The 230,686-nt window shown below is 64.5% G+C and carries 166 protein-coding genes and 2 riboswitches (2 of these 168 only partly in view); of the genes, 68 read left to right on the forward strand and 98 right to left on the reverse strand.

From position 1 onward, the window contains the following. Positions 1-1,536, forward strand: the 3' end of a protein-coding gene (locus tag OX462_RS15220; protein WP_409026459.1) for a DUF748 domain-containing protein. It extends 1,926 nt beyond the left edge of the window; only the last 1,536 of its 3,462 coding nucleotides appear in the window; its start codon lies off the left edge, out of view; it ends in the stop codon at positions 1,534-1,536. Positions 1,537-1,587: 51 nt separating this feature from the next. Here the strand turns inward: OX462_RS15220 and OX462_RS15225 are convergent, their stop codons facing one another. After that, positions 1,588-2,262: a hypothetical protein gene (locus OX462_RS15225; protein ID WP_139142895.1), complete on the reverse strand. Its 675-nt coding sequence runs from the start codon at positions 2,260-2,262 to the stop codon at positions 1,588-1,590. 150 nt (positions 2,263-2,412) lie between these two features. Beyond that, positions 2,413-4,863, reverse strand: a complete 2,451-nt coding sequence (locus OX462_RS15230; protein ID WP_409026460.1) for a membrane-bound PQQ-dependent dehydrogenase, glucose/quinate/shikimate family — start codon at positions 4,861-4,863, stop codon at positions 2,413-2,415. A gap of 312 nt (positions 4,864-5,175) precedes the next feature. On the opposite strand from OX462_RS15230, the gene OX462_RS15235 reads away from it, so the two are divergent. The 9 genes from OX462_RS15235 (at position 5,176) to OX462_RS15275 (ending at position 17,440) form a co-directional block, all read left to right on the forward strand. Then, positions 5,176-6,855 (forward strand): methyl-accepting chemotaxis protein, encoded by a 1,680-nt coding sequence (locus OX462_RS15235; RefSeq protein WP_409026461.1) that lies wholly within the window; start codon positions 5,176-5,178, stop codon positions 6,853-6,855. Positions 6,856-6,908: 53 nt separating this feature from the next. After that, entirely contained in the window at positions 6,909-7,538 is a 630-nt protein-coding gene (locus tag OX462_RS15240; RefSeq protein ID WP_070313641.1) for an Hpt domain-containing protein, read from the forward strand. Further along, the gene (locus OX462_RS15245) at positions 7,535-8,449 is read left to right on the forward strand and encodes an HDOD domain-containing protein (protein WP_070313640.1); all 915 of its coding nucleotides are present in this window, start codon (positions 7,535-7,537) and stop codon (positions 8,447-8,449) included. The genes OX462_RS15240 and OX462_RS15245 overlap by 4 nt, the downstream gene beginning before the upstream one ends. A 74-nt stretch (positions 8,450-8,523) precedes the next feature. Further along, entirely contained in the window at positions 8,524-9,150 is a 627-nt protein-coding gene (locus tag OX462_RS15250) for a response regulator (RefSeq protein WP_070223600.1), read from the forward strand. 45 nt (positions 9,151-9,195) lie between these two features. Then, positions 9,196-9,558: an Hpt domain-containing protein gene (locus tag OX462_RS15255; protein ID WP_070223602.1), complete on the forward strand. Its 363-nt coding sequence runs from the start codon at positions 9,196-9,198 to the stop codon at positions 9,556-9,558. Next, positions 9,555-11,804, forward strand: a complete 2,250-nt coding sequence (locus OX462_RS15260; protein WP_409026462.1) for a hybrid sensor histidine kinase/response regulator — start codon at positions 9,555-9,557, stop codon at positions 11,802-11,804. Before OX462_RS15255 ends, OX462_RS15260 begins: the two co-directional genes overlap by 4 nt. A 293-nt stretch (positions 11,805-12,097) precedes the next feature. Next, on the forward strand, positions 12,098-13,795 hold the full coding sequence (locus OX462_RS15265) for a sensor histidine kinase (RefSeq protein ID WP_227741960.1): 1,698 nt from the start codon (positions 12,098-12,100) through the stop codon (positions 13,793-13,795). Between the two features lie 48 nt (positions 13,796-13,843). Further along, positions 13,844-17,281, forward strand: coding sequence for a response regulator (locus OX462_RS15270; RefSeq protein ID WP_409026463.1), 3,438 nt, complete (start codon positions 13,844-13,846; stop codon positions 17,279-17,281). Positions 17,282-17,314: 33 nt separating this feature from the next. Beyond that, complete coding sequence (locus tag OX462_RS15275) at positions 17,315-17,440, forward strand: hypothetical protein (protein ID WP_256267366.1); 126 nt, start codon at positions 17,315-17,317, stop codon at positions 17,438-17,440. A 7-nt stretch (positions 17,441-17,447) separates the two neighbouring features. On the opposite strand, the gene OX462_RS15280 is transcribed toward OX462_RS15275, so the two are convergent. The 9 genes from OX462_RS15280 to OX462_RS15320 all read right to left on the reverse strand — a co-directional run bounded on the left by OX462_RS15280 (position 17,448) and on the right by OX462_RS15320 (position 29,985). Continuing rightward, positions 17,448-18,659: an NnrS family protein gene (locus OX462_RS15280; protein ID WP_121669283.1), complete on the reverse strand. Its 1,212-nt coding sequence runs from the start codon at positions 18,657-18,659 to the stop codon at positions 17,448-17,450. Between the two features lie 133 nt (positions 18,660-18,792). Beyond that, positions 18,793-19,455, reverse strand: coding sequence for a response regulator (locus tag OX462_RS15285; protein WP_034781594.1), 663 nt, complete (start codon positions 19,453-19,455; stop codon positions 18,793-18,795). A gap of 24 nt (positions 19,456-19,479) precedes the next feature. Next, entirely contained in the window at positions 19,480-21,366 is a 1,887-nt protein-coding gene (locus OX462_RS15290; RefSeq protein ID WP_343216094.1) for a type IV pili methyl-accepting chemotaxis transducer N-terminal domain-containing protein, read from the reverse strand. A 137-nt stretch (positions 21,367-21,503) separates the two neighbouring features. Continuing rightward, positions 21,504-22,490, reverse strand: a complete 987-nt coding sequence (gene moaA, locus OX462_RS15295; protein ID WP_070313637.1) for a GTP 3',8-cyclase MoaA — start codon at positions 22,488-22,490, stop codon at positions 21,504-21,506. A gap of 102 nt (positions 22,491-22,592) precedes the next feature. After that, positions 22,593-23,339, reverse strand: a complete 747-nt coding sequence (locus OX462_RS15300; protein ID WP_070223614.1) for a peptidylprolyl isomerase — start codon at positions 23,337-23,339, stop codon at positions 22,593-22,595. 15 nt (positions 23,340-23,354) lie between these two features. Next, a complete protein-coding gene (narI, locus tag OX462_RS15305) occupies positions 23,355-24,041 on the reverse strand; it encodes a respiratory nitrate reductase subunit gamma (RefSeq protein WP_070313636.1) in 687 nt (228 codons plus the stop codon). Between the two features lie 27 nt (positions 24,042-24,068). Next, complete coding sequence (gene narJ / locus OX462_RS15310) at positions 24,069-24,725, reverse strand: nitrate reductase molybdenum cofactor assembly chaperone (protein WP_070313635.1); 657 nt, start codon at positions 24,723-24,725, stop codon at positions 24,069-24,071. Positions 24,726-24,734: 9 nt separating this feature from the next. Further along, on the reverse strand, positions 24,735-26,285 hold the full coding sequence (gene narH, locus OX462_RS15315) for a nitrate reductase subunit beta (RefSeq protein WP_409026464.1): 1,551 nt from the start codon (positions 26,283-26,285) through the stop codon (positions 24,735-24,737). 1 nt (position 26,286) lies between these two features. Next, positions 26,287-29,985, reverse strand: a complete 3,699-nt coding sequence (locus OX462_RS15320) for a nitrate reductase subunit alpha (protein ID WP_070313633.1) — start codon at positions 29,983-29,985, stop codon at positions 26,287-26,289. A 243-nt stretch (positions 29,986-30,228) separates the two neighbouring features. Between OX462_RS15320 and OX462_RS15325 the strand changes: the two genes are divergently transcribed. Continuing rightward, positions 30,229-30,600, forward strand: a complete 372-nt coding sequence (locus OX462_RS15325) for a ribonucleotide reductase subunit alpha (RefSeq protein ID WP_070223625.1) — start codon at positions 30,229-30,231, stop codon at positions 30,598-30,600. 140 nt (positions 30,601-30,740) lie between these two features. Here the strand turns inward: OX462_RS15325 and OX462_RS15330 are convergent, their stop codons facing one another. Genes OX462_RS15330 through OX462_RS15340 form a run of 3 tightly spaced genes read right to left on the reverse strand, consistent with a single transcriptional unit; the run spans position 30,741 to position 34,128 of the window. Next, complete coding sequence (locus tag OX462_RS15330) at positions 30,741-31,433, reverse strand: carbonic anhydrase (protein WP_070223626.1); 693 nt, start codon at positions 31,431-31,433, stop codon at positions 30,741-30,743. A 56-nt stretch (positions 31,434-31,489) separates the two neighbouring features. Further along, the gene (locus tag OX462_RS15335) at positions 31,490-32,887 is read right to left on the reverse strand and encodes a NarK family nitrate/nitrite MFS transporter (protein WP_070313632.1); all 1,398 of its coding nucleotides are present in this window, start codon (positions 32,885-32,887) and stop codon (positions 31,490-31,492) included. Continuing rightward, positions 32,884-34,128 (reverse strand): MFS transporter, encoded by a 1,245-nt coding sequence (locus tag OX462_RS15340; RefSeq protein WP_070313631.1) that lies wholly within the window; start codon positions 34,126-34,128, stop codon positions 32,884-32,886. Before OX462_RS15340 ends, OX462_RS15335 begins: the two co-directional genes overlap by 4 nt. Before the next feature lie 288 nt (positions 34,129-34,416). On the opposite strand from OX462_RS15340, the gene OX462_RS15345 reads away from it, so the two are divergent. Both OX462_RS15345 and OX462_RS15350 read left to right on the forward strand, forming a co-directional pair. After that, the gene (locus OX462_RS15345) at positions 34,417-34,863 is read left to right on the forward strand and encodes a GNAT family N-acetyltransferase (RefSeq protein ID WP_070313630.1); all 447 of its coding nucleotides are present in this window, start codon (positions 34,417-34,419) and stop codon (positions 34,861-34,863) included. Between the two features lie 86 nt (positions 34,864-34,949). Further along, entirely contained in the window at positions 34,950-35,327 is a 378-nt protein-coding gene (locus tag OX462_RS15350; RefSeq protein WP_070313629.1) for a SirB2 family protein, read from the forward strand. Between the two features lie 15 nt (positions 35,328-35,342). Here OX462_RS15350 and OX462_RS15355 read toward each other — a convergent pair whose 3' ends face one another. The 3 genes from OX462_RS15355 to OX462_RS15365 form a co-directional block, all read right to left on the reverse strand. Beyond that, positions 35,343-37,805 (reverse strand): TonB-dependent siderophore receptor, encoded by a 2,463-nt coding sequence (locus OX462_RS15355; protein ID WP_409026465.1) that lies wholly within the window; start codon positions 37,803-37,805, stop codon positions 35,343-35,345. A gap of 84 nt (positions 37,806-37,889) precedes the next feature. Then, positions 37,890-38,864 (reverse strand): FecR domain-containing protein, encoded by a 975-nt coding sequence (locus OX462_RS15360; protein ID WP_409026466.1) that lies wholly within the window; start codon positions 38,862-38,864, stop codon positions 37,890-37,892. Then, positions 38,864-39,376 carry a sigma-70 family RNA polymerase sigma factor gene (locus OX462_RS15365; RefSeq protein WP_099410823.1) on the reverse strand — a complete coding sequence of 171 codons (513 nt, stop codon included), beginning with the start codon at positions 39,374-39,376 and terminating at the stop codon, positions 38,864-38,866. The genes OX462_RS15360 and OX462_RS15365 overlap by 1 nt, the downstream gene beginning before the upstream one ends. Positions 39,377-39,625: 249 nt before the next feature. Here OX462_RS15365 and OX462_RS15370 point away from each other — a divergent pair, with 249 nt between their 5' ends. Next, positions 39,626-40,138 carry a hypothetical protein gene (locus tag OX462_RS15370; RefSeq protein ID WP_409026467.1) on the forward strand — a complete coding sequence of 171 codons (513 nt, stop codon included), beginning with the start codon at positions 39,626-39,628 and terminating at the stop codon, positions 40,136-40,138. A gap of 10 nt (positions 40,139-40,148) precedes the next feature. Here the strand turns inward: OX462_RS15370 and OX462_RS15375 are convergent, their stop codons facing one another. The 5 genes from OX462_RS15375 to OX462_RS15395 all read right to left on the reverse strand — a co-directional run bounded on the left by OX462_RS15375 (position 40,149) and on the right by OX462_RS15395 (position 52,987). Then, the gene (locus OX462_RS15375) at positions 40,149-41,456 is read right to left on the reverse strand and encodes a DUF3472 domain-containing protein (RefSeq protein ID WP_409026468.1); all 1,308 of its coding nucleotides are present in this window, start codon (positions 41,454-41,456) and stop codon (positions 40,149-40,151) included. 130 nt (positions 41,457-41,586) lie between these two features. Next, positions 41,587-42,978 (reverse strand): Gfo/Idh/MocA family protein, encoded by a 1,392-nt coding sequence (locus tag OX462_RS15380; protein ID WP_070223645.1) that lies wholly within the window; start codon positions 42,976-42,978, stop codon positions 41,587-41,589. Between the two features lie 66 nt (positions 42,979-43,044). Then, positions 43,045-46,086, reverse strand: a complete 3,042-nt coding sequence (locus OX462_RS15385; RefSeq protein WP_409026469.1) for a TonB-dependent receptor — start codon at positions 46,084-46,086, stop codon at positions 43,045-43,047. Between the two features lie 491 nt (positions 46,087-46,577). Further along, the gene (locus OX462_RS15390) at positions 46,578-49,538 is read right to left on the reverse strand and encodes a TonB-dependent receptor plug domain-containing protein (protein WP_409026470.1); all 2,961 of its coding nucleotides are present in this window, start codon (positions 49,536-49,538) and stop codon (positions 46,578-46,580) included. 98 nt (positions 49,539-49,636) lie between these two features. Further along, on the reverse strand, positions 49,637-52,987 hold the full coding sequence (locus OX462_RS15395; protein WP_409026471.1) for a TIM-barrel domain-containing protein: 3,351 nt from the start codon (positions 52,985-52,987) through the stop codon (positions 49,637-49,639). A gap of 358 nt (positions 52,988-53,345) precedes the next feature. Here OX462_RS15395 and OX462_RS15400 point away from each other — a divergent pair, with 358 nt between their 5' ends. The 8 genes from OX462_RS15400 (at position 53,346) to OX462_RS15435 (ending at position 63,465) form a co-directional block, all read left to right on the forward strand. Further along, positions 53,346-54,482, forward strand: coding sequence for an AgaS family sugar isomerase (locus OX462_RS15400; protein ID WP_409026472.1), 1,137 nt, complete (start codon positions 53,346-53,348; stop codon positions 54,480-54,482). Then, the gene (locus OX462_RS15405) at positions 54,469-55,422 is read left to right on the forward strand and encodes an ROK family protein (protein WP_409026473.1); all 954 of its coding nucleotides are present in this window, start codon (positions 54,469-54,471) and stop codon (positions 55,420-55,422) included. The genes OX462_RS15400 and OX462_RS15405 overlap by 14 nt, the downstream gene beginning before the upstream one ends. Next, positions 55,422-56,765: a D-tagatose-bisphosphate aldolase, class II, non-catalytic subunit gene (locus tag OX462_RS15410; protein ID WP_409028751.1), complete on the forward strand. Its 1,344-nt coding sequence runs from the start codon at positions 55,422-55,424 to the stop codon at positions 56,763-56,765. Before OX462_RS15405 ends, OX462_RS15410 begins: the two co-directional genes overlap by 1 nt. 35 nt (positions 56,766-56,800) lie before the next feature. Further along, positions 56,801-57,568, forward strand: coding sequence for a DeoR family transcriptional regulator (locus tag OX462_RS15415; protein ID WP_409026474.1), 768 nt, complete (start codon positions 56,801-56,803; stop codon positions 57,566-57,568). Positions 57,569-57,571: 3 nt separating this feature from the next. Next, positions 57,572-58,666 (forward strand): N-acetylglucosamine-6-phosphate deacetylase, encoded by a 1,095-nt coding sequence (locus OX462_RS15420; protein WP_409026475.1) that lies wholly within the window; start codon positions 57,572-57,574, stop codon positions 58,664-58,666. Positions 58,667-58,716: 50 nt separating this feature from the next. After that, on the forward strand, positions 58,717-60,510 hold the full coding sequence (locus OX462_RS15425; protein ID WP_409026476.1) for an MFS transporter: 1,794 nt from the start codon (positions 58,717-58,719) through the stop codon (positions 60,508-60,510). 211 nt (positions 60,511-60,721) lie between these two features. Beyond that, complete coding sequence (locus OX462_RS15430) at positions 60,722-62,119, forward strand: branched-chain amino acid transporter BcaP (RefSeq protein WP_070313618.1); 1,398 nt, start codon at positions 60,722-60,724, stop codon at positions 62,117-62,119. Between the two features lie 59 nt (positions 62,120-62,178). Beyond that, entirely contained in the window at positions 62,179-63,465 is a 1,287-nt protein-coding gene (locus OX462_RS15435) for a DUF445 domain-containing protein (RefSeq protein WP_409026477.1), read from the forward strand. A 34-nt stretch (positions 63,466-63,499) separates the two neighbouring features. Here OX462_RS15435 and OX462_RS15440 read toward each other — a convergent pair whose 3' ends face one another. Continuing rightward, positions 63,500-65,158: a methyl-accepting chemotaxis protein gene (locus tag OX462_RS15440; protein WP_409026478.1), complete on the reverse strand. Its 1,659-nt coding sequence runs from the start codon at positions 65,156-65,158 to the stop codon at positions 63,500-63,502. 472 nt (positions 65,159-65,630) lie between these two features. Between OX462_RS15440 and OX462_RS15445 the strand changes: the two genes are divergently transcribed. The 9 genes from OX462_RS15445 to OX462_RS15485 all read left to right on the forward strand — a co-directional run bounded on the left by OX462_RS15445 (position 65,631) and on the right by OX462_RS15485 (position 76,856). Beyond that, a complete protein-coding gene (locus tag OX462_RS15445; protein WP_070288158.1) occupies positions 65,631-66,533 on the forward strand; it encodes a GGDEF domain-containing protein in 903 nt (300 codons plus the stop codon). A 60-nt stretch (positions 66,534-66,593) separates the two neighbouring features. Further along, positions 66,594-67,097, forward strand: coding sequence for a chemotaxis protein CheW (locus tag OX462_RS15450; protein ID WP_121669266.1), 504 nt, complete (start codon positions 66,594-66,596; stop codon positions 67,095-67,097). Between the two features lie 52 nt (positions 67,098-67,149). Then, entirely contained in the window at positions 67,150-68,208 is a 1,059-nt protein-coding gene (locus OX462_RS15455; protein WP_409026479.1) for an HD domain-containing phosphohydrolase, read from the forward strand. Between the two features lie 14 nt (positions 68,209-68,222). After that, positions 68,223-69,365 (forward strand): FIST signal transduction protein, encoded by a 1,143-nt coding sequence (locus tag OX462_RS15460; protein WP_409026480.1) that lies wholly within the window; start codon positions 68,223-68,225, stop codon positions 69,363-69,365. Beyond that, positions 69,362-72,856 carry a PAS domain S-box protein gene (locus tag OX462_RS15465; RefSeq protein WP_409026481.1) on the forward strand — a complete coding sequence of 1,165 codons (3,495 nt, stop codon included), beginning with the start codon at positions 69,362-69,364 and terminating at the stop codon, positions 72,854-72,856. The genes OX462_RS15460 and OX462_RS15465 overlap by 4 nt, the downstream gene beginning before the upstream one ends. Before the next feature lie 62 nt (positions 72,857-72,918). After that, positions 72,919-74,724: a PHA/PHB synthase family protein gene (locus OX462_RS15470; protein WP_409026482.1), complete on the forward strand. Its 1,806-nt coding sequence runs from the start codon at positions 72,919-72,921 to the stop codon at positions 74,722-74,724. Between the two features lie 24 nt (positions 74,725-74,748). Beyond that, positions 74,749-75,594, forward strand: coding sequence for a universal stress protein (locus OX462_RS15475; protein ID WP_070217867.1), 846 nt, complete (start codon positions 74,749-74,751; stop codon positions 75,592-75,594). Positions 75,595-75,670: 76 nt separating this feature from the next. Then, a complete protein-coding gene (locus OX462_RS15480; protein WP_070217865.1) occupies positions 75,671-76,411 on the forward strand; it encodes a hypothetical protein in 741 nt (246 codons plus the stop codon). Then, positions 76,392-76,856, forward strand: coding sequence for a hypothetical protein (locus tag OX462_RS15485; protein ID WP_070217863.1), 465 nt, complete (start codon positions 76,392-76,394; stop codon positions 76,854-76,856). The genes OX462_RS15480 and OX462_RS15485 overlap by 20 nt, the downstream gene beginning before the upstream one ends. A gap of 57 nt (positions 76,857-76,913) precedes the next feature. On the opposite strand, the gene OX462_RS15490 is transcribed toward OX462_RS15485, so the two are convergent. Then, a complete protein-coding gene (locus OX462_RS15490) occupies positions 76,914-77,291 on the reverse strand; it encodes a c-type cytochrome (RefSeq protein ID WP_205602388.1) in 378 nt (125 codons plus the stop codon). Positions 77,292-77,480: 189 nt separating this feature from the next. Between OX462_RS15490 and OX462_RS15495 the strand changes: the two genes are divergently transcribed. Next, positions 77,481-78,149, forward strand: coding sequence for an alpha/beta hydrolase (locus tag OX462_RS15495; RefSeq protein WP_070217861.1), 669 nt, complete (start codon positions 77,481-77,483; stop codon positions 78,147-78,149). A gap of 19 nt (positions 78,150-78,168) precedes the next feature. On the opposite strand, the gene OX462_RS15500 is transcribed toward OX462_RS15495, so the two are convergent. Continuing rightward, entirely contained in the window at positions 78,169-79,137 is a 969-nt protein-coding gene (locus tag OX462_RS15500) for an IS1595 family transposase (protein WP_070217860.1), read from the reverse strand. A 300-nt stretch (positions 79,138-79,437) separates the two neighbouring features. Beyond that, the gene (corA, locus tag OX462_RS15505; RefSeq protein ID WP_070217858.1) at positions 79,438-80,424 is read right to left on the reverse strand and encodes a magnesium/cobalt transporter CorA; all 987 of its coding nucleotides are present in this window, start codon (positions 80,422-80,424) and stop codon (positions 79,438-79,440) included. Positions 80,425-80,611: 187 nt separating this feature from the next. Here corA and OX462_RS15510 point away from each other — a divergent pair, with 187 nt between their 5' ends. The 3 genes from OX462_RS15510 to OX462_RS15520 are packed head-to-tail and all read left to right on the forward strand — an operon-like array spanning position 80,612 to position 84,558. Beyond that, on the forward strand, positions 80,612-81,124 hold the full coding sequence (locus OX462_RS15510) for a sigma-70 family RNA polymerase sigma factor (protein ID WP_070217855.1): 513 nt from the start codon (positions 80,612-80,614) through the stop codon (positions 81,122-81,124). A 1-nt stretch (position 81,125) separates the two neighbouring features. Further along, positions 81,126-82,091 (forward strand): FecR domain-containing protein, encoded by a 966-nt coding sequence (locus OX462_RS15515; RefSeq protein WP_070217853.1) that lies wholly within the window; start codon positions 81,126-81,128, stop codon positions 82,089-82,091. Between the two features lie 52 nt (positions 82,092-82,143). After that, positions 82,144-84,558, forward strand: coding sequence for a TonB-dependent siderophore receptor (locus OX462_RS15520; protein WP_070217851.1), 2,415 nt, complete (start codon positions 82,144-82,146; stop codon positions 84,556-84,558). A 60-nt stretch (positions 84,559-84,618) separates the two neighbouring features. On the opposite strand, the gene OX462_RS15525 is transcribed toward OX462_RS15520, so the two are convergent. The 4 genes from OX462_RS15525 to OX462_RS15540 form a co-directional block, all read right to left on the reverse strand. Continuing rightward, positions 84,619-86,088 (reverse strand): hypothetical protein, encoded by a 1,470-nt coding sequence (locus tag OX462_RS15525; protein WP_409026483.1) that lies wholly within the window; start codon positions 86,086-86,088, stop codon positions 84,619-84,621. Positions 86,089-86,385: 297 nt separating this feature from the next. Further along, a complete protein-coding gene (locus tag OX462_RS15530) occupies positions 86,386-88,791 on the reverse strand; it encodes a TonB-dependent siderophore receptor (RefSeq protein ID WP_409026484.1) in 2,406 nt (801 codons plus the stop codon). Positions 88,792-88,886: 95 nt separating this feature from the next. Continuing rightward, positions 88,887-89,861, reverse strand: a complete 975-nt coding sequence (locus tag OX462_RS15535; RefSeq protein WP_409026485.1) for a FecR family protein — start codon at positions 89,859-89,861, stop codon at positions 88,887-88,889. After that, positions 89,858-90,376, reverse strand: coding sequence for a sigma-70 family RNA polymerase sigma factor (locus OX462_RS15540; protein ID WP_070313604.1), 519 nt, complete (start codon positions 90,374-90,376; stop codon positions 89,858-89,860). Before OX462_RS15540 ends, OX462_RS15535 begins: the two co-directional genes overlap by 4 nt. 166 nt (positions 90,377-90,542) lie before the next feature. Here OX462_RS15540 and OX462_RS15545 point away from each other — a divergent pair, with 166 nt between their 5' ends. After that, positions 90,543-91,157, forward strand: a complete 615-nt coding sequence (locus tag OX462_RS15545) for a class I SAM-dependent methyltransferase (RefSeq protein ID WP_409026486.1) — start codon at positions 90,543-90,545, stop codon at positions 91,155-91,157. Between the two features lie 177 nt (positions 91,158-91,334). On the opposite strand, the gene OX462_RS15550 is transcribed toward OX462_RS15545, so the two are convergent. The 11 genes from OX462_RS15550 to OX462_RS15600 form a co-directional block, all read right to left on the reverse strand. Continuing rightward, positions 91,335-93,851 carry an ATP-binding protein gene (locus OX462_RS15550; protein WP_409026487.1) on the reverse strand — a complete coding sequence of 839 codons (2,517 nt, stop codon included), beginning with the start codon at positions 93,849-93,851 and terminating at the stop codon, positions 91,335-91,337. A gap of 10 nt (positions 93,852-93,861) precedes the next feature. Further along, the gene (locus OX462_RS15555) at positions 93,862-94,890 is read right to left on the reverse strand and encodes an ABC transporter substrate-binding protein (protein ID WP_409026488.1); all 1,029 of its coding nucleotides are present in this window, start codon (positions 94,888-94,890) and stop codon (positions 93,862-93,864) included. Further along, positions 94,887-96,524 (reverse strand): response regulator, encoded by a 1,638-nt coding sequence (locus tag OX462_RS15560; protein WP_409026489.1) that lies wholly within the window; start codon positions 96,522-96,524, stop codon positions 94,887-94,889. The genes OX462_RS15555 and OX462_RS15560 overlap by 4 nt, the downstream gene beginning before the upstream one ends. Before the next feature lie 125 nt (positions 96,525-96,649). Continuing rightward, positions 96,650-98,848 (reverse strand): aldehyde oxidoreductase molybdenum-binding subunit PaoC, encoded by a 2,199-nt coding sequence (paoC, locus tag OX462_RS15565; RefSeq protein WP_409026490.1) that lies wholly within the window; start codon positions 98,846-98,848, stop codon positions 96,650-96,652. A 4-nt stretch (positions 98,849-98,852) separates the two neighbouring features. Beyond that, positions 98,853-99,812: an FAD binding domain-containing protein gene (locus OX462_RS15570; protein WP_070300446.1), complete on the reverse strand. Its 960-nt coding sequence runs from the start codon at positions 99,810-99,812 to the stop codon at positions 98,853-98,855. Next, a complete protein-coding gene (gene paoA / locus OX462_RS15575) occupies positions 99,809-100,465 on the reverse strand; it encodes an aldehyde dehydrogenase iron-sulfur subunit PaoA (RefSeq protein WP_070224338.1) in 657 nt (218 codons plus the stop codon). The genes OX462_RS15570 and paoA overlap by 4 nt, the downstream gene beginning before the upstream one ends. 76 nt (positions 100,466-100,541) lie before the next feature. Beyond that, complete coding sequence (locus tag OX462_RS15580) at positions 100,542-101,267, reverse strand: RNA polymerase sigma factor (RefSeq protein WP_409026491.1); 726 nt, start codon at positions 101,265-101,267, stop codon at positions 100,542-100,544. Continuing rightward, positions 101,264-113,887, reverse strand: a complete 12,624-nt coding sequence (locus tag OX462_RS15585) for a filamentous hemagglutinin family protein (protein ID WP_409026492.1) — start codon at positions 113,885-113,887, stop codon at positions 101,264-101,266. Before OX462_RS15585 ends, OX462_RS15580 begins: the two co-directional genes overlap by 4 nt. 153 nt (positions 113,888-114,040) lie before the next feature. After that, positions 114,041-115,015 carry a FecR family protein gene (locus OX462_RS15590; RefSeq protein ID WP_230506078.1) on the reverse strand — a complete coding sequence of 325 codons (975 nt, stop codon included), beginning with the start codon at positions 115,013-115,015 and terminating at the stop codon, positions 114,041-114,043. 8 nt (positions 115,016-115,023) lie between these two features. Next, entirely contained in the window at positions 115,024-115,599 is a 576-nt protein-coding gene (locus tag OX462_RS15595) for an RNA polymerase sigma factor (protein WP_070312884.1), read from the reverse strand. After that, the gene (locus OX462_RS15600) at positions 115,596-116,339 is read right to left on the reverse strand and encodes a hypothetical protein (protein WP_409026493.1); all 744 of its coding nucleotides are present in this window, start codon (positions 116,337-116,339) and stop codon (positions 115,596-115,598) included. The genes OX462_RS15595 and OX462_RS15600 overlap by 4 nt, the downstream gene beginning before the upstream one ends. Positions 116,340-116,546: 207 nt before the next feature. Here OX462_RS15600 and OX462_RS15605 point away from each other — a divergent pair, with 207 nt between their 5' ends. Genes OX462_RS15605 through OX462_RS15615 form a run of 3 tightly spaced genes read left to right on the forward strand, consistent with a single transcriptional unit; the run spans position 116,547 to position 119,397 of the window. Further along, positions 116,547-117,563: a M14 family zinc carboxypeptidase gene (locus OX462_RS15605; RefSeq protein WP_070224333.1), complete on the forward strand. Its 1,017-nt coding sequence runs from the start codon at positions 116,547-116,549 to the stop codon at positions 117,561-117,563. Further along, the gene (locus OX462_RS15610) at positions 117,560-118,360 is read left to right on the forward strand and encodes an alpha/beta fold hydrolase (protein ID WP_070224332.1); all 801 of its coding nucleotides are present in this window, start codon (positions 117,560-117,562) and stop codon (positions 118,358-118,360) included. The genes OX462_RS15605 and OX462_RS15610 overlap by 4 nt, the downstream gene beginning before the upstream one ends. Further along, the gene (locus tag OX462_RS15615) at positions 118,351-119,397 is read left to right on the forward strand and encodes a serine hydrolase domain-containing protein (protein WP_409026494.1); all 1,047 of its coding nucleotides are present in this window, start codon (positions 118,351-118,353) and stop codon (positions 119,395-119,397) included. Before OX462_RS15610 ends, OX462_RS15615 begins: the two co-directional genes overlap by 10 nt. Before the next feature lie 3 nt (positions 119,398-119,400). Here the strand turns inward: OX462_RS15615 and OX462_RS15620 are convergent, their stop codons facing one another. Both OX462_RS15620 and OX462_RS15625 read right to left on the reverse strand, forming a co-directional pair. Continuing rightward, positions 119,401-120,531, reverse strand: coding sequence for a YbfB/YjiJ family MFS transporter (locus tag OX462_RS15620; RefSeq protein WP_409026495.1), 1,131 nt, complete (start codon positions 120,529-120,531; stop codon positions 119,401-119,403). Beyond that, positions 120,528-121,403, reverse strand: coding sequence for a LysR substrate-binding domain-containing protein (locus OX462_RS15625; RefSeq protein WP_409028752.1), 876 nt, complete (start codon positions 121,401-121,403; stop codon positions 120,528-120,530). Before OX462_RS15625 ends, OX462_RS15620 begins: the two co-directional genes overlap by 4 nt. 87 nt (positions 121,404-121,490) lie before the next feature. Here OX462_RS15625 and OX462_RS15630 point away from each other — a divergent pair, with 87 nt between their 5' ends. Beyond that, a complete protein-coding gene (locus tag OX462_RS15630; RefSeq protein ID WP_409026496.1) occupies positions 121,491-122,552 on the forward strand; it encodes an NAD(P)H-dependent flavin oxidoreductase in 1,062 nt (353 codons plus the stop codon). 42 nt (positions 122,553-122,594) lie between these two features. Here OX462_RS15630 and OX462_RS15635 read toward each other — a convergent pair whose 3' ends face one another. Beyond that, on the reverse strand, positions 122,595-123,995 hold the full coding sequence (locus OX462_RS15635) for an aminotransferase-like domain-containing protein (protein ID WP_409026497.1): 1,401 nt from the start codon (positions 123,993-123,995) through the stop codon (positions 122,595-122,597). Positions 123,996-124,063: 68 nt separating this feature from the next. On the opposite strand from OX462_RS15635, the gene OX462_RS15640 reads away from it, so the two are divergent. Both OX462_RS15640 and OX462_RS15645 read left to right on the forward strand, forming a co-directional pair. Continuing rightward, positions 124,064-124,228, forward strand: a complete 165-nt coding sequence (locus OX462_RS15640) for a hypothetical protein (protein ID WP_409026498.1) — start codon at positions 124,064-124,066, stop codon at positions 124,226-124,228. A 61-nt stretch (positions 124,229-124,289) separates the two neighbouring features. Then, the gene (locus tag OX462_RS15645) at positions 124,290-124,535 is read left to right on the forward strand and encodes a hypothetical protein (protein ID WP_070224327.1); all 246 of its coding nucleotides are present in this window, start codon (positions 124,290-124,292) and stop codon (positions 124,533-124,535) included. 127 nt (positions 124,536-124,662) lie between these two features. Here the strand turns inward: OX462_RS15645 and OX462_RS15650 are convergent, their stop codons facing one another. From OX462_RS15650 to OX462_RS15660, 3 genes are read right to left on the reverse strand one after another with little or no spacing between them, the layout of a single operon-like run. Further along, positions 124,663-125,112 carry a VOC family protein gene (locus tag OX462_RS15650; RefSeq protein ID WP_409026499.1) on the reverse strand — a complete coding sequence of 150 codons (450 nt, stop codon included), beginning with the start codon at positions 125,110-125,112 and terminating at the stop codon, positions 124,663-124,665. Between the two features lie 47 nt (positions 125,113-125,159). Beyond that, positions 125,160-125,957, reverse strand: coding sequence for a TOTE conflict system archaeo-eukaryotic primase domain-containing protein (locus tag OX462_RS15655; RefSeq protein WP_409026500.1), 798 nt, complete (start codon positions 125,955-125,957; stop codon positions 125,160-125,162). Between the two features lie 47 nt (positions 125,958-126,004). After that, a complete protein-coding gene (locus OX462_RS15660) occupies positions 126,005-126,178 on the reverse strand; it encodes a hypothetical protein (RefSeq protein ID WP_409026501.1) in 174 nt (57 codons plus the stop codon). 96 nt (positions 126,179-126,274) lie between these two features. Here OX462_RS15660 and OX462_RS15665 point away from each other — a divergent pair, with 96 nt between their 5' ends. From OX462_RS15665 to OX462_RS15690, 6 genes are all read left to right on the forward strand, one after another. Next, a complete protein-coding gene (locus OX462_RS15665; RefSeq protein WP_070288097.1) occupies positions 126,275-126,994 on the forward strand; it encodes an SDR family oxidoreductase in 720 nt (239 codons plus the stop codon). Positions 126,995-127,179: 185 nt separating this feature from the next. Further along, a complete protein-coding gene (gene gstA / locus OX462_RS15670; RefSeq protein WP_409026502.1) occupies positions 127,180-127,794 on the forward strand; it encodes a glutathione transferase GstA in 615 nt (204 codons plus the stop codon). 68 nt (positions 127,795-127,862) lie between these two features. Then, positions 127,863-128,969, forward strand: coding sequence for an acyl-CoA dehydrogenase family protein (locus OX462_RS15675; protein WP_409026503.1), 1,107 nt, complete (start codon positions 127,863-127,865; stop codon positions 128,967-128,969). Positions 128,970-129,120: 151 nt separating this feature from the next. Next, a complete protein-coding gene (locus tag OX462_RS15680; protein WP_409026504.1) occupies positions 129,121-129,918 on the forward strand; it encodes an HDOD domain-containing protein in 798 nt (265 codons plus the stop codon). A gap of 92 nt (positions 129,919-130,010) precedes the next feature. Further along, entirely contained in the window at positions 130,011-130,442 is a 432-nt protein-coding gene (locus OX462_RS15685) for a hypothetical protein (protein WP_070224319.1), read from the forward strand. Then, positions 130,439-131,386: a DUF2145 domain-containing protein gene (locus OX462_RS15690; RefSeq protein WP_409026505.1), complete on the forward strand. Its 948-nt coding sequence runs from the start codon at positions 130,439-130,441 to the stop codon at positions 131,384-131,386. Before OX462_RS15685 ends, OX462_RS15690 begins: the two co-directional genes overlap by 4 nt. Here OX462_RS15690 and OX462_RS15695 read toward each other — a convergent pair. From OX462_RS15695 to OX462_RS15710, 4 genes are read right to left on the reverse strand one after another with little or no spacing between them, the layout of a single operon-like run. Continuing rightward, the gene (locus OX462_RS15695) at positions 131,383-132,672 is read right to left on the reverse strand and encodes a glycosyltransferase (protein ID WP_409026506.1); all 1,290 of its coding nucleotides are present in this window, start codon (positions 132,670-132,672) and stop codon (positions 131,383-131,385) included. The two genes, OX462_RS15690 and OX462_RS15695, sit on opposite strands and share 4 nt — an antisense overlap. Before the next feature lie 24 nt (positions 132,673-132,696). Then, a complete protein-coding gene (locus OX462_RS15700; RefSeq protein WP_409026507.1) occupies positions 132,697-133,173 on the reverse strand; it encodes a GNAT family N-acetyltransferase in 477 nt (158 codons plus the stop codon). Between the two features lie 47 nt (positions 133,174-133,220). After that, complete coding sequence (locus tag OX462_RS15705; RefSeq protein WP_409026508.1) at positions 133,221-133,850, reverse strand: Rossmann-fold NAD(P)-binding domain-containing protein; 630 nt, start codon at positions 133,848-133,850, stop codon at positions 133,221-133,223. 45 nt (positions 133,851-133,895) lie between these two features. Beyond that, on the reverse strand, positions 133,896-135,176 hold the full coding sequence (locus OX462_RS15710; protein WP_409026509.1) for an arsenic transporter: 1,281 nt from the start codon (positions 135,174-135,176) through the stop codon (positions 133,896-133,898). A gap of 181 nt (positions 135,177-135,357) precedes the next feature. On the opposite strand from OX462_RS15710, the gene OX462_RS15715 reads away from it, so the two are divergent. Beyond that, positions 135,358-136,833, forward strand: coding sequence for a contractile injection system sheath protein (locus tag OX462_RS15715; protein ID WP_409026510.1), 1,476 nt, complete (start codon positions 135,358-135,360; stop codon positions 136,831-136,833). Between the two features lie 200 nt (positions 136,834-137,033). On the opposite strand, the gene OX462_RS15720 is transcribed toward OX462_RS15715, so the two are convergent. Beyond that, positions 137,034-137,792: an IclR family transcriptional regulator gene (locus tag OX462_RS15720; protein ID WP_070312871.1), complete on the reverse strand. Its 759-nt coding sequence runs from the start codon at positions 137,790-137,792 to the stop codon at positions 137,034-137,036. A gap of 136 nt (positions 137,793-137,928) precedes the next feature. Between OX462_RS15720 and OX462_RS15725 the strand changes: the two genes are divergently transcribed. Further along, the gene (locus OX462_RS15725; RefSeq protein ID WP_409026511.1) at positions 137,929-139,110 is read left to right on the forward strand and encodes an MFS transporter; all 1,182 of its coding nucleotides are present in this window, start codon (positions 137,929-137,931) and stop codon (positions 139,108-139,110) included. 4 nt (positions 139,111-139,114) lie between these two features. Beyond that, positions 139,115-139,801, forward strand: coding sequence for a DAPG hydrolase family protein (locus tag OX462_RS15730; RefSeq protein WP_409026512.1), 687 nt, complete (start codon positions 139,115-139,117; stop codon positions 139,799-139,801). Positions 139,802-139,809: 8 nt separating this feature from the next. Here OX462_RS15730 and OX462_RS15735 read toward each other — a convergent pair whose 3' ends face one another. Genes OX462_RS15735 through OX462_RS15745 form a run of 3 tightly spaced genes read right to left on the reverse strand, consistent with a single transcriptional unit; the run spans position 139,810 to position 145,520 of the window. Continuing rightward, a complete protein-coding gene (locus tag OX462_RS15735; RefSeq protein WP_409026513.1) occupies positions 139,810-141,183 on the reverse strand; it encodes an efflux transporter outer membrane subunit in 1,374 nt (457 codons plus the stop codon). Next, positions 141,183-144,329, reverse strand: a complete 3,147-nt coding sequence (locus OX462_RS15740; protein ID WP_409026514.1) for a multidrug efflux RND transporter permease subunit — start codon at positions 144,327-144,329, stop codon at positions 141,183-141,185. The genes OX462_RS15735 and OX462_RS15740 overlap by 1 nt, the downstream gene beginning before the upstream one ends. A gap of 33 nt (positions 144,330-144,362) precedes the next feature. Then, positions 144,363-145,520 carry an efflux RND transporter periplasmic adaptor subunit gene (locus OX462_RS15745; RefSeq protein ID WP_409026515.1) on the reverse strand — a complete coding sequence of 386 codons (1,158 nt, stop codon included), beginning with the start codon at positions 145,518-145,520 and terminating at the stop codon, positions 144,363-144,365. Positions 145,521-145,653: 133 nt separating this feature from the next. Between OX462_RS15745 and OX462_RS15750 the strand changes: the two genes are divergently transcribed. After that, positions 145,654-146,403 (forward strand): response regulator, encoded by a 750-nt coding sequence (locus OX462_RS15750; RefSeq protein ID WP_070221491.1) that lies wholly within the window; start codon positions 145,654-145,656, stop codon positions 146,401-146,403. Continuing rightward, positions 146,403-147,488 carry an ATP-binding protein gene (locus OX462_RS15755; RefSeq protein WP_409026516.1) on the forward strand — a complete coding sequence of 362 codons (1,086 nt, stop codon included), beginning with the start codon at positions 146,403-146,405 and terminating at the stop codon, positions 147,486-147,488. The genes OX462_RS15750 and OX462_RS15755 overlap by 1 nt, the downstream gene beginning before the upstream one ends. On the opposite strand, the gene OX462_RS15760 is transcribed toward OX462_RS15755, so the two are convergent. Next, positions 147,485-148,375 (reverse strand): LysR family transcriptional regulator, encoded by an 891-nt coding sequence (locus OX462_RS15760; RefSeq protein WP_409026517.1) that lies wholly within the window; start codon positions 148,373-148,375, stop codon positions 147,485-147,487. The two genes, OX462_RS15755 and OX462_RS15760, sit on opposite strands and share 4 nt — an antisense overlap. Positions 148,376-148,489: 114 nt before the next feature. On the opposite strand from OX462_RS15760, the gene OX462_RS15765 reads away from it, so the two are divergent. Together OX462_RS15765 and OX462_RS15770 are read left to right on the forward strand one after the other, a co-directional pair. Next, positions 148,490-149,488: an aldo/keto reductase gene (locus OX462_RS15765; RefSeq protein ID WP_409026518.1), complete on the forward strand. Its 999-nt coding sequence runs from the start codon at positions 148,490-148,492 to the stop codon at positions 149,486-149,488. Between the two features lie 108 nt (positions 149,489-149,596). Next, positions 149,597-150,235: an NAD(P)H-dependent oxidoreductase gene (locus tag OX462_RS15770; protein ID WP_070288056.1), complete on the forward strand. Its 639-nt coding sequence runs from the start codon at positions 149,597-149,599 to the stop codon at positions 150,233-150,235. 58 nt (positions 150,236-150,293) lie between these two features. On the opposite strand, the gene OX462_RS15775 is transcribed toward OX462_RS15770, so the two are convergent. The 5 genes from OX462_RS15775 to OX462_RS15795 all read right to left on the reverse strand — a co-directional run bounded on the left by OX462_RS15775 (position 150,294) and on the right by OX462_RS15795 (position 154,229). Further along, a complete protein-coding gene (locus OX462_RS15775) occupies positions 150,294-151,604 on the reverse strand; it encodes an ATP-binding protein (RefSeq protein WP_409026519.1) in 1,311 nt (436 codons plus the stop codon). Next, entirely contained in the window at positions 151,598-152,263 is a 666-nt protein-coding gene (locus tag OX462_RS15780) for a response regulator transcription factor (RefSeq protein WP_070221497.1), read from the reverse strand. Before OX462_RS15780 ends, OX462_RS15775 begins: the two co-directional genes overlap by 7 nt. Positions 152,264-152,518: 255 nt before the next feature. Continuing rightward, positions 152,519-153,181: a DUF799 domain-containing protein gene (locus OX462_RS15785; RefSeq protein WP_409026520.1), complete on the reverse strand. Its 663-nt coding sequence runs from the start codon at positions 153,179-153,181 to the stop codon at positions 152,519-152,521. Next, positions 153,178-153,537 (reverse strand): DUF4810 domain-containing protein, encoded by a 360-nt coding sequence (locus OX462_RS15790; RefSeq protein WP_205602385.1) that lies wholly within the window; start codon positions 153,535-153,537, stop codon positions 153,178-153,180. Before OX462_RS15790 ends, OX462_RS15785 begins: the two co-directional genes overlap by 4 nt. A gap of 17 nt (positions 153,538-153,554) precedes the next feature. Further along, positions 153,555-154,229, reverse strand: coding sequence for a CsgG/HfaB family protein (locus OX462_RS15795; protein ID WP_070313143.1), 675 nt, complete (start codon positions 154,227-154,229; stop codon positions 153,555-153,557). A gap of 307 nt (positions 154,230-154,536) precedes the next feature. Between OX462_RS15795 and OX462_RS15800 the strand changes: the two genes are divergently transcribed. The 4 genes from OX462_RS15800 to OX462_RS15815 all read left to right on the forward strand — a co-directional run bounded on the left by OX462_RS15800 (position 154,537) and on the right by OX462_RS15815 (position 157,988). After that, complete coding sequence (locus OX462_RS15800; RefSeq protein WP_409026521.1) at positions 154,537-155,736, forward strand: YbfB/YjiJ family MFS transporter; 1,200 nt, start codon at positions 154,537-154,539, stop codon at positions 155,734-155,736. 39 nt (positions 155,737-155,775) lie between these two features. Continuing rightward, complete coding sequence (locus OX462_RS15805) at positions 155,776-156,309, forward strand: ankyrin repeat domain-containing protein (RefSeq protein WP_409026522.1); 534 nt, start codon at positions 155,776-155,778, stop codon at positions 156,307-156,309. A 236-nt stretch (positions 156,310-156,545) separates the two neighbouring features. Beyond that, a protein-coding gene (locus OX462_RS15810) for an IS3 family transposase (protein ID WP_409026523.1) occupies positions 156,546-157,708 on the forward strand; the annotation gives its coding sequence in 2 pieces (ribosomal slippage) (positions 156,546-156,801 and positions 156,801-157,708; 1,164 coding nt in all). A gap of 139 nt (positions 157,709-157,847) precedes the next feature. Then, positions 157,848-157,988 carry a helix-turn-helix domain-containing protein gene (locus OX462_RS15815; protein ID WP_409026524.1) on the forward strand — a complete coding sequence of 47 codons (141 nt, stop codon included), beginning with the start codon at positions 157,848-157,850 and terminating at the stop codon, positions 157,986-157,988. Between the two features lie 266 nt (positions 157,989-158,254). Here OX462_RS15815 and OX462_RS15820 read toward each other — a convergent pair whose 3' ends face one another. From OX462_RS15820 to OX462_RS15850, 7 genes are all read right to left on the reverse strand, one after another. After that, positions 158,255-158,671, reverse strand: coding sequence for a hypothetical protein (locus tag OX462_RS15820; protein WP_409026525.1), 417 nt, complete (start codon positions 158,669-158,671; stop codon positions 158,255-158,257). Between the two features lie 11 nt (positions 158,672-158,682). Next, positions 158,683-179,211, reverse strand: coding sequence for a two-partner secretion domain-containing protein (locus OX462_RS15825; protein WP_409026526.1), 20,529 nt, complete (start codon positions 179,209-179,211; stop codon positions 158,683-158,685). Positions 179,212-179,294: 83 nt separating this feature from the next. Then, positions 179,295-181,067, reverse strand: coding sequence for a ShlB/FhaC/HecB family hemolysin secretion/activation protein (locus OX462_RS15830; RefSeq protein ID WP_409026527.1), 1,773 nt, complete (start codon positions 181,065-181,067; stop codon positions 179,295-179,297). A 258-nt stretch (positions 181,068-181,325) separates the two neighbouring features. Next, complete coding sequence (guaA, locus tag OX462_RS15835) at positions 181,326-182,936, reverse strand: glutamine-hydrolyzing GMP synthase (RefSeq protein WP_070288027.1); 1,611 nt, start codon at positions 182,934-182,936, stop codon at positions 181,326-181,328. Between the two features lie 70 nt (positions 182,937-183,006). Then, a complete protein-coding gene (gene guaB / locus OX462_RS15840; RefSeq protein WP_034752206.1) occupies positions 183,007-184,467 on the reverse strand; it encodes an IMP dehydrogenase in 1,461 nt (486 codons plus the stop codon). A gap of 124 nt (positions 184,468-184,591) precedes the next feature. Beyond that, positions 184,592-184,888 carry an RnfH family protein gene (locus OX462_RS15845; RefSeq protein ID WP_070221508.1) on the reverse strand — a complete coding sequence of 99 codons (297 nt, stop codon included), beginning with the start codon at positions 184,886-184,888 and terminating at the stop codon, positions 184,592-184,594. Then, on the reverse strand, positions 184,881-185,312 hold the full coding sequence (locus OX462_RS15850; RefSeq protein WP_035818194.1) for a type II toxin-antitoxin system RatA family toxin: 432 nt from the start codon (positions 185,310-185,312) through the stop codon (positions 184,881-184,883). Before OX462_RS15850 ends, OX462_RS15845 begins: the two co-directional genes overlap by 8 nt. A gap of 93 nt (positions 185,313-185,405) precedes the next feature. Here OX462_RS15850 and smpB point away from each other — a divergent pair, with 93 nt between their 5' ends. Continuing rightward, on the forward strand, positions 185,406-185,855 hold the full coding sequence (gene smpB / locus OX462_RS15855; protein ID WP_034784131.1) for an SsrA-binding protein SmpB: 450 nt from the start codon (positions 185,406-185,408) through the stop codon (positions 185,853-185,855). 305 nt (positions 185,856-186,160) lie between these two features. Here the strand turns inward: smpB and OX462_RS15860 are convergent, their stop codons facing one another. The 5 genes from OX462_RS15860 to ppsA all read right to left on the reverse strand — a co-directional run bounded on the left by OX462_RS15860 (position 186,161) and on the right by ppsA (position 191,707). Further along, positions 186,161-186,469: an H-NS histone family protein gene (locus OX462_RS15860; RefSeq protein ID WP_010397665.1), complete on the reverse strand. Its 309-nt coding sequence runs from the start codon at positions 186,467-186,469 to the stop codon at positions 186,161-186,163. A gap of 608 nt (positions 186,470-187,077) precedes the next feature. Next, positions 187,078-188,022 (reverse strand): SPFH domain-containing protein, encoded by a 945-nt coding sequence (locus OX462_RS15865; protein ID WP_070221509.1) that lies wholly within the window; start codon positions 188,020-188,022, stop codon positions 187,078-187,080. 15 nt (positions 188,023-188,037) lie between these two features. Next, the gene (locus OX462_RS15870; protein ID WP_070221510.1) at positions 188,038-188,454 is read right to left on the reverse strand and encodes an NfeD family protein; all 417 of its coding nucleotides are present in this window, start codon (positions 188,452-188,454) and stop codon (positions 188,038-188,040) included. A gap of 176 nt (positions 188,455-188,630) precedes the next feature. After that, a complete protein-coding gene (locus tag OX462_RS15875; protein ID WP_034752224.1) occupies positions 188,631-189,128 on the reverse strand; it encodes a Dps family protein in 498 nt (165 codons plus the stop codon). Positions 189,129-189,274: 146 nt separating this feature from the next. Continuing rightward, positions 189,275-191,707, reverse strand: a complete 2,433-nt coding sequence (gene ppsA, locus OX462_RS15880; RefSeq protein WP_409026528.1) for a phosphoenolpyruvate synthase — start codon at positions 191,705-191,707, stop codon at positions 189,275-189,277. 152 nt (positions 191,708-191,859) lie between these two features. Between ppsA and OX462_RS15885 the strand changes: the two genes are divergently transcribed. Beyond that, positions 191,860-192,708 (forward strand): phosphoenolpyruvate synthetase regulatory kinase/phosphorylase PpsR, encoded by an 849-nt coding sequence (locus tag OX462_RS15885; protein WP_070288024.1) that lies wholly within the window; start codon positions 191,860-191,862, stop codon positions 192,706-192,708. Positions 192,709-192,752: 44 nt separating this feature from the next. On the opposite strand, the gene OX462_RS15890 is transcribed toward OX462_RS15885, so the two are convergent. The 17 genes from OX462_RS15890 to rpsB all read right to left on the reverse strand — a co-directional run bounded on the left by OX462_RS15890 (position 192,753) and on the right by rpsB (position 209,639). After that, positions 192,753-193,967: an aminotransferase class V-fold PLP-dependent enzyme gene (locus OX462_RS15890; RefSeq protein WP_409026529.1), complete on the reverse strand. Its 1,215-nt coding sequence runs from the start codon at positions 193,965-193,967 to the stop codon at positions 192,753-192,755. A gap of 22 nt (positions 193,968-193,989) precedes the next feature. Further along, positions 193,990-194,775, reverse strand: coding sequence for a TrmH family RNA methyltransferase (locus OX462_RS15895; RefSeq protein WP_409026530.1), 786 nt, complete (start codon positions 194,773-194,775; stop codon positions 193,990-193,992). After that, on the reverse strand, positions 194,772-195,410 hold the full coding sequence (gene rnhB / locus OX462_RS15900) for a ribonuclease HII (protein WP_230505604.1): 639 nt from the start codon (positions 195,408-195,410) through the stop codon (positions 194,772-194,774). The genes OX462_RS15895 and rnhB overlap by 4 nt, the downstream gene beginning before the upstream one ends. Before the next feature lie 44 nt (positions 195,411-195,454). Then, entirely contained in the window at positions 195,455-196,639 is a 1,185-nt protein-coding gene (lpxB, locus tag OX462_RS15905; protein WP_409026531.1) for a lipid-A-disaccharide synthase, read from the reverse strand. Continuing rightward, a complete protein-coding gene (gene lpxA, locus OX462_RS15910) occupies positions 196,623-197,414 on the reverse strand; it encodes an acyl-ACP--UDP-N-acetylglucosamine O-acyltransferase (protein WP_070221515.1) in 792 nt (263 codons plus the stop codon). Before lpxA ends, lpxB begins: the two co-directional genes overlap by 17 nt. A gap of 1 nt (position 197,415) precedes the next feature. Further along, a complete protein-coding gene (gene fabZ / locus OX462_RS15915; RefSeq protein WP_034752234.1) occupies positions 197,416-197,910 on the reverse strand; it encodes a 3-hydroxyacyl-ACP dehydratase FabZ in 495 nt (164 codons plus the stop codon). Then, complete coding sequence (gene lpxD, locus OX462_RS15920) at positions 197,907-198,962, reverse strand: UDP-3-O-(3-hydroxymyristoyl)glucosamine N-acyltransferase (protein ID WP_121669224.1); 1,056 nt, start codon at positions 198,960-198,962, stop codon at positions 197,907-197,909. Before lpxD ends, fabZ begins: the two co-directional genes overlap by 4 nt. A gap of 21 nt (positions 198,963-198,983) precedes the next feature. Beyond that, the gene (locus tag OX462_RS15925; RefSeq protein WP_046684967.1) at positions 198,984-199,502 is read right to left on the reverse strand and encodes an OmpH/Skp family outer membrane protein; all 519 of its coding nucleotides are present in this window, start codon (positions 199,500-199,502) and stop codon (positions 198,984-198,986) included. Between the two features lie 51 nt (positions 199,503-199,553). After that, a complete protein-coding gene (gene bamA, locus OX462_RS15930) occupies positions 199,554-201,890 on the reverse strand; it encodes an outer membrane protein assembly factor BamA (protein ID WP_070221517.1) in 2,337 nt (778 codons plus the stop codon). Positions 201,891-201,973: 83 nt separating this feature from the next. Continuing rightward, the gene (rseP, locus tag OX462_RS15935) at positions 201,974-203,335 is read right to left on the reverse strand and encodes an RIP metalloprotease RseP (RefSeq protein WP_070311814.1); all 1,362 of its coding nucleotides are present in this window, start codon (positions 203,333-203,335) and stop codon (positions 201,974-201,976) included. Beyond that, positions 203,332-204,516, reverse strand: coding sequence for a 1-deoxy-D-xylulose-5-phosphate reductoisomerase (gene ispC / locus OX462_RS15940; protein ID WP_070288004.1), 1,185 nt, complete (start codon positions 204,514-204,516; stop codon positions 203,332-203,334). Before ispC ends, rseP begins: the two co-directional genes overlap by 4 nt. A gap of 8 nt (positions 204,517-204,524) precedes the next feature. Beyond that, the gene (locus OX462_RS15945; RefSeq protein WP_070288002.1) at positions 204,525-205,358 is read right to left on the reverse strand and encodes a phosphatidate cytidylyltransferase; all 834 of its coding nucleotides are present in this window, start codon (positions 205,356-205,358) and stop codon (positions 204,525-204,527) included. Further along, entirely contained in the window at positions 205,358-206,125 is a 768-nt protein-coding gene (gene uppS, locus OX462_RS15950) for a polyprenyl diphosphate synthase (protein WP_070311816.1), read from the reverse strand. The genes OX462_RS15945 and uppS overlap by 1 nt, the downstream gene beginning before the upstream one ends. Before the next feature lie 100 nt (positions 206,126-206,225). Beyond that, a complete protein-coding gene (gene frr, locus OX462_RS15955) occupies positions 206,226-206,786 on the reverse strand; it encodes a ribosome recycling factor (protein ID WP_070221522.1) in 561 nt (186 codons plus the stop codon). A gap of 166 nt (positions 206,787-206,952) precedes the next feature. Beyond that, positions 206,953-207,669, reverse strand: a complete 717-nt coding sequence (gene pyrH, locus OX462_RS15960) for a UMP kinase (RefSeq protein WP_034752258.1) — start codon at positions 207,667-207,669, stop codon at positions 206,953-206,955. Between the two features lie 147 nt (positions 207,670-207,816). Beyond that, positions 207,817-208,728, reverse strand: a complete 912-nt coding sequence (gene tsf / locus OX462_RS15965) for a translation elongation factor Ts (RefSeq protein ID WP_034752260.1) — start codon at positions 208,726-208,728, stop codon at positions 207,817-207,819. A 158-nt stretch (positions 208,729-208,886) separates the two neighbouring features. Beyond that, positions 208,887-209,639: a 30S ribosomal protein S2 gene (rpsB, locus tag OX462_RS15970; protein WP_010397614.1), complete on the reverse strand. Its 753-nt coding sequence runs from the start codon at positions 209,637-209,639 to the stop codon at positions 208,887-208,889. A 400-nt stretch (positions 209,640-210,039) separates the two neighbouring features. Between rpsB and map the strand changes: the two genes are divergently transcribed. The 4 genes from map (at position 210,040) to OX462_RS15990 (ending at position 215,176) form a co-directional block, all read left to right on the forward strand. After that, on the forward strand, positions 210,040-210,852 hold the full coding sequence (gene map / locus OX462_RS15975) for a type I methionyl aminopeptidase (protein WP_070221576.1): 813 nt from the start codon (positions 210,040-210,042) through the stop codon (positions 210,850-210,852). Between the two features lie 55 nt (positions 210,853-210,907). Then, entirely contained in the window at positions 210,908-213,475 is a 2,568-nt protein-coding gene (locus tag OX462_RS15980) for a [protein-PII] uridylyltransferase (RefSeq protein ID WP_230505603.1), read from the forward strand. A gap of 41 nt (positions 213,476-213,516) precedes the next feature. Beyond that, the gene (locus OX462_RS15985) at positions 213,517-214,266 is read left to right on the forward strand and encodes a pseudouridine synthase (protein WP_034752263.1); all 750 of its coding nucleotides are present in this window, start codon (positions 213,517-213,519) and stop codon (positions 214,264-214,266) included. Between the two features lie 145 nt (positions 214,267-214,411). Continuing rightward, a complete protein-coding gene (locus OX462_RS15990; protein WP_083287073.1) occupies positions 214,412-215,176 on the forward strand; it encodes a flagellar brake protein in 765 nt (254 codons plus the stop codon). Between the two features lie 109 nt (positions 215,177-215,285). Here OX462_RS15990 and def read toward each other — a convergent pair whose 3' ends face one another. From def to OX462_RS16025, 7 genes are all read right to left on the reverse strand, one after another. Beyond that, positions 215,286-215,822 carry a peptide deformylase gene (gene def / locus OX462_RS15995; RefSeq protein ID WP_034752265.1) on the reverse strand — a complete coding sequence of 179 codons (537 nt, stop codon included), beginning with the start codon at positions 215,820-215,822 and terminating at the stop codon, positions 215,286-215,288. Continuing rightward, on the reverse strand, positions 215,819-216,712 hold the full coding sequence (gene galU, locus OX462_RS16000) for a UTP--glucose-1-phosphate uridylyltransferase GalU (RefSeq protein ID WP_409026532.1): 894 nt from the start codon (positions 216,710-216,712) through the stop codon (positions 215,819-215,821). The genes def and galU overlap by 4 nt, the downstream gene beginning before the upstream one ends. Positions 216,713-216,732: 20 nt before the next feature. Then, positions 216,733-219,084, reverse strand: coding sequence for an NAD-dependent DNA ligase LigA (ligA, locus tag OX462_RS16005; protein WP_409026533.1), 2,352 nt, complete (start codon positions 219,082-219,084; stop codon positions 216,733-216,735). A 14-nt stretch (positions 219,085-219,098) separates the two neighbouring features. Then, positions 219,099-220,265: a cell division protein ZipA C-terminal FtsZ-binding domain-containing protein gene (locus OX462_RS16010; RefSeq protein WP_409026534.1), complete on the reverse strand. Its 1,167-nt coding sequence runs from the start codon at positions 220,263-220,265 to the stop codon at positions 219,099-219,101. Further along, positions 220,262-223,789 (reverse strand): chromosome segregation protein SMC, encoded by a 3,528-nt coding sequence (gene smc, locus OX462_RS16015; RefSeq protein ID WP_409026535.1) that lies wholly within the window; start codon positions 223,787-223,789, stop codon positions 220,262-220,264. The genes OX462_RS16010 and smc overlap by 4 nt, the downstream gene beginning before the upstream one ends. 184 nt (positions 223,790-223,973) lie before the next feature. Continuing rightward, positions 223,974-224,609 (reverse strand): phosphatase PAP2 family protein, encoded by a 636-nt coding sequence (locus tag OX462_RS16020; protein ID WP_409026536.1) that lies wholly within the window; start codon positions 224,607-224,609, stop codon positions 223,974-223,976. Positions 224,610-224,770: 161 nt separating this feature from the next. Beyond that, the gene (locus OX462_RS16025) at positions 224,771-225,343 is read right to left on the reverse strand and encodes an ATP-dependent Clp protease proteolytic subunit (RefSeq protein ID WP_070221578.1); all 573 of its coding nucleotides are present in this window, start codon (positions 225,341-225,343) and stop codon (positions 224,771-224,773) included. 169 nt (positions 225,344-225,512) lie between these two features. Beyond that, a riboswitch (glycine riboswitch) is annotated at positions 225,513-225,599 on the forward strand. A 26-nt stretch (positions 225,600-225,625) separates the two neighbouring features. Next, a riboswitch (glycine riboswitch) is annotated at positions 225,626-225,731 on the forward strand. A 75-nt stretch (positions 225,732-225,806) separates the two neighbouring features. Between OX462_RS16025 and gcvT the strand changes: the two genes are divergently transcribed. From gcvT to gcvP, 3 genes are all read left to right on the forward strand, one after another. Further along, positions 225,807-226,928, forward strand: a complete 1,122-nt coding sequence (gene gcvT / locus OX462_RS16030) for a glycine cleavage system aminomethyltransferase GcvT (protein WP_409026537.1) — start codon at positions 225,807-225,809, stop codon at positions 226,926-226,928. Positions 226,929-227,001: 73 nt separating this feature from the next. After that, positions 227,002-227,382, forward strand: a complete 381-nt coding sequence (gene gcvH, locus OX462_RS16035) for a glycine cleavage system protein GcvH (protein ID WP_070221532.1) — start codon at positions 227,002-227,004, stop codon at positions 227,380-227,382. 118 nt (positions 227,383-227,500) lie between these two features. Next, entirely contained in the window at positions 227,501-230,401 is a 2,901-nt protein-coding gene (gene gcvP, locus OX462_RS16040) for an aminomethyl-transferring glycine dehydrogenase (protein WP_409026538.1), read from the forward strand. A gap of 157 nt (positions 230,402-230,558) precedes the next feature. Here the strand turns inward: gcvP and OX462_RS16045 are convergent, their stop codons facing one another. Beyond that, a protein-coding gene (locus tag OX462_RS16045; RefSeq protein ID WP_162995629.1) for a hypothetical protein crosses the window boundary here: on the reverse strand, positions 230,559-230,686 show its 3' portion. The gene runs 31 nt beyond the window's last position; only the last 128 of its 159 coding nucleotides appear in the window; its start codon lies beyond the right edge, outside the window; its stop codon occupies positions 230,559-230,561.

Genomic DNA, 230,686 nt, shown 5'->3' on the forward strand with positions numbered 1-230,686 from the left:
AATGAAACGGATGGCAAGCGCTTCGCCTCATGGAAAAGCGTGCGCGCCGACAAGCTGACGGCCAGCGTGGGCCCCGATTTTGTCGACATCCCCGAGCTGCGCGTGGTCGAACCGAATGCCCAGCTGATCATCGAAAACGACCGCAGCCTCAATGCCCAGCGCCTGCTGGTGAAGGCGCCCGAGCCGGCCACGGCACCCGCTCCGGCTACCGCCACCGCGCCTGCGGCCGACGCAGGTTTCCCCGTGCGCGTACGCCGCGTGCGCCTGCAGAATGCCAAGCTGGACTTTGCCGACCTGAGCCTGCGGCCACAGTTTGCGGCGAAAATCTATGAATTGAACGGCGTCGTCACGGGCCTGTCGACGAAGCGCGATGCGCGCAGCCAGATCGAGCTGGACGGCCGCATCGACGAATTCGGCCTGGCGCGCGTGCGCGGACAATTAAATCCCTTCGCCCCGACCGACAACACGGACTTGAACGTGGTCTTCAAGAACGTCGACATGGTATCCGCCTCGCCGTACACGATGAAATTCGCCGGCTATAAAGTGGCGGAAGGCAAGATTTCGCTGGACTTGCAATACAAGGTGCGCAACCGCCAGCTCGACGGCACCAACCAGGTCGTGCTCGACAAGCTGACCCTGGGCGAGCGCATCGACAGCCCGGACGCCCTGAAGCTGCCGCTGGAATTGGCGCTGGCCATCCTCAAGGATAGCGACGGGCGCATCGACCTGGGCCTGCCCGTGTCGGGCGACATGAACGATCCGCAATTCAGCTATGGCGCGCTGATCTGGAAAGCCGTCGGCAATGTGCTGACGAAAATCGTCACGGCGCCGTTCCGCGCGCTGGGCAACTTGCTGGGCATCAGCGCCGACAAGCTGGAATCGATCGACTTCGATGCGGGCAGCGCCGTGCTGCTGCCGCCCGAGCGGGAAAAACTCAAGCAGGTGGCGCAGATCCTCGCCAAGCGCGAACAGCTGAAGCTGGCCGTGCCGGGCCAGTACAGCGACACGGACGGAGCCGCCCTGCGCGCCCAGGCCGTGCGCCGCGCCGTCGCCGCCAAGGCCGGCATCAAGCTCGAAGCGGGAGAGGAACCGGGACCGTTGAATCTGGGCGAACGCAAGATACGGGGCGCCCTGCGCGAGCTGTACGGCGAGCGCTTCGGCAAGGCCGAGCTGGACAAGCAGAAAAAGGCGGCGGAATCAACTGCGCCTGCCCCAGCGGCGGCCTCCGCCAACGCTTCCGCACCGGCGGCGGCCAAGATCCCCGTCTTCCAACGCCTGGGCAAGCTGATCGAGGGTGAGCCGCAAGTGGCCGACACGGGAGCGTTCTACAACGGCTTGCGCGAACAGCTGGAAGCCAAGCAGCCCCTGCCTGCCGATGCCTTGAATAAACTGGGTGCCCAGCGCAGCGCGGCGATTGTGGCTGCCCTGCAGCAGGACGGCACGCCGGCGGCCAGGGTCAGCGCGGGCGCGCCGGAAAAAACGGAGGCCACGCCGGGCAAGCTGGTGGGCTTGAAGCTGGGATTGGCGGCACAATAAAATCTGGGGTCGGACCCTCAGGGTCCGACCCCAGCATTTTCGCGGTATTGCTTAAGTACCCAATGCTTTTGCTCGCTTGGGCTGATATTGTTGACGATCAAATCCGCTGACATCAAATTCAAATACAGGTGCGCCTTCCTGAAAAATATCCACGGCAATGCGTACTCTTTTCGCTTTTTGCAGTTTCCCCAGGAATTTCTCATAATTGCGGAAGAAAATCGTATCTGAACTATTATCAGCAGGCGCCGCCGCGGAATAATTGACGGGCTTTTCATCATCAAATCTCACCAGCACCGTGCAATCCTGATAGGAGGGGCATAATATCTGCCCCTTTCTGATCGAAAAGATCACATCTTTACCTTGACGGTATCCTGCCCGCAAAGTCAATTTGGCGTTTTGCAATCCGCTGTAGGGGAAGTCAAAATTGACGGCATTGGTGCTATACACGTTGGCAAAATAAGTCGTGCCGCCATCCATCTTGTCTTCGTTCACATCATAATTCCACTGCTTTCCCGTCACGGCCATGTCGGCGGCGGCACTTGCCGCTGGCGCAGAGGCCGCGGCTACGGGAACTGAAGTATTTTTTGCCTTTTCAACCGCCAGCTCGGCTTCCAGCGTGGCGATCTTTTTATTCGCCGCGTCGAGTTCGGCATTCGGTGCTTTAGGAGAACAAGCGCCAATGGAAAGTAGTACTGCTGTCATTACCGAAAAGGTCGTCGTGTTCATTGAATAAGTCACAGGATAGGCGATATGAGTCCGGTCCCGAGTCTAACAAACGACATTATTATAAGCAACATGCAACTTTAAAAACTCGCCAGCCCGGCAATTAATTATGCTGCGCTGCCACCAGCAGTGGCGGCACCGCAGCGAACTTAATTACTTCCCTTTCCCCGCCTCCTTCACGGCCTCATCCGGCAAGGCAAACGCCACCAGGCTGTCGCCCATCTTCGTGCCCAGCGAACCGTGGCCGCCGGCCATCACCACCACGTACTGCTTGCCCGTCTTGTCGGAGACATAACTCATCGGCGTGGCCTGGCCGCCGGCCGGCAAGCGGGCTTTCCATACGGTTTTGCCGTTGCGCACGTCGTAGCCGCGGATGTAATAGTCGAGCGTGCTGCTGAGGAAAGCCACGCCGCCGCCCGTCGTGCTGATGCCGCCCAGGCTGGGCACGCCCAGCGGCAAGGCGATGGGCACGGGGGCGCTGTCGCGCGTGGTGCCGTTTTTGTGCATCCACACTTTTTTCATGGTGCGCAGGTCGACGGCGGCGATATAGCCCCACGGCGGCGCCTGGCACGGGAAGCCCAGCGGCGACAGGAAGGGCTTGATTTCCACGGCAAACGGCACGCCCGTCTGCGGCTGCAAGCCCATTTCCGTGCCCGTGCCGCCCGGCGCATTGGCTTGCGCGCGCGGCACCAGGCGCTCGAGGAAGCCCATGTAATCGGGATTGACCAGCAGCAGCTGGCGCACGGGATCGACGGCCGCCCCGCCCCACTCGAAGATGCCCAGCGGGCCAGGCGAAATGATGGCGCCCTTGATCTTGCCTTCGGCCACCGTTTGCGGCGTGAACGGCCCTTCATAGCGGTGCTGGCGGAAGATGATGCGGCACGCCAGCTGGTCGAACGGCGTCGTGCCCCACATATCCGTTTCGCTGATGTGCTTCTCGGGCAGGAACGTCAATGCCGAGAACGGCTGCGTGGGCGACAGCTTGTCGCCAGGGGCCGCGTTGGCCGTCGGCACGGGTTTTTCCGGCGCCGGCACGACCAGGCTGCCGTCGCGCCGGTCGATCACATAGATGTCGCCCCGCTTGGTGGTCGCCACCACGGACGGCACCTTGCCTTTCGGCGTGTCGATGTCGACCAGCGTAGGCTGGCCGCCGATATCCATGTCCCAGATATCGTGGTGCACGGTCTGGTAGACCCAGCGTACTCTCCCGGTGGCAAGATCGAGCGCGACGATGGCGCTATTGTATTTCTCGCCATGCGGATTGCGGTTGCCGCCCCACGTGTCGGGCGTTTCATTGCCCATCGGGATGTACACCATGCCCAGCTTTTCATCGACGCTGGAGACGCCCCAGGAATTGGGCGAGTTGTTGGTGTAGGTCTTGCCATCGGCGATCGGCGCCGTGTCGTCGGGGTTCGAGGCATCCCAGTTCCACATCAGCTTGCCGGTGACGGGATCGTAGCCGCGGATCACGCCCGATGGCTCTTCCGTGGAAAAATTATCGGTCACGCTGGCGGCCATCACCACCACGTTCTGCGCCACGGCCGGCGGCGAGGTCGGCATCAAGAAGCCCCGCTTCTTCATGCCCATGCCGTGATACAGGCCGATCACGCCGTTTTCGCCAAAGCTTTTGCACGCTGCGCCCGTATCGGCATTGACGGCGATCAGGGTCGCATCCATGGTGGGCGCGAAGATGCGGCGCGGACACTCCATGCCGGCCGCCTCGGGCGCAGGGTCGCCCTTGGCGCGGCCCGCGTTGACGTCCCAATAGGCCACGCCGCGGCAGATCATGTGCTGGTAGCTGGACGCGTCGCGGTTGATCTTCGGATCGTGGCGCCACAGCTCCTTGCCCGTGTCCGGATCGAGCGCGATGACGATGTTATGCGGCGTGCACAGGTACAGCATGCCGTTCACTTTCAGCGGCGTGACTTCGTTGGCGATCTCGCCCGGGTCGTTCGGCCCCTTGAAGTCGCCCGTGTGGTACACCCACGCCTGTTTCAGCTGCGCAGCGTTGGCCGGCGTGATCTGCGCGGCCGGCGCATAGCGGTCGCCATAGCCGGAGCGACCGTACGCGGCCCAGTCGTTGGGCGCCACGCCCGGCGCGAAATCGCCTTGCGGCGCGGCCGCCATGTTCTCGGCCGGCACTTCGCCGTGCAGGGTGTAGTAATCCTGGAACAGCGAGAACACGCCCACGGCGGCCGTCAGCACCACGGCCGCCGTCAGGGCGCTCTTGCCCGCGTCGCGCGGTTTCGCCCCGGCCGTCAAGGGCGGATCGAGGCGGCGGTCGACGAACGGCAGCAGCAGCCAGACGGCGGCGGCGAACCAGATATCGAGACGCGGCAGCAATTGCCACCAGTCGAACTTCACTTCGATGACGGACCAGACCAGGGTGGCGAACAGCAGCAGGGCCAGGAAAAGCTGGGCGCTGCGCCGCCCCTTCCACACGAGCGCGCCCGCGATCAGCATGCCGATGCCGGCCACCACGTAATACCAGGAACCGCCGAGGCTGACGAGGCAGGCGCCGCCGCCGGCAAGCGCCAGGCCCAGCAAGATGAAGATGACTGCGGTGATGACAAGCAAGGGTCCAGGCCGGGCAGAGGCAGTCATGATGCTCCTTTACAAGAGTCAGTCGGCGGCACGCGATTGCGCACCGTATTTGATTGCAATCAAGCAAATTGCATTTTTTCACCAATCGGCAAAGCGTGCCACACGCGAGAACGGGCGCCGCGTGCCGTGTGGCTTTTTATACACGAGCTGACCGTCGAGCCAGCTACAGCAGTACGATTTTGATGAAAATCATTGAATAAAATAAATTAACAACAAATTTCTCGAATAAAACGAATTTTTATCGTAGAATGAAAAAAACAGCGAAACCAACCACTTTTTCTTGCATTTCACTTCACTGGAGCGGCGCCCATCATGACCATCGCTAAACGACTGTACGCATTGATTCTTTCCGTCGTCCTCGGACTGGCCGCTCTGGCGGGTTTTGGCATCTACCAGATGGACCGCGTGTACACGGCGGCCAGCTATGCCACCGTCAACACGGTGCCCAGCCTGCTGACATTGAACCAGGCTTTCGTGCCGTTCGCGCAGATGCGCACGGCCGTCTGGCAGCACATGGCCAGCAAGGATGCGGCCGGGCGCGACAAGCTCGAAGCGGGCATCAGGGAAGCGCGCGCGGCGGTGGGCAAGGCACTCGACCAGTATGAAAAAGACGATGTCACCGACGAGCAGGACCGCGCGCTGCTGGCTGCCGACCGTGCCGTGCTGGCGCGCTACGACACGGTGCGCGACAAGGTGCTGGCGCTGTCGAAGGCGGGCGAAGTGGACGCGGCACGCGACTTGCTGATGGAAAACCAGCCCATCATCAAGGAACTGGTCGACGCCCTCGCCGCCCACCACCGCTACAACGAAAACGTGTCCGCCAAGGGCGCGGCCCATGGCGCCGCCGCCGCTGCCAGCGCGCGCTGGATTTCCATCGGCCTGGCCCTGGCCGTGACGGCGCTGGTGGCCGGCATGGGTCTGCTGCTGGCGCGGCGCATCGCCGCTTCGCTGGCCGGCGCCATCGACGTGGCCCGCACCATCGCGGGCGGTGACCTCAGCGTGCAAGTGAACACCGCGTCAAACGACGAGGTGGGCCAGCTGATGAAGGCCATGGCGGACATGAGCGCGAGCCTGGTACGCATCGTGGCCGAAGTGCGTTCCGGCACGGACAGCATCGGCACGGCATCGGGCCAGATCGCGGCCGGCAACCTGGACCTGTCGGCGCGCACGGAGCAGCAGGCCGGCTCGCTGGAAGAAACCGCCTCGGCCATGGAAGAACTGACGGCCACCGTGCGGCAAAACGCGGACAACGCCCGCCAGGCCAAGCAAATGGCCGTCAGCGCCTCGGACAAGGCGCAGCGGGGCGGAGCAGTCATGGACGACGTGATACGCACCATGGAAGCGATCGACAGCTCGTCCAACAAGATCGCCGACATCATCAGCGTCATCGACGGCATCGCCTTCCAGACCAATATCCTGGCCCTGAATGCGGCCGTGGAAGCGGCACGCGCCGGGGAACAGGGGCGCGGCTTTGCCGTCGTGGCCACGGAAGTGCGCAACCTGGCGCACCGTTCGGCGGCCGCCGCCAAGGAAATCAAGGTACTGATCGGCGATTCCGTGGAACAGGTCGAACAAGGCGGCAAGCTGGTGCGGCAGGCCGGCGCGGCCATGACGGAAGTGGTCGACACGGCACGCGGCGTGACCGACATCGTCAGCGAAATCTCGGCCGCCAGCGCGGAACAAAGCACGGGCATCGAGGAAATCAACCGCGCCGTCACGCAGATGGATGAAGCCACGCAGCAGAATGCGGCCCTGGTCGAGGAAGCGGCGGCCGCATCGCAATCGCTGCAGGAGCAGGCGGCCAGGCTGGCTGGCGTGGTGGGCGCCTTCAAGCTGGCGCCAGGACAGGCCGGCCCGGCGCCGCAAGCGCCAGCCGCGCGGCGGCCCGCACAGCACAAGGCGGCGCTCAAGCTGGTCGCCACGCGGCCCGCAGGCCAGGCCAGAGCCGCGGCACCGGCCACCGCCGACGCGGGCGACTGGGACGTCTTTTAGGCCCGCCATCCCGCAGCATCACTTGCCTAGATAGCATTCATTGGAGCACGGTCATGAACACCCTCTTCACCATTCACCCCTTCCTTCGCTGCGAAGACCTGTCGCTGATGCGCACGGCGCTGGCCCTGGCCGGCCTGGTGTTGCTGCTGGCCGCCCTGCTCTGGCGCCGTACCCGCGGGCGTCAGGCCGGCCGCGCGGCACCGGCCGATCTGCATGCACTGTTGCAGATGCGCAAAATGGTCCCGCCGGCCAAGGTGGCGGACAGCACACCGCCACCACCAGCGTCCAGGGCGCCGGACACGCCGCCGTTCGACGCGGCCCGCCTGGACGCCATGTTCGGCTACGACCGGCGCCTGCAGGGCGAGATTCTGGCCCTGTTCGTGGCCGAGACGCGCGACCGCCTGGCCGGCATCGCCCATGCGCTGCGCTGCGAACGGACCGCGCCGGCGCGCGTGCTGGCGCAGGAAATCCTCGACGGCAGCCAGTCCATGGGTCTGCTCCCGCTGCAGGCGCTGGCGCGCCAGGCCGTGCACGCGGGCTTTTCCAACGATATCGGCGCGCTGCGCCGCCTGCATGCGGAACTGCTGATGGCGCTCGACGCGCTGTCGCAGGCCGTCACGGTCCTGCAGACGGCGGGCGCGGCGCAAGCCGATGACCGCAGCGGCGTCGGGAGCCGGCCATGAGCGCGCATATCGACCTGGCGCACCTGCCCGGCGGCGCCATCCTGCCTTCACCCGCCGGGCGTTGCCACTGGCTGGCAAACTTGTGCGAGCAGCAGGTATCGCTCGATGAACTGGCGGAACAACTGGGCTGCGATCCCGCCCTGACGGGCAAGGTCATCGGCCTGGCGAATGCGGGCGTACCGCCGGGCGAGCGCACGCATGCGGCGGTCAGCGCGGCGATGCTGGCCGCGATCGGCCTGCCCGCCCTGCGCCAGGCGTTCGCCGCACCGGCCCTGCCTGCGGCCACGTGCGCGCACTTCGACGCACAGCGCTACTGGTCGCACGCGCTGGCCATGGCGTGCGCCGCCCGCGTGGCCGGCGACGCGCTGCAGCTGGCGCCGGCCGATGAGCTGTACAGTTGCGGCTTGCTGGCCAACTGCGGCCAGCTGGCCCTGGCCACCTGGCATCCGCAGGAATATGGGGAACTGCTGGGCCAGTACGGCAATGGCGCCAGGGCCCGGCTGCTGTGCGCGGAGTCGCAGCGCTTCGGCCGCCACCAGCTGGCGTTGTCGGCCATGCTCATGCGGGGCTGGGGCATGCCGGACATCCTGTGCGACGCCGTGCGCTGCCATGCCGCGCCGCCCGGCTTCGGGCGGGCCGGGCACATGACGGACCTGGCCTGGCTGCTGAAGCTGGCCAGCGGCTTCGCCGACCTGATATTGCGCAACGGCGCGGGGCCGCGCGGACCGGTCCTGGCCGCCGCGCGGGTACTGGGCCTGGACAGAAACGACATGGAAACCCTGCTACGCCACAGCAGCGCCGAGTGCAGCGAGCGGCGCGATCTCCTGGAACCGCAGACGCATATTGCCCCCTGCCGCACGCGCACGCGAGTCCGGCCCGCCGCACGCGAGGTTTTTAGTGAATTCATATAATTCGTTGAAATTGATTTTTTGAGCCCGATTGCGTATCATTCCTTTCAACTACATCCGCGACCATAAAGCCCATCATGCACACTGCAGACGTTTGCACTACCCAAAAGGCCGCTGAAATCCTCGGCATCTCGGTCACCTCGGTGCAGCAACTGGTCGAGGCCGGCGTGATCGAAGCCTGGAAGACCAAGGGCGGCCACCGGCGCATTCCCCTCGCGGCCGTCGAAGCCTACAAGGGCAATCCCGGCCAGCCGGGCCAGGACCAGCGCGCGGCACGGGCCAACCGCCCCGTCCCATCGGGCCGTCCACCGTCCATCCTCGTGATCGAGGACAATCCCATCGAACGCGCGCTGTATGAAAAACAGATCGGTTCATGGGGCTTGCAGGCGGACTTGCGCTTTTGCGAGAACGGCTACCAGGCGCTGATGGAAATCGCCCGCGACCAGCCCGACATCCTGCTGGCCGACATCGTCATGGAAGGCATCGACGGCTACGAAGTGATCCGTACCATCCTGGCCGACCCGCTGCTGGCGGACATGCACATCGCCATGCTGTCGAGCCTGACGCAGGAAGAGCTGGGAGAACGGGGCGGCGTGCCGCCCGGCGTGGTGTTCTTTGCCAAGCCCGTCAATTACGACGAACTGCGCGGCTATCTGCGCGCCTGCTGCGCCGGCCATGCGCGGCGCAACAGCCTGGCCGCCTAGCGCGTCACCTTCCCGCCACCGCTTTCCCCTCGCCACGGAGCCGTCATGCCAGCCTATCGCCACATCGATCCTGCCGTGCTGTTCCACGCCACCGGCCACGACCTGGAGATGTTCCGCGCCCTGTCGCAGACCTACCTCGACACGTCGCCGGCCATGTTTGCGCGCGTCGAGCAGGCCGTGCGCGGCGGTGCGGCGCAAGCCATCGTGCATAGCTGCCATACCTTGCGCGGCACCGTGGCCCTGCTGGGCGCCAGCGCCCTGGTGGCGCGCCTGGCGGCGCTCGAGCAGCTGGTGCGCCATCAAGGTGCGGCGGCAGCGGACTGGCTGACCGAAACGGCGGCGCTGCTCGGCGCGGTGGAGCAGGAGGTTCGCCGCAGCATGCTTGAATACACGGGCGCGCAGGAATGAACGCGCGCCAGGCCGTCCTGCGCCTGGTGCACCGCTACCGGCCGCGCACCATGACGACCGTCGTGGGCCTGGTGCTGGTGGGCCTGCTGGCGCTGCGCATCGCCGTCTCCGGCGTGCTGCTGCACCGCGAAGCCGTCGATGACTGGAAACAGGACCTGTCGAACCTGTCGCTGCTGCTGGCGGAAAACACGGCGCAGAGCATGACGGCGGCCCGTTTGGTGCTCGACAGCGTCAGCAACGAGATCGAGGCCGCCGCCCCTGCGGACGCGCAGGCGCTGGCCGCCGCCGTCGGTACCCAGGCCATGCACCAGACGCTGCGGCACAAGATCGGCGGCGTGCCGCAAGTGGACGTCGTATCGATCGTCGGCAGCGACGCCAGCGTGCTGGCCTTCAGCCGCGCCTTTCCCGCGCCGTCCATCCGCCTCGGCGAGCGCGATTACTTCGAGTATCACCGGCGCCACCCGAACGGCGGCATGCACGTCAGCGCGCCCGTGCAAAACAAGGGCAATGGCGCCTGGACCTTCTATATCAGCCGGCGCATCAGCGGACCGGACGGCCGCTTCCTGGGCGTGGTGCTGGTCGGCCTGTCATGCGACTTCTTCAGCAAATTCTTCCAGAGCACCAGCATCGGCGAACACACGGCCTTTTCCCTGTACCGCAGCGACTACACGCTGCTGGCCCGCTGGCCGGCCGTGCCCGAGATGATGGGCAAGCGCAACCTGACGGGCAGCACCTACCGCCTGCTGGAACAGGGCAAGAGCGATGGCGTGCTGCAGGTGGACACGCCGCGCGCGGCCGACCAGGGACGCACGGTCGACCGCCTGGCCGGCATCCGGCTGGTGCGCGACTATCCGCTGGCCGTCAACGTGACCGTCACGGACGCGGTGTATCTGGCGGCCTGGCGGCGCATGCTGCGCACCATGGGCGGGGCGGCCGTGGTCAGCCTGCTCGTGCTGGCCGGGGCCATCGCGCTGATCCTGGCCCTGCTGCGGCGCCAGGAGCGCGACGCGGCCATGGCGCTGGCGCTGCAAACGCGCGCGGAAGCGGCGAATGCCGCCAAGTCGCGCTTCCTGGCCGTCATGAGCCACGAGATCCGCACGCCGATGGCGGGCATCGCCGGCATGGCCGAACTGCTGCAGGACACCGCGCTCGATGCGTCGCAGCGGCAGCATGCGCAGCGCATCGGCGATGGCGTGCAGCACCTGATGCGCATCCTGAACGATATCCTCGACCTGTCCAAGGTCGAGGCAGGCCAGATGGGCATCGAGCTGCGCGACTTCGACCCGCGCCTGCTGCTCGACGACGTGCTGGCGCTGCACCGCCCGCAGGCCGATAGCAAACAGCTGTTCCTGGTCAGCGAAATCGGCAACAGCGTGCCGCCGCTGATCTGCTCGGACCGCACGCGCCTCGCGCAAATCCTCGGCAACCTGCTCAGCAATGCCATCAAGTTCACGCCCTCCGGCACGGTGACAGTGCGCCTGCACCTGGAACCGGCCACGCCGGACGGCGCCAGCGCCTGCCTCGTCGCCATGGTCAGCGACCAGGGCATCGGCATGACGGGGCAGCAGCTGAGCCGCATCTTCGAGCCGTTTTGCCAGGCCGACGACAGCATCAGCGGCGCCTATGGCGGCACGGGGCTGGGCCTGACCATCTGCAAGCACCTGGTGGCACTGCTGGGCGGCGAGATTTTCTGCAGCAGCGCGCCCGGCGCCGGTTCCCGCTTCACCGTGCGCATCCCCTGCATGCCGGCGCAGGCGCCGGAGCCGGAGCCGGAGACAGCCGCGCCATCGGAATCCGCAGCCGCCTGCGCGCCCGTTCCCGCATCGGAAGGGGGCGCGCGCATCCTGCTGGTCGAGGACACGGCGCTGAACCGCCAGCTGGTGTGCCTGCAGCTGGGCGCGCGCGGCTACCGCATCGACACGGCGGAAAACGGCGAGCTGGGCTTGCAGGCGCTGGCCGAGCAGCAGTACGACCTGGTCCTGATGGACTGCATGATGCCCGTCATGGACGGCTACCAGGCGTGCCGGGCCCTGCGCGCCCGCGAAGCGGCCAGCGGCGCGCCGCGCCTGCCCGTCATCGCCCTCACGGCCGGCGTCACCGAGGACGACCGGCAGCGCTGCATGGCGGCCGGCATGGACGATTATCTGTCCAAGCCGTTTACGGCCGCCCAGCTGCGCGAAATGGTCGACCGCTGGCTGACGCGCCAGGCGGCGATACGCGAAGTAACCCCCAATAAATTATTGTAATTTCTGACTTCCATAACCGGCGCTGTGCTGTGTTGCCCGCAGCTAGCAGTGCTCGCACTGCGTCACTGCAGGCGCCTTGCACAGCATCCGGTTCTGTTCGTCATAAATTCACAATAATTTCCCGAGGATTACTTAGCCGCCCGGGCCGCGCACAATACAACACTTTCCCCGCAAAAAAATCATTTTAATCGTTAAAATCAATTATATTCGCTATAATTGATAAAACGACGCGCCAGCGACGCCGGGCATCCTCGCACAACGGCACAACTGGCGGCGGACCTTGCGGAGGCGGCATGCGGCAGCACAGATACTGGAAGGCCATGGCCTGGGAGCGTTGGGAGCGTTGGGATACGCGCACCCTGCTGTCGCTCTTCATGGCCGTGCTGCTGGCGGGCTTGTGGGGCATCACCATGCTGCAACTGCGGCACGCCTACGACGCCGCCGTCGCCGGCGCCGGGCGCGATGCGCGCAGCATGGCGCGCGTCTTTGACGAACACGCAATCCGCACGATCGAGGCGGCGGATCAGGCGGTCACGTATTTGCGCAGCCGCTACCAGGCGCTGGGCAGCCGCCTCGACATCGTGGCCGATCTGCGGCAAGGCCTCAATCCCGGCCCCCTGTACAACCTGTTTACCATCGTCGACGAACAGGGCGACACGGTGCTGTCGAGCCGCCCTTTCCAGCCCACCAACCTGGCCGACCGAGAGCACATCCGGGTACACATGCAGCGCGACAGCGGCGAACTGTATATCAGCAAGCCGGTGCTGGGCCGGGTGTCGAAAAAATGGTCGATCCAGATGACGCGCCGCATCAACCATGCCGATGGCCGCTTCAAGGGCGTGGTGGTGGTCTCGATGGACCCGTATTACTTTACCCGCCTGTACGACGAAGTCGACCTGGGCGACAACAGCTCCACCGAACTGGTCGGCAACGACGGCGTGGTGCGCGCGCGCCGGGTCGGCACCGTCGACACCATCGGCCAGGATATCGGCGGCAGCAAGGTATTTTCTCTGATGCAAGGTAAAACGCGGGGCGGCTTCACCGAACGCAGTCCCGTCGACGGCGTCCTGCGCTTTTACGCGTTCGAAAAACTGGCCGGCTACCCGCTGTACATGCTGGTCGGGCTGGACCGCGACACGGTATTGGCCGACTACGTCTCGCGCCGCGACCAGGCCTTGCTGATGGCGGCCATCACGAGCGCCCTGATCGTGCTGTCGTGGGCCGCGCTGGTGCTGCTGATCGGCCGCCTGGTCGACAGCCGCGCCAGGGCCATCGCCGCCAGCGAGGCGAAGTCGCGCTTCCTGTCGAACATGTCGCATGAATTGCGCACGCCCCTGAACGGCATCCTCGGCTTTTCCGAGCTGCTGCTGGAGCAGCTGCGCCAGCCGGAACAGGCCGCCTACGCGCAAACGATACAGGACAGCGGCCGCCAGTTGCTGGCCATGGTCGAGGCGGCGATGGAATTGAGCGCGCTCGAACAGGACCAGGTAAGGCTGCAGTCCAGCGCCGCGCCATTGGACCAGCTGCTGGAACTGGCGCTGGCGCCGCACCGGCCGCGCGCGGCCCACAAGGGCTTGCAGCTGGCCGCGCACGTGGCGCCCGCCACGCCGCCGAGCATCGATTGCGACCGCGTGCGCCTCGTGCGCGTGCTCGATATCCTGCTCGATAACGCCATCCGCTACACGGCTGCGGGCCGGGTCGACGTGCACGTCATGCACAGCGGCGCGGACCTGCAGATCGAAGTGCGCGATACGGGTATCGGCATCGCGCAGGCGCAGCAGGGCGTCATCTTCGACAAATTCTCGCAGGCGGACGACTCGCCGAGCCGCGCCCATGACGGCGCAGGCATGGGCCTGGCCATCGCGCGCCAGCTCGCCGTGCTGATGGGCGGCAGCATCGGCGTGGCATCCGCGCCGGGCCAGGGCGCCGTCTTCCGCCTGCACCTGCCCCTGTCCCTTGGGGGCAAATTGGCCACACTATCACATGCATAGTTGTGCGCAAAAGTTGTTCTCAATCCATATCGGGTATAGCATCGCCACATGACTTATCACACAGATGCGGCGGCGGTGCGCAGACAATGGATCGAATGGCTGTTCTTGCTCCTCGGGCTGCTCATCGTCGCTGCCGCCCTCGCCTATGCGCATCTGGCCGAGGCGACGCGCCATGACGCGGCCGAACGCGAGCGCCTGAGCGTTCTGACGGCGCTGCTGGCAAAAAATATCGAAGTCGACCTGGAGGCAACCAACCTGGTGCTGGGCGGCGTGATCCGCGACTATCTGGCCGCCGGCACGGCACCGGACGCCGGGCAAGCGCTGCCCCGGCGCCTGGCCGCACTGGTCGACGCCATGCCTGGCGTGCGCACCATGCTGGTCATCGATGCGCAAGGCAAGCCGGTCGCCACCAACATCGCGGAACTGGCGGACCAGGATTTTTCGCGCCGCGGCTACTTCCAGACGGCGCGCGACGCCCCCGATGCGCGCATGCTGTACATCTCGGCGCCCTTCCATACCTTCAAGGGCGACCTGGTCATCACGGCGTCGCGCATGGTGCAGGACAAGCAAGGCCGCTTTGCCGGCGTGGTGGTGGCCACCTTCGCCCCCGAATACTTCACGGCCAAGTTCCGCACCGCCATGTACGCGCCCGACGTCTGGGCCGTGGTGCTGCATGGCGACGGCCGGCAGTTCCTGAATTACCCGGCCAGGACTGCCAATGGCGCCAATATGGACGTCCCCGGCAGCTTCCTGCGGCGCTTTCGCGACAGCGGCTATCAGGCGGGCGTCCTGAGCGGCGTCGACATTGCCGGCGCCCCCGCCGCCCCCCGCGTCATGGCCATGGCGACCATCGCCCCGCCGGCCCTGCACATGGACCGCGCCCTCATCATCGGCCTGAGCCGCGAAGAAGCGGCCATCGCCGCCCCGCTGCAACGCCAGGCGCTCGGCTACGTCCTTTCCTTTGCCGTGCTGGCGCTGGCCGCGGCCAGCCTGCTGTTCTGGAGCCAGCGGCGGCGCCGGCAGCAGGCCGCCTGGCATGCGGAGCAGGAAACGGAGCGCCAGGCCATGCAAGCCGTGTCCGACAGCGAAACGCGCTTTCGCACCCTGATCGAAGACGCGCCCGTGGCCATCGCCATCCTGCGCCACGGCCGCTTCATCTACTCGAATCCCCGCTACCGCAGGCTGCACGGCTACACGGCGGATGACAATCTGAACGGCCTGCCCTGGTCCGCCATGATTTCCGCGCCATCGCTGGCGGCGCTGGCCGCCAATGAAGCGCTGATCGAGGCGGATTCGCCCAGCGAACAGGTGTTCGAGGCCGTCGGCCTGGGCAAGCAGGGCCTGCCCGTGCCCATGTACAAGACCACCACGCGCGTGGTGCTCAAGGATGGACCGGCGACCCTGATCTTTGCCCAGGATATTTCCACGCAAAAGCAGGCCGAAGAGGCCATGCTGCTGGCGCGCGACGCGGCCGAATCGGCCAACCGCAGCAAGGCGGAATTCCTCGCCAACATGAGCCATGAAATCCGCTCGCCGCTCAACGCCATCCTCGGCATGGCCTGGCTGCTGGAACGCGACGGCCTCGATGGCGAAGCGCTGCTCATGGCGCGCAAGATCCGCGCCGCCGGCCAGTCCCTGCTGGGCATCATCAACGACGTGCTCGACGTATCGAAAATCGAGGCGGGCCACATGACCATCGAACGGGCGCCGTTCCGCCTGGCCGACGTGATCGAAAAGATCGCCGTCAGCATGGGCGTGGCCGCGCATGACAAGCCGATCGAAGTGCGCATCGGGCCGCTGCCCGATGGCGTCGAGCAGGTGATGGGCGACGCGCTGCGGCTGGAACAGGTGCTGGTCAACCTGACCAGCAACGCCATCAAGTTCACCGCGCAAGGCGCGGTCGAGCTGACGAGCGCGCTGGAGAGCCGCGACGGCGACGCCGCGGTGCTGTGTTTCAGCGTGCGCGACACGGGCATCGGCATCGCGCCCGAGGTGCAGGAGGCGATCTTTTCCGCCTTCGCCCAGGCCGACAGCTCCACCACGCGCCGCTTCGGCGGCACGGGCCTGGGCCTGACCATCTGCCGCCAGCTGGTGCGTCTGATGGGCGGCGCCATGCGCCTGACAAGCGTCATGGGCCAGGGCAGCACATTCAGTTTCACGGTGCCGCTGCAGCTGATGCCCGCCAGCGCCCCGTCCTCGCCCGACATGCAAGGCTTGCGCGTCTTGCTGGCCGACGGCAAGGCCGACTCGCGCGCCGCCGTGGCCGCCGTCGCGCAGGGTCTGGGCTGGCGCGTGCATGCCGTCTCCGGCGGCCAGGCGGCGCTCGAGCATGCGCTCGCCTGCGCCGAGGAAGCGCGGCCCGGCGTCATCGTGCTGGCCGCGCGCATGCCGGACATGGACGGGGAAACCACGGCGCGCGCCCTGCGCGAGCACCTGCCGCCGCAGGATTGCCCCATCGTGATCCTGGCGGCCAGCGGCGCACCGGCGACAGCGCCCGCGCGCCGCCATACGGACCCGGCCAATCCGGCCGATGCCATCCTCAACGAACCGGTGACGGCTTCCAGCCTGTACAACGCGACGATGGAAGCGCGCCAGCGGCGTGCTGAAGCGGCCGGCCTGGACACGGGCCACGCAGCGCTGGGCGCACGCGTGCTGGCCGGCGTGCGCGTGCTGGTGGTTGACGACAGCGACATCAACCGCGACGTGGTCAACCATATCCTGTGCGACCAGGGCGCCCTGCCCTCGTTCGCCTGCGATGGCCAGCAGGCGCTGGACTGGCTGCTGGCCCACCCGTCCGACGTCGACATCGTGCTGATGGATGTGCAGATGCCCGTCATGGATGGCTTGCAGGCGACGCGCGCGCTGCGCCAGCTGCCGCAGTTCCAGGACTTGCCCGTGGTGGCCCTGACGGCCGGGGCGTTCCGGACACAGCGCACGGCGGCGCTGGAAGCGGGCGTGAACCATTTCATCAGCAAACCGTTCGACGTGCCGCAGACCATCGCCCTGATCGCAAGCGCGCACCGGCGCCATGCGCAAGGGCTGCCGGCCCTGCCGCCGGCAGCGACCGAAGCGGCGGCGCCCTCGCGGGCAGGCGGTGCGGCGCCCGTGATCGACCTGGCGCAAGGGATGGCGCAGTGGCTCGACGAAGCGCCCTACCGCCAGCATCTGTCGCACTTCGGCAACACTTACCGCAACACGGTGGGCGCCATGCGCGCGCTGCTGGCGGCCAATGCACGCGGCGACGCCGCCGCGCTGGCGCACAAGCTGGCCGGCGTGGCAGGCAGCCTGGCCCTGCCCGCCACCCTGCAAGCCGCCCAGCAGGCCGAACAGCTGCTGCACGCGGGCGGCGATGCGTCAGCCGCGCTTGATGCCCTTGAACAGGCGCTGGCGCACGCCATCGATGCCGTCGCCGCATTCACGGTACAGACGCCGGCGCCCGGCCAGCCGGCCATGCCAGAAACGCAACATGGCAGCGCATGCCAATGATAGACTTGCCAATATGAAAATTTAGGAGACACCATGATCTGGTGCAGGGATTTGCTGTTGAGAGCCTTCATGCTGGGCATGCTGCTATTCGTCGTGGGCGAATCGCTGTCCTACTGGGCGCCGGAAATCAGGAAACTGCTGGCCTGGCGCCCGTTCTGACGCCAGGCTAGCCTTCGCGGCCATCCACCCTGGCGCGCCACAAATAAGGCGCATACACGCACGCATACAGGCCAAAGGCCAGCGACCAGCACGCGCCGGCGGCCAGCAGCAGCGGCATGGACAGCGCGGCGGGACCGACGGCGGCCAGCAGGCGCGCCAGCGCGCCAAGCTGGATCAGCCAGTACATCGCCGCTTCCGCCCTGCCGCCCTTGAGCGCACGTCCCGTGTGGCCCAGGGTGGTGCGCGTCATCATGCCGATGATCAGGCCCGCCATCGATCCCACCGTCAGCGCGTGCAAGGCGGCGCTGGCCGGCAGCAGACCCAGGCTGGCGGCCGCCAGCAGCGCAAAGCCGATGCCGATCCACGCGTAAGACAGGTGCAAAATCCACAGCAGCGGCACGCGCACCGTGCGCTGCGGCTGCCAGGCCAGCAAATTGGCCAGCGATACGCCTGCCGCGCACAAGGCCAGCGGCGCCGTCAGCCAGGCGGGCGCGCCGGCCAGCCACGCGATCGCGGCCGCCGCCATGCAGGCCACGGCGACCAGCGCGCGTTTCGGGCTGGCCACCGGCGTGCTGCCAGGTGCGCCATTGCGGGTAAACATGGGAATGACGCGCGCGCCGATCACCGATTCGATCAGCACGATGATGAAGATGGCCGCCTGCACGGGCACAAACAGCGACAGCGGCAGAGCGCCCAGCACGGCCGCGTGGAACAGGGCATTGGCCAGCGCCAGCAAGGCCAGCAGACCGACGAGGAACAGATTGCGCGTATTGCCCGAGCGGCGCAGCACCTGGTACAGGGGCCAGGCGGCCAGCGGCAGGAACAGCCAGTCGACCAGCGCCGGCAGCAGGCCGGGACCGCACAGCATGGCCACGCGTCCCGCCAGCCACAGCCCCGCCAGCGCCATCAGCTGCGCACCGTGCGGCGTGGGCAAGCCCGTCCAGTTGCGCCCCGCCGTATAGAGGAAACCGACGACGACGGCCAGCGCGAAGCCGAACACCATTTCATGCATGTGCCATCCCAGACCCACCTGCAGACCGCCCGGCAGCAGGCCCGCATAGCTGGCCAGCCACAGGGGAATGGCGATGGCCGCAAACACGGCCGCCAGCAGGTAGAACGGGCGGAAGCCCAGTTGCCAGACGGCGTGGCCGGCATGCCAGGGAGCGGCGCCTGCTGTCGTGGAAGGTGGAGAAGGTTCGCTGATCGGGGTGATGGCCATGATGGAGTCGCCTTTAAAGATATATTCAATATACTACTTTAAAAGCGCAGATGCCGCCATCGGCATAAAGGACTAGAGAGATAGCGAGAAGTCACCATGGGGTCTGACCCGGCGGGTCCGACCCCGACTCGGGCTACTTGCCCTGGCGGTGCTCGACCGCGTACACGGCCGCCTGCACGCGGCTCGTGAGGTTGAGTTTTTTCAGCACGTTCTGCACGTGGATCTTGACCGTGCTTTCGGCTAGGTCCAGGGTGCGGGCGATGCCCTTGTTGCTCTCGCCGCGCGACAGGCAGTCGATGATTTCCTTTTCGCGCGGGGTGAGCTTGTCGAGTTCCGACACGGGTTCCTCGCGCCGCGTGCCCGCCTGCAGCTGCGCCACCAGCTTGCCCGTCATCGCTTCGGCGATGACGACTTCGCCGGCCGCCGCGCGGCGGATGGCGCGCACCAGGTAGTCGGCGTCGATATTCTTGATCAAATAGCCGCAGGCGCCCGCGCGCAGGGCCGTGGCCAGGTCTTCTGCGTCTTCCGACACGGTCAGCATGACGATGGCCGTATCGGGGCAGTCGTGCTGCATCAGCTGCAGCGCTTCCACGCCGGACATGCCGGCCATGTTCAGGTCCAGCAGCACCACGTCGGGCTGCAGCTGGATGGCGCGCTTGATGCCTTCCACGCCATCGGCCGCCTCGCCGACGACGGAAAAATCCGTATGGCGCTGCAGCAGCGAGCGTATGCCGCTGCGGAACAGCGCGTGGTCGTCCACCAGCATGACGGTGATCGGTTTATCGGGAGTCTCCATTTTTTTATACTTTCAGATAGTGGCTTAGGCGGCGCGGCGCTGCTCGCGCGACAAATGCAGTTCGACGGTCGTGCCGCCACCGGGGCAGGCATGCACGTCGAACGTGGCGTCGATGCGCTGCGCGCGCTCGCGCATGATATGGATGCCGACATGGCTGTCGCCCTTTTCCAGCACGGCGGCAGCGTCGAAGCCGACGCCATTGTCGCTGATCGTCAGCGTAAAATCCTGGTGATCGGCGAGACGCACCTCGACGTGGCTGGCCTGCGCGTGCTTGCGGATGTTCGACAGCGCTTCCTGCACGATGAATAATAACTGCAATTGCTGCTCGCGGGGGAATGGCGCGCCGTCGACGTCGGCCAGCAGCTCGGCGTCGATGCCCGTCTGGCGGCGGAATTTCTCGAGCGCCGCGCGCAGGGAGCCGATCAGGTCATCTTCCATCAGGCGGCTGCGGAAATTGGCCAGCAGTTCGCGCACGTCCTCGTAGCTTTCCTTCACGCCCGCGTGCAGGGCCGGCACGATGCCCGCCACCTCGTCGAAACGCGCATTGCGCACGGAGTCGTCGAGCATCTGCACCTGCAGGTTGAGGAAGTTGAGGCTTTGCGCGATGCTGTCGTGCAGACCCTGCGCCACCAGGTTGCGCTCTTCGGAAATGGCCATCTCGCGTTCGCGCGCGGCCAGGCGCAGGTTTTCCAGCGCGATGCCCAGCAGCTGGCCCAGGGTTTCCAGCAAGGCCAGCTCGCGCGCGGAAAACACGCGCGCATGGCGGAAATGCAGGTTGAAAAAGCCCAGGTGCTGTTCGTGCGCGTGGATATGGAAAACGGAGACGGTGGCAAAGCCCTCGCGGTGGCAGCGCAGCTCGTGCGCCTTGTCGATGCGCCGCATGTCGTGCACTTTCGCCACCTTCATCTCGACGGCCGTGCCGCACAGGCAGTCGCCCACCTTCAGGCAATGCTCGGACGCCACCAGTTCTTCGGACAGGCCCGTATGCACCACCATGTGCAGGTTGCCCCGCTCGGCGTCGAGCACGCGCACGGTGGAGCCGTCGGCCTCGAAATAATCGACGATGCGCTGCATGAAACCGCCGCAGATGTCTTCCAGCGGCTGCGGGCGCTGCAAAAAGGCGGCGCTTTCATACAGCAGCGCCAGCTCGCGGTTGCGGTATTCGAGCGTGGCCGTCTTGCTGCGCACGCCCTCTTCCAGGTTGCCGTACAGCGCCTGCAGGCGGTCGGCCATCTGGTTGAAGCCGCTGGCCAGCTGGCCAAATTCGTCATTGCTCTCGACGGCCAGGCGCACGCTGAAGTCGCGCTCCTTCATGCGCTGCATGCCCAGGCGCAGCCGCGTCACCGGTTCGATGATGAGCATGAACATCAGGTAAATCATGCTGACCGTGCCGATGACGGCCATGCCGACGAGGATCAGCTGCGAGGCGCGCAGCCAGAAGGTGCGCTGTTCGCTGTCGTGCTCGATCAGGCGCACCAGCTGGTCCACCTGTCCCACGAAGGTGTCGGCGTCATGCTCGAACTGGCGCGCGCGCACAATGGAATCGGCGGCCAGGGCGGCCGGACGCAAGGCACTGCGCCAGGCGACGCCGATGCGTTCGAATTCGGACTTGATAGCCGTGCTGGGGGGCAGGAACAGGGGACGCTGCGGGTCGCCGTGGCCGATCTTGGCCAGGGTCTCGTCGATCAGCAGCACTTGCTGGCGCGCCTGCTCGCGGGCGTCGCTGGCAAGCAGCAGGGTCAGGCGGTAGGTCTGCATGCGCAGCCGGCCCGTCTCGTTGATGGCGGCCGAACTGCCTTCGAGCTGCCACGACAAAAACAGGGTGCAGCCGATGGCGCTCAAGGCCAGCACCAGCATGAGCAGCAGCGCGCCGACGATCTTGGTCGACAGCTTCTGCCAGGAAGAAAACATCGCCTTGAATTTCATACTACCCCTAATGAATGCCTGTTTGTGGCCTCTATGCAGTCAAGTCAGCGACATCACTCCACCCACAGGCAAAGATCCGGGGTCAGACCCGGCGGGTCTGACCCCAGCAGTGACACCTCCACTCAGCCGCCCGTCTGCGCCATGAACCTGATAATTTTATCGGGCTGCGTATTGAAATCATGCTGCTGCGGCTTCAGTTCGATGGCGGCGCGGATCGCCGCCTCGATCTGCGCATCCGTGGCCCCGCCGCGCAGCATGGGGCCAAACGCGAATTTCTCTTCCTGTCCCAGGCACAGGTACAGGGTACCATCGACGGACAGGCGCACGCGGTTGCAGGTGGCGCAAAAATGCTGCGACATGGGCGTAATGAAGCCGATGCTCGAGCGTCCGTCGGGGGTCGCCATGTAGCGCGCCGGCCCTCCCCCCAGTTCCATCGCCTGCGGCACCAGGCCGAAGCGGGCCGCCAGGCGTTCGCGCACGGGACCCAGCGGCATGTAGCTGGCATTGCGGCCCGTGCTGCCCATCGGCATGGCTTCGATCAGGCGCAGGATGAACTGCTGCTCGATGCAGAAGGCCGCCATGGCCTCGATCTGGCCGTCATTGACGCCGCGCATGGCCACCATATTGATCTTGATCGGGTCGAAACCGGCCGCCTTGCCCGCCATCAGGCCATCCAGAATGGGCTGAAGGCTGTCGCGCCCCGTGATCTGCTGCATGCAGGCGCGGTCGAGCGAATCGAGGCTGACGTTGATGCGGTCCACGCCGGCCGCGCGCAAGGCCACGGCATGCTTGCCCAGTTGGGTGGCGTTGGTCGACAGCGACAGGTCGTCCAGACCGGGCAGCGCGGACAGCCTTTGCGCCAGCTGCGGCAGGTTACGCCGCAACAGCGGCTCGCCGCCCGTCAGCCGCACGCGGCGCGTTCCGAGGCGCACGAAAATGCCCAGCAGGCGCTCGATCTCGTCGAACGTCAGCCAGTCCTTCGGCTCCTCGAAGCCGCGAAATCCCTTGGGCATGCAATAACCGCAGCGCAAATCGCAGCGGTCGGTGACGGACAGCCGCACATAATCGATCGAACGGCCAAAACGGTCCTGCAACTTGACGCTACCCATGACGCTACTCCTGATTCTTCCGTGATTGTAAAGGCTGGGGCACGATCTGGCTGTGCCCCAGAAGGCCTAGCGGCCTACGCCTTTTTAGCTACGCATTTCTACTTACTGAACCAGCGGGCTGGCAGTGCCTTCGAGCTCGATACCGGCGATGTCCGCGCGCCCCACGAGCAGGTGCAGATACTGGTGCACGGCGCGCTGCCACGCCGCCCGCGCCAGGCGGTCGGCGATCTGCGCCTGCACCGCTTCGTACGGGATGGCCTGGCCTTCGACCCGGCGCAGCACCTGCACGATGTGGTAGCCGAAGCGCGTTTCCAGCAAATGGCCGGCCAGCGCGCCTGCCTCCAGGCGGAACACGAGGGCGTCGAATTCCGGCACGCTCTGGCCCGGCGACAGCTGGCCCAGGCTACCGCCCAGGGCGCCGGACGGACAGTTCGAATACTGCGCCGCCAGTTCGGCGAAGCGCTCGGGCGCCAGTTTCAGGGCATCGAGCACGGCTTGCGCCGTCGTGCGCAGCAGCTCCAAAGGCGCCTCCGGCGTCACCTGAAACAGGATGTGGCGCGCCTCGACCAGCGCCCCGCTGCGAAACAGCTGCGGGCGCTGTGCATAAAAGGTGCGGCAAGCCGCATCGTCGGCGGGCGGCACGCGCACTTCCTGCGCGAACAGCGCCTCGATGCGGTCGTCATCGCTGCCGCCCTGCACGCCGAGGCGTTCGGCCTCGTCCAGCAGCAGCCGGCGCAGCACCAGTTCATGCACGGCCTGTTTCAGCGGATTGCCGGCACCGTCGTGATGCGGCAGTTCCTGCGCGATGTCGGCATCGTCGATATCGATGCCATTGACGGAGATTCCCATGATATGACTCCTTTCTTAACGGCGACGAACCAGTTGCCAAGTGCGTCCCAGATAAGCGACTGCGCCAAAGCCGCTCCACACGTGCACCAGACGGGTGAACGGGAAGATGACGAACAGCGACATGCCCATGAACAGGTGCAGCTTGAACACCAGCGGCGCATCGACGATGAAGCTGGCGGCGTCGCCGCGGAAGGTGACGATGTGCTGCGCCCAGTTCATCAGCAAGACCATCATGTGGCCATCCATGTGCGACGCCGAGACGAAGATCGAGGACAGGCCCAGCAGCAAGGTCAGCAAAATCCACACCATCACCAGCTTGTCGCCGGGCGTGGTGACGGCGCGCAGCCGTGCATTGCCGAAGCGGCGCGCCAGCAGGATCAGGATGCCGGCCAGGCACAGGCCGCCCATCACGCCGCCGGCCGCCATGGCCACGCCCTGCTTCAGGCTATGCGACACGCCCAAGGTATCCCACACCCAGACTGGGGTCAGCAAGCCGGCCGCATGGCCGAACAGCAGGCCGATGATGCCGATGTGGAACAGGATATTGCCCAAACGCAGGCTGCCGCGGTGCAGCAGCTGGCTGGAATCGGACTTCCACGTGTATTGCTCGCGGTCGAAACGGATCAGGCTGCCGAGAAAAAAGATGGCCAGCGCGATGTATGGATAAATGCCATACACAAATTGATGCAAATAATTACTCATGATGTACTCTCCTCATGCGGACGCGCTTCAAGCGGCGCGGCGCGGCTGCGGGTGAAAATGCACGGGATGGACGCCGCCCGGGGCTTGACGCAGCAAGGGCTCGACGCCATCCGCACCGGGACCGAAGGTTTCCAGCGCTTCATCCATGTCGCGCACCGGCGGTTCGGCCAGCATTTCGGCCGCCACGGGGCTCAGGCGTTCGAGCACGGTGAAGACGGGCGCATACGGGCTGCCGTTGGCCGTCAGCTTGCGGCCGATGTGCGCCAGCACGTGGACGGCGTCGCCCAGCAGCGGCGCCGAGACTGCCTCGTCGAGCTGCGCCAAAAACTCCAGGAACAGGGGCACGAAGTCGGGCAAGTCGTCGCCCACCATCTGCAGGCCGTGGCGCTTGTATTCCTCCATCAGGTCGACCATGGCCTGGCCCCGGTCGCGCGATTCGCCGTGGATATGCTCGAACAGGTGCAGCGAGTGCGAGGGATTGCGGTCGAAGGTGGCCACGTACTGCTGCTGCAGGTCGATCAGGCTGCTGCTTTCCAGGTGCGCCAGCAAAGGCCGCAACAGCGCGTGCTGCTCCGGCACGGCCGCCAGCGCGGCCTCCAGTTGCGGCAGGTGCGCGATCAGCTCGGGCTCCGGGTACAGCAGCAGGCGCGAGAGGATTTGATAGTGATGCATAGCGTTGTTCATATCGGTTCCTTAAGCGCCAGGCGCCGTTTTGCGCGACTTCGGCATCTGCATGAAGATGGCCGAACCGTGTTTTTTCTTGCCGAACAAGGTCGGTTCGCTGCTGCCGTCCGAGCAGCCGTTGCCGAAACTGAAGCCGCACGAACCCTTCTCGTTGAAGCTGTCCTCGGCCATTTCCTTGTGGCTGCTGGGGATAACGAAGCGGTCTTCGTAATTGGCGATGGCCATGATGTGGTACATGTCCTCCACCTGCGCCCGGGTCAATCCCACTTGCTTGAGCACCGTGAGGTTCTCCACCTTCTCGACCGTCTTGCTGCGCATGTAGGCACGCATGGCCAGCATGCGGTCCAGCGCCGTGACGATGGGCGGCTGGTCGCCGGCCGTCAGCAAATTGGCCAGGTACTGCACGGGAATGCGCAGGCTTTGCGTGTCCGGCAGCATGCCGTTCACGCCCAGCTTGCCCGATTCGGCGGCCGCCTGGATCGGCGACAGCGGCGGCACGTACCACACCATCGGCAAGGTGCGGTATTCGGGATGCAGCGGGAACGCCACTTTCCACTCGACGGCCATCTTGTAGACGGGCGACTTGACGGCCGCTTCGAGCCAAAGGTCAGGGATGCCCTGGCGGCGCGCCTCGGCGATGATGGCCGGGTCGTGCGGATCGAGGAACAGGCCCAATTGCGCCTGGTACAGGTCCTGCTCCTGCGGCACGGAGGCGGCAGCCTCGATCTTGTCGGCGTCGTACAGCAGCACGCCCAGGTAGCGGATGCGGCCCACGCACGTTTCCGAGCACACGGTAGGCTGGCCGGCCTCGATGCGGGGGAAGCAGAACGTGCACTTCTCCGCCTTGCCGGACGACCAATTGTAGTAAATCTTCTTGTACGGGCAACCGGAGATGCACATGCGCCAGCCGCGGCACTTGTCCTGGTCGATCAGCACGATGCCGTCGTCTTCGCGCTTGTACACGGAGCCGGACGGGCAAGACGCCACGCACGTCGGATTGAGGCAATGCTCGCACAGGCGCGGCAAGTACATCATGAAGGTGTTTTCGAACGTGCCGTACATTTCCTTCTGCATGTTGTCGAACAGCTTGTCCTTGCTGCGCTGGGCAAACTCGCCGCCCAGGTCATCTTCCCAGTTCGGGCCCCACTCGATTTTTTCCATCTTTTTCCCCGTCAGCACGGAGATCGGACGGGCCGTCGGCGGCGTCTGCGACAGCGGCGCGCTTTGCAGGTGCTCGTAGTCGTAGGTGAACGGCTCGTAGTACTCGTCGATGGCGGGCAGGTTCGGATTGGCGAAGATATTGGCCAGGATCTTCAAACGGCTGCCCTGGCGCGGCTCGATCTTGCCAGAGTCCGTGCGGCGCCAGCCGCCATTCCACTTGTCCTGGTTTTCCCACTGCTTCGGATAGCCGATGCCGGGTTTGGTTTCCACGTTGTTGAACCATGCGTACTCGACGCCGTCGCGGCTGGTCCACACGTTCTTGCAGGTGACGGAACAGGTGTGGCAGCCGATGCACTTGTCCAGGTTCAGCACCATGCCGATTTGCGCTCTGATTTTCATACTATGCTCCTTCTTCCTGCAACGGGCCTTCGAGCCAGTCGACCTTGTTCATCTTGCGCACCAATACGAATTCATCGCGGTTGGAGCCCACCGTGCCGTAGTAATTGAAGCCGTACGCCAGCTGGGCGTAGCCGCCGATCATGTGCGTCGGCTTGGGCACGGCGCGCGTCACCGAGTTATGGATGCCGCCCCGCTTGCCCGTCATCTCCGCGCCGGGCACGTTGATGATCTTTTCCTGGGCGTGGTACATCATCGTCATGCCGGCCGGGATGCGCTGGCTGACGATGGCGCGCGCCGTCAGGCTGCCGTTCACGTTGAAGACCTCGATCCAGTCGTTGTCGACGATGCCGGCAGCTTGCGCGTCGGTCTCCGACAGCCACACGTGCGGTCCGCCGCGCGACAGGGTCAGCATGCGCAGGTTGTCCGAATACGTGGAGTGGATGCCCCACTTCTGGTGCGGCGTCAAAAAGTTCAGCGCCAGTTCCTTGTTGCCGTTCGGCTTGGTGCCCAGCAGCGCTTCCGTCGTCTTCGTGTTGATGGCCGGCTTGTACACGCACAGCCCCTCGCCGAAGTCGCGCATCCACAGGTGATCCTGGTAGAACTGCTGGCGGCCCGTCAGGGTGCGCCAAGGGATCAGTTCATGCACGTTGGTATAGCCGGCCGTGTAGCTGACTTCCTCGCTTTCCAGGCCCGACCAGGTGGGCGAAGAAATGATCTTGCGCGGCTGCGCCTGCACGTCGCGGAAGCGGATACTGTCATGCTCGCGCGGCAGCGCCAGATGCGTGTGCTCGCGTCCCGTGATGGCGGACAGCGCGGCCCAGGCCTTGACGGCCACGTGGCCATTCGTTTCCGGCGCCAGCGACAGGATCATCTCGGCCGCATCGATGGCCGTATCGAGGCGCGGCTGGCCCTTCGACACGCCTTCATCGAGCACCGTGCGGTTGATGCCGCGCAGGACCTCGACTTCATGGCCCGTCTTCCAGGAAATGCCCTTGCCGCCATTGCCGATGGTTTCCAGCAGCGGTCCGATCGAGGTGAACTTCTTGTAGACGTCGCGGTAATTGCGCTCGACCACCGTCATGTTCGGCATGGTCTTGCCGGGAATCGCATCGCATTCGCCGGCGCGCCAATCCTTCGGATCGAAAGGCTGGCCCAGTTCGCCCGGGGTATCGTGCATCAGCGGGGTGAGGATGATGTCTTGCTGGGTGCCCAGCAGCTCGCCGCCGATTTCCGAGAATTTCTCTGCCAGCCCCTTGTAGATTTCCCAGTCCGACTTCGATTGCCACAGCGGCTGCACGGCTTCGGACAGCGGATGGATGAACGGATGCATGTCCGACGTATTCAGATCGTCCTTTTCATACCAGGTGGCCGTCGGCAGCACCACGTCGCCGTACAAACAGGTGGTCGACATGCGGAAATCGAGCACCACCAGCAGATCGAGCTTCCCTTCGGCGGCCGGGCGCACCTTCACCTGTTTCGGCGTGATGCAGTCGTCTTCGTCGCTGAGCAAGCCGTTCTGCGTGCCCAGCAGGTATTTCAGGAAGTACTCGTGGCCCTTGCCCGAGCTGCCCAGGATGTTCGAGCGCCAGACAAACATATTGCGCGGGAAGTTGGCCGGATTGTCCGGATCGTCGCACGAGAACTGCAGCTGGCCCGCCTTGATCTGGTCGAGCGCATACGCGGCCGGCGCCTGCCCTGCCGCCTTGGCGGCCTTGGCCACTTCCAGCGGATTGGTCTGCAGCTGCGGCGCCGATGGCAGCCAGCCCATGCGCTCGGCCTTGGCGTTGTAATCGAGCAGGGTCAGGTCGCCCGTGCCGCCGGCCGCCGATGGCGAGGCGATGTCGCCCGTTTCCAGCTTTTCATGGCGCCACTGGCTCGTGTGGGCATAGAAGAACGAGGTGCCGTTCATCTGGCGCATCGGGCGCACCCAGTCCTGGGCGAAGGCCAAAGGCGTCCAGCCCGTTTGCGGACGCAGCTTTTCCTGGCCCACGTAATGGGCCCAGCCGCCGCCCGACTGGCCGATACAGCCGCACATCATCAGCATGTTGATGATGCCGCGGTACGTCATGTCCATGTGGTACCAGTGATTCAGGCCGGCGCCCACGATGACCATGCTCTTGCCGCGCGTCTGATCCGCGTTTTCCGCGAACTGGCGCGCCACGGTGATGACGTCGGCGCGTTTCACGCCCGTGTGCTTCTCCTGCCACGCGGGGGTGTACGGCACGTCGTCGTCATAGCTCTCGGCCACGTTCTCGCCGCCCAGGCCACGGTCGATGCCGTAGTTGGCCAGGGTCAGGTCGAATACGGTGGTGACGAGGCCCGTCGTGCCGTCGGCCAGGCGGATGGTTTTCACCGGCACCTTGCGCAGCAGCATGTCGGACGCGTCCTTGCCGCCGAAGTAGGCAAAACCCACTTCCGTGACGGCGTCGCTGTCGTTGATCATGGAGAGCATCGGCACGATGGGCGCGCCGCTGCCGCCGGCCTTCTGTTCCAGGTTCCACTTGCCCGACTCGCCCCAGCGGAAGCCGATGGAGCCGGCCGGCGCGGTGATGGCGCCCGTGGTTTCGTCGATGACCAGGGTTTTCCATTCCGGGTTGTTGGTTTCGTCGAGATTGTTGTCCAAGTGCGAAGCGCGCAGGAAGTAATCGGGCACCAGGGTGCCGTTATGCTCCTTGAGCAGCACCAGCATGGGGAAGTCCGTGTATTGGCGCGCATAGTCGCGGAAGTAGGCGCTCTGCCCTTCCGAGTGGAACTCCTTGAGGATGACGTGGCCCATGGCCAGCGCCAGCGCCGCATCGGTGCCCTGTTTCGGCGCCAGCCAGATGTCGCCGAACTTCACCATTTCGCCGTAGTCGGGCGAGATGGCCACGGTTTTGGTGCCCTTGTAGCGCACTTCCGTGTAGAAGTGGGCGTCGGGCGTGCGCGTCATCGGCACGTTCGAGCCCCACACCATCAGATAAGTCGAGTTGTACCAGTCGGCCGATTCCGGCACGTCCGTCTGCTCGCCCCACACTTGCGGGCTGGCCGGCGGCAAGTCGCAGTACCAATCGTAAAAGCTCAGGGCCACGCCGCCGATCAGCGACAAGTAGCGCGTGCCGGAAGCATAGCTGACCATGGACATGGCGGGAATCGGCGAGAAGCCGACGATGCGGTCCGGGCCGTATTTCTTGATCGTCAGCGCGTTCGCGGCGGCGATGATTTCATTCGATTCTTCCCACGTGGCGCGCACGAAGCCGCCCAGGCCGCGGATGGATTTGTACTGCTGCGAGCGCACGGGGTCCTGGCTGATCCAGTCCCAGGCCGTGACGGGGTCCATGGTCTTGCGCGCTTCGCGCCACATTTCCATCAGGCGGCCGCGCACCATCGGGTATTTCACGCGCTGGGCCGAATACACGTACCAGGAATAGCTGGCGCCGCGCGGGCAGCCGCGCGGCTCGTGGTTGGGCAGGTCGGGCCGCGTGCGCGGATAATCGGTTTGCTGGGTTTCCCAGGTGATCAGGCCATTCTTGACGTACACCTTCCAGCTGCACGAGCCGGTACAGTTCACGCCATGCGTGGAGCGCACGATCTTGTCGTGCTGCCAGCGCTGGCGGTAGGCGTTTTCCCAGGTGCGGTCTTCGTCGACCACGGTGCCATGGCCGTTGGAGAACGGCTCGGCGGGCTTGCTAAAAAATTTAAGACGGTCCAGAAAGTGACTCATGCTACCTCCACATTGCGCCGCCGGAGCGGCGCCAGGTCATAAAAACGCTGCAAGCCGGATGGCCCACGCGTCGATACAAACAGTCTATCGACGCGCCGTGCCCGGCGGTATTGGCAAGAAGTCGGTTTCCGGCACCAGGAATGCATAGGCGCGTAGTCACCCGGATAGTCACTATTGCCTATGGGCGCCGCGACCGTGCTGCGGTATACCTGTCGTCATCGTTCAACACAGAGAAAGAGCACCATGTCGATTACCGATTACGCCAGCCTGCTGCACAGCGCCCGCAACCAGGAGCAGCCGCAACGCCTGCTGTTCACCTTTACCCAGGCGCAGGCCCAGCCTGGCGGCCAGGGCAAGTCCCTCACGCCCGTGATGTGCGCCGACAAGCTGCCCGATGAACTGGGCAGCTTCGAGACATTGAAGGAGGAGTCGAAACAGATGCAGACGCACTGGGACGTGGTCTTCGTGGCGGGACTGGCGGGTCGCGAGGGCCAGCCGCCCGCCGCGCAGGAATGCGAAGCGCCCCTGCGCGCCATGGTGACGGCCATCGAGCAAGGCCGCATCGACAGCCTGCTGGCGTTTGACCGCAGCGGGGATTTATTGCGTTTTAGCTGAGGGAAGTTGTCGGATTGCGGCCTGCGGCCTCGGCGGCCCCGCCCAATCCGACCTACCTTGCGTAATTGGCGGAAGAATGCCGCGACGTAGGTCGGATTAGCGTAGCGTAATCCGACACATTGTTGGCGGCACGTTTCGGATTACCTGGCCGCATCCGGCCAAGGGCGCTCATGCAGATGGCGCGCCCGCTCTATCGGACAGACGAGCGGCAAAAACTGCTGCTGGCGCGCCGAATAGGCCATCAGCGCCCCGCTGTCGATGTCAAAATACCAGCCATGCAGTTTCAATACGCCCTGCTCCACCCGGCGCTTGAGCCACGGGTAGGTGAGCAGGTTGTCCAGCGACTGCAGGATGCTGGCCAGTTCGCACGCATGGTGCTGTTCCTCCGACGAGCGGTGCGCCAGGTCACGCCGCACCCTTTGCGCCACCGGTTCGGCGATGCGCATCCACTGTCCCACGAAGTCCGTTTCCTGCCCTTCCGCGCGCGGCTGCGGTTCCAGCAGCGCGCGGATGCCGCCGCAGCGCGCATGGCCCAGCACGATGACCCTGGCCACTTCGAGCTTGCAGACGGCGAATTCGATGGCCGAACTGACGCCGGGCGGCGCGTCTGGCGTGCACGGCGGCACCAGGTTGGCGATATTGCGCACGACGAACATGTCGCCCGGGTCGCTGCCCGTCAGCAGCATGGGATCGACGCGCGAATCGCAGCAGCCGATCAGCAGGGTCGTGGGCCGCTGCCCGTCACGCAGGCTGTCGTACAAGGTTTGCGGCTCGCTGAAATACTGCTGCTGAAACAGGCTGAAGCCGTTGACGAATTTTTCCAGTTCTTCCATGACATACTCTCATTTCCTCAACGTCTGGCAAGAACGACTTGCCAGACATTCCAACTTTAGCAAGGCATCAGCGCATTCTTGCGCGCATAGCACCACCAGGTGATGGCGATGCAGCTGACATAAAAGCCGATGAAGCACCACAGGGCCGCGTCGGGGCTGCCCGTCAGCGCAATCGACGTGCCGTAGCTTTTCGGGATGAAGAAGGCGCCGTAGGCCGCCACTGCCGACGTGAAGCCCAGCACGGCCGCGCCTTCCTTGTTGGCGTCGACGATCGCCTGCTCCTGCGCCGCCTTGCCCTTGCCGGCCGCAGCGCGCTGATGCTCCGTCAGGAAGATCACGGGAATCATGCGGAAGGTCGACGCATTGCCGATGCCCGTGCCGGCGAACAGCAGCATGAACATCCAGAAGAAGCCGCTGAAACTGCCCGCAGTGTGCACACTTCCGCCGGCTTGCGGCATGAAGTACAGCACGCCCAGCACGGCGCCTATCATCAGGAGGAAGGACCACAGGGTGACGCGTGCGCCGCCCAGTTTGTCGGAAATCACGCCGCCGGCGACGCGCGCCAGGGCGCCGACCAACGGTCCCAGGAAGGCGTAATCGAGCGGGTTCACGTCGGGGAACTGGATCTTGATCAGCAGCGGAAACGCGGCCGAGTAACCGATGAAGGAGCCGAAGGTGCCCGTGTACAGCCAGCACATGAGCCAGTTGTGCTTGCGCTTGAAGATCACGGCCTGTTCGGAAAATGACGCCTTGGCCGACGCCAGGTCATTCATGCCGAACCAGGCCAGCAAAGTGGACAGCGCGATGAACGGCACCCAGATGAAGCCCGCGTTTTGCAGCCACATCTCCTTGCTCACGCCATTCTTGACCCAGGTGAGCGAATCGCCACCCCAGGCGCCGAAGACGGCGAACGTGATCACCAGCGGTACGACGAACTGCACCACCGACACGCCCAGGTTGCCCAGGCCCGCATTCATGCCCAGCGCGAAGCCCTTGCTGGCCTTCGGATAGAAAAAGCTGATGTTGGCCATCGACGAGGCGAAATTGCCGCCGCCGAAGCCGCACAGCAGCGCCAGGATCAGCATGGTCGGATAACCGGTGTTCACGTCCTGCACGGCCAGGCCGATGCCGATGGCGGGAATCAGCAGGGAACCCGTGGAAATGGCCGTCCAGCGCCGGCCGCCGAAGATTGGCACCATGAACGAGTAAAAGATGCGCAAGGTGGCGCCGGACAGGCCCGGCAAGGCCGTCAGCCAGAACAGCTGGTTGTTACTGTAGGTGAAACCGATGTTGGGCAGGTTGACCACCACCACGCTCCACACCATCCACACGGCAAACGCCAGCAGCAGCGCGGGAATCGAGATCCACAGATTGCGCGCGGCCGTGGCCTTGCCCGTGCTTTGCCAGAAGCTCGGGGTTTCCGGCTCCCAGGTATTGATCATATAGCGGCTCATGCTTTAACTCCTGCAGGTTGAGTAGTTGGTGCCGCACGCAGCGGCTTGAACGAGAAATGCATCCAGACGAGGGAAACGCAGACGGTGCCGTACAGGAGCATGAAGGAGCTCGAACGCACGCCCGTGAAGTCCACCAGAGCGCCGAACATCACGGGCAGGATGAAGCCGCCCAGGCCGCCGGCCAGACCCACCACGCCCGAGACGGCGCCGATGTTGTCGGAAAAATCATCGCCGATGAACTTGAAGACGGATGCCTTGCCGACGGCCATGGCGATGCCGACGATGAACAGCAGCACGGTGAACCACAGCGGCGACAGGCCGATATGGAAGGCCAGCGGCCCGGTGACGGTTTCCACGACCATCTGCGTTTGCGGATACGACAGCAGGAAGAAGCACACCCAGCACACCCACATCACGGCCCAGGTGACTTTCGCCGCACCGTATTTGTCGGAGATCCAGCCGCCCAGCGCGCGCAGCACGCCGCCCGGCAGCGAGAAGCAGGCGGCCAGCAGCGCCGCGTGCTTCAGATCAAAACCGTATTCGGCCACGTAATACTTCGTCATCCACAGGGCCAGCGCCACGTAGCCGCCGAACACCACCGAGTAGTACTGGCAGTAGCGCCACACGCGCGGATCCTTCAGCACCTTCATCTGGGCCGAAAAACTTTCGCCCGATGGCGCCAGGTGCGATTTGTCCGTGTACGAAAACAGCCAGAAGATGATGGCCGTGGCCAGCATGGCCACCGCATACACCTTGGGCAGCATCTGCCAGCCGAAGGCGGCGACGATGCCCGGCGCGACGAACTTGGTCAGCGCGGAACCGGAGTTACCGGCGCCGAAAATGCCCATCGCCAGGCCGCGGCGCTCCTTTTCGTACCAGCGCGCCACGTACGGCGTGCCGACGGAAAACGAACCGCCCGCCAGGCCCACGAACATGCCCAGCACAAGGAAATGCCAGTAGGCGGTGGCGTAGGAAATCAGGTAGATCGGCACCACGCTGGCCAGCATCAGCAGGAAGAAGACGCGGCGTCCGCCGTATTTGTCTGTCCAGATGCCCAGCGGCACGCGCACGAGGGAGCCCGTCAGCACGGGCATGGCGGCCAGCAGGCCGAATTGCGTTTCAGTCAAGCCCAGGCTGGTCTTGATGGGGATGCCCAGTACGGCAAACATCATCCAGACTGCAAAGCAGATGGTAAATGCGAAGGTACTGCTGATTAATACGGACGCCTGCTTGCGCCGCATGCCCGGTTCGACTGCCTTGTTACTGCTGTTACTGTTCTTGTTAGTGCCATCTAGGGTAGCCACGATGTTTCTCCATGAATGCACTGGCCGTCTGGCCAGCCGTCCCGACCAGCTTACGTGGCAGCGGCGAAAGGCACTATCGGCCACAGGGTGATTCCGGGAAGGCAATCTGGATAGCCGCATCGGCAAAAGTGACTAGATGACGGGGTGCGCGCCTAGCCTGGATGGCGGGTGTTTTACAAACCGGCGCATTTTTGGCACACTCGGCGCCTGGAGAAAAGGAGCGGCATGCAGAACAGGCACGAAACAGACGACATCATCACGCGCGTGGCCCAAGCTGGCGATGTGAAAGCCATGCTGGCTTGCGATGCCTATGCCCAGACGCACCCGGAGCGCGGCGAGGCCGTGCGCGCCGCCGTCGGCAAGGGCCACTGCCAGGTGGCCCTCCGGGCCGGCCAGATGGCAGGCTATGTGCTCCTGCACGACGACTTCTTCGGCCACGGTTTTGTCTCGCTGGTGGTGGTCGCGCCCGCGCACCAGCGCTGCGGCGTGGGATTGCGCCTGCTGGCGGCCGCCGCGGACGCGTGCCAGACAGGGAAGCTATTCACCTCGACGAACCAGTCGAACGGCGCCGCGCAACGGCTGTTCGCCGGCGCGGGCTTCGTGCGCAGCGGCCGGATCGACCATCTCGATGAGGGCGATCCGGAGTTCGTGTACGTGAAATTCCTGCGTTAGCTGCATCTCGTCCCGACGGCGTATGGCGCAGGACGCCAAAGGCGGCTATGCTGGCGCCACCATCAATCAACGCCACCACATCACGCATGGATTATCTGAGCCTCAAACATTTCCACATGGGCTGCGCCGCCGCCAGCGGCTGTCTTTTCCTGTTGCGCGGCGCCTGGATGCTGCGCGCCTCGCCCGCCTTGCAGCAGCGCTGGGTGAAAATCCTGCCGCACCTGGTCGACACGGCACTGCTGGCCAGCGCCATCGCCCTGGCCGTGTGGAGCGGCCAGTCGCCGGGCAGCCAGCCCTGGCTGGCCGCCAAGCTGTGCGCGCTGGTGGCCTACATCGTGCTGGGCACCATCGCGCTGAAACGGGGCAAGACGCCGGCCGTGCGCGGCGCCGCCTTCGCCCTCGCCGTGCTGGTCTTCGCCTACATCGTCGCCGTGGCCGTCACCAAACAGGCATGGCCGCTGTAGCACCAGGCAAGCGCATCAGAAGATGTAGCGCAGGGTAACGCTGGCGTTGCGCGGCGCACCCCAGTACCCCTGGTTGTACATGCCAAGCTGACTGTAGTAATGCTTGTCGAACAGGTTGTTGACGTTGGCCTGCAGGGACAGTTGGCGCGACAGCGCGTATTTCGCCATCAGGCTGGCCACGGCATAGCCGCCCTGCTCCACGCGCTCCGTGCCATCCGGCCCCGTGGCATCGCGGTAGGCGCCGCTCTGCCAGTTCACGCCGCCGCCCACGGACAAGGTGCGCCAGCCGCCAGGCAGCTGGTACGTGGAAAACACGCGCGCCAAGGTCTGCGGCACATAGCTGTTCAGGCGCGCGCCCGTGTTGTCCTCGGCTGCGGCATGCGACACGCTGGCAGAGACGTTCCAGCCCTTGGCCAGCTCGCCCGACAAGTCCAGTTCCACACCCTTGCTGGTGGTGCCCGAGGCCGCGTAGTACGCCTGCGTCAGCGAATTGCCGACAAAATGGCCCGTGTCTTCCTGCGCCAGGCCATCCTGCGCGATGCGGAACACGGCCAGCGCCGCATTGAGTTTGCCGCCGAAATACTCGCCCTTCACGCCCGCTTCCACATTCTTGCCTTGCACGGGGTCGAGATAGCGGCCAAACCGGTCCTGGTAGCCCTGCGGCTTGAAGATCTTGCTGTAGCTGGTGTACAGCGCGTGCTGCTGGTCGATATCCCATACCAGGCCAGCATATGGCGTGACGGCGTGCTTGGCATACGCATAGCCGCCGCCCCAGTCATCGACGTGGTCCGCCTTGTAGCGGCTGTAGCGCGCGCCGACGATCAGCTTCAGGGGATCGGCCAGCGAAAAACGCGCCGTGCCATAGATGCCGCGCTGCTGCACCGTGTCGAGCAGCTTCCAGCGCGAGAAATTCGGGTCGTTCCAGTCCGGCTCCGGCGTCACGCCCTGCCACTGATGAAAATTGCCGTAGTCGACGCTGCCGCCGGCAATGCCGGGGTTGCTGGCGAACTGGTTGCTGCCCGAGACGCCGAACGCCAGGTCGTGCGTGCGGCCCAGCAGCTGCACCGGCCCCTGCACATAGGCGTCGACGCTGTCCTGGCGCCGCGTCCCCGAGTAAAAGCCGGCGTAGCCCGTCACGCCCTGGCCCGTGGCCTTGTCCGGCCAGGTATTGGCGAAGAGTTCGGCCGCCGAGTAATTGCCCCAGCCGTGATTCAGCATGGCCGTCAGGTTCCAGCCCTTGCCCAGTTCCTGCTCCAGGCGCAGGAAGGCAGTCTGGCTGGTGCTGAACCAGCGGCTCCAGGTGGTGGCCGTGGTGGTGGAGCGGGAAAACATGGCCCGTTCGCCATCCGCGTACCACAGCGGCAGGCCGCCGTACATGCCGCCACGCGGGCGGTTGTCCTGGTATTCATAGCCGGCGATCAGCACGCTGCCGGGCGCCAGATCCGCCTCCACGGTGGCGTAAGCCATGGCCTTCTTGCCATGATACAGATTCACATACGATTCGCTGTCCTGGTAGCTGGCCACGACTCTTCCGCGCACCTTGCCATCAGCACTCAGGGGTGTGGACAGGTCCGCGCTGGCGCGCGCATTCTGCCAGGAACCCAGGCTCAGGGCCGCATTCCCGGCCAGCTGCGCCGACAATGCGCGCTTGCGTACCAGGTTGATGGTGGCCGACGGTTCGCCCGCGCCCGTCAACAGGCCCGTGGCGCCGCGCACGATCTCGACCCGGTCGTAGGCCGTCATGTCCAGCGTGCTGTCGCCCACATTGAACGCATTGTCGACCGTGGTGGGAATGCCGTCGTACTGGTAGCTGGCGATGGAAAAGCCGCGCGCGAAGAACGAGGTGCGGTCGCTGTCGTAGCGGTTGATGGCGATGCCGGCTGCGTTTTGCAGCACCTCTTCCACCGTTTGCAGGTTCTGGTCATCCATCTGCTGGCGCGTGACCACGCTGACGGCTTGCGGCGTCTCGCGCACGGACAGGCCCAGGCGCGTGGCCGAGCGCATGGTCCGCGTCGTATAGGCGCCGCTGCCTTCCGTCGCGCCGTTCGCATCAAAGCTGGCACTGACCTTCATCTCGGGCATGGTCTGGCCGCCATCGGCCGCTGCCACGTCGAGCACATAACCGCCATTGGCCTGCGGCACGGCGCGCAAGCCCGAGCCGGCGACGATGGCGCCCAGCGCTTCAGGCACGCTGTAGCTACCGGTCAGGCCGGCGCTGCGCTTGCCCGCCAAGGCGGCGGCCTGGTAGGAAATCATGGTGCCCGTCTCCTGGCCGAAACGCACCAGCACCTGTTCCAGGGAGCCGGCCGGTATCGCCAGCGCGATGCGCGCCGCATTCGCGGCCTGGGCCGCAGGAGCGAAGATGGTGGCGCCGCCGGCGGCGAGCAGCCACAGAGCTTGGCTGACGGCCAGCACCGCCACGCTGCGGCGGCAGGTACGGGAGGCGGAAGAAACGTGAATAAGTGTTGTGCTGGGCATGCGGACTGTTTTCCTGAAAGTGAATGAAGGGTTCACTTGCTATGTCACGCGAAAATCGCAAACCCCTCACTTTCCAGAAAATATTCATGTAGGCTGCCGATGCGGTACCACGCTCACCCAGAAGCGCGTGGTCTGGCGCACGTCGACGGCCAAGGTGCGCGTCAGCATGTCGAGCACCTGCCCCGTGTCGGCCAGCGGGTAGATGCCGGACACGCGCAAGTGGGCGATGGCCGGATCGCAAGCCAGGCGCCCAGGGCGGTAGCGGGCCAGTTCGCCGATAAATTCCGCCAGCGGCATATCGTGCGCCACCAGCATGCCGGCCGTCCACGCATCCGCGCCGGCAGCCAAGGTCCGAACGGCGCCGATCTGCGCCGCCGTAAAGCTGGTTTGCTGGCCCGCCTGCAGCCTGCGCGCCGCATCGGGCGCCTGTTCCAGTTGAATGTCGACGGCACCGGCGAACACGCCCAGCTGCGTGCGCTCTCCTTCCACGCGCACGGCAAAGCGCGTGCCCACCGGTTGCAAGCGGCCTTGTGCCGTTTGCACGACAAATGGCCGGCCGGCCTGATCGCGCGCCGTGCTGACCATGATCTCGCCTTTGACTACCGTCACCAGGCGCTGGCCCGCGTCATAACGCACGTCGATGCTGGATGCCGTATTGAGCGCGATGCGCGTGCCGTCGTCCAGCACGACGTGGCGTAATTCTCCCGTGCCCGTGCGGTAGTCGGCAAGCCAGAAGCGCGCCTGCTCATCGCCGCCCGCCAGCCAGGCGCCGCCGCCCACGGCCAGCAACGCCAGCAGCTTGAGCGACTGCCGGCGCGCCGCATTCGCCTGCGCATGGACCGGCTTGCGCGCCAGCGTGCCGTGCGCCAGCGGCGCTGGCAAGGCACGCATGCGCGCCATGCAGCCCTCCACATGCTGCCAGGCTTGCTCATGTTCGGGGTCGCTGTCGCGCCAGGCGCGCCAGGCCTGCTCCACTTCCGGCGTGGCGTCTCCGGCCTGCAGGCGCACCAGCCATTCCACCGCTTGCAGGCTGGCCGCTTCCGGCGTGAAGGCGCCCATCACGATGCCGGATGGGCAAAGAAACACTGATGCATGGCTTTGACCAAGTAGCGCTGCACGGTCGCCAGCGAGACATTCAATTCCAGCGCGATGGCCGCCTGCGGCATGCCATCGAGCTGCGACAGCAGGAACGCGCGGCGCACAGCAGGCGCCAGGCCATCGAGGCGGCGGTCGATGTCGAACAGGGCTTCGAGCAGGATCGCCTGCGCCTCGGGATCGGGCGCGTGCTGCGCCGGCAGGCTCGCCAGCGTTTCCAGGTAAGCCGCCTCCAGGTCGCGCCGGCGGTACAGATTGCCCAGCACGCCCTTGGCCACCGTCGTCAAAAAGGCGCGAGGCTCGCGCGCGGCGATGGCTTCGTCGCGATTGAGCAGGCGTATGAAGGTGTCGTGCGCCACGTCGGCCGCGTCAAAGGCGTTGCCCAGCTTGTGCCGCAGCCAGCCTTGCAGCCACCGGTGGTGTTCGTGATACAGGCTGCCCACCTCCTGGTGAGCGCCGGGTTGGGCAGCCGACACGTCGCATACTCCCTGATTCACAAATAATAATGATTCGCATTCTATATCCATGCGCTGCTGCGGCGCAAGCGCCCTGCCAGCGCTTGTTTGACGCGCTTCTTTCCAAAATTTCCTTGCTGATCGTATCCGGTGGCGTAGCCTGCATTGCAAATTCAGCAGAACGCTCCCGGCTACGCGGCAATGATAGTATCGGCAACATCATCGACAAGCCGGCCACCCTGGCCATGCATCCCCCATTGAAAGGCGAACATGCTGCTATCCGAATTGCTGACCAAACTGACCTGCGGTGACCTCGAAGGCGAGGAGCTCGACGAGGCCGTCGCCGCCATCACCGCTGCGCCCTCCGCGCCACGCGACGAGTGGATCGACAGCGATGCCCAGGCCTATGCGCTGGAGATCCTCTCGCAGCTGGGCGGCTATATGGCGTCGAGCGACAAGCTCGATGAGCTGCACGAACAGATACAGGACATGTTCGACGACTTCCCCGACTTCCCGTACGAGATGCTCAAGGCAGGCCGCGGCAGCGCGCTGCCCTATTTCGAGTGGCTCGATACGGAACTGGCGCAGCGCGCCGTGGACGAAGGCGGCTATGAGCTGATCCAGATCGACGGCAACGGTTCCGACGAAATGGATGCGCTGCTCGTGTACCGGCGCGATACAAACGACATCATCCAGGCGGCGGCCTTGATGGGCGTGACGATAGGCCGGCCGCTCACCTACTATCGCGGCATCGACGCGATGGCGGGCAAGCGGCCGGGCTAAGCACCCACGCCTATTGCATCGGCAAGGCGCTCACATCGACGGCGGGCGCCTGGCCTGTCGCGGGCCGCGTGAAGTTCTGGCTGGTCTTCACGTAGTCGGCAAAGAAGCCGCCGTTATGCAGATAGAACCTGCCGTTCTCCACGCCGCCCGCGTAATCCATGCGCTGCGCACTGGTGGCCGTGGCGTCGCCCGTGAAGCGCCCCGCCGTCACTTCCGACCACGTGCCGGCAACGTTCCTCGCCCACTGGTTGCCGAACTGGACGCGGCGCTCCGTGTAGCCCAGGGTATCGATGAAATTCTCGAGGAAGGAATGCACGCCCGTCAAATACGTGGAAATCGCCGGCCGCTTCCAGGTGGCGATGTAGCGCCACTTGCCCGTCTCGGGCGCGAAGAACCAGGCCGAGTAATCGCTGCCGCCATTGCCGTCGGGCCGCGCGCGCGTGATGAAACGGTACGTCGTGCCGGCCGCCCAGTTATACGACAGATAGGTCTGGCCGCCCGTGCCCTCGCCGCCGAACGCATTGTCGACCACGCCGGCGCCCTTGCTGACCAGGGTGGTTTTCGCGCCATTGTCGGCATCCCACACGGAGAACAAGATCCAGCGCTCGCTCGGCGATTTCACCTGGATGCCCATGTAGCCTTGGCTGAAGCCGTTGGCCATGAAGTAGGAGCCGATCGCGTCCTGGCCCTGGGGAATCGTCATCTCGTTATAGAAATACTCGGTATTGGCGGGCACCGTGTAGCCCATGTGCACGGACGGGCCGCGCCGCGACCAGTAGTAATTGGCGGGGTCGTTGGCGTAGGTGAGCGCGGCGCTGGCCGTCACCTTCAGCGCGGAGACGTCGCCGAACGTGTCCTTCACGCGCGACAGTCCCTGCAAGTCCACCTTCACATAGCCGGCCGCCGCCACGTTCACCGTGCCCACGGCATAGGTCTTGCGTTCCTTGCCGGCCAGCTTGACGTCGAACGGCGTGCCGTTGACCTTCACGCGGATGGTGCTGTTGCCGCCATCGGCCAGGCTGGCGTCGAGCGCCACCTGCACGGGTCCCGCCCCGCCCACGCGGAAGTAGGTGCTGGCGACGGCAGCGGGATTGCTCCAGCCAGACAGGCCGCGCTCGCTGATGACGGCGCCCTCATTCCCGCTGGTGATGAAGGCGTTGCCGGCCAGTTCCACGGTGGCGGACGTGGCGGGCGCGGCCACGGTGGCGGCCAGCAAGGCGGTGCCGCCCGAGCCGGTGGCGGTGGCGCCACCGCAGGCCGCCAGCAGCATCGGCATGGCGGGAAGGAATGCAAAGAGCAATGAACTTGTGTGCTTCATCAACGTCTCCTGGTGTGGTACGGCTTGCGGCGGACGAACAAGGGCCTGCGCGCCTGCGCCGCGGTTGAAAAATGGATAGGGAAAGAAAAAACCCGCTACGGCAACTGGTGCGGTAGCGGGTCGTTAAGGCTTAGTACTTGCCGTCGAGGGCGAAGATCGGCTTGCGCGATTTCCACTGCCCGCCCGTGAAGTCCGGGAAGTCCAGGGTCTGGAAGTTGGCGGCGATCGATTGCTCGGACAGCGGCGTGATGGCGCTCCAGGTGACGGCATCGTAGATATCGATCGGCATCGGCGCGTTGGCCTTCAATGCTTCGACAAAGGCGTGGATGACGAAGAAGTCCATGCCGCCGTGGCCCGCGCCCTCGGCTTGCGCCGCGTACTTGCGCCATACGGGATGCTCATACTTGTCCTGGTAAGCCTTGAAGTCGTCCCACTGGTGCGGCTTGCTGACGCCTTCGATATGGATGGAATTGTTCAAGTCCATCCACAGGCCGTCCGTGCCTTGCACGCGGAAGCCCAGCGAATACGGGCGCGGCAGGCTGGTATCGTGCTGCAGGATGATGGTTTCGCCGTTCTCGCACGCCAGGGTGGTGGTGACCACGTCGCCCAGCTTGAACTTGACCTTGGCGTTCGCATGCTGCGCGCCGCCCGGCTGCTTGACGATGTAGTCATGCAAGCCGCGCGCCTTGGTGGCGAAGGCGTTGATGCGCGTGAAACGGTTGCCGCGGTTGATGTTGGTGTACATGGCGCAGGGGCCGATGCCATGGCTCGGATACAGTTCGCCGTTGCGCTCGACCGAGTGCTGCGTGCGCCAATGGGCTTCCGACCAGCCCTTCTCTCCGAACTCCACGCCGCCGCCATACGGCTTGGCCGGATTGCCGCTGTTGAATTTCACGGCGCGCAAATCGTGCTGGTAGCCGCCCTGCAGGTGCAGCAGTTCGCCGAACAGGCCGGCGCGCACCATCTGCAGCGCCGCCATCACGTCGCGGCGGTAGCACACGTTTTCCAGCAACATGTACGGCGTGCCCGTCTTCAGCTGGGTATTCAGGACATCCCAGTGGTCTTGCAGGGTGATGCCGGCCACCACTTCGCAGCCGACGGCGATCTTCGCCTGCATGGCGGCGATCGCCATCGGCGCATGGAATTCCCACGGCGTGGCGATGATCACGCCGTCGAGGCCGCCCGCGTCCAGCATGCGCTTGTAGGCTTTCTGGTCGCGGTCTTCGCCATATGTGCGCGGGCGCGGCTTGCCGGCTTTTTCCACCTGGCCCAGCGCATGTTTCAGCATGATCGGTTCGATATCGCACAGGGCCACCACTTCCACGTCGTCGCGGCGCACCAGTTCGGCCAGCAGCACCTGGCCGCGCATGCCCGTGCCGATCAGGCCCAGGCGGACCTTGTCGCGGCCGGCGGCAGGTGCGGCGTTGGCCTCGCCAGGCAGCAAGGCGCTGCCGGCCATGGCGCCACCGGCCAGCGCGGCGCTGGCGGACAGGAAATTGCGTCGATTGAATTGTGTCGTCATTGGTCTCTTCTCGCTTCCATTGGTAATGATCGTCGCCGGCCCGCCGCACGGCGGGCCGGCTGCAGTTTAATAGGTGTATTCCGCCGTGAAGCGCACGGAACGCGGTGCCGTGCGGCCCGCCACCTGCAGATAGCTGCGGGCGATGGCGCCGTGGTCTTCGCGCGTTTCGTTGTAGCGGGTCACGGTCTGGCTGTTGAACACATTGAACACGTCCACTTTCAGGCTCAGGCCCTTGACGGCGCTGGGAGTATAGGCCAGATTCATGTCCAGCTGGGCTTGCCATGGCAGGCGGCCCTGGCTGCCGCGCGGCGCCGGCTTGCCATTGCAATAGAAGTAGGAATCGCCGTAGTCGTTCTCGAACTTCAGGTTGTCGGGCAGCGCGCCGATGCAGTTGCGCGGCGCGCCCGAGGTCAGCGACAGGTTGGCGCCGACCGTCACGTCCGGGATCACCTGCATGAAGCCGTAGGCCTTGAACGCATGGCGGTGGTCGCCCGGCAGGTAGCCATAGGCGTTGTACATCAGTTCCTTGTGGTCGTCGCTGACCGTCAGGCCCACGTCGCCGCCGCCGATGCTGTCCGTCTGGCCTTCCATATTGCCCTTCAGCGCAGACAGGGTGTAGGTCAGCTTGCCGTACCAGCCGTTCGTGTACGGGTGCTCGACGAACAGGTTCAGGGCGCGGTAGGTGCGCGATGGCAGCGGGTTGCCCCACTCGGCCGCCGAAATATCCACGCGGCGCAAGCCCTTGCCGTCGTCGAAGTCCACCATCAGGCTGTTGTCGCGGCCCGGGTTGATGATGGCGCACTGGAAGCCGCCCCAGTTGCTCGTGTCGACGCTGTTGCGCGTGGCCCAGGCTTGCAGCGGACGCGCGTCGCAGGTGTCGTCGTTGGTGTCGTTCAGCTTGCGGTACAGGATGCTGGCACCCACCACCAGCTTCTTGCTCAGGGCGCGTTCGAAACCGAGCGAGAATTCATCCTGCGACAGCGGCTTGAGGCCGATGGCCGTCACTTCGCGCGCATCGCGGCTCTGGCCATACGCGTTGTTGGCCGAATACGGCTTGCTGATCGCATGCAGGCCCGTCGGCGCGCCCGTGACGGGATCGACGCCCGTGTAGGTGTACATCTCGCTGGTGGCCAGGAAAGGGCTGGCCATGTTGCTCGACAAATTCGATGGCACCGGCAGGTGGTAGCGGCCGCCGTTGGCGAAGAATTTCAGGGTGCCGTCGCCCAGGTAATCCCAGGTGGCGCCCACGCGCGGGGCGATCATATTGCGCTGCGAAATGAAGGCCACGCCATCGGTGCTGTAGTTGGTGAACTGTTCGCGGCGCAGGCCCAGGTCCAGCAGCACCCGTTCCGTGACCTGGTAGTGATCCTGGATGTATTGCGCCGATTGCACGCTGGTCGGACGCGCCAGGTTGGCGTTCAAGTCCTTGCTGACGTAGTAGCCCTGCGCGCCGTAGCCCCCGCCCTGGGCCGGCGTCTCAAACGCGCCGTTGATCGGGCGGTTCGGATCGGTGGCGCGCTGGTAGCTCCAGCGGTAGCCGCCGGCCAGGCTCAGGCCCACTTTCGATTCCACGTCGATGCGGTCGATGCCGCCGCGCAGCGAATGCTTGCCCAGCTTGTATTCGAGATCGAGTCGCTTGGCTTTCTGGCGGTCTTCCGACGACGGGTCGACCAGGGTGCCCGTCACCGTCTGCGGATTGGCGTACGTCAGGCCCGGCACCTGGGTCGATGCGTTCGACGACGTTTGCGCCAGCAGCGGATTGTAGCCGTTCGGCGTGCGCGTGTGCGAGGTGCGCGATTCGCCCATCATGGCCGTCACGGTCAGGTTGTCCGTCAGGTAGCCCGTGTACTTGAAGATGTCGATGTTGGCGCCCGGCGCGGCCGACGAGCCGCAGCAGTTGACCGTCGTCTCGCCCTTGCCTGCCTGTACGCCGTTGCTCGCATGCGTGGCGTAGCTGTAGCCATACGCCTGGCTGTCCGTCTTCGTGCGGTCATACAGCTTGGTATATTCGAAGTGATGGTCGTCCGTCAGGTTGAAATCGAGCTTGGCCGTCATGCGGTCCACCTTGCTCTGGCTCGTGCTCCAGCCGCGCGCCAGGGCCGTGCCCGAGTCGGCGGTGGCGGCGACGGCCTGGCTGTCGGTGCGCGTCTGTTCCAGCGCCACGAAGGCGAACAGCTTGTTCTTGATCAGGGGACCGCTGCCGTACAGGCCCACCACCTTGCTGGTGCTGCCGTTGTCGCGGTTCCAGTACAGCAGGTTGCCGTCCGTCTTGGAATTGGCGCCCGTGTTCGGGTAATACGTGTTTTCCGGCTCGCCTTTCAGCGAACGGGGAATGATGGAGACCTTGCCGCCGAATTCGACCTTGTTGCCGCCGCTCTTGGTGGTGATATTGATCACGCCGCCCGTGGAGCGGCCGAATTCCGAACCATAGCCGCCCGACAGCACCTGCAGGTTGGAGATCGCGCCAAACGGCAGTTCCGACGCGCCCACCTGGGTCAGGATGTTGGTGATGGGGAAGCCGTTGACGTAGAACGCGTTTTCCGACTGGCCCGAGCCGCCGATCGATGGCGCATTGCCGTACACGCTATTGGTGCCGCGCGACACGCCCGGCGTCAGCTGCACGATGGAGGCCACGTCATTGCCGACCGGCAGCGCCTTCAATTCCTTGGCCGTGAAGATCACGCCATTGTTCGTGTTCGACACGTCGATCGGATTGCGCGACGCCTTCACCACGACGGTCTGTTCCTGGCCCACGGGGCCGGCCGCGCTGGCCGGGCCGAAGTTCGCTTCGGCGCCCGCGCCGATCAGGGCTTCGACTTCCTGCGACGCTTCGACCGACCCGGCGCGCAGCACGCGCACCGCGTAACGGCCCGGCGGCATGGAGTTGGCCACATAGCGGCCCGACGTATCCGGCGTCAGGGTGCGCTGCACGCCCGTCGCCAGGTTTTCCAGCACCACGGTGGCGCCGGCGGGCGCGCTCACTTCGCCGAAGATGGTGCTGGTGGCGTTCGACTGTGCCCAGGCCTGGCCTGGCACGCCGGCCGCCAGGGCGATCACGATCGCGGCGGCGCGGCTGATGTCGCGCAATTTGAGTCGGGTGGTATGCATGTGTCTCTCCGTCTATATCGAGGGTTATACGCGCCCTCCCCGCTCCAGGGCGAAGTCGGGGGGATGCAATTTTTATGGTGAGCGTCGGAAGGGAGAGCCAGGCAGCCGTTCCTTCCGGGAAATCAGTCCGTCTTGGCTGATTTTCGTTTTCTTGGGATTACTTTAAAAAGAAAAATAAGTATCGTCAACAAAAAGAAAGTTACAGCGCAAATTTATCGCTAAATTCAGTAAATAAAGACGTTTTATCTTTCGATTCAATCCGTCATGCGGCAAATAACTTTCGTTATCGTGGCGTGGCGGATACACGCGCCGGCAAGAAGGCGGCCCGCAGGAGACATTCCACACGGCAATCCCGATGGAAAAACGCGAAAGTAGCCATGGCAATCCCCTTTCACTTACGTTTATCTTTCGTATTGCGCATTTCGGAATATTGTCTTTTTCTTTTCATGACGATACCCCGGCCCGCTGGCAGGCCGGGGCGGCGTCACGTCTTAAAAGAACTTGTAGCTGGCCGACAGGGCAAACTGGCGGCCGAACAGGTCCTGGCTATGGTTGTAGCCTTCCCAGCCGTTCGGGTCGTAGTACGGCTGCTTGTTGAACGCGTTCTTCACGTTCAGGCCCACGTCCAGGTTCTTGAGCGGCTTCCAGCTGAAGGCCAGGTTCACCGTGGTGTACGACGGCGCGCCCTTGCACTGGCCGGCTGGCAGCGATACCGAGGCGGCGGTGCAGTTTTCCGGCGTGTTGTCCTTGTCCCACGGACCGTAGGCCCAGCGCGTCTTGCCAGAATAGTTGATGAAGACGCTGCTGACGAAATTGCGGTAGCTCCAGTCGGCGTTGACGGTGGCGCGGTAGCGCGGCGAATCGTAGTAGCCGACGGTATTGCCCTTGATATCGCTGCCGTCTTCGCTGTCGTGGGTGTCGCGCTTGCGGATGGTGGCGGCGATGCCGGTACTCAGCTTGCCCCAGTCGCCGAGCGCAAAGCGCGTGCGCGCGTCGATGTCCACGCCGTCCATGAGGGTGCGGCCGCGGTTCGAATACGAGTTGATCAAGCCACCCAGATTGCCCACCGAGTAGCCCGGCACGCCGCCCGCGCACACGCCCGCGTTGGCGGGATTGGCGCACATGGCCGCCACCGCCGCCATATTGCCCCGGTCCGTGTCCGTCAAGTCGTTGCGGATGGCGCTCGATGTACCGGCCAGGGTCGGGCCGTACTTGTCCACCAGTTCCGTAAACAGTTCGTTGAAGTCCTGGCGCACGATCTCGTCGCGGCGGTTGATGAACCAGTAATCGATGGAGATGCTCACGTCCTTGGCCGGCTGCAGGACCAGGCCCACGGTGGAAATCTTGGCCTTTTCCGGACGCAGGTTCTGGTTCGGCGGCGTCAGGCCGCCCACCGTCGTCGAGCAGTTCGAATTGAGCAGGCTCTTGCCCAGGTCCGCGTCCGTCGCCACCCTGGACTTCATCAGGGCGCGCGCCATGGCATTCGTCTCATCGCAGCGCACCGTATCGCGGATGCCGCCCACCTGGGCAAAGACGCCGCCCGAGCCCGATTCAGCCAGGTTGGGCGCGCGGAAGCCTTCCGAATACGTCCCGCGCAGCATCAGGTCGGGACGCGCGCGCCAGATCACGCCCAGCTTGGGCGCCAAGTTGGCCGAGAAATGCGGGTATTTGTCCAGGCGCGCGGCCGCATTGACTTCCAGTGTGTCGGAAAGCGGCACCACCACTTCGCCAAACACGGCGGCGATGGTGCGCTTGCCATCGAACCAGGAACCGCCCTGCTGCGTGATCAGGCCATTGGCCGCATCCGCGTTGCCGGGCGTGAGGAAGCTTTCGCGCATGACGTTGGTGCCCACGGCGGCGCGCACTTCGCGCTCGCCCAGCTTGAACAGGGTGCCTTCCAGCTTGGCGTCCCACGTCATCAATTTGGTCCACGATTCGATGGCGAAGGTCGGATAGGCGGCGCGCAGCAGCGCCGCATTGGCCTCGCTGATTTCGCCGAACTTGTAGGCGGGATTGTCGGAGATATACGTGCGGCCGCTGACGGGATCTTTCGTGAACGGGCCGAACGCCTGCTTGAAGCCATTGATATTCACGTTCGCCGTCTGGAACAGCGTGGAATGGCTGCCCGCCACACTGAGCGCCGTTTCGAAATCCCAGCCGCCGCCGATGCTGCCGCGCAGGCCGACGAGCGCGCGGTAGTTTTCATCGACATTCTTCTGGCCGAAGTGGCCCGTGGCATCCTGCAGCAGGTAGTTCAAGCCGGCGGCGCCACCCATCTTGGCCACCATGTCGGCATCGAGCTTGCCCTTCAGGTAGACGTTGTTGGGACTCAGGAAAGGCGTGGCGAAGGTGTTCAGGGTAGTGCCCGTATTGCGCGCGAACCAGTTGTTCGTGCTGCCGCTGTTGAAGCTGGAGGGGCCATTCTCGCCGCGCATCTTGATGTGGGTGAACGCACCTTCCGCGAACGCTTCCATGTCGCCGCCCAGCTTCAGCCGGCCGCTCAGGTAGGCCGTGGCGCGCTCCGAAGTGGGGCCCGTATCGAGCTGGTTGGGCAGCGCATTCCACACGCAGCGCGTGCCCGACGCTTCGGTGATGCTGTTGTTGCAGCCGGGGGCGGCGCGCTGGGTGCGGGCATTGTTGTTGGCCTTGTCGAAGACAAAGAAGGTCCCCGGATTCATCACGCCCGGTTCGCTGCCCACGCCCACGCGCATGTTCGGGATGAAATTGGGATTGTTCACATAAAAATACGAGGGGCGCTTCTGCCAGGTATCGGCCAGCGCAATGCGGTCGCGCTGGTAGACGTTGACGGAACCGTAGATGTTGTAGCCGTCGCTGGCCAGGTCGCCCACGCCATACAGCACGCTGGCCTGGCGTTCGCCGTACGCTTTCACGCTGGGCGAAAACTCGCCGTTGGCGCGCGCCTCCAGCCCTTGATACGACTTCTTGGTGATCACGTTGATGACGCCGGCGACGGCATCGGAGCCATACACGGCCGACGCGCCATCCGTCAAAATCTCCATGCGCTCGATGGCGGCGGCGGGAATGGCGTCGATATTGACGAACATGGTCTGGAAACCGGCCGGCGCGCCATAGAACGACAGGCGGCGGCCATTGAGCAGCACCAGCGTGCCCTGCGCACCGAGGCCGCGCAAGTTCGCCTGCGAGCCGCCATCGGACCCCGTGAACATCGAACGGAAGTCCTGCTGCGCCGGACGGGCCGCAGGCAGGTTGTCCAGCACCTGCAGCAAGGTGAGCGCGCCCATGTTTTCGATCTGCTTGGCGTTGATCACCTGCACGGGCGACGCCGTTTCCGCGTTGATGCGCTTCAGGCTGGAACCCGTCACTTCGACGCGCGCCAGTTTTTCCTCCTCCGCTGCCAGCGCCGTCGACGCCAGCGCGGTTGAGCCAAGTCCGACCGCCACCATGGCGGACATCAGTTTTTTCAAGTGCATTCCCATCTCCCTTGTATAAGTGATTTGTTTTCGTCAGGCTGCAAGAGCCCCTCCCCGGTCCGAAGAGGGGCTCGTTGTTAGTGAAATGATTGAAGTAGTTAGCGCGGCTTGACTGTCGCGCCCTCCGTGCCGGTCAGCACGGCGTTGGCCCAGTTGCCGCAGACCTGGGCCGGGTGGGCGCCGCGCGCGCCCAGGGTGCGCAAACTGAGCTGGCTCAGGCCGCGCACATCGATTTCGGGTTTGACCACCCCGGGAGCCGTGACCAGGCCGCTGTCATACAGCAGCCGCTCGCCGCTCCAGACCTGGAATTGCAAGCCGCCCGCGCTGCGACAACTATCGTCCACGCCCAGGTCGGCGCGCAGCAGATTCCAGTTGCCCGCCAGCTGCAAGTCGATGCGGCTGGCGGGTCCCACGCCGAGGCCCTTGCGGAACCACAGCCCGTTCATGCGCATCTCGGCGGCCTTGCCGGCCGGCCGGTCTTTCGCGACAGTCTTCGGCAGCGCCAGGTCCGACAGATAGCGCTGCACCTCTTCTGCTTCGGCCACGCGGTGTTCGAGCACGCGGAATTCGGACAAGGTCACGGGCGCCACGTCGCTCGCCAGCGCCGCGTCGAACGCGCGCGCCACCGGCCCGGCTTGCGCCGCCGTCACCATCGGGTCGGTGGATGCGGCGCCATCGCCTTCCGGATTTTGCGTGCTCATGACGCGGAAGCGCAGCAAGCGCCCGGCCGTGGCGGGGAAATTGATCGTCTGCGTACCCTCTTGCAATTTGAGCGTGCCGCGCGCAAGCGCCGCGCCCCACTCGCCGTTGTTGTCGCCGATGTAGATTTCGTAATCCCGCACCTGGCCATGCTTCCAGTGCTGATCGTTGCGCGGCGCCAGTTCGATGCCATCGACGAGGCGGCGTTCCGAAAAGCCGATCACCCATTCATGGGGACCGCTTTTCACGGACGGGCTGCGCACGGTGCGGAACCAGGTCTCGGGCTTGCCGTCGAAGGCGTTTTCCAGCGGATAGCCGCTTTCTTCCGCAGGACGCGCCACCACCGGCATGGCGTCGGCCGGCAAGGCGCGGCCCGGCACGGGGGCGGCGGGGAAGTCGGCATCGATACGCGCCACGCCCAGCGCGCCGGCCACCTGCAAGGCCAGGGGCTGGCGGATATCCTGCGCCGCCACTTTCACGTGCAAGGTGCCCTGGCGGTCGGCAGGATCGAAGAACCAGGCATCAAGCGCCTTGTCGTAGGCGGCGCGGTCGGCGGATGCCGCGAGCAGCCGTTCGCCCGCCTTGACGGCGGCAGGTCGCTGGCCCGCCAGCATGCGCAGTGCATAGCCGCGGCGCGCTTCCTGGCCCTGGTACTTGCCATCGACGGCACCGATGTCGACCTGCACGTCGGCGCCCGTCTGGCGCATGCGGATGATTTGCTGGCTGAAGGCGCCGCCCTGGTACTGGCGCGTGTTGCCGTCGTCTTCATACAGGGTGTATTCGGAATCGCCGTGCGGGTAGATATCGAGCGTCAGCTGGTCCTTCGGCTTCTGGCCGTCGTACAGCATTTCCGGATACATGGGCAGGATGGCGCCGGCACGCACGAACACGGGCAGCTTGTCCAGGGTGACCTGCATATCGAGGTCGCGCCCTTTAGCGTCCGCCGTGGCCTGGCGGCCATCCCAGTAGTCATACCACGTACCCTGCGGCAGGTGGATGCCCTTGCGCCAGCCGCCGCTGACGGCCTGGCTGCGGTAGACGGGCGCCACCAGCACGTCGCGGCCCAGCAGGAATTGATATTTATACGCTTCCGTGTAGGCGGCCGGGTCTTGCGGATAATCCCACATCAGGCCGCGCACCAGCGGCGCGCCCGATTGCTCCGCTTCGCGCACCAGGGTATACATATACGGCGTCAAACGCATCTTGAGCTTCAGATAGCGACGGTTGATGTCGCGGTACGGTTGCTCGAACCACCACGGGTGCTTGCGCTCGGCCGCGGCCCAGCCGGACATGCCCATCAGCACGGGCGTAAAGCTTTTCCACTGCAAGTCGCGCAGATAGGTTTCCGGGCTGCCGCCGAAGATGGCGTCCACGTCGCCCGAGGCATACGCCTGGCCGGACAGGCCCGAGCCGATCAGGGTCGGAATGTGCCAGCGGATGTAGTCCCAGCTGGCGCTCTGGTCGCCCGTCCACGCCACGGCGTAGCGCTGGATGCCGGCCCAGCCCATCACCGTCCACAAAAACGGGCGGCTGTCGGAGTTGTTCAGGATGCCGTCGTAGGCGGATTTGTTCGCATCCATGGCAAACTGGTAGCCCTTGCCCGTCCACGCCACGTCCAGCTTTTGCACGCGGCTGCCCGCCTGGCCCACTTCCCAGGCGATCTTGTCGACGCCGTTTTCCGTCCACAGGCCCGTGCGGAAGCCATAGCCGGCCAGGCCCTTCACCGTTTCCGGCAAGTTCGTGTAGCCGCAGCCATAGCCGTCGTTGGGCAAGATCCAGCCGCCCGGCATGTCGTGTTCGCGGTACTGGCGCGCCACGGTTTCCACCACGTCCGGCGTCTTGCCGGTGGGGCCGTCGCTCCAGCCTTTGGGCACGGAACCGGGCTTTTTCACGTTGTCGCCATCGTTGTAGCAATCGGCGTCGCCGTATTCGAGCGCCCAGCGCGGCAGCATGCGCGCGCGGCCCGTCAAGTCCGTGTAGCGGGCGACGACGTCGCGCAAGTCCTTGCCGACGAAGAAATACGCATCGAAGCGCCCTTCCGCGTGCTGCAGCGAGATCTGTTCCTTGTCGCGCAAATCGTAGTGCCCGTCGGACCAGGTATTGCGCAGCATGCCCCAGCCCCGTGAACTCATGAGGAATGGCGCGGGATTCGGCCGGTCGCCCTCTTCCCAGCCGCCCGAATACGACACGGGCACCTGCTTGCCCTTGAATTCGAAGCGCCCATTTTGCTGCCCGCCGCCGAAGTAACGCTCACCCGGCAAGCTCGATAGCACCTGCACGCCCTGCTTGTCATCGAGCGACAGCGGCTGCACTTCGCGCCACAGCGGCACCGCATCGCCCTTGCGGTACAAGGTAAGGCGCAAGGGTTTGCGGTCGATGCGCAGGTTCAGGGCTTCGGTGCTGATCAGGATATGGTCGGGATGCTCGCTGATCTCGTATGCCACTTGCGCGGCGGGCTGGCCCACGACGATGGGCGCGGCCTTGTCGCCGGGACCCGTCAAGCCCCCCTTGCCGCCCGCCTGGATGCGCAACACGTCCGCCTGCGGCAGGCTGATACGCAGCTGCACGCCCGTGTCGCTGCGCAGATCCCAGCCCAGCGCCTCGCCCTTGGCCACGTCGGCCGCATGCACGGCGGAGAGCGACTGCAGATTGCCGATAGGCGCGGCTTGCAGGCCAGGAGCGGCCAGGGTGGCAAGGGCGGCGAGGACACAGGCGGCAAGGGCGCGGCGGGGAAGCGGGAGAGGTTTCATCTGCGGGCTTTCAGAAAATCGAAGTGATGGAAATACTTTAAGAAGAAAAATAAATATCGTCAATCAAAAGAAAGTTCCTGGACCGATTTATTAATAAAATGCCCAGAATTGGCGCATTTTTCTTACGTTTCACCAAAATGTCACAAAACATACTTTCGTTATCGTCGCATTTCAGCGACAGGCGGCGGCACGACTGGGTTTCATGCGGCAGCGCAACATGATTGGCGTCCAGAAAAGCACCAGTTCGACGCCATTATTTCGCAAGCCACACAACTATTTACTTTCGCTTTACTTTCGTATTTGACTTTTCGAAATTTAGTATTTATGCTTTCTCCAACAAACACTTTACTGACCTCTCATGACTACCCTTCTTCAGCGTGACATTCAAACCTGGCGCGACATCGGCGGCCTGCACACGGCCGAGGAAATCGCCCATCAGCCCGCCATCTGGCGCGCGCTGGCCGGCATTTTGCGCAAGGAGCAAGCCAGTCTGGCCGCCTTCCTGGGCGACGCGCTGTCCCATCCACAGCAACGCGTGATCCTGACGGGCGCCGGCAGCTCGGCCTATGTGGGCGAAATCGTCGTCGACACCCTGAATGCCGCCTGGCCCGCGCAGATCCGCGCCATCGCCACCACCACCCTGCTGACGCACCATGAGCTGTACCTGGAAGCGGATGCGCCCACCCTGCTCGTCTCGTTTGCCCGCAGCGGCGACAGCCCGGAAAGCCTGGCGGCCGTGGAGCTGTTGCGCCAGGTCGTGCCCGGCGCGCGCTTCCTGAACATCACCTGCAACGCCGATGGCAAGCTGGCGCGCCAGGGCGCCAACGACAGCAATACATATAACTTGCTGATGCCGGAAGGCAGCTGCGACCGCGGCTTCGCCATGACCAGCAGCTTCAGCAGCATGCTGCTGGCGGCCCTGTCGGTACTGGGCAAGGACGTCGACGTGGCGCGCCTCGAGACCCTGGCGCAGCTGGGCGAAGACGCCCTGCGCGACTGGTCGGCTCCCGTGGCGGACCTGGGCTCGCAGCCGGTACAGCGCGTGGTCTACCTGGGCAGCGGCCCGCTGGAAGCGCTGGCCAAGGAAGCGGCATTAAAAATCCTGGAACTGACGGGCGGGCGCGTGATGGCCATGGCGAATACGCCGCTGGGCTTCCGCCATGGCCCGAAATCGGCAGTCACCACGGAGTCCTTGGTGATCCTGCTGCGCAGCAGCAAGCCCCTGGCGCGCCAGTACGAAGACGACTTACTGCAGGAACTGCAGCGCGACAGCGTGGCGCAGACGTGCCTGACGGTCGGCATCGGCGGCGACCTGTCGGCCGACGCGCCGGCCTGGCCCGATGCCTGGCTGGCCCCGCTGTGGCTGCTGATGGCGCAGCAATATGCGCTGCACCAGTCAGCGCTGCTGCAACTGCGCCCCGACAATCCATTCGCCGGCGGCATCGTCAACCGTGTCGTGCAGGGCGTCACCATCTATGGCCATGACCAATTCTAATTCCATCCAGGGCTTTCACGGCATCGACATCGGCGGCAGCAAGATGGAGCTGGTCGCCTTTGCCGACCACGACGGCGCGCTGACCGAAACGTTCCGCGAGAGAGTGGCCACGCCGGGCGACGATTTTGCCGCCTTCGTGCAGGCGATCGTCGACCTGGTGGCGCACGGCGACGCAGCCCTGGGCACGACGGCGCCCGTCGGCATCGGCTTGCCCGGCGTGATCGACAGCGCCAGCGGCCGGCAACTGAGCTCCAACGTGCCGGCCCTGAACGGCCGCCTGGTGGCGCAAACCCTGCAGCAAGCCTTGCAGCGCCCTGTCGCCATCGGCAACGATTGCCAGTGCTTCGCCCTGTCGGAAGCGCAAGGCGGCGCGGCCGACCATGCCGCCAGCATGTTCGGCGCCATCCTCGGCACGGGCGCCGGCGGCGGCTATTGCGTGGGCGGCCAGCTGCTGCGCGGCTTGAACGGCGTGGCCGGCGAATGGGGCCACTGGAGCCTGCCCGCCACCCTGCTGGCGCAGCATGGCCTGATCGATTATGCCTGCCCGTGCGGCAAGGCGGGCTGCCTGGAACGCTACGTCTCCGGTCCCGCCATGAGCAAGCTCCACGCGCACTTTGGCGGCGACGGCGCCGAGCCACTGGCCATCGTGGCGCGCGCCAACATGGGCGACGCCGTGGCCCAGCGCACGGTGGCCGTGCACCTCGACGTGCTGGGCCACGCGCTGGCCGGCCTGGTGCTGGCCTACGACCCGCACGTCATCGTGCTTGGCGGCGGCCTGTCGAAATTGCCGCACCTGTACGACAAGCTGCCGGCCGCCGTGAAGCGCCACCTGTTCCCCGGCGTGCACGTGCCGCCCATCCTGCCGCCCCGCTTTGGCGACGCCGGCGGCGCGCGCGGCGCGGCCCTTTTGATACGACAACATATAAAGGCGTCAACATGATGAAGCAAGCGGAAAACCCGACTTTTACCCTGTCGCCCATCCAGCAAGTGATCAAGGCGCACCGCCGCGGCGAGCGCGTGGGCTTGTACGCCGTCTGCTGCAGCCACCCGAGCGTGCTGCGCGCGGCCATGCGCGTGGCCAGCGAGTACGACACCGTGCTGCTGGTCGAAGCGACCTCGAACCAGGTCGACCAGTTCGGCGGCTACACGGGCATGACACCAAACGTTTTCCGCGACACCATGCTGGCAATGGCCCGGGAACAGGGTTTCCCCGCCAGCCGTCTGGTGCTGGGCGGCGACCACCTGGGTCCGAACGCCTGGCAGCACCTCGATGCGGCCACCGCCATGGCCCACGCCGAGACCCTGATCGCCGCGTATGCGTCGGCCGGCTTCCATAAAATCCACCTCGATTGCAGCATGCGCTGTGCCGATGATCCCCTGCAGCTCGACGATGAAACCGTGGCCGCCCGTTCGGCGCGCCTGTGCATCGTCGCCGAAACGGCGGCCGCCGCCGCCGGCTTCGCCCCGCCCGTCTACGTGATCGGCACGGAAGTGCCGGTTCCCGGCGGCGAAGCGTCGCTGGCGCAGGCCGGCGCCGTCACCAGCCCGCAGGCCGCGCGCCGCACCCTCGACGTGCATTGCCGCGCCTTCCTCGACAACGGCCTGCACGACGCCTGGCGCCGCGTCATCGCCATGGTGGTGCAGCCGGGCGTCGATTTCGACCAGAGCAGCATCCAGCATTACGATGCGCAGGCCGCCGCCGAACTGTCGGCCTTCGTCGCCGAGCAGCCTGGCCTCGTGTTCGAAGCCCACTCGACCGACTACCAGCGCGAATCGGCCCTGCACGCCATGGTGCGCGACCATTTCGCCATCCTGAAAGTGGGCCCGGCCGCCACCTTCGCCCTGCGCGAAGCGCTGTTCGCCCTGTGCCAGATCGAGGAAGAACTGCTGCCGGCGCACGCCACCTCGCAGTTGATGCAGGTGCTTGACGACGTCATGGTGGCCAAGCCGAAGAACTGGATCAAGCATTACCTGGGCACGCCGGAAGAACAGCGATTGATGCGCCGCTACGGCTTGAGCGACCGTTGCCGCTATTACTGGGGCGAGCCGGAAGTGGCGGCCGCCGTCGGCAAGCTGCTGGCCAACCTCGATGCCGTGGCGATTCCACTGCCGCTGCTGAGCCAGCATTTGCCGGAACAGTATCTGGCCGTGGTGCAGGGCAGCCTGCCAGCGCAGGCGCCAGCCTTGATCGAGCACAAGATCGGCAGCTTGCTGGCGCAATATGCGCGCGCCTGCAACCGCAATGCGGCAGTGGCCGTCATTGCCGAAGCGGCAATCTGTTAAGCTCGGTATTTTCATTTTTTACTGAGCCCGCCACCATGCGAAATACCAGCCAACGCCGTGAATCCATCCTCCAAATGCTTGCCCAGCAGGGCTCGGTGCAGGTGACCGATCTGGTGGAAAAGCTCGGCGTGTCCGCGGTCACCATCCGCAGCGACTTGAATGCGCTGGAAGCGCAAGGCATGGCCACGCGCAGCCACGGCGGCGCGACCCTGACGCGCACGCCGCCGCTTGAACACACGATACGCCAGAAGGATGCCATCAACCACGAGCAGAAGGAGCGCATCGGCGCCTATGCGGCGCGGCTGGTGGAACCGGGCGACAACATCATCATCGACTCGGGCACCACCACCATCTCGCTGGCGCGCCATCTGCGCGACGCCACCGGCGTGACGGTGGCCACGAATGGCCTGAACATCGCGTGGGAACTGGCCGACGCGCCCGGCGTGGACCTGATCCTCACGGGCGGCCTGCTGCGCAAGCAGTCGCTGTCCATCCAGGGCAGCCAGGCCGAAACCTGCTTGCAGGCCTACAGCTTCGACAAGCTGTTCCTGGGCGTGGACGGCTTCGACCTGCAGTTCGGCGTCACCACCCACCACGAAGCGGAAGCAAGCCTGAACCACAAGATGGTGGAACGGGCCAAGAAAATCATCGTCCTCACGGACGCCTCCAAGTTCGGCCGCGTCAGCCTGCACCGCATCGTGCAGCTGGACCGCGTCGATACCGTCATCACCGATGCCAGCATCAGCCAGGAATACCGCGAAGGGCTGCACAAGCTGGGCATCGAACTTTTTATAGCGGAATAACACATGCTGAGCGGCAGAATCCTTACCCCATCTGGCTGGATCACGGGCACCATCACTTTTGACCAGCGCATCGTCCAGATACAGGAGGACCCTGCCGCCGACAGCGCGCTCACCATCCTGCCCGGCTTCATCGACCTGCACGTGCACGGCGCGGCCGGCGTCGACATCATGGAAGGCGCAAACGCGGGCGCCACGGTGGCGCAGGTGCATGCGCGCCACGGCACCACGGCCCTGCTGGGCACCACCCTGACGGCCAAGGAGCCATCGATCGTGCGCGCGCTGCAAGGCCTGGCCGGCGTCATCGCCGAACGTCCCGCCAACGGCGCGCGCATGCTGGGCGTGCACCTGGAAGGCCCGTTTTTGAACCTGCACCGCCTGGGCGCGCAGCCGCCCGACGTGGTGCAGGCGAGCCTGGCGCTGGTGCAGCGCTTCCATGCCATCGCCCCCATCAAGGTCTTGACCATGGCGCCGGAAATTCCCGGTCACCTGGAACTGATCCCGCAGCTGGCGGCGATGGGCATCCGCGTGCAGATCGGCCACAGCGCCGGCACGTATGACGATGGCGTAGCCGCGCTCAAGGCCGGCGTCTCGGGCTTTACCCACCTGTACAACGGCATGACGGGCATGACGCACTACGACCCGGGCATGGTAGGCGCGGCGCTCGCGCATGCCGAATATGCGGAAATCATCCCCGACCTGCAGCACGTGGCCAAGGGCGCCCTGCGCGCGGCCCTGCGCGCCATCCCGCGCCTGTACGGCGTGACCGACGCCACCTCGGCCACCGGCATGCCCGACGGCGAATACGGCCTGGGCACGCAGCGCGTCTATAAATGCATGGGTTGCGTGCGCCTGGCCACGGGCTCGCTGGCCGGCAGCGTGCTGACCATGGACCAGGCCCTGCGCAATTTCGTCGACCTGGGCCTGGACCTGGCCGACGCCTCGAACCGCCTCTCGCTGTACCCGGCCGATTATCTGGGCGAATCCGAACGGGGCCGTTTGGCACCGGGCGCCTGGGCCGATATCGTCGTCCTCGATTCCACACTACAGCCCGTGTCCGTCTTCGTCGAAGGCGCGGCCATCGATCTTTCCACCCGCTAGATTCCGTCTCTAGAACCAGCCCCCAACCTCAACCCCGTACCGGAGTTACCATGCACGACACGTCACACAAGGCCCCCGTGTGGGCCATGCGCTACCTGCTATTTATTGCCGGCATGGGGGGATTGCTGTACGGCATAGACATCGGCATCATCGCCGGCGCCCTGCCCTACCTGGAATCGACGGCCTCGGTGGCCTGGAAACTGACGGCCCAGCAGCTGAGCTTTATCGTCGCCGCCGTGCTCCTGGGTTCGGTGCTGTCGTCGCTGTTCGCCGGCGCCCTGGCCGACATCCTGGGCCGGCGCTGGGTGATGTTCCTGGCCGGCGCCCTGTTCAGCGCCAGCATCCCGCTGATCGCCCTGGCCGACGGCTACACGCCTCTGCTGCTGGGCCGCCTGCTGCAAGGCATCAGCGGCGGCTTGATCGGCGTCGTCGTGCCCCTGTACCTGGCCGAATGCCTGCCCGCGCAACAGCGTGGGCGCGGTGCCGCCCTGTTCCAGCTGCTGCTGACCATCGGCCTGGTAGCGGCCGCCCTGATCGGCCTGCTGCAGGCGCAGACGGTGGAAACGGCCACGCAGGCGGCGCAGTCGTTGCCGGAAGCGGGCCGCATCGCCGCCATCTTCGCGGCCAAGGACCACGCCTGGCGCAGCATCTTCTGGGTCTGCCTGGCGCCTGGCCTCGTATTCACCATCGGCGCCCTGCTGCTGGCCGAATCGCCGCGCTGGCTGGCGCGCCGCGGCCGCGTCGAACAGGCGCGCCAGTCGCTGCTGCGCACGCGCCTGCCCGCCGCCGCCGACCTGGAACTGCGCGAAATGCTCGACACGCCCGAGAACGCGGCCAAGGCCAGCGGCAATGCCAGGGCAAAAGACCCGCTCTTGAGCCGCCGCTACGTGCTGCCCTTCCTGCTGGCCTGCCTGATCCTCGCATGCACGCAGGCGACGGGCATCAATTCCATCCTCGCCTATGTCGTCAATATCCTGAACCAGGCGGGCCTGTCGGGCGCCTCGGCCAACATGGCGGATGTGCTGTTGAAGGTACTGAACGCCGTGATGACGGTGGTGGCCGTGCTGCTGGTCGACCGCAAGGGCCGCAAGTTCCTGCTGATGCTGGGCACGGGCGGCATCGTCGTCTCGCTGCTGGCGGCCGGCTTGCTGTTCCGCGGCGCCGAAGCCCACCTGGCCGACGTGCGCCCCGCCATCGCCGCCCAGGTGCAAAACGACGGCCTGGCCGTGCACCTCGATGCGGCCACCTTGACGGCCCTGGGCGCGGCCGCCGACGGCACGCCGCAGCAGCTGACCATCGCCTACGCCTACGGTCCGTTCACCAACGTGAAAAGCCTGCGCAGCGACGATCCCGTACTGCGCCAGGTGACGATCGCCCGCGAAGACGCCGTGCAGGCCGACAGCGTGATCGGCGTGTTCTTCCGCAAGCTGCACCTCAATCCGTTCGCCGACCCGGCCGCCGGGCGCGAGGCGCCGCTGCGCATCGAAAAGGCCAGCCTGGGCCCCGTGCCCCCGTCCACGCACGGCTGGATGGTGGCGATCGCCATCTGCGTGTTCGTTTCCAGCTTTGCCGTGGGACCGGGCGTGTGCGTGTGGCTGGCCCTGTCCGAGCTGATGCCGACCCGCATCCGCTCGAACGGCATGAGCATCGCCCTGCTGGTCAACCAGTTCGTCTCGACCGTGATCGCCGCCATCTTCCTGCCGACCGTGGGCTTGCACGGTTATTCGACCCTGTTCTTCTTCGGCGCCGGCTGCACCGTGCTGTATTTCCTGGCCGCCGCGTTTTTGCTGCCGGAGACCAAGGGCAAGACACTGGAAGAGATCGAGGCGCACTTTTCCAAGTAAGCCCGAGTAACCAACTGTAGCAGTCTCCTTTCCAGCCCCGGCACACCGTCCGGGGCTGTTTTTTTGCCTGCCGGGCAAGATTACGGGGCTGGCTTGCCCGGCACCGTACGGTTTTCCTTCTGGAATCACGGGCGCGTGGGCTAGAATCTGGCTGCGTCGTGCTACTCACGAGGCGGCAATGGCGCCATGACAAAAACCACCAGGAGACACAGTGAGCTTATTTAGAACCAAGAATTTGGATGACATGATTGCCCACAGCAAGAAGCCGGGAGGTCTGGCCAAGGTGCTGGGACCGTTCGACCTTGTCCTCATGGGCATCGGCGCCATCGTCGGCACCGGTATTTTCGTGCTTACCGGCACGGGTGCGCTGACGGCCGGCCCCGCCCTGTCGCTGTCCTTCGTCGTGGCGGCCGTCGCCTGCTGCTTCGCAGCCCTGTGCTATGCGGAATTCGCCTCCACCGTGCCAGTGGCCGGCTCCATCTACACCTACAGCTATGCCACCCTGGGCGAGCTGGCGGCCTGGATGATAGGCTGGGACTTGCTGCTCGAATACGGCCTGGCCGCGGCCGCCGTCTCCGTCGGCTGGTCCGGCTATTTCCAGTCGCTGCTGTCGGGCTTTGGCATCGCCCTGCCCGTGGCCCTGACGGCCGCGCCGGGCGCGCTGCCCGGCGTGACGACCTTCATCAACCTGCCGGCCCTCGTCATCATGCTGCTGCTGACGGCCATGCTGGGCTGGGGCGTGCGCGAATCGGCGCGCCTGAACAACATCATGGTGGCCATCAAGGTGGGCGTGGTGCTGCTGTTCATCATCTTCGGCGCGCGCCACGTGCAGCCGGCCAACTGGCAGCCCTACATGCCGTTCGGCTACCACGGCATGCTGAGCGCCGCCGCCCTCGTCTTCTTCGCCTTCATCGGCTTCGACGCCGTCACCTCGGCCGCCGAGGAAGTCAAGAAACCGTCGCGCGACCTGCCCATCGGCATCATCGGCTCGCTGGCCGTGTGCGCCGTACTGTACGTGGTGGTCTCGGCCATCATGACGGGCATCGTGCCGTACCAGAAATTCCTCGGTGTCGACCATCCCGTCTCGCTGGCCCTGCAGTATGCGGGCGAAAACTGGATCGCCGGCTTCGTCGACCTGGGCGCCATCCTCGGCATGACCACCGTGATCCTCGTGATGGCCTTCGGCCAGACGCGCATCATCTTCGCCATGTCGCGCGACGGCTTGCTGCCCAAGCGCCTGTCGACCGTGCACCCGCGCTTCCACACGCCGTTCTTCGCCACCTGGCTGGTCGGCATCGTCTTCGGCCTGATCGCCGCCACGATCCCGCTCAACATCCTCGCTGAACTGATCAACATTGGCACCCTGGCCGCCTTCACCATGGTCTCCGTCGCCGTGGTGGTGCTGCGCAAGAAGCGTCCCGACCTGCCGCGCGCGTTCCGCTGCCCCGGCGTGCCGTTCGTGCCGGCGCTGGCCGTGATCCTGTGCGTGGGTCTGATGACCTTCCTCAGCTGGGTCACCTGGATGGCCTTTTCCATCTGGCTGGTGATCGGCCTGGCCATCTATTTCGGCTACGCGCGCCGCCGTTCGCTGCTGCATCCGCAACAGTAAGCCCGTCACTGCGCCATCGCAGTAAGATGGCGGTCTCGCAACCGTGCAGACCGCCATCCATGCAACCTTCCCCCGACCTTATCGCCCAACTGGACCACAGCACGGACCAGCTCAAGCGCGCGCGCCTGCGCAACATGCAGTGGCTGGCCGCCGGCCTGCTGCTGCTCGCCGCGCTGGTCTTCGCCGTCGCCCGCTCGCAACGGGGCGGCCATCCCGCATGGGGCTATGTGGAGGCATTCGCCGAAGCATCGATGGTGGGCGCGATCGCCGACTGGTTCGCCGTCGTCGCCCTGTTCCGCCACCCGCTTGGCATTCCCCTGTGGCATACGGCCATCATCCCGAACAGCAAGGCGGATATCGGGCGCAGCCTGGGCGCCTTCGTGGAAAACCATTTCATTACCGAGCAAGGCATCGCCGAGCGCATCGTGCAAGCCGATCCCGCTGCCCGCCTGGGCGCCTGGCTCAGTGACGAGGTCCATGCGCGGCAGCTGGGCATGGCCAGCGCCGGCGTGGTGAAACAGCTGCTGGCGATGGCCGACCATGACACGCTGGGCCGCCTGCTGCGCGAGCAGGCCAGCGGCTACCTCGGTCAATTGAATGTATCGGACGTGGCGGCCGACTGCATCGACGCGCTGATCGCCGACGGCAAGCCGCAGCAGCTGCTGGACTTCCTGCTCGACCGGGGCGCCGCCTACCTGGACGACGAGGCGCACCACGCCGCCATCGGCGACTTCGTGCTGGGCGCCTTCCAGATCGAAAACACGCTGGTGAAAAAAGCCGTGAAGGCGTACGAGCCGCGCATGATCGCCTCGCTGCAAAAATTCGCGCTCGCCGTGCGCATCGACCCCGCTCACCCGCTGCGCCAGCGAATCGCCGGCTGGATCGCCGACAGCGCGCTGCACCTGAAGGCCGATCCGCAGTGGCAGGACACGGTGCGCCGCTACCAGCTGCAGCTGATCGCCAGCGATACGGTGCAAGCGATGCTGGGCGAGCTGTGGGACGCCATCCGCGCGCGCCTGCTGGCCGACCTGCACGCCGACGCGCCCGTGCTGGCGCAAGCCGTCGCCAGCCTGGCGCGCAACACGGGTCAGGTGCTGGGCAAGGACGAGCATGCCCGGGCATGGCTGAACGGCGCCATCGTCGCCGGCAGCGGCGCGCTGGTACGGCGCTACCGGGGCGAGGTGGGCGCCTTCATCGCCGCCCGCCTGGACTTGTGGAGCAAGGAAGAAATGAGCGAGCGCATCGAACTGGCGATCGGGCGCGACCTGCAATTCATCCGCATCAACGGCACCATCGTGGGCGGCCTGGCCGGCCTGCTGATTCATGCCGTCAGCCAGGCGGTGTAAGCGGGCTTTTCCAGCGCCAGCGCCTGGCGCGGCATCACGCCAGCTGCGGTTTCAGCAGGCTCGTCACTGATAACTGCTTGCGCGGCGCGGCAGCCCGGGCTGCCGGCCGGGCCGCCGCGCCGGCCGCCACACTGCGCACCAGCTGGAAGGAATCGACCAGCGTCGCCAGTTGCACGGCCTGCTGCTGCATGCCGGCCGCGGCGGCGGCGGCCTGCTCGACCAGGGCCGCATTTTGCTGCGTCACGTCGTCCATCTGCGTGATGGCCTGGTTGATTTGTTCGATACCCTCGCTCTGCTCCTGGCTGGCCGCCGTAATGTCCGCCATGTAGCCGGCCACCTGGCGCACCGACTGCTCGATATCGCCCATCGTCTTGCCGGCGTCCTGCACCAGCCGGCTGCCCGCCCCCACCTTGTCCACCGAATCGCCGATCAGCACCTTGATTTCCTTGGCCGCCTGCGCCGAGCGGTGCGCCAGGCTGCGCACCTCGGACGCCACCACGGCAAAGCCGCGCCCCTGTTCCCCGGCCCGCGCCGCCTCGACGGCCGCATTCAGCGCCAGGATATTCGTCTGGAAGGCGATGCCGTCGATCACGCCGATGATGTCGACGATCTTGCGCGAGCTGTCCTGGATCGAGCCCATGGTGGCAATCACCTGCGACATGGCTTGTTCGCCCTTGTGCGCGGTCTCGGAGGCGGTACTGACGAGGCGGTTCGCCTCGCGCGCATTGTCGGCATTCTGCCTGACCGTGCCGGTCAGTTCTTCCATGGACGACGCCGTCTCTTCCAGTGCGCTGGCCTGCGACTCCGTGCGCCGCGACAGGTTCGCATTGCCTGCGGCGATTTCCTCCGCGCCGCGGCCCACCACGCCCGTCGATTCCTTGATTTGCCCGACCAGCAGCTTGACGTTCGTCTGCAGGACGCGCAGCGCCTGCGCCACCGCCGTCAGTTCGTCGTTGCCGCTGGCGCTGATGTTGCCCGACAGGTCGCCCGCGCTCATGCGCTCGATATCGCCGCGCATGCGCTCCAGCGGCACCACGGCCGCGCGCTGCACGGTGTAGCCGCCGGCCGCGCACGACACCACGCCGCAGAGAGTGCTGAACAGCATCGGCATGCCGGCGTGTCCCGACGCCACATAGGAGATGGCCGGCGCGGCAACGAACAGCAGCGCCAGCGAGCCGAACACGAGGGACATCCGGGCGCGCAGCGTCAATTGCGCCAGCGGATTCAGGCGCCGCACGAGCGAGCGGTGCATGGCCACGCCTTCGCGCACTTCCAGCGTCGTGCTGCCTTGCTTGATGGCCTGGTATGCCTGCTCGGCGGCGGCCACCTGTTCCCGGCTGGGCTTGACGCGGATCGAGGTGTAGCCCACCATCTGGCCATTTTCCAGCATCGGCGCGGCATTCGCTTCCACCCAGTAGTAATCGCCATTCTTGCAGCGGTTCTTGACCATGCCCGTCCACGCCTTGCCGCTCTTGATGGTGCGCCAGAAGTCGGCGAAGGCCTCGGCCAGCATATCCGGATGGCGCACGATGTTTTGCGGCGCGCCGATCAGCTCCTCGGCCGAAAAGCCGCTGATATCGATGAAATCCTGGTTGACATAGGTGATGTTGCCCTTCAGGTCAGTCTTCGATACCACCGTCTGACCGTCATGAAGCACATATTCCCTGTTCGTTACCGGCATATTTGTACGCATTTCTGTCTCCCCTGTCCTACACAAGCGAATGGCGGCGCCACCCGAAAAGAAGCGGGCTCGCGCCCTGGCCTGAACAACACTGCTCTTTCCTGTACAGATCCTGACAAGTGACGAGAGGCGCCTTGCCAACAACTTGCCTCTATTTGCCATCTTTTTGACTTAGATCAAATTCATTTTGCTCCATGATTTAACCAATTACAACATTTAAATGAAAAATTTAAACGAATTTATCACTTTTGAAATGATGACAAATGGATAGATTTTCGCCTCAACAGAGGAAAAACACAGGGTCTCGAGGCAATATTGCAAACAGGACGGCAGTTGCACGGCAAACACAAATCATTAAAATCATGAAATTCATTGCATTCTATTTTATTTGAGGTATGATGATTGATATGGGGAAACGAAAACGATGCGACGACATCGTGCCTTTCGCCACTCGGGAAATCCGCACCAATGTAGGGAGATACGCATGAACAAAGTCCTGGCCTTGCGCTTGCTCGACGCCGCAGAAGACGCTGCCGTCATCATCGACACCGCTTCACGCATCCAGTATGCGAACGACGCCATGTATGCGCTGAGCGGCTATGCGCAGGGCAGCCTGGCGGGCCAGCAGATCGAGGCGCTGCTGCCGGATGCCGTGCGCGAGCAGCATGGCGCGCAGATCGGCGCCTATCTGGCCGGCGAAAAGAAGTCCAGGGTACTCGGGCACAAACGCCATTTCGCCATTCGCCACCACGACGGCTCCATGCTGCCCATCGTGCTCAAGGCCATGGACCTGGGCAAGCTCGGCGACGAAAACTACATGGGTGCCTTTTTCATCGACCAGCGCCGCGAGCGCGCGCTCGAACAGCAGAATGCGGCCCGTTGGCAGCAGTTGCAGCGCATCGCCCTGAGCGACCCGCTGACCCATCTGCCCAACCGCCGCGCCTTCGAGGTCGAAGCCGTGCGCGCGGCCGCGCGTGCCAGACGCGCCCACACCCCACTGGCCATCGGCATCGCCGACATCGACTTCTTCAAACACGTCAACGACCAGCATGGCCATGCCGCCGGCGATGCCGTCCTGCAAACCATCGCCGCCGTGTTCCAGTTCCAGGCGCGGGCCTCGGACGTCGTCGCCCGCGTGGGAGGCGAGGAATTCGGTTTCCTGTTCCCGCATACGAACATGAGCATGGCCTGCCAGGTGGCCGAGCGCATACGCCGCGCCGTGGAAGAGACGCGTTTCGAGTTCGGCAAGCTGTCCATTCCGGTGACGATCAGCATCGGAATGGCGCCGCTGCCCGACAACGGCGACTGGAAGGCGGCCTTCATGCAAGCCGATGCCGCGCTGTACCAGGCCAAGAACAATGGCCGCAACCGCGTCGAGCAGGCTTGAATCCCGCCCGACACCCTTCGCAGTTTCACGCATCACGCAGCACCTGACAGGAGCAAGCACATGGAAACCATCACGACACATGCCGCAGCAGCGAGCCAGCTGGCGCAAGCGGATGCCCGGGAATTGCTGGTCTTCGGACTCGGCAAGGAGGAATATGCAATCGACATCGGCCTGGTGCAGGAAATCCGCGGCTACGGCGCCGTCACCCGCATCGCCAACGCACCCGCCTTCCTCAAGGGGTTCATCCACCTGCGCGGCAGCATCGTGCCGCTGGTCGACCTGCGCATCGCGCTGGGCCAGGCCGAACCCGCTTACGACGCCTCGACCGTGGTGATCATCCTGATCTTCGCGCATGGCGCCACCGGCATCGTGGTCGACCGCGTGGCCGACGTGGTGCCGCTGGCGCCGGCGCAGATCAAGCCGCCGCCGCAACTGCACGGTTCAGCCATGGCCGGCCACGTGACGGCCATCGGCGCCCTCGACGAGCGCATGCTGATCGTGCTCGACATCGACAGCCTGCTGGCGGGCATGGGCATGCACGCCATGGGCAAGCTGGCCGCCTGAGGCGGCTGTCGCCGTCCCGCCCGCCACCTGACCGCCATCCGCCGGAGACACCATGAGCATCCTGATCGTCGATGACAACGACACCAACCTGAGCCTGCTGGCGACCCTGGCGGGCAAGGCCAGCAGCATCGACCCCGTCTGCATGAACGATCCCGTCGATGCGCTGTACTGGTGCGAGTCGCATGTGCCGGACCTGGTCTTGCTCGACTACCGGATGCCCAGCCTGTCGGGCAACGAGTTCCTCAGCATTTTCCGCAAGATGCCGGGCATGGCCGACATCCCCATCATCATGGTGACCACCGAAAACGACCACGCCGTGCGCAAGCAGGCTTTTTCGCTGGGCGTGACGGAGTTTCTCACCAAGCCCGTCGACACCATCGAGTTCAGCCTGCGCGTGCGCAACCTGCTGGCCCTGCGCACGGCGCAAACCATGCTGGCCGACCGCGCCAAGCTGCTCGAACATGAAGTGGAACAGGCGATCGCCAACGTCACGGCCAGGGAGATGGAACTGGTCACGCGCCTGGCGCGGGCGGCCGAATTCCGCGACCCCGAAACGGGCGCCCACATCATGCGCATGGCGCGCTACTCGGCGCTGATCGCCAGGGAACTGGGCCTCGACGCACAATGGCAGGACCTGCTGCTCAAGGCGGCGCCCATGCACGACGTGGGCAAGCTGGCCACGCCCGACCATATTCTGCTCAAGCCGGGGCGGCTGGACCCCGATGAGATGGCCATCATGCGCCAGCACGCGAAAATCGGCGGCCATATCCTTGCCGGCAGCGACTCGCCGCTAATCCGCCTGGCCGAGGAAATCGCCTGCGGCCACCACGAAAAATACGACGGCAGCGGCTATCCGGACGGCCTGGCGGAGGAGCAGATACCGCTGTCGGCGCGCATCGTCGCCGTGGCCGACGTCTTCGACGCGCTGAGTTCGGAGCGCCCGTACAAGCCGGCCTGGCCGTTGGCTCAGGCGCGCCAGTACCTGGAGCAAAACAGGGGCAGCCATTTCTGCCCGCGTTGCCTCGACGCCTTCCTGGGCGCCTGGGACGAGGTGCTGGCCATCCGCGACAGCCTGCCTGACCCCGTCCCGCAACACGCCCACCCACTGTAAGCGAGGAGCCCGCCATGCGCGTGCAACAACTGATCCTGAAAAACCATGCCGACTTCGATGCCGCCCTGGCGCCCCTGGCCGCGATGGCGCCCGACCTGGTGCTGGTGTTCGGCGCCTGCCCCTACTTTGCCACGCCCGGCCTGAACGCGGCGCTGCGCCGCCAGCTGCCCGGCGCCGTCATCGCCGGCTGCTCCACGGCTGGCGAGATCGCCGGCAAGCGCGTCTACGACGACAGCTGCGTCATCACGGCCATCCGCTTCGCCCGCACGACGGTGGCGATTGCCGACGCCATCATCTGCGACATGGCGGACTCGCACGAGGCGGGCGAGCGCCTGGCGCAGGCGCTGCCGCAGGACGGTCTGACGGCCGTCTTCATGCTGGGCACGGGCGTGGCCATCAACGGCAGCGCCCTCATCGCCGGCCTGCAGGCGAACCTGCCGCCGGGCGTGACGGTGTCGGGCGGGCTGGCGGCGGACGGCGGCGCCTTTCGCCAGACCTGGACCCTGGGTCCGCGCGGCGCGGCCGACAATACCATCGTCGCCGTCGGCCTGTACGGCGAGCATATCCGCCTCGGCTACGGCAGCCATGCGGGCTGGGAAGCGTTCGGCCCCGCGCGCAAGGTGACGCGCTGCGTCGACAACGTGCTGTATGGCCTCGATGGCGCGCGGGCGCTCGACATCTACAAGCTGTACCTGGGCGACCATGCGCGCGATCTGCCCGCTTCCGGCCTGCTGTTCCCGTTTGAAATGCTCACGGCCGCGCATGAAAAAAGCAATGTCTTCCGCACCATCCTCGCCGTCGACGAAGAACAGGGTTCGCTGACCCTGGCCGGCGACATCCTCGCCGACGGCTACCTGAAGCTCATGCATTCCAGTACCAACCGGCTGATCGACGGGGCCGAGACGGCCGCGCGCGGCGTCGTGCCCCATGCCGATGCGCAGGGCGACCAGCTGGCCCTGCTGGTCAGCTGCGTGGGCCGTAAGCTGGTGATGGGCGACCGGGCCGAGGAAGAGGTCGAAGCGGTGGCCGACCTGCTGGGCGGCGCGTCCTGCATCGCCGGCTTTTACTCCAACGGCGAAATCGGCATCGCCCAGCCGCATGGCACCTGCCAGCTGCACAACCAGACGATGACCGTGACTGTGTTGAGCGAAGCATGAACCGCACCCTCGCACGCCAATTGAACCGCGTCTGCGATATCGACTCGGAAAGCGCCTGCGCCGCCTTGCTGGAACAGGCACAGGCACTGTGCGGGAAAGCGGACACGCCGCGCGAACTGGCCGGTTTCCTGGCCGGCTTGCCGGCCCTGCTGCAGCGCATCGACGGCGCCTACGACCAGTCCGAACGCGACCTGGACTTGCGCTCGCGCAGCCTGGAACTGAGTTCGAATGAACTGAGCATGACGAATGACCTGCTGCGCACGGAACTGGCCAGCCGCAACCGCGTGATCCAGTCGCTGCGCGTGGCGGCCGTGCGCCTGCTCGACAACGACGAATCCGGCCTGCACCTGCCGCAGGAAGGCGATATCGAGGGCCTGTCGGTGCTGCTGGCCGAACTGGTGGCGCAGCAGGAGCTGCGCCGCATCGAACTGCAGAACCAGCGCTTTGCGATGGACCAGCACGCCATTATCAGCGTCACCGATACGGCCGGCGTCATCATCTACGTCAACGACAAATTCTGCGCCATCAGCGGCTTCGCGCGCGAAGAGCTGGTCGGCCAGACGCACCGCCTGATCAATTCGCGCGCGCATCCGGACGCCTTCTTTGCGCAGATGTGGCAAACCATTACGGCCGGCCGGGTCTGGCACGGCGAAATCTGCAACCACGCCAAGGATGGCGGGCAGTACTGGGTGGACGCCACCATCGTGCCCTTCCTCGACGCGGCCGGCAAGCCATACCAGTACATCGCCATCCGCACGGAAATCAGCGACAGCAAGCGCATGGCCGAGACCATCGCGAAAAGCGAACGCGAATACCGCAACGTCGTCAACAGCCTCAACGAGGTGGTCTTCCGCACGGATTTGCGCGGCGCCTGGACCTTCCTCAATCCCGCCTGGCACACCATCACCGGCTTCGACGCCGCCGACAGCCTGGGCAAGCATATCCTGCAATTCGTCGATGCGCGCGACCGCGAGCGCGCCGCGGCCGGCCTGGCCCAGCTGCTGGGCGGCCAGGTGGACAGCATGCGCCATGAAGCGCGCTATGTCACCCGCAACGGCGACGTGCGCTGGATCGACGTGTGCGCGCGCGCCGAACGCGATGGACTGGGGCAGCTGGCGGGCATCACCGGCAGCCTGACGGACATCACGGAGCGGCGCCAGGCGGCGCGCGAGCTGCGGCACAACCTCAACTTCGTCGATGCGCTGATCGAGACCATTCCCATCCCCTTGTACCTGAAGGACGTGCACGGCCGCTACCTGCGCGCCAACCGCGCCTTTTGCGCCTTCTTCCATCTCGACCAGGCGCGCATCGCGGGCCTGACGGTGGCGGACATCCTGCCGCAGCAGCAGGCGCAGCAAGCGCGGCAGCACGACGTGGCGCTGCTGCAGGACCGGGGCAACCACACATATGAAGACCGGCTGATCGTCGGCACGCGGCAGGTCGATGTCCTGTGCAGCAAGGCGGCCCTGCTGAAGTCCGACGGCAGCCTGCACGGCCTGGTGGGCACCATCGTCGACATTTCCAGTCAGAAGGCGGCCGAGCGCGCGCTGCTGCTGGCCAAGGAAGTGGCCGAATCGGCCAGCCGCTCGAAGAGCGAATTTCTGGCCAACATGAGCCACGAGATCCGCACGCCGATGAACGGCATCCTGGGCATGACGGACCTGGTGCTCGATTCCGACCTCGATGCCCACCAGCGCAAGTACCTGGAAATCGTCAAGGCCTCGGCCGACGCCCTGCTGTGCATCATCAACGACATCCTCGATTTCTCGAAGATCGAGGCGGGCATGCTGACCCTGGAAAGCATCCCCTTCGACCTGCACCAGTTGCTGCAGGAAACCATGCGCGCCCACGCCATGCGGGCGCAGGCCAGCGGCCTGGAACTGGTGCTCGACGTCGATCCCGCGCTGCCGCACACCCTGCTCGGCGACCCGGGCCGGCTGCGCCAGGTACTGACCAACCTGGCGGGCAACGCCATCAAGTTCACGCCGCAGGGCGAGGTGGTCGTCAGCGCCAGGCTGCGCGCCAGCGGCGACGGCATGGCCCGCCTGCGCCTGTGCGTGCGCGACACCGGCATCGGCATCGCCGCCGACATGCAGGAGGCCGTCTTCGACGCCTTCCAGCAGGAAGACGGTTCGACCACGCGGCGCTTCGGCGGCACGGGCCTGGGCCTGTCGATCACGCGCCGCCTGGTGACGATGATGGGAGGCCGCATCGGCCTGTCGAGCGAACTGGGCAAGGGCAGCTGCTTCACCGTGGACCTGGCCTTGCCCATCGGCGAACAGCAGTCCTTGCCCTCGCCCGGTGCCTCGCTGGCGGGACGCGCCATCCTGCTGGTCGACGACAATCCCAGCAGCCTGACCATCCTGCGCCGGATCTTCGAGCACAGCGGCGCCATGGTCACGGCCTGCGAGTCCGGCGAGGCGGCGCTGGAGCACTGCCGCGGCGCCTTGCCGGCGGACTGCATCATCATGGACTTCGCCATGCCCGGCATGAATGGCTTCGACACGGCATCGGCGCTGTCCTCCCTGCCCCACTGGAGCCAGGTGCCCGTCGTCGTGCTGTCGTCCTGCGGCAGCCTGGGCGACGCGGCGCGCTGCCGCGAACTGGGCATCGACGGCTACCTGCTCAAGCCTGCCAGTCCAGAGGAATTGCTGGCCATCACCATGAGCGTGCTGGGCACCTGCCGCGGCATGCCCAGCGCCGCGCCCGTGGCGACGCGCCAGACCGTAAGCGAAGGCACGCCCGGCCTGGACATCCTGCTCGTCGAGGACAACGCCATGAACCGCGAACTGGCCACCGTGCTGCTGTCGAACGCGGGCCACCGCGTCACGCATGCGGCCAACGGCCGCATCGCCCTCGATTGCCAGGCCGCCGGCCATTTCGACATGATCCTGATGGACCTGCAAATGCCGGAAATGGGCGGTTTCGAAGCCACCGCGCAGATACGCGCGCGCGAAGCGCAAGGCATGCCGAGAAGCGTCATCATCGCCATGACGGCCAGCGCCTTCGAAGGCGACCGCGAACGCTGCATCGCCGGCGGCATGGATGACTACCTGTCCAAGCCGTTCCGCGCGGCCGCCTTCCACAGTCTGATCGAGCAGCATGTGCTGCAAATAAACAAGCACACGCCGCGCTTCGGCTACGGGGCCGCGCTGGCCGAGGCCGATGCCGACGTGATCGGCATCATCGGCGCATCGTTCCTGACCGCCCTGCCGGCGCAGCTGGATGCCTTGCGGGCGGCCATGCGGGAAGGCGACCGGGCCACCGTGAGCCGGCAAGCCCACACCCTGGCCGGCCTGCTGGCCAACTTCCGCGCCGCGCCGGCCGTCGCCATCGCCGCCGCCATCGAGCGCGAAGCGGCCAAGGCGCCGCAGGGCGCGTTGCTGGCGCGCCTCGATGCGCTGGAAGAGCAGTTGCGCCTGTTTGTGCAGGAAACGGACGCGGCCATCCAGGCGGCAAGCCACATGCTGCACGCATCCGGCCAAACTTGATGTAGATCATAATTTTTTAAACAAGCTCTTGCTATCCTGTAAAAAAATGACAGGAGCCGTGGATGAGCAAGACGCAGCCGAGCGATGCGCAGCACAACGTGGAACATGAGCGCCTGGGCAGCGCCTGGCAAGGCGTACCGGCGCCCGACTACCCGGAAAGCGCGCCGGAAGGCGCCACCCTGGACCTGCTGCTGAATGCCTGGCTCGGCAAGTTTACGGGCGGTATTTCACCGGCCGCGCTGGGCAACGCCTATGCCGACTGGCTCAGCCATCTGGCGCTGGCGCCATCGAAGCAGCAAGCCCTGCTGCAGGAAGCGTGGAAGAAGATCGGCCGCTGGCAACAGTACGCCATGCAATCGGCCATCGCTGGCGGCGCCGCCGAGCCGCCGTGCATCGCGCCGCTGCCGCAGGACCGGCGCTTCGAAGACCCGGCCTGGCGGCGCTGGCCCTACAACCTGGTCTACCAGGGCTTCCTGCTGCAGCAGCAATGGTGGCACCGCGCCACCACGGGCGTGCGCGGCGTCGCGCCGCACCACGAGGATGTCGTCACGTTCACCGTGCGCCAGTGGCTCGACATGCTGGCGCCGTCGAACTTCCTGCTGACCAATCCCGTGGTGCAGCAAGCGACCCTGGCAAGCGGCGGCGCCAACCTGACGCGTGGCATGATCCACGCGGCCGAGGACTGGCAGCGCGCCGCCATGGGCGCGCATGCGCCCGACCGGCGCACGTATCAAGTGGGCGTGAACGTGGCCGTCACGCCGGGCAAGGTGGTCTACCGCAACGACTTGATCGAACTGATCCAATACGCGCCCGCGACCGCCAAGGTGCATGCGACGCCCCTGCTGTTCGTGCCCGCCTGGATCATGAAGTTCTATATTCTCGACCTGTCGCCGCACAATTCGCTGGTGCGCTACCTGGTGGGCCAGGGCCACACGGTGTTCATGATTTCCTGGAAAAATCCGCTGGAAGAAGACCGCGAGCTGTCGCTGGAAGACTACCGTCAGCTGGGCGTGATGGAGGCGCTCGACGCCGTCATCCGCATCACGGGCGCGCCGCAGGTGCACGCGGCCGGATATTGCCTGGGCGGCACCCTGCTGGCGATCGCCGCCGCGACAATGGCGCGCGACGGCGATATGCGCCTGGCCAGCCTGACCATGCTGGCCTCGCAAGTGGACTTCAAGGAACCGGGCGAACTGTCGCTGTTCATCGACGAGAGCCAGGTCAGTTTCCTGGAAGCGGCCATGTGGAAGCAGGGTTATCTCGATACGAAACAGATGGCGGGCGCCTTCCAGCTGCTGCGCTCGAACGACCTGATCTGGTCGCGCCAGCTGCGCCATTATCTGCTTGGCCTCGACGAACAGGACAGCGACCTGATGGCCTGGAATGCGGATGCCACGCGCATGCCCTGCCGCATGCATTCGGAATACCTGCGCCGTCTGTTCCTGCACAATGACCTGGCCGAAGGGCGCTACCGCACGGCGGGCCGCCACATCGCCCTGCCCGACATCAAGGCGCCCGTCTTCGCCGTCGGCACCCTGACGGACCACGTGGCGCCGTGGCGCTCCGTCTACAAACTGCAGCTGCTGACCGACACGGACGTCACTTTCTTGCTCACCTCGGGCGGCCACAATGCGGGCGTGGTCTCGCCGCCGGGCCAGCCGCACCGCAGCTACCAGCTGGCCACGCACCGCCACGACGCGCCCTACATCGACGCGGACAGCTGGCAGCGCGAGGTGCCGCACCATGACGGTTCGTGGTGGCCCGCCTGGCAAGCCTGGCTGGCAGAACGCCCGGGCGCGCAAGCGGCGCCGCCGGCCATGGGACCCGACCTGGGCGATGCGCCGGGCAGCTACGTGCTGCAGACCTGACAACCAACAACCGAGGAAAACGCCATGCCCTACACCACCCTGCTGGTCCACGTCGACAATTCCCGCCACTGCGCCCAGCGCATCCGCCTGGCCGTGCGCCTGGCCGTTGCCGAAGGCGCGCACCTGATCGGCTCGGCCATGAGCGGCATTTCGCGCTACGCATATGGCGGCGGCGTCAACGCGCTGCAGTTTGCGCCGGCGCAGATGCAGGCGCTGCGCACCCAGGCCAGCGAGGCCTTGCACGACTTCGAGCGCATCGCCCGCGAGGAAGGCCTGGGCACCTACGAAACGCGCTTCGTCGACGACGACGCGCAAGGCGCGCTGCTGCTGCAGGCGCGCTATTGCGACCTGCTGATCCTGGGCCAGACGGATGCGCAGGATACGCCGTCGCGCGTCATCGCCGGCACGGCCGAATACCTGATGCTCCATTGCGGCCGGCCCGTGCTGATGGTGCCGCACGCGCCTTGCGCCGCGCCAGCGGCCATCGCGCAGCATCCGCTGCTGGCCTGGAACGGCAGCGCCGAAGCGCTGCGCGCCATCACCGATGCGCTGCCGCTGCTGCAGCGGGCCCGGCAAGTGACCCTGGCCGTCGTCAATTCGCACGCCCAGCCGGCCGCGCACGGCGAGCAGCCGGGCGCCGACCTGGCCCTGTACCTGGCGCGCCACGGCGTCAACGTCGAGGTGCTGCAGCACGACACGCCGCCGGGCCAGGACGTGGGCACGGCCCTGCTGGCCATGGCGGCCCAGCGGCACTGCGACCTGGTCGTGATGGGCTGCTACGGCCACATGCGCCTGCGCGAGGCGCTGCTGGGCGGCGTCACGCGCACGGTGCTGCAAGAGATGACGTTACCGGTGCTGGTGTCGCACTAGGGCGCAGTGCGGTAATTTTTCATCATGAACTGATCATGTAATATGATTGGCAATCAATAACAAACTTGGCGAACGCATGTTCAGACACTATTTGACTTTCCACCTGGCCTTGGCTTTGGCCGCAAGCACTGGCGCCAGTTCTGCAAGCCCCGGCAATCACCTTGATACTGGCTGCTTTGTCAGCGCGACAAAAGGCGGCGCCATGTGGGAAAACCGCCTTAAAATGGAAGAAAGTGGCCTGTTTCGCGTCGATTCAGGGGTGAAGAATGAAATCGAAGAACTCGCCAGCACATTTGGCGTTCGCGCGGACTTTGGTTTTATTAACGATCTGGATGGTGCGAATGCCTATGCCTCTCCGGGCCATGACGTCTATCGCGTCATGTTCGGGATCCGCATGCTGCACCGCATGAGCGGGACCTTGAACCCGGTCGAGGACAAAAAAATTCCGCAAAAATTCCCTGAAGTGTGGGAAGGGGCAATGGGCGGCGTCATCGCACATGAGTGGGCCCACGTATTGCAATTCAAACAGGGCCTGATATTTCCATCCCCCGTCACGCCATCGGAGCTACACGCGGACTTTCTGGCCGGCTGGTACATGGGGATGAAAGGCCAACGAATGAAAATTGCGTATGAAGAATTAAAGCAGGAATTTTTCGCCATGGGCGATACCAACTTCAACGATCGCGACCATCATGGTACGCCCGAGCAGCGCAGGCACGCCATGTCAAGCGGCTATGAACTGGCGACGTCCGGCATGCACGATGTACAACAAGCTTTTGACAAGGGAATGCGGCTATATGGTCTTTCAAAAAAATAAATGGCAACTGTCGCTGGCACTCATCGGCGCATTGAGCGTCGTTGTGCCGCATACGTATGCGGCAACGACCAGCGCATGTGAAGAAACCACCGTCGGCAGGCCCTTGAAGGGCTTTGAATTGCCGAAAAATGCCAGGAATTCCAATGACATCATTGCCGTGCTCGGAGCGCCGTTCTTCGCGACCTACCTGGCGGAAGAACGCAAAGACGTCCTGGTGTATGTGGACGGCTATTTTCGTGGCGAAAAAAAAGTGATGAACTCGGCCGACCCCACACTATATGAGGGATACTCAAGTTCGCAGGAAGGCTGTGGCGTGGCCTTGATATTCACTTTCTCGCCAGCAGGCATGGTGTTTAAAATAACGGCGTTGAAGATTGCCGACATGACCAAGGCGCATGCCAGCAAATTTGCGGATACGACGTGGGCAACCGCGGCAAAAGAATAGGCCATGTCGACAATTCGGAATGGCTCCGGATTGCCATGCCCGCCGCTCATCGCCGCATCACCGGTTTTTTAAAATCACGCCGCTCATGTATTGATTCAGATCGCGAAAATCCTGCACGCTCCAGGCGTGCGGCGCAATCTTGACGCCATTTTCTTTCAAGGTTTTCGGAATCAGGTCGCCATTCGGACGAAGGATGACCGACGAGACGATCACGCCGGGATAATCATTGAGCCGTTTCTTGAAAGCGGAGGTGGTCAGATCGGGGGTACGGGGATTGCTTTTATTCGCCAACGGCCCTGTTCCTCTGATTTCGGCTCCGTGGCACACGGCGCATCGCTGCATGTAGAGATTTTTTCCATTCACATTCTCCGCGAAGGAAGACGATGTGCGAAGCAGCGATAAAAGGCCCAGCGTAGCGGTGAATACTAATTTCATTGTCATGTAGTTTGTTATTGATATCAATCGGAGCTGGTGCAGGGCAAACCCGGTGAGTGCCGCTGCAACGCTCCAGATCATATTTTAACCGGGATTGCTCATTCGACAAGCGATGCTTGCAGCCGGGGAACGGCCTAGAATAGCCAGGCTGGACACTGCGCGGCCGCCTGTTGACGGGCCGCGCGGCCTGTGTCGCACCCCGTCGGCGCCACCCACTGGAGCCGCGTCATCGTCGAATTGCGCCGGCAGGGCCACACGGCCATCCGCGCCGTCGAACTTCCCTTGACCTCGCTGGCCGACGACGCCGAGCGCACGCGCAAGATGGTGGCGCAAGTAAATGGCCCGGTGTTGCTGGTAGGACACTCCTATGGCGGCGCCGTCATCAGCGTGGCCGGCAATGCGCCGAATGTGGCGGGCCTCGTGTACATCGCCGCCTTCGCCCCCGATGCGGGCGAAAGCCCGGGCAGCATCACGCAGGAACACCCGCCCCTGGGTGCGGCCAATCTGGAAGGCGACAGCGACGGCTATCTGTGGGTCAAACCCGAGCAATACCATGACAGCTTTTGCCAGGACCTCGACGCGGAAGAAGGCGCCGTGCTGGGCGTGGTGCAGAAGGCACCGCTGGCCAGCACCTTCGGCGACACCGTCAACGACCCGGCCTGGAAGCATAAGCCCAGCTGGTACCAGGTTTCCAGCGCCGACCGCATGATTTCCCCCGTCAACCAGGAGCGCATGGCGGTGCGCCTGCAAGCGCGCAAAGTCATCACGCTCAACGCCAGCCATGCGTCGCTGGCCTCGCGTCCCGTGGAGGTGGCGGCGCTGATCCTGGAGGCGGCAAGCGCGGTGGCGCAGGCATAGGCGGCACGGGCAAAAAAGGCTATGTCACCGTCAAATGTGGAAACTCGCCCAATGTTGCCTTCAATAATGTTTCCGGGGAGCGGATGCGCCCGGCGTCCAGTATCCAGCGCCAGCCCAGGTAATTCGGCAGATAGCGCGTCGCCACGCCGTGAAAGGAGCGTAGCCATGCCCGCAGGCGGCTGTGATATGCATTGACGTTCTGTACATGCGCGGCGCCCTGCACGCGGATGCCGGCACGCACATTGACGGCCTGGTGGCTGATTCCCGCTTCCTTGGCAAAGGCGCGATAGGCAGCGTGGTCGTCGGTCATCAGCAAGATGTCCTTGTCGATCACCGGTGGCAGGCAGGCATGCAGCTGCGCCTTCGTCAGCGCCCCTTTTCCCGCGACGAAATCGCGGGTTTGTCCCGTGCGGTCGCGCGCCACCAGGATACAGACTTGTTCACTGGAAATGCCGCGCTTGTGGGCATGGCCGCCACGGCGGCGCGCCGGACGCGTCAGATGCCGCGCGCCCTTTTCTGACTCCAGCACATACAGCTCGTCCGCTTCGGCGATGCCATGCAGGCAATGGGGCCGGTCCGTCTTGGCCAGGCTTAAAAACCGGTGGCGCCAGCGAAAGGCGGTGTTGCGGTGCACGCCCAGCTGGCTTGCCGCCTTGCGCACGGAAGCCGATTCGAGCAGGCAGTCGGCGTAGTCGAGCCACAAGGTCTTGTGGCGCAAGCGGGCCAGCGGTGTGCCGGTGAGCGCATTGAAGGTGCGCCCGCACGGCACGCAACGGTAGCGCTGCAGTCCGTGCGCATGACCGTGCCGATGCGCATGGCTGCTGTTGCAGGCGGGACAGTGTAACCGCTGCCGGGCCACGCTTTCGATCAGTGCCACGGCGGCGTTCTGCGATCCTGCCCCGCGCAGCAGAGCAGTGCTCGCCTGACGCTGGCGACGGTTCAGTACGGCGAACTGGGCGATGAAGGTTTTCCATTCGGCTGGCTGCATGGATGGTTCCCGTTTGTCTGCGATACACAGTCAGACAGCCGGGGCTGGGGAAGATTCCTTGAGTTCCCCTATTTGTCGGGGACAGAGCTCCAAAAAAAAGGCTCCTGAAAACCAGGAGCCTTTGGCGCCGGACAGGCAATGTGGTCCGCACCGGCAGCTCTGGGGTACAGCGCCGGCCGGACCGCTATCCACGCCAAGGAGGTTCAGCCACCTGCCGTCAACCGCATTGCCATGCCACTTCATCGTAGCAGCTGATTGCGCGGCAAAACTCTCCAATATTTGCATGCCGGCCTTCTGCCGCTACAGCCACCCTTCGCGCTTCAGGCGCCGGTGCAGCCAGCAGCAGCCGGCGATGATGACGACGATCACGGCCGGATAGCTGCCGCGCCACTTCAGTTCCGGCATGAATTCGAAGTTCATGCCGTACAGGCTGAAGACCATGGTGGGCACGGCCAGGATGGCGGCCCAGGCGGCCAGGCGCTTGACGACCTCGTTCTGGCGGATCGAAATCTGCCCCAGCGCCACCTGCATGGCCGAATTGACCAGCTCGCGCATCTGCCCCGCCGTGTGCGTGACGCGTTTGACGTGGTCGAGGATGTCGCGGTAATAGATGCGGTTTTCCTTGGGCACGATGTCGCCATGAAAACGGATCAGCTGGGTGCAGATGTCGTGCAGGGGATTGACGGCCGCATCGAGCTTGAGCAGCTCCGTCTTGAGCTGGTAGAAATCCTGCAGCTTGTCTTCGCTCAGGCTGGGCTTAAACAGCTGCAATTCATAGTGCTGGAAGCGGGCCTGCAAATGGTCGATGCACGGCTGGTACTGGTCGACGATGAAATCGATGATGGAATACAGCACGTAGCCGGGGCCGCTGGCCAGCTTCTCGGGCACGCTTTCCTTGCGCTCGCGCAGCTTCGCATAGCCGGCCGAAGGGCCGTGGCGCACCGTGATGATGAAGCGGGGGCCGAGAAAGACGTGGGTTTCGCCGTAGACGATGGCGTCGCCGTCCAGAGTGGCCGTGTGCATCACCATGAACAGCGTGTCGCCGTACTCTTCCAGCTTGGGCCGCTCATGCGCGCCCTGCGCATCCTCGACGGCCAGTTCGTGCAAGCCGAAGGCCGATTGCAGCGCCTGCATGGCCGTGGCGTCGGGGCTGGCCATGCCGATCCAGACGAAACAATCGGGGTCGCCAAGAAAGTCGCCCACCTTGTCGATGTCGAAGTGGGCGATCTTCCTGCCGTCGCGATACGCTTCGCAATTGACGACGGCGGCGTGGGTACTGAGGTCCATGGTGATTTTCGGCTGGTGGCGGCAATATTATTGGGGGGCCAGTATAGCGGAAATGCCATGATGGCCATGCCAACTGAGCCAGCGCATTGACATTCGGGCGCGTCAATGTAAAATGAGAACCATTCGCATTTAAGAAGGGCCTGCATGCGCCAGCGGCACGGGACTTCCGCGCCAACTGGAGTGTGCCGTGACGTATGCCGTATCCCCTGCCGCCGATCCTGTCGCACTGCTGTATGGCCAGCACCATCCCTGGCTGCTGCGCTGGCTGCGCGGCAAATTGTCCTGCACCGATCATGCGGCCGACCTGGCGCAGGATACCTTCGTCAAGCTGCTGGCCACGCCTGGCGAACCTGCCGCCACTCTGCGCGAACCGCGCGCCTACCTGACCACCGTGGCGCGGCGCCTGCTCATCGACCACTACCGCCGCCAGTCGCTGGAGCAAGCCTGGCTGGCCACCCTGGCGCAGCTGCCCGCACCCGCCGCGCCATCGGCGGAGGAGCGTTTGCTGATCCTGGAAACGCTGCACCAGATCGATGCCATGCTCGATGGCCTGGGCACGAAGGTGCGCACGGCCTTTTTGCTGTCGCAGCTGGAAGGCATGGCGTATGCGGACATCGCCGCGCGCCTGAACATCAGCGAGCGCACCGTCAAGCGCTATATGGTGCAGGCGTTCGAGCAATGCATCCTGCTGCTGGCCTGACATGGGCGCAACCCTCGATGCGCGCGCCGCGCGCGTGGCGGCGCACTGGATGATGCGCCTGCAAGGAGGCGAACTGGACGCTGATGCGCAGCAGGGCCTGGCCCGCTGGCGCGCCGCCCACCCCGACCATGAAACTGCCTGGCAGCGGGCCGAGCAAGTCTGCCGCACCTTCGGCATGCTGCCCCCGCCGCTGGCCATGCCGGTGCTCGACCGTCCGTCCGGCGCGCCGCGCCGCGCCGCCCTGAAAACCCTGGCCCTGCTGATCGCCGCCGGGCCAGGCGGCTGGGCCATGCTGAAAGTGCCGCCGTGGCAGGCATGGACGGCGGACCTGCGCACGGCAACGGGCGAAATCCGCCATCTCACCTTGCCCGATGGCAGCGCCTTGAGCCTGAACACGGCCAGCGCCGCCGACCTCGGTTTCAGCGACGCGCTGCGCCTGGTCCAGCTGCGCGCCGGCGAACTGCACGTGGCGACCAGCCCCGATCCGCGCCAGCGTCCGTTCATCGTGCGCACCAGCAACGGCAGCATCCGTGCCCTCGGCACGCGCTTCACGGTGCGCCAGGAAGACAGCCTGTTCGGCGCGCGCACCCAGGTGGCCGTTTCGCAGGGCGCCGTCGAAGTGCGGCCCGCGAAAGGCTTGCCCGTCATCGTGCAGGCGGGCTGGCAAGCCAGCTTCGACGAAGCGGCGGCCAGCGCACAGCAGCCGCTGGCGCCGCATGCGTCCACGTGGACCAAGGGATTGCTGTACGCGGACGACACGCCGCTGGCCGACGTGCTGGCGCAGCTGAGCCGCTACCGCCACGGCGTGGTGCGCTGCGACCCGGCCGTGGCGCGGCTGCGCGTGTCGGGCGTGTACCAATTGCATGATACGGATCAATTATTATCACTATTACAAGCATCGCTGCCCATCCGCGTGCAGCGCCACAGCCGCTGGTGGATTTCCATCGAACCCGCATCAATATTTTAAAAAAAATGTCCCTTTCGCGCATGTGCCCCGTCAATCCACACAGGACCAACACATGAACGAAGGGAAACAAGCAATGAAGCACTACCGCAACACCAGTATGACCCTGGCCTTGTTGGGCAGCCTGGCCCTGACGCCGCCCGCATTCGCCCAGCATCAGGAAGCGCCCGCGCGCCACTACCAGGTGGCAGCCGGTCCCCTCAGTACCGCCCTGTCCGCCTTTGCGGCCGAGGCGGGCGTCAGCATTTCCGGCGCCGCCAGCCTGTACGCCGGCTTGAACAGCCGGGGCTTGAGCGGCAATTACCAGGTGTCCGACGGCTTTGCCCGCCTGCTCGACGGCAGCGGCCTCATTGCGGTCGACCAGGGCGGCGGCCACTACGCCGTGCGCAGGCTGCCGTCCGCCAGCGAGGCAACCACCCTGCCCGGCATCGCCGTGCGCGCCACGGCCGAGCGCAGCACCAGCACGGAAGGGACGCATTCGTACACGACGCCAGCCACGGCCAGCGCCACCGGACTGGTGCTGTCCTTGCGCGAAACGCCGCAATCGGTCAGCGTCATCACGCGCCAGCGCATGGATGACCAGGACTTGCTGACGGTGCGCGACGTGCTGCGCAATACGCCCGGCATCGCCGTCAACCAGTTCGACACGGAGCGCAGCACCTTTTCCGCGCGCGGCTTCGACGTCGACAATTTCCAGTACGACGGCGTGCCCACCACGTATAAGGTGCAGTATTCGGGCGGCGAATCGGAAATGGATTCGCTGATCTACGACCGCGTGGAAGTGACGCGGGGCGCCACGGGCTTGCTGACGGGCGCCGGCTACCCGTCCGCCTCGATCAACCTGGTGCGCAAGCGGGCCAGCGCCAGGCAGTTCGAGGGGCAATGGTCGCTGGCGGCCGGCTCCTGGAGCGATTACCGGGGTACCGTCGACCTGGCCGCGCCGCTGAACGCAGACGGCTCCGTGCGCGGCAGGATCGCTGGCGCCTGGCAAGACCGCAAGTCGTTTACGAATGGCTATTCGAACCAGCGCCAGCTCGTCTACGCCACCGCCGAGGCGGACCTGGCGCCCGGCAGCGTGATCATGGTGGGCGCCAGCTACCAGAAGAACGACCCGAAAGGCAGCAACTGGGGTGGCTTCCCCCTGTGGTACAGCGACGGTTCGCGCACCGATTTCGACCGTTCCGTCACCACGGCGCCCCGCTGGGCCGCCTGGGCCACCGAGCAGACCAACGTGCACGCCACCTTGGAACACGCGCTGGGCCAGGGCTGGAAGGCGCAGGCGCAAGCCATGTACAGCAAGCACACGGAAGACACGCCGCTGCTGTTCCTGGCCGAGCGGCCCGACCGCACCACGGGCCTGGGCATGCTGGGCTACCCGAACCGCTACATCGGCTCGCGCGACCAGAGCAGCGCCGACGTGAAACTGTCCGGGCCATTTACCCTGGGCGGACGCGAACATGAAGCCATCGTGGGCGCCAATTACACCGTGCAGCACGCCGAATTCAGCGTCAAGGAAGCGCTCGATCCCGAACCGATCGGCAATTTCCTCGCCTGGGATGGCAGCTACACGCAGCCGGCCTGGGGCGAGCCCGTGCTGTCGGAAAAATACACGACGAAACAATACGGCGCGTATGGCGCGGCGCGCCTGAACCTGGCCGACAGCACCAGACTGATCGTCGGCGGACGCCTGAGCCGCTGGGACAAGGACCGCATCGGCTTTGACGGCAGCGCCCGCTTTGCCTTCGCCAAAAGCAAGTTCGTGCCCTACGCGGGCCTGGTGGTGGACCTGAACGACACGTATTCGATGTATGCCAGCTACACGGACATCTTCCGCCCGCAGGAAAACCAGGACCGCGCAGGCGCCTGGCTGGACCCGCTGACGGGCCAGAGCATGGAAGTGGGCGTGAAGGGGGAATTGGCCGGCGGCCAGGCCAACGGCTCCATCGGCCTCTTCGAGATCAAGCAGGACAAGCTGGCCCAGCCGGACGGCGCACACCGGGTCCCCGGCACCACCACGCAAGCGTATTACGCGGCGCGCGGCGCCACCAGCCGCGGCATCGAGGCGGAATTGTCGGGCCGCCTGGCGCCAGGCTGGAACGTGACGGCCAGCGCCAGCCACTTCCGCGCCAAGGACAGTGAACAGCAGGATATCAACACCCTGTCGCCCCGCTCGACGGCGCGATTGTTCACCACCTGGAAAGTCCAGCCCGGCCTCACCGTGGGCGGCGGCGTCAACTGGCAAAGCAAGTTCTACTTTGACGATGCGGGCCCGAACGGCAAGGAGCGCGTCACGCAGCAAGCCTACAGCACGGTCAGCCTGATGGCCACGTACCAGCTGTCACGCCAGCTGACGGCCCAGCTGAACGTGGAAAACGTGCTCGACAAGAAATACATCAACATCAACACCTATGCGCAAGGCACGTATGGCGCGCCGCGCAGCGTGCGAGGGACCTTGACGTACCGGTTCTGATGTAGCAGTCCGTCGTTGGCGTGCGCGCAGGGCGGGCACTGGTAGCAACACGATTCGTGCCTATCTGAGCTCGTCCACATGCGCGGTCGCGTATTTCACGTGCAACTCAACGTTAAAAATCGGCATATCGCATCGCTTCCATTCAGATGAATCCATGCGAACATCCGCTATACATGGCCCCGCCAGAAGAGGAACATGCTCAGCTTCTGTATTCAATCGTCCTTCCGACACGATCTTGATATTGTCGTCATGCATTATCTGACGGATTGCATTCACAATCACCCGGGCGCGTAACTGCGCCTGCTGCACATACTTATTGCCATCTTTATCCTTGGGAAGGACCACATCCTTGCCAACGCCTTGCACCAGCACCAGCACCAGCATGCTGCGCGGAACACCGGCGCCACGCACTGTCAGGACGGCGTCGTGCAGCCGCTCCAGCATATGAGCATTCAACTCGTCACCACGCGATGCCAATCCCAGCTCATGCGTCAGGTCGAAACACATATCGATCGCCGGACGGCTGGTAATGACACGCAATGACGCCGAATCAAAACGGAGGATAGTTTCTCTCCGCACCACTTGTTCCGTGCCGAAGATTGTCGATCGATCCGGCCCTCGCAGGCTGAAGCTCACAAGAGAGGTAGTGCCTATGCCTGTCCACAATACATCCGCACCGTGCAATAGCAGGCGCCCTGCTACAGTGCGGCGACAGTCCAGAATGGGCCTGCCGATCAATTCGCTGGCGCGTTCAACCGCGCCCAATTCGGCCTCAGCTACCTCGATACTGACGTTCGGGCTGCGAATACCCATGGCTTCGAAAGCCATCTGCGACAATCTGGTGGGGCCAGCGTAAAAGAGTACGATGGCAAGGGGCAAGAAAAAGAAAAAAGCATATTGCCACCAAACAATTGGACGTAGGGAGCCGCGCGCAACCGCGTCTGCCGACCAGCCTGATTTCACCGCAATCAGCATCGACAAGGTGAAAAGACCGGCCAGGAAGAAGCCTATCCATAGCAAGGTAAAAACCATCAAGCCTTTGACGAGAACAAGACTCAACATCACGATGAATACAGTAATGGAAAATAACGATGGAAAGGCGCCACGCAGCGGACCCGGAATGTTATTTAATGGACTGCTGCTACTTCTCGTCGCTGCCTTGCGAAACTGACGTATTCTTGTGGGAATCCAACGCAAGCCGGGCCACCAGCGAGAAGTCGGAAGGGCCGCTATTTCCTGCATATATCGCCATGGACGAAACGACGATAATTTTTTACGCCTGAACCGGCATTTTGGCATTAGCCAAATGGCAAGCTGCAGCACCCACAATGCCGAGAAAGTGCCATACATCCAGAATAAGCCATATATGAAACTGAAGGCCAGTGCAATAAAGACAAATAAAACCACCTCGCCAGGCGCCAAGGAGGCAGGGAAAAACTGAATCGAGAATAAATATGAAAAGACGACGATGGCCCCAATGGCAAGGGCTATCTTGTAGGCCAATGATGCCAGGTGATTGACGTTTTCCAAGCGTGCGGCATTGGCATCGTTTCTCTGTGGCACCTCAACTGGCGTTGACGCTTCTGTCGGCGGGGAGGATTGATTTCCGGATGACATACCCCTCCCCCCGTTGACATAATGGACCACGACACCGCACAAAGGACGTTGCACAGGCGTATAGATATCTAAAAATCAGACCTCCAGTTTGCAAAATAATTCACGCCTCACTAAAAATAGCAGCACGCCACTGTTTGGCGCATGGATAGACGATGCAACGCCCCTGCAGCCCTGCCCCATTCCCCTGCCGCATCCCGACGGCAACTGTTATCAATAGCGGTAATTCAGGCTCAGCATGGCATTGCGCGGATCGCCGTAACTGACTCTGCGGCCCGTGCTGATGCCGTAGTAAGCGCGGTCGGTCAGGTTGTTGAGGTTGAACGACAGGGCAAGCCGGCCGGAGAGCTGGTAGCGCACCATGGCGTCGAACACGGCATACGAGCCCTGGTGCACGGTGGTCATGCCGCCGCGCACGGCCCGCGTGTTTTGCCAGGTGTGCGATTGCCAGCGGGCGCCGCCGCCCACAGTCAGGCGCGGTATCGGCTGCCAGGTGCTGTACAGGCTCAGCTGGTCTTCGGGCGCCAGGGTATTGACCTTGCCGCCCGCATCGCGCGCCACCTTGTGCGTGTAGCCGGCCTGCAGCTGCCAGCCCGGCATCAGCTGACCCGACACTTCCAGTTCCACGCCGCGCGAACGCACGCCGTCGATGGCGCGGTAGGCGTCCATGCCCGTCACCTTGTTGACCGCATCGACGGACTCGGCGAAGTTGTCCTGCCGCACCTCGAAGGCGGCCGCGCTGGCGTTCAGGCGGCCGTTGAGGAACACGCCCTTTACGCCCGCCTCGATATTCTTGCCCAGCACGGGGTCCAGGGTCCTGTTGTCGACGTCGCGGCTGTTTTGCGGACTGAAGATGTCGCTATAGCTGGCAAACGCCGTCAAATTCGGCGCGAAGTCCCACGTCAGGCCCGCATACGGCGTGAAGATGGACGACTCGTCGATATCGGCCGTGGGGTTGACGTAGGACGACAGGCGGCCGCCCAGAATCACGTGCACGCCTTGCGGCAGCGAAAAGCGGCCCGTCGCGTACACGGCCTTCTGGCGGATGACCTCGCGGGCCGTGTCCAGTTCCCACTGTGGCTCCGGCACGACGCCACGGTAAGTATAGATATTGTCGACCTTGATGAAGGTATACGGACTGAAGACGTCGTCCGATTGCTTGCGGTAGGCGTTCGCGCCCACCACCAGTTCATGCGTGCGGCCCAGCAGGGAAAACGGGCCCTTGGCGTACACGTCCAGGCCATTGCTGGTGGCATCGCTGTTGTACTGGCGCGCAGTGACGGCCGTGCCGCTGCCGTCCGCCTTCGGAAAACCGTCAAGGTAGGCGACGGGCGCATACAGGGCGTTGGCCTGGTGGATCAGGCGCAAATTGGCCAGCCAGCCATTGTCGAAGGTGTGCTCGAGCGAAGCGAAGACGGATTTGGCCTCCGTCTGCTGCGTGCTCCAGGTGGGCGCGCCGTTGAACGAGCGGGGCATGGTGAAACGCTTGCCGTCCGCGTCGAACAGCGGTGCGCCGCCCCAGTCGCTATTGCGCGGCACCGTGTGCTGGTAGTCGGCGCCCACGGTCAGCAAGGTGCGCGGCGACAGGTCGGCCTCCAGCGTGCCGTACGCCAGTTCGGAGCGGCGCTGGTAGCGGTCGACGAACGAGTGCTTGTCCTGGTAGGACGCGACGGCGCGCGCGCGCACGCTGCCGCTGGCGTTCAGGGGACCGCCCACGTCCGCCATGGCGCGGTAATTGCTCCACGATCCGGCCGACAGGTCGGCCAGCGCGCGCAATTCGCGCGTGGGTTTCTTGCGGATCAGATTGACGGTGGCGCCCGGCGTGCCGGCACCGCTCATCAGCGCATTCGCGCCCTTCAGCACCTCGACCCGGTCGTACAGATCCATATTGGCCAGCGATTCGCCCAGGTTCAGCGAGGCGTCGCGCGTCCACGGCAAGCCGTCGTAGCTGAAATTGTCGAGCGAAAAGCCGCGCGCATAATAAATCGTGCGCTCGCTGTCGATGTGCTGCACATACACGCCGGGCGTGTGATTGAGCACCTCGCTCAGCTGCACCAGGCCGAAATCATCCATCTGCTGGCGCGTCACCACGCTGACCGCGTGCGGCGTCTCGCGCGGCGACAGCACCAGGCGGTTCGCCGTGCTGACGGCGCCCGTCGTGTAGGAACCCGTGTCCTCCGTCACCTGGCCCAGGTAATTGGTGGTGATGACCACTTCCGGCATGGTCGCCTCCAGCTGGGCGGCCGCCTGCGGCGCGGCTTGCGCGGCGCTTTGCACGGCGCCTTGCACGGCGCTTTGTACGGTATACACGCCGCTGTCAGTCTTCAGCAAGGCCAGCCGCGTGCCCTGCAAGGCGCGGCGCAAGGCTTGCTCCGCCGTGAAATCGCCCTGCACTGCCGCCCCGCTGGCGCCGCGCGCCAGGTCCGCATCGATGGAAATGCGCACTCCGCCACGGCTGGCAATGGCAATCAAGCTGGCATTGAGGGGCTGCGCCGGCACATCGTAGCGCATGGTGGCCGACGCGACGTGGGCCGGTGGCGTCTGCGCCAGGACGGTGGGCGCGGCGCAGGAAAGTAACATTACAGCCAGGGGAATCTGGCGCATCAACAATGGTGGCATGCTGGGACTCTATCTTGATGGTGAAGGAAAAGTGGGGCTACACCAGGTATGAGTCGCGGCGCGCCGAAAGTGACAGTGCCGGCGCAAAAAATATCTCAGCTTGTCTTCAGGTCGAGTCCCGTCCACCAGCCGCCAGGGCCCTGGCGCAAGGTCAAGGGCAGGGTTTCCGCCAGGGCCAGCAGGGTGGCGCCGCTGTCGTCGAGCGAATAATTGCCGGACACGCGCAGCGCCGCCGCCTGCGCCGAGATGTCGATGTAGCCGTGGCGGTACGGGCGCAAGGCGGCCACCACGTCGCCCAGCCGCTCATCGACGGCCACCAGCATGCCCTGCTCCCACGCCGTCGCCTGCCCTGCCGCCATGCCGGGCAGCAGGGTCAATCGATCCTCGTCAAACCGCGCCGCCTGGCCCTGGCGCAGCACGCGCGCCAGGCCTTTGCCGGCCGGACGCACGTCGAGATCGCCCCGCACGGCCAGCGCCACGGTGCCGCGCGCTTCGCGCCGCAGCATCAGCTCGCCGCCCCGCGCCGTCACCGTGCCATGCGCGCTGCGCAGCACGAAGGGCGCGTTGGCAACAGGTGCCACGCGCGCCAGCAACTGGCCCTGGCGCAAGGCGACTTGCCGGTGTTCATGACGGACATCCGTATCGGCCGAGGAGCGGGCGTCGAGGGTCAGCACGCTGCCATCGGCCAGGGTGTAGCGGCCCCGCCGGGCCGTGGCCGTGTGCAGGTCCGCGCTCCAGTCCGGCAAGAAGGGGCTGCCGCGCAGCAGCCAGGCGCCGCCGAACGCCGCGCCCGCCAAGCACAGGACGCCCTGCAGCCATTGGCGCCGCTGGTCATCGTGCCGGGCGGCGCGCGCCAGGGTGTGCCCGACGGCCGCCGCCCCGCCCGCTGCCTGCAGCGGGCCGACGCTGTGCTCGACAGCCTGCCCCAGCATACGCCAAGCGGCCGGATGGCGCGCATCGGCGGCCAGCCAGCGGGCGAAGGCCTGGCGCTGTCCTTCGTCCGCTTCGCCCGAACTGAGTTCGACCAGCCAGCCGATGGCGGCATCCTGGACGGACGTAGCAACGCTCATGCCGCGTCCGCCACCGCCAGGCAGCAGCGCAAGCCCTGCGCCATGTACTGGCGCACCATGCTGGCCGACACGCCCAGGCGGGCGGCGATCTGCGCATACGTCAAGCCGTCGAGCTGGCTCATCAGAAAAGCGCTGCGGGCCTTGGCGGACAGGGTATCGAGCGCGCGCGACAGGCGTTCCAGCGCTTCGAGCAGCACGGCGCGTTCCTCCGGCGACGGCTGGACGGCATCGGGCAGCAGCGCCAGGGTCTCCAGATACGCCTGCTCGATATCGCGCCGCCGCCACTGCTGCAGCAAGATGCTTTTCGCTACCGTCGTCAGGTAGGCGCGCGGCTCGCGGATGGCGGACAATCTTCCCGCATGCAGCACGCGCACAAAGGTTTCCGACACCACATCCTCGGCTTCCGCCCGATTACGCAAGCGCAACAGCAAGCGCTGCAGCAGCCAGCCCTGGTGGCCCGTAAAGAGGCTGGCGGCCAAGGCGGCGTCATTCGGGGGAAAAGAAAAGGCAGACAAGAGCGGATCCGGCGATATAAATGATAATGATTCTCATTATATGGCAGGGACTGGAAGATGTCGCGCAATTTTGCTAAAGTTGTCCTACGCAGGCAACACCACTGATCGCACGCGCCGCGCGCAGGGTGTTGATTTGACCTCCATCCCATTGGACACTCGCCATCGCATGCATGCATCCCCAGTCCCGGGCACCGAAGGATATGCCGACAATGCCGGACAGCTGATCACCCGGTATACCGGCGTGATCGCCGCTGATAAATACAAAGTGGTCAGCCACCTGCTGCCACGCCGGGCAGGCGCCGTGCTCGACATCGGTGCCGGCACAGGCGCCGATTCGGCGTGGCTGGCGAGCCTGGGGCACAAGGTGGTGGCAGTGGAGCCCGTCGCCGCGTTCCGGGAAGCGGGCATGCGGGCGCATGCCTCGCCCGATATCGAGTGGGTGGACGACAGCCTGCCCGCGCTGTCAGTGATGACGGCGCGCGAAACCAGGTTTGACCTGGTTGTACTCGCCGCCGTCTGGATGCATCTTGCAGCGGAAGAAAGAAGCGCGGCGATGGAAAACATCGGCCAGTTGCTCAAGCCCGGCGCGCTGCTCGTCATGTCGCTCAGGCATGGCCCCGCCCCGGAGAACCGGCGCATCTTTGACGTCTCTGCCAGTGAAACGATCGCCCTCGCGGCACGCCACCATCTGAAGGTGGTGCTGAGTGCGCAGGCGCCATCCGTTCAGCAGCAGAACCGCCACGCGGGAGTCAGCTGGTCCTGGCTGGTTTTTCAGCGATGAGAGATGCCGCAGCAGGCTAAGAGCCTATCCCAGTAGATGAATACATCCCCTGCTGGCGCCCCTCAGAAGCGGGGAGTGCGTTGATCGTCGTCGCGTGGCTCGCCACGCGTCCTCCTCACGCCTTGTCCGCACTCCTGATGAACTGCCAGCAGAAGACGCTCCCTGCTGGGATAGGCTCTAAGCCGTCGACATGACCGCATTCAGGGCACGCCGCAATTCCTTCAGCCGGGGCGGCTTGCCCAGCACGCAGTTGACGTGGTCGGGATAATCGCTGTCGGCCGCCAGGCGCTGGCCCCAGCCCGTGAGCATGATGATGGGCGTGGCCGGCGAACAGCGGCGCACGGCGCTGGCCACCTTGCGCCCGTCCACGTGAGGCATGCCCAGGTCCGTGATGACCACGGCAAAATCCTCGTGCCTGTCGCGCGCGGCCAGGAAGCTATCGATGCCGGCCTGGCCCCCATCGGCCGACACCACGTCGTGGCCATCGATTTCCAGGATGTCGCGCAGGGACTTGAGCACCATCGGGTCGTCGTCCACCACGAGGATGCGCAGGCGCGGCGGCACAAGATGGGCCATGTCGGGCGCTTGCTGCCCCTCGTCGGCGGCGCAGGCGGGAAAAACCAGGCGCACCGCCGTGCCCTGCCCCGGCGCCGTGACGATGTCGATGCTGGCGCCATGGCGCTCCATCATGCCGTACACCATGGCCAGGCCCAGACCCGTGCCACGCTCGCCCTTGGTGGTAAAAAACGGTTCCAGGCAGCGGCGGCGCGTATTGTCGTCCATGCCGATGCCCGTGTCGGCTACTTCTATCCGCACCTGCCGCGCCGCCTCGCCCGCCACGTCGGCGCAGCTGGTGCGCACGCTCAGGGTGCCGCCCTCCGGCATGGCGTCGACGGCGTTGAAGACCAGGTTCGTCAGCGCTTCGCGCAGCTCGCCCGCGCTGCCCGGCAGCATGGGCAGGCCGTGCGCCAGCTCCGTGTGCAGGGCGATGACGATGCCGCGCTGCTGCGGCATGTCGCTCCAGCGCGCGCGCGTCAGGTCCAGCACCTGCTGCACCACCAGGTTCGCGTCGATGGGCGAGAGCGCCAGTTGCGGTTCGCGCTGGCGGTAGAATTCGCGCATGCGCGCCACGGTGGCGGCCACGTCGTCGATGGCGCGTTCGATCACTTCCAGGCAATGCCGGCCCTGCGGACTGAGATTGGTTTCCGTCTCCAGCAGCGATTCCGTGTACAGGGCCACGGGGGAAATGGCGTTATTGATATCGTGCGCGATGCCGCTGGCCATCTGCCCCAGCGCGCGCAGGCGCTCCTGCTGCATTACCGACTGCTGCGTCTGGCGCAAATCGTCATACGCGCGCTGCAGCGCGCCGTAGAGCCGCGCCTGGTTGGCGGCCAGCGCCACGTGTTCGCTCAGCTGGCTGAGGAATTCGCACTCGCCGCTGGTAAAGCTGTGCGCGGCGCGGCGCGCCACGATGAGGATGCCGAAGACCGTGTTTTCGGCCGGCAGCGGGGCCATGACGAGGGCGCGCAGCCCCCCTTGCGCCAGGCGCTGCGGAAACGGGAACGCCACGTCGGCAATGTCGGCTTCATACACGAGCTTGCCGCGCACGCAGCTCGACAGGCCATTCTCGTCGATGGGAATGTGCGCGTGTTCGCCCATCATGAACGATAGCGCCAGCGCCTCGCTGCGCACGCCCACGCACATCACCTGCAGCGCGTGTTCGGACGGTTCGTACAGGCAAATGCAGCTGAAATCGATGGGCAGCTGCTCTTCCAGGCTGCGCACCACCACCTGGAAAATGCTGCGCAAATCCTGCCGCTCGCCGATCGAGCGCGTGATCTGCTGCAGCAGGTTCAGGCGCTCAAGCTGTTCATGCACCTTGCGCTCGGCCAGCTGGCGTTCCTGTATCTGCGTTTCCAGGGCCGCATTCGCCTGCGCCAGTTCGTCGCGCGAGACGGTGGTGCGGCGCAGCTTTTCCGTCATGCCGTCGAAGGCGCGTGCGAGGTCGCCGATTTCATTCCTGGTATGCACGCCGAGCGCAAAATCGAGCTTGCCTTCGCCGACGATCAGGGTGCCCTGGCGCAGCTTCTCCAGCGGCCCCGTGACGCCGGTCATGGTGAAATAAATCAAACCGGCCACCAGTGCGATGATCATGCCGCCGAACAGTATCACGGCCACGTTGGCCTGCTGCTGGGCGTCCAGCACGCCTTGCCGGCTCAATGCGGACAGCAGCATCGCATCGGCGATCATGCCCTGCACCTTGCCCATGATCTGGCCGGACAGACGCGACTCCAGCTCGCCCAGCACCTCGCGCCGCTGCGGGTCCTGACCCAGCTCGCGGTGATTCGCGACAAACAGCTCGAACAGGCCGTCCACGCTTGCCAGGTCGCGCCGCAATTCCCGCAGCAGCGCGCGCTCCTCGCCGGCGGCGAAGGCCGGCGTGGCCAGCAAGCCGGTGGACAGCGACTCGCTGCGCAGCTGCCACTGTGCCCGCGTGCGCGCGCCATGGTGCAGCGCATATTCGATCGACAGGTAGCGCAGCGACGTGACGGCTTGCAGGATATCGGCCGCCGCCTTGTTCTTCGCCAGTTCGCGCTGCATCGCCATGCTGGTGGAGAACAGCACGGCGACGATGATGGCCACGAGCAGCACGCAAAACAGTTCTGCCAGCTTGAAGCGCGTGACGATTTTCACGGTGGCCTTCTCAATGGATGACCGTCACGGCAGACGGCGCCACGGCTTCCAGGCCGTCCAGGTAGACGGCATCGAGGAAGTTCGGCATCTCGCCGTTCCCGGCCAGGCGGTTCTTGATGGCCCAGCGCGCCTCGTCTTCCAGCGCCAGCAGCAAGCGCTGGTCGAGCACGATGCCGAACTGATAACCGTGCCAGGCCGCCTGCAGGCGCTGCGCCTCGCTGGCCGACGCCTTGGCAAACAGCGCGCGCGCGGCATCGGGCTCGTCCCGGCAAAAGCGCGCGCCGGCGATCAGTGCGCGCAGCACCTTGCGCATCGTCGCCGGGTGGCTGCGCACATAGCCGCCCGTGCCGGCCACGTTGAACAGGCCCGCATACACGTCTTCGCCATAGAAGATGGCCGCATTGCCGGCAATGGCGTGCGTCATGCCCGTCAGGAACGGTTCCCAGCCTGCCGCCGCATCGACCTCGCCCCGCGCCAGCGCCCCGGCCAGCTGGTCCGGCGCGTAGTTGCGCACGCTGACTTCGGCGGGCAGCAGCTTCTGGCGGTTCAAAAAGGCTTCGAGCGTGAACTGGCCGGATGTGCCCAACGTGACGCCGATGCGCTTGCCCTTCAGGCTCGCGGGCGTGGACACGCCGCGGTCCAGGCGCCCCACGATGCCGTGGTCGCGCTCGGCCTCGAAGATGCTGGCGATGATGACGACGGACTGGTTCTGCAGGCTGGCCAGCACCACGGGAATATCGGACACCGTGCTCAGGTCGGCCTTGCCCTGCAGCACGGCTTCCAGCGAGGCCTTGCCCGACGAATACGGCTGCAGCAGCGCGTCGATGCCTTCGCGCGCGAAATAACCGTGTCCGCGCGCGGCCAGCACGGGGCAGCTGCCCACATACTCCGCATTCACGGCCAGGCGCAGCACTTCCACGGGGCCGGGCGGCGGCGCGGGACGGGCAGCGAGCCGCCAGACGGCCACGGCGGCCAGCGCCAGCAGCGGCAGTGCGGCCGCCAGCCAGACCGCCCGCCGCGCCGGTGCCGGGCCGTTCATGCGCTGCACTGCGCCGTGGCCGATTCCAGCGCGCTGTTGACGGCCTCGGAAAACGCCGCCACGTCGATCGGCTTGGTCAGATAGCGGAAAAAGCCCGCCGCCAGCCCCTGGCGGATATCGCCGGGTCCGGCCACGGCCGTCAGCGCGATGACGGGAATGTGCGCGGTGCGGGCATCGGCACGCAGCAGCTGCATGACTTGCGTGCCGCTGATGTCGGGCAAGTCGCAATCCATCAGTATCAGCTGCGGCAGGTGGCGGCGCGCCATGTCCAGGCCCGTCTGCCCGTCGCCGGCAGACAGCAGGTCGAGATCGGGGCGAAAATGCACCAAGCCCGCCACCAGGGTCACGTTCAGGGGATTGTCTTCCACATACAGCAGCGTCTTGCGCTCCGGCAGGGGCATCGTTTCAGCGGGCCGGGCAAGGGCCGACAGGCGCGGGCTTTCCTGCAGCGGGTAGCGCGCGGGGCAACTGTCGATATCGAGCCAGAAAGTGCTGCCGCGCCCGGGCGTGCTGGTCACGCCTATGGTCGCCTGCATGGCTTCGGCCAGGCGCTTGCTGACCACCAGCCCCAGTCCCGTGCCCTCCTCGTCGCGCCCATCGCGTCCCAGGCGGTTGAAGGGCTGGAACAGCACCTCCAGCTGCGCGGCGCTCAGCCCGCCGCCCGTGTCGCGCACGGACAGGCGCAGCTGCCGTGCATCGACGGGCTGGCAATCGACGTGGATCTCGCCCTGATCGCGGTTGTACTTGACGGCGTTCGACAGCAGGTTGAGCAGCACCTGCTTGAGGCGCGTGCGGTCGGCCAGCACGTGCACGCTGCCCGCTTCGACGAACGTCAAGGTGATGCCGCGCTTGCGCGCCAGCGGCTCCATCATTTGCCAGCATTCGTGGTAAATGCCGGCCAGGCCCACGGACTCCATCGACAGCGCCATATTGCCCGACTCGATTTTGGCGATGTCGAGGATATCGTTGATCAAGGTCAGCAAATGCCGGCCGGCGCCGAAGATGTGCGAGGCAAAGGTTTTCTTTTCCTGTGCCGTCGAGGGGATGGAGTCGGACGTGAGCATCTGCGAAAAGCCGAGGATGGCGTTGAGCGGCGTGCGCAGCTCGTGGCTCATGCTGGCCAGGAAATTGGTCTTTTCCTCGTTCGCCCGCTCGGCCACTTCGCGGGCCAGCCGCAAATCCCGGTTCATGGCGTCGAGTTCGGCCGTGTGCTGGCGCAGCAGCAGTTCCAGGCGCGCATTGGCGATGCGCAGCTGGCGCGTCTCCAGCGCCCGCGCCAGTATCAGCAGGATGCCCGACACCTTGAACGGCTTGACGACGTAATCGAGCGCGCCCGCCTTCATCGCTTGCACGGCCGAGGCGATCGTGCCTTCGCCCGTCATGATGATGCAGGCCAGGTCCGGATCGATCTTGCGCGCCGCTTCCACCACGGCGATGCCGTTCATGCCCGGCATCATCAGGTCGACCAGCAGCAGGTCGAACGATTCGACGGCCAGCAGGGCCAGCGCCGCCTCGCCCGAAGCGAGCCCCGTCGTGTCGTACGCCTGGCCGCGCAAGGTGTCGCACAGGGCGCGCACGTGCGCCAGCTCGTCATCGACGATCAGTATCCGGGGCGGCATTGATGATCTGTTCATGCATTCTCCTGGCGGCATGGCCTTGCGGAGAGGGAACTTGCCCCGCAGCATGCGTTCCGAGCATAGCATCTGGAAATTACCAAAAATACACGCTTTGTCACGCGCGCGCCGGCGCCGGGCAGATGTCAGCTCATGACGGGCAGTCCGCGCAGCAACTTGTCGAGGGTCAGCGGATAGTCGCGCACGCGCACGCCCGTCGCGTTGTAGACGGCGTTGGCGATGGCCGCCGCCACGCCGCAGATGCCCAGCTCGCCCACGCCCTTGGCTTTCATGGGCGAGGACATGGGATCAGTTTCATCAAGGAAGATCACGTCCTGGTGCGGGATGTCGGCGTGCACGGGCACTTCGTAGCCGGCCAGGTCGTGGTTGACGAAGAAGCCGCGGCGCTGGTCGACCACCAGTTCCTCCATCAGGGCCGCGCCCACGCCCATGGTCATGGCGCCGATCACCTGGCTGCGCGCCGCTTTCGGGTTCAGGATGCGGCCGGCCGCGCACACGGCCAGCATACGGCGCACGCGTACTTCGCCCGTGTCGCTGTCCACGCCCACTTCGACGAAATGCGCGCCGAACGTCGATTGCTGGAATTTTTTATCGAGCTCGCCGTATTCCATATGGTCTTCCGCGACGATATCGCCATGCAAGGCGGCGGCCGCGAGCGGCACGCTGCGTTCGCCCTGGCTGACTTGCCCATCGGAAAAGCGCACCTCCTTTTCATCAAAGCCCAGCTTGCCGGCGATGGCCTGGCGCAGGCGCACGCAGGCCGCGTACACGCCGGCCGTCGAGCTGTTGCCGCCCCACTGCCCGCCCGAACCGGCCGAGACGGGGAAATCCGAGTCGCCCAGACGCACGACGACCCGGTTCAAGGTTACGCCCAGCATTTCCGCCGCCGTCTGGGCGATGATGGTATAGCTGCCCGTGCCGATATCCGTCATGTCGGTCTCGACGGTCACGATGCCGTTGCCATCGAGACGCACCCGGGCGGCGGACTGCATCACGAGGTTGTTGCGGAAAGCGGCCGCCACGCCCATGCCCACGAGCCAGCGGCCGTCGCGCCGCATGCCCGGCTGGGCTGCTCTCTCTTTCCAGCCGAATTCCACGGCGCCCGTGCGCAGGCAGTCGATCAGGCGGCGCTGGGAAAACGGTCTGCCCGGTTTTTCCGGGTCCACCTTGGTGTCGTTCAGGATGCGCACGACGATGGGGTCCATGTTCAATTTCTCCGCCAGCTCGTCCATGGCGATTTCCAGCGCCATCAGCCCCGGCGTCTCGCCCGGCGCGCGCATGGCGTTGCCTTCTGGCAAGTCGAGCACGGCCAGGCGCATGGCCGTCATGCGGTTCGGCCCCGCGTACAGCAGCCGCGTCTGCATCACGGCCGTTTCCGGCTGACCGCCCTTCAGGTCGCCCGACCACGATTCATGGCCGATGGCCGTGATCTTGCCGTCGCGCGTGGCGCCGAGGCGCAGGCGCTGGATGGTGGCGGGCCGGTGCGTCGTGTTATTGAACATCAGGGGCCGCGTCAGGGCAACCTTGACGGGACGCTGCGCCGCCCGGGCCCCCAGGGCCGCCAACAGCGCTTCGGCGCGCACGAACAGCTTGCCGCCGAAGCCGCCGCCGATATACGGCGAGACGATGCGCAGCTTGTCCTTCGGCATTCCCAGGGTGCGGGCCAAGTCGCCCCGGCCCCAGTCCACCATCTGGTTTGCCGTCCACACCGTCAATTTATCCCCCTCCCAGGCGGCAATCGAGGCGTGCGGCTCCATCATGGCGTGCGACTGGTCAGGCGTCGTGTAGGTAGCGTCCAGGCGCACTGGCGCATTCGCAAAGGCGCCGGCGAAGTTGCCCGTCTTGCTGTCGGGCTTGCCGTCCTTCGGCTTGGCCGCCGTGCCCTTTGCTTTGGCCAAATCGAAGGCGCCCGGCTGCTCGATATACTTGACATCGAGCAACTGCGCGGCCGAACGCGCTTGCTCGAACGTTTCCGCCACCACCAGCGCGATGGCCTGGTGGTAATGCTCGATGTCCGGCCCGCCCAGCAGCTTCGCCGTGTTCATCTTGCCTTTGCCCAGCTTGCCCGCCGATTCCGCCGTCACCACGGCCAGCACGCCGGGCGCGCGGCGCGCGGCGCTGGTGTCGATCGAAGCGATGCGCCCCTTGGCAATCGCCGCGCCGACGACGTGGCCGTAGGCGGCATGCGGCGCGGCCTTGTTCTGTTCATACGCGTACGGCGCCGTGCCCGTGGTTTTCAGGGGGCCGTCGATGCGGTCCGTGGGGCGCCCCACGACCTTCAGCTGGTCGATGGGATTGGTGGTCGCAGGTGTCGTGAATTTCATGGCCCTAGCCTTTCTTCGCTGGTGCTTGCGCCAGGACGGACGCCACGGTGCGCTGCGCCAGGATCAGCTTGAAGCCGTTATCGGCCGTCGGCCTGGCGCCGGCCAGCAGGCGTTCGCTCACGGCGGCCGCGCCAGCGGGCATGGCCTGCTCGGCGGCGGCAAGCCGCCACGGCTGCGGCGCGACGCCGCCCAGGGCCAGCCTGCCGGTGCCATCGGGCAAGATGATGGCCGCGACGGATACCAGCGCGAACGCGTACGAGGCGCGGTCGCGCACCTTGCGGTAGACGTGCGTGCCGCCGATAGGCCGGGGCAAGGTCACGCTGGTGATCAATTCGCCCGGCTGCAGCACCGTTTCCAGCTGCGGCGTACTGCCCGGCAAGCGGTAAAAGTCGGCGATGGGGATGCTGCGCGTGCTGCCGTCGGCCCGCACCGTGTCGATGCCGGCGTCGAGCACGCGCATGGCGACGGCCATGTCGCTCGGGTGCGTGGCGATGCACGCCTCGCTGCCGCCCAGAATCGCCAGCGGCCGGCTGAAGCCGGCTATGGCCGAGCAGCCGCTGCCCGGCACGCGCTTGTTGCAGGCCTGGTTCGTGTCATAGAAATACGGGCAGCGCGTGCGCTGCAGCAGGTTGCCAGCCGTCGTCGCCTTGTTGCGCAATTGCGCCGAGGCGCCGGCCAGCAAGGCGCGCGACAGCACGGCATAGTCGCGCCGCACCGTGGCGTGCGCGGCCAGGGCCGTGTTGCGCACGAGGGCGCCGATGCGCAAGCCGCCGTCCTTCGTCGTCTCCACCTTGTCCAGCGCGAGGCCATTGACGTCGATCAAATGCGCGGGCGTCTCGATTTCCAGTTTCATCAGATCGAGCAGATTCGTGCCTCCCGCGATGAAGCGGGCGCCCGGCGTAGTCAAGGCGGCCGCCGCCGCTTCGGCCGGCGTGGCGGGCTTTTGATAGCTGAACACTCTCATGCGGGCCTCCCCGCCACCTCGGTGATGGCTTCGATGATGTTGGAATAGGCGCCGCAGCGGCAAATATTGCCGCTCATGCGTTCGCGCAATTCTTCGGGCGTCGCTTGCGGGGCCGCGTTCAGGTCCGCGCTGACGTGGCTGGGGATGCCCTGGCGGATCTCGCCCAGCGCGGCGACGGCCGAACAGACCTGCCCCGGGGTGCAGTAGCCGCATTGATAACCGTCATGCGCGATGAAGGCGGCCTGCATCGGATGCAGTTTCTCCGGCGTGCCCAGCCCCTCGATAGTGGTGACTTTCGCGCCGTCATGCATCACGGCCAGGGTCAGACAGGCATTGATGCGCTGGCCGTCGAGCATGACGGTGCAGGCGCCGCACTGGCCGTGGTCGCAGCCCTTTTTGGTTCCCGTCAGTTGCAAATGTTCGCGCAAGGCGTCGAGCAAGGTGGTGCGCGTGTCGAGTTCCAGGCTGTGGCGCCGGCCGTTGACGTTCAGGCCGACTTTCATCAGGACGGGCGGCGCCTGTCCGGATTGGGCCGCGCCATGGGCCGCTTCGGCTGCCCCCGTCACGCCGGGCACGGCCACCGCCGTGGCCGACAGCGCACCGGCGATCAGCAAGCCGCGCCTGCCGGCATTGATGTGATTACAGTCTGTCATCTCGCGCTTCCTCCTGGCTGTGGACTGGCTGGGTGGGCGCATGCAGGCCCGAAGCAGCAGTCTGACGGCCGGATGCCTAAGCGTCTGTACGCGAACGAACGTTCAGCCTCAAGCTGCGCCGGGTCGTGCCGACGCCGCCCTGCGCCGCGTAGCCCGTGTGGCGGGCGCAATGGTCGAGCGCCTGGCGCAAGGCCGTATCGACGTTGCGCAGCGACATGTCGTGCCGCTCGGCCACTTCCTGGCGGGTCAGCTCATCCACGCGCAGCGCTTCGAGCACTTGCCGGTGGCGCCGCGGCAGCAAGTCGACGGCTTGCGCCAGCCGCCGCACGTCGGCATGCAGCTCGGCCAGGCGCTCCGGTCCCGCCGCCGTATCGGCGAGGAAATCGACGAAGCCGGCGACGCCATCCTCCTCGTTCGCATACAGCCAGGCGCGATTGCGCCGCAGACTGTCCATGGCCGCGTTGCACGCCACGCGAAACACATAGGCGACGGGGCTGTGCGCCAGGGCCGCACCGTCCCCGGCCGTCAGCGCGCCCAGGCGCAGCCATGCGTCGTGCAGGCTGTCACTGGCCAGCTCGGCGCAGCCCAGGTGGCGCGCCAGGCGCCGGTGCAGGGCCGCGTAATTGCTTTCCAACACCGCCTGCAGCCGGGCGCCCTGCCCCGGCGCCGGCGTTGGCACGGGCGCCATATCGTTGGCCGCCTGCATGCGGGGCCGGATGGCAGGCCGGTACCAGGCCATGCCTGCCTGCCGCATGGCACCTGTCATGCGCAAGGGCAAGGCGCCAGCCATGCCGGCCATCATGGCGACAACCTGCTGCGCTCTTGCGCCGTCAGCTGGCGCGTGGCCGATTCCGGCAGCGTACCCAGGCCCAGTACGCGCACGGCGCTGCGCGGGTTGTAGTCGGCCGCCTCGGTGCGCGCGCCATCCTGCGGCGCCGCTTGCGCGCTGTCGGGCGGTGCGTCGTTGCCAAAGCCCAGCACGCGCACCGTGAACACGGACGGCTGCGCGGCACGGGTGGCGGCGCGCTCGCGCTGCACCACGTCCTGCGCGGCGGCCGTGGCCTGCGTGGCGGCCGCGCTGGCGTTCGTCATGGCGGCCACGTTGACGGCCGCCACCGCCGGCATGCCCTTCGCTTCGCCCTTGATCTGGATGTTCGCCGCGTTCACTACCGTCAGCGCGGCCAGGTTGACGCTGCCCGAGACGCGGATGCCCGCCTCGCCCGCGTCGATGGTGCCCAGCGGCGCCAGCAGGTCCACGTCGCCGGCCGGCACTTCCGCGATCGGCGCCAGGGTGGCGATGCCGGCGCCCGTGCTCGGCACGTCGGACGACAGGGTCACATTGCCCCAGTTGTCATACACGCGCTTGGGCGGCGTGTAGACGATGGTCGACTTCGAGCCGCGCCCCGCGTTGATGTCGCCCTCCGACGACCAGCCGAGGATATCGCCGCCAAACGTCGTCATGACGCGGCTCTGGCCCAGCAGGATGCTGCCGTGCGAGAACAACTCGATATTGCCGCCGCCCTTGGTGATGACGCCCGAGGTCGACGGCGGCGCCTCGCCTTCGATGCCGAACACCTGCTTGCCGCCAGGCGTCAACAGCTGGATGTCGCCGCCGAAGTTGGTGTGCACGTAGCCGCTGCGGGGGAAATAGTCCCAGCGCTGCTCGCCGTCGTTCCGCTTGGCGTAGAGCCCGCGGTACATGACGATGTCGCCCGCATAATCGATGGCCTTGCCGCTGGCGTCCTTGGCCGGCGCCAGGGCCGCGATGGCATTGCGGCTGCGCAGGAAACTGCCGTAGCGGGCGCTGTCCGCATCGTTGAACTCGCGCCCGCCCGCCTTCAGTTCCGCGAAATACACGTCGCGGGCAAAGACGCGCTGCTGCGGCTCGGGCAAGGCCAGATAAAAGGCCTGCGCCTCGGCGGCCGTGCCCTTGAAGCCGTAGCGTTCATTCAGCCAGGTCGTCAATTCGGTCGCGTACGACTTCACCACCTTGCCGGCCTGCTCGGCCAGCGGCACGCCCGCCTGCGCCACGTTGGCCGGGTCAAGATACGGCTTGACGAAGCGCAGGTAATCGAGACCGGCCGCGCCCACGCCCGCCTGCATCGCGATGCCGGCGCCCGGGCGTTTATCTCCGGCGACGACGGGACCGAGGCTGACGACGCTGCCCTTGTCCTGCATCAATATGTTGCGTCCCGCGCTGATATCGAGCGTGCCGGGGCCGGCCACGTTGAAGGAGCTGTTCAGGATATCGCGCCCGGCCGAGACCACCGAGACGTCAAACGCATTGTTGTGCACGAACAGATTGCTGTAATTCCTGAATATCATGCCGCTCGTGTTCTCGCTACCGTCTATACCCTCAAGCAATGCCGTGCCGCTGCTGACGATATCGCGGCCCGCCTTCATCCACACCGGTTGCGCCCCCTCATACCAGGTGGTGCCCGCATGCCTGGCGTCGTAGAACGCGACCATGCGGCCGCTATTGACGCCGATCAAATCGCCCTTCACGGCATAGATGCGGGCCGCTTGCGTGCCGCTGTTGGCGGGCCCGGCGGCGGAATCGGGGCCGAAGGCGAACAGCGGGAAGTTCGAGCGCGTCGCCGGAGCGCCCGTGCTGGAAATGTTGCCCGTCACGGGATTAGCATCGGCCGCATTCGCGCTCCAGCCCACGAAGGCTGGCTTGAACGGCGTCGCCATGCTGTCCGTGCCGGCGCCGGACTGGCTGACGGCATAGCCGCCCGCATAGATGGAATCGCCGGCCAGCCACTCCAGCTGGGCATTCGGCGATGGCGCCAGCACCAGCGGCTCGGCATAGCTGTTGGCGCTATTCCAGCTGGCGGTTGCCTTGCCGTAGTACAAACTGCCATTCGGCGCCGCGACGCGCACGATGGACGGGTAAACGATGGCCAGGTCGGTGGCCGTGCCGACCGGTGCCGTCAACGGCGTCATATTGCCGCCGGCGGAGAACAGGTCGAGCGCCGTGCGCGGCGTCCACAGGCTGAACCAGCTGTAGCCGACGCCCGCCTCGCCCGCGGCGCTGGTGAACGGGGATGCGCTGAGCAAAGGCACGCGGCCGGGGTCGGCCACGTCCTGCAACACCTGGTCGCCCAGGGTCGCCACCGTGAAGGTGGCGTCGCCCGGCACCAGGGTCATGCCGCCCTTCGGCGCGGCGCGCGTCGCGGTGAAGGCATCGTAGGCGCGCGTTTCCAGCGGCACGTGCTGGGTAGGCTGCGAGCCGTATTCCAGCGCCACGCTGCCCAGTTGCGCGGCCGACGTGGCCGCGTGGCCGCGCACATCGACCAGCGCGCCATTCATGTGGTTGAGGCCTGCCGTGCCAGCCGGATTGAGGGCGCCGCCAACGCGCAGATCGAGGTCGCCGCCGCCCGTCAGCAGCAGGCTGCCATCAGCCTGCACGCGGCCCGTGCCGCCCACGGCCAGCAGCAGGCCCTGCGAACGGGTATTGATATTGTTGTCAAAACTGCTGCCGGACAGCAGCCCCTGCACGCCCGCGTCGCCGGCCACGTCGGCGCGCACGTTGCCCCCGCCCAGGGTACCGAAGCCCGTAAAGCCCAGCAGCTTGTCGGCGCCCTTGTTGCCGCTGGCATCGCCCACATAGCTGCCGAAATTGATCCACCACGCCGCCGGCTGCGCCTGGCCGCCCGTGGCGACCGCGCCGCTGCCCTGGCGCCACAGCCAGTTGCCGACGGCCGCGCTGTCGTGGCCGCTGTCCGAACCGACGGGACGCAGATTGATCGCGCTGCTGCCCGTCATCAGCGAGCCCGTCAGGTTGCCCGCCACGTTCAGCAGCAGGTTGCCGCCCTGGTCCGGGTACCAGGCGCGGTACACGCTGTCGGCGCCGCCGTCGACCAGGTGTTCGTGCGCACCGTCAGGATTGCTCAGCACCTTGCCGTCGGCATTGCGGCCGCGCGCCTGGTTGTACGGATCGCCGGCCGACGTCGCCACGGACGACATGCCTGCCGTGTACACGCCATACAGGCTGTCCATGCGCAGGTCGCCGCCGCTAACCAGGTCCAGGTCGCCCGTGCCCGTGCGCAGCACGCTGTGGCGCAGGCTCGAGGCCTTGTAGTCGAACGTGGCGTTGGCCGTGCCGCACCAGGTGGGCTTTTCCTCGCAAACCGTCGGCCACTTGAGCGCCACGGGGTCGAGCAGGTCGCCCGCCTTCACGTTGTCATCCGCAAACTCTTCCGCGCCGGCCTTGGTCCACACGTAGGCCACCTTCAGCACGCACAGGGACGGGTCGCTGGCGCAGAGCTCCGCCACAGTCTGGCCGAACTGACTGGTGAATTCCTCGGTGATGACTTCGCCCGCCACGATGCCTTCGACGCCCAGTTCCGCAGCGGCCTCGCTCCAGTACTGCACGCCTTTCGGCGGCACGAGGATGCCATACATGCCGTAATGGCTGTCGGCCAGGCGCAGGGTGCCGTGGCTTGGGTGCGCCTGCACGCTGCGCGTGTCGGCAGCGTCAAGGTCGGCACCGGCCACCAGGCGCATGCCCCAGGCTTGCGAGCCTTCGGCCAGCATGGGCGCGATGGCCCACAGCTTGCCCTGGCTGCCCGCCACTTCAGGGCGCAGCTGAATCGACTTCACATCGGGCAGCAGCTTGACGTCGGTGCCGGACGGGATCAATGCGCCCACGGCCAGCGCCAGGTTGCCATCAAGTACGAAAACGCTGCGTTCGCCAGCCACGCCCGGCAGCGGCACGCCCTTGGGCCAGCTCATGGCGCGCACCTTGACCGCTTGCGCCAGCACGCTGCCCGCATCGAGGCGCATGCCGGGCGTAAACACTTGTTGCGTCGTCAGCAGGGTGCCGGCTGCGTGGACGATATTGCCGTCGCTGTCGCGCACGGCGGCGGCCAGCACGGTGCCGGCCCGCACCGTCATGGCCTGGTCCAGCACGACGGCCACGGGCAGGCGCGTATTGGCCTGCAGATTGAAACCCTTGACGGGCACGTCGTAATTGAGCGCGATCCCGCCCGGGAACAAGGTGCCGTCGGCCAGGGTCACGCCCTGGCCCGGGACGATGACGTCGCTGCCATTGATGTCGCGCCCCGGCAGCAGGACCCAGCCGCCGTCATCCTTGGTGGCGGGCGGCGGCGCGAAACCGTCGTTGATGCTGCCGTAGATGCTCAAGTCGCCGCCGGCGCGCAGCAGCAGGCTGCCCACCTCACCCGACCCGCGCACATTTGTTGCCTGAAAGCGCGGATTGAGGCTGGCGTAGCGCATGCCCGACAGATCCAGGTCGCCCTGCACCACCAGGTCGCCGTCCGCCGTCTTGCTGACGATATCGACGCCGGGACGCAGATGCAGCGCATCGGCATACGCGGCCGTGGCCAGGCCCGCCAGCTTGCCGTTGCGCAAGTTCGTGTTGGCCAGCGCCGCATCGATGAAAGCGGTGCTGTCCGCATGCTTGCTGTCGAGATATGCCTGGTTGATCACCTGGTAGGGGCGGCCGCTGGCCGACAGGTCCGCGGCGTAGGCCGCATCGTCGTAGCGCTGCATGGCGTTGACGGCGATCGATTTCGCGCCGCGTATCGTCAAGCCGCCGCCGGCCGCAATGGCGATGTCGCCGAAGGTGGCCGCGTCCGCATCCGTGCGGGAACCGCCGCTGCCCAGGCGCGGCGCGCTCAGTTCCACCGTGCCGCGCGCGGCGCCGTCGTATTCGCCCTTGCCCTTGCCGGCCACGGCTGCCGTGGCATGGCGCACGTCGATCTGCGCGCCGCCGGCCAGGCTCAATACGCCTTCGCCCGCGTTCAGTTCGACCATGGCCCGGTTCGGGCTGTCGATGATCTTGCCGTAGCTGTCAACGCGCAACAGCGTGCCATGCGCGTCGAGCACGGCGTTGCCGGCCAGGGTGACGCCATGCTTGCCGGCCAGGCGGATGCTGCCCACGCGCTCGCCGCTGGCGTCGATCGTGCCTGCCACCGTCAGGCGGCCATTGTCGAGCGATACCTGCACTTCGCCCGCCTTCAGCTCATTGGCTATCGTCAGGTCGCCCTGCTTCAGCTGGAAGCTGCGCGCACCCGTCACGCCGCCTTCGTTCAGGCGCGTGTTCAGCAACGCGAACCGGCTGTCCGGCGCGCCGCCCGCGCCCAGGGTTTGCGCGCGCACGTCCACGCTGCCCTTCTTGTACGGGACCATGGTGCCGCCCGCGTCGTAGCTGCCGCTGGCGCCGCCCAGTATCTTGCCCTGCAAGTCCACCATGCCGGCCGCGCCATCGAGGGCCACGGCCTTCAGGCTGCCGGCGCGGTTGTTCTCGGCCGACAGGTCGATCACGCTGCCCGCGCCCTGGCCGATATCGCCGGCGCGGCTGTCCAGGATCACGTCGCCGCCCCAGCTGTACTTGTCCACGTCGAAGAAGGTGCTCTTGCGGCCCGCCATATCGATGCGCGCGCCGTCGGCCACGGCGATGTCGTGCTGCGCGTTGATGGTCAGCTTGCCGCTCGGCAGCACCACGGCCGTCGCCACGCTCACGCTGTCGCCGTTCAGCGCCAGCTGCGCGCCCAGCGCAGCGTTATTCTTGACGGGAGCCGCTGGCGCCGTACCGGCCGGGGCCGCTACCTTCAGCGCGCCGCCCGCCGTGTAGCTGTGCGCCGAACCGGCCTCGCCCGTCAGCAGCGGCGTGCTGATATTGAGGTTGCCGCCGCTGTACTGGAAACCCTTGCCGGCCTCGTAGGCGCCCTGCGCCTGGTAGACGGACAGGCTGCCCTTGTGGTTGGCCGTCACCTGGCCCGACGCCTTCAGGTTGACGTTGGCAAAACCCAGCGCCAGCCGGTCGAACGAGGCGACGCCGGCCGGCTGCGTGAACGGGCCGAAGCCGAAATCGATGCGTTCCGCTTCCAGGTTCAGGGTGCCGCTGCCCGTGCCGGCGCCATGCGTGATGACATTGCCGGCCGGCGACAGGGCACCGCCCCAGATCAGGTTGGCAGTGCGGATGGTCGCCACGGTGTCGGCGCCGCCCTGTCCATACATGGCCGGCGTGGTCAGCACCAGGCGGTCCAAGGTGGATTTGCCCGTGCCCTTGTCGTAGGTGTCGAGCACCACGTCGCCATAGAAATTGACGCTGTCGGCCGCGTTCAGCATCAGCGCCTGCAGGGCTGGCGCGCCGGTGCTGGTGTCGCCGCGCAGCAGGCGGTCCAGCACGCCCTGGTTCATGGCCAGGCCGCTCGAGCGCGTGCCGTTGGCCTGGGCCGCCGCCAGCGCCTCGCTGCTGCCCATGTTGATGGCGCCCACGGCCAGGCTCAGGTTGCGCGTGCCGTAGCGGGCCGTGTCGTCCAGTGCGAAACTGCCGTTCGTCGACAACAGCAAGGTGCCTTCCGAATACAGGCTCGCTGTTCCTTTGTCGGTGCAGGCGTCGCCGCACACGCCGATGCGGATGCCGCCGCGCGCCGTGCCGCTGACGGGCGCCACGTTGAGCAAGCCGTTCGAGGCGGCCAGCATGTGCACGTCCGCGCGCCCTTTTTGGTAGATAAAGCCGTCGTTGGCGTCGTACGCGGCCTTGCCGCGCCCCACAGTGCTGATGCCGGCGCCGGGCGCGATATCGATCAAGCCGTCGCCCAGCAGATAATTACTCGGGTCCTGGGCAACGAGGAACACTTCCGGCGCCGACAGGATGGCGCCCGCGCGCAGGTAGATGGCGCGCGCCGTGTTGAAACCGAAGTTCACGTAGTTGCCGCCCTGGCCATATTCCACGGACGGTGCATTGCCTACCACAATACGGGCCGCGCCGATATTGTTCAGGCTTGAAGCACGCACACTGACCAGCCCGGCGCCGCTGGCGGCCGGCGCGCCGTCGGCGAGAATTTCAATGTCGCCGTCGGTGACATTGCTCGACCCCAGCACCACGGTGCCGCCGTAGCCGCCCTCGGCCGTGGAGAATTTGCCCGTGCCCTTGAACTGGAACGTGTCCGGGCCGCCGCCTTGCGCCAGGGTCAGCTTGAGCGTTTTCGCGTCGGCAGGCAGCAGTGCGCGGGGAATGCCGCGCGTTTTTGCATCGGCCAGGGCGAACGCGGCATAGCCCGTTTCGTTGTACTGGGAATACGTGCGCAAGACCTTGGCCGGCGTGAGTATCAGCTGGCTGGCCAGCGGCGCGCGGATGTCCGTGCCGGCGATCGACAGGGTGCCGGGCGCGGCCCAGGAACCGTTGCGCAGCGGCTGCGCCAGCGAGCCGGCGCTGCCTTGCCCCGCCAGGCCGTTCAGTTCCACGCGGAAGGCGCCCGGCAGCAAGGCATAGGTCGACGGCATCAGGGTGTAGGTGCCGGCGGGCAGACCCGGCACGCCGCTGCCTATCGTCACCTGCCGGCCGATGGCCGCATCGGAGGCGCCCTTGTCGCCGCCCGACGGCGCCTGCGGCGCTTGCGCGCCCGGCACGATGGCGTACACGGGGTTGGTTGCCAGACCCGGCAGGATGAAGCCGCCATTCGCGCCTACCTGCACCAGCGGATGGGTGCGCGCGTCGGTGGAGCCGCCGCGCCCGGAAATGAAACCTGCACCCGTCAGTTCGCCGCCGCCCGACAGGTCGAGCAGCGCGCCCGGCCGCACGTCCACGGCCACGCCGGCGATGTCCACGCCGATGCGCAGGCCTCCCTGCACATTGATGCCGCCCACGCCCATCAGGGTGACCGGCTTGCCGTTGACGTTCCAGGTCTGGCCATCGACGGTGCCGCCATACGGCATGACCAGGCCGGCGCCGCTGACGGAGGTGATACTACCTGGCAACAAGTTAACGGTCAGGCTCCTGTCGTTCTCATAGCCGGCCGCGCCGATGGCCAGGCGCCCCAGCGGCGCGCGCACGACGCCGCCCTGCTCGATGTGCGCGGCGGCCAGTTCCAGCGAGCCGAAAGCGGAATACGGCATGAGCGGCACGTCAGCCGTGCTGCGGGCGATGTTCAGGCTGTGGGCGGGATCGTAGCCAATCTTGCCGTTGACGATGCCATAGCCGGCCCGCACGGCGGCGCCGGCGCCCGTTTCCGGGTACAGCTGGGCCGCGCTGAGGGTCATGTCGCCCGGCGTGGACAGCACCGTCGTCGGCTGGTTGCCGTCCCAGCCCAGCGGCGACAGCAGGAAGCGCACGTCGCCGCGGCTCGTCAGGCGCACGTCGTCCGCCCGAATGTCGACCAGGCCGCGCACGTCGATCAGGTCGCCAGCTATGCTGACCTGGCCGGCCATCGGCGCCTGGCCCGCCGTACCCGGCGTGACATAGAAATCGCGTCCCGCCGGCTTGACGCTGGCCAGGCGCACGTACGGTGCCGCGATGCCGACGTTCGCGCCGGGCTTGCTGCCTGGCGCCAGCACGGGCGCGCCATACAGCTGGAAGCTTTGCTGCAGCGTCAGCGACACGTCGCCATCGAAGGAGGCGGCGCCCAGCAGGGCCAGGTTGCCGAAGCCGCCCGCCTGCACCTGCTCGACCGAGTAACGGCCATGGCCGTACTGGAGCGCCTGCTGGCCGTCCTGCGCACCGATGCCTGCGACCAGGTCGCTGGCAAGCTGGCGCTGCGAGAGGATCAGCTGGCGCCCCTGCAGCACCTTGTCCGTCGCCAGCGTTTTCAGGTAGACCGGGGTGCCCGTGGCCACGGACAGGCTGCCGCCCGCCGCGCCCGCACCGCCCGCCTTGGCCAGCAGCTGGCCATCGAGATACAAGCCGTTGTTCGACGCCAGCGCGATGCTGCCGCCCGCGCTGGCCACGTCGACAGCCGCGCCATTGACGTCCAGCACCGCATGCGCGCCGGACGCGTCGAGCACGGCGCCGTCGCGCACGACGACAAACAGGCTGGCCGCCGACGTGCTGCCCTGCGCGTGGTCGATTTCGCCGCCGACGACGATGCTGCCGCCGTCCGCCACCTTGCCGTAGCGCCGGCCCTGTGCATCGGTGGCCGTGACGGCGCGCGATGCCACGTCGAGCACGGCATTGTCGCCGATCCACAGGGAACGGCCATGGCCGGCCGCTTCCACCGCTTCGGACACGTTCACGTCCACGCCCACGCCGCCCAGGCTGATCTTGCCGCCCCACGCGTTCAGGCGCCCGTCCACCGTCAGCTGGCCCACGCTGGCCAGCTTGATGGACTGGCCCGCATCGACGCTCACCACGGCGCCCTTGCCTATCAGCAATTCAGCGCTGGCCATGTCAGCCGCGCCGGACAGGATATCGCCCACCTGCAGGGCCAGGCTGGCGCCCTTGCGCTGGGTCAAGGTGCCCTTGAGCGGGTTTTCCGTGTATTGCTCCGGCATCCACAGGGCCAGTTTTTCATTGTCCACTACGCGCAGCACGGGCATGCGCACGTCCACTTGCGTGCCGTCCGCGACCGTCAAGCCCTGCTTGCCGACCAGGCTGTAGCTGGAAAAACCCTGCTCAAAAAAGTCGCCGCCCAGTTGCAGGGTGCCGGCCTCGGATTTTTCAGTTTTGCCGATCAAAATCTTGTTTGCCTGTAATTCCAGCTTGCCGCCGCCTTGCACGCCATGGCCGCGCACTTGCGCGCCTTCGCCCAGCACCAGGTCCGATGTCGTTCCGTAGCTGGCCAGGCTCACGTTGCCGCCCTTGCCACCCTGCTGTTTCGCCTGCGACAGGATGGCCGCGCCCGAGCCGGCGTCGATCAGGCTGCCGCTGCCGACGCGCACGTCGCCATTCGCCCGCAGCGACACACTGCCGCCATTGATATAGGGCAGGCTGGCGGCGGCCAGCGGGTCGCGCAGCACGTTGCTGAGCAGGCCGCTGGTGTCGAGCGTGACGCCGTCGGCCAGCACCAGCTTGCCCGCTGGCCCGCCCGGATTGACGACCGTGTCCAACATGCCCAGCGCGCCGAGCTGGTTCAGCACATTGCCGGCCATGATGCTGCCGCCATGGCTGCGCAGGCTGGCGTTGATGGCCACGTCCTTGCCGAACAGGGTGATGTTGCCGCCGTCGGCCACCTGCAGCGCGCTGTCGACGGTGATCGCGCCTTTCGCGGCGAGGCGGATGGCGCCCAGTTGCTGGCTGTTGAGCAAGTTGGTATCGAGCAGCAGCTTGCCTTGGCGCTCTGACGCGAGCACGTCGGCCACGTCGAGGCCGGCGGCCATGCCGTCCTGCACGCGCGTCAGGCGCACCTCGTCCATGACGGCCGACAATGCGTGCTGCAGCACGCCCGTGCGCTTGTCGAACATCGGCTGGTACTGGCCGACGATCAGCTGCCCCCGCTGCGCAGCGGCGAACTGCGACTGCTGGTAGCCGTCGAGCAGGGCCTGCGGCGCCTGGGTCTGGCGCTCGCCCTGGAAGACCTCGCCCGCGATGCCCCCTTCCAGCACGGCCGAACCGGTGGCGACCACCAGCTTGCCCGCGTCGCGGCCCACCGTGTAGCCGTTTTCCAGGCGCTGTTGCGCGGCGATCAATGGATTGGCGTAGAACGCGCTGGCATCCTTGCCCCAGCGCGCATGTTCTTCCTCATAACCCTTGTACACGCCCGCGTACGGCAAGTCGGCCGGCGCGCTGCCCGCCTCATGCAGCTTGCCGTCCAGGCCTTTGAGCCAGGTCTGGCGCACGGCGCCCGTCTGCACGTCGAGGGTGCCGCCCGACAGGTTGATGGCGGAGCCAAGCTGCGTGACGACATCCTTGCCGCCGAAGCTGACCGTGCCGCCCTGCGCCATCCACTCGCTGACGGAATGGCCCTGCGTGCCCAGGTAGCCGGCCACTTCCAGCAAGCCGCCGGCCGTGTACCAGCGGTCGCTGTCGTAGCCGTTCGTGCCTTTCGGTACGAACACCAGCTTGCGGCGGTCGACCCAGATACTGCTGTTGAGCAAGGCCTTGCCGTCGCGGTTGACGGGCGCGTCGCGCTGCTCGTTGCCCTGCACGTTGATCTCGATATTGTTCGCCTCCATGGCCACCTTGACGCCCACGGCGCCGGAGACGTCGAGCTGGGCGCCGTCGCGCAGCAGGCTGCGGCTGGCGGCGTTGACGGCGATCTGGCCGCCCGTGGCCAGGGTCAGCGAGTCGCCGAGGAATTCCACCGTGCCGGCGCTGCCGATCTCGATGCGCGACTGGTCGCGGCGGTCGCTGACGGCAACGATGTTTTCCGTGGACGTCGCGGCCGGGCCGCGCATGGCGTCGCGCTGGCTGTCGAGCGCCGTCGTCTTGCCGTCGTCCTCGATGACGATGGCCGTGGTGGCGCCCCGTCCCACGGTAACGGCCGCGTCGCTGCCCAGCGCGTTCAGGTGCACGGTGCCGCGCGTGGCGGCCGTGGTGGAGGCGAGCACGACGCCTTCCTGGCGCACGTCGCGCCCCGCCATGGTAACGTCGCCTTCGCGCGCCTGGATCAGGCCCGTGTTGACGACCTTGCCCGCCGTACTGCCGGCCGCGAACTGCGGCGTGACTTCGCTGCCGCGCGTGGTCGACAGCGGATTGCCATCCGTGCCCACGCCTTTTTTAATGGTAAAACTGTCGCCGGCGGCCAGCAGGGCCTGGCCCTTGGGCGTGGCGATCTCGCCCGCCTGGTGCACTTCCTTGCCCAGTAGCATCACGTAACCGCCGCCTTCCGTGCTGCCCTTGGGCGCATTGCTGGCCAGGCGCGCGCCCGCCTGTACCTGTACCTTGCCGGCCGCATCGGTCAACGTCGCGGCACCGGCCGTGCCGGCGCTGTAGATGCCGTTTTTCTGGAATTGCGTATCGCTGATGCGGGCCGCGGCCGCCACCAGGCTGCGCGTGTCGACCTGGCTCGTGCCGGTAAATACGATGCCGTTGCGGTTGACGAGCAGCACCGTGCCGTCGGCCTTGATCTGCCCCTGGATCTGGCTGGGACGCGCTTGCGGATCGTTGACCCGGTTCAGCACGGCCCAGTCCTTCTGCTGCTGGAACGTCAATGTCGTGTCCTTGCCCACATTAAATGTTTCCCAGTTCAGGATGGCCTTGTCCGCCGTCTGCTGCACCACCACGGCCGTCTTGCCGTTCGCCACCGTCTGCACGGGCGCCTGGGCATGGAGCCAGCCGGCAGTCAGGCTGTTGGTGTCGACCTGCAAGCCGCCCTGCGCCAGGCCGTTCGGCGCGCTGGCGCCGCCGGCGGCACTCTGGCGCGCCTGCGCCTGGGCCGCTTGCTGCGCGGCGATGGCGCGCGCGGCCAGGTTCAGGTTGTTGAGCGAGCGCTGCAACTGCTGATTGGCCTGCTGTTGCTGGCCCTCGGGCCGGCTGCCCAACGGCAGCGGCTGGCCATTCGGCAATCGGCCCGAGGTGGCAGCCGTATTCTGCGCCGCACCCTTGGCCGCGAACCAGCCGCCGCTGAACGCCTGCTGCGCCCGCGCCGGCGTGCTGAAGGCGCCCGCCATCAGCATGGTGGTCAGTGCGTAAGCAAGCGGCGTGAGCCGCAGGCGGCTGCCCAGCGTGGAAGTACGCTGCGCGCCCGTGTCAACGGTTGGGACTGGGCGCTGGGCAGTGTGAAGCTTGGTCATGGCAATGGTTTCCTGGCTAGTGGGATGGGAACGGAGCCTGGCGTTAGCGCAAGCGTCCATGCCTCCATGACGTAGCTGGGCGGCGGAAGGGATAATGTTTTTTGAAAAATATTTTGATACGCGTGCCGCCGGGGCATCCGGCATCCGCCGAGATCAGCTCAGCAAGACGATGCCGCCCGGCAAACTGATCATTTCTGCTCCCGTCAAGTCGCGTATCATCGCCAGCGCGCCATCCATCTGGCGGATGGAAAAGCGCATGCGCACGAGGCGGCGGCCCAGTTCGGGATTGCGCAGCAGCACGCGGCCGGGCCGGTAGCGGTTGATTTCATCGACGACCTGGGACAGCGGCTGGCCGGCAAACGACAACGCACCCGTGCGCCAGGCGCTCGCTTCGCCCTTTGGTGCGGCCGTGGCCGCCTGCGCGCCCCCGTCGTCGTACACCAGTTGCTGTCCTGCATCAAGAGTCTGGCGCCGCTGCTGCCAGACCACCTCGACGGCGCCCGCCAGGCAAGTCACGCAGACGGCGTCGCCCGTGTGGCGCACATTGAAGCGGGCCGACTGCGCCAGCAATCGCCCCGCGCCCGCCACCACCGACACGGGCTGGCGGGCGCCGCTGGCGAGGATTTCCGCTTCCCCGCCCAGCAGTTCGATCGACTCGGGCGCCCGCACATCGATGCGCGTCTGCGTATTCATCTGCACCGTCATCTGCTGCGACAGGGCCAGTTGCCGCTGCTCGCCCGTGCCCGTGCGGTAGTCGGCGCCAAGCTCCTGCAGCGACGGCCAGGCGCCCAGCGGCGGGCGCAGGGCCAGCACGGCCACGCCGGCCGCCAGCGCGCCGCCGAGAAAAGCGCGCCGTCCGGGACGGAGCGGGAACGCCAGCACGTTCGCCTGCGGCGGCGCGGCGGCGGCGCGGGTCAAGGCGGGATCGAGCGCCTGCCACACCTGCCTGAGTTCGCGCCAGGCGCGCGCATGCGCGGGGCTGCGCGCGCACCAGGCGCGCAAGGCGTCGGCGTCGGCCTGCGTGAAATCGTCGGCACGCAGGCGTGCCCACCAGGCGGCGGCTTCCCGGCCGATGGCAGTGTCGTCATGTTCAACAAGGTCGCGTGGATCGCGGTCGGAAGCGGTCATGGGATTCATCAATATTTACGGCGGCCCGACACATCGCTGCGCTGGGCCGCATCGGCGTCGGCCATGCACGTTTTACAGTGTTGCATGGCGGCCTGCAATTCTTTCTTCACCATCGCCACGGAAATGCCGAAGCGCTCGGCGATCTCCGCATTGAGCATGCCGTCGATGCGCGCCGCCGTCAGGATGGCGCGGCGGCGCGGCGACAGGCCCGCCAAGGCCGCATCGAGCGCCTGCACGTCGAGCCGCGCCGAGACGATGCGCGCCGGGTCGCTGATGTCGTCGCCCGTCTCGTCGGCCATGTGCATCAGCTCCTCGCGTTCGCGCTCGGTGACGATGATGCGGTCGCGGCGGTAGGCATCGGTGGCGATATTGGCCGCCATGCGCAGCAGGTAGGCGTCGGGATTATGGACGGGCGCGGCGGCGGGACCAGGCGCCACCATCGCCTCGAGGCGCAGCCAGGTTTCCTGCAGCGCATCGGCCGCATGGTGCTTGCAGCCGACCACGCGTTCGAGGCGCCAGCGCAGCACGGCGTAGCGCGCACTGAGGTGGCCTTTGAGCCTGGTGCGCAGGTCGGGCAGGCTCATGGCGCGGAGATTCCTTGCGCGCCAGCGGCGCAATCGACTTCGCTGCCCGGCCCTTGCGGCAGCAGCAGGATGGAGACGGGCTGCGGCATCGACGGCAGCGGCGCCGCGCCCACGCGCATGCCCAGCACCACGCGCGCAATCGCCGTGTCGCGCGCGCGCAAGCCCGTGCTGTCGAGCAGGTGCACGCGGTCGACGACGCCGGCGCGGTTCAGATACAGCTGCAGCGCCAGGCGGTAGCCGCCGGGGCGCGTCTGCGCGGCGCGGCACAGCAATCCCAGCAGCACGTGCTGCAGCCGGCCCACATAGGCCGCGTGGTCACCGCCGCCCTGCGTGGCGCCCGGGATGTCGGCGGCGGCCAGCATGGCGGCCGGCGGCAGGTCCGCTGCGGCTAACGCCGAAGCTGCGGCCGGGGCATACACGATGACGGCTTGCGCGTCGGACAGGCGCGATTGCAGCCCCGTGCCCTCCAGCAAGACTTGCAGGGCCGCGCCCGCCGCATAGGGGCCGCGCACGGCGGCCGACTGGCGCTGCGCGTAACGCTGGTCGATCAGCACGGCGATGCCCGTGCGGCGGCTGTACAGGTCCAGCGCGTCGCCGAGGTGTTGCGCGGCGATATCGAACTGCAAGACGGCGCCGTCGGCCGGCTGCGCCCGCACGGGCCCCACCGCGGCCAGGAAACCCAGCAGTACCAGGTATCCGGCCAGCGCAAGCACATGAACGGATGCCGGGCTGCCTGTCATATCACTATCGTGTCGCTATCGTGTGAGGAGTAAAGCGGACGCCCGGGGTGTTTACAATGAACAATCCTTGCGTCAACTGCAACAGACTACACAGCAAACATGACGGCTTCGTGACATGCTTATCACCAATAAATTTCGCCATGCGGGACATCGGACGCGGCAATGATTTCGGCTACACTGGCTGCTACTTTCCCTTTCAGACGCCTGATGATCGAAAAGAATCTGCCCGAGCTGGTCATGCTGAAGCGCCTCATCGACGAGGGCGGCAGTCACCTGGAAGTGGCCGCGCCTTGCAGCATCGCCATCGATGGACGCGCATTTCCCGTGTATTCGATCGCCATGGGCAATCCCAGCCCCGACGTGCCCGTGCTGGGCTTTTTCGGCGGCATCCACGGCCTCGAACGCATCGGCACGCAAGTGCTGCTGTCTTTCCTGGAAAGCCTGGTCGCGCGCCTGCGCTGGGACGCCACCCTGCACCAGCAGCTGGAAACCATGCGGCTCGTGTTCATGCCGCTGGTCAATCCGGGCGGCATGTGGCAAGCCACGCGCAGCAATCCGCGCGGCGTGGACCTGATGCGCAACGCGCCATTGAGTGCGCGCGAAAAAGTGCCGTTCATGCTGGGCGGCCAGCGCTACAGCCCCCGCCTGCCCTGGTACCGGGGCGCGGCCGGAGGGCCGATGGAGCTGGAAAGCCAGGCCGTGTGCGACCTCGTCGAACGCGAACTGCTGTCGCGCCAGTTCAGCATCGCCCTCGATTGCCATTCCGGCTTCGGCTTGCGCGACCGCATCTGGTTTCCCCATGCGCATACCAAGGTGCCGATCGAACACCTGGCCGAGATCGGCGCGCTGGAAGAGCTGTTCAGCCAGAGCTACCCCAACCACAACTATGTGTTCGAGCCGCAAAGCCGGCAATACCGCACGCATGGCGACCTGTGGGACTATCTCTACCTGAACGGCACCAGCTACACGGGCCGCGTGTTCCTGCCCCTGACCCTGGAAATGGGCTCGTGGCTGTGGGTCAAGAAAAATCCGCGCCAGCTGTTCAACCGGGTCAGCATCTTCAACCCCACGGCCGCGCACCGCCTGCAGCGCGTGCTGCGGCGGCACCTGGTGTGGTTCGATTTCCTCATGCGCGCCGCCAGCAGCCACGGCCGCTGGATGCCGGAAGGCTTGCTGCGCAAGGCGCAGCGCCGGCGCGCCCTGGCGCAATGGTACGAATCATGAGCGGATCGCCTACCTGGGTCTTGCTGCGCGGCCTGATGCGCGAACAGCGCCACTGGGGCAGCTTCCCCGCCACCCTGGCGCGCGCCCTGCCCGGCGCCCGCATCGTCACGCCCGACCTGCCCGGCAACGGCACGCGCCACGACGAAGACAGCGCCACCCGCGTGGCCGCCATGGTGGAAGACTGCCGCCAGCACTTGCTGGCGCGCGGCATCCCCGCGCCATACCACTTGCTGGCCCTGTCCCTGGGCGGCATGGTGGCCGTCGAATGGGCAAGCCGCTATCCGCAGGAAATCGCACGCTGCGTGCTCGTCAACACGAGCATGCGGCCGTTCAATCCGTTTTACCGGCGCCTGCGCTGGCAAAACTACGGCGCCCTGCTGCGCCAACTGCTGGCCGGCGATGCACGCAGCCAGGAAGCGCTGATCCTGCGCCTGACGAGCCGCAGGCACGCCCATGGCACCCCTGCGCTGCTGGCCGAATGGCTCAGTTACCAGCAGGAATATCCGGTCAGCCGCTGCAATGCGCTGCGCCAGCTGCTGTCGGCCGCCCGCTACCGCGCCCCGGCGATTCCCCCGGCGATGCCCGTGCTGGTGATGGCCGGCGCGCAAGATCAATTGGTCGACCACCGCTGCTCGCAACGCCTGGCGCGCGCCTGGCAAGCCGATTGCCTGATCCACGGCGACGCGGGCCACGACTTGCCGCTCGACGAAGGCGAATGGCTGGCGCAATCGGTGGCGCGCTGGCTGGGGGAAGAAGTGACAGACCACGGCAGGACGGCCCAATCATCATGCAGATAACAAGCAGCAGTACGGAGCAACTGGCGGCGCTGGCGGAGGCCGGAGTGCAGGAGCGGATTTTCCCGGGTGCGGCCTGGGCCGTGGGCACCGTCGACGACGGCGTGGCGGGCGCGGCCGGGCGGCTCACGCCCGATTCCGCCAGTGCCGCGATGCAGGTCGATACCCTGTTCGACATCGCGTCGCTGACCAAGATCATCAGCGTCTGGTCGCTGACGGGCCGGCTGCTGAAGCAGGAACGCCTGGGCTTGGACACCCGCCTGGCCGACGTGCTGCCCGACACGCACGGCTATGCGCTGGCGCCCGTCACGATTTTCCAGCTGCTCACGCATACGGCCGGCCTGCCGCTGCGCGCCCGCCTGCGCGCCAGCTATGGCGAGGTGTACGACGATATCGTGCGCGGCGTGCTGCGCGAGCCGCTGGAAGGCATACCAGGCCAGGCGGTCGACTACACGGACCGCGCGGCCCTGATCCTCGGCCTGGTCATCGAGCGGCTGCTGGGCATGCCGCTGGACCAGGCCCTGGAACAACATGTGCTGCGGCCGCTGGGCATGGCCGCCACGCGCTTTGGCCCGCTGCCGGCTGCGCAAGGCAAGCTGGTCGCGCCGACCGAGTATTGCGAGCAGGCGGGCGCCCATCTTGCCGGCGTGACGCATGATTTTTCGACGCGGCTGCTGGGCGGCGTATGCGGCATTTCCGGGCTGTTTTCGAATGTGCCCGACCTGCAGCGCTTCCTGCAGGCGATGCTGGCGCCGGACCGCCATGACGAGGTGTTCGACGCCGGCTGGGTGCGTGATTCGCTGACGGTGCAGACGGGTTCCTTGAGCCCGTCGCGCGGCCTGTTCTGGCACCCGGCGGCAGGCAGCGGGCCGCAGGACGACATCTGGTGCCACCAGGGTTTCACGGGCACGGCCCTGTGGATCAGTCCCCGGCGCGGCCGCTATGCGGTGCTGCTGACCAATAAACTGTACTACACGCGCGATTCCGCCCGGGTCAACGCGCTGCGGCACGCTTTCATGCGCTGCGCCTTCGGCCTTTGAACTTTATAGCCGCAAGCTCACGATGATGGCCAGCAGCAACGCGCCGGCTGCCGCCAGCAGCGAACTGTTGAAACTGTGCGACTGCGCATACAGGCTGCCGGCCAGCACGGGGCCGATGATCTGGCCCACGCCATACACCACCGTCATGATGGCCATCATGTTGGTGCCCGCCTTGACGGCGGCCCGCTGCGCGGCCGGCATGGCGATGGTCACCGTGCCGACGAACGTGCCGCCGACGAGGATGGCGCTGAGCAGGTAGCCGGCGGCCGAGGGCGCCAGCACGGGCAAGGCCACGCCCAGCGCCTGCAGCAGCAGGTTCAGCCTGAGCGCCTGGCGTGTGCCCAGGCGCTCGTGCAGCCGGTGCCACAGGAAACACGAGGGCGCCGCCCCGAGGCCGAACACGGCCCAGACGTGGGCGGAATTCAAGCCGGGCAAGGCCGCGCCGACCAGCACGGGCAAATACGTGGCCGTGACGATGTAGCCGAGTCCCGCCAAGCCGTAGATCAGCACCAGCGGCCACGGCGCCACGGACGCCAGCGCCGGAGCTGCCCTTTGCGCTGGCGCGTCCAGCGTCGCCAGTCCGCCAGCGGCAATCGCGGGCGCGGCCGCCAGCCCCGCCAGCGCGGCGACGCCGGCCAGCAGCAGCCACATGCCCGCGCTGTGCCAGCCCAGCTGCGATGCCAGCACCAGCAATTCGGCCGAGACGGCGATGCCCACGCCCACGCCCGCGTACAGCAGCGGCGCGCCGCGGCCATGCCGGCGCTGTTCCAGTAGCCACAAGGAGGCGGCCACCATGGCCAGGGCGCTGAAGACGCCCGCCACGCCCCGCACCGCCACGATGAGCCAGACGGGCATCGGCACGGCCAGCACGCCCAGGCACAGCGCCGTGCCGGCCGCCGACCACAGGCACAGCCGGTGCGCGCTGCGGACCCGCGCGCGCATGGCCAGGATGGCGCCCAGCAGGTAACCGGCATAGTTGGCCGAGGCGGCCAGGCTGCCTTCGCGCAAGCTCAAGACGCCTTCCTCGACCATCTGCGGATAGATGGCCGTGAAGGCGAAGCGGCCAAAGCCCATGCCGATGGCGAGAATGACCGCCGCGGCGATGGCCGAACGCAGCCTGGCCGCCCCGCTCACGGCGCCGCCTCGCCGAGCAGCGCCAGCAAATGCTGAAAGGCGGGCACGCCGAATCCGACTCTCCACACGAGCACCGTGTCGGCCTGCCCAACTGACAGTGTTTTCAGGGTGGCCGGCGCGTCCGACAGTGCCAGCACGCTGGCCGGCAGCACGGTCACGCAGGCGCCGGCCGCCACGCAGGCGATCATGGTGTGATACGAACTCAGCTCCTGCACGCGCCAATCGGTCGAACCTGCCACGCCCAGCAGCTCTTCGGCGATGCCGCGGTAGGTGCAGCCCTGCGGAAAGGCCGCCAGCGAGCGCGTGCGCACGTCCGCGGCACGGCGCGCCTGCCCTTCGCTGGCCGGCAGCAACAGACACAGTTCCTCGCGCCACACGGCGGTCGATGCCAGCCCCAGCTCTTCCAGCGCGGCGGCGCCGCCGAACGCTGGCGGCAAGGCGACGAAAGCGCAGTCGAGCAAACCCGTGCGCACTTGCTCGATCAGGGGGCGCGACGGCCCCGTGCTCAGCGCCAGGCGCGTGTCCGGATGGCGGGCGTGATACGCGGCCAGCAGCGCCGGCAGGCGGCTGGCCGCCGTGCTTTCCATGCTGCCCACGCGCAGGGTGCCGCCGTCGCGCCCGCCCGTGACGACATGCCGCGCTTCTTCCGCCAGCGCCAGCAAACGCCGCGCATACTCAAGAAAACGCTCGCCCGCCGCCGTCAGGGCCATGCGTTTATTGGCGCGCACGAACAGCTCGGCGCCCATATCGGCTTCCAGCTGCTGGATGCGCGTGGTGACGCTGGACGGCGCACGGCCCAGCCGCGCTGCGGCCTGGGTGACGCTCAGTTCACTCGCCACGGCGCAAAAAATCGTCAGGGATTCCATGTCCATCATGTTCTCAATTCAAGAATTATCATGCTATTATATTCTTCAAATAAGAATATTGCACAATGTCCTCAATTTCATGAAGGAAACATCATGAGCACGTCCCAGCGCTTCCTCGACCGTCTCGGCTTGCAGCACCCCATCATCCAGGCGCCGATGGCGGGCGTCTCCACGCCGCGCATGGCGGCCGCCGTCTCGAACGCGGGCGGCCTCGGTTCGCTGGCCATCGGCGCCGGCATCGTGGCGCAGGCGCGCCAGATGATCGCCGACACCCGCGCGCTGACGGACCGCCCCTTCAACGTGAATGTGTTCTGCCATGCGCCGGCGGTCAGGGATGCGCGGCGCGAGGCGGACTGGCAGGCCCATCTGGCGCCCCTGTTCGCGGAACTGGGCGCGGCCGTGCCTACGGAACTCGACGAGATCTATCAAACCTTTCTCGGCAATGAGGCGGCGTTTGCCCTGCTGCTGGAGCTGCGCCCCGCCGTCGTCAGCTTCCATTTCGGCTTGCCGGCGCAGCAGCAGATCGCCGCCCTGCGCCAGGCCGGTGTCTACACGATGGCCACGGCCACCAATCTGCGCGAGGCGATGCTGATCGAACAGGCGGGCGTCGACGCCATCGTGGCGCAAGGCGTGGAAGCGGGCGGCCACCGTGGCGTCTTCGACCCGCAGGCGCCGGACGAGCGCCACAGCACCAGCGTGCTGCTGCGCCTGCTGGCGGGCCGCACTGCTCTCCCCCTGATCGCGGCCGGCGGCATCATGGATGGACAAGGCGTCCGCGCCGCGCTGGACCTGGGCGCCGCAGCGGCCCAGCTGGGCACGGCGTTCGTGCTGTGCCCGGAATCGTCGGCCAATGCGGGCTACCGCGCCAACCTGCAAAGCGCGCGGGCCGCAAGCACGCGCCTGACCAGCGTGCTCTCGGGCCGCCTGGCGCGCGGCATGGTGAACCGCCTGATCGAGCACGGCGAAGCGCCGGGCAGCCCGCCGCCCGCCGACTATCCCGTCGCCTACGATGCCGCCAAACAATTGAACGCCTTGGCCAGCCGGCACGGCGACAGCGACTTCGCCGCGCAATGGGCCGGCCAGGGCGCGCCGCTGGCGCGGGAAATGGGGGCGGAGGAACTGGTGTCGGCACTGGCAAGGGAAATGGCGGCCTGATGCCGGGATGCTTCTGGCAATACGGAGGCGCATCCCGGCCAGTCAGACCACGGCAGCGCTGAATGACTCGGGCCGCCGCGCAAGCAGGTGAGACAGCCGCTGAAGACCGGCCTGCAAGCGTCCACGGTCCTTGATGCTGCCCAAAGAGATGCGAATGGCGTTCACCGATGCGCTGCCCGTTGCGAACGCCTCCGCCGGCGTGACGGCGATGCCGTAGCTGGCGGCTGCGAGCGCAAGCTGCGAGGAGTTCCAATACGCAGGCAACTCGAGCCATACATGCAGACCGTCTCCGGCGCCGCTGTAGCGTCCCGCCAGCACATCGCGCGCCATCCGGTGGCGCAGGCGCGCCTCCTTGCGTACGCCTTCCATCAATCTGTCAGCCGAGCCGTCGAGTATCCACTGCGTGGCCAGGGCGGCCGTCAGAGGAGCGACCATCAGCGCAAATGATCTTAGCGCGACCAGGAAACGCTCGCGCTCCGCCGGGTCGCGTATCAGCACGAAGGCGACACGCAAGCCGGGCGTCAGGCATTTCGACAGCGTCGAGATGTAGAGCACCTGTGCCGGGGCAAACGCGGCAACGGGCGGCGGCGGCGCATCGGCAAGAAGCCAGTAGGGATCGTCCTCGACGATGCGTACATCGCAGCGCTGCGCAATGCCGGCCAGCTCCCTGCGCCGGCGTTCCGGCATGGTGATGGCGGTCGGGTTCTGCAATGTCGGATTGAGGTAGACCAGCGCGGGCTGGTGCTGGCGGCACGCTTCCTCTAGCAGCTCAGGCAGCATCCCGTGCTTGTCCGCGCCCACCGCGATGACGTGCCGGCCGAACTGGGCCGCTGCGGCACGCAAGCCCGGATAACTCGTCGGCTCCGCCAGGATCACAGCGCCAGGCTCCGTCAGCGCAAGGATCAATGCGGCGATCGCCGCTTGCGCACCGGGACAGACAACCACCTGCCTTGAATCCAGAGGTCCGAACATCGGTTCCAGCCACCTGGCTCCGGCCTTGCGGTCGGAGTCGCTTCCCCCGCCCAAGTGATAGGTCATCAGCAACTCATTATCGGCGCGCATCAGTACTTGAGACAAACCTTGTCGCAACATGTCGTCGAAGTCCACGCCCTCCGGCGGTGGCGGCGTATTCATGCTCAGGTCGAGGATAGCGGTCAATTCGACTTTCGGCGCCGCGACATACGTGCCGCGCGCGCCGCGCCCCTCCAGCAAGTTGCGGCGTCTGGCTTCGTCGTAGGCGCGCGTGATCGTCGTCAGGTCGACGCCCAGCTGTGCCGCCAACTGGCGCTGCGTCGGCAGACGGTCGCCCGCTGTCAGCGAGCCGTCTGCCACCGCCACCTGCAAGGCATCCGCAATTTGCAAAAAACGGGGCCCCTTGTTCCCGGCCAATCGCGGCAACCAGCCCGTCAAATTTTCATCTTGTATGGTTTTTAACTGGGACATTTTGTCTCAATGCATGGAGATTGTTTTAAGGTAGTATGCCTCATAACGTGCAGCAACACCATCCTTGCATGGCAGTCGCAGGCGTTTTTTCCTCACTCATCCGCATGCGGCGCATCGCTGCGCTCGATACCGTCTTTATTTCAGAGCTGGCTATAATGAAAGAGTCAAACAGGATGCCTGGGGGGATAGTGGAAGAAAAAGTTGGAACAGAAGCTGCTGAAGCAGCAATTTGAGGCAGTGCGCCTCACGACAGATAGTGTCAAGTAATCAAGTAATAGACTGGAAATACGCAAAATGATCGATTGGACCCCTATAGTCTTCGTGACATTCAAGGCACTCGTGCTCGCCACGGGCATGTTCTTCGCCATCAAGTGGCATTACGATCAAGGCAAGAAGGATAAGGACAAGGCGAAGCAGAATCGCGCGGTGCTGCGCGCGAGCGGCAAGGTGGTCGCCATCTTCGCGCTATTGCTCCTGGCACTCGGGATCGTCACCTTCTTCGTCGTCAGCATGGTCGGTCTGGACATGACCATGCCCTGATGACAGAAAGGCGCCGGCCGATATGCGGCGATGCGGCAGCAATTTCCCGCCGCGGCGTTTCGCGCAGGCTTGCCTCAGCAAGCGATTGGACGGCGAGCCTTTGGCTTTCTACTTCCGGCGGCTTCCCTCAGGGCGTCTGCTGCGGGAGCTGTTCGGCAAGTCCGATGAGGATGCCTTCGGGACCACGGATGTAGCAGAGCCGATACATGTGTTCGTACCGGACTACTTCGCCGACCAGCTTCGCGCCGCGTTGGACGAGCCGGACGAGCGTATCGTCGATATCCTCGACGGTAAACATGATACGCAGGTAACCGAGAGCGTTCACTGGGGCGTCGCGGTGATCGGCGACCACGGCCGGCGCGAGGAAACGGGATAACTCGAGACGGCTGTGACCGTCCGGCGTACGCATCATGGCAATCTCCACGCGCATGCCGCGCAGACCGGTGACGCCATCGGCCCAGTCGCCTTCAATTGGGGCGCGCCCTTCGAGAACGAGTCCAAGTTCGGTGAAGAATTCAATGGCGGCATCGATGTCTTCCACGACGATGCCGACGTTGTCCATGCGCTTGACTGTCATATTGCCTCCTGGGTGTCCAACCTAGCCTGCAATCAGGGAAAGCCCCGCTACGGCAACCTGTGCCGGAACGTCGGCTCGATGTTACGCGCATGCAGCCAGCGCACGATGTCCTCCAGTGTGGCGTCCTGCAGCAGCAAGCCTGGCTGCGTAACGGGCTGTACCGCCGGTAATGGCGCGGCGACGGGCGCGAGAACGGGCACGGCATCAGCCAGCCCCGCATGTCCCTGCAGCTTCGCCAGCGCCTGCGCGAATTGTGCCGGAGTGATGCTGCGCAAGCTTTCCAGGAAACCCAGCTGGGCGGCGGGCGGCGGCGGCATGTCCAGGCCCGGCTCGTCGACGAAGGCGGCGCCCATGCTGGGGTGGATGAAGGCGGCCCACTTGCCCGATGGCTGCAGGCATGGCGGCAGCGCCGCCTGTGTCACGTAGTCTGGCGGCGCGACGGCGAGGATGTCGGTCGATGCGGGTAAGAAAGTGGAACGCAGCAGCTGCACGAACTGGCGCGCCTGGGCGGCGGGCACGGGCGTGGCCAGAGACAGCCACAATTGGAACGCCGTGCCCGAAATGCTGACGGCGGGCGCCGGCAAGTCCAGTTCGTGCTGCACGGCATTGGCGATCGTGCACAGCGCGCTCCAGTGCGCCTCGCCGCCGCCCTTGCCGCCAAACTCCAGCACCAGCGCGCGCGCCAGGCCGCGTTCGCTCACCAGACGCACCGCCACCGTCTGCTCGCCCGACAGGTGGCGCGCCAGCACGGCCGGCGTCAACGGCTGGGCGCCGCCCTCCGGCTCCAGATATTGCTGTTCTTCCAACAGATACAGGCGGGTGAGTTCGGAAATCAGTTTATGCATGGGCAGCCTCGTAATGACGTTGAGCAACACTTGCCAACGTGCCCCGATTATAGCCTTCCCGCACTTGGCGCACTCACCCTCCCGGCGCCAAACACCAGCCAGCTGGCCACGGCGAACAGGCAGGCGGCCACGCCGCCGTACAGCATCACGGCGCCAAAGCCTTGCGCCAGCACAAGCTGGGCCACGCCGGCGCCATGGCGGCCGCCGAAGCGTTCGGGCAATTGCTGCGCGAATGGTCAGCCGCTGCGGCGACGTGACCTTGCAAAAAAGTGTAGCCTTCGCAGCTGGGCATTTTCAGGCAAAAGGACCTCCTCCCCATGACATCTCGTACTTTCCTCGTCACCGGCGCGACACGCGGCATCGGCCATGCCATCTGCACCCTGCTGCATCAGCAAGGCCATCGGGTGATCGGCATCGCGCGGCACGTTGCGGGCGTCGACTTTCCGGGCACCTTGGTGGCCTGCGATCTGGCCGATCTGGCGCAGACGGCGCAGGTTCTCAAGGCGCTGGAAAAACAGTTTGATATCGATGGCATCGTCAACAATGCGGGCATTGCCTCGCCCCAGCCGCTGGGTCAAATCGACTTTGCCACCTTGCAGAGCGTGTTCGACCTGAACGTGCGCGCCGCCATCCAGGTGACACAGCAGTTCGTGGATGCGATGAAGCAGCGCCGCTATGGCCGCATCGTGAATATCTGCAGCCGCGCAGTCTACGGCAGCGTGGACCGCACCGCCTATTCCGCCGCCAAAAGCGCCCTGGTCGGCTGCACGAGAACCTGGGCGCTGGAGTTGGCCCAGCACGGCGTGACGGTCAATGCGATCGCCCCAGGCCCCGTGGAAACGGCACTGTTCCGCAAGACGCGCCCCGTCGGCAGCGAAATGGAACGCCAGGTGCTTGCCACGATACCGATGCGGCGGCTGGGACAGCCGGATGAAGTCGCTGCCGCCGCCGGCTTCCTGCTATCGGAGCAAGCCAGTTACGTGACAGGCCAGGTCTTGGCAGTGGATGGCGGAGGCAGCCTCGGCGGGCGCGCGTGAGCCATCCGCACCAGCAGCATGGCGCACGCGTTTTTCTTGCTGCTTGCCCCCTTGCGCTATCCCGGGCTTTGAGCCAGCGCAATCGTTCGCCGGGCGTGACCAGCCACCGCACGAACACGCATTTACCGGCGGCTCCCGCAGGACTATAGTGGCGTCTTCCCAACCTGTTCAAGGATAGGATCGCCATGAAACTCTTTTACTCGCCGGGCGCCTGCTCGCAGGCACCGCACATTATTTTGCGCGAAACGGGCATGCCATTCACCCTGGCCAAGGTCGACCTGGGCCAGCACCGCACGCAGGAAGGCGGCAATTACTATGAACTCAACCCGAAAGGCCAGGTGCCGCTGCTGGCGCTCGACGATGGGACGACCTTGAGCGAAGGCCCCGTCATCGCCCAGTACATCGCCGAACAGGCCGGCAGGCAGGACCTGCTGCCGCCCGTGGGCAGCCTGGCCCGCTACCAGGTGCTGGAGTGGCAGAACTACATCACGTCCGAGCTGCACAAATCGTTCAGTCCCCTGTTCGATCCCCGCTTCGACGCCGCCACCAAGGCCTTGTTCATCGAGCAATTGGGCAAGAAATTCAAGTGGGTGGACAGCCGCCTGGAAGGCCGGTCCTATCTGACCGGCGACACGTTCACGGTAGCCGACGCCTACCTGTTCGTCATCACGGGCTGGGCGCCGAACGTGGGCGTGGACTTGTCCGCGCTGGCAAATCTGCAAGCCTTCCTGGGCCGAGTGTCCCAGCGCGACAGCGTCAAGGCTGCTTGGGAAGCGGAAGGATTGAGCAAGGCCGCTTGAACGGCCGTGTCGCGGCACGCCCGGCTCTGTGCGAAAATGCCCGCCTTCGCCATTGCCGGACTTTGCCCATGCCGCACGCTGCCTTCGCTACCCTTGCTGCCCTTTCCGGGCGCGACGCCCGGCGCATCGCGCGCCACGCCCAGGCGGCCGACGCCGCCCGCTTTCTGCACCCAGTGCAGCAAGCCTTGCTGCACCGGCGCGGCTGGCTGACGATGCTGGCGCCGCGCAGCGCGGGCGGCGCCGAGCTGCCCTTGCCGCAAGTGGTGCGCCTGGAAGAAGCCGTGGCCGCCGTCGATGGAAGCATGGGCTGGGTGCTGACCCTGTGCGCGGGCGCCGGCTGGTTCGCGGGCTTTCTGGCGCCCGACATGGCGCGCGCCATCATCGGCACGCCGCGCGCCTGCCTGGGCGGCAGCGGCGCGGCCACCGGGGACGCGGAGGAAGAAGGCGACGGCTACCGCATCACGGGCAGCTGGGACTACGCCAGCGGCGCGCCCATGGCCACCCACTTCACCCTGAACGCCCGGCTGCGGCGCGCTGGCCAGCCCCTGCTCGACGAACAAGGCCAGCCGCGCATCCGCGCCTTCCTCGTGCCCGCCGCCCTGGTGCGGCTGGTGCCCTCGTGGAACAGCATCGGCATGCGCGCCAGCGCCTCGCACAGCTACCGCATCGACGGCCAGTGGCTCGGCAAGGAACACGGTTTCACCATCAGTCCCGCGGCCGCGACGGCCGACGGCCCCCTGTACCGCTACCCGTTTTATTCGCTCGCCTACGTGACCCTGGCCGCCAACGTGGCCGGCATGGCCGCCCATTTCATGGAATTGGCCGAAGAATGCATGCGCCACCGCCGCCACGCGCGCGCCGGCCTGCCGCTGCTGGAGGTGCCGGAAGTAATATCCATGTTGCAAGACAAGCAAGACGCATTCATCGCCGCCCGCGCGCGCTTTTATGCCGTGCTCGATGACAGCTGGGCAACGGTGGCTGCCGGCGCGGCGCTCGACGCGGACGCCATGCAGGCCGTGCAAGAGCGTGCGCTGGCCCTGGTCGCCGCCTGCCGCGCGGCAGTCGACGGACTGTATCCGTACTGCGGCCTGTACGCGGCGCGCGAAGACAGCGCCATCAACCGCGTCTGGCGCGATTTCCATACGGCCAGCCAGCACTCCTTGCTGCTGCCATAAGGCGCTGGAACGCAGCTCCCGATGGCGGGCATGGCCGGTTGGGCATGCGAACGCCATGCCAGCCGGATTGCCTGATAATATGGGGGACATTGCTACTTCTCGCTCCCTCTTATCCATGCACGTCAACACGCTCAGCAGCCTTGCGCAACTTTTGGCCAGCGCCGAAACGGAAACCCTGGCCTTTCCCACCAGTATCAACACGGCCCTGCTCCTGCAAAAGGAACTGGCCAACCCGGATTGCCACTCGGCCGACATCAGCCGGCTGCTGCTGTGCGAACCCACCTTGTCGGCGCGCGCCGTGGCGCTGGCCAATTCGGCCATGTTCGCGTCCGGCCACACGCCCGCCATCACCAGCGTGCGCGCCGCCGTCGAGCGGCTGGGCCACCGCAACCTGTATGCGCTGGCGACGGCGGCCGTCATCCGCCAGCTGAACGCGGGCATCCGCGACGACGCCTTGCGCGCCCGCGCCACCCAGCTGTGGGCGCATACCGTGCATGTGGCGGCGCTGGCGCATGCGCTGGCAGGCGCCGTCACGCAGACGGATGCCGATACGGCGCTGTTCGCCGGTATCGTGCATGAAGTAGCCGGATTTTATTTGCTGGCCCAGGCCGACAAGACCCCGGGCCTGTACGCCGAGCTGGAAACGCAGATGGCCTCCACGCTGGAATTGATCGGCCGCGCGCTGATGCGCCAGCTGGGCGTGCCGCTGTCGGTGGCCGATGCCGTCAACGCCTTGCCCGGCTCCACCATCATGTTGCCGCCCGAAGGCTTGCGCGACACCCTGCTGCTGGCCAAGGCGCTGGCGCCCGTGCCTTCGCCGCTGCCGCAGGCCTACGTCACCATCAGCGCGCCGCTGCAGGCTTACCTGGAGCACGACCCCGTGCTGCAGGCGCTGCGCACGCAGCCGTCGGCCGAAGCGAAGGCCCTGATCAAGGTGCTGCTCAGCTGACGGCCGATCTGCTATGATGGCGCAGGCCCGGACGGACCCGGCCCGCTTTCATTGACGCGCACTGGAAAACTGCCTTGACTACCTCCCTACGCATGCTCGGCCTGGCCGCAGCTCTGACCATGGCGTGCAACGCCAACGCCGACAGTTTCGTTTCCTCGGCCTCCAGCGCCGGCTCCCAGTCGAGCGGCAGCATATCCGATTCGCTCAACGGTTCGAGCAACAGTTCCTCGCGCGACAACAAGGTGGCCAATGGCCCCTACCGCATCATCGACGTGGCCGCCGTGCCGGGCCGCGACGGCATGACGCGTTTGACCATGCAGGCCGAGGCCACGGCCACGCCGCTGGTGCTGGACTTGCCGCAGGCGGCGCTCGACAAACAGCAGCTGGCGCAAGGCGACATGGTGCATGCGCAAAACCGCGCCTACGGCATCGAATTCTCGCGCAACGACACGCGCGCCGCCTTCTTCCTCGTGCTGGCCGACGACTGGTACGGCGAACTGGCCACGCGTCCCGTCAGCCTTTGATTCGTTTTCTCCCGCACCGCCCGGCACTGCTGCTGGGCGTTTGCGCCATCTTCAGCGCTGGCGCCGCCCATGCGGGTACCTCGCTGGCCTCGTCGCGCTTTTGCGACCGCGCGCAGGAACTCACGGCGACGGAACAGGACCGGCTGCTGCGCTTTGCCGCCGTCGTGCGCGAGGAACTGGCCGCCAGCGAAGGCAGCGTGGCCCTCATCAGCCGCTCCGGCCTGGACCTGGCCCGCTTCGGCATCCGCTATTCGCACGCGGCGCTGGCCTGGCGCCACGACAACGACAGCGGCTGGTCCGCGCGCCAGCTGTACTACGCCTGCGACGAAGGCCGTCCGCGCATCTTCGACCAGGGCACGGCCGGTTTCGCCATGGGCACGGCCAATCCTGCGCTCGGCTACATCGCGCTGGTGAAACTGCCGGCCGAAACCGTGCCGCCCCTGCGCCGCGCCCTGCTCGACCCCGTGCGCGTGCAAGAGCTGCTGGCGGGCCGCTACAGCGCCAATGCGTACGCTTTCAATTTGAAATACCAGAACTGCAATCAGTGGGTGGCGGAAATGCTGGCCGCCGCCTGGGGGGAGCTGGCCGCGGGCAGCGACTTGCGCGCGCGCGCCCAGGACTGGCTGCGCGCCGCGCCTTACAACCCCGCCGCCGTCGACGTGGGCGCCCGCTGGCTGATGCTCGGTTCCATCTTCGTGCCCCTGGTGCACATGGACGACCATCCGCCCGAAGCCATCGGCACGATGCGGCTGGCAGTGAGCCTGCCGGCCAGCCTGGAAGCGTTCGCGCGCCAGCGCCTGCCCGCCAGCGAGCGCGTGGAAATCTGCCACGACGGCAAACAGGTGGTGGTGCACCGGGGCTGGGAACCGGTCGCCGACGGCTGCGTGCCCGGCCCGCACGACCGGGTCATCGCCCTCGACGATACGCCGCACGACACGCCCTAAGCAGTCCGGGCGGCCAGCGCCGCTTCGACCTGATCGAGCAAGTGCGCCGGCTGCGGCCCCTGTCCCATCAGGCGGGCCACCTCGCCGCACGCCAATTGAACCTCGGGCGCGGCCAGCAAACGCGCCAGCTGGCGCCGCATGCGCCCCGCCGACAAACGCCTGGCCAGCAAGACATCCCCCACGCCGAGCCGCTTGATCCGCCAGCCGTTGTCGAACTGGTCGTAGGCGAACGGCACGATCAGTTGCGGGATGCCCGCGCGAAAAGCGTCCGCGCAGGTGCCGATGCCGCCATGGTGCACCACGGCCGCCACGCGCGGCAGCAGGGCCGCGAACGGCGCGTACGCCTGCCACATGACGCTGGGGGGCAAGTGCTGCGGCACCTGGGCCGCATGGGACGTGAGGAACAAGCCGCGCCGCCCCAGCCGCCGCAACACGTCCAGGGCGATGCTGAAATAGCGCTGCGCGTGCTGGTGCCCGGTCCCGGGCGTAAAGACGATGGGCGGCTCGCCCTCGCCCAGAAAGCGTTCCAGCTCCGGCGGCAGCGCCGCGGCGCCATGCGGGGCGGCGCCGGAGAAACCGGCTTGCACGAAATGCGGCGGCCAGTCCGCCTGCGGGGCGGCGAACCAGGCGGGAAACAGCCCCAGCGAGGCATCGGGCGCGGCCAGCATGTGCGCGAAAAAATGCGCTTCGGGCGGCAGTCCGTGCTGCGCGCGCGCACCGTTCAGGCCGGGCAGCAGCACCGGGTCGACCATGCCGCGGTGGATCATCCGCCACAGGGCCTCGCGCCAGGACAGCGGCACCCAGGCGGGAATGCGCAGCGAGCCGGCCGCCAGGAAATCATGGCTGCTGCACAGGTTCGATGGCGCCAGATAGGCCGCGACGATGCGCAGGTCCGGGCGTACCGAGCGTGCCAGGGCGGCCATCGGCACGAGGAAGGGATGGCACAGCACCACGCACTCTTCACCGTCCGGCAAGCCTTGCACGACGTCGCGCACGGCGCCCAGGTACGGCACGAGGCCGCGCCACACGACGCCCCAGCCCTTGCGCTCATCCCACAGGCCCGGGTCGCCCAGCATGGCCTGCCCCTCTTCCTGCGTGCCGAAGGTGCGATACGGCAGCCTTGACGCCTGCGCAGCCGCTTCCTGCCAGCCCGGCACCAGCAGCAGCACGCGCCGCCCCCGTTGCCGCAAGCCCTGCGCCAGCGCGATAAATGGTTGCATGTCGCCGCCGGTGCCGTTGCTGGCAACGATGACGAGCGGCGCCGTCGGGTGGCGGTCATCCGCCATGGTGGCCTCCGTGCCTGGCGGCGCTCATCGGTGCGCCCCACGCGCCGTCAGTTGCAACATCATGTCCCACTGGTCGATGCCGGGTCCGAAGCCATCGGGCGTCACCTTGACCGGCACGAAGCCGAAGCGCGCATAAAAGCCCTGCGTGTGCTGGCTGGTGTTCATGCTCACCCCGGCCACTTGCGGCACGGCGCGGATGGCGTCCAGGCGCGCCTGCGTCAGCGCGCGGCCCAGTCCCTGGCCGTGCACGTCCTGCGCCACCATGCCCCAGCACAGGCTGGCGACCGTGCCGCCCGCCTCGATCGCATGGCCGCCGCAGGCGACGATGCGCGTTGTTCCCTCGACCGCACGTTCGATGACCAGATACGGCTGCGTTGATGCTTCCAGCCAGGCGACGAAGGCCGCGCGCTCGGACGGGTCGAAAAAGCGCGGCGTATTGCCGTCGAAAAGAGCCAGGCAGGCGTCGCGGTCGCCGGCCCGGTAAGGACGTACTGTTTGCATTTTGCGTACTCAAAAGAACATGAACGCCGATTATACGGGCTGCGCGTTCAGGCCAGCTGTTCCGAACCGACGATATGTACACCCGGCGCGGCGGCCAGCGCCGCTTCCAGCAGGGCGGCGGCGATGCGCGGCGCGGGATTGATGCGCCAGCGGCGCGGCAGCACGGGCCCCAGCACGCGCAGCAGGCGCAAGGCGGCACCCTCGCCCGCGCGCGTCACGTCGCGCTCGCCGCCGATCAGCCCGGGCCGCACATACGTGAGCGACGCAAAACCCAGCTGCTCCAGGTCGCGTTCCAGTTCGCCCTTGACGCGGTTGTAGAAGATACGCGAGCCGGGATTGGCGCCGGCCGCGGAATTGAGCGCGTACGCGCGCGTGCCGGCCGCCAGAGCCAGGCGCGCCACGGCCAGCGGGTAGTCGTGGTCAACGCGCCGGAACGCCTGCCGCGTACCGGCCACCTTCATGGTCGTGCCCAGGGTGCAGATGACGGCATCCATCTGCCACCACGGCGCGCCGGGCGGCAAGCGGTCGAAATCGACGAGCGGCGCATCGAGTTTGGGATGCGCGGGCAAGGGCTTGCGCACGGGGGCGACGATCTGGCTGACGCGCGCGTCACTGAGCGCCAGGCGCAGCACTTCGCGGCCCACGAGGCCGGTGGCGCCCACAAGCAATAATTTCATGGCTTTCCCGTTAAAGTTGCTGTCAGCCACCACCATACACGGAACTCAGGACAGGCGCAGCGCCAGCGCCGCCAGGGTCGCCAGCAGCACGGGCACGGTCAGCACGATGCCGACGCGGAAGTAATATCCCCAGGAAATGTGGATATTCTTGCTGTCGAGCACATGCAGCCACAGCAAGGTAGCCAGGCTGCCGATGGGCGTGATCTTCGGTCCCAGATCGCTGCCGATGACGTTCGCGTAAATCATCGCCTCGCGCACGGCGCCCTGCGCCGTCGTCGGGTCGATGGCCAGCGCGCCCACCAGCACCGTCGGCAGGTTGTTCATCACGGACGACAACAAGGCCGTCAGCACGCCCGTGCCCATGGCCGCGCCCCACACGCCGTACTGGGCACAGTGGTTCAGCACTCCCGTCAGGTAAGCCGTCAAGCCCGCATTGCGCAAGCCATACACGACCAGATACATGCCCAGCGAAAAGACGACGATTTGCCACGGCGCATGGCGCAGCACGTGGCGCGTGGAAATCACGTGCCCCTTGCCCGCCACGCCCAGCAGCAGCGCGGCTCCGACGGCGGCGATCAGGCTGATGGGCACGCCCAGGGCTTCTTGCGAAAAAAATCCTACCAGCAGCAGCGCCAGCACCAGCCAGCCGGCGCGGAAGGTACCGAGGTCGCGGATGGCGGCGCGCGGGCGTTTCAGCTGCACCACGTCATAGTCGCGCGGGATATCCTGGCGGAAAAAGATCAGCAAGGCCGCCAGGGTGGCGCCCACGGCGACGACGTTGACGGGCACCATCACGGACGCGTACTCGGCAAAGCCGATCTTGAAATAGTCGGCCGAGACGATATTGACCAGGTTCGACACCACCAGCGGCAGGCTGGCCGTGTCGGCGATGAAACCGGCCGCCATCACGTAGGCCAGGGTGGCTTTGGCTGAAAACTTCAATGCCCGCAGCATGGCGATGACGATGGGCGTCAATATCAGCGCGGCGCCGTCGTTGGCGAACACGGCGGACACCAGCGCGCCCAGCAAGACCAGCAAGGTAAACAACTTGCGCCCGCTGCCGCCGCCCCAGCGCGCCACGTGCAGCGCCGCCCACTCGAAGAAGCCGGCCGCGTCGAGCAGCAGGCTGATGATGATGACGGCAATAAACGTGCCGGTGGCGTTCCACACGATATGCCAGACGACGGGGATGTCGCCCCAGTGGATCACGCCGGCCAGCAGCGCCGCGCCGGCGCCGATGACGGCGCTCCAGCCGATGCCCAGGCCGCGCGGCTGCCAGATGACGAGGGTTAAGGTGGCGAGAAAGATCAGGAAGGCGGTGAGCATGGGGGCAGTGGTCCAGGAAAAAGCGCGAATAAATATTCAATATTTCAATAATACTGGAATTATCAAATAAATGTAAAGCGAGAAATGCCCATGCCCGTGCTATCACTGGCTATACTGGCCCAATGCGTGGCCCGATGCGTGACCCGATGCAGCCCCGCTCCCTCTGACCAACCAGGAAAGCATGCACATGGCGCAATACAAGACTCCCGGCGTGTATATCGTGGAACAAAACGCGTTTCCCAATGCCGTCGTCGAAGTGGCGACGGCCGCGCCGGGCTTTGTCGGCTACACCGCCAGCGCCAGCCACGACGGCCGCTCCCTGCGCAAGCAGCCGTCGCGCATCAGCTCGATGGCGGAATTTGAAGCCTGCTTCGGCGGCGCGCCCGTGCCCGAATTCATGCTGGAGGCGGGCCGCACGGCTGGCGCGTCGTGCACGCTGCGCCAGGCCGCCGGCCGGTTCCTGCTGTATCACAGCATACTGCTCTTCTTCATGAATGGCGGCGGCGCCTGCCATATCGTCTCCGTCGGCGATTATCATGACACGCCGGACATCGGCGCATTGTGCGCCGGCATCGATGCGCTGCTGCGGGAGCCGGGCGCGACGCTGCTGGCCGTGCCCGACGCCATGCTGCTGGCGTTGGACGACTGCCATGCGCTGCAACGGCACATGCTCATGCATTGCGGCCAACAGATGCGGAACCGCTTCGCCATCCTCGACATCCACCATGGCACGGCGCCGTTGACGGATGGACCAGTGACCGCTTTCCGGGATGCTATCGGCAGCGACTCGCTGGCCTTTGGCGCCGCCTACTATCCGTGGGTACAGGCCACGGTCGTTGCGCTGGAGGAACTCAACTTCACCCACATCCGCCGTAGCCAGTGGGGTGCGCTGCAAGACGTGCTGCTGCAGCCGCTGGACGCCGGCGGGCAGCGGCAAGTGTCGGCCCTGTTCGAGCAAATGGCCATCGCGCAGTCTTCAGAAAACGGTCAGGCCGGCGGCATCGCCGCCATCGATCGTGCACTGCGCGACGTGAGTCCCCTGTACCAGCAGCTACTGCGGGACATGCACGGCCAACTCAATCTGCTGCCGCCAGGCGCCGCGATGGCAGGCCTGTACACCATGACCGACAACACGCGCGGCGTGTGGAAGGCGCCGGCCAACATCGGCCTGGTGGCAGTGAGCGCGCCGGCCGTCAACATCACGCACGAGGACCAGGAAGACCTCAACGTGAGCAGCAGCGGCAAGTCGGTCAACGCCATCCGCAGCTTCGAAGGCGAAGGCACCCTGGTGTGGGGCGCGCGCACCCTCGACGGCAACAGCCTCGACTGGCGCTACATCAACGTGCGCCGCACCATGATCATGCTCGAGGAGTCGCTGCGCCTGGCTATCAAGGCGTATGTGTTCGAGCCGAACGTGGCCAGCACCTGGCTCACGATCAAGAGCATGGCCCTTAACTTCCTGACCGGCATCTGGAAGCGCGGCGGCCTGGCGGGCGCCACACCGGACGATGCCTTCAGCGTACACGTCGGCCTGGGTGAAACCATGACGCCCGACGACATCCTGGAAGGCATCTTGCGGGTCACCGTCCTGGTCGCCATCAGCCGCCCGGACGAGTTCATCGAGCTCACCTTCCAGCAGCAAATGCAGAAGTCGTGAGGCAGCGGGTGCAGCCTGCCGGGCTTACCCCGCTCACTTGAGGGCGATGGCGATATCTGTCAGTCAGCGAAATCGAGCTGGAAAGCCATCCCGACGACATGCCGTCCGGTCAGTTCAAGCTGAACTTTAGGGAAATCCTCTGGAGCGACCACGTGCAGCAAGCGGGCTGAGCCTGGCGCGCAAGCGCCCGATCGGCGCTTTTACGGCTTGACGCCGAGCACGGCTTCGACTTCCGCCTTGCACTGCAACAGCGCCGACAGCAGCTGTTCCCGCTGGGCGTGGAAACGCAGGGCCGGCACGCCCAGCGACAGCGCGTAGCGCTCGCTCGTCCCCGTGTTCAGGGCCACGCCGATGCCGCACACGCCCGGCGCGTGCTCTTCCATATCGACGGCGTAGCCCTGCGCGCGTACCTGTTCCAGGTGCGGCAGCAGTTGCGCAAGCGCCGTGATGGTCTGGTCCGTGCGCGCTTCCAGGCGTTCGCCGAACAGCCGGGCCAGCGCGTCTTCCGGCATCCGCGCCAGCAAGGCCTTGCCATGCGCGGTGCAGTGGATCGGGTAGGCCGTTCCCACGGCCGACACGACGCGCAGCTCATGGTCGGAACAGTACTGGTCCACCGACACCGCATGCAGGCCGCGGTACACGCACACGTCCACCGTTTCGCGCGTGCGGCGGCCCAACGCTTCCGCATACGGCCGCAGGACCGCCACCACGTCCGTATGCGCCGACGCCGCCAGACGCGCGATGGCCGGCCCCAGCTTCACCCCGCCGGCGCCGGAACTGACCAGTTGCTGGGCTTCCAGCGCGGCGACGATGCGGTGCACCGTGGTGCGCGGCAAGTCCGCGCCCTTGGCGATCTGCGCCAGGCTCAGGCCGCCCGTCTGGTTTTCCAGCGCGCGCAGCACCGCCGCCGCGCGCGCAATGACTTGCTTGCCGCTATTGCCTTCGTTTTCTTCACTCATTTCTTTACCCAATTGTGCATGACGATAGCTGCCGTGACGGCATTGACCGGCATTGTACATGGCCCTATAATTGTTCCATTATTCGGAACAGTGTTCCGATTAACGGTTTTTTTAACGCAAGCACCGGGGGAGGCGCATGTCCAGCCGCAGTATATCGAAGACAGCAACGTGCACGCTCCTTTCCGTTGCCAGCCTGACCATCATGGTGGGATGCGTGCTGGTCCCGGGATTGCCGTCCATCGCCGCGCGGCTCGGCGTGGCCGACGCCGCCAGCTGGCTCGTCACGCTGCCCTCGCTGGGCGTGGTGCTGTCCGGCCCCTTCGCCGCCATGCTCATGCAGCGCCTGGGACTGCACCGCAGCCTGCTGGCGGGGCTGTTCCTGTACGGCTTGCTGGGCGTCTCGGGCATGTTCCTGCATGGGCACGTTGCCGTGTTCGCCAACCGTTTCCTGCTGGGCGCGCCGACGGCGCTGGTGATGGCATCGGGCACGGGGCTGATCTCGGCCTTGTTCAGCGGCCAGGCAAGGCTGCGCATGATCGCCAGGCAAGGCATGACGATCGAACTGGGCGGCGTGCTGTTCCTCGCGCTGGGCGGCCTGCTGGCCACGGCGGCATGGCGCTATCCCTTCCTGCTGTATCTGTTCGCCTGGCTGCTGCTGGCCTCTGCCTGGCGCTGCGTGCCGGCGCCCGAGCCGGCCGGGGATGCCGGCCTGGATGGCCCGCCGCCAGCGCCCGGCCCGTCGCGCGCCCTGCTCTTCGTCCATGCGCTGGCGGCGCTCTCCATGACGGTGTTTTTCGCCGCCATCATCGTTTTGCCCCTGCGCCTCCAGCAGCTGGGCTGGAGCGAGGACCGGGCCGGGTATTTGCTGTCCTTCGTGTCGCTGGTGGCCGTGGCGGCCGCCTGGCTGATGCCCCTGGCGGTCCGGCGCCTGCATGAACACGGTACCCTGGGCGCCGCCTTCGCCTGTTATGCGCTGGCACACCTGCTGTTTGCGGGCGCCGCCGCGCTGCCCATGCTGCTGGCCGGCGCCGTGGCGCTGGGGATGGGCTTTGGCCTGTCCGTGCCCCTGTGCACGCACATGACGGTCGAGCGCAGCCACTTGCCCAGCCGCAACCGCAACCTCGCCTATCTGTCGATGGCCATCTTCGGCGGGCAATTTCTCTCTTCCTTCATGACGTATCTGCCCGGCAGCCACGCCACGATGTTTGCCGCCACGGCCGCGCTGGCCCTGCTGGGCGCGGCCGTGGCGGCCGCCCCGCTGCTGCGCCGCCGCCCGGCCGGCACCACCGCTGTTTCCACCACCCACACTGAAAGGTAAGACCATGGATCTCAACGACGTCCACGCCCTGCTGCAGCCCGCTCCCCTGGCGCTGGAAACGGGCTTTGAACGGCTGCCCAGCGGCGTGCTGCACGTGGCGTGCCGCACCGACTTGCCAAATTGCACTGGCGAGATGTTTGAATGGTGGTTCCGCTCGCGGCCCGACACGGAGCGCTACCTGATGTGGCACCCGGTCGACCACCTGGCCAGCGGCTGGGCTGAAGGCAGCGCCGGGACGCACGTCGGCTCCATCCATCTGGCGGAAGAGTTTTTCAGCGGCATGCCGGCCGAACAGCTGGCCATCCAGTTCCGCGATCCCCGTGAATTCTTCGAGGGACGGCAATACGAGGCGGCGCGGGCCGAGGGCCGCATTTCTGCCGCCGTATGCGCCAGGGTGGGCATGAGCTATGCGCCGCCCCGCACCGCGGACGGCGCCGTCCTTGGCGGGCGCCTGCTGCACATGGGCCGCGACACGGCCTGGGGCATGACCTTGCGCAGCCATTTCTACATGGGCCAGGACTTGCCGGACGCCGGCCACAGCCCGCAAGAGATCGCCGCCCTCTTCCCCGATGCATTCGCCCGCGCCCTGCTCATGCATTGCTACAACGAATTCACCTTCCTGGCGCAATTCCTGCGTTCCCACTACCAGGCGAAGCACCGCGACAGCGTGCCCGTGGCGCTGCCCTGGTAGACGGAGGTTTACTCCTCGAGGCCGCCACCCAGCGCCTTGTACAGCGCCACGGCCGACTTGAACTGGTCGCGCCGCGCGTCGAGCAGGGCTTGCTGGGCCGCATACGACTGGCGCTGCGCGTCGAGCAATTCCAGGCGGCTGTCCTGGCCCGCGTCGTAGCGCAGCTGCGACAGGCGCTGGCGCTGCCGCGCCGCCGCCACCACGCGCTCCTGCGCGGCGATCTGCTGCGCAAACGTGGCGCTGCCGGCCAGGCCGTCGCGCACCTCGCGGAACGCCGCCTGGATCGCCTGTTCGTACTGCAGCACGGCCACGTCCTTGCGCAACCGCGACAGCTGCAGTTCCGCGCGCAGCTGGCCGCCCTGGAACAGCTGCTGCGTCACTTGCGGCGCGAACGACCAGCTGCGCGCGCTGCCGCGGAACAGGTCGCCCAGTTCCGGGCTGGCAAAGCCCAGCGACGCCGTCAACGACAGGCGGGGGAAGAAGGCGGCGCGGGCGGCGCCGATTTCCGCATTCGCCGCCGCCAGCGCGTACTCGGCTTGCAAAATATCGGGACGGCGCGCCAGCAAGTCCGACGGCAGGCCGGGCGGCAGCTGCGTCAGCACGGGCTGGCCATCGAGCGCGCGGCCCGCCGGCAGATCGGCCGGCAGCGGCGCACCGAGCAGCAGTTCCAGGTTGTTGCGCGCCAATGAGCTGGCCCGGACGCGCGCCTGCACGTCCGCTTCCGCCGTGGCGGCCTGGCCTTCGGCTTGCGCCACGTCCAGGCCGCTGCCCTGCTGCGCGCCGTGCAGGCGCTGCGTCAAGACCAGCGCCTGGCGCCAGTCAAGCAGGGTTTGCCGGGCCAGCGCCAGCTGTTCCTCGGCCAGGCGCTGCTCCAGGTAGGCGTCGGCCACGGCGCCGATCAGGGCCATATGCGCGGCGCGCTGGCCCTGCTGGGTGGCCAGATAGCGGGCAAACGCCGCGTCCGACAGCGAGCGCAGACGGCCGAACAGGTCGATCTCGAACGCGCTCATGGCGATGCCGGCAGTGAACTGATTCTGTGTCACAGCGTCGGCGCCGCGCTGGCGCACGCCGCCCGCATTCGCGCCGATGGCAGGATAGCGGCCCGCATCCTGTATCTGGTACTGCGCCCGCACGGCTTCCACATTGAGCGAAGCCACGCGCAAGTCGCGGTTGTTTTCCAGCGCGATATCGACCAGGCGCTGCAGGCGCGCATCGAGCAGCATCTGGCGCCAGCCCAGGTCGGCCGCGGTGTCGGCCGCGGCTGGCGCGGCAATCTCTGCATAGCTGGCCGGTATCGGTGCCGCCGGCTTGACCAGCGGCGGCGTCAGGGAACACGCCGACAAGGCCAGCGCGGCCAAGGGCGTGAGAAAAAATAAACGCATTACAACTCTCCTTCCACCGCCTTGACGGCGATGCGATCACTGCGTTTGTTGAAGTACGTGCCCATCTTGTCGACGGCGCCCAGCACCACGACAAAGAACACGGGCACGAAAAATACGGCCAGCACGGTGGCGGTAATCATGCCGCCGAACACGCCCGTGCCGATCGCGTGCTGCGTCTCGGCGCTGGCGCCCGTGGCCAGCATCAGCGGCACCACGCCCAGCGCGAACGCCAATGACGTCATCAAAATCGGGCGCAGGCGCAGGCGCGCCGCTTCCACCGTCGCCTCGACCAGCCCCTTGCCCTGCGCCTGCAACTGGCGCGCATACTCGACGATCAGAATCGCATTCTTCGCCGACAGGCCGATAATGGTGATCATGCCCACCTTGAAGAACACGTCGTTCGGCATGCCGCGCAACATCACGGCCAGCACGGCGCCCAGTAAACCCAGCGGCACCACCAGCATCACGGAGACGGGAATCGACCAGCTTTCATACAGGGCCGCCAGCACGAGGAAGACCACCAGCATCGACAGCGCCATCAGCATGGGCGCCTGCGACGCCGATTCCTTCTCTTGCAGCGACTGGCCCGTCCACGCCAGCGCGAAGCCCGGCGGCAACTGCTTCACGAGCCGCTCCATTTCCAGCATGGCGTCGCCGCTGGACACGCCGGGCGCCGCGCTGCCGGAAATGCGCGCCGACGGGTAGCCCTGGTAACGCACCAGCTGCAGCGGCGATTCGCTCCACACGGGTCGCACGAGCTCGCCCAAGGCCACCATGCCGCCCGCGTTATTGCGGATGCGCAAGGCCAGCACGTCGTTGAGCTGCATGCGCGACGGCGCGTCGGCCTGGATGATCACCTGCTGCATGCGGCCAGCGTTCGGGAAATCGTTGACATAGGTCGACCCCATGGCCGCCGTCAGCATGTCGGCAATCGCCGTGAACGGCACGCCCAGCGCTTCGGCCTTGGTGCGGTCGATGTCGAGACGCACGCTGGCGCCGGGCGGCAAGCCGTCCGGATACACGCCCGCCACCTTGCTGCTTTGCGCGGCCAGGCCCAGCAGCTGGTTCTGCGCCGCCTGCAGGGCCGCGATGCCCTGGCTGGCGCGGTCTTGCAGGCGCATCGAAAAGCCGGACGAATTGCCCAGTTCATCGATGGCGGGCGGCATCAGGCTCATGATCACGCCCTCCTTCGCCTGCGACATGGCCGCCTGCGCCAGCGCCACTTCTTCCTGCGCCGTGGCGCCGTTGCGCTGTTTCCAGTCTTTCAGCATGGTGAAGGCCAGGCCCGCGTTCGGTCCCGCGCCGGAAAAGCTGAAGCCAAGGATCGACTGGTTCACTTCGATGCCGGGACGCGTGGCCACGTGCTGCTCGTACAGCTTGACGACATCGAGCGTGCGCTCCATGGTGGCGTCGGACGGCAGCTGGATCGAGGTGATGAAGTAGCCCTGGTCTTCCTCGGGCAGGAAGGCCGACGGCAGCTGCATGAAGGCCACGCCCAGCGCCGCGACGATGGCGCCGTACAGCACCATCGAGCGGCCGGCGCGTTTCAGCATCGCCACCACGCCTTTTTCGTAGCGCGCCGTCATGCGCTCAAACTGGCGGTCGAACCACAGGAAAAAGCCTTTTTTATCATGGTCATGCGGTCCGATCGGTTTCAACATCGTGGCGCACAGGGCCGGCGTCAGGGTCAAGGCCAGAAACGCCGAGAACAGGATCGACACGGCCATGGCCAGGGTGAACTGGCGGTAGATGGCGCCCACGGAACCGCTGGCCAGGGCCATCGGGATGAACACGGCCGTCAGCACCAGGGTGATGCCGACCACGGCACCTGTGATTTCGCGCATCGCCTTCGACGTCGCTTCCTTCGGCGACAGGCCCTCGGTCGCCATCAGGCGCTCGACCGCTTCCACCACGACGATGGCGTCATCGACGATGATGCCGATGGCCAGCACCATGCCGAACATGGTCAGCACGTTGACGGAATAGCCGGCCATCAGCATCACGGTAAAAGTGCCCATCAGGGCGATCGGCGCGACGATGGCCGGAATCAGGGTGTAGCGTATCTTTTGCAGGAACAGATACATGACGAGGAAGACCAGCACCATCGCCTCCAGCAAGGTGACGATCACCTTTTCGATCGATATCTTCACGAACGGCGCCGTATCGAACGGCACCGAGTACTTGATCCCGGCCGGCATGGTGTGCGCCAGTTCGGCCATGCGCGCACGCACGGCGGCCGCCGTCTGCACGGCGTTGGCACCGGGCGACAGCATGATGGCGGCGCCCGACGCGGCTTGGCCGTTTTCGCGGATGCTGAAATTGAAGCTTTGCGCCCCCAGCGACACTTTCGCCACGTCGCCGATGGTCACTTTCGAGCCATCCGCATTCGCGCGCAGCACGATGGCGGCAAATTCGGCCGGGGTTTGCAGCTGGCCCTGCACCGTCAGCGGAATCGTCACGCGCTGGCCGTGCACGGCGGGCGAATCGCCGAGGCGGCCCGGTGCGATCTGCGCATTTTGCTGCGCGATGGCGGCCGTCAGCTCGCCCATGGCGATGTTGTACGACACCAGCTTGGCCGGGTCGACCCAGATGCGCATGGCCCGCTCGGAGCCGAACAGCTGCACCTTGCCCACGCCGGGAATGCGGCGCAGTTCTTCCGTCACGTTGCGCGCCAGGTAGTCGCCCAGCGCCACTTCGTCATGCTGGCCATTCTCGGAGATCAGGCTGACGATCATCAAAAAGCCCGACGACGCCGATTCCACCGTCAAGCCGTTCTGCCGCACGGCTTGCGGCAGGCGCGGCTCGATGGCCTTCAGGCGGTTTTGCACGTCCACCTGCGCCATTTCCGGGTCGGTGCCCGGCTGGAAGGTGACGGTGATCGAGGCCGAACCCGAGGTGTCGGTGGACGACTCGAAATACAGCAGGTGCTTGACGCCCGACAGTTCGCGTTCGATCAAGCCCACCACGGAATCGTTCATGGTTTGCGGCGTGGCACCCGGATACACGGCGCTGATGCTGACGCTGGGCGGCGCCACGGAAGGAAAACGCGCAATCGGCAATTGCGGTATGGCGATCAGTCCGAACAGGACGATGAAGACCGCCACCACCCACGCAAAGACGGGGCGGTTGATGAAAAATTGAGGCATGTCGTTAGACTTTCATTGGATTCAAATGGCGCATCAATGCGCTTTGGCGGCAGCTGCGGCTGCCACGACGGCCGGCTTCCATGGCTGCGGCGCGGCGGTGGCGCCCGGCTGCAGCCGTTCCTGGCCTTCGATGACGACGGTGTCGCCCGCCTTCAGGCCGCCGCTGACTACATACTGGTGCTCGACCACGTCGCCCACGGCGATCGGTTTCAGGCTGGCTTTGTTCGTGCCGTCCAGCACCCAGGCCTGCGCCTGGCCGCCGCTGCTGCGCAAGACGGCTTGCTGCGGCAGCAGCACGCCGTTGGCCTGCACGGCGCGGGCGATGCGGGCGCGCACGAACATGCCGGGCAAGAGCTGGCGCTGCGGATTGTCGACCAGCACGCGGATGACGGCGTCGCCCGTGCCCGCATCGACGCTGATGCCCGAGAACAGGATGCGGCCCGTAACGGGATGCGGCTGGCCATCGGCGCCTAAAATGGTCACGGGCAGCTTGTCCGCGCCACCCGTACCCGAGGCTTGCAGCGCGGCCAGCGCGGCGGCCGGCTGGCGCACGTCGACATACACTTTGTCGATCTGCTGGATGCGCGCCATCGGCGCAGCATCGGCCACGCCTACGAGCGCGCCTTCGGTCACCAGTTCGGAGCCGATGCGCCCGGCAATCGGCGCCTCGATGCTGGCAAAGGCCAGGTCCAGGCGGCGCCGGGCCAGGGTCGCGCGCGCCTGCGCCACGGTGGCCACGGCTTGCTCGCGCTGGGCCACGGCATCGTCATACGCCTGGCGGCTGATGGCGTCCGCTTCCACCAGCGGTTTCAGGCGCTCGGCCTGGCTGCTGGCGCGGTTCGCCGTGGCCACCGCGTGCTGCAGGGCGGCGGCGGCCGAATCGACGTCCGCCTGGAATGGTGCCGGATTGAGCTGGAACAACTTCTGCCCCGCCGTCACGTCGGCGCCCTGCTCGAACTGGCGGCGCAGCACGATGCCACCCACCTGCGGGCGGATGTCGGCCGTGCGGAAGGCGGCCACCCGGCCCGGCAATTCGTCGCTGAGGACGACGGGTGCCGCTTGCAGCTTGAGCACCGTCACGGCGGCGGGCGGCGCGGCCGCCTCGTCCGGCGCGGGTTTGGAACAGGCGGCAAGGCTGAACAGTGCCGCGGCGATCAACATGTTTTTCTTGGTGAAGTGGCTCGGATGCATGGTCTTTCTCTATGGCAGATCCCAACCGGCGGTCCGGTCGACAGATAAGCGCAGCATAAAAGGCCAAGGTGGACATTTCGTCAAAGAAATGTGGAGATTCGATGGAGAGAAAGAAGAATGCTAGACTATTTGCATGAACTATCATCACAGCGCCAGCCAGCCCTCTTTTCTTGCCACCACGCCCCCTTCCGCCCTCATCCTGATCGCCGAAGATGAACCGCAAATCGCCCGCATCCTCGCCGGTTATCTGGAGCGCGACGGTTACCGCACGGCCTTCGCCCTCGATGGCCAGGAAGCGCTGCAGCAGCACCTGGCATTGGCGCCGGACCTGCTGCTGCTCGACGTGCAGATGCCCCGCGTCGACGGCTGGGCCGTGCTGGCCGAAGTGCGGCGGCGCGGCGAAACGCCCGTCATCATGCTCACAGCGCGCGACCAGGATGCCGACAAGCTGGCCGCCCTGCGCGTGGGCGCCGACGACTACATCATCAAGCCCTTCAATCCGGCCGAAGTGGTGGCGCGCGTGGCCGCCGTGCTGCGCCGCTCGCGCGTGCGCCACCACCCGGTGGGCGGCCAGCGCCTGCGCTGCGGCCCCATCGAAATCGACCAGGAAACGTACGTGGCCAGCGTGCTGCGCGACGGCGCGCCCGTGCCCTTGAGCCTGACCTTGACGGAATTTCGCCTGCTGGCGCACCTGGCGCGCACGCCGCGCCGCGTCTGCAGCCGCCTGGAATTGCTGGAGTCGTGCATGCCCGAGAGCAATTCGATGGAACGCACGGTGGACAGCCACGTCAGCAAGCTGCGCAAGAAGCTCGAGGAAGCGGGCGTGATGAACATGCCGGCCAGCCTGCGCGGCGTGGGCTACCGGCTGGAAAGCGAGCTCTGATGCGCTTCACTGGCCTGAACCGGCAGATCATCCTGTCGATGTCCGTGCTGATGGTGTGCAGCATCCTGATCATCTGGATCGGTTCCTGGACCTTCTTCGCCATCGCCTTCAAGATCGATCCCGACATGCTGTCCGAGCCCGACGACTGGTCGCCCAGCACCGTCGAATGGCTGTGGATCTTCGCCATCACCGTCTTCGGCCTGGGCCTGGCCGCCTTTTTCGCCCTCAAGCTGGCCGCGCGCATCTTAAAACCGATCAATTCCGTGATGGACAGCGTGCGCCGCGTGGCCCACGGCGACCTGTCCGCGCGCGCCTTCGCGGGCGACCGCAGCCTGGGCGAGACGGCCATGCTGGTCGACGACTTCAACAGCATGGCCGAGCGCCTGCAGCGGGGCGCCAAGGAAAGCGAAACGTGGAATGCCGCCATCGCGCACGAACTGCGCACGCCCGTGACCATCCTGCGCGGCACCTTGCAGGGCGTCGTCGATGGCGTCTTCAAGCCCGAGGAAGTGCCGTTTTCCAGCCTGCTGGCGCAAGTCGAGGACCTGGGCCGCCTGATCGAGGATTTGCGCACCCTGAGCCTGGCCGACAGCGGCCACATGCAGCTTCGCATGGCGTGGACGGACCTGACCCTGGAAATCGAGGAAGTGGGCCGCCTGCTGGCGCAGGAGATGGAAGCGGCCGGCTTTACGCTGCAGCTGCACCTGTCCGACCATCCCGTCTGCTGCGACGCGGCGCGCATCCGGCAAATCGTGCTGGCCCTGCTCGACAACGCGCGCCGCTATGCGCATCCGGGCCTGCTGCGCGTGCGCACCCGCGTGCAGGCCGGCCAGTACTACCTGAGCGTCGAGGATGCGGGCCCCGGCATTGCAAAGGAACTGGCGCCGCACGTGTTCGAAGCGTTTCGCCGCGGCGACAGCGACGGCGGCGACCTGAACGCGGGCAGCGGCCTGGGCCTGGCCGTGGTCGAAGCCATCGCGCGCGCGCACGGTGGCAGCGCCGCCTGCACACGCGGCAAGGCGGGCGGCAGCGTGTTTACCGTCAAGTGGCCGGTCGAGCACGGCGCGCCGCCGGCCGCCGCCTAGGCAAGACCGTCGGCGCGGACCATGTCGACAAAGGCGCGCAGCACGGCAGGCATCTGCCGCCGGCTCGGGTAGTACAGGAAGTAACGGGACGGCGGCGGCAGGCAGCGCTCCAGCACGCGCGCCAGGCGGCCCGCCGCGATATCGGCGCGCGCGTCGGCTTCGTACACATAGGCCAGTCCCGCCCCATCGCGGGCCGCGCGCAGCATCAGTTCATCATCGTCGAACACGAGCGGGCCGCCGACGGCGATGCTGACGGCTTCCCCATCCTGCCCGAACTCCCACGCATACTGGCGCCCGCTGGGAAAGCGCCGGCCTATGCAGGCGTGCGCCAGCAAGTCGCGCGGCGTGCCTGGTGCGCCATGCGCCGCCAGGTAGGCGGGCGACGCCACCACCACGAACGGCTGCGGCGCGCCCACGGGCACGGCGATCATGTCGGCCGCCACCTGTTCGCCGAAGCGGATGCCCGCGTCAAAACCGTCGCGCACGATATCGATCATGCCGTCATCGGTGACCACTTCGACCTGCACGCGCGGATAGCGCGCGACAAAACCGGCCAGCATGGGCGCGAGCAGCAGCCGGGCGGCGGGACGGGGCACGTTCAGGCGCAGCGTGCCTGCGGGCACATCCTGCAGGGCGCTCAAGTCTTGCAAGGCATCGTCGATTTCGCGCATGGCCGGCGCCAGCCGCGCCAGCAGCTGCTGCCCCGCCTCGGTCGGCGTGACGCTGCGCGTGGTGCGGTTCAGCAGGCGCACGCCCAGGCGCTCTTCCAGCGCGCGCAATGCGTGGCTGAGGGCGGAGGCGGACACGCCCCGCTCCAATGCCGCCTTGCGGAAGCTGCGCAGGCGGGCGACGGCGGCAAAGGCCGTCAATTCGTTGAGGTCAGCCATTGTCGAGGAAAAAATTCATGAGAATAATTCAGTAATGCATGCAGGATTAGCCATCTTATCGCATGCTGTTCCTTCATCCATACTCCTTGCATCTTTTTTTGAAAGGAAATGAACATGGAACACAGAACACTGGGCAACTCCGGCTTGCGCGTCGCCCCCATCGGCCTGGGCTGCATGGGCATGAGCTTTGCCTATGGCGGCGCCGACGAAGCCGCCTCGCTGCGCGTGCTGCACCGCGCCGTGGAACTGGGCGTGACCCTGATCGATACGGCCGAAGTGTACGGCCCCTACGCCAACGAGGACTTGGTAGGCCGCGCCCTGAAACAGCTGCGCGGCAAAGTCAGCATCGCTACCAAGTTCGGCTTCAAGATATTGCCGCACGGCCAGGGCGTCGAACGCATGGCCGGTGTCGACAGCCGCCCCGAACATATTCGCCAGGCGGTGGAAGGATCGCTGTCCCGGCTCGGCATCGAGTGCATCGACCTGTTGTACCAGCACCGCGTGGACCCGGCCGTGCCCATCGAAGACGTGGTCGGCGCCATGGCCGAACTGGTACGGGCGGGCAAGGTGCGTCACCTGGGGCTGTCGGAAGTGTCGGCCGCCACCCTGCGCCGCGCCCACGCCGTGCATCCGATTGCGGCCGTGCAGTCCGAATACTCGCTGTGGAGCCGCGACGTGGAAGCGGACGTGCTGCCCGCCTGCCGCGCGCTCGGCATCGGTTTCGTACCCTACAGCCCGCTGGGCCGGGGCTTCCTGACGGGCCGGCTCGCATCCAGCGCCGCGCTGGCGCCAGACGATTACCGCCACAGCCTGCCCCGCTTCCAGCCGCCGGCGATGGCGGCCAACGCGCACATGGTTGCCGAGCTGCAGCGCCTGGCGGCGGCGCGCGGCGCCACGGCGGCGCAGCTGGCCCTGGCCTGGCTGCTGGCGCAAGGCGACGACATCGTGCCGATTCCCGGCGCCCGCAGCCTGGCCCACCTGGAAGAGAACGTGGCCGCCGCGCAACTCACCCTGAGCGGCGCCGAGCTGGCCGCCATCGGCGCCGCCATCGCGCCCGCCAGCGTGCAAGGCGCGCGCTACCCGGCAGTGGAGCTGGCCATGGTGGGGCTGTAAAGGGCAAGAGACAGCTCATCTATACAACTCTCTTTGCGGGGCCGCACTTGAAATGGCTGAATCCGCTATCATTTCCAATCTGAACTATTCACTCTGAAAGGGATTCACATGTCCGATTTGCTCGAAACACTGCAATGGCGTTACGCCACCAAGAAAATGGACCCGACGAAAACGGTGCCGCAAGACAAGGTCGAGCGCATCCTGGAAGCCGTGCGCCTGACGGCCAGCTCCAGCGGACTGCATCCTTACGAAGTGTTCGTCGTGACGAATCCGGCCCTGCGCGAGCAGATCAAGCCGCATGCGTGGAACCAGTCGCAAGTGACGGACGCCTCGCACCTGCTGGTGTTTGCCGCCTGGGACAATTACACGGCAGAACGCATCAACGCCCGCTTTGACCTGGTCAACACCGTGCGCGGCTTCAAGAATGAAGGCTGGGAAGCGTACCGCCAGCAGATCCTGGCCACGTATCCGCAGCGCGATGCCGAGACCAACTACCAGCACGCGGCGCGCCAGGCGTATATCGGCGTGGGGACGGCCCTGATCGCCGCGGCGCAGGAAAAAGTCGATTCGACGCCGATGGAAGGTTTTGACCCGGCCAAGGTCGACGAGATCCTGAAGCTGCGCGAAAAAGGCTTGCGCTCCGTCGTCATGCTGCCGCTCGGCTACCGCGCCGACGAGGGCGACTGGCTGGTGGACCTGAAAAAAGTGCGCCCCGCGCGCGAGCAATTCATCACCGAGCTGGCCTAAGCGCCTCGCGCGTGACTGAAAAGCGGATGCCCTCGCCGGCATCCGCTTTTTTTTTCGTTCAGGCCGCTTGCGGAAAGCGCACCGTCACCTGCAAGCCCCGCCCCGCCTCGCCGTCGGCCAGCGCAATGTCCGCCTGATGGTGCTCGGCGATGTGGCGCACGATGGACAGGCCCAGGCCGCAGCCCCAGGCGTCGTTGCCGTCGGGCCGGAAGAAGCGGTCGAACAGCCGTGCATGGTGCTGGCTTGGCACGCCGGGGCCGTTGTCGGAGACGCGCAGCAGGGGCCGGCCCTCTTCCAGCGCCGCCTGCAGATCGACCCGGCCGCCCTGCTGCGTGTAGCGCAAGGCGTTGTCGATCAGGTTATTCAGCAAGACCTGCAAGCCGTCGGGATCGGCCTGCACCAGCACCGGAGCCGGCAGCGTTTCCACCACGCCAAGGTCGATCGCGCGGCTGTCGGCCAGCGCGCTGTGGTCGGCCACGGCCGCTTCCAGCAACTGCCCCAGGTCCACCGTGTGCAGCTGGCTGGCCGTGAGCGCCGTTTCGTGGCGCGCCAGGCTAAGCAATTGCCGCACCAGGTGCGTGCTGCGGTCCAGCCTTTCATGCAGCCGCGCCAGCGCCACGCGGCGTTCTTTCTCGCTGCCGGCCCGCTCGGCCACCTGCAGCTGCAGTTTCAGCGCCGTCAGCGGCGAACGCAATTCATGCGCGGCATCAGCGACAAAGGTACGCTGCGCCGTCAGCGCCGCCTCGAACTGGCCCATCAGGCTATTCAGCGCCAGCGCCACGGGCCGCAGTTCGGGCGGCATGTCGTCGGCCGCCAGCGGCGTGAGCGCTTCCGGCGAACGGCCGGCCACGGATTCGGCCAGCCGGTGCAGCGGCGCCAGCGCGCGCCCCACGACGGCGACGATCAGCAGCGCCAGGATCAGGGCGAACACCAGCAGGGGCGCGCCAGCGCGCATGGTCATCTGCCAGGCCAGCTGGTCGCGCACGGCCTGCGCCTGCGCCACCTGCACGTAGCGGCCGCGCCGCGTCTCGCCGTACAGGCGCCAGTCCTCGCCGTGCAATGTGACATCGGCAAAGCCGGCCAGCGCATAGCGCGGCAATGCCGGCTGGCCCTGCAGGATGGGCAATGGCTCGCCGTCCTCGTCCCACGCCTGCAGCACGAACGCCTCTTCCGGCTCCTGCGCGGCGGCCAGGCCCGCCTGCGGCTCGAACTCGTCGGGCAAGGCCACGGCCAGCTGGCGCAGCTGCAAATCGGCCAGTTCATTGGTTTCTTCCAGCAGCGAGCGGAACAGCGAAATGCCGGCGCCGAGCACGCACAGCAAGGTGGCGGCCAGCAAGCCGAGCAGTAATTGGCGGCGGATGGTCAGCAAGATGCCACCCGCATCTTGTAGCCCACGCCGCGCACGGTCTGGATGGCGTCCGCGCCCAGCTTCTTGCGCAGCTGGTACACGTACACGTCGACGGTATTGCTTTCCACTTCGCAATCCCAGCCGTACAGCTTCTCGCTCAGCTGACGCTTCGACACCACCTTGCCCGGATGGTCGAGCAAGGCACGCAGCACGGAAAACTCGCGCGGCGGCAGCTTGATCTGCTCGCCCTCGAACGTGACGTCGTGGCTGGCCAGGTCGAGGATCAGCGCGCCATGCTCGATGACGGAGCGCGAACGGCTGACCCGGCGCCGCAGCAGCGCGCGGATACGCGCCAGCAGCTCGTCGAGGTCAAACGGTTTGACCAGGTAATCATCGGCGCCGCTGTCGAGTCCTTCCACGCGGGCCGGTGTGCCGTCGCGCGCCGTGATGATCAGCACGGGCAACTCGGCGCCCCGCGCGCGCATGGCGCGCAGCACGTCCATGCCCTGCTTGCCGGGCAAGCCCAGGTCCAGCAGCATCAAATCGTAGGCGAAGCCGGCCAGCGCCAGCTCCGCATCGTGGCCGTCGCGCACCCAGTCCACGGCATAGCACTCGCCGCGCAAGCCCTCGACCAGGCTTTCCCCGATCATCGGATCGTCTTCCACCAGCAACACGCGCACCTGGGCCCCTCGCAATCTTGAAAATACCGCTATCTTAACGTGGCTGGGGAAAGTGGGCTTGCGCCAGTCGAAGTCTCACAGGCTCCGCGGACTGCGGGCTGCGTCATGTCCGGGTGCGCATCGCGCAGGCCGGGATGTGATGTGATGATCGTGGACGAACGGTTCGGCGCTGCCAGGCATGCCTTTCGACACGGGCCTGGCAGGCCTGCGACAGGCCCTGGCGGATGCAGGCCCTGTGCGGGTGCGGCAGGACGCTTACTGCGCCAGGTAGCGTTCCGAACGCGGGCCGTACAGCAAGCCGTTCGGCACGCCGGCCGACAGCAGGCGCGCATTCGCCGTGCCGGCGATAGGATGGCTGGCATCGGTGCTGGTGTTGATGATCTGCTTGACCGCCGCCGTCACCAGGGCGCCGATCAGGCCGCCGCCACCGCTGTTGTTGCCTTCGTTGCTCGATGCGCTGGCAGCGCCCTGCCACAGCAAGGCGCCCGTCTTCAGGTCGACCAGCTTGGCATCGACCGCCACCACCGTCACGCTGTCGATCACGGCGTACGTCGTGCCGTATTTGGAAATCGTCACGTACAGGCCCGCATCGGCGCCAAAGATCTCGTTGAGCTTCTTGGCATCGACGCCGTGGATATCGGCCGCGTTCGTCAAGCCGTTCTGCTTGAAGGTTTCACCGACCACGGCCACCGGCAGCACGTAGTAGCCCGCTTCGGCCAGCGGATAGGTCACTTGCGCGTAGACGCTGTTGCCGGCATTGACTTCCGGCGAGTTGTTCAATGGTGGCAAGACCACGATCGAGCTGGGCTTGGCCGCCTTGAAGGCGGTGTAATCGTATGCCGCCTGCTTGGTGGCGCAACCGACCATGAAGATGGCGGGACCCAGGCACAGGGCCATTTTCAACATGCGCGACATCATAATTTCTCGCCTTTTTTCAATTTACCCAACAGGAAGTCCATGTACGGCGTCGATTCCGGGAACAGTTTTTTCTCGTCTTCGAACTGCGCGGCGACCTGCTCCGGCTTGCCGGCGATCGAGTACAGCATGCCCAGGTGGGCATGGAAGCCCGGCGGCGCATGATTACCCTTCGCAGCGATCACTTGCAGGTCTTTTTCCATGGCGGCCATCTGCTGCTCCGGGCTTTCGCCCTTCAGGTATTCGTACACTTGCGGCTGGTAGCCTTCCCATTGGTACAGGGTCTTCGATTGCGTGGCGCAACCGGTCAGGGCGGCACAGGCGAGCATGGCCAGCAGGGCTGCGCCCTTGTTCATCATTGTTGTCATGGGTTACCTTATTGTTTGCGCAATGCGCCCGCTTCGACGCCGGCCACCAAGCGCTCGACCGCTTCGCGCATGGCCAGGTCCAGGACTTTGCCGTTGAGGGTGGCGTCATAGCTGGCGGTGCCGCCAAAACCCAGCACTTCGCGGTTCGACAGGCTGTATTCGCCGGCGCCGCCGGCCGAGTACACGACTTCCGAGGTGGCAATATTGACGACGTTCAAGGTGACTTTGGCATATGCCACTTGTGTCTTGCCGCGGCCCATGATGCCGAACAATTGCTTGTCGCCCACTTCCTTGCGGCCGAATTCGGTCACGTCGCCCGTGACGACAAAGTCCGCGCCCTTGATGTTCTGGCCCTGCTTCTTGAAGTCAGCTTCCTGCTTGAGCTCGGCCATATTGTCGCGGTCGAGGACGTTGAAGCGGTTGGATGTTTGCAGGTGTGCAATCAGAATCGTCTTCGACTGGCTGCCCAGACGATCGACACCATCGGAAAAGATGCCGCGCATGAAGTTGGAGCGGTTGTCGAACTTGCCGACAGCGATCAGCGTGCGTGGACCGACGTAAGGTCGGGCCGCACTGGCGACTGTGGGAACAGCCAGGGCTTGCGACGATTCGGAAGCGCAGCCAGCCAACGCCGCACCAATCAGCGCTGCCATCAACAACGCGCCAGGTTTATTCTTGTTCATAGTGCCCTTAAGATATGGAGGATCAGGAGCAACCCGCAAAATTGAATTTTGGCAAGTTAATTTCCTAATTGCAATTATATGAGATTGCATGTCTCACAATTCTCTCCAAAAGTAACGATGACAGAATTTGCATTGTTGACTGCCATGACAGGCGCGGCCCTGCTTGACTTCCAGGCTCCTGTTCATTAACTTGGCAGTAAAAAAGCGTGTCGTCAGCGCCACAGCCGCTGTCCCGCACAGACCTTGCCCGCCGATTGCCCCCGCCCGGCGCCCACTCCACGCTCTCACATAAACGGGTATTGAGGCCATGCCAACACACGATCCTTCCCCGTCCCATCCGCTGGCCACGGCGCTGGCGCTGTCGCTGGGCGCCGCCGTCGCCCTGGGCCTGTCGCGCTTTTCCTATGGCTTGCTGCTGCCGCCCATGCGTGACGATCTGGGCTGGTCCTACCTGCTGGCCGGGGCCATGAACACCTTCAATGCGCTCGGCTATTTTCTCGGCGCCCTGGCCACGCCGGCGCTGATGCGCCGCCTGGGCGTGTGGCGCCTGCTGATCGCAGGGTCCCTGCTGGCCAGCGTCTTCATGCTGATGTCGGGCCTGGTCAGCGATACGACCGCCCTGTTTCTGCAGCGCGTGTGCGCGGGCGTGGCCAGCGCCTTCATTTTCATCGCCGGCGGCGTGCTGGCGGCGCGGCTCGGTTCCATGCACAGCCAGCGCGCCGGCTTCTACATCGGTTTGTACTACGGCGGCACGGGCTTCGGCATCGCGCTGTCGGCCCTGCTGGTGCCGGCGGCATTGGCCGCCGCACAGGACCACGGCGCCGCGCATGCCTGGCAATGGCCGTGGCTGGCCCTGGGACTCGCCTGCCTGGCCGCCACCGCCCTCATGGCCCTGCCGGCCAAAACGATCGGCGAAACGCCGCGCGCCGTCGACACGCCGCGGCGTTTCGCCTGGCGCGACTTTTCTCCCAGCCTGGCTGGCTATTTCATGTTCGGCGTCGGCTACATCGGCTACATGACCTTCGTCATCGCCCTGCTCAAGCAGCAAGGCATGCGTGCCAACTTGATCACCGTGTTCTATACGGTATTGGGGCTGGCGGTGGTGGCCTCGTCGCGCATCTGGGCGCGCATGCTCGACCGCTACAAGGGCGGCGAATCGCTGGCGATATTAAATGGCGTGCTGGGCGTGGTCACCATCCTGCCCGCGCTGACGAGCTTTGTGCCCGTCGTCTTCCTCTCCGGCCTGGTCTTCGGCGCCGTGTTCCTGTCGGTGGTGGCGTCGACCACGGCCCTCGTGCGGCACAACCTGCCGCAACAATCCTGGACGGCCGGCATCAGCGCCTACACGACCGTGTTCGCGCTGGGCCAGATCGCCGGCCCCATCGTGGTCGGCTGGATCGCCGACGGCCCGGCCGGACTGGAGCGGGGCTTGATCGCCTCGGCCATCGCCCTCTTCATCGGTGCAGCGCTGGCTGCGCGGCAAAAGGCGCTGGCGGCGGGCGCATAGTAGACTGCAAGCCTGGCCCAACCTCACAGAAAGCACACGATGACCGCCGATGCACGAAAACTCCCGGCAGCGATGGATGCCGAAACCCTGGCATTCATCCAGAGCCTGTTCGCCCTGGTGCGCGAAGGCGATACGCAGCAACTGGGCCCCATGCTTGCCCAGGGCGTGCCGGTCAACTTCCGCAACGAAAAAGGCGACAGCCTGATCATGCTGGCCAGCTACCATGGCCACCTGGAAACGTCGCGCCTGCTGCTAGCAGCTGGCGCCGACGCCAACGTCCCCAACGACCAGGGCCAGACGCCGCTGGCCGGCGTGGCCTACAAGGGCTATCTGGAGATCGCCGCACTGCTGCTCCAGCACGGCGCAAGCGTGGAAGGCGCCAGCCCTGACGGCAAGACCCCGTTGATGATGGCCGCCATGTTCAACCGCCTGGCCATCCTCGACCTGCTGCTGCGGCACGGCGCCCGCATCGATGCCGTGGACAGCCGCGGCATGAGCGCCGTTAAGCTGGCCAAGAGCATGAATGCGCAGGAGACGCTAGGCCGGCTGGTCGGCTTGGGACAGACGGCTTAGCCGATGCAAATCTCGCCAACAGTTTTGCGACTGGCCTCAAGCTACAAGCTATACCACACGCCTCAAGGCTAAGATCGTGCACAACTGGCCGACTCGCCCCTGGCGTTCCGGCTTGTTGAAACGGTCGAGGCTACTTGCCATTCTGGCTGATTAATTCAGGCCATATGCGAACTGTAGTGGTTTAATGTACCCGGACACTGATTTAGGCGAGAATGCTCGCCACAGAGAGGTGTTTGATGAGCAAGCAAAGACGTACGTTTCCCCCTGAGTTCAAACAGCAGGCGGCATGCCTGGTACTGGATCAAGGATACAGCCATACGGAGGCAAGCCGGTCGGTGGGCATCGGCGAATCAGTGCTGCGCCGCTGGGTGCAGCAGCTTCAGTTGGAGCGGCAGGGCATCACGCCACAGAGTAAGGCAATGTCGCCTGATCAGCAGCGAATACAGGAACTCGAAGCACGCATTGAGCGTCTCGAGCGGGAGAAGTCCATTTTAAAAAAGGCTACCGCGCTCTTGATGTCGGAAGGGATAGAACGTACGAGGTAATCGATCAGATTTGTGGTGACGAATCAATCGAGTTGATCTGCGCGGTGTTCGACGTAGCGCGGTCATGCCTGTATGCATATCGGGAGCGCGCCCGCCACATTGATGTTGAGCGCATGGCATTGCGTAGCCGCGTGCACGAGCTGTTCGTCGAGAGTCGCAGTTCGGCGGGAAGCCGCAGCATCATGGGCATGATGCGCGAGGAAGGCACAGCAATTGGCCGCTTCAAAGTCAGTCGTTTGATGGAAGAGTTGGGGCTGATCTGCAAGCAGCCTGGCAGCCATGCCTATAAGCAGGCTACGGTGGAGCGGGTCGATATTCCGAACCACCTCAATCGTGAATTCACAGTCGAGGCGCCAAATCAGGTCTGGTGCGGGGACATCACCTATGTCTGGGCGCAAGGCCGATGGTATTACTTGGCAGTGGTGTTGGATTTGTTCGCTCGCCGAGCGGTGGGCTGGGCATTCTCGCTACGACCCGACGCCGACCTTGTTGTGCAAGCGCTGGAAATGGCTTACGAGCAGCGAGGTCGACCACAGGGGCTGCTGTTGCATTCGGATCAAGGTAGCCAGTACGCCAGTCGAAAATTCCGTCAGCGCTTATGGCGTTATCGGATACGACAGAGCATGAGCCGGCGGGGAAATTGCTGGGATAACTCCCCGATGGAACGGCTGTTCCGCAGCGTCAAAACGGAATGGCTGCCGTCAACTGGTTACATGACGGCACAGGAAGCACAACGGGACATTAGCCATTACCTGATGCACCGGTATAACTGGATACGGCCACATCAGTTCAACCAGGGACTGCCACCGGCCGTCGCCGAAGAAAAACTTAACGTAGTGTCCGGGATGGGTTGACCACTACACAACGCATTCATTTCAGCACAGCAGCAATCGAAGCGCTCCGATGAATTTAAGGATACGCCGATCTTCAAAGCCACGCTGTCCCCTGTCACTCGCGTAATATCACGCCCGCTATAGCGATAGGGACGAGGCAATGGCACGCGCCTATCTCTCAACCGCTTTTACCATGTCCCACATCGCCGCTGCTTTTCACATATCGAGCAGGACAGTCAGTCGAGCCGTATCGGCATTTAATAAAGCGCAACTTGCTGCAGATCGAGACGGCCAAGGTTGAGCTCGTGTACGAATGGCGGACCTGACCCTGGCTCCTACTTAGCTAACGACAACAATCAACCTCACAAACATATGGCCCGACCACTTTCTACGGCCTATACCATGTTCCACACTGCCGCCGCTTTTCACGTATCGAGCAAAACAGTTAGTCGAGCTGTCTCGGCATTTACTAAAGCACAACTTGCCGCAGATCGAGACGGCCAAGGCTGAGATCGTGTACAAATGCCGGACATGACCCCGCCCCAATATTGATTTTGTCTACACCCTCTAAGTAACCGCTCCATCCGCTTTTCCTTCAATGTCCCGCAACTTATAAATTTCATCATAAGGCAGCGAATGAAATTCAATGATTGATGGCTCTTCCCCTGCAACCTTCAAGACATCTGCAAGCCGCGCAAACGATTCGTGAGGGCCATAAAGATCAATATCTGATACCGGCACCTCACGATTGACTAACTGACCGCTGAACAATCGCTGAGCAGATCGTAGTTCCAATTCTAGCCAACAATCCTTAATCTTCGCAAAAAGATCAGTTATATCACCTCGGATTGATTCCAAGTCGATGCTAATTCTCCCCCAGTCAGGATTGCCAATTATACGATCTGTTCCAGAGTCGTCTTCTGAAAAAATTCCGCCACAATTTCCACATATATTTTCACCCTGCGGGATTGTTGCCCCGCACATCTCGCAATGCCTCATTCTGGCCCCATATGGTAAGTTCGCATGTTTTTATAAATAGTACTCAGGTAATCATAGGTCTTAGTTCCGCCCCCGATCTGAGGGTCGTAGAAATATGCCCTCCCATCTGGCAAGACTTGACCATACATAATATGGCCACGTCCATTTTCAATAGAAGTACCAAACACACTATAATGCCCGACTGGGGCGTCCGGCGCCAGCATTGGGGTCTTAAATCCAACAGTGCCCGTAGCACGTTCCACGTATGCAAGTGACTGAGCTTCGGACAAGTTCATGTTCGCACCGGTGTTTCCCCACTTCGCCTCAACCTGCTGAGCAGTCATTAAATTATCAATAGCTCGACCTTCAATCTTATTGGATATATTGGCAGTAACACACGCCGTACAGTTATCCATACGGCCGCCCGGGTTAATCAAATTGGGTCGCCCCAATCCATTTGCCGCGCCAATAATCTCTGCACTATTTGTCTCACCTACTATTTTCGATACCCCCGGCAAGTTCTTCCCGGCTTGAAGTTCTTTAGCCGCCAAATTAGCTGCCTTAAGTTGCTCCTCTGTGGGCCCGTTTGCCAAAGGCCGCAACGATGTCGGAATTTCCGCAGTTGTTGGCGTGCTTTTTTGGGTACCAGCTACAACACTCTGCCCGCCCGTCGAACTAAGCTTACTTAGTGCAATCGCTTGATCAACTGACCTATTCGCAACCTTTAATGCAGTTGCTGCAGAGCCAACCCCCAACGCCATTTCAACAAGGCTAGCCGCTTGCGAGGACATTCCAAGCCCCTGCAAACCTTGGTTCATGAAGGTATTTTCCGACTTGCCAGAAATAAGCTGTTTCGACCCCGCATAGGCCGCGTCGAGACTTACTGTACCCACGAACAAATTGGCCACACAGCCTACACCAGTCACACAGGATGCTGGGGCCGTAACGACGCTTCCTGCGACGCCGATCCCGCCCAGCACCATCTGCCCTGCACCAAAGGTACGCGTACTAATCTGATAGGTATTATTAATCTGTTTTACAGCATCGGAATTTTTATTGCTAAAGAATCCATCAGTCGTATACTGAAATTGCCCGGTCTGTTTCGCCAACAATTGACGCTCACTACTGAGCGACGGACTGTCACCGATGTCGGCCAGCTGCTTAAGTTTTTTATAGATATCACTATCTACAGGATATTCCGCATAGCATTTTACCGCCGCACAAGCTGCCGCAGTCAACCTTGCTTCTTTTGCAGCATCATTACCAGCCAACTGCTTGATCCGTGCCTTCTCATTATCGTGCAGTTGCCTGTTGTAGACATCAACCGTTGTAGCCGTAATGCTACCTTGGGCCATACCTGACAGCAGATTGTTCCCGCCTTGTCCTGACGCACCGGAGGCAGCAACTCCCCCAAGTGCGCCGCCAATACTTGCCAACGTTTGCTGATAGGTATTGATGAACTCTTTACGTTCCTCCCCCTTCAAATCCTGCTTATTCGCTTCCGCTTCGCCGAGACTGTGACCCAGTTGTTGGCCCCAGTTCCCCCCGACAACTCCACCAACGCCACTCAATGCGCCGCCTGCCCCGTTCGAGAGTCCACCGATAAGCCCTTGCGCGGCGGCATGCAAAGCAATGCGGTTAAAGCCGTTGTCCCCCCATGATTCAGCTGTGTCTTTAGCTTGTTTTGCCAATGCATCGTAGTAACTGGCCTTCTCCGCATCGCCACTATTCCGTGCGGCCTTAGCGCTTTCCTCATACATTGAACTCGCCACGTCGGCAGCGTCCTGTTTGGATTTTCCTATGTTTCCTACGACTCCGGCCGCCAACGGTGCCGCCGCCTTGACGAACTCCTTGCTCACCTCCATCGTCGCCTGCAGCGCTGCCTTGTCAAAGTTGTTGCCAATCTTCCCACTGGAATCTACCCCAGTCGTCACATCGCGGTTCACACCCGCAATAGCTTCATCCGCCCCCTTGCCCATCGCCGCGCGCTGAGCCGCATCGTCGGTGATGACGATTGTGCCGCCGCTGATGCCGCTGCGGGTCGTGCTGGTGGAGTTTTCGCTAAGGGAAACGATAGCTGGCAGGCCCACTGTCGTAGCATCTTTTTTGCCAGCGACATCCGTCAGGTTCTCATTTCGTGTTCCCGTGCCAGCAAAGGACATGCCACCCGACACCCCCACGCTGCTGCCCTTCGATATCGCATGATTGGCGATATCGCTATGCGTCAAAGTCGACGTAATCAGGCTGCTGTCCAGCTTGCCTGCCTCCGTGGCGCTGATGACGGCGCCTTTCAAGTCCGTGTTGCCGCCCACCTTGATCTGGAAGCCGCCATTGCCCGCCTTGATGCCGCTTTGCTCCTGCACGCTGGCGTAGTCGTTGTGCATCTTGCTCTGGCTATAGCTGCCGCTGACGCTGGCGCCAAAGCCCACGGTACCGCTGGCGGACATGCTCTGGCTCTTGCTGTCGAACTTGGCCAGGTCTTGCAAGCTTTCCAGGTTCAAATTACCCTTGATGTCGGCAATGACCTGGTTGGCACTAGCTACTGCACCCTTGATGTTGGTGTCGCCACCGCTGCTGATGATCAGCTTGTCGCCCGCATTTACATGCGTATTGAGCTGCGTCGTGCCATCGCCATCCTCGTGTCCCTTGCTGCCGCTGACGCTGGCAGTGAAACCGGCCGACATGCCCTGTGTGCTCACAATGGCCTTCACGCCTACCGAAGCGCTGATACTCGAACTCTTGCTGTGCTGGCTTTCCGTATCCTGCGCCGCCAGCAAGTTGACATTGTTATCGGCATGCAGCCGGATATCGTTCTTCGCGTTCAGGTCGCTGCCCAGGATGGTGATATTGCTATCCTTGCCGCCGCCCAAGGCCGTGATGTTGATATTGTTACCCGTCAGCACGCTGCCGCTATGCGTGGTGCTCGCCGTCGTTTGCGTCTGTATACTCTCCGAATGGCCCGCCGTCAGGCTGATGCTGATACTTGGCCCGCCTTCCTTCATCATGTCCTTGGCCGCACCATTCGCCGCCATCGCCGTGGTCGCCGCCGCCATGGCTGTGACGCGGCCATCCTTGGCCGTGCTGGCCGCGGAACTCATGGTTTGCAGCGTCTGGATGGCGCTGATCACGCTGCCGCCCAGGGCCAGGGTCAAGCCATCCTGCGTCGTCTTGACTTCGAACTTGCCCTTCTCATTATCCTGCCCCGGCTTGATGGTAACGCTCTTGCCGATGATGTCGAGATCGGTGGCGGCAAGAATATCGCTGCCGCCTATCGCCACGTTATTGCCGGCAACCATCGTCACCGCACCTCCCGTGGCGCCGATCGAGCTGCGCGCCTCGCCGCTTTGCAAGGTGGCGTCCCGCTCCTGGTCCACGGTCGTGGTCTTGGTGCCATAGCTGAAGCCGATGCCGCCGCTGCTCATGAAGCCGCTTTTCTTGGTGCTGGAATGATGCAGCTCGTACACGGTATTGGTGGCCGCGTCGATCGTGATGTTATTACCCGCGAGTAATCGCGTCGCCTCGTCGCTCAAGATACTCGAACCGGTGACTTGCAGATCGTGACCCGCCTGCACTGTCACGCTGCTGCCGCCCAGCGAAGTGCCGATCGCCGTGGTCGTGTCGACCACGTCGTGCTTGGTCGTCGTGGTCTTGTTCCAGAAGCCCTTCTTCGTCGATTTGCTGGCGATATCGCTCACTTCGTTCTGGAAACCATTGACCAGGCTGATGTCATTGCCCGCCACCAGACCCAGCGCCCCGCCCCCCTGCACGTCCGCCGCGCGCGCCAGCAGGTCATGGCCCGCCTGCAAATTGACATTGCCGGCGCCCATGATCTGGCTGCCCACTTCGCCTGTCTTGCTTTCTTTGCGGTAATTGTCCGCGTTGCGCACTTCGTCGTGGGTCGAGGCGACGGTGACGGTATTGAGAGTCAGGTTATTGCCTGCGACCAAGCTAGTCTGGCCATTCACGCCGGCATTGGCGATGACGCCACCGGTCAGCGTCAAATCACGCCCAGCCTGGGCGATCAGCGTATTGCCTTCACCCGTGCCAGTCACATACAGGCCCGCCACCTTGTCGACGACGGTACTGGTTTCGCTATTGCCCATCCCTTTCTTGCTGGCATTGCTGACAGTGGTCGTGACGATGTTGATGTCTCGTCCGGCGCTTGCGATAAGCTTGTCTGTCGCGATCACCTGGCCGCCAGCATTATTGATATCATTGCCGGCCAGCATGACAACCTGCTTGCCACCCAGCTCGCTGCCTTGGGTAGCACTCTTGGTCGAGCTACTGCCATACCAGCTTTGACGCGTTTCTGTATCCCGTGCAGTAGAAATGTCGATATTGCGTTCCGCAGATAGCTGCAACGTTTCCGCTGCCTGGACATTTGCCGCTTTCAGCTGGATATCGTCACCAGCACTCAGGCGAATATCGCCGGCAGATGAAATAGTACTGGCGGTTTCTTTGCTGGACGTGTCGGTCATATGCCGCTGCCCAGGACCCGCCAACGTGAACTCACTACCGCTGCTCACCGTCGTGACGGCAATATCACGGCCGGCTGCGATGCCAATGCCGCCACCGGCATCCGTATTCACGACGGAAGCGCCCGCGATAGTCACGTCGCGCCCGGCAGATAACAGCAAATTGCCGCTGCCAGCCGATCCATTGCCAGTGACATAGAGGCCTGCAAGGTTATCCAGGCTGGTGCGACTGATGCTGTTTTTGCCATCGCTGCCGCTGGACGCCAGCGTGGACGTCTTCACGTTGATATCCCGGCCCGCACTGACTTGCAGCTCGCTATTGGCGGAAATGGTGCCGCTGATGTTGTTCAGGTCATTCCTGGCATGGGCGGAAATGGCGTCGCCAGTAATGCGCCCGCCCAGGTTGTCGATATTTTCCGCATTCAGCTTGACGATCGTGCGTCCGGCAATCGTACCGCTATTGGTCAAATCGCCTTCGAGATTCAGATTGACCTCCTTGCCGGCCAATAATCCGCCCTGGCCATCAATGTCGCCCTCACGCACGCGCACATACACTTGCGGCGCCAGCACTTTTTGCGTGCTGCCGTCGGCCAGCACGACGTCCTGCTCAACGAGCCAGACAATATCGCTGGTTAGCCCCGCCATTTGCTCCGCTGTCAACGCAATACCTGGACGAAGATCCCATTGTTTGGAAAACGCAATGCCTTGATCCATCAAGGCCTTGTACTGCTGTTCGTCGTTGCTGTAATCGCCGACGAAACGCTGTCCCGTCAGCTCTGCGACTTGTTCGCGCACCAGGCGTTGCTCATAGAATCCATCGCCGAGGCGCTTTTGCGTCACGGATGGATCGCTTTTTACCTGGTTGAGCAGATAGTCGGAACCCGTCCATTCGCGATAGCTGGCAAAGCGGGTATCCGTTTCCACCAGATAGCGGGACGATGGCGCGGAGCTCACTTTATACAAGCTGGCATTCGGAATCTGCAGCGATGAACCAGTGGTTCGCACCACTTGCGCACGAGTGGAAGGATTCCCCAGTTTCACTTGGGTAATGCCATTCATGCGCACCTGTCCCGCGCCGCTGACAGCGCCTGCGTTTGCAGCACTGCCTGTCGAGGCAGCGATTGCCACGTCTTGCAGCGGGTTCAATCCGGTTGCGGCGCTTGCTTGTACGCCGTTGACACCCGCCAGCGCAGCCGACGCCAGCGTTGCGATCTCGCCTGCCCGGCCAAGCGCGCCGGCATCGGCAATACCGCCCGGCCCGCCCTTGCCCTGCACTTGATCTGCCGCAATGCCAGCCCCGGCGACGGGAACGAGGCCCGTATGCAAGCTGGCATGGCTGCCGGCAATGCCACTCAAATGGGCAGAATTCACCGTCCCGACCTCTCCAGCCTTGCCAAGGACGCCACCATGAGCCGCGCCGCCGGGTCCATTGCCACCCGACACGGCCGTGACCGATCCTACAGACGAGCGAGACAGCAAGGCCGCATCAACGCCTGCGCTAGGCTGGCCAGCACCGCTGGCCGCATCAACGTGAGCGCCGGACACTGTGTCAACGGCAACAGTACGGGCCGCATCACCGGTACGTGCGCTGCCAGTCATACCTTTACTATCGGATACCAACGCTGCGCTTTGTCCTGCAACAGGACCTGCCGCTATAGTCGACGCATGATTCAATTCAGAGCCAGTATCGGCGGCGACACCTTTTGCACCATTCAGCTGGCTGGCTAGAGCGATACCAACGACCGCATCGGGGGCTGAATTGCCAGCGCGGTCAGTCTTCTGAATAGTGCTCCCCCCATTGACGTGAGCAATTTCCTTGCCGCTCACATTGCTAGAGCTACCCACACCGACCGAGCCCAAAACAACAGTTGATGTATTGAAACTCGCAGAGGTATTTCCTATTTGCTCGGCCCCAGTGCGGACTCCAGTTGCTGCCACATTGGCAGGCCGGGTACCCTGCCCCCCCGGCGCCGTAAATTGCTCATTGCGGGCAGTATCTATATTGGCCGATGGAAAACTCTCAGTTGTATCAATTGGCATAAAACCATAGTGAGTCCACGGCACCCCAGGTCGATATTGTTCAAGTCTGAAAAAGAAAGTGGTACCCTTCTCACGAACAATCTTATCGCCCCGCGTCGTTTTGTTATGCAAAATTGCACGATTCATATCCAATTCGCCACCAGCAATAATATGACTGTTGTCATTTAATACATAATTTGAATTTATTTTTAATTTGTTGCTGGCGATAATTCGTCCTGGATCCGAGCTAACTACCGCACTTTCATAAGTAGTTCGAGTAAATTGCCGATGGTAGAAATCTGCTGATTTCGCACCGTCTGGGGTCTCCATAGTCGATAGCTCGTCGGGTTGGTGCACACTCATAACAATTTTTAACCCTTGAGTGCCTTCGCGATACGTATTTGGGGAACCATGTATCTGATACTCGGATATTGTTTCTGTCGTTTCCCGTCCAGCATTGAATACCAGATGGTTATTGATCACGTTCACTTGGCCTGCCGCCAGATCAACACTCCCCAACGCCTCGATCGTCGCACTGGCATTCGTCACCGAGCCAGCCCAGCCCGTGGCAATGCGATTGCCGTCCAGGTAGCCGCCGATGGCCATGTCGCCGCCGCTGAAGATCAGGCCGTGTTCGCGGTTATTGAGTGTCGTTACGCCGATATCGAGCCGCTCGCGCGCCGCGATGGTGGCCGCCACGCCGCCTTCCACGTCATTGTTGACGGTACCGCCACCGATGCTCACATGGTCGCCATAGATGCGGCCCGTGCCCACGTTGTTCAGCGTGCCGACGTTCAGTTGCGTGCTGATGCCGTCGATCACGCCGCGGTTGTTCAATACGCCGCCGACGTTGACGCGCGTGGTGCCTGCGTTGATGTCGCCCGTGCTCGTATTGTCGAAATTGGCCGCGCCCAGGGTCAGCATGCTGAGCGCCTGGATCTTGCCGGCATTGGCCAGCTGCCCACCGATGGTGATATCCGCATTGCCGTTGGCCATGATCTCGGCGCCCGCGTTCAGCGTAAAGTTGCCGGCCAAGTCCAGCGCCAGATCCTTCTGTGACAGCACCTTACCGTCGCCGCTCAGGCTGCCTGCACGGATATCGGTGCGCTGGCCGCCGATGATGGTGCCGCCCGAGTTGGTCACGGCCAGTCCACGGCCAGGACCGGTATCGTGCAGCGTCAGCGCGCCACCGGCGCTGAGCATGCCCAAGGTATTGTTGACGCTGCCCGCGCTGTTGATCGCCAGGTTGCCATCGGCGCGCACCGCGCCCTGTACATTGCTGACATTGGCGCTGTTCAAAGTCACATGCACGCCTTCGATGCCCTGGTTGGCGCCCAGGGTGCTGGCATTGTCGATTGCGCCGCCCGTCAGCGTGACGGCGGCGCCGGAGCGGATCAAGCCTTGCTGATTATTCACACTGCCGCCACCGGCGTTCAAGCCGATATTGCCCAGCACCTGGATTTGCCCGCCCTGGTTCTGCAAGCCGCTCAGGGCCAGGTCCAGCGCCGACTTGCCGACGACCTGGCCGCCACGGTTGTCCAGCTGGCCCACGCTGCCCGTGATGTTGCCGACCGCGCCCAGGTAGCCGCCCGCATTGTTCCAGCTGCCCGTTTGCAGGCTGAGGCCGGCGCCGCTGCTGATGCCGCCAGCACTGCCGGGATGGCCCACGGCATACGCGCCCGCATTGGTGTTGAGTAAAGCGTTGCCGTGCGTATCGATGCTCATGGCGCCGCCCGACTGCAGCAAGCCGCCATCGTTGTTCAGGATGCCCGTCTGCAAGTTGACGGTTCCCGTGCCCGCCAGGGTGCCCTGCGTGTTGTTGAAGAGCTGGCCACGCGTGTCGAGCGTGACGTTCGCGCCCGCAATGGTCCCCTGCACGTTCGACAGGCCGCCGTTGCGCAAGATGATGTCGCCACCCGCTTGCAGGGTGCCGCCATTGTTGATGGTCGCGCCTGTAGAGATCACCTGCAACTGGCCTTGCACCGAGGCCAGCTTGCCGCCGGCGCTGTTGTCGACGCTGGCCGCGTTCACGCTCATGTTGCCCGTGGCGGCCAGCAAGCCGCCCGCATTGTTGAATGCCTGCGCCACGTTGGCCGTCAGCTGCCCGCCCGCCGTGGCGCTGCCGCCCTGGTTCAGCAGATTTCCTGCACCCAGCACGACATTGCCGCCACCGGCAATGGCGCCGCCACGGCTATTGTCCAGCACGTTGTTTGCCGTCACCGTCAGGTTGGCGGTAGCGGCCGCCTGCAGCTTGCCGCCCTGGTTGTTGAGGCTCGGTGCAACAATCGTCGTGTTGCCATTGCTGGCGATCGTGCCGCCGTGATTGTCCAGACTGGTCGTCAGTTGAATACTGGTATCGCCTTTGCCCAGCTGCGTCAGGTTGCCGCCGGCATTGTCCAGAGTGCTACCCGTCACGCTCACTTGCTGCGCGATGGTGCTGGCGTTGCGGTGGTCGATGACATTGGCTGTGACGACCAGCGCGCCATTGCCCGTGATCTGTCCGCGCTGGTCGTTCAGCTGGTTCGCTTGCAGGTTCAAGGTGCCGCTGCCAGCATGTTCGATCTTGCCATCCGTGTTCGTCAACGTGCCTGCCTTCAGGCTCAGGTTGGCGCTGTTGACGGCGATACGGCCACCAGTGTTGTCCAGCACGCCAACCGGCACCGTCAGTTCGATGGCGGTATTGCCCGTGCCTGTTTGCACGATGCTGCCTTGCTGGTTGTTCAGGTTGGCCACGCCAACAGCCAGCTGGCCGGCGCTGATATCGCCGCGCTGATTGTTCCAGCCAGCCTGTCCAGATGTAATCGTCAAGGCACCCGGCGTGGTGACCACGGCGCCGCTGGTGCTGACGTCGCCTGTTGTCGCCGTCAGGCTGATATTGCCGGCGCTGCTGCGGCTGCCGCCGAGGTCGACGCTGCCGCCGCTCAGGACGGCATTGCCTGCCGCCAATACCTGGCCATGGGCGCCCAGCGCCTGCTGCGCCGTCACGTGTAAGTTGCCGCTCGTCTGCAGGCTGCCATCGGCTTTCACGCCCGCGCCGATCAGGCTGGCCGCGCCGCTGTTGACGCTATTAGCACTGATCATATTGTTGCCCTGGGCCAGGATCACGCCGGTATTCTCCAGCGCGCCCGTAACGGTCAGCACCTGTTCTGCGCCGGCAAACAGGCTGCCGCTGTTGCGCACGCTGCCCGCCGTGGTCGTCAGATTGCCGCTGGCAACGATGCTGCCCTGTGCATTGAGCAGCTCGTCCATCGTCAATTGCGCATTGCCGCCCGCCGCTTGCAGCTGGCCCAGAGTGTTGTCCACCTTGCCGCCAGCCACGGTCAGGTCGCGCCCGGCAATGATCACGCCGCTGGTATTGTCCAGCTTGCCCGTCGCCGCCACATTGACGTCCTGCGCGGACGCAATACGGCCGTGATCGTTCAGCAACTCGCCCGTTTCCACGCGCACATTGCCATTCGCTTCGATCTTGCCGCCGCTATTGTCCAGGCGCGTGCTGGCCAGCACTGTTGCCGCACTCGTGCCCAGCTGCGTGATCTGTCCCTGGCGATTGTCGAGGATGCCGGCAGAGACGCTCACCTGCTGCGCCAGCAGGCTGGCGTTGCGGTGATCGATGTAATTGGCCGCCACGCCCAATGCACCATTTCCCGTGAGCTGGCCACGCTGGCCGTACAGATTCGTGGCGCGGATGTCCAGCATACCCTTGCCCGCATGTTCGATCTTGCCATCCACATTCGTCAGGTCGCCCACCTGCAGGCGCAGATTGGCGCTGTTGACGGCGATGCGCCCGCCCGTATTGTCCAGCTTGCCCGTTTCGATGACCGTATCGCCAGCACCCGTCTGTATCAAGGTCCCCTTGGTATTGTCCAGGTTGGCAACGCGCAAGGCCAGCTGCCCGGCGCTCAGACTGCCGCCCTGGTTCACCAGTGCCTGCCCGTTGGTAGCATTCGCCGTGATGGCCAGCAAGCCATTGGTCGACACGACCGCCTTACTGGTCGTCACATTGCCCGCCAAGGCCGTCAAGCCGATGTTGGCAGCGCTGCTCTGGCTGCCGCCCACGTCAACCGATGCGCCCGTCAGTTGCAACTGGCCCGCCGCCATGCTCTGGCCAGCGGCCTGCAAGGCGCCACGGGCCGTCACCGTCAGGTCACCGGCCGAGGCAAAGCTGCCATCGGCGCGCATGCCTGCCGCCAGCAATCCATTACCGCTCAGACTACCCGCCGTGATCGTCGTATTGCCCAGGGCGGCGAGGCTACCTGTATTGCTCAGCAAGCCGCCGATGTCCAAGGTCTGGTTGCGCCCCGCATACAGCACGCCCGCATTGAGCACATCGCCGCTGACTTTGGCCGTGATATCCGTGCCCGCGCTGAGCGTGCCCTGCGCATTGCGCAAACTGGCCGCATCCAGGCTCAAGGCACCTGTCCCCGCCTGCAACAAGCCGCGCGTATTGTCGATGGCACCGCCCAGGTGCAGATCAGTCGCCGCCGCGATCACGCCGTCGGTATTGACGAGTGCGCCAGTGCTGACGATGTCGGCAGACGTTGCCGAGGTGATCTTGCCCTTGCTGTTGTCCAGGCTACCGGTCTGCACTGACAACACGCCGTTGCCGGCGATTTCCCCACTCGTATTATCGAGCTGCCCCGTGACAGCGACCGTCATGCCGCCCGCGCCCGTCTGCAACAAATGGCCGCCTCGGTTGCTCAGGCTGTCGGCCTGCACGCTCAGGGCGCGTCCCGTGGTGGTCGCGTTGGCATGGTCAAGCATGCCGGCCTGGAGATCGACGGCGCCATTGCCGATGATGCTGCCGCCGGCGCCCTGCAAGGTGGCCGCCGTGATGGCCAGGGTACCGCTGCCGGCATGCTCGATCTTGCCGCCCGCGTTCGTCAAGCTGGCCGCGCCCAGAGTCAGATTGGCGCTATTGACGGCGATGCGCCCGGCGCTGTTGTCCAGTTTGCTTGTCTGGATGACGGTATCGCCCGTGCCCGTCTGGATCACGGTGCCTTTGGTGTTATCCAGGTTACCCAGGTGCAGATCGAGTTGGCCGGCACTGAGTTGCCCTTCCGTATTGCGCAAGGTATCTTGCGCATGGATCGTCAAGGCGCCCGGCGTGCTGACCACGGCTTGATGTGTGCTGACGTCGCCCGCCGTTGCCGTCAACGCAATGCCGGTCGCGCTGGTCTGGCTGCCAGACAAGTCTACGCTGGCGCCCGTCAGGGCCGCCTTGCCCGCCGCCAGATTTTGACCATGCGCGGCCAGCGTTTGCGCGGCATGGATCGTCAGGTCGCCAGCCGCGCCCAGCTTGCCATCGGCCTGCATGCCCGCGCCGATCAGGCTGCTTGCGCTGCTGTCGAGGCTGTTGGCTGTCAGGCTGGTGTTGCCCTGTGCCGCGATGACGCCCGTGTTCACGATGGCGCCGCTGGCGTTCAGGGTTTGATTGCCGGCCGCGTACAGGCTGCCGCTGTTGCTCAAGGTGTCGAGCGTAGCGTTCAGGTTGCCGCCGGCAAACACGCTGCCTGTCGCGTTTTTCATATTACCAACAGTCAAGGTCGCATTGCCGGCCACTGCTTGCAATTGGCCCTTGGCATTATTGACATCCCCGCCGGAAAGCTCAAGATGACGGCCTGCCGCCACGGTTCCTTCGGTATTGTCCAGGCTGCCGACGTTCAATGTGGCATCCTGTGCAGCCACGATGCGGCCCGTTTTGTTCAATAAGGTTGTGGCTTTCACCAGCGCATCGCCATTGCCCTCTATCTTGCCGTCCGTATTGTCGAGCTGGCCCGTGGCCGCGACCGTCATCAAGCCCGTGCCCGTCTGTGCCAGGCTGCCGCTGCGGTTATCCAGCGTACCGGCATTGACGGTCAGCTGATTGGCCACCGTCGTCGCATTGCGATGATCCAGTGTGGTTGCCGTGATATCAAGCTTGCCATTGCCCGTGATCTTGCCGTGCTGGTTGTTGAACTGGCCCGCGTGGATGGCCAGAATGCCGGCACCTGCGTGCTCCAGCTTGCCATTGATGTTCGTCAACACCGTCGCGTTGAGGGCCAGGTTGGCGCTATTCACGGCGATGCGGCCACTCGTGTTGTCCAGCTTGCCCGTGGTGATGACGGTGTCGCCCGTGCCAGTCTGCACAATCTCGCCGCTGGCGTTGTCCAGGTTGGCGACGTTCAGTTGCAACTGGCCCGCCACGAGCTGGCCCTGGCTGTTCACCAGTGACTGGCCATTGTTCACGTTGGCGGTAATGGACAGCAGATTGCTGGCGGAAATCACCGCCTTGTTCGTCACTACATCGCCAGTATTTGCCGTGATGACGATGTTTTCCGCGCCCGTCTGGCTGCCCGACAGGTCCACATTGGCGCCCGTCAGCATCGCACTGCCCGCCGCCAGGTTCTGTCCGCTCGCCTGCAAGACGCCATCGGCTTTGATGGTCAGATCACCTGCCGTCCCCAGGCTACCGTCCGCTTTGATGCCTGCACCCAGCAGGCCGCTGCTGGTCACTTTGCCAGCGGAAATCGTCGTGTTATTCACGGAGGCAATGGAGCCGCTGTTGTTCAGCAAGCCACCCACCGTCAGTTGCTGATTGCGGCCTGCATACAGCAAGCCGGCATTGTTCAGGTCACCGCTCACTTTCGCCGTCAGGTCCGTGCCGGCGCTGACCGTGCCCTGCTGGTTCAGCAAGGTCGCCGCATCCAGACGTAAATTGTCTGCTTGCAACACGCCGCGCGTGTTGTCGATATTCACGCCGCCAACGTGCAAGTCGGCAGTCGCGGCAATGACGCCGTCCGTATTGTTCAGTACACCCTTGCTGACGATCTCCGCCGAGGCGGCGGACGTGATACGGCCCTTGCTGTTGTCCAGCACGCCCGCCTGCAGATTCAATGTCCCCGTGCCGGCATGCTCGATCTTGCCTTCCTTGTTGATGGCACTGACAGCATCGATATTCAAGTTTGTGCTGTTGACGGCGATGCGGCCAGCCGTATTGTTCAGATTACCGGTAACGATGGTCGTGTCGCCCGTACCCGTCTGCAACACCGTACCCTTGGCGTTGTCCAGATTGCCCACATGCAGGTCGAGCTGGCCTGCCTGCACCGTGCCTTCCGTGTTGTGCAGGGTGGCACTGGTCGTGATGTTGAGCGCGCCAGGCGTCGTTACCACCGCCTTGATCGTGCTGACATCGCCCTGTGTTGCCGTCAGGTCGATATTGGCGGCGCTGGTCTGGCTACCGCCGATATCGAGCGTGGCACCGGTCAGGTTGGCATTGCCTGCGGCCAGTGTCTGGCCGTGTGCAGCAAGATCCTGAGTGGTGCTGATTGTCAGATTGCCCGACGTGCCCAACTTGCCATCGGCCTGGATACCCGCACCGATCAAGCTGCTTGCGCTGCTGTCGAGGGTTTTTGCCGTGATGCTGGTATTGCCCTGCGCCGCGATCACGCCTGTATTGACGATGGCGCCGCTGGCGTTCAGGGTCTGGTTGCCGGCCGCATACAGGCTGCCCGTATTGCTCAAGGTATCGAGCGTGGTGGTCAGATTGCCGGCGGCAAACACGCTGCCGGCTGTGTTGTTGAGTTTGCCGACGTTCAGAATGGCGTTGCCCGCCACGGCTTGCAATTGCCCCTTGGTGTTGTCGATGTCGCCACCTGTCAATGCCAAGTTACGGCCTGCCGCCACGGTGCCTTCCGTATTGTCCAGGCTGCCCACGTTCAATGTGGCATCCTGCGTCGCCACGATGCGGCCCGTGCTGTTCAGCAATACCTGTGCTTTGACCAGCGCATCACCGTTACCCTCGATCTTGCCGCCCGTGTTGTCGATCTGGCCCGTGGCCGTTACCGTCATCAAGCCCGTGCCCGTCTGCGCCAGGCTGCCGGCACGGTTATCTAGGCTGCCGGCGTTGACCGTCAGCTGATTTGCCACGGTCGTGGCGTTGCGATGATCCAGGGTGGTCGCCGTGATATCGAGCTTGCCATTGCCCGTGATCTTGCCCGATTGATTCAGGAACTGGCCCGCGTTGATGGCCAGGATGCCGGCGCCTGCGTGCTCCAGCTTGCCATTGATGTTCGTCAACACCGTCGCGTTCAGGGCCAGGTTAGCGCTATTCACGGCGATGCGGCCACTCGTGTTGTCCAGTTTGCCTGTGGTAATGACGGTGTCGCCGGTGCCCGTCTGTACGATGTCGCCGCTGGCGTTGTTCAGATTGGCGACGTTCATCTGCAACTGACCGGCCACCAGCTGGCCCTGGTTGTTGGTCAGCGACTGGGCGTTATTCGCATTGGCTGTGATGGCCAGTACATTGCTGGCTGAAATAACTGCCTTGTTCGCCAGCACGTCGCCGCCGCGCGCGGTGATGGTGATGTTCGCTGCACCCGTCTGACTACCCGACAGGTCCACGTTGGCGCCCGCCAGCGCGGCACTGCCCGCCGCCAGATTCTGCCCGCTCGCCTGCAAGACGCCATCGGCATTGATGGTCAATTCGCCCGCCGTGCCCAGGCTGCCATCGGCTTTGATGCCCGCGCCCAGCAGGCCGCTGCTGGTCACTTTGCCAGAAGAAATACTGGTATTGCCAACGGAGGCGATGGAACCGCTGTTGTTCAGCAAACCGCCGACCGTCAGTTGCTGGTTGCGGCCTGCATACAGTAGGCCGGCATTGTTCAGATCACCGCTCACTTTTGCCGTCAGGTCCGTGCCGGCGCTGACCGTGCCCTGCTGGTTCAGCAAGGCAGCGGCATCCAGACGTAAATTGTCCGCCTGCAACACGCCACGCGTGTTGTCGAGAGTAACGCCGCCGACGTGCAAGTCGACGGCTGCAGCCATCACGCCATCCGTATTGTTCAGCGCCGCCTTGCTGACGATCTCCGCCGAGGCGGCCGACGTGATGCGGCCCTTACTGTTGTCCAGCATGCCAGCTTGCAGATTCAAGATCCCCGTTCCCGCATGCTCGATCTTGCCTTCTTTGTTGGTGACGCTGACGGCATCGATGTTCAGGCTCTTGCTGTTGACGGCAATGCGTCCTGCTGTGTTGTCCAGATTGCCGGTGACGATACTCGTGTCGCCCGTGCCCGTCTGCAAGACAGTGCCCTTAGCGTTGTCCAGGTTGCCCACGTACAGGTCGAGATGCCCCGCTTGTAAAGTACCTTCCGCATTATGCAAAGTGACATTGGTCGTGATGTTCAACGTACCTGGCGTCGTAACGACGGCCTTGCTGGTGCTGACCTCGCCCAATGTCGCCGTCATGTCGATGTTGGTGGCGCTGGTCTGGCTCCCGCTGATATCGAGCGTGGCGCCGGTCAGGTTGGCATTGCCCGCCGCCATGGTCTGGCCGTGTGCATTCAGCGCTTGCGCGGTGCTCACCGTCAAGTCGCCAACCGTGCCCAAGCTGCCATCGGCCTTGATGCCCGCACCAATCAGACTGCTTGCACGGCTGTCGAGGCGATTGGCTGTCAGGCTAGTGTTGCCCTGCGCCGCGATGACGCCTGTATTCACGATGGCGCCGCTGGCGGTCAGGGTTTGATTGCCGGCCGCATACAGACTGCCTGTGTTGCTCAAGGCGTCGAGCGTGGTGCTCAGATTGGCGCCGGCAAACACGCTGCCGGCCGTATTGTTCAAGTTCGCCACGTTCATGGTGGCGTTGCCCGCCACGGCTTGCAGCTGGCCCTTGGTATTGTCGATGTCGCCACCAGTCAATGCCAGGTTGCGCCCTGCCGCCACGGTTCCTTCCGTATTGTCCAGGCTGCCCACGTTCAATACGGCATCCTGCGCCGCAACGAGGCGGCCCGCGTTGTTCAACAATGTGCCAGCTTTCACCAGCGCATCGCCATTGCCCTCGATCTTGCCACCCGTGTTGTCCAGCGAGCCAGCAGCATTGAGGCTCATCAAACCCGTGCCCGTTTGCGCCAGGCTGCCGCGGCGGTTGTCCAGCGTACCGGCATTGACGCTCAGCTGATTCGCCACCGTCGTCGCATTGCGGTGGTCGAAAGCCGCCGCCGTGATGTCAAGCTTGCCATTGCCCGTGATCTTGCCGTATTGATTGTCGAACTGGCCCGCATTGAGAGCGAGGATACCGGCACCTGCGTGCTCCAGCTTGCCATTGACGTTCGTCAACACCGTCGCGTTCAGCGCCAAGTTCGCGCTGTTGACGGCGATGCGGCCGGTCGAGTTGTCCAGCTTGCCGGTGGTGATGATCGTATCGCCCGTGCCCGTTTGCACGATGTCGCCGCTGGCGTTGTTCAGATTGGCCACGTTCAGTTGCAACTGACCGGCCACCAGCTGGCCCTGGGTATTGACCAGCAACTGGGCGTTGTTCGCGTTGGCCGTGATGGCCAGCAGATTGCTGGCCGAGACGACGGCGTTATTCGTCAGCACGTCACCACCGCGCGCAGTGATGCCGATATCCGCTGCACCCGTCTGGCTGCCCGACAGATCAATGGCCTCGCCCGTCAGCACGGCATTTCCCGCCGCCAGGTTCTGGCCGCTCGCCTGCAAGATACCATCGGCATTGATGGTCAGATCGCCCGCCGTGCCCAGGCTGCCGTCCGCCTTGACGCCGGCGCCCAGCAAGCCGCTGCTGGTCACTTTGCCAGCAGATACATTGGTATTACCAACGGAGGAGATGGAACCGCTGTTGTTCAACACGTCGCCCACCGTCAGTTGCTGGTTGCGGCCCGCATACAGCAGGCCGGTATTGCCCAGGTCGCCGCTGATGCGCGCCGTCAGGTCCGTGCCAGCGCTCACCGTCCCCTGCTGGTTCAGCAAGGTCGCCGCATCCAGACGTAAATTGTCTGCTTGCAACACACCGCGCGTGTTATCAAACCCGATACCCGTCAACTGCAGCGCCTGCGTGGCGGCAATCACGCCGTCCGCATTGTTCAGCGCGCCTTTGCTGACGATATCCGCCGAGGCAGCCGAGGTGATGCGGCCCTTGCTGTTGTCCAGCACGCCCGCCTGCACTTGCAGGCTGCCATTGCCGGCGATGTTGCCGCGCGTATTGTCCAGCGTTTGCGCCACATCCACGCGCATCTGTCCTGGCCCCGTCTGCTGCAGGGTGCCGTCGCTGTTGTCCAGCTGGCTGGCTTGCACTGTTACTTGCTGCCCCGATGTGACGGCATGACGGTGATCGATCGTTTCCGCCTGGATATCAACTAGCCCATTGCCCGTCACCTTGCCCCGTTCGTCATCGAAACGGGCCGCCTCAATGTGCAAGCTGCCGGTGCCCGCGTGCTCGATGCTGCCGTCGCGGTTAGTCACCTTGTCGGCATGCAGCGTTAGGTTGGCGCTGTTGACGGCGATGCGCCCGCCCGTGTTATCCAGGGTGCTGCCTTGCAATGCCGTGTCGCCATTTCCCGTCTGGATGATGGTGCCGCTGCGGTTGTCGAGCGATCCCGTTTGGATATCCAACTGGCCGGCGCTCAGGGTGCCGCGCACGTTGGACAGGGCCTGGCCGCTGCCGGCCGCCGCCACGGACAACAGGCCGGTGGTCGTCACCAGTGCGTTATCGGTGACGACATTGCCGGCGCTGGCGCTCAACGCGATGGCCGCACCGCCCGTCTGGCTGCCGCTCAGGTCGATGGCGGCAGCGTGCAGGCTGGTCTTGCCGGCAGCCAGGTTTTGGCCATGCGCACTGATCGCTTGCGCAGCCGTCAGCTGCAGCTGGCCGCTGCCGGCCAGGCTGCCGTCGGCGCGGATGCCGGCGCCCAGCAGGCTGCCGGCCGTGCTGTCGATGCGGCTGGCGTCGATGCGGTTGTCACCCTGGGCGGCGATGACGCCGCTGTTGCTGACGGCGCCACTCACCTGCAGCGCTTGGCTGCCGGCCGCATACAGGTTGCCGCTGTTGACCACTTCGCTGGCCCGGGTGGCGAGGTTGCCACCGGTAAACACGCTGCCGGCCGTATTGTTCAGTTTTGCGACCGTCAGTGCCGCATCGCCGCCCACGGCCTGAATCTGGCCGCGCGTATTGTCGACGTCGCCACTGTCGAGGCGCAGTGTACCGCCCGCCGCCAGGGTCGCCTCCGTGTTGTCCAGCGCGCCTGTCGACAGCGCCAGATCCGTGCTTGAGACGATGCGGCCCTTCTGGTTTTGCACATTGCTTGCCTGCACAGTCAACGCGCCATTGCTCTCCAGCGCGCCGCCGCGGTTGTCCAGCGCACCGCGTACCTGCACGCCGGTCGCGCCCTGGCCGCTCTGCGCCAGGCTGCCACCCCGGTTGTCCAGGGTGCCGGCGTTGATGCTGAGCTGGCCCGCCACCGTGCGGGCATCGCGGTGGTCGATGTGTTCGCCGCTCAGCGCCATGGCGCCGTTGCTGAGGATGTTGCCGCGCTGCAAGTTGATCTGCGTTGCGCCGATTTCCAGCGCGCCTGTGCCCGCATGCTGGATCGTTCCGTCCTGGTTGCTCAGGCTGGCCGCTTGCAGGCGCAAGGCCTGGCTGTTCGTGGCGATGACGCCGCGCGTATTGTCCAGGCTACCCGGCAATTGAATCGCCAGGTCGCCGGCGCCCAGTTGCGTGATCTGGCCGCCCACGTTCGACAGGTCGTGCGCGTTCACGCCCAGTTGCTGTCCCGTCAGTTGCGCCGCATCGCTGCGCACGGTCCGCGCCGCGTCCAGCTGCAGGCGTTCGCGCGCACTGACCTGTGCCCGGCTGGCGTCGAGATCGCCGGCACTGGCGCCCAGGCTGACGTTTCCGCCCGACACTTGCGCCCCAGCAAGATCCAGCTGGCGTGCCGCCAGGCTACTGTCGCCGCCGGCCACGGCCGTGCCGTGCACGGCAACGGTATCGCCAGCAGAAACGCTCAGCTTGCCGCTGGCAGCCAAGGTATTGTCCAGATTCAAGCCTGCCGCCAGCACCGAGCCAGTTGAGGCATCGATGCGCGCCGCCGCCCCCGTGGCTTGCACCTTGGCATTGCCCTGGGCCGCGATCACGCCGCTGTTGGCAATATTGCCCTGCGCCTGCACCTGGCTGTCGCCGCCCGCATACACGGTGCCGCTGTTGGCCACGTCGCCCGTGACGGCGATGCTGGTCTGGCTGCCCGCGCCCGCGGACTGGATATTGCCGCTGTTGCTCAGCCAGCCATTCGATTGCAGCACCAGGTTGCCGGCCGTCGCCGCCATCACGCCCGCGTTGCGCACGCCCAAGCCCGCTTCCGTGCCGATCAGGGTAATCTTGCCCGCGTACATGCCGCCCAGCTGCGCCACGTCCAGCGCGAACGCCGGGGCCGGGCCCGCGCCAGACGCGGCGCCCGCCACGCCATGCGCCGCATCGATCTGGTTAGTTCCCGTCACCACTTTCAATTCCTGCGCCCAGATGCCGCCGTTGATCTGCGCGGCGCGCGCCAGGATGGCCGTGTAGTCGCTCAGCGACGTGTCCAGGCCCCGTCCGTTGATGCTGACCACGCCGCGCTGCACCATGTAGCCGTCCAGGTTGCCGCCATTGAGGATAGGCGTGCCCGTCGTCAACACCACCCGGCTGGCGTTAATAAAACCGCCGCCATCGACGGCCACGCCGGCCGGGTTGGCGATGACGACCTCGGCCCGTTGGCCCGCCACCTCGACATAGCCGCGCAACTGGCTCGGGTTGGCAGAATTGACTTCGTTGAGGATCACGCGCGCGCTGCCGCCCGCCAGCCACGGATTGCCCTGCACCCAGCCGCCCGTCTGCGTCTGCACGTTGCCGCGGCTGTTGTTGAGGATGGCGCCATTCGCCGTCACGTCGAACTGGCTGTAAGTGTTGCGCGACACGCCGGCCGCGCTCGGCGTCTGAATATTCACCTGCGTTACGCCATTGGCGCTTTGCACCACGGTCGGACGCTGGCGGCCCGGCGCGTTCGGATCGGCCACGATCTGCCCCATGGCCGGTCCCGCCACAAAGCTCACCATGCCCAACGCGCCAAATATCGCCAAGGCCAGCGGCCGCAACTTGCCATTGATCCCGCCACCGCCATCGCCCTCAAATACGCCGCTGTCCAGGCTGCCTTCCCCTTTGGCCGCCTTGCCTTGCGAGGAAGCGTTTTCAGCGACGACCATCAGTTGGCCACGGCGTTTATTGAAGATGATGCGGTACAGGTTCTTGTTCATGACATGTCCTAATGACAATCAATTAATGCAATAGAGGGAGAAGAGAACGGCTGGCGGATGGCGGCGTCTCACATCGTTAATTTTTAATAGCTGGCGTTCAGGCTGAAGCCGGCCGTATGGCTGGCCGTGCGGAACAGCTCGGGTTTGCGCACGGGCCAGCCGACAAAGGCGTCGTACTGCACCCCCAGCCACTGGCCGCGCAAGCCCACAAAAGCGCCCGTCAGGCGCCGCGCGATCAGCCATTCGGCGGACGGCCCCGATACTTCGCCGTGGTCCAGGCCCGCATACGCTTCCTGGCCGCTGCTGCCCAGCGGCACGCCGACTTCGTTGCGCAGCAGCCAGCCGCGTTCGGCCGACAGGCTGCTTTCGCCGTCGTAGCCGCGCACCGTGTAGCGCCCGCCGATGGCAAAGCGGTCCTGCGGCACCAGCGGCGTGCGGTTGTGCTGCATGCGCCAGCTGCCCGCGTAGCGCAGCGGCTGGCCGGCCAGCTTGAACGGCGCCGACAGGGCCGCGTCGGCCAGGATCAGTTTGAAACGCGACGTACCCTCGCCAAACGCTTCCTCGGGCGCCGCCATCGCATGCATCGCGCCCGTGCCGCGCCGGTATTGCAGGTTCAGGTCCAGGGTGGCCTGCGCCAGGAATTCGCGGTGGCCAAGGCCCAGTTCCCAGCCCGCCATGCGGCGGCGCTGCACTTCCACTTCCGTGTCGTCGATGAAGTTTTGCGCTGCACGCTGCCAGCCGCGCAGGGACAGCGTCGTCTTGCGCGACGCGTCGCGGTACACCAGGCGCGACAGTTTCACTTCCTTGTTTTGGCTGGCGCCGCTGTAGTTGTAATCCTGGCTGATGCCGGCCACGGACTGGTGATAGCGGCTGTCGCTGGCCGTGAAGGCCAGCAGCCAGTAGGCGTAGGGAATCGAATAGTGGGCCACCATGCCGCCTGTGCCGCGCGGACCATTGCGGTTGCCGTCAACGTTCTGGTTCAGGCTCAGGTAAAACAGATCGTTCAGGGTCAGCCAGTGGTCATACGACAGAGTCACGCTGCCCTGCAGTTTGCCCGTCGAGCGCGAACCGCCGTCGTCGAGGCCCAGCGCCAGGCGGAACGGCAAACCCTGCTTCCACTGGATCTGCAGGTCGCTCTCGCCCGGCTTCGCATTGCCGCCTTCGGCCGGCATGATCTGGATATCGGCCTCGGCCGTCGGCACGCGCTTGAAGTTTTCCAGCGCCTGTTCCGTATCGCGCACATTGAGCAAGTCGCCCGGCCGCGCCGGCACGGCATTCCACCAGGTGGCGCGGGGGTTGGTGCCGGGCGCAAAGCCGATCTGGCGGATACGCCCCGGTATCAGCGTCAAGGCCAGGGTGCCACGGCTCAGGTCCTGCGGCTCGGCCAGCACGCGCGTGGTGACGTAGCCGCGCGCGATGATGGCGTTCTGCATGCGCCCCATCAGCACATTGATGGCCTGCGTGCCCAGGCAGCGGCCCAGCGGCGAGTCCGACGCCCCCAGGTCGTCGTGCCCGGCGACGGCCAGCGCCCACTGGAACCGGGCGGCGTCCTCGCCCCGCAATTGCAGATGATCGATGGTAAAGCACGGCGATTCGCCTGTGGGCAGGCGGTTCGCGGCTGCGGCCGCGGGCGCCTCGAGCAGGCGCACGTCGGGCGTGCGCTCCTGCTGCTGTCGCAGGAGGCGCTCGCGTTCTTGCTGGCGGATCAATTCTTGGCTGGCATCGTCGCGCTGGCTGCTGCCAGGCGGGGTGGGAAGGGGCGGCGCGATTTCGGGACGGGTCTGCGCGGACACGGCGGCACACAAGGTGCCGCTGAACAAAAATACACCGCACCATGGCGTCAAGCGCAGGTGCATATGTTGCCTTACGCAATTATTTTCTTAAGTAGATTATAAAATAATTATTTCTGTATGGCAATTTTATTTATTTCTTGAGAACTTTATCTCTTTGGTAACTGCCATTCAACTATCCAATTACCACTAGTAAAATCCCGCGCGGTCTTGCGGCGGCACAGCAGGCAATGGCGTCCGGCATCGATGCATAAAAAAAGCCCTGTAAAAACAGGGCTTTGGCTTACTCACTTATTCGGAAATGCAAAGTTTCCTTATGGGAACTCACTCCCACTCAATGGTCGCCGGCGGCTTGCCCGAAATATCGTAGACGACGCGGTTGATGCCGCGCACTTCATTGATGATGCGGTTCGAGACCTTGCCCAGCAGACTGTGCGGCAGGTGGGCCCAGTGAGCCGTCATGAAGTCCTGTGTCTGCACGGCGCGCAGTGCCACCACGTATTCGTAGGTGCGGCCATCGCCCATCACGCCCACCGATTTGACGGGCAGGAAGACGGCAAAAGCCTGGCTCGTCGCTTCGTACCAGTTGGTCGGTACGCTATCCTGGTCGAAGCCAGGCACCACCACCGGCTCATACGGCGTGTTGCGCAGTTCTTCGATGAAGATGGCGTCGGCGCGGCGCAGCAGGTCGGCGTAGTCTTTCTTGACTTCGCCGAGGATGCGCACGCCCAGGCCCGGGCCCGGGAACGGGTGGCGGTAGACCATGTCATGCGGCAAGCCCAGGGCCACGCCCAGTTTGCGCACTTCGTCCTTGAACAGCTCGCGCAACGGTTCCAGCAGCTTGAGCTTCATGGTGTCCGGCAAGCCGCCCACGTTGTGGTGGCTCTTGATGGTCTGGCCCTTCTTGCCTTTGCCGGCCGATTCGATCACGTCCGGGTAGATCGTGCCTTGCGCCAGCCATTTGGCGTTGACCAGCTTGCCCGATTCGACCTGGAAGACTTCGACGAATTCGCGGCCGATGATCTTGCGCTTTTGCTCGGGGTCGGTGACGCCAGCCAGATGGCCCATGAACTGGTCTTCCGCGTCGACGCGGATGACTTTCACGCCCAGGTTCTTGGCGAACATGTCCATCACCATCTTGCCTTCGTCGAGGCGCAGCAGGCCGTGGTCGACGAAGACGCAGGTCAGCTGATCGCCGATGGCGCGGTGGATCAGGGCAGCGGCCACGGACGAATCGACGCCGCCGGACAAGCCCAGGATGACATCATCGGTGCCCACTTGCGCGCGGATCTTTTCCACCGCTTCGCTGATGTAGTCAGGCATGTTCCAGTCCGACTTGCAGCCGCAGATTTCATGCACGAAACGGCCGATCATGGCCTTGCCCTGCACCGTGTGCGTTACTTCCGGGTGGAACTGCACGCCGTAGAACTGGCGCTCTTCATCGGCCATGGCGGCGATCGGGCAGCTCGGGGTGTTGCCCATCAGCTTGAAGCCTGGCGGCATTTCCAGCACCTTGTCGCCATGGCTCATCCATACTTTCAGCATGCCGTGGCCTTCGTCTGTGACGAAGTCGGCAATACCGTTGAGCAGCTTGGTATGGCTGCGGGCGCGCACTTCGGCGTAGCCGAATTCGCGTACCAGGCCGTTTTCCACCTTGCCGCCCAGCTGGGCCGCCATGGTTTGCATGCCGTAGCAGATGCCCAGCACGGGCACGCCCAGCTCGAACACGGCTTGCGGCGCGCGCGGCGAGTCGCCGTCCAGCGTGGAATTATGGCTGCCCGACAGGATCACGCCGGCGGCGCCATAGTTGCGCACGAATTCGTCGCTGACGTCATACGGGAAGACTTCGGAAAACACGCCGGAATCGCGCACGCGGCGGGCGATCAACTGGGTGACTTGGGAACCGAAATCGAGAATGAGGATTTTAGAATGCATGGTCGGAGCTTTATTCAGGGTCAATTGCAAAACCGGCGCACTGGGCGCCGGTCTGGACTTTCGTTACCGCTTACTCGGAGCGATAATTTGGCGCTTCTTTCGTGATCTGCACATCATGGACATGCGACTCGCGCATGCCGGCCGAGGTGATTTCCACGAATTCCGCTTTTTCGCGCAGCTCGTCGATGGTGGCGCAGCCGCAGTACCCCATCGATTGACGCACGCCGCCCACCAGCTGGAAGATGATCGCCAGCACGCTGCCCTTGTAGGCCACGCGGCCTTCGATACCTTCAGGCACGAACTTGTCGGCCTTCATGGTGGCGTCCTGGAAATAACGGTCAGCCGAACCGTCGGACATCGCGCCCAGCGAACCCATGCCGCGGTACGATTTGTAGCTGCGGCCCTGATACAGGATCACTTCGCCTGGTGCTTCTTCCGTACCGGCAAACATGGAACCCATCATGACGGTCGAGGCGCCAGCGGCCAGCGCTTTCGAGATATCGCCCGAGAAACGGATACCGCCGTCGGCGATACATGGCACGCCCGTGCCTTCCAGTGCTTCGGCAACATTCGAGATGGCCGTGATTTGCGGCACGCCCACACCGGCGACGATACGCGTGGTGCAGATCGAGCCAGGACCGATGCCGACCTTGACCGCATCGGCGCCGTATTCCACCAGCGCCTTGGCGGCGGCGGCGGTAGCGATGTTGCCACCAATCACTTCGACTTGCGGGTACTTGGTCTTGATCCAGCGTACGCGGTCGAGGATGCCTTGCGAGTGGCCGTGGGCCGTGTCGACCACCAGCACGTCGACACCGGCTGCGACCAGCAGGTCGATGCGCTCTTCATCCTTGGCACCGACGCCGACGGCAGCGCCGACCAGCAGTTTGCCCTGGCTGTCTTTCGACGCGAACGGGTGCGAGGTCGACTTCTGGATATCCTTGACGGTAATCAGGCCGCGTAACTCAAATGCGTCGTTGACGACCAGCACGCGCTCGAGACGGTGCTTGTTCATCAGGCGCTTGGCTTCGGCCGTATCGGCGTCTTCCTTGACGACGACGAGTTTTTCGCGCGGGGTCATCTTGGCGGAAGCTTCCGCGTCGAGTTCCTGCTCAAAGCGCAAATCGCGGTTGGTGATGATGCCGACGACTTCCTTGCCTTTGACGACAGGGAAACCGCTGATGCCGTATTGTTCCGTCAAGGCGATCACGTCGCGGATTTTCATTTCCGGCGGAATCGTGATCGGATCACGCAGCACGCCAGCTTCGAAACGCTTTACGCGGGCCACTTCACGTGCCTGGTCCTTCGGATTCAAATTCTTGTGGATGATGCCGATGCCGCCTTCCTGGGCCATCGCGATCGCCAGGCGGGCTTCCGTCACCGTATCCATGGCTGCGGACAGCAAGGGAATATTCAGGGTGATGTTGCGGGTCAGGCGAGTTTTGAGGGACGTATCGGCGGGCAGAACGTTGGAGTAGGCTGGGACGAGCAGCACGTCATCGAATGTGAGTGCTTTTTGAAGTAGACGCATAGCATTTCCTATTGGCGCAAAAGCAGATTATACAGAAAAAAGCGCCCTCCGTCCTTGCAGCATAGAAAAGATATTTGAAAATAGCAAAAAATGGCGCTCGCCAGGCAGCGGCCGCCCTGCCCGCTCAGCCCTTCGCAGGCTTGCCGCTGGCCCTGCGCCGGCGCGCCTCTTTCGGGTCCGCCTGCAAGGGGCGGTACACTTCCACGCGGTCATGCTCGTGCAATACGGTATCGAGCGGCTTCTTCTTGCCATAGATGCCGACCATGTTCACAGCCAGGTCGATGCCGGGCATTTCCTGCAGCAAGCCGCTCAGCGCCACCGCCTGCCCGATGGTGGTGCCGGCAGGCACCGTCAAGGTACGCAAAAAGCTGCTGTCCGGCAGCGCGTGACACACTTGCACCTGCATGCTGGTCTCAGCCATACACGGTCTCCGCGCGCTTGCAGAAGGAATCGACCATGCTGTTGGCAATCATGCCGAAGACGGGGCCGATGATCTGTTCCAGTACGCGGCTGGAAAACTCGTAGTGCAGGTCCAGTTCGATCTTGCAGGCGTCTTCGCGCAGGGCCTTGAAGGTCCACACGCCGTCGAGGGTCTTGAAAGGACCGTCCACCAGCTTCATCTTGATGGACGTCGGCGGCACGTTCTCGTTGGACGTGGTGAAGCTTTGGCGCACGCCGTGGTAATGTATGCCCACGCTGGCGACGACCGTGTTCTCGCCCCGCTCGCGAATCTCGACCGCACCACACCAGGGCAGGAATTTGGGATAATCTTCCACCGCCGCTACCAGCGCGAACATTTGTTCGGCGCTATAGCCGAGAAAAACTGATTTATGTACTACTGCCATTGAAGAACCATTTGCTATGATGTTGGATACATTTGATTTTATCGCGCTTGCGCGAGACAGTAGTTTAACCGACCCGCGCACATTTACCATCTCATGACCATAGCAGACAACAGAAAAGCCTTCCACGACTACTTTATCGAGGATCGCTACGAAGCGGGCATCGTGCTGGAAGGCTGGGAAGTCAAAGCCATCCGCGACGCCCGCGTACAAATCAAGGAAGCCTACGTCGTCGTCCGCGGCGATGAACTCTTCCTGTTCGGCGCGCATATCAGCGCCCTGCCGACCGCCTCCACCCATATCCACCCGGAAGCCGTACGCACGCGCAAGCTGCTGCTGCACCGCGCTGAAATGGATAAACTGATCGGCAAGGTGGAACGCTCCGGCTATACCCTGGTGCCGCTCAACCTGCACTACAAGGGCGGCCGCGTGAAATGCGAGATCGGCCTGGCCAAGGGCAAGAAACAGCACGACAAACGCGCTGCGGAACGCGACCGCGATGGCGCGCGCGAAGTGCAAGCGGCCATGAAATCGCACCGCCGCTGATCCGGCACCGCGCGCAGCGTGCTGCGCCAATACCAACAAGCCCGGCTATATGCCGGGTTTTATTTTGCCGATTGCCTGCGGCAAGCGGGAAAAACTCAGCGCGACGGAATAAAGCAGGGAAAAGAAAGAAGTAAGGCGGGAAATAAAGCGGTATTGGCGAAAAAGCCATGGAGATACGGCGAAGGACATCAACTCGGCCTGCCTGGCCAAAGACAAAAAACGAGGAAAGTTCCGGATGCTTGCATACTGCCTTGTACACCTGTATTACCGCACAGGACAAGCATCCGAATGAATGGCGTATTACATTACACCTTCAGCAGGTCACGCGACTTGCCCGAATCGGTCCACTCTTTGACCCATTTCGGTTGACGGCCACGGCCAGTCCATTGCTGCGTCGCATCATCCGGATTGCGATAGCGTACTGCAACCGTGCCGGTTTTAGCGCGGATACCCGTACCAACCAGATCTTTTACGGAAACGCCGACGCTCTGTGCGATCGCCAGGATTTGTTCACGCGCTTTGGACAGATCGTCTTGTTCGCGTTTTTTCATTTGCTTCTTGATGTCGTCCTGCAAGGTGCGCAGTTCGGACAGGGATAAGCTGGACAGATCCATGATATTTCCTTGTGTGAGTTGAAAAATATAACTGAACAGTTAAATTCTATCCAATTGTAACGCGATTGAGGTGATTTTTTCTGAAGATTTGATTGTTTTTTACAATTCTTTTCCCAAAACCCCCACTTCCCGGCTTTCAGGCGATGCAAGTCTTCAATCAAGGGGACGGTCACCGCAGTGTACCGTCTGCGCCAGTACCTGTATTTTGTGCGGCGGCGATTCAATACAGCGCCATCGGTCACATTTATTCTGCAGTATTTTTTGTTTCATTGCAATTTATAGTAATTAAAAATTGCAATTCAAAACATACACGGGGCCAATACTATCGGCCACCGTGCACCGGCCTCCAATCCCGCGTCGCCGTCCATCGCGGACATCGGTGCAGCAGATTCCACTTCAATCAAAAAGATAAGCGTCGCACGACAACATATAACCCAGAAAGTGCGCACAGCATAGCATAAAGAAAATATTCTCAGCGCTACTGATTCCAACGCTGATACTCCAACCCTGCTGCTGCCATATATTCCAGTGGCGCAAATGAAAACTGCCCGCGATATGGCGGGCAGTATTGACGAAAAACTTGCTACGAGTTTGCTATTCACCGGCAATCAAGGAATCGCCACGCCACCTTTCGGCTTCTGGGTTTTGACCACCTGCATTGCCGCGGCGATCAAACCACTCATATCGCCCAGATTGGCCGGCACGATAATCGAGTTATTTGTCTTCGCCAATTGCGCGAAGGCGCCCACATACTGTTCGGCCACTTTCAGGTTGACGGCATCTTCGCCGCCCGGCTCGCGGATGGCGGCGCCGACCTGGCGCAGCGCCTCGGCACTGGCCTGTGCCAGCGCAACGATGGCTGTGGCCTGACCTTCGGCGCGGTTGATCGATGCCTGCTTCTCGCCTTCGGAGCGGGCAATGTTCGCTTCGCGCTCGCCGCTGGCGATATTGATCTGCTCCTGCTTGCGTCCTTCCGAGGCGGCAATCAGCGCGCGCTTTTCGCGCTCGGCCGTGATCTGCGCCTGCATCGCATGCAGGATTTCCTTGGGCGGCGTCAAATCCTTGATTTCATAGCGCAATACCTTGACGCCCCAATTCGCCGCCGATTCATCGATGGCATTCACGATGGCAGTATTGATATGGTCGCGCTCTTCAAATGTCTTGTCGAGTTCCATTTTACCGATCACCGATCGCAAGGTCGTTTGCGCCAATTGCGTAATGGCGGCAATATAATTCGACGAACCATATGAAGCACGCATCGCATCGGTAATCTGGAAATACAGAATGCCATCGACCTGCAATTGCGTATTGTCACGCGTAATGCACACCTGCGGCGGCACGTCGAGTGGAATTTCCTTGAGTACATGCTTATAAGCGATGCGGTCAACAAAAGGTACGACAATATTCAGGCCAGGCCCCAATACCGCATGGAACTTGCCCAGGCGTTCCACCACCCAGGCATGCTGCTGCGGCACCACATTGACCGTCTTGAAGACAAATACCAACGCCAGCAATAACAAGATCAGCGACACGCTTCCGATGCTTACTTCCATAATCTATTCTCCAGGTTATCCAACAATCAAACGGCTGCCACGCACGGCACGTATGGTGTAATGACCGGCCTGCGTATCGCTGCCGGGAATCAATTCCACATCCCACAAGGCGCCGCGATACATGACGCGCGCCGCACCATCGACCCAGTGCGCGACCGCCACGCTTTGGCCGATATCGAGATTCACATTCGGATCCTGCGCCGCATCGCGCCGCGCCGCCCTGCCAAAACGGCTGCGCCGCAATAACAGCGTAGCCGCCACGCCGACAATGGCGGCCGTCAGGGCCTGCCAGCTGCCATTTCCGCCCGCCAGCGCCACCAATCCTCCGGCGCTGACGCCGATGGCGATCATCAGCAGATAAAACGTGCCCGTAAACAGCTCCAGGATCAATACCGCGCCAGCCGCGACAAACCAGCCCACCCATTCAGCCATGATGCCTCCATCCTTGTGAATCCAAAATAAAAAACCCCGCAGCCTATATAAGCGACGGGGTTTAATGCGCTGCACTGCCTGATATTATTCTTGCCAAACACCTATATACAAGCAGTCTAACGCAATTCCGGATGACGTCAATAGCCGGCGGCGAATTAGCGCCGCCGGCCCGGCGTTTATTCCTCGAGCAGGCTGCGCAACATCCACGCCGTCTTCTCATGCAAATCGAGGCGCTGCGTGATCAAATCGGCCGTCGGCTGGTCATTGGCTTTCTCGAGCAACGGGAACAAACGGCGCGCCGTGCGCGCGGTCGCTTCCTGTGCCGACACCAGGTGGCTGACCATGTCCAGCGCCGGCGGCACGCCGTCGATCTCCTTGATCGAAGCGAGCTTGACGAATTCCTTGTAGGTGCCCGGCGCCGGATAGCCGAGGGCGCGGATACGCTCGGCGATCAAGTCCAGCGCGGCCCACTGCTCCGTGTATTGCGTCATGAACATCAGGTGCAGGGTGTTGAACATCGGCCCCTTGACGTTCCAGTGAAAATTATGGGTCATCAGGTACAAGGTGTAGCTGTCGGCCAGCAGGCCGGACAGGCCTTCCGCAATCTTCGCGCGGTCCGCTTCGGAAATGCCGATGTCGATCTTTGCCACTTTGCTCGGTTTCTTGCTTGCCATGTGAACTCCCGTTTCAATGTATTGGTGGAATCATTTTAGCTGATCTGGCGCAAGCCCATCGGATACTGCCGTGCGCTCCACAGCAGGCATAAAAAAACCCGCTGCCAGGTCAGTGGCAGCGGGTTTTCAAGGGGCAATAAAGATGCTTACGCTTTCAGCGCAGCCAGCTTTTGCCAGGTATCGATCACCGAGTCAGGATTCAGGGACATCGATTCAATGCCCTGCTCCATCAGCCAGACGGCGAAGTCCGGATGGTCGGAAGGACCCTGGCCGCAAATGCCGATGTACTTGCCGCGTGTCAGGCAAGCCTTGATGGCCAGGGCCAGCAGGGCTTTCACGGCAGGATCGCGCTCGTCGAAGTCGGCGGCCAGCAATTCCATGCCGGAATCGCGGTCCAGGCCCAGGGTCAGCTGGGTCAGGTCGTTCGAACCGATCGAGAAGCCGTCGAAATGGTCGAGGAACTGGTCGGCCAGGATGGCGTTCGACGGCACTTCGCACATCATGATGACGCGCAGGTCGTTCTCGCCGCGCTTCAGGCCGTTCTTCGCCAGCAAGTCGATGACTTTCTCGGCCTGGCCCAGGGTGCGCACGAATGGCACCATGATTTCCACGTTCGTCAGGCCCATGTCATTGCGCACGCGCTTCATCGCTTCGCATTCCATGTTGAACGCTTCGGAGAAGTCGGCCGACAGGTAGCGCGCCGCGCCGCGGAAGCCCAGCATCGGGTTTTCCTCGTCCGGCTCGTAGCGCGAACCGCCGATCAGCTTCTTGTACTCGTTCGACTTGAAGTCGGACAGGCGCACGATGACTTTTTTCGGCCAGAACGCGGCGGCGATGGTAGCGATACCTTCAGCCAGCTTGTCGATATAGAACGCTTTTGGCGAAGCGTGGCCGCGCGCCACCGATTCCACGGCCTTTTTCAGGTCGGCATCGATGTTCGGGTATTCCAGGATCGCGCGCGGATGCACACCAATATTGTTATTGATGATGAATTCCAGACGCGCCAGGCCCACGCCGGCATTCGGCACGGACTGGAAGTCGAACGCCAGCTGCGGATTGCCCACGTTGAGCATGATCTTGGTATCGAGCTTCGGCAATTCGCCGCGCGACACTTCCGACACTTCCGTTTCCAGCAAGCCGTCGTAGATCTTGCCTTCGTCGCCTTCGGAGCACACGACGGTGACGAACGTGCCGTCTTTCAGCACGTCGGTCGCGTCGCCGCAGCCGACGACGGCAGGCACGCCGAGTTCACGGGCAATAATTGCTGCGTGGCAAGTGCGGCCGCCACGGTTGGTGACGATGGCCGATGCGCGCTTCATGACCGGTTCCCAGTTCGGGTCCGTCATGTCGGCAACGAGCACGTCGCCTGGCTGCACGCGCTCCATGTCGGCCGGGTCGTGGATCACGCGCACGGGGCCGGCGCCGATCTTCTGGCCGATGGCGCGGCCCGACGTCAGCACGGTGCCCGTGCTCTTCAGCTTGAAGCGTTCCTGCACGTCGGTCGCCTTTTGCTGCGACTTGACGGTTTCAGGACGCGCCTGCAGGATGTACAGCTTGCCGTCGCGGCCATCCTTGCCCCACTCGATGTCCATCGGACGGCCGTAGTGGTTTTCGATGATGACGGCGTACTTGGCCAGCTCCACCACTTCGCTGTCGTTCAGCGAGTAGCGGTTGCGCATTTCGACGGGTACGTCGACGGTTTTCACGGAACGGCCGGCTTTCGCTTCGTTCGTAAATTCCATCTTCAGCAGCTTCGAGCCGATATTGCGGCGGATCACAGGCGACTTGCCTTTTTCCAGCATCGGCTTGTGCACATAGAATTCATCGGGATTGACGGCGCCCTGCACCACGGTTTCGCCCAGGCCATAGCTGGAAGTGACGAAGACCACGTCCTTGAAGCCCGACTCGGTATCGATGGTGAACATCACGCCGGCCGCGCCCAGGTCGGAACGCACCATGCGCTGCACGCCGGCCGACAAGGCCACTTCAGCGTGCGTAAAGCCCTTGTGCACGCGATACGAGATGGCGCGGTCGTTGTACAGCGACGCGAACACCTGTTTCATGGCTTCGAGCACGTTGTCGATGCCGACCACGTTCAGGAAGGTTTCTTGCTGACCAGCAAAAGAGGCGTCCGGCAAGTCTTCCGCCGTGGCCGAGGAACGCACGGCAAACGACATTTCGGTGTCGGAATCGGCCACCAGCTTGGCGTAGAACTGATCGATTTCAGCGGCCAGGCGTGGCTGGAACGGCGTTTCGACGATCCATTGACGGATCTCGGCGCCGGCTTGCGCCAGCGCGCGCACGTCATCGATGTTCAGCCCTTCGAGGCGCTGGGCGATGCGTTCGGCCAGCGGCAAGCCGCCGTTGGCGCTATACGAAAGGAAATCGCGGAATGCCTGCGCCGTGGTGGCAAAGCCACCGGGCACGCGCACGCCGGCTTCCGCCAGCTGGCTGATCATTTCGCCCAGGGAGGCGTTCTTGCCGCCGACGGATTCGACATCCGTCATGCGCAAATGCTCGAACGAGGCAACATACACCGCGTCCTTGTCTTCCTGCTGTTGCGATACTGCGTTGGTCATAATGACACCCTTACTGATGATAGAAATCTTTACGCGCGGCGCACAGACAGTCTTCTTGTTATTCTTGGCGTCGTGCAGCACAATCATACCGTTGCAGCCATTTTACCTTGTGCGGCGCAAATTGACGACGCACAATCTTGATCCGAAAACCCATGACACAAGAACCACGCCCTCCTCTGCCCTCTGCGGCCCGCACCGTCTTCTTCGTTTCCGACGGTACCGGCATCACCGCCGAGACGTTCGGCCACTCGGTGCTGACGCAGTTCGATCTGCGCTTCCGCCAGATCCGCCTGCCCTTCATCGACACCATGGACAAGGCATACGATGCGGCGCGCAAGATCAACGAAGCCTTCGCCGCCGATGGCCAGCGCCCGATCATTTTCTCCACCCTGGTGAAGAACGACCTGTCGGCCGTGATCCGCAAGTCCAGCGGCATGCACATGGACCTGATCCAGACCTTTGTGGCCCCGCTGGAGCAGGAGCTGGGCGTGATGTCGACCCACACCATCGGACGCTCGCACAATATCGTCGACAGCGAGGAATACAAGAACCGCATCGAGGCGATCAACTATTCGCTGGCGCATGACGATGGGCAGTCGCACAAGAACCTGTCCTCGGCCGATGTCATTCTGGTGGGTGTTTCGCGCTCTGGCAAGACCCCGACCAGCCTGTATCTGGCCATGCAATACGGTATCAAGGCGGCCAATTATCCGCTGATTCCCGACGATTTCGAGCGCGACAAGCTGCCATCGGCCCTGCTGGAATTTAAGAATAAAATTTTCGGATTGAGCATTACGCCCGAACGTTTGTCGGAAATACGCAACGAAAGACGCGCTGGAAGCAAGTATGCGGCAATTGAAAACTGCCGTTACGAAGTCAACGAGGCGGAAAAAATGATGAAACGCGAAGGTATCCGCTGGCTCTCCTCGACCACCAAGTCGATCGAAGAGATCTCCACGACGATCCTGCAAGAGATCAAGCCGAACCGCCGCGAGTACTAGAACACCTGACCAAACCTGCTGCGCGTGCGCTCGCGACGGTTTTGTCAGGCGTTCGCCTCGCTGGACAGCACCGTCAGCGCCGCCACCAATTGGTCCAGTTCAGCGGTGGTGGTGGTGATTGCCACCGTGGCGCGCACGATGTCGGCATCGCCGATATTGCGCTGCACGGTAAAGACGCCAAAACGCTGCAGCAAGGCTTGCTGCAGATCGCGCGCGCTCATGCCGTCAACGGCAAAGGCGACCAGCGCCGTGCCGCGTTTGGCATCGAGCGGCGACAGGATGCGCACGCCGGGCAACTGCGCCGCCCGCTCGACCCAGTAATTGCGCAGCCAGGCCAGGCGTTCGTTCTTGGCCGGCGTGCCGCCCAGGCGCGCATGGAATTCCAAGGCGGCAGGCGCGGCCAGGATGGCGCCGATCGGCGGCATGCCCATGTGCAGGCGGCTGCGGATATCGTCCAGCGGATAATCGTCGTCGCCACAATGCGGCTCGATCTTGTGCAATTGCGAGGCGCGGATATACACGACACCGAGTCCCGCCGGCGCCCCCAGCCATTTGTGCAGATTGAAACCGGCGAAATCGACACCCATGGCCTGCACGTCGACGTCGACCTGCCCCAGCGCATGAGCGCTGTCGAGCAGCACGTCGATACCGTGTTCGCGCGCCAGCGTCATGATGGCCTTCAGCGGCATTTGCTGGCCATTGGCCGGCGTCACCTGCGACAGCAGCAGCAATTTGGGCTTGACGGCCTGGCGCATGGCTTGCGCGTAGCGGGCGATGATCTCGTCATCGCCGATGGGCAAGTTCAATGCGACTTGCGTGCTGGTGACGCCACGGCGCTGCGCCAGCCAGCGCATGGCCGTGCGCATGGCCGGATAGTCGAGATTACTCCACAGCACGGTATCGCCGGGCGCCAGGCCGTGGTATTGCGTGATCAGCACCTGCATCGACTCGGTGCCGCTGCGGGTCAGCAGGATTTCATGCGGTTCCGCATGGATCAGCGCGGCGACGCGCCGGCGCAGGCTATCCACATGCGTGCGCGTGAATTCGCCGCGCACGAAAGGACTCAGTTGCTCGTTGGTGTAGCGCACGGCCTGCTCGAAGGCCGCTTGCACGGGGGCGGCCATGGCGCCGAAATAGCCGTGCTCGAGATTGACGATGGCGTCGGGCGGAGCGGGATAAAACCTGGCTACCTGGCGCCACCAGGCCTCGTCACGCGTGGCACCGTCGGCAAGCAAGGGCAGAACTGCATGGTCAGGCATGGCGGGCCTTGCTGTGAAAGTATCAGGACTGACCCTGGCGCAGCTGCTCGAAGAAGCACACGGCGGCGCAGGCGGCCACGTTCAGCGATTCGATCTGGCCCAGGTGGGGAATGACTACCTGGTGCGTGGCCATCGACAGCAGGTCGTCGGCGACGCCCTGCCCTTCATGGCCGAACAGCCATGCGACGGGCTGGCGCAGGTCGACGTCGTACAGACGCTGCGTGGCGTAGCCGCTGGTGGCCAGCGTCGCCACCTTGGCGTTCGATACGAGTGCCGCCAGGTCGACGTTTTCAAAGATGTCGAGCACGAAGTGCGCGCCCATCGCCGCGCGCAGCACCTTGGGCGACCAGCAGAAAGCCGTGCCGGCGCTGCAGTACACCTGCGTGATGCCGGCGGCGGCCGCGCTGCGCAGGATGGAACCCACGTTGCCCGGGTCTTGCAGGTTATCGAGCAGCACGGCCGACACGCTCAGAGGCTGCGTGACGGCCCGTTCCGGCGTCTCGACGAGGAACATCACGCCCACGCCATGTTCGACCTGGCTCACCGCGTTATACAGCGCATCGGGCAAGCCCAGTACGTGCGCGCGCCGGCTTTCCAGCTGGCCGACGATCTCCGCCACTTCCGGATTTTGCAAGGCGCTTTCGCTGACGATGCACTGCTCCGGCATGCCGCGCAGCTGCAGGTACGACTGGCACAGGTGCACGCCGTCGAGCAGGGTGCGGCACGACTTGCGGCGCGCCTGCGAACTGCCCGCCAGCTTCAATAAATCCTTGTATTGCGCATTGTCGCGCGAGGTAATCGTCTTCATGCCGCCACCTCCTGCCCGCCGAACAGCGCGATCACGTTGCGCACGGGCGCGAACGAGCGGCGGTGCACGGGCGAGGCGCCGTGCAGGTGCAGGCGCTCCAGGTGCAGCTTGGTGCCATAGCCCTTGTGCTGGTCGAAGCAGTACTCGGGATAGGCCGCATGCAGGTGCACCAGCGCCGCATCGCGCGCCGTCTTGGCCAGGATGGAAGCGGCGGAAATGGAATCGACCTTGTCGTCGCCGCCGATGATGGCCATGCCGCGTATCGGCATCACGGGGCAGCGGTTGCCGTCGATCAGTGCCAGGGTCGGCACGGTCGCCAGGGCCTCGACGGCGCGGCGCATGGCCAGCATCGACGCCTGCAGGATGTTCAGGTTGTCGATCTCTTCTTCCGACGCTTCGGCGATGGCCCAGGCCAGGGCCTTGGCCTTGATTTGCGGTGCCAGCAGGTCGCGCCTGGCTTCGCTGAGTTTTTTCGAATCACGCAAGCCGTCGATGGGCTGGTTCGGATCGAGGATCACGGCGGCGGCGAAGACGGGGCCGGCCAGCGGACCGCGGCCTGCCTCGTCGACGCCGCAGATGATTTCATCGAGCGAGAATGGCAAGTCGTCAAACAGGCCGGGATAGATATTTTTCACGTTGAATCTTTGGTTGGTGCTGCGGTTGAAGCGGTGATTCGGGCTTACTTGCGGTTGGCGGCGATGACCTGCATGACGGCGTTGGCGCTCTCGCGCGCGCTGTCGCGCAGCAGGCTGTGGTGCATGTCCGTGAAGCGCTGCACCAGGCGCAAGCGGCCCGGCACGTCGCTCAGCTGCTGCCACATGGCGTCCGCCAGCGCTTGCGGGCTGGCCGCGTTTTGCAGCAGCTCGGGCACCAGGTAATCGCGCGCCAGGATGTTCGGCAAGCCTATCCACGGCTGATAGCCCATGTGGCGCATGATTTCCCACGAGGCGCGCATCATCTTGTAGGCGATGACCATCGGTTTCTTGTACAGCGCCACTTCCAGCGACGCCGTTCCGGAAGCCACCAGCACCGCATCGGCGGCGCAGATGGCCGTGTGCGAGCCGCCATCGGTGAGCAATATCTCGACGTCCTGCAAGCCCGCCTCACGGATCAGTTGCAAAAAGTACTGGCGCTGCTTTTCGCCGGCCATGGGCGCGACGAAACGCAGGGAGCGGTCGCGCGCCAGCAGCAGCTTGCAGGCGCCAACAAACGCCTCGGTATTATATTTGAGTTCGCCCATGCGGCTGCCCGGCATCAGGGTCACGACATTCGCGTCTTGCGGCAAGCCCAGGACACGGCGCGCGGCCGCCTCGTCGGGCTGCAAAGGGATCATCTCGGCCAGCGGATGGCCGACATAGGTGACGGGCACGCCCGCCTTGCGGTAGATCTCTTCCTCGAACGGGAAGATCACCAGCATGTGCGAAACGGCCTTGATGATTTTCTTGATGCGTCCACCGCGCCAGGCCCATATCTGCGGCCCGATGTAGTGCACGGTGGGGATGCCGCCTTCCTTCAGCTGCTGTTCCAGCCCCAAGTTAAAGCCCGGGTAGTCGGCGCCGATGAAGACGGCGGGACGCTCCGCCAGCAGCTGGTCGCGCAGCGCGTTCTGGATACCCTTGATTTCGCGGTAGCGGGGAATGATCTCGAACAGGCCGCGCACGGTCAGTTTGTCGAGCGGCCAGTCGGACACGAAGCCCTGCCTGGCCATGTGCTCGCCGCCGATGCCGTGGAAGCGCGCGCCGGGCAGCTGCGGCACGAGGCCGGACAGCAGCCGGCTGGCCAGCAAATCGCCCGACACCTCGCCGGCGACGATGGCGACATTGGCGACACCGAGGCCGCGGTCCTGGTCAGCGGACGATGCCACGCGACGCCACGCCAAGGAATTCGCGCATGGCGCGAATGTGTTGCGCCACCTCGGGCGAGGAAGCCTGCTCTTCTTCGAACAGGGCCGCCTTGGACTCTTCCAGCGTCAGTCCCGCGCGGTAGATGAGCTTATACGCGGCGCGGATGCCGTTGATCTGCTCGCGCGTAAAGCCGCGGCGTTTCAAGCCTTCGATATTGACGCCATGGGCCTGTGCCGGATTGCCGTTCAACAGGACGAACGGCGGCACGTCCTGCGTCAGGCTGGTGCTCATGCCGACAAAGGCGTGCGCGCCGATCTTGCAGAACTGGTGCACATTGGCGAAACCGCTCATGATGACCCAGTCGCCGATTTCCACGTGTCCCGCCAGCTGCGCGTTGTTCGAAAAGATAGTGTTGTTGCCCACCAGGCAGTCGTGCGCCAGGTGCACATACGCCGAGATCCAGTTGTCATTGCCCAGGCGCGTCACGCCGCCGCCCTGCACGGTGCCCGTGTTGAAGGTGCAGAACTCGCGGATGGTGTTGCGGTCGCCGATTTCCAGGCGCGTCGCCTCGCCCGCCCATTTTTTATCCTGCGGCTGCGCGCCGATGGAAGAAAACTGGAACAGGTGGTTGTCGCTGCCGATCGTCGTGTGGCCGTCGATCACCACGTGCGGGCCGACCCTGGTGCCGGCGCCGATGCGCACGTGCGGACCGATGATGGTGTACGGACCCACCTCGACCGAGCTGTCGAGCTCAGCCTTCGGATCGATGACTGCCGTGGAGTGGATGGCCGCCATGTTACTGCCCCGCTGGCTGGCTCGCAGACTGGCTGGCATCTTGCGCGCTACGGATCGTGCACATCAGTTCCGCTTCCACCGCCAGCTTGCCGTCAACCGTACCGACGGCCTTGTATTTCCAGATGCCGCGCGAGACGCGCAGGATTTCCACATCCATCTTCAATTGGTCGCCCGGTTCGACTGGACGCTTGAAGCGCGCATTGTCGATACCGACGAAGTACACGACCGAATTCTCGTCCGGCTTCACGCCCATCGACAGGAACGACAGCAAAGCTGCCGTCTGCGCCAGCGCTTCGATCATCAGCACGCCGGGCATGACCGGCTTGTGCGGGAAATGGCCCTGGAAGAACTCTTCGTTGACCGTCACATTCTTGATGGCGGTGATGGTTTTATCGGCTTCCCAGTCCAGCACGCGGTCGACCAGCAGCAGCGGGTAGCGATGCGGCAGCAGCGATTTGATGGCGAGGATGTCGAGGGTCTTTTTTTCAGTAGTCATTTTTCGTCTTGCGTGGTCAGTGTTTTAATTGTTTTTTCAAGCGCGCGGATCTTCTCGCGCATGCTTGACAGGTTGCGCACGATGGCCGCGCTCTTTTCCCAGTCGGCGTTCTTGGCCAGCGGATAAAAGCCCGTGTACTGGCCCGCTTCCAGGATCGAACGCGAGACCATGCTGCCCGAGCCCACGTGGACGCGGTCGGCAATGGTCAGGTGGCCCAGCACCATGGCGGCGCCGCCAAAGGTGCAGTACTTGCCGATGATGGCGCTGCCGGCCACGCCGACACAGCCGGCCATGGCCGTGTGCGCGCCGATATGGCAGTTGTGGCCGATCTGGATCTGGTTATCGAGCTTGACGCCATCTTCGATGATGGTGTCGGCCAGTGCGCCGCGGTCGATGGTGGTGTTGGCGCCGATATCGACATCGTCACCGATCACCACCCTGCCCGTCTGCGGTATCTTGATGTAGACGCCGCCTTCGTTGGCGAAGCCGAATCCGTCGGTGCCGATCACGGCGCCCGAATGGATGATGCCGCGCTGGCCGATCACGCAGCGCGCGTGAAAGGTCACGTTGGCGAACAGCTGGGTACCGGCGCCGATGACGGCGTCGCGCCCCACCACGCAACCGGGTCCGATGACGCAGCCGGCGCCGATCACGGCGCCCGCTTCGATCACCGCATGCACGCCGACGGAGGCGCTGGCGTCAACCTGCGCGCTGGCGTCGACAAAGGCGCCCGGATGGATGCCGATTGGTGCCGTGATCTCGTGCAGGGCGGCGAAATACTGCGCCGCGCGCGCGAAATACACATAGGGATTCGGGGTGACGATGCGCGCGCCGGCGTAGTCGCCGCCGATCAGCGCATCGTCGGCCGGCGTGAGGATCAGCGCGGCGGCGCCGCTCTGGGCCGCCTGTGCGCGGAATTTGCTATTGCTGAGAAAGCTGATGTGCGAAGCGCCGGCGTCGGCCAGCGGTGCGATACCTGACACTTCCAGGTTGGGATCGCCCGCCAACTGCCCGCCGAAGCGTTCGACCAATTCTCCTAGTCGAGTGCCCATCTAATTACCTCTATTCTAATATCACTTGTCCAGCGCCTTCAAGACCTTGTCGGTAATGTCGATGCGCGGGCTGGCCCACAGGGCTTCCTGCAGCACGATGTCATATCCTTCGATATGCGCCATCTGCTGGATGATGGTGTTGGCCTTTTCCGCGATGGCGCTGCGCTCTTCATTCGTGCGCTGGCTCAGGTCTTCGCGGAACTCGCGCTGGCGGCGTTGCAGCTCCTTGTCCAGCTCGAAAAACTCGCGCTGGCGCTTGGCGCGCTCCGCCTCGCTCAGGGTCGGCATGTCCTTTTCCAGGGCTTCGTTGGCCACCTTGAAGCGGGCAGCCAGTTCCTGCACGGCTTTTTCGCGCGAGCGGAACTCTTCGGCCAGCTTGGCGCTGGCCAGCTTGGCCAGCCTCGATTCGTTATAAATACGTTCGCTGCTGATCCAGGCGATCTTCGACTCCTGAGCCTGCGCCTGCACCGGCAACAGCGAACTCCAGCACAATGCGATCACGGCAAGGGTCTTGGGCAGGGTAGCGGATGCGGTGTTCATGATACTCCATGGTCAAAAAGTAAAAGCTGTCGCCCCCGTTCAGATGGCCGGTCAGAAACCGGTGCCCATCTGGAACTGGAAGCGCTCCAGGCGGTCCGTCGGCTTGGCGTTCAGCGGCTTGGCGTAGCTCAGCTTGAGCGGGCCCACCGGTGAAATCCAGCTGATGCCCAAGCCAGCAGAATAGCGCAATTGCGAGATCCGCATTTTTTCGCCTTCCTGGTAGACCTGGCCGCCGTCAAGGAAACCGAACCAGCGCAAGCTGCGGTCATTGCCCGAACCGGGGAATGGCATCTGCAGTTCCGCATTACCGATCAGGCGCGAAGCGCCGCCCAAGGCATCGTTGGTGCTCGGTTCGACCGCGCCCAGCGAGGAACTCAGGTAGCCGCGCACCGAACCGATGCCGCCGCCGTAGAAGTTCTTGAAGACCGGATACACGTGCTTGCCGATACCGTGGCCGTAATCGATCTCGCCCTTCAGCGCCAGGGTGACCTTGCTGAACAACGGACGGAAATACTGGTGCTCATAAATGGCGCGGAAATATTTCTGGTCGCCGATCAGGTCGGCCTCGAGGTTGACGCGCTGGTAGCGGCCGATCGATGGCGTCAGGGCGCTGTCGCGGCTGTCGCGCTGCCATGCCGCCGTCAGCGGGATGGAATTCGTGGTGGCCGAACCGATACCGTCGGACGGGCCGCCATTGTCGATCACGTACTGCTTGAAGCGGATCGGGCTGGTGATGTCCGTTTCGATGCGCGAGCGCTCGGCGCCGATGCCGAAGAAGACGGTGTCGACTTCCGAGAACGGCACGCCGAAACTGACGCGGCCACCGGTCTGCTTGATCTTGTAGCTGCCGATGTTCAGCGCCGGCGGTTCCGTCGTGCGCAGGTAGACTTCGAAGCTGCGCGAAATGCCGTCGTCCGTGAAGTACGGATTGGTTTGCGAAAACGCGATCGTGCGGCTGTAATGGCTGGTATTGAGTTCAATGCCGACCGTGTTGCCGCTACCGGCGAAGTTGGCTTGCGAAATCGAGGCCGACAGGGTGAATTTTTCCGATTGCGAGAAGGCGCCGCCGATCAGGAAGTTACCGGTCGGTTTTTCCACCACCGTCACGTTGACGTCGACCTGGTCGGTCGTGCCCTGCGCTTCCGGCGTGTCGATGGTCACGTCCTTGAAGTAGCCGAGGCGGTCGACACGGTCGCGCGACAGCTTGATCTTGTTGCTGTCGTACCAGGACGATTCGAACTGGCGGAATTCGCGGCGGATGACTTCATCGCGCGTGGTGGTGTTGCCGGCGATATTCATGTGGCGCACGTAGACGCGCTTGCCCGGATCGATGAAGAAGGTGAAACCGACTTCATGCTTCTCGCGGTTGATTTCGGGATTGGCGTTGACGTTGGCAAACGCATAGCCGAACGTGGCCAGGCGGTCCTGGATGCGCTTGTTCGTCGCCGTCAGGCGCGCGCCCGAGTAGATGTCGCCTTCGCGCATCAGGTTCAGCGCTTTGAGCTCTTCTTCGCGGCCGAACATCTCGCCTTCGAACTTGGTGCCGGCGATCTTGTACTTTTCACCTTCGGTGATGTTGATCGTCAGGTAAATGTCTTTTTTATCGGGCGTGATCGACACTTGCGTCGAATCGACCTGCATCTCGATGTAGCCGCGGTCCAGATAGTAGGACTTCAGCGCTTCGATGTCGCCCGTCAGCTTGGTCTTCGAATACTGGTCGGCCTTGGTGTACCAGCTGAACCAGCCGCCCGTGTTCAGGGCCAGCTGCTCGCGCAGTTCCTTGTCCGTGAAGGCCTTGTTGCCGACGATGTTGATCTGCTTGATGCGGGCCACGTCGCCCTCGTCGACGGCGAACACCACGTTGACGCGGTTGCGCTCGATCGGCGTGACGGTGGTGGTGATCTTCACGCCGTACAGGCCATGCGACAGGTACTGGCGCTTGAGTTCCTGTTCCGCGCGGTCGACGGAGGCCTTGTCGAAAATCTTGGCTTCACCGACGCCGATTTCCTTCAGCGCCTTGACCAGCACGTCCTTTTCAAATTCCTTGGTACCGGTAAATGCCACGCTGGCGATGGCCGGACGTTCCTCGACCAGCACCACCAGCACGTCGCCATCGGCTTCCAGGCGCACATCCTTGAACATGCCCGTCGCATACAGGGCCTTGATGGCGGCAACGCTCTTCTCGTCGGAGAACGTTTCGCCGACCCGCACCGGCAGGTAGGCAAAGACGGTGCCCGCTTCAGTACGCTGGATCCCTTCGACCCGGATGTCCTTGACTGTAAATGGCTGGACGGCCAGCGCGTGGCCGGAACAGATGGCCATGACGGCGGCGCCGATCAGGCTGCGGCGAAAGGAAGGCAAGGCAAAACGAGCAGAATGTAATTTCATTGGGGTTATTCAATGGGTAAATCAATGGACAACATACACAAAAGATTGCTTGTGCGACTCACGCAATGGCCTCAACCAGCGTCCTAATTCAGCAATCGCAACACGTCATTAAAGACGGCAAGCACCATCAAGGTCAGCAACAAACCTATCCCCAGGCGCTGGGCAATCTCGCCTACGCGCTCCGGCAAGGGGCGTCCGGTCAAAACTTCCAGCGAATAATACAGCAAATGCCCGCCATCCAGAACAGGAATGGGTAGCAAATTCATCACGCCCAGACTGATACTGATGAAGGCGATGAAGCTCAGGTAGCTTACCAAGCCGATGCGCGCCGTCTGGCCCGCGTAATCGGCGATGGTAATGGGTCCCGTCACATTCTTCAGAGAAACCTGGCCGGTGATCATTTTGCCCAGCATTTTCAGGCTCATGACACTGGTATCCCAGACCTTGGCGGACGCCTTGCCCACGGCAGAGAACGGTCCGGAGGCCACGGTGATCATATCCGGCACCTGTCCCAGCTTTGCTTGTATCTTACCAACTGTTACAGCTCCCTCTGCCCCGGCGCCCGGCACGGCGTCCGGCGTAATGGGCAAGGTCAGGTCCTGGCCCTGGCGCAAGAGCTGCAATTGCAAGGTGCGGCCCGGCGCCTGGCTCAGGGTGGCGATGACGGCCGCCACGTCGTGCACGGGTTGTTCGTCGATGGCCAGGATCTGGTCGTTTTTCTGCAGGCCGGCGCGCGCGGCGGCGCCATCGGGCATGATTTCCATCAGCGTGGGCGCGGAACGGGCCAGGGTCAAACCCAGCTTGCCCAGCACGTCGCCTTCCAGGTCCGTCTCCGTCAGGCTGGCCGTCGGCAAGGTCGCTTCCTGCTGGCCACGGTCGGGACGGCGCACTTCAATGCGCGCCGGCAGCTTGTCGAGGGTAGCCTGGATCAGTTCCCAGCGCAGCTCGGACCAGCTGGCCACGGGCTTGCCATTCACCGACTCGACCGTATCGCCGCTGCGCAAGCCGGCCGCATGGGCGGCAGTCTGTTCGGCCACGGGGCCGAGCTTGCTCGACGGCTCTTCGATGCCATGCATGAACAGGCCCGCGTACAGCACGATGGCGACGAGGAAGTTGGCCAGCGGGCCGGCGGCCACGATGGCGATGCGGCGCCACACGCTCTGGCGCGTGAATTCGCGGCGCAATTCGCTCTCCGGCAAGTCGCTGAGGTCTTGCGCGCGGCTGTCGAGCATGCTGACATAGCCGCCCAGCGGCAGCGCGGAGATCGCCCATTCCGTCTGGTCCTTGCCAAACTTGCGCGAATACACCACTTTTCCCATGCCGATCGAGAAACGCAGCACTTTCACGCCGCACCAGCGCGCCACCAGGTAGTGGCCCAGCTCGTGCAGGGTAATCAGCGAACCGAGCGCGACGATAAAGGCCAGCAACGTGGTGATGAGCGTCATGCAGCCAGCCTTTGCGCGATATACGCGTGCGCGGCCGCTCTGGCCAGGCGGTCCTGCTCCATCACGGCGTCGATGCTCGAAGCGGCGCCATGCGGCACCGTCTCGATCACGTGCGCGATGACCCTGTCGATCTGGCGGAAGCCGATCTGTTCGTCAAGAAACGCTTGCACGGCCACTTCATTGGCCGCATTGAGCAAAGCCGGCGCCGTGCCGCCCGCACGCAAGGCGTCAAAGGCCAGCGCCAGGCAGGGGAAACGGCGGAAATCGGGACGTTCGAACTGCAAGGTGGCCACTTGGGCCAGGTCCAGCTGCGCCACGCCGGAAGCGATGCGCTGCGGATACGCCAGCGCATGGGCGATCGGCGTGCGCATGTCCGGATTACCCAGCTGGGCCAGCACGGAACCGTCGATGTACGAAACCATCGAATGGATCACGCTTTGCGGGTGGATCAGCACCTCGATCTGGTCGGCCGGCGCGCCGAACAGCCAGTGCGCCTCGATCACTTCCAGGCCCTTGTTCATCATGGTGGCCGAATCGACGGAAATCTTGCGCCCCATGGCCCAGGTCGGATGCTTGCATGCCTGGTCCGGCGTGACCGTGTCGAGCGTCTCGACGTCGCGCGTCAGGAAAGGGCCGCCGGAAGCCGTCAGCACGATTTTCGCCACGCCCGCGGCGCCCGGCGCGCGGCCATGGGCGTGCGGCATGCATTGGAAGATGGCGTTGTGTTCGCTGTCGATGGGCAGCAGCACGGCGCCGTTGTCATGCACGGCATCGATGAACAGCTGGCCGGACATGACCAGCGCTTCTTTATTGGCCAGCAATACTTTCTTGCCGGCACGCGCTGCCGCCAGGGTGGGCGCCAGGCCGGCCGCGCCGACGATGGCCGCCATCACGCCCGTCACCTGTGGCGCGCTGGCGATGTCGCACAGGGCGTCCACCCCGTACTCGACTTGCGTATCGACGCCCTGCCCGCGCAGCAAGCGCGTCAGTTCAAGGGCGGCGTCGGCCGTGCCGACGACGGCGCGCCGGGGGCGAAATTGCAGGCACTGGGCGGCCAGTTCGGCCACGCGGCTGTGGGCGCTCAGCGCATACACGCTGTATTGCTCCGGATGACGCGCGAGGACGTCCAGGGTGGACACGCCGATCGAGCCGGTCGCGCCAAGAATGGTGATGTATTGCATGAGTTTCCTTAAAGCCAGCTGGCCACGAGGGCGGCAAATGGCAAGACCGGGATCAGCGCATCGATACGGTCGAGTACGCCGCCATGGCCGGGCAGCAGCTTGCTGCTGTCCTTGATGCCGGCGCGGCGCTTCAGCTGGGATTCGAACAGGTCGCCGACGATGCTGGCCGCAACGATCAGCAGCAGCACCAGCAAGGCCACCAGCCAGCCGCGGCGCAATTGCAGCTGCACGGCGAAGGTGTCTTGCAATACCGGCAGCGATGGCGCGGCCACGATGGTGATGGCGGAGATGACCAGCACGGCGATGCCGCCGCCGATGGCGCCTTCCCAGGACTTACCTGGGGAAATACTTGGCGCCAGTTTGCGCTTGCCGAACGCCTTGCCCGAGAAATAGGCGCCGATATCGGCGATCCACACGAGGGCCATCACGGACAGCAGGTACAAAGGGCTATGCAGGAACAGGGCGATGATGGCGACGAAGCAGCCGACGATGGTCACCGGGTACACGAAGCTGAGCAAGGTATTGCCCAGGCCTTCGGTGGGCGGCAAGCCTGTTGCCAGCGAAGGCACGAAGCGGATCAGCCAGATGGCCACGCACAGGGCGAACCAGAAATTGAGCTGCGCCATGCCGTTGCCGACAAAAAAAGTATACGCGAAGGCGGCAGTCCAGACGGCGGCGATCAGCAGCGCCTGGCGATTTTTGAAGATGCGGAAGCTTTCCCATACGGCGGCGCCGAAGAACGCCGTGGCGATCACGGCGAAGGCGGGGAAATAATTCAGATACAGAACCGGCAGCAAGACCGCCAGGAGGACCAGGGCGGTGATTATCCGTGTTTTCAGCATCAGTTTGTCTTTTCAGTTAATTGCGCGCTGGTACGGCCAAAGCGCCGTTCGCGCTGCTGGTAAGACGCGATTGCCGCGTCGAGGCACTCGCCATTGAAGTCGGGCCAGAAAGTTTCGGTGAAAAACAACTCAGTGTACGCCAGTTGCCACAGGAGGAAATTGGAAATGCGCTGCTCGCCGCCCGTTCGGATGAACAGGTCGGGCTCGGGTGCGTAAGCCATGGCCAGGTGCGGCGCCAGTTGCTCTTCCGTGTAAGCGTGTCCGGCAGGCTGGCCATCGGCGAGCACCTGGGCCGTCATTTTATTGACTGCCTGCATGATGTCCCAGCGGCCGCCGTAGTTGGCGCAGATGGACACCGTCAGGCGCGTGTTGTTCGCCGTCTTGCGCTCCGCATTGGCGATCAGGGTTTGCAGCTCGTCGTTGAAGCGCGACAAGTCACCCACCACCTTCAGGCGGATGTCGTTCGCATGCATCTTGACCACTTCGCGTTCCAGCATCGTGACGAACAGGCGCATCAGCATCGACACCTCTTCTTCCGGGCGGCGCCAGTTTTCCGAGCTGAAAGCAAACAGGGTCAGGTATTCGACGCCGCGCTCGATACAAGCCTCGACGATGCCGCGCACGGCATCCGCGCCCTTGACGTGGCCAGCCACACGCGGCAGGAAGCGCTTGGTTGCCCAGCGACCATTGCCATCCATAATGATTGCTACATGGCGCGGCACCGTGCCCACTTCAGGTACTGCCGTTGTCGAACTCGAATAGATCATGAAAACACGAATACCAAAAAATAAAAGATAACTATTATGCTCCAAATAGCACTGCCCGGAAAAGCCGTGCTTTTCCGGGCAGCGCCAAAAGGACTGAAAACTAGACGGTCAGCACTTCTTTTTCTTTGTCGACAACCATCTTGTCGATGTCGGCAATAAACTTGTCCGTCAGCTTCTGCACTTCTTCCGACGAGCGGCGCTCATCGTCCTCGGAGCAGGCTTTTTCCTTGACCAGTTTTTTCAGCGACTCATTCGCATCGCGGCGAATGTTACGCACGGCGATCTTCGCGTCTTCCGCTTCGCTCTTGACCAGCTTGACCATTTCCTTGCGGCGCTCTTCCGTCAGCGGCGGCGTCGGAACGCGGATCAGGTCGCCCTGTGCCGATGGGTTCAGACCCAGGTCGGCGTCGCGGATGGCTTTTTCGATGGTGTTGGCCATCTTCTTCTCGTACGGCTGCACGCCGATGGTGCGCGCATCGATCAGGGTCACGTTGGCCACCTGGGTCAACGCCGTCGGCGAACCGTAGTACTCGACCATCACGTGGTCCAGGATACCCGTATGGGCGCGGCCGGTACGCACTTTGGCCAGGTCGGCCCGCAGTGTTTCCAGCGACTTCGTCATGCGTTCCTGGGTATTTTTCTTAACGTCAGCTAAGGACATTGCTGTACTCCTTGTCTTGATAATAATGAATATTGCTACTTCGCTTGCGATGAAAACACCAGCGCAGTCGGGAGTGCCGAAAACAGTTCAGGGCAAGGCGCGGCGCCGAATGTACGGCGAGGCACTACAACGCAGCCATGGACGGTTTCCCGGCGCTCCGCTTCCCTTATACGTGAACCAAGGTGCCTTCGTCTTCGCCCATGATGACGCGCATCAGCGCGCCCGGCTTGGTGATCGAAAACACTTTAATCGGCAGTTTCTGGTCGCGGCACAGGGCGAATGCGGTGGCATCCATTACTTGCAGATGCTTGGCGATGGCGTCGTCGAACGTAATCGTGTGGAACAGGGTGGCGTTCGGATCCTTCTTCGGATCGGCCGTGTAGACGCCGTCGACCTTGGTGGCCTTCAGGACGATCTCGGCGCTGATCTCGGAACCGCGCAGGGCGGCTGCCGTATCGGTGGTGAAGAACGGATTGCCGGTACCGGCGGCAAAGACGACCACTTTGCCTTCTTCCAGGTATTGCAGGGCTTTCGGGCGGACGTACGGCTCGACCACTTGTTCGATGCCGATGGCCGACATGACGCGCGCGGTAATGCCGACATGGCGCATGGCATCGGCCAGGGCCAGTGCGTTCATCACCGTGGCAAGCATGCCCATGTAGTCGGCGGTGGCGCGGTCCATGCCTTGCGCACCAGGCGCGACGCCGCGGAAGATATTGCCGCCGCCAATCACGATTGCCAGTTCCACACCCAACTTCGCCACCTCGGCCACATCGGCCACCATGCGCTCGATCGTGGCGCGGTTGATGCCGTAGGGATCATCGCCCATCAGGGCTTCGCCGGACAACTTGAGGAGGACGCGCTTGTAGGCTGGTTTTGACATGAGCTGGGGCTCCATAAATGAGGTTATTCGAGTATGACATGGCGCAGCGCCTTGCAGCGCCGGATAGGCGGGAGGAAGCTGCCCATGCCGCCGCCCGGCACACAGGTGCGGGCGGGCCAAAAAAACGGGCCTCTCGGCCCGCTTTACTTACGCTCCCTGGGAGGCAGCCATCTGTGCTGCGACTTCTGCTGCGAAGTCGTCCTGCTTCTTCTCGATGCCCTCGCCCACTACGTACATGGCGAAACCTTTGACGCTGGTGTTAGCCGCCTTCAGCATTTGCTCAACCGACAGCTTGTCGTTTTTCACGAAAGCTTGGTTCAGCAGGGAAACTTCTTTCAAGAACTTCTGTACGGAACCTTCCAGGCGCTTGGCCAGGATTTCCGGCGATTGCGCTGGCTTGCCTTCGGCGGCCGCTTTGGCTGCGTCTTCTTCGGCTTTCAGTTGTGCAACCGAACGCTCTTTTTCGATCAGTTCCGCAGGAACTTCGTTCGACGACAGCGACACTGGCTTCATGGCAGCGATGTGCATGGCCACGTCTTTGCCCACTTGCTCATCGGCGCCGTCGAATTCGACGATCACGCCAATGCGCGAACCGTGCAGGTACGAAGCCAGCTTGGCGCTGGTTTCGAAACGCTGGAAGCGGCGGATGGTCATGTTTTCGCCGATTTTGCCGATCAGGGCAGCGCGCACGTCTTCCAGGGTCTTGCCATCGAGTGGCAGAGCCAGCAGGGCAGCGACGTCAGCCGGGTTGTGTTCCGCTACCAGACGGGCAGCGTTGTTGGCCAGTGCCAGGAAATCGTCGTTTTTCGCAACGAAGTCGGTTTCCGAGTTCACTTCGACCAGGGCGCCTACGCCATTGGCGATGTAAGTTGCCACGACGCCTTCAGCGGTGATGCGTGCCGATGCTTTCGATGCCTTGCCGCCCAGTTTGACGCGCAGGATCTCTTCCGCACGCGCCATGTCGCCTTCGGCTTCGGTCAGTGCTTTTTTGCATTCCATCATTGGTGCGTCGGTTTTGCCGCGCAATTCGCCTACCATCGCTGCTGTAATCGCTGCCATGTGTTTCTCCTGATTCGGTGAGTCGATAGTCGCGGCCGGGCATGCATGCCTCGCCAGCGGTCACTATCGTTTTTTTGTTAAAAAAAAGGGGGAGCTGCTGCCACCCCTTTTCCCTTACTGCTGTGCTTACAAACGGCTATCTTGCGATAGCCTGGCCATTAAGCCTGTTCGTTAACTTCGACGAATTCGTCGCCAGCGGCTGCTTTAACCATTTCAACAACTTCGTTACCGGCAGCTGCACGGCCTTCGATGATTGCGTCAGCAACACCGCGAGCGTACAACATGATGGCTTTCGAGGAGTCATCGTTACCTGGGATCACGAAGTTCACGCCTTCTGGGGAGTGGTTGGTATCGACAACGCCGATGACCGGGATACCCAGTTTAGCTGCTTCGGTGATCGCACCTTTGTGGTAGCCGACGTCGACGACGAAGATTGCGTCAGGAATGCCGCCCATGTCCTTGATGCCGCCGATCGATTTTTGCAGCTTGATCATTTCGCGGGAGAACATCAGCGCTTCTTTTTTCGACAGCTTCTCGATCGAACCGTCTTCGATCATCACTTCCATGTCTTTCAGACGCTTGATCGAGGTTTTGATCGTTTTGAAGTTGGTCAGCATGCCGCCCAACCAACGTTGATCAACGAAAGGCACGCCAGCGCGTTGTGCTTCAGCAGCGATGATTTCGCGAGCTTGACGCTTGGTGCCAACCATCAGGATGGTGCCACGGTTTGCAGCCAGTTGACGCACGTGCTTCATTGCGTCCTGGTACATCGCCATGGTTTTTTCCAGGTTGATGATGTGGATCTTGTTGCGATGGCCGAAGATGAACGGTGCCATTTTTGGATTCCAAAAACGGGTTTGGTGACCAAAGTGGACACCGGCTTCCAGCATTTCGCGCATTGTTACGGACATTATTAACTCCAGGGTTGGGTCTGGAATCCGATCAGTCACCATACAGGCACCCTTGTCGACCGGATTCGCGTGTTTATATAAATTAAAGACACTGTTTTACTGCATTGCTTAAAAGAGAATTCAAGCAACCCGGGATTCTACACTGAAATGCCTGCCGCATCAAGTCCGCACCGCAAATCGCGCGCCCGGCGGAAACAGCCGGCGCACCACGATGGTGCAAGGCGTGGCCGCACCGCCTTTTCATCCGCTTTCTCCCCACAAATCCCCTCCCGGCCATAGGAAGGAGGCGGCGGATTCAGGGCGCCTCGTTTATAATTTCGGCATATTTGCAGACTTTTCCCCATACAGCAGGAATCGTCTGTGCTTTTCACCTGAATTCTTGCAGATTGCGAATTACACCATGTCCACCATCCGTATCAATACCGCCGCCGACATCGAAGGCATGCGCATTGCCGGCAAGCTCGGCGCCGAAGTGCTCGACTACATCACCCCCTTCGTCAAGGTGGGCGTCACGACGGGCGAACTCGATCGCCTGTGCCACGAATACATGGTCAACGTGCAAGGCACCATCCCTGCCCCGCTCAACTACTGCCCGCCCGGCTACACGCCCTATCCGAAAGCCATCTGCACCTCCGTCAACGACGTCATCTGCCATGGCATTCCCGGCGACAAGGTCCTGAAAAGTGGCGACTCCGTCAACCTCGACATCACCGTCATCAAGGATGGCTACCACGGCGACAACAGCCGCATGTTCCTTGTCGGCACGCCGACCATCCTGGCCAAGCGCCTGTCGGAAATCACCTATGAGTGCATGTGGCTGGGCATCGATCAGATCAAGCCGGGCGCCCACCTGGGCGATATCGGCCACGCCATCCAGCAACACGCGGAAAAGGCCGGCTACAGCGTGGTACGCGAATTCTGCGGCCACGGCATCGGCAAGGTCTTCCATGAAGAGCCGCAAGTCTTGCACTACGGCAAGCCAGGCACCCTGGAACGCCTGGAAGCGGGCATGATTTTCACGGTGGAACCGATGATCAACTCGGGCCGCCGCGAAATCCGCGAAATGAACGATGGCTGGACCATCAAAACCAAGGACCGCAGCCTGTCGGCGCAATGGGAACACACGGTGCTGGTCACGGAAACGGGCTATGAAGTGCTGACCGTCTCGCCGGGCATGCCACCGCCGCCCGCCTTTATCGGCAATAAAGCCTGATAAGCGTCATTAATCAAGCCTGACCCCACCCGACCCACCGCCACCCAGGGCCCAGATGAAAAAGCAAGTTCGGGAACAGCTGAAACAGCAACTGAAAGCCGACCGCCAGGTCGTCATTGCGGCCTTCCAGGCCGACGGCAAGCCTGAAAAACTGCTGCGCAGCCTGCGCCACAGCGTCGATGGCGTGCTGGCGCGGGCCTGGCAGGAAGCGGGCTTGCCGCCAGGCACGGCCCTGGTGGGCGTGGGCGGCTATGGCCGGGGCGAGCTGTTTCCGTATTCCGACGTCGACCTGCTGATCCTGCTGCAACAATCGCCGGACGCCGCCACGCAGGAAAAGCTCGAGGAACTGGTGCAACTGCTGTGGGACCTGGGCCTGGAAATCGGCCACAGCATCCGCACGGTCGATGAATGTCTGGTCGAATCGAAGGCCGACATCACCGTGCAGACGAGCTTGCTCGAAGCGCGCCTCGTGTGCGGCAACGCGGACCTGTTCGCGCAATTGCAGCAGCGCTATGACGCGGCCATGGATCCGCAAGCCTTCTTCCAGGCAAAAACGGCGGAAATGCGCCAGCGCCATGCCAAGTACGAAGACACGGCTTTCAGCCTGGAACCGAATTGCAAGGAAAGCCCGGGCGGCCTGCGCGACCTGCAGGTCATCCTGTGGGTGGCCAAAGCGGCCGGCCTGGCGAACTCGTGGCGCACCTTGGCCACGGGCGGCCTGATCACCTTGACGGAAGCGCGCCAGCTAATGGAAAAGGAGCGCGCCTTCAAGGATATCCGCGTGCGCCTGCACCTGCACGCGGGGCGGCGCGAAGACCGTCTCGTGTTCGACGTGCAGACGGCGATCGCCGAATCGCTGGGCCTGCAAGCGACGGGCAGCGGGCCGCACATGCGCCGTGCCAGCGAATTCCTCATGCAACGCTACTACTGGGCCGCCAAGACGGTGACCCAGCTCAACACGATTTTGCTGCAAAACATCGAAGCGCGGCTGTTCCCGCAGGACGACGTGGCCGTGCCCATCAACGAGCGCTTCAATGAAGTCAACAGCCTGATCGACATCAGCGCCGACGACACGTTCGAGCAATATCCATCGGCCATGCTGGAAGTCTTCGTGCTCATGACGGAGCGCCCGGCCCTGAAGGGCATGACCTCGCGCGCCACGCGGGCCCTGTGGCACGCGCGCTTCAAGATCGACGCCGCCTTCCGCCAGGATCCCGTCAACCGCGCCCTGTTCCTGCGCATCATGCAAGCCCCTGTCGGCATCATCCACGCGCTGCGGCGCATGAACGAGATGAGCATCCTGGGGCGTTACCTGCCGAATTTCCGCCGCATCGTGGGCCAGATGCAGCACGACCTGTTCCACGTGTACACGGTCGACCAGCACATTCTGATGGTGGTGCGCAACATGCGCCGCTTCACCATGAGCGAACACGCGCACGAATATCCGTTCTGCAGCCAGCTGATGGCCGATTTCTCGCAATCGTGGCTGCTGTACGTGGCGGCCCTGTTCCACGACATCGCCAAGGGCCGCGGCGGCGACCACTCGAAACTGGGCGTGGCCGACGCCACCCAGTTCTGCCAGGACCACGGCCTGTCTGCCGAGGACACGGAACTGGTGGCTTTCTTGGTGGAAAATCACCTGACCATGTCGCAAGTGGCGCAAAAGCAGGACTTGTCCGATCCCGACGTCATCGCCGCCTTTGCGAAAGTGGTCAAGGACGAGCGCCACCTGACGGGCTTGTACCTGCTGACGGTGGCCGACATCCGCGGCACCAGCCCGAAAGTGTGGAATGCCTGGAAGGGCAAGCTGCTGGAAGACCTGTACAAGATCACCCTGCGCGTGCTGGGCGGCGAGCCGCACACGGCCGACCGCGAGCTCAAAAACCGCCAGCAGGAAGCGCTGGCCACCCTGCGCCTGTACGGCTTGCCGCCCGATGCGCACCTGAAACTGTGGCAACAGCTGGACGTGGCGTATTTCCTGCGCCACGACGCGTCCGACATCGCCTGGCAGACGCGCTCGCTGTATGACAAGCTCGACAGCAAGTTGCCGGTGGTAAAATGCCGGCTGGCGCCCATCGGCGAAGGCTTGCAGGTGGCCGTGTACATTCCCGACCAGCCCGACCTGTTCGCGCGCATCTGCAGCTATTTCGACCGCAAGAATTTCAGCATCCTCGACGCGAAGATCCACACGACGAAAAATGGCTATGCGCTCGACACCTTCCTCGTCACCGAGCAAAACTTCGCCAAGAGCTACCGCGACATCATCAGCCTGATCGAGCATGAGCTGGGCGAGCTGCTGCAGTCGCAAACGCCGCTGCCGCCGCCGGGCAAGGGACGGCTGTCGCGCCTGTCGCGCACCTTCCCCTTCCAGCCGACGGTGGACCTGCGGCCCGATGAAAAAGGCCAGTACTACCTGCTGTCGGTGGCCGCCAACGACCGCACGGGCCTGCTGTACGCGATCGCCAACGTGCTGACCAAGTACCGCATCAACTTGCACACGGCCAAGATCATGACCCTGGGCGAGCGGGTCGAAGACGTCTTCCTCGTCGACGGCCCCGCGCTCAACAATGCCCGCAACCAGATATTGCTGGAAACCGATTTACTCGATGCGCTGAAAGTGTAAGCTTTCCGCGCAGCGCCTACCCTTACTGAAACTGAAACAACATGACCGAAGAATTATTACGCTTGTCCAAACGCATGTCCGAACTGGGCCTGTGCTCGCGCCGCGAAGCCGATGAATGGATCGCCCGCGGCTGGGTCCGCGTGGATGGCAAGGTGGTGTCCGAACTGGGCAGCAAGGTTTATCCGAGCCAGAGAGTCACCGTGGAACGCCAGGCGGCGGCCGAGCAATCGAAGCGCGTCACCGTGCTGATCAACAAACCCGTCGGCTACGTCAGCGGCCAGGCCGAAGACGGCTACACGCCCGCCGTGGCCCTGATCAAGGCGGAAAACCGCTGGGCGGAAGACCGCAGCCCGGAACAATTCCATCCGACCCAGCTGCGCAGCCTGGTGGCAGCGGGACGGCTGGACATCGATTCCGTCGGCTTGCTGGTCCTGACGCAGGACGGCCGCGTGGCCAAGCAGCTGATCGGCCACGATACCGACATCGACAAGGAATACCTGGTGCGCGTGAGCTACACCAAGGGCGGCACCCTGCCCGACAGCGAGCTGAAAAAGCTCAACCACGGCCTGTGGCTCGACGGCAAGCCGCTGTTGCCGGCCAAGGTGCGCTGGCAAAACGAAGACCAGCTGAGCTTTACCTTGCGCGAAGGCAAGAAACGCCAGATCCGCCGCATGTGCGAAGCCGTGGGCCTGAAGGTGCTGGGTTTGAAACGCGTGCGCATCGGCAAGGTCAAACTGGGCGACTTGCCGACCGGCCAATGGCGTTATTTGAGCGCAGACGAACAGTTTTAAGCGGCGACGTCAAGGCGGCATGCCAGGCCTGCATACATAAGCAACAGGAATATAGTGATATAAAATCAATTATTGTGATTTACTTAGTAAATATTGCCTTAAACCTATACACTATTCCCCATTAGAACAAAAGAGATACGCTGTCGTGAACGATCCCATCCCCAATCCCCTGCGCAAGGGCGCGCCCAGTCTGGCTGACGTGGCCGAGCCGATGGCCCCCGGCACCAAGCCGCACCATATGAGCGATCCGTGGGATATCGGCGAAACCTTGTGCAGCCTGGCTGACAACGGCGACGCCATCTCCATCTACCCGGCTGGCGGCGAAGACCTCATCCTGGGGCGCGTCCTGTCCGTTGACGATGACTTGCCGCAATTCGTGCTGGAACTCAATGAAGGTGCGACCCTGCCGCCTGGCGGCGCCACGTTTGTGTCGTGGGTACAAAACGCCAAACTGCAGTTCACCATCAATGGCGAATGGCAAGCGTATCCCGAGCGGCCGAACGTCTACCTGACGAACTTTCCCAGCCATTGCCTGGTCCTGGAGCGGCGCGAATCGGCCCGCCTGGAAACACCGCTGGGCGTGTACTACCTGGCCGCCTTCGTGCTCGAGGGCCGTCCATATGAATTGCAGCTGTATGATTTCTCGGCCGGCGGCATCGGCATGCGCGCCCATCCGCGCGACACGGTAGGCCTGTATGTGGGCCGCAAGCTGTCGCGCGTGCGCCTGGAACTGGGGCCGGACAAGGTCATGATCGCCGACCTGGAAATCCGCCTGTCGCGCACCTTCCGCTCCTTCCTGCTGGGCGAGCAGGTGCAGATCGGCTGCCGCTTCCTGAACCTGACGGATGCCATGCAGGATGAGCTAAAGGCATTGCTCGATAACCTGGGCAGCAGCCGCAAGGTGCGCTAGTTTAGTACTGGGGTCAGACCCTCAACACCGCCAACACATAGCTTTGCGCTAACGCATCCGGGGGTCTGACCCCGGACGCCCCCGCCATGGACGTCTTCTCAGGTGCCGATCAATCGTCGTCGTTCGGATCCAAATCGGGAAACATCACTTCCGTGTAACCGAACTGCGTGAAGTCGACGATACGCATCGGATACAGGATGCCGTGCAGGTGGTCCACTTCATGCTGCACCACGCGCGCATGGAAGCCGTCGCAGTCGCGGCTGATGGGCTGGCCGAACTGGTCGACGCCTTCGTAGTGCAGCTCGCTCCAGCGCGGCACGCTACCGCGCAGGCCGGGCACGGACAGGCAGCCTTCAAAACCCTCTTCCTTGCGTTCCGACAAAGGCGTCAGCACGGGGTTGATCAGCACGGTTTCCGGCACTTGCGGCGCGTCGGGATAGCGCAGGTTCTGCTTGAAGCCGTAGATCACCAGCTGCAGGTTGACGCCGATCTGCGGCGCCGCCAGGCCTGCGCCATTGGCCGCGTGCATGGTGTCGAACATGTCGGCGATCAAGGCATGCAGTTCGGGCGTATCGAATTCACGCACGGGCTCGGCCATCCGCAGCAGGCGCGGATCGCCCATCTTCAGGATTTCACGTACCGTCATTTTGCGTCCAGTGTCGATTGCAGTTCTTGCAGGTAAGTGCGAAAGGCCGCGCCCGTTTCCGGGTGTTTCATGCCCATCGCTGTCGTTGCCTTCAGATAACCGAGCTTGGAGCCGCAATCATAACGCTGCCCCTTGTAACGGTAAGCCAGCACGCGCTCTTCACGCATCAGGGCGGCGATGCCGTCCGTCAACTGGATTTCACCGCCGGCGCCCGTACCGATTTTTTCCAGGTGCTCGAAGATGCGGCTGGTCAGCACATAACGGCCGACCACGGCGAGGGTCGACGGCGCCTCTTCCGGCACGGGTTTTTCCACGATCCCCGACACCAGCTCCAGGTCAGGCTGATAATGCTGGGCGCTGACGATACCGTACTGCCTGGTTTCCGCGCGCGGCACGTCCTGCACCGCCAGCAGGGAACAGTTTTCATACTGGAACACATCGGCCATCTGCGCCAGCACGGGGCGCACGCCCTCTTCCACATCCATGAAATCGTCGGCCAGCAAGACGGCAAACGGCTCGTCGCCGATCACGGGACGCGCGCACAGCACGGCATGCCCGAGGCCAAGCGGCGCCGACTGGCGGATGTAAATGCAATTGATGTGCTTGGGAATGACGTTTCGCACCATTTCCAGCAACTGGCGCTTGCCGGCCGCTTCCAGTTCAGACTCGAGCTCATAGGCCGTATCGAAATGGTCTTCGATGGCGCGCTTGTTGCGGCCCGTGATGAAGATCATTTCCGTGATACCCGCGGCCACGGCTTCCTCGACCGCGTACTGTATCAATGGCTTGTCAACGATGGGCAACATTTCCTTCGGTTGCGCCTTGGTCGCAGGCAAGAAACGGCTGCCCAGGCCGGCGACGGGAAAGACTGCTTTTCTGATTTTTTTCATGGGTCTTCTGTAATGAATGATTAGTCTTGCGCCAACAGGGTCAGCAGACCAGCCTCGTCGAGTATGGCCACGCCCAGCTCCTGCGCCTTGGCCAGCTTGCTGCCGGCGTCCGAACCGGCCACGACGTAAGCGGTTTTCTTCGACACGGAACCGCTGACCTTGCCGCCGGCCGCCTCGATCAACTCCGCAGCCTCGTCGCGGCTCATGTTGGGCAAAGTGCCCGTCAACACAAAGGTCTTGCCGTCCAGTTTGCCGCCAGCAGCTGGCATTTCAGGCAATTGTGACAGTAATTCATTTCGTAGCGCGTCCAGTTGACCAAGCAGCTTGACATTGCCCTCATCGGCCAGCCATTGCGCCAGCGCTTCGGCCACGGCGGCGGGCAAGCCCGCGTGGAAGCTGGCACCCTGCGCCGCCAGACTGGCCAGGGTCACGCCCCGCTCCACCAGCTGTTTGCTGCGCGGCTCCGTCAGCTTCGGAATACCGATGGCGGCCAGCAAGGTGGTTTGTTCGAGCTGCGCGCGCAGCTTGGCGCTGGGCGCGTGTTCGCCCTGCGGCGTGACACCAGCGTCCAGCAATGCCTGCAACGCCTGCTGGTTCTTTTCTTCGGCAAAGAAATCGGCAATCGACACGGCCACTGTGCCGCCGATGTCGGGCAGCACGCGCAGCAAGGCGGCCGGCGCCCGGCGCACATAATCGAGACTGCCCAACCACTCGGCCAAGGTCTTGGCCGTCGATTCGCCCACGTGGCGGATGCCCAGCGCAAACAGGAAACGCTCGAGCGGCGGGCGCTTGCTGGCCTCGATGCCTGCCAGCAGATTTTCCGCCCACTTGGTGGGAATCTTGCCTTGTTGCACTGTTTCCGGCGTCGAACCGTCGCGCTCGTCGGCGCGCAGCTTCATTTCCAGCAATTTATCCAGGGTCAGGCTGTACAGGTCAGCCAGGCCATGCACGTATTCGAGTTCGACCAGGGTATCGATATAACGTTCCCCCAGACCTTCGATATCCATCATGCGGCGGCCCGCGAAATGACGGAACGCTTCCTTGCGCTGCGCCGAGCAGAACAGGCCGCCCGAGCAGCGGGCGATGGCCTCGCCCTCTTCGCGCACCACGTGCGAGCCGCACACGGGGCACGCTTCCAGCATCTTGAACGGCAGCGGCGCCGGCGCCAAGCGTTTATCCAGCACCACGCTCAGCACTTCCGGGATCACGTCGCCGGCGCGGCGCACGATGACGGTATCGCCCACGCGCACATCCTTGCGCAGCACTTCGTCTTCATTGTGCAAGGTGGCGTTGGTCACCGTCACGCCGCCCACGGACACGGGCGCCAGGCGCGCCACGGGCGTCATGGCGCCCGTGCGGCCCACCTGGATATCGATGCCCAGCACTTGCGTCAGCGCTTCTTCGGCGGGGAACTTGTGCGCCAGCGCAAAACGCGGCGCGCGCGACACAAAGCCCAGCTCCTGCTGGTCTTCCGTCGCGTTCACCTTGTAGACGACGCCGTCGATTTCATACGGCAAGGAGGGCCGGCGCGCGCCGATATCGGCGTAGTAGGCAAGCAAGCCCTGCGCGCCCTGCACCACCTTGCGCTCCTTGGACACGGGGATGCCCAGGGTTTCGTACCAGTCCAGCAAGGCCGAATGCGAGGCAGGCATAGCGGCGCCTTCCAGCGCACCGATGCCATAGGCATAGAAACGCAGCTTGCGCTGCGCCGTGATGCGCGAATCGAGCTGGCGCAGGCTGCCGGCCGCCGCATTGCGGGGGTTGGCGAATTCCTTCTGCCCCGCTTCGCGCTGGCGTTCGTTCAGGCGGGCAAAATCGCCCTTGAACATCATCACTTCGCCGCGCACGTCGAGCACGGCTGGAATCTTGTCGCCATGCAAGCGCAGCGGGATGCCGGAAATGGTGCGGATATTCGCCGTCACGTCTTCGCCCGTAGCGCCATCGCCGCGCGTCGCCGCCTGCACGAACAGGCCGAGCTCATAGCGCAGGTTGATGGCCAGGCCGTCGAATTTCACTTCGGCAGCATAGTCGACATCCGTACCATCAAGGTCCAGGCCTTCGCGCACGCGGCGGTCGAAGTTGATGATATCGTCATCGGTGAAACCATTGTTCAGCGACAGCATCGGCACCGTGTGCGTGACTTGCTCGAATTGCGGCAAAGGCGCCGCGCCCACGCGCAAGGTGGGCGAATCGGGCGTACGCAAGTCGGGATGGGCCGCTTCCAGCGTTTGCAGTTCGACGAACAGCTTGTCGTACTCGGCGTCGGGGATGGTGGGATTGTCGAGCACGTGGTAGGCGTGCAGGTGCCGGTTGAGTTCGGCGGTGAGATCCAGGACCCGCGCTGCGGCATCCTGGTTGATCGGATCAGTCATTGTTGCAGGATTCTTCAGCTAAATAAACGCAGGGCGCGGGTGGAACCGGCCGGAATGTCGGCCGCGTCCATTTCCTGGTAAAACTCTTGCACCTGGCCAGCGATCTCGGCCAGCGCCGCATCGGACAAGGCCTGGTTGTAATCGTCGACGATGGTGGCGTCGAGGCGGCCCACCAGCGCCTTGGCGCAGGCGACCATGGCGCCGAAACCGTCGCGCGCGGGCGCCACGCATGGCACGTCCAGCAGCAGTGTCAAACGGGGCGTCGTTTCCTCGGCCAGGGTGACATTCGTCGACAGCGAGAACAGATGGCTGCCTTCGCCGTCGGGCATGACGAAACGGCCGTCCGGACGCACGTCAAAGCCCTGTTTTTCCAGCGCGAACAGCAAGGTGGAAATGGCCCATGGCGCGCCATTCGTGTGCAGGTTCACGCCCAGCTGGGCGTCGTGACCGGCGACGAAACGGTGCAGATTGCGCGCTTCGGCCATCACTTCCATCATGTCGGGCACTTCCGGCTCGGCGCCGATCTCGTCGGCAACGCCGCGCAGGCGCGTGACCAGTTCCGAGTATTCGAGTTCATTCAGGGCCGTGCTGCGGCTGGCCAGCTGTACGCCGCCCTGCATCTTGGTGTAGACACCGCCATGCGTGATCGGTTCCCAGTCGCCATTCACGTGCAAGCCGATGAAGTGGACGGGTTTGTTGCCCACCAGGCGCAGGGTTTGCAGCACGGGCAGTATCTTGTCGCCGCGCACGGGCGCTTCCAGCGACAAAGGCAGCAGGCAATCGATGAGCGGGTCGACCAGGCTGGTCGCCTGCTCACTGGCGGCGCTCACTTCCTGCTGCAGCGGCGCGGCCACGGCAGCAGGCGCTTCCAAGCCGGCATCGCCGAGCGACGGTTCCGCATGCACGGGGGCTTCGGGCACGGCGCTAGCGGGCGGCGCGCCGAACGACGGTTCGGCCTTGGCGGCGGGCGCGGCGTCAAAGCGCGGTTCCTGACGCAAGACGGGTTCCTGGGCTTCCACCGCAGGGGCGTCGCCCTCGCGCATCAGCACGTCATCGTGGTCGGTGGAAAAAGCCCGCTCCACGCTTTTCTTGGCCTTGTATTCCTGCCATTTGTTGTACGAGAAAACGCCGACGATAAAAACGCCGCCGGCGCCGAACAAGGTAATTTGAAGGTCTGTCATGCTGCTTGTGCCTCGGTTGCAAAATTTGCGGCGGACTCCATGTCCACCGCCACGATGCGCGATACGCCCTGCTCCTGCATCGTCACACCGATCAATTGATGGGCCATTTCCATCGCAATCTTGTTATGCGAAATGAAAAGGAATTGGGTCTGGTCGGACATGCGCTTGACCATGCGGCAGAAGCGTTCCGTGTTCGAATCGTCCAGCGGTGCATCGACTTCGTCGAGCAGGCAGAACGGCGCCGGATTCAGGCGGAACATGGAAAACACCAATGCGGTCGCGGTCAGCGCCTTCTCTCCACCGGACAACAGGTGGATGGTGGCATTTTTCTTGCCGGGAGGCTGCGCCATGACTTGTACACCGGAATCGAGAATCTCGTCGCCCGTCATGGTCAGCCTGGCCTGTCCCCCGCCGAACAGGATGGGGAACAGCTCGGAAAAGTGGTGGTTGACCTTGTCGAACGTGTCTTGCAGCAAGTCGCGCGTTTCCTTGTCGATCTTGTGGATCGCGTCTTCCAGCGTGTTGATCGCTTCCGTCAGATCGGCATTCTGGGCGTCGAGGAAATTCTTGCGCTCGGATGCCTGCGCCAGTTCGTCCAGCGCGGCCAGGTTGACGGCGCCCAGGGACGTGATGGCGTTGGTCAGGCGCGTCACTTCGCCCTGCAGATACGATGGACGCATGTCCGGATGCAGTTTTTCCGTCAAGGCCGCTTCATCGGCGCCCGATTCCAGCAGTTGCTGGGCGAATTGCTCCTGGTTCAGGCGCGCGGCCTGTTCCTTGAGCTGCATTTCCATGATCTTGTCGCGCTGCGGCTGCAGGCTGCGTTCCGATTGCGTGCGCGCATCTTCGGACAGCCGCAGTTGCTGCGTAATCTGATCGAGTTCATGGCGCGCGTCGGCCAGCGCCTTCTCCTGCGTCGTGCGGCGCTCGAGCAAGTCCTGCAAGCCGTCGGCGGCCGCGCCGCTTTCCAGGTTGGCCAGCTCCAGTTCGCCCGCCTGCAGGCTGGCCGTTACTTGCTGGGCCTGCGTACTGGCCGTGGCTATATTGCGGCGCAATTCCTCGATCTTCGCGCGGTGGGCTTTTTCCGCGTATTCCGTATCCTTGGCGGCCCGCTCCAGGTCGCGCAAGGCTTCGCGCGCCTCGGCCAGACGCTGTTCCTTCTGCAGGAAGTCCGTATGGCCGTCTTCGTGCGCTTCCTGCAAGTTGCCCAGCTCCATGTCGAGCTGTTCGAATTTCTCTTCCGATTCGGCCTTGATCTGCTGCTGCTCCGCTTCCTGCGCGGCAATTTCCGCCAGGTCGGCGCCGATCTGCGTGCTGCGCTGGTTGAAACGCGCTTCCACTTCCGACAGTTTCACCACGTCCAGTTGCAGGGTATGCACGGAGGAAGTGAGCTGCTGTATGCGCAAGCGCAAATCCGACAGGTTGCGCGTCAGGGTGGCGACGGCCGCGTCGGCCCGCACGGAACGGGCGCGCGCCTCTTCGGCCAGTAGTTGCTGCGCGCGCAACTGCTTGCCAATATTGTCGATTTCCTGCTGGCGGCCCAGCATGCCTTCCTGCTCCGAGTCGGCCGCATAGAAGCGCACGCTGGTGGCCGTGACCACGTGGCCGGCGCGCGTGACGAAATAGCCTCCCGGCGGCAATTTCGCCCGTTCGGCCAGCGCCTCGGCCGCGTCTTCCACGGCGTAGGCGTTGTACAGCCAATCCTGCAGCAAGCCGCGCAAGCCGGGATCGTTGAGTTTCAACAAGTTCAAAAACGGTTTCAGGCCAGGCACGTCCGGCAGGGGCAGCGGCGCCACGGTCGATGGCGCATACAGGGCCAGCTTGGCCGGCGGCGCGTCTGCAAAGAAAGCCTTGGCCCAATCGATATTCGACAGTTGCAGGGCCGACGTGCGCTCGCGCAAGATCGACTCCATGGCCGCTTCCCAGCCCGCTTCGATCTGCAGCTTTTGCCACAGACGGGGCAAGGTGTCGAGTTCGTGCTTTTTCAGCCACGGCTGGACCTTGCCCTGCGTCTGCACCCGTTCCTGCAATTGTTTCAAAGCAGAAAGACGCGCTTCCAGCTGGGCGTTGGCCGCCGTTTCGGCATTGACTTGCGCCTGCGCCTCGGCCCGCTCCTGCTCCAGCTTCGGTTGCTGCTCCAGCGCTTCTTCCAGGTAGAAACCCTGCTCTTCCAGGGTTTGCTGCTTTTCTTCCAGCTGCAGTTTCAGATTTTCCAGGTGGCTGCTGTCGGGCAAACTCAGGCTGTTCTTTTCCTGCTGCAGGCGCTCGCGGCGCGTCAGCAGGCTGGCGAGGATGTTCGAGGCATTGCGCTGGTGCGCCGATTCCAGTTCCAGCTGCTGCTGGGCCTGCATAATCCGCGCGCGCGATTCCGTGCTCTTGTTTTGCGCGGCGCGCCAGGCGGCGTCCAGCTCGGGCAATTGCTCGCCCTTCTGCTCGGCCATCATTTGCGACTGTTCCACCTTGGCGGCCAGTTCCTCGAGGTGGAATTCCGCCTCTTCGATCTGTTCCTGGTATTCGCCGCCCTGTTGCGTCCACTGGTCGCGCTGGGCCGTCAGGGTGGCCAGCTGGGCCTGCAGGCGGGCACGCGATTCGATGACGAACTTGATCTGCGCTTCCAGGCTGCCGATTTCCGCATTCGTCTGGTACAGATGGCCTTGCGCCGTATGCAAACGGTCGCCCACGGCAAAGTGCGCCTGGCGCATCTGCTCGAGGGTCAGCTCGACATTGCGCAGCTTGGCCGTCTGCTCTTCCAGGTCCGTCTGTGCCTGTTCCACTTCGCGGAAGTAGCGCGTCTGCTCGTTTTGCGCCTCGTTCTTGCGCAGCAGCCACAGCAGTTTTTGCTTTTCTTCCTGGTCCGCCTGCAAGGCGTGGAAACGCGTGGCCACGGCCGCCTGCGCTTCCAGCTTTTCCAAGTTGGCATTGAGTTCGCGCAAGATATCCTCCACGCGCAGCAAATTCTCGCGCGTGTCCTGCAAGCGGTTTTCCGTCTCGCGGCGGCGTTCCTTGTATTTGGAGACACCGGCCGCTTCTTCGAGGAAGACGCGCAATTCTTCGGGGCGCGATTCGATGATGCGCGAAATCATGCCCTGGCCGATGATGGCGTAGGCGCGCGGACCGAGGCCCGTGCCGAGGAAGATATCCTGGATGTCGCGCCGGCGCACGGGCTGGCCATTGATGTAATAGGTGGAGGTGCCGTCGCGCGTCAGGGTGCGCTTGACGGCGATCTCGGCGTACTGGCCCCACTGGCCGGAGGCCTTGCCGTCGTTATTGTCGAACACCAGTTCCACGGAAGCGCGGCCGGCAGGTTTACGGTGCGTGGAGCCGTTGAAAATGACGTCCTGCATCGATTCGCCGCGCAATTCGGACGCTTTCGATTCGCCCAGCACCCAGCGCACGGCGTCGATGATGTTCGACTTGCCGCAGCCATTCGGCCCGACCACGCCCACGAGCTGGCCTGGCACCTGAAAATTGGTGGGGTCGACGAAAGACTTAAATCCCGACAACTTGATGGAAGAGAGACGCACGTGTTTTAGAGTTCCTGGCCTATGCTGGCGGTTATATTATGGGTGAACCCGGTTCATGTTCAGTTCAGATGCCGCATCGCGACGGCAGCCTGGCCGCTCGCCGCAAAAAAAGTGGTTCATCATACCATTTCCTGATGCTTTTCTGGCCAAAAAACCGTCGCGCCAGGTGCCTGCCGGCAGCGGATCAGGGGGCAGGACGGCCATCCTGCGCCAGTTTCCAGTCCGCGCGGGAAAAAACGCGCTCATGGCCGGACAGCACCAGGGCCAGTTTTTGCAGCCATTGCTCGGTCGGCATGGGTTCGGCCTTGAAGCTCAGCACCACCATCAGCGCCAGGCTGGCCAGGGCCAGCGCATGGCTGACGGCAAAATTCACGGCGCCACGGGCGCTCCACATGAAACCCAGCGCCAGCGCCAGGCCCAGCACGCAGCCGCTGACGGCTTCGGACACGCTGTGCGCATGCACGACCACGCGGGAAATGGCCACCAGCACGGCAAAGGCCACGCCGACCAGCACGCCGGTATGGCGCCAGCGCGGTTCGGCCCGCTGCAGCAGCACATACATCAGCACGGGAAACACGGCGCCGGCGCGCATGGCGTGGCCGCTGAAACCGGTAAAATCGAGCGTGCTGCTGCCCACGCCCCAACTCATGAAGGCCAGCTTCGACAGCACCACGAGGGCCAGGCCGCCGCCGTACCACAAGCTCCAGCTGAATACCAGCCGCCACTGGCGCGACACGAGCAGCCACAGGGCAATCGCCACGCCAGCCGGCCCCATGACGGACATGTCGGCCGCAAAAGAAATCCCATTCCACCAAGTCATCGTGCCTACGCTTATTTCATGATCAGCGTGCACTATGCCACGACTGGCCCCGCTTGCGCCCGGGTTTTCATCAACTGGGGTCAAGAATTACATTCCATTACAATTTCCATCTCAGAAATTGCCATATGAAAATATCTCGCGGATGCCGCACCGGCGGCGCGTCAGATATTCGTCAGGCGCTTGCCCTTGGGCGGCGCAAAGTCGCGGATCGATTCGACCATGCCCACTTCCAGCGCCTGGTCGGCCGTCAGGTGCAGGTCCGAATATGCGTGCACCTGCCACTGCTCGTCCGTCAGCTTGACGTGGCCGCGCAGGATGCGCTCGGTGCGCATGTCGTCGGCGCGCAAGCCCTCGACGATGATGCTGAGCGCATCGGGGCGCGAACCGGGCGAGGCGGTCGCATGCGACTTGTGCACCATGAAACGGGCCGTGTCGCTGGCATGGCGGTGCCGCCCCGCCAGGAACAGGGTGACGGCGATGGACGCCACGGCGCCCGCGTTGTAGGTGATGATGTCGAGCGGCAACTTGCTGAGGAAGTTGTACAGACAGATGCCATCGCTGACATAGCCGCCGTTGGACTGGATCAGGATGTGCGCGGTGGTGAGCTTGTCTTCCGTGATGTCGGCGGCGGCATTGAAGACGCGCCGCACCATGTCGCTGTTGACGTCGCCCGAGAGGGTAAAGTAACCGTGCTGCTCGGTGTTGTTTTGCGTCTCGCTTTGTGTAGTGTTCATGGCAGGCACCCGCAAGAAAGCCAGGATTTCATCATAGCGCATTCCTGCGCGCCCGGGCGCCCTTTTGCAGCGGAACACCCCCCTCGCCAGCCCCGCAAACCGGGGCTTTTGCTGCAATTTGGCAACGTCTTTACAGATTGACAGAAACACCCCGCTGGCATATATTCCTCCCACTTGATCGGGAGAGGGCAACCCAGCGTTGCCGCCGAAGGGGCACTACCCAAAAACTCTCAGGCAAAAGGACCGATCAGGCGGACTGAAGTTGTTGCTTTGGCGACACTACAGCTCAACTCTGGAGAGCGGCCGCGGCACATGCCGGCGGCCCACCGAAGGGGCGCACGGGGCAAGCCCCCGTAATCTCTCAGGTACAAAGGACAGGGGGGTCAGTGATCACGCTGGAAAGCCGTGTTTGGCTATTCTATGTTTTGTTAACTTCCCCCTTTACCTTCGTCCCGAGGAATCCATGACGCTCAAAGCGACCCCACTCAACAACGCCCACCGTGCCCTCGGCGCCCGCATGGTCGATTTCGGCGGCTGGGACATGCCTGTCAACTACGGCTCGCAAATCGAAGAACACAACGCCGTGCGCGGCGACGCCGGCATGTTCGACGTGTCCCATATGTGCGTGGTCGATATCGAAGGCCCGAATGTGCGCGCCTTCCTGCGCGGCTTGCTGGCCAATAACGTCGACAAGCTGCAAGTGTCGGGCAAGGCGCTGTACTCGTGCATGTTGAATGCCGAAGGCACCGTCATCGATGACCTGATCGTCTACTTCTTCAACGAAAACTGGTTCCGCCTCGTCGTCAACGCGGGCACGGCTGAAAAAGACGTGGCGTGGATGCAGCAGCAAAATACCGGCACCAACAGCGGCCTGACGATCACGCAGCGCCGCGATGGCAAAGACGCGATGGCCCTGGTGGCCGTGCAAGGCCCGAACGCGCGCGCCAAGGTGTGGCAAGTGCTGCCGGAAACGCAAGCCGCGTCCGAAGCCATCAAGCCCTTCAACGTCGTCATCGTCAAGGACACGGCCTTCGGCGAAGTCATGCTGGCGCGCACCGGCTACACGGGCGAAGACGGCTTTGAAATCGGCGTGGCCGCCACCCAGGTGGAAGCGCTGTGGAACGCCCTGGCTGCCGCCGGCGTCAAGCCGGCCGGCCTGGGTGCGCGCGACACCCTGCGCCTGGAAGCGGGCATGAATCTGTATGGCCAGGACATGGACGAAAGCGTCAACCCGCTCGACGCGGGCCTGGCGTGGACCATCGACCTGGTCAGCGAGCGCGACTTCATCGGCAAGGCCGCCCTGCTGGCGAAAGGCCAGAACGCGCAATTCGTGGGCCTGATCCTGCGCGAAAAAGGCGGCGTGCTGCGCGCGCACCAGAAAGTCATCATCGCCGGCACGGATGCCACGGGCGAAATCACCAGCGGCACCTTCAGCCCCACCATGCAGGAAGCGATTGCCCTGGCGCGCGTGCCGAACGGCGTCAACGTGGGCGACACCGTGCACGTGGAAATCCGCGGCAAGCAGCTGGCCGCTTCCGTCGTCAAGCTGCCTTTCGTGCGTAACGGTAAAATCCTGGCTGCGTAAGCGTATTTATAGAGCCGCCCGCAAGACCGTACAACCATAATCAATAACGAACACTTACCATCTGGAGCCACACATGAACATTCCTGCAGACCTGAAGTACACCGCTTCCCACGAATGGGTACGCCTTGAAGGCGACGGCACCATCACCGTCGGCATCACCGAGTACGCGCAGGACGCGCTGGGCGACATCGTCTTCGTCGAACTGCCAACCGTGGGCAACAGCTACGGCGCCGGCGACGACGCCGCCGTGGTGGAATCGGTCAAGGCAGCGAGCGACATCTACGCGCCGATCGCCGGCGAAGTCGTGGCCGTCAACGACGACGTCGTCAACTCGCCTGAGTCGATCAACGCCGACGCCTACGCCAACTGGCTGTTCAAGATCAAGCCAGCCGACGTGTCGGCCCTGGACGGCTTGCTCGACGCTGCCGCCTATGGCGCCACCACCAGCGCGTAATCGCGTTTGATTCACGGGCCGCGTTTGCGGCCCGTTTGCATTTAATTTTGTAGCGATACCCCGCCGCCGCGCCCGCGCGCCGCCTCCCGGTTTTTCAGTCTTTTTTGGCCTCTATATCATGACCCGCACCAGCCTGACCCAACTCGAAGCACGCGATGCCTTCATCGCCCGCCACATCGGCCCTTCCGCCACCGAACAGCAAGCCATGCTGGCGACCCTCGGCTATCCATCGCGCGCCGCGCTGATCGACGCCCTGGTGCCAAGCAACATCCGCAACAAGGGCGCCCTGCCCCTGGGCGCGTACTCGCAGCCGATGCCGGAACAGGAAGCCCTGTCGCGCCTGAAAGCCATCGCCGGCAAGAACCAGGTATTGAAGTCCCTGATCGGCCAGGGCTATTACAACACGTTTACGCCAGGCGTCGTGCTGCGCAACATCTTTGAAAACCCGGCCTGGTACACGGCGTACACGCCTTACCAGCCCGAGATTTCGCAAGGCCGCCTGGAAGCGATCCTGAACTTCCAGCAAGTGATCACGGACCTCACCGGCATGGGCATCTCGAACGCCTCGATGCTGGACGAAGGCACGGCCGCCGCCGAAGCGATGACCCTGATCCAGCGCGTGGGCAAGTCGAAATCGAACGTGCTGTACGTCGCCAATGACGTGCTGCCCCAAACCTTGGAAGTGGTGCAGACACGCGCCCAGCCGATCGGCATCGAAGTGCGCACTTTCGATCCGGCGGAAATCGAGTCGCTGGACGCCTGCTTCGGCGTGCTGCTGCAATACCCTGGCGTGAACGGCGTCGTGCGCGACTACCGCGCCGGCGTGGAAAAACTGCACGCGAATGGCGCCATGGTCATCGTCGCGGCCGACCTGCTGGCCCTGACCATGCTCACGCCGCCTGGCGAATGGGGCGCCGACGTCGTCGTCGGCAACAGCCAGCGCTTCGGCGTGCCGCTCGGTTTCGGCGGCCCGCACGCAGGCTATTTGTCCACGCGCGATGAATTCAAGCGCAATATGTCGGGCCGCCTGGTGGGCGTGACCGTCGATGCGCAAGGCAACAAGGCGTATCGCCTGGCCCTGCAAACGCGCGAACAGCACATCCGCCGCGAAAAAGCCACGTCGAACATCTGCACGGCGCAAGTGCTGCTGGCCGTGATGGCCTCGATGTACGCCGTCTACCACGGCCCTGCCGGCCTGCTGCAGATCGCCCAGCGCGTGCACCGCTTTACGGGCGTGCTGGCCGCCAACCTGAAAACCCTCGGCTATGGCGTCGTCAATGCGAGCTATTTCGACACATTGACCGTCAACGTGGCCGATGCGGCGCAACTGCACGCGACGGCCATGCACCACGGCGTCAACCTGCGCAAGATCGACGCCACCCACGTCGGCGTGTCGCTCGACGAAACCACCACGCGCGACGATATCGCGCTGCTGTGGAAAGTATTCGCGCACGGCCTGGCCAACGCGCCGGCCGCCCCGGACCTGGACGTCGTCGAAGCGGCGGTGACCAGCGCGCTGCCGGCGCAGCTGGCGCGCGAGAGCGCCTACCTGACGCACCCCGTCTTCAACAGCTACCACTCGGAACACGAAATGCTGCGCTACCTGCGCAGCCTGGCCGACAAGGACCTGGCGCTGGACCGCACCATGATCCCGCTCGGCTCGTGCACCATGAAGCTGAACGCGACGAGCGAAATGATTCCCGTCACCTGGCCCGAGTTCTCGAACATCCACCCGTTCGCGCCCGATGCGCAAACGGTCGGCTACCGCGAAATGATCGCGCAGCTGGAAGAGATGCTGTGCGCCTTGACGGGCTACGCGGCCGTCTCGCTGCAGCCGAACGCCGGCTCGCAGGGCGAATACGCGGGTCTGCTGGTGATCAAGGCCTACCACGAATCGCGCGGCGAAGGCCACCGCAACATCTGCCTGATTCCATCGTCGGCGCACGGCACCAATCCCGCATCGGCCAACATGGTCGGCATGCAGGTCGTCGTCACCAGCTGCGACGCCAACGGCAACGTGGACCTGGCCGACCTGAAAGCCAAGGCGGAAAAGCACAGCGCCAACCTGGCTTGCGTGATGGTCACCTACCCATCCACCCACGGCGTGTTTGAAGAAGGCATCCAGGAACTGTGCGAGATCATCCACTCGCACGGCGGCCAGGTCTACATCGACGGCGCCAACATGAATGCGCTGGTCGGCGTGGCCGCTCCCGGCAGTTTTGGGGGCGACGTGTCGCACCTGAACCTGCACAAGACCTTCTGCATCCCGCACGGCGGCGGCGGACCAGGCGTCGGCCCGATCGGCGTCGGCGCCCACCTGGCGAAATTCCTGCCGAACCAGCGTTCCTCGGGCTACCAGCGCGACGCGGCCGGCATCGGCGCCGTCAGCGCCGCGCCATTCGGCTCGGCCAGCATCCTGCCGATTTCGTGGATGTACATCGCCATGATGGGCGCGGAAGGCTTGACGGCAGCGACCGAGACGGCGATCCTGGCGGCGAACTACATCGCGCGCCGCCTGGCGCCGCACTACCCTGTGCTGTACTCGGGCCACGACGGCCTGGTCGCGCACGAGTGCATCCTGGACCTGCGCCCGATCACGGACGCCACCGGCATCAGCAATGAAGACGTGGCCAAGCGCCTGATGGACTTCGGTTTCCATGCGCCGACCATGAGCTTCCCCGTGCCGGGCACGCTGATGATCGAGCCGACGGAAAGCGAATCGAAAGTGGAAATCGATCGCTTCATCGACGCCATGATCGCCATCCGCGGCGAAATCGCCAAGGTCGCCAGCGGCGAATTCGACCATGACGACAACCCGCTGAAAAACGCGCCGCACACGGCACAGGTATTGATGTCGGACAACTGGGAACGCAAGTACAGCCGTGAAATTGCGGCCTACCCGGTCGCCTCCCTGCGTCAGCGCAAATACTGGCCGCCGGTCGGCCGCGCCGACAACGTGTACGGCGACCGCAACCTGTTCTGCGGCTGCGCCCCGATCAGTTCGTACGAGGAAGAGTAAGCGCCACGCGCCCGCTTAGGCGGGCGTGCCAGCGATAGAAAGGCAGGCCACGCGGCCTGCTTTTTTTTATCGTAGGTCGGATTAGGCCCGAAGGGCCGTAATCCGACAACATGGTTGGCGTATATGGTGACGTCGGATTACGCTGCGCTAATCCGACCTACAACGCCAGCAAGGCCGCGCCCGGCAATCCCAGGGCGGTGCCCAGCATCGTCAGCAACACGACATCGCGCCGCTCGCAGCGCGTGCGGTGCGAACTCCAGGCGGCAAACAGCAGCGCCACGGCCA

Source organism: Janthinobacterium aestuarii, from assembly GCF_046113285.1.
Classification (GTDB): Bacteria; Pseudomonadota; Gammaproteobacteria; order Burkholderiales; family Burkholderiaceae_D; genus Janthinobacterium.

Coding starts and splice junctions, on each gene's coding strand:
- OX462_RS15225 (WP_139142895.1), bottom strand. CDS start 2,262: ATGAACACGACGACCTTTTCGGTAATGACAGCAGTACTACTTTCCATT.
- OX462_RS15230 (WP_409026460.1), bottom strand. CDS start 4,863: ATGACTGCCTCTGCCCGGCCTGGACCCTTGCTTGTCATCACCGCAGTC.
- OX462_RS15235 (WP_409026461.1), top strand. CDS start 5,176: ATGACCATCGCTAAACGACTGTACGCATTGATTCTTTCCGTCGTCCTC.
- OX462_RS15240 (WP_070313641.1), top strand. CDS start 6,909: ATGAACACCCTCTTCACCATTCACCCCTTCCTTCGCTGCGAAGACCTG.
- OX462_RS15245 (WP_070313640.1), top strand. CDS start 7,535: ATGAGCGCGCATATCGACCTGGCGCACCTGCCCGGCGGCGCCATCCTG.
- OX462_RS15250 (WP_070223600.1), top strand. CDS start 8,524: ATGCACACTGCAGACGTTTGCACTACCCAAAAGGCCGCTGAAATCCTC.
- OX462_RS15255 (WP_070223602.1), top strand. CDS start 9,196: ATGCCAGCCTATCGCCACATCGATCCTGCCGTGCTGTTCCACGCCACC.
- OX462_RS15260 (WP_409026462.1), top strand. CDS start 9,555: ATGAACGCGCGCCAGGCCGTCCTGCGCCTGGTGCACCGCTACCGGCCG.
- OX462_RS15265 (WP_227741960.1), top strand. CDS start 12,098: ATGCGGCAGCACAGATACTGGAAGGCCATGGCCTGGGAGCGTTGGGAG.
- OX462_RS15270 (WP_409026463.1), top strand. CDS start 13,844: ATGACTTATCACACAGATGCGGCGGCGGTGCGCAGACAATGGATCGAA.
- OX462_RS15275 (WP_256267366.1), top strand. CDS start 17,315: ATGATCTGGTGCAGGGATTTGCTGTTGAGAGCCTTCATGCTGGGCATG.
- OX462_RS15280 (WP_121669283.1), bottom strand. CDS start 18,659: ATGGCCATCACCCCGATCAGCGAACCTTCTCCACCTTCCACGACAGCA.
- OX462_RS15285 (WP_034781594.1), bottom strand. CDS start 19,455: ATGGAGACTCCCGATAAACCGATCACCGTCATGCTGGTGGACGACCAC.
- OX462_RS15290 (WP_343216094.1), bottom strand. CDS start 21,366: ATGTTTTCTTCCTGGCAGAAGCTGTCGACCAAGATCGTCGGCGCGCTG.
- moaA (WP_070313637.1), bottom strand. CDS start 22,490: ATGGGTAGCGTCAAGTTGCAGGACCGTTTTGGCCGTTCGATCGATTAT.
- OX462_RS15300 (WP_070223614.1), bottom strand. CDS start 23,339: ATGGGAATCTCCGTCAATGGCATCGATATCGACGATGCCGACATCGCG.
- narI (WP_070313636.1), bottom strand. CDS start 24,041: ATGAGTAATTATTTGCATCAATTTGTGTATGGCATTTATCCATACATC.
- narJ (WP_070313635.1), bottom strand. CDS start 24,725: ATGAACAACGCTATGCATCACTATCAAATCCTCTCGCGCCTGCTGCTG.
- narH (WP_409026464.1), bottom strand. CDS start 26,285: ATGAAAATCAGAGCGCAAATCGGCATGGTGCTGAACCTGGACAAGTGC.
- OX462_RS15320 (WP_070313633.1), bottom strand. CDS start 29,985: ATGAGTCACTTTCTGGACCGTCTTAAATTTTTTAGCAAGCCCGCCGAG.
- OX462_RS15325 (WP_070223625.1), top strand. CDS start 30,229: ATGTCGATTACCGATTACGCCAGCCTGCTGCACAGCGCCCGCAACCAG.
- OX462_RS15330 (WP_070223626.1), bottom strand. CDS start 31,433: ATGGAAGAACTGGAAAAATTCGTCAACGGCTTCAGCCTGTTTCAGCAG.
- OX462_RS15335 (WP_070313632.1), bottom strand. CDS start 32,887: ATGAGCCGCTATATGATCAATACCTGGGAGCCGGAAACCCCGAGCTTC.
- OX462_RS15340 (WP_070313631.1), bottom strand. CDS start 34,128: ATGCGGCGCAAGCAGGCGTCCGTATTAATCAGCAGTACCTTCGCATTT.
- OX462_RS15345 (WP_070313630.1), top strand. CDS start 34,417: ATGCAGAACAGGCACGAAACAGACGACATCATCACGCGCGTGGCCCAA.
- OX462_RS15350 (WP_070313629.1), top strand. CDS start 34,950: ATGGATTATCTGAGCCTCAAACATTTCCACATGGGCTGCGCCGCCGCC.
- OX462_RS15355 (WP_409026465.1), bottom strand. CDS start 37,805: ATGCCCAGCACAACACTTATTCACGTTTCTTCCGCCTCCCGTACCTGC.
- OX462_RS15360 (WP_409026466.1), bottom strand. CDS start 38,864: ATGGGCGCCTTCACGCCGGAAGCGGCCAGCCTGCAAGCGGTGGAATGG.
- OX462_RS15370 (WP_409026467.1), top strand. CDS start 39,626: ATGCTGCTATCCGAATTGCTGACCAAACTGACCTGCGGTGACCTCGAA.
- OX462_RS15375 (WP_409026468.1), bottom strand. CDS start 41,456: ATGAAGCACACAAGTTCATTGCTCTTTGCATTCCTTCCCGCCATGCCG.
- OX462_RS15380 (WP_070223645.1), bottom strand. CDS start 42,978: ATGACGACACAATTCAATCGACGCAATTTCCTGTCCGCCAGCGCCGCG.
- OX462_RS15385 (WP_409026469.1), bottom strand. CDS start 46,086: ATGCATACCACCCGACTCAAATTGCGCGACATCAGCCGCGCCGCCGCG.
- OX462_RS15390 (WP_409026470.1), bottom strand. CDS start 49,538: ATGCACTTGAAAAAACTGATGTCCGCCATGGTGGCGGTCGGACTTGGC.
- OX462_RS15395 (WP_409026471.1), bottom strand. CDS start 52,987: ATGAAACCTCTCCCGCTTCCCCGCCGCGCCCTTGCCGCCTGTGTCCTC.
- OX462_RS15400 (WP_409026472.1), top strand. CDS start 53,346: ATGACTACCCTTCTTCAGCGTGACATTCAAACCTGGCGCGACATCGGC.
- OX462_RS15405 (WP_409026473.1), top strand. CDS start 54,469: ATGACCAATTCTAATTCCATCCAGGGCTTTCACGGCATCGACATCGGC.
- OX462_RS15410 (WP_409028751.1), top strand. CDS start 55,422: ATGAAGCAAGCGGAAAACCCGACTTTTACCCTGTCGCCCATCCAGCAA.
- OX462_RS15415 (WP_409026474.1), top strand. CDS start 56,801: ATGCGAAATACCAGCCAACGCCGTGAATCCATCCTCCAAATGCTTGCC.
- OX462_RS15420 (WP_409026475.1), top strand. CDS start 57,572: ATGCTGAGCGGCAGAATCCTTACCCCATCTGGCTGGATCACGGGCACC.
- OX462_RS15425 (WP_409026476.1), top strand. CDS start 58,717: ATGCACGACACGTCACACAAGGCCCCCGTGTGGGCCATGCGCTACCTG.
- OX462_RS15435 (WP_409026477.1), top strand. CDS start 62,179: ATGCAACCTTCCCCCGACCTTATCGCCCAACTGGACCACAGCACGGAC.
- OX462_RS15440 (WP_409026478.1), bottom strand. CDS start 65,158: ATGCGTACAAATATGCCGGTAACGAACAGGGAATATGTGCTTCATGAC.
- OX462_RS15445 (WP_070288158.1), top strand. CDS start 65,631: ATGAACAAAGTCCTGGCCTTGCGCTTGCTCGACGCCGCAGAAGACGCT.
- OX462_RS15450 (WP_121669266.1), top strand. CDS start 66,594: ATGGAAACCATCACGACACATGCCGCAGCAGCGAGCCAGCTGGCGCAA.
- OX462_RS15455 (WP_409026479.1), top strand. CDS start 67,150: ATGAGCATCCTGATCGTCGATGACAACGACACCAACCTGAGCCTGCTG.
- OX462_RS15460 (WP_409026480.1), top strand. CDS start 68,223: ATGCGCGTGCAACAACTGATCCTGAAAAACCATGCCGACTTCGATGCC.
- OX462_RS15465 (WP_409026481.1), top strand. CDS start 69,362: ATGAACCGCACCCTCGCACGCCAATTGAACCGCGTCTGCGATATCGAC.
- OX462_RS15470 (WP_409026482.1), top strand. CDS start 72,919: ATGAGCAAGACGCAGCCGAGCGATGCGCAGCACAACGTGGAACATGAG.
- OX462_RS15475 (WP_070217867.1), top strand. CDS start 74,749: ATGCCCTACACCACCCTGCTGGTCCACGTCGACAATTCCCGCCACTGC.
- OX462_RS15480 (WP_070217865.1), top strand. CDS start 75,671: ATGTTCAGACACTATTTGACTTTCCACCTGGCCTTGGCTTTGGCCGCA.
- OX462_RS15485 (WP_070217863.1), top strand. CDS start 76,392: ATGGTCTTTCAAAAAAATAAATGGCAACTGTCGCTGGCACTCATCGGC.
- OX462_RS15490 (WP_205602388.1), bottom strand. CDS start 77,291: ATGAAATTAGTATTCACCGCTACGCTGGGCCTTTTATCGCTGCTTCGC.
- OX462_RS15500 (WP_070217860.1), bottom strand. CDS start 79,137: ATGCAGCCAGCCGAATGGAAAACCTTCATCGCCCAGTTCGCCGTACTG.
- corA (WP_070217858.1), bottom strand. CDS start 80,424: ATGGACCTCAGTACCCACGCCGCCGTCGTCAATTGCGAAGCGTATCGC.
- OX462_RS15515 (WP_070217853.1), top strand. CDS start 81,126: ATGGGCGCAACCCTCGATGCGCGCGCCGCGCGCGTGGCGGCGCACTGG.
- OX462_RS15520 (WP_070217851.1), top strand. CDS start 82,144: ATGAACGAAGGGAAACAAGCAATGAAGCACTACCGCAACACCAGTATG.
- OX462_RS15530 (WP_409026484.1), bottom strand. CDS start 88,791: ATGCCACCATTGTTGATGCGCCAGATTCCCCTGGCTGTAATGTTACTT.
- OX462_RS15535 (WP_409026485.1), bottom strand. CDS start 89,861: ATGAGCGTTGCTACGTCCGTCCAGGATGCCGCCATCGGCTGGCTGGTC.
- OX462_RS15545 (WP_409026486.1), top strand. CDS start 90,543: ATGCATGCATCCCCAGTCCCGGGCACCGAAGGATATGCCGACAATGCC.
- OX462_RS15555 (WP_409026488.1), bottom strand. CDS start 94,890: ATGAACGGCCCGGCACCGGCGCGGCGGGCGGTCTGGCTGGCGGCCGCA.
- OX462_RS15560 (WP_409026489.1), bottom strand. CDS start 96,524: ATGAACAGATCATCAATGCCGCCCCGGATACTGATCGTCGATGACGAG.
- paoC (WP_409026490.1), bottom strand. CDS start 98,848: ATGAAATTCACGACACCTGCGACCACCAATCCCATCGACCAGCTGAAG.
- OX462_RS15570 (WP_070300446.1), bottom strand. CDS start 99,812: ATGAGAGTGTTCAGCTATCAAAAGCCCGCCACGCCGGCCGAAGCGGCG.
- paoA (WP_070224338.1), bottom strand. CDS start 100,465: ATGACAGACTGTAATCACATCAATGCCGGCAGGCGCGGCTTGCTGATC.
- OX462_RS15580 (WP_409026491.1), bottom strand. CDS start 101,267: ATGATGGCCGGCATGGCTGGCGCCTTGCCCTTGCGCATGACAGGTGCC.
- OX462_RS15585 (WP_409026492.1), bottom strand. CDS start 113,887: ATGACCAAGCTTCACACTGCCCAGCGCCCAGTCCCAACCGTTGACACG.
- OX462_RS15590 (WP_230506078.1), bottom strand. CDS start 115,015: ATGACCGCTTCCGACCGCGATCCACGCGACCTTGTTGAACATGACGAC.
- OX462_RS15595 (WP_070312884.1), bottom strand. CDS start 115,599: ATGAGCCTGCCCGACCTGCGCACCAGGCTCAAAGGCCACCTCAGTGCG.
- OX462_RS15600 (WP_409026493.1), bottom strand. CDS start 116,339: ATGACAGGCAGCCCGGCATCCGTTCATGTGCTTGCGCTGGCCGGATAC.
- OX462_RS15605 (WP_070224333.1), top strand. CDS start 116,547: ATGATCGAAAAGAATCTGCCCGAGCTGGTCATGCTGAAGCGCCTCATC.
- OX462_RS15610 (WP_070224332.1), top strand. CDS start 117,560: ATGAGCGGATCGCCTACCTGGGTCTTGCTGCGCGGCCTGATGCGCGAA.
- OX462_RS15615 (WP_409026494.1), top strand. CDS start 118,351: ATGCAGATAACAAGCAGCAGTACGGAGCAACTGGCGGCGCTGGCGGAG.
- OX462_RS15625 (WP_409028752.1), bottom strand. CDS start 121,403: ATGGACATGGAATCCCTGACGATTTTTTGCGCCGTGGCGAGTGAACTG.
- OX462_RS15630 (WP_409026496.1), top strand. CDS start 121,491: ATGAGCACGTCCCAGCGCTTCCTCGACCGTCTCGGCTTGCAGCACCCC.
- OX462_RS15635 (WP_409026497.1), bottom strand. CDS start 123,995: ATGTCCCAGTTAAAAACCATACAAGATGAAAATTTGACGGGCTGGTTG.
- OX462_RS15640 (WP_409026498.1), top strand. CDS start 124,064: ATGGCAGTCGCAGGCGTTTTTTCCTCACTCATCCGCATGCGGCGCATC.
- OX462_RS15645 (WP_070224327.1), top strand. CDS start 124,290: ATGATCGATTGGACCCCTATAGTCTTCGTGACATTCAAGGCACTCGTG.
- OX462_RS15650 (WP_409026499.1), bottom strand. CDS start 125,112: ATGACAGTCAAGCGCATGGACAACGTCGGCATCGTCGTGGAAGACATC.
- OX462_RS15655 (WP_409026500.1), bottom strand. CDS start 125,957: ATGCATAAACTGATTTCCGAACTCACCCGCCTGTATCTGTTGGAAGAA.
- OX462_RS15665 (WP_070288097.1), top strand. CDS start 126,275: ATGACATCTCGTACTTTCCTCGTCACCGGCGCGACACGCGGCATCGGC.
- gstA (WP_409026502.1), top strand. CDS start 127,180: ATGAAACTCTTTTACTCGCCGGGCGCCTGCTCGCAGGCACCGCACATT.
- OX462_RS15675 (WP_409026503.1), top strand. CDS start 127,863: ATGCCGCACGCTGCCTTCGCTACCCTTGCTGCCCTTTCCGGGCGCGAC.
- OX462_RS15685 (WP_070224319.1), top strand. CDS start 130,011: ATGCTCGGCCTGGCCGCAGCTCTGACCATGGCGTGCAACGCCAACGCC.
- OX462_RS15695 (WP_409026506.1), bottom strand. CDS start 132,672: ATGGCGGATGACCGCCACCCGACGGCGCCGCTCGTCATCGTTGCCAGC.
- OX462_RS15700 (WP_409026507.1), bottom strand. CDS start 133,173: ATGCAAACAGTACGTCCTTACCGGGCCGGCGACCGCGACGCCTGCCTG.
- OX462_RS15705 (WP_409026508.1), bottom strand. CDS start 133,850: ATGAAATTATTGCTTGTGGGCGCCACCGGCCTCGTGGGCCGCGAAGTG.
- OX462_RS15710 (WP_409026509.1), bottom strand. CDS start 135,176: ATGCTCACCGCCTTCCTGATCTTTCTCGCCACCTTAACCCTCGTCATC.
- OX462_RS15715 (WP_409026510.1), top strand. CDS start 135,358: ATGCACATGGCGCAATACAAGACTCCCGGCGTGTATATCGTGGAACAA.
- OX462_RS15720 (WP_070312871.1), bottom strand. CDS start 137,792: ATGAGTGAAGAAAACGAAGGCAATAGCGGCAAGCAAGTCATTGCGCGC.
- OX462_RS15725 (WP_409026511.1), top strand. CDS start 137,929: ATGTCCAGCCGCAGTATATCGAAGACAGCAACGTGCACGCTCCTTTCC.
- OX462_RS15730 (WP_409026512.1), top strand. CDS start 139,115: ATGGATCTCAACGACGTCCACGCCCTGCTGCAGCCCGCTCCCCTGGCG.
- OX462_RS15735 (WP_409026513.1), bottom strand. CDS start 141,183: ATGCGTTTATTTTTTCTCACGCCCTTGGCCGCGCTGGCCTTGTCGGCG.
- OX462_RS15740 (WP_409026514.1), bottom strand. CDS start 144,329: ATGCCTCAATTTTTCATCAACCGCCCCGTCTTTGCGTGGGTGGTGGCG.
- OX462_RS15745 (WP_409026515.1), bottom strand. CDS start 145,520: ATGCATCCGAGCCACTTCACCAAGAAAAACATGTTGATCGCCGCGGCA.
- OX462_RS15750 (WP_070221491.1), top strand. CDS start 145,654: ATGAACTATCATCACAGCGCCAGCCAGCCCTCTTTTCTTGCCACCACG.
- OX462_RS15755 (WP_409026516.1), top strand. CDS start 146,403: ATGCGCTTCACTGGCCTGAACCGGCAGATCATCCTGTCGATGTCCGTG.
- OX462_RS15760 (WP_409026517.1), bottom strand. CDS start 148,375: ATGGCTGACCTCAACGAATTGACGGCCTTTGCCGCCGTCGCCCGCCTG.
- OX462_RS15765 (WP_409026518.1), top strand. CDS start 148,490: ATGGAACACAGAACACTGGGCAACTCCGGCTTGCGCGTCGCCCCCATC.
- OX462_RS15770 (WP_070288056.1), top strand. CDS start 149,597: ATGTCCGATTTGCTCGAAACACTGCAATGGCGTTACGCCACCAAGAAA.
- OX462_RS15785 (WP_409026520.1), bottom strand. CDS start 153,181: ATGATGTCGCGCATGTTGAAAATGGCCCTGTGCCTGGGTCCCGCCATC.
- OX462_RS15790 (WP_205602385.1), bottom strand. CDS start 153,537: ATGATGAACAAGGGCGCAGCCCTGCTGGCCATGCTCGCCTGTGCCGCC.
- OX462_RS15795 (WP_070313143.1), bottom strand. CDS start 154,229: ATGAACAAGAATAAACCTGGCGCGTTGTTGATGGCAGCGCTGATTGGT.
- OX462_RS15800 (WP_409026521.1), top strand. CDS start 154,537: ATGCCAACACACGATCCTTCCCCGTCCCATCCGCTGGCCACGGCGCTG.
- OX462_RS15805 (WP_409026522.1), top strand. CDS start 155,776: ATGACCGCCGATGCACGAAAACTCCCGGCAGCGATGGATGCCGAAACC.
- OX462_RS15815 (WP_409026524.1), top strand. CDS start 157,848: ATGGCACGCGCCTATCTCTCAACCGCTTTTACCATGTCCCACATCGCC.
- OX462_RS15820 (WP_409026525.1), bottom strand. CDS start 158,671: ATGTGCGGGGCAACAATCCCGCAGGGTGAAAATATATGTGGAAATTGT.
- OX462_RS15825 (WP_409026526.1), bottom strand. CDS start 179,211: ATGAACAAGAACCTGTACCGCATCATCTTCAATAAACGCCGTGGCCAA.
- OX462_RS15830 (WP_409026527.1), bottom strand. CDS start 181,067: ATGCACCTGCGCTTGACGCCATGGTGCGGTGTATTTTTGTTCAGCGGC.
- guaA (WP_070288027.1), bottom strand. CDS start 182,936: ATGCATTCTAAAATCCTCATTCTCGATTTCGGTTCCCAAGTCACCCAG.
- guaB (WP_034752206.1), bottom strand. CDS start 184,467: ATGCGTCTACTTCAAAAAGCACTCACATTCGATGACGTGCTGCTCGTC.
- OX462_RS15845 (WP_070221508.1), bottom strand. CDS start 184,888: ATGGCTGAGACCAGCATGCAGGTGCAAGTGTGTCACGCGCTGCCGGAC.
- OX462_RS15850 (WP_035818194.1), bottom strand. CDS start 185,312: ATGGCAGTAGTACATAAATCAGTTTTTCTCGGCTATAGCGCCGAACAA.
- smpB (WP_034784131.1), top strand. CDS start 185,406: ATGACCATAGCAGACAACAGAAAAGCCTTCCACGACTACTTTATCGAG.
- OX462_RS15860 (WP_010397665.1), bottom strand. CDS start 186,469: ATGGATCTGTCCAGCTTATCCCTGTCCGAACTGCGCACCTTGCAGGAC.
- OX462_RS15865 (WP_070221509.1), bottom strand. CDS start 188,022: ATGGAAGTAAGCATCGGAAGCGTGTCGCTGATCTTGTTATTGCTGGCG.
- OX462_RS15870 (WP_070221510.1), bottom strand. CDS start 188,454: ATGGCTGAATGGGTGGGCTGGTTTGTCGCGGCTGGCGCGGTATTGATC.
- OX462_RS15875 (WP_034752224.1), bottom strand. CDS start 189,128: ATGGCAAGCAAGAAACCGAGCAAAGTGGCAAAGATCGACATCGGCATT.
- ppsA (WP_409026528.1), bottom strand. CDS start 191,707: ATGACCAACGCAGTATCGCAACAGCAGGAAGACAAGGACGCGGTGTAT.
- OX462_RS15885 (WP_070288024.1), top strand. CDS start 191,860: ATGACACAAGAACCACGCCCTCCTCTGCCCTCTGCGGCCCGCACCGTC.
- OX462_RS15890 (WP_409026529.1), bottom strand. CDS start 193,967: ATGCCTGACCATGCAGTTCTGCCCTTGCTTGCCGACGGTGCCACGCGT.
- OX462_RS15895 (WP_409026530.1), bottom strand. CDS start 194,775: ATGAAGACGATTACCTCGCGCGACAATGCGCAATACAAGGATTTATTG.
- lpxA (WP_070221515.1), bottom strand. CDS start 197,414: ATGGCGGCCATCCACTCCACGGCAGTCATCGATCCGAAGGCTGAGCTC.
- fabZ (WP_034752234.1), bottom strand. CDS start 197,910: ATGACTACTGAAAAAAAGACCCTCGACATCCTCGCCATCAAATCGCTG.
- lpxD (WP_121669224.1), bottom strand. CDS start 198,962: ATGGGCACTCGACTAGGAGAATTGGTCGAACGCTTCGGCGGGCAGTTG.
- OX462_RS15925 (WP_046684967.1), bottom strand. CDS start 199,502: ATGAACACCGCATCCGCTACCCTGCCCAAGACCCTTGCCGTGATCGCA.
- bamA (WP_070221517.1), bottom strand. CDS start 201,890: ATGAAATTACATTCTGCTCGTTTTGCCTTGCCTTCCTTTCGCCGCAGC.
- rseP (WP_070311814.1), bottom strand. CDS start 203,335: ATGACGCTCATCACCACGTTGCTGGCCTTTATCGTCGCGCTCGGTTCG.
- ispC (WP_070288004.1), bottom strand. CDS start 204,516: ATGCAATACATCACCATTCTTGGCGCGACCGGCTCGATCGGCGTGTCC.
- OX462_RS15945 (WP_070288002.1), bottom strand. CDS start 205,358: ATGCTGAAAACACGGATAATCACCGCCCTGGTCCTCCTGGCGGTCTTG.
- uppS (WP_070311816.1), bottom strand. CDS start 206,125: ATGATCTATTCGAGTTCGACAACGGCAGTACCTGAAGTGGGCACGGTG.
- frr (WP_070221522.1), bottom strand. CDS start 206,786: ATGTCCTTAGCTGACGTTAAGAAAAATACCCAGGAACGCATGACGAAG.
- pyrH (WP_034752258.1), bottom strand. CDS start 207,669: ATGTCAAAACCAGCCTACAAGCGCGTCCTCCTCAAGTTGTCCGGCGAA.
- tsf (WP_034752260.1), bottom strand. CDS start 208,728: ATGGCAGCGATTACAGCAGCGATGGTAGGCGAATTGCGCGGCAAAACC.
- rpsB (WP_010397614.1), bottom strand. CDS start 209,639: ATGTCCGTAACAATGCGCGAAATGCTGGAAGCCGGTGTCCACTTTGGT.
- map (WP_070221576.1), top strand. CDS start 210,040: ATGTCCACCATCCGTATCAATACCGCCGCCGACATCGAAGGCATGCGC.
- OX462_RS15980 (WP_230505603.1), top strand. CDS start 210,908: ATGAAAAAGCAAGTTCGGGAACAGCTGAAACAGCAACTGAAAGCCGAC.
- OX462_RS15985 (WP_034752263.1), top strand. CDS start 213,517: ATGACCGAAGAATTATTACGCTTGTCCAAACGCATGTCCGAACTGGGC.
- def (WP_034752265.1), bottom strand. CDS start 215,822: ATGACGGTACGTGAAATCCTGAAGATGGGCGATCCGCGCCTGCTGCGG.
- galU (WP_409026532.1), bottom strand. CDS start 216,712: ATGAAAAAAATCAGAAAAGCAGTCTTTCCCGTCGCCGGCCTGGGCAGC.
- ligA (WP_409026533.1), bottom strand. CDS start 219,084: ATGACTGATCCGATCAACCAGGATGCCGCAGCGCGGGTCCTGGATCTC.
- OX462_RS16010 (WP_409026534.1), bottom strand. CDS start 220,265: ATGACAGACCTTCAAATTACCTTGTTCGGCGCCGGCGGCGTTTTTATC.
- OX462_RS16020 (WP_409026536.1), bottom strand. CDS start 224,609: ATGACTTGGTGGAATGGGATTTCTTTTGCGGCCGACATGTCCGTCATG.
- OX462_RS16025 (WP_070221578.1), bottom strand. CDS start 225,343: ATGAACACTACACAAAGCGAGACGCAAAACAACACCGAGCAGCACGGT.
- gcvT (WP_409026537.1), top strand. CDS start 225,807: ATGACGCTCAAAGCGACCCCACTCAACAACGCCCACCGTGCCCTCGGC.
- gcvH (WP_070221532.1), top strand. CDS start 227,002: ATGAACATTCCTGCAGACCTGAAGTACACCGCTTCCCACGAATGGGTA.
- gcvP (WP_409026538.1), top strand. CDS start 227,501: ATGACCCGCACCAGCCTGACCCAACTCGAAGCACGCGATGCCTTCATC.